195 protein-coding genes, 17 tRNA genes, 1 rRNA gene, 4 riboswitches and 1 other annotated feature (1 of these 218 running past the window's edge) are annotated in these 203,044 nt (G+C 50.2%); of the genes, 154 read left to right on the top strand and 59 right to left on the bottom strand.

Annotated elements, in window-relative coordinates:
- The 18 genes from ACLB09_RS22720 to ACLB09_RS22635 all read left to right on the top strand — a co-directional run.
- A 23S ribosomal RNA gene (locus tag ACLB09_RS22720) occupies positions 1-127 on the top strand; the annotation flags it as partial.
- A 65-nt stretch (positions 128-192) separates the two neighbouring features.
- Positions 193-268, top strand: a tRNA-Asn gene (locus tag ACLB09_RS22715).
- Positions 269-272: 4 nt separating this feature from the next.
- Positions 273-364: transfer RNA gene (locus tag ACLB09_RS22710), tRNA-Ser, on the top strand.
- A 36-nt stretch (positions 365-400) separates the two neighbouring features.
- A tRNA-Glu gene (locus ACLB09_RS22705) sits at positions 401-475 on the top strand.
- Between the two features lie 61 nt (positions 476-536).
- Positions 537-612: transfer RNA gene (locus ACLB09_RS22700), tRNA-Val, on the top strand.
- Between the two features lie 23 nt (positions 613-635).
- Positions 636-709 (top strand) — tRNA-Met (locus tag ACLB09_RS22695).
- Between the two features lie 32 nt (positions 710-741).
- Positions 742-818 (top strand) — tRNA-Asp (locus tag ACLB09_RS22690).
- Between the two features lie 86 nt (positions 819-904).
- A tRNA-Phe gene (locus ACLB09_RS22685) sits at positions 905-980 on the top strand.
- Between the two features lie 23 nt (positions 981-1,003).
- Positions 1,004-1,079: transfer RNA gene (locus ACLB09_RS22680), tRNA-Thr, on the top strand.
- A gap of 5 nt (positions 1,080-1,084) precedes the next feature.
- Positions 1,085-1,169: transfer RNA gene (locus tag ACLB09_RS22675), tRNA-Tyr, on the top strand.
- 7 nt (positions 1,170-1,176) lie between these two features.
- Positions 1,177-1,250 (top strand) — tRNA-Trp (locus tag ACLB09_RS22670).
- Between the two features lie 28 nt (positions 1,251-1,278).
- Positions 1,279-1,354, top strand: a tRNA-His gene (locus ACLB09_RS22665).
- A gap of 22 nt (positions 1,355-1,376) precedes the next feature.
- Positions 1,377-1,451 (top strand) — tRNA-Gln (locus ACLB09_RS22660).
- A gap of 6 nt (positions 1,452-1,457) precedes the next feature.
- Positions 1,458-1,532: transfer RNA gene (locus ACLB09_RS22655), tRNA-Gly, on the top strand.
- 11 nt (positions 1,533-1,543) lie between these two features.
- A tRNA-Cys gene (locus ACLB09_RS22650) sits at positions 1,544-1,617 on the top strand.
- 11 nt (positions 1,618-1,628) lie between these two features.
- Positions 1,629-1,714 (top strand) — tRNA-Leu (locus tag ACLB09_RS22645).
- 12 nt (positions 1,715-1,726) lie between these two features.
- Positions 1,727-1,803: transfer RNA gene (locus ACLB09_RS22640), tRNA-Arg, on the top strand.
- A 34-nt stretch (positions 1,804-1,837) separates the two neighbouring features.
- A tRNA-Leu gene (locus ACLB09_RS22635) sits at positions 1,838-1,917 on the top strand.
- A gap of 258 nt (positions 1,918-2,175) precedes the next feature.
- Here the strand turns inward: ACLB09_RS22635 and ACLB09_RS22630 are convergent.
- Positions 2,176-3,284, bottom strand: a protein-coding gene (locus tag ACLB09_RS22630; protein WP_410772108.1) for an IS3 family transposase whose coding sequence is annotated in 2 segments (ribosomal slippage) — positions 2,176-3,047 and positions 3,047-3,284 — 1,110 coding nt in all. Because the reading frame shifts where the segments join, the coding sequence is not laid out codon by codon here.
- 319 nt (positions 3,285-3,603) lie between these two features.
- On the opposite strand from ACLB09_RS22630, the gene ACLB09_RS22625 reads away from it, so the two are divergent.
- The 5 genes from ACLB09_RS22625 (at position 3,604) to ACLB09_RS22605 (ending at position 9,288) form a co-directional block, all read left to right on the top strand.
- Positions 3,604-3,966: a BlaI/MecI/CopY family transcriptional regulator gene (locus tag ACLB09_RS22625; RefSeq protein WP_410772107.1), complete on the top strand. Its 363-nt coding sequence runs from the start codon at positions 3,604-3,606 to the stop codon at positions 3,964-3,966.
- A 10-nt stretch (positions 3,967-3,976) separates the two neighbouring features.
- Entirely contained in the window at positions 3,977-5,755 is a 1,779-nt protein-coding gene (locus tag ACLB09_RS22620; protein WP_410772106.1) for a M56 family metallopeptidase, read from the top strand.
- Positions 5,756-5,956: 201 nt separating this feature from the next.
- Complete coding sequence (nrdD, locus tag ACLB09_RS22615) at positions 5,957-8,137, top strand: anaerobic ribonucleoside-triphosphate reductase (RefSeq protein WP_410772105.1); 2,181 nt, start codon at positions 5,957-5,959, stop codon at positions 8,135-8,137.
- A 6-nt stretch (positions 8,138-8,143) separates the two neighbouring features.
- Positions 8,144-8,647 (top strand): anaerobic ribonucleoside-triphosphate reductase activating protein, encoded by a 504-nt coding sequence (gene nrdG / locus ACLB09_RS22610; RefSeq protein WP_410772104.1) that lies wholly within the window; start codon positions 8,144-8,146, stop codon positions 8,645-8,647.
- 161 nt (positions 8,648-8,808) lie between these two features.
- Positions 8,809-9,288 carry a nucleoside deaminase gene (locus ACLB09_RS22605; protein ID WP_410772103.1) on the top strand — a complete coding sequence of 160 codons (480 nt, stop codon included), beginning with the start codon at positions 8,809-8,811 and terminating at the stop codon, positions 9,286-9,288.
- Positions 9,289-9,408: 120 nt separating this feature from the next.
- Here ACLB09_RS22605 and ACLB09_RS22600 read toward each other — a convergent pair whose 3' ends face one another.
- From ACLB09_RS22600 to ACLB09_RS22585, 4 genes are all read right to left on the bottom strand, one after another.
- On the bottom strand, positions 9,409-10,260 hold the full coding sequence (locus ACLB09_RS22600; protein WP_410772102.1) for a YitT family protein: 852 nt from the start codon (positions 10,258-10,260) through the stop codon (positions 9,409-9,411).
- Positions 10,261-10,347: 87 nt separating this feature from the next.
- Entirely contained in the window at positions 10,348-10,842 is a 495-nt protein-coding gene (locus ACLB09_RS22595) for a cation:proton antiporter regulatory subunit (RefSeq protein WP_410772101.1), read from the bottom strand.
- A gap of 104 nt (positions 10,843-10,946) precedes the next feature.
- The gene (locus ACLB09_RS22590) at positions 10,947-11,300 is read right to left on the bottom strand and encodes a hypothetical protein (RefSeq protein ID WP_410772100.1); all 354 of its coding nucleotides are present in this window, start codon (positions 11,298-11,300) and stop codon (positions 10,947-10,949) included.
- 79 nt (positions 11,301-11,379) lie between these two features.
- Entirely contained in the window at positions 11,380-12,657 is a 1,278-nt protein-coding gene (locus ACLB09_RS22585; RefSeq protein WP_410772099.1) for an ArsB/NhaD family transporter, read from the bottom strand.
- A gap of 394 nt (positions 12,658-13,051) precedes the next feature.
- Here ACLB09_RS22585 and ACLB09_RS22580 point away from each other — a divergent pair, with 394 nt between their 5' ends.
- The 7 genes from ACLB09_RS22580 (at position 13,052) to ACLB09_RS22550 (ending at position 17,805) form a co-directional block, all read left to right on the top strand.
- Entirely contained in the window at positions 13,052-13,348 is a 297-nt protein-coding gene (locus tag ACLB09_RS22580) for a hypothetical protein (protein WP_410772098.1), read from the top strand.
- A gap of 59 nt (positions 13,349-13,407) precedes the next feature.
- Positions 13,408-14,082 carry a PspA/IM30 family protein gene (locus tag ACLB09_RS22575; RefSeq protein ID WP_114496849.1) on the top strand — a complete coding sequence of 225 codons (675 nt, stop codon included), beginning with the start codon at positions 13,408-13,410 and terminating at the stop codon, positions 14,080-14,082.
- Positions 14,083-14,086: 4 nt separating this feature from the next.
- Positions 14,087-14,602 (top strand): PspC domain-containing protein, encoded by a 516-nt coding sequence (locus ACLB09_RS22570; RefSeq protein WP_410772097.1) that lies wholly within the window; start codon positions 14,087-14,089, stop codon positions 14,600-14,602.
- 3 nt (positions 14,603-14,605) lie between these two features.
- Positions 14,606-15,307: a PspA/IM30 family protein gene (locus ACLB09_RS22565; protein ID WP_410772096.1), complete on the top strand. Its 702-nt coding sequence runs from the start codon at positions 14,606-14,608 to the stop codon at positions 15,305-15,307.
- Positions 15,308-15,421: 114 nt separating this feature from the next.
- Positions 15,422-16,072 (top strand): cell wall-active antibiotics response protein LiaF, encoded by a 651-nt coding sequence (liaF, locus tag ACLB09_RS22560; RefSeq protein WP_410772095.1) that lies wholly within the window; start codon positions 15,422-15,424, stop codon positions 16,070-16,072.
- Positions 16,073-16,091: 19 nt separating this feature from the next.
- On the top strand, positions 16,092-17,177 hold the full coding sequence (locus ACLB09_RS22555) for a sensor histidine kinase (protein ID WP_410772094.1): 1,086 nt from the start codon (positions 16,092-16,094) through the stop codon (positions 17,175-17,177).
- The gene (locus ACLB09_RS22550; RefSeq protein ID WP_410772124.1) at positions 17,161-17,805 is read left to right on the top strand and encodes a response regulator; all 645 of its coding nucleotides are present in this window, start codon (positions 17,161-17,163) and stop codon (positions 17,803-17,805) included. The genes ACLB09_RS22555 and ACLB09_RS22550 overlap by 17 nt, the downstream gene beginning before the upstream one ends.
- 41 nt (positions 17,806-17,846) lie before the next feature.
- On the opposite strand, the gene ACLB09_RS22545 is transcribed toward ACLB09_RS22550, so the two are convergent.
- From ACLB09_RS22545 to ACLB09_RS22535, 3 genes are read right to left on the bottom strand one after another with little or no spacing between them, the layout of a single operon-like run.
- Positions 17,847-18,995 (bottom strand): Ger(x)C family spore germination protein, encoded by a 1,149-nt coding sequence (locus ACLB09_RS22545; protein ID WP_410772093.1) that lies wholly within the window; start codon positions 18,993-18,995, stop codon positions 17,847-17,849.
- On the bottom strand, positions 18,992-20,491 hold the full coding sequence (locus ACLB09_RS22540; protein WP_410772092.1) for a spore germination protein: 1,500 nt from the start codon (positions 20,489-20,491) through the stop codon (positions 18,992-18,994). The genes ACLB09_RS22545 and ACLB09_RS22540 overlap by 4 nt, the downstream gene beginning before the upstream one ends.
- Positions 20,481-21,581, bottom strand: coding sequence for an endospore germination permease (locus tag ACLB09_RS22535; protein WP_410772091.1), 1,101 nt, complete (start codon positions 21,579-21,581; stop codon positions 20,481-20,483). Before ACLB09_RS22535 ends, ACLB09_RS22540 begins: the two co-directional genes overlap by 11 nt.
- Before the next feature lie 128 nt (positions 21,582-21,709).
- Between ACLB09_RS22535 and ACLB09_RS22530 the strand changes: the two genes are divergently transcribed.
- Together ACLB09_RS22530 and zwf are read left to right on the top strand one after the other, a co-directional pair.
- Entirely contained in the window at positions 21,710-22,540 is an 831-nt protein-coding gene (locus ACLB09_RS22530; protein WP_410772090.1) for a hypothetical protein, read from the top strand.
- 196 nt (positions 22,541-22,736) lie between these two features.
- Positions 22,737-24,284, top strand: a complete 1,548-nt coding sequence (zwf, locus tag ACLB09_RS22525) for a glucose-6-phosphate dehydrogenase (protein WP_410772089.1) — start codon at positions 22,737-22,739, stop codon at positions 24,282-24,284.
- A 233-nt stretch (positions 24,285-24,517) separates the two neighbouring features.
- Here the strand turns inward: zwf and ACLB09_RS22520 are convergent, their stop codons facing one another.
- Positions 24,518-24,601: a putative holin-like toxin gene (locus ACLB09_RS22520; RefSeq protein WP_410772123.1), complete on the bottom strand. Its 84-nt coding sequence runs from the start codon at positions 24,599-24,601 to the stop codon at positions 24,518-24,520.
- A 118-nt stretch (positions 24,602-24,719) separates the two neighbouring features.
- Here ACLB09_RS22520 and ACLB09_RS22515 point away from each other — a divergent pair, with 118 nt between their 5' ends.
- Entirely contained in the window at positions 24,720-26,303 is a 1,584-nt protein-coding gene (locus tag ACLB09_RS22515) for a peptide chain release factor 3 (RefSeq protein WP_410772088.1), read from the top strand.
- Between the two features lie 101 nt (positions 26,304-26,404).
- On the opposite strand, the gene sspI is transcribed toward ACLB09_RS22515, so the two are convergent.
- The gene (sspI, locus tag ACLB09_RS22510) at positions 26,405-26,638 is read right to left on the bottom strand and encodes a small acid-soluble spore protein SspI (protein ID WP_410772087.1); all 234 of its coding nucleotides are present in this window, start codon (positions 26,636-26,638) and stop codon (positions 26,405-26,407) included.
- A 126-nt stretch (positions 26,639-26,764) separates the two neighbouring features.
- Here sspI and ACLB09_RS22505 point away from each other — a divergent pair, with 126 nt between their 5' ends.
- Positions 26,765-27,439 (top strand): potassium channel family protein, encoded by a 675-nt coding sequence (locus tag ACLB09_RS22505; RefSeq protein WP_410772086.1) that lies wholly within the window; start codon positions 26,765-26,767, stop codon positions 27,437-27,439.
- A 56-nt stretch (positions 27,440-27,495) separates the two neighbouring features.
- The gene (locus ACLB09_RS22500; RefSeq protein ID WP_410772085.1) at positions 27,496-28,302 is read left to right on the top strand and encodes a TrmH family RNA methyltransferase; all 807 of its coding nucleotides are present in this window, start codon (positions 27,496-27,498) and stop codon (positions 28,300-28,302) included.
- Positions 28,303-28,441: 139 nt separating this feature from the next.
- Here the strand turns inward: ACLB09_RS22500 and ACLB09_RS22495 are convergent, their stop codons facing one another.
- The gene (locus tag ACLB09_RS22495; protein ID WP_410772084.1) at positions 28,442-30,757 is read right to left on the bottom strand and encodes a helix-turn-helix transcriptional regulator; all 2,316 of its coding nucleotides are present in this window, start codon (positions 30,755-30,757) and stop codon (positions 28,442-28,444) included.
- A 280-nt stretch (positions 30,758-31,037) separates the two neighbouring features.
- On the opposite strand from ACLB09_RS22495, the gene ACLB09_RS22490 reads away from it, so the two are divergent.
- The 16 genes from ACLB09_RS22490 (at position 31,038) to nadE (ending at position 51,052) form a co-directional block, all read left to right on the top strand.
- Positions 31,038-31,976 (top strand): ABC transporter permease, encoded by a 939-nt coding sequence (locus tag ACLB09_RS22490; protein ID WP_410772083.1) that lies wholly within the window; start codon positions 31,038-31,040, stop codon positions 31,974-31,976.
- A gap of 270 nt (positions 31,977-32,246) precedes the next feature.
- Entirely contained in the window at positions 32,247-33,125 is an 879-nt protein-coding gene (locus tag ACLB09_RS22485) for a carbohydrate ABC transporter permease (RefSeq protein ID WP_410772082.1), read from the top strand.
- 76 nt (positions 33,126-33,201) lie between these two features.
- On the top strand, positions 33,202-34,731 hold the full coding sequence (locus ACLB09_RS22480) for a DUF3502 domain-containing protein (RefSeq protein ID WP_410772081.1): 1,530 nt from the start codon (positions 33,202-33,204) through the stop codon (positions 34,729-34,731).
- Positions 34,732-34,767: 36 nt separating this feature from the next.
- Positions 34,768-35,814 carry a glycoside hydrolase family 130 protein gene (locus ACLB09_RS22475; RefSeq protein WP_410772080.1) on the top strand — a complete coding sequence of 349 codons (1,047 nt, stop codon included), beginning with the start codon at positions 34,768-34,770 and terminating at the stop codon, positions 35,812-35,814.
- Positions 35,815-36,492: 678 nt separating this feature from the next.
- Positions 36,493-37,767 (top strand): MerR family transcriptional regulator, encoded by a 1,275-nt coding sequence (locus ACLB09_RS22470; protein ID WP_410772079.1) that lies wholly within the window; start codon positions 36,493-36,495, stop codon positions 37,765-37,767.
- Between the two features lie 144 nt (positions 37,768-37,911).
- On the top strand, positions 37,912-39,723 hold the full coding sequence (locus ACLB09_RS22465; RefSeq protein WP_410772078.1) for an FAD-dependent oxidoreductase: 1,812 nt from the start codon (positions 37,912-37,914) through the stop codon (positions 39,721-39,723).
- Positions 39,724-39,844: 121 nt separating this feature from the next.
- Positions 39,845-41,383: a spore germination protein gene (locus ACLB09_RS22460; protein ID WP_410772077.1), complete on the top strand. Its 1,539-nt coding sequence runs from the start codon at positions 39,845-39,847 to the stop codon at positions 41,381-41,383.
- A gap of 42 nt (positions 41,384-41,425) precedes the next feature.
- Positions 41,426-42,622: a Ger(x)C family spore germination protein gene (locus ACLB09_RS22455; RefSeq protein ID WP_410772076.1), complete on the top strand. Its 1,197-nt coding sequence runs from the start codon at positions 41,426-41,428 to the stop codon at positions 42,620-42,622.
- The gene (locus ACLB09_RS22450; protein ID WP_410772075.1) at positions 42,619-43,716 is read left to right on the top strand and encodes a GerAB/ArcD/ProY family transporter; all 1,098 of its coding nucleotides are present in this window, start codon (positions 42,619-42,621) and stop codon (positions 43,714-43,716) included. Before ACLB09_RS22455 ends, ACLB09_RS22450 begins: the two co-directional genes overlap by 4 nt.
- 306 nt (positions 43,717-44,022) lie before the next feature.
- A complete protein-coding gene (locus ACLB09_RS22445) occupies positions 44,023-45,651 on the top strand; it encodes a sensor domain-containing protein (RefSeq protein WP_410772074.1) in 1,629 nt (542 codons plus the stop codon).
- Between the two features lie 84 nt (positions 45,652-45,735).
- Positions 45,736-46,479: an SDR family NAD(P)-dependent oxidoreductase gene (locus ACLB09_RS22440; RefSeq protein WP_410772073.1), complete on the top strand. Its 744-nt coding sequence runs from the start codon at positions 45,736-45,738 to the stop codon at positions 46,477-46,479.
- 238 nt (positions 46,480-46,717) lie between these two features.
- On the top strand, positions 46,718-47,494 hold the full coding sequence (locus tag ACLB09_RS22435; RefSeq protein WP_410772072.1) for an NUDIX hydrolase: 777 nt from the start codon (positions 46,718-46,720) through the stop codon (positions 47,492-47,494).
- A gap of 30 nt (positions 47,495-47,524) precedes the next feature.
- Positions 47,525-48,091, top strand: coding sequence for a cysteine hydrolase family protein (locus ACLB09_RS22430; protein WP_410772071.1), 567 nt, complete (start codon positions 47,525-47,527; stop codon positions 48,089-48,091).
- A 35-nt stretch (positions 48,092-48,126) separates the two neighbouring features.
- Positions 48,127-49,587 (top strand): nicotinate phosphoribosyltransferase, encoded by a 1,461-nt coding sequence (locus ACLB09_RS22425; RefSeq protein ID WP_410772070.1) that lies wholly within the window; start codon positions 48,127-48,129, stop codon positions 49,585-49,587.
- A 15-nt stretch (positions 49,588-49,602) separates the two neighbouring features.
- Complete coding sequence (gene nadD, locus ACLB09_RS22420) at positions 49,603-50,217, top strand: nicotinate (nicotinamide) nucleotide adenylyltransferase (protein WP_410772069.1); 615 nt, start codon at positions 49,603-49,605, stop codon at positions 50,215-50,217.
- Between the two features lie 16 nt (positions 50,218-50,233).
- Positions 50,234-51,052 carry an ammonia-dependent NAD(+) synthetase gene (nadE, locus tag ACLB09_RS22415; protein WP_410772068.1) on the top strand — a complete coding sequence of 273 codons (819 nt, stop codon included), beginning with the start codon at positions 50,234-50,236 and terminating at the stop codon, positions 51,050-51,052.
- A 20-nt stretch (positions 51,053-51,072) separates the two neighbouring features.
- On the opposite strand, the gene ACLB09_RS22410 is transcribed toward nadE, so the two are convergent.
- Complete coding sequence (locus tag ACLB09_RS22410; RefSeq protein ID WP_410772067.1) at positions 51,073-51,903, bottom strand: AraC family ligand binding domain-containing protein; 831 nt, start codon at positions 51,901-51,903, stop codon at positions 51,073-51,075.
- Positions 51,904-52,104: 201 nt separating this feature from the next.
- Between ACLB09_RS22410 and ACLB09_RS22405 the strand changes: the two genes are divergently transcribed.
- Both ACLB09_RS22405 and yunB read left to right on the top strand, forming a co-directional pair.
- Positions 52,105-54,345: an alpha-galactosidase gene (locus tag ACLB09_RS22405; protein WP_410772066.1), complete on the top strand. Its 2,241-nt coding sequence runs from the start codon at positions 52,105-52,107 to the stop codon at positions 54,343-54,345.
- A 576-nt stretch (positions 54,346-54,921) separates the two neighbouring features.
- Positions 54,922-55,797, top strand: a complete 876-nt coding sequence (gene yunB, locus ACLB09_RS22400; protein WP_410772065.1) for a sporulation protein YunB — start codon at positions 54,922-54,924, stop codon at positions 55,795-55,797.
- 40 nt (positions 55,798-55,837) lie between these two features.
- Here yunB and ACLB09_RS22395 read toward each other — a convergent pair whose 3' ends face one another.
- Positions 55,838-56,878 carry a M23 family metallopeptidase gene (locus tag ACLB09_RS22395; protein ID WP_410772064.1) on the bottom strand — a complete coding sequence of 347 codons (1,041 nt, stop codon included), beginning with the start codon at positions 56,876-56,878 and terminating at the stop codon, positions 55,838-55,840.
- A gap of 203 nt (positions 56,879-57,081) precedes the next feature.
- On the opposite strand from ACLB09_RS22395, the gene lipA reads away from it, so the two are divergent.
- Positions 57,082-57,981 carry a lipoyl synthase gene (gene lipA, locus ACLB09_RS22390; RefSeq protein ID WP_410772063.1) on the top strand — a complete coding sequence of 300 codons (900 nt, stop codon included), beginning with the start codon at positions 57,082-57,084 and terminating at the stop codon, positions 57,979-57,981.
- 20 nt (positions 57,982-58,001) lie between these two features.
- Positions 58,002-58,340, top strand: a complete 339-nt coding sequence (locus tag ACLB09_RS22385) for a YutD family protein (RefSeq protein WP_410772062.1) — start codon at positions 58,002-58,004, stop codon at positions 58,338-58,340.
- 481 nt (positions 58,341-58,821) lie between these two features.
- Here the strand turns inward: ACLB09_RS22385 and ACLB09_RS22380 are convergent, their stop codons facing one another.
- From ACLB09_RS22380 to ylbJ, 3 genes are all read right to left on the bottom strand, one after another.
- Entirely contained in the window at positions 58,822-60,282 is a 1,461-nt protein-coding gene (locus ACLB09_RS22380; RefSeq protein ID WP_410772061.1) for a S41 family peptidase, read from the bottom strand.
- A 26-nt stretch (positions 60,283-60,308) separates the two neighbouring features.
- The gene (locus tag ACLB09_RS22375; protein ID WP_410772060.1) at positions 60,309-61,112 is read right to left on the bottom strand and encodes an NAD kinase; all 804 of its coding nucleotides are present in this window, start codon (positions 61,110-61,112) and stop codon (positions 60,309-60,311) included.
- A 67-nt stretch (positions 61,113-61,179) separates the two neighbouring features.
- Positions 61,180-62,430: a sporulation integral membrane protein YlbJ gene (gene ylbJ, locus ACLB09_RS22370; RefSeq protein ID WP_410772059.1), complete on the bottom strand. Its 1,251-nt coding sequence runs from the start codon at positions 62,428-62,430 to the stop codon at positions 61,180-61,182.
- 390 nt (positions 62,431-62,820) lie between these two features.
- Here ylbJ and ACLB09_RS22365 point away from each other — a divergent pair, with 390 nt between their 5' ends.
- Together ACLB09_RS22365 and ACLB09_RS22360 are read left to right on the top strand one after the other, a co-directional pair.
- On the top strand, positions 62,821-63,204 hold the full coding sequence (locus tag ACLB09_RS22365) for a globin domain-containing protein (protein ID WP_410772058.1): 384 nt from the start codon (positions 62,821-62,823) through the stop codon (positions 63,202-63,204).
- Positions 63,205-63,245: 41 nt separating this feature from the next.
- On the top strand, positions 63,246-63,944 hold the full coding sequence (locus ACLB09_RS22360; RefSeq protein ID WP_410772057.1) for a DUF2225 domain-containing protein: 699 nt from the start codon (positions 63,246-63,248) through the stop codon (positions 63,942-63,944).
- Positions 63,945-63,965: 21 nt separating this feature from the next.
- On the opposite strand, the gene ACLB09_RS22355 is transcribed toward ACLB09_RS22360, so the two are convergent.
- Together ACLB09_RS22355 and ACLB09_RS22350 are read right to left on the bottom strand one after the other, a co-directional pair.
- Positions 63,966-64,199 carry a hypothetical protein gene (locus ACLB09_RS22355; protein ID WP_410772056.1) on the bottom strand — a complete coding sequence of 78 codons (234 nt, stop codon included), beginning with the start codon at positions 64,197-64,199 and terminating at the stop codon, positions 63,966-63,968.
- Positions 64,196-64,369 (bottom strand): YycC family protein, encoded by a 174-nt coding sequence (locus ACLB09_RS22350; protein ID WP_410772055.1) that lies wholly within the window; start codon positions 64,367-64,369, stop codon positions 64,196-64,198. Before ACLB09_RS22350 ends, ACLB09_RS22355 begins: the two co-directional genes overlap by 4 nt.
- A gap of 141 nt (positions 64,370-64,510) precedes the next feature.
- On the opposite strand from ACLB09_RS22350, the gene ACLB09_RS22345 reads away from it, so the two are divergent.
- Positions 64,511-66,313 (top strand): M3 family oligoendopeptidase, encoded by a 1,803-nt coding sequence (locus ACLB09_RS22345; protein WP_410772054.1) that lies wholly within the window; start codon positions 64,511-64,513, stop codon positions 66,311-66,313.
- Between the two features lie 136 nt (positions 66,314-66,449).
- Positions 66,450-67,406 (top strand): copper amine oxidase N-terminal domain-containing protein, encoded by a 957-nt coding sequence (locus ACLB09_RS22340; protein ID WP_410772053.1) that lies wholly within the window; start codon positions 66,450-66,452, stop codon positions 67,404-67,406.
- 68 nt (positions 67,407-67,474) lie between these two features.
- Here the strand turns inward: ACLB09_RS22340 and ACLB09_RS22335 are convergent, their stop codons facing one another.
- Positions 67,475-68,413 (bottom strand): ROK family protein, encoded by a 939-nt coding sequence (locus ACLB09_RS22335; RefSeq protein ID WP_410772052.1) that lies wholly within the window; start codon positions 68,411-68,413, stop codon positions 67,475-67,477.
- On the bottom strand, positions 68,410-69,114 hold the full coding sequence (locus tag ACLB09_RS22330; RefSeq protein ID WP_410772051.1) for an N-acetylmannosamine-6-phosphate 2-epimerase: 705 nt from the start codon (positions 69,112-69,114) through the stop codon (positions 68,410-68,412). Before ACLB09_RS22330 ends, ACLB09_RS22335 begins: the two co-directional genes overlap by 4 nt.
- A gap of 226 nt (positions 69,115-69,340) precedes the next feature.
- Between ACLB09_RS22330 and ACLB09_RS22325 the strand changes: the two genes are divergently transcribed.
- The 7 genes from ACLB09_RS22325 to ACLB09_RS22295 all read left to right on the top strand — a co-directional run bounded on the left by ACLB09_RS22325 (position 69,341) and on the right by ACLB09_RS22295 (position 77,807).
- Positions 69,341-70,690 carry an FAD-dependent oxidoreductase gene (locus tag ACLB09_RS22325; RefSeq protein ID WP_410772050.1) on the top strand — a complete coding sequence of 450 codons (1,350 nt, stop codon included), beginning with the start codon at positions 69,341-69,343 and terminating at the stop codon, positions 70,688-70,690.
- A gap of 85 nt (positions 70,691-70,775) precedes the next feature.
- On the top strand, positions 70,776-72,071 hold the full coding sequence (locus tag ACLB09_RS22320; RefSeq protein ID WP_410772049.1) for a transporter permease: 1,296 nt from the start codon (positions 70,776-70,778) through the stop codon (positions 72,069-72,071).
- Between the two features lie 44 nt (positions 72,072-72,115).
- Positions 72,116-74,260, top strand: a complete 2,145-nt coding sequence (locus ACLB09_RS22315) for a hydantoinase/oxoprolinase family protein (protein ID WP_410772048.1) — start codon at positions 72,116-72,118, stop codon at positions 74,258-74,260.
- A gap of 29 nt (positions 74,261-74,289) precedes the next feature.
- Complete coding sequence (locus ACLB09_RS22310; protein ID WP_410772047.1) at positions 74,290-74,997, top strand: hypothetical protein; 708 nt, start codon at positions 74,290-74,292, stop codon at positions 74,995-74,997.
- Between the two features lie 69 nt (positions 74,998-75,066).
- Positions 75,067-75,924 carry a MurR/RpiR family transcriptional regulator gene (locus ACLB09_RS22305; protein ID WP_410772046.1) on the top strand — a complete coding sequence of 286 codons (858 nt, stop codon included), beginning with the start codon at positions 75,067-75,069 and terminating at the stop codon, positions 75,922-75,924.
- Between the two features lie 183 nt (positions 75,925-76,107).
- On the top strand, positions 76,108-77,187 hold the full coding sequence (locus ACLB09_RS22300) for an NAD(P)/FAD-dependent oxidoreductase (RefSeq protein WP_410772045.1): 1,080 nt from the start codon (positions 76,108-76,110) through the stop codon (positions 77,185-77,187).
- A 194-nt stretch (positions 77,188-77,381) separates the two neighbouring features.
- The gene (locus ACLB09_RS22295; protein ID WP_410772044.1) at positions 77,382-77,807 is read left to right on the top strand and encodes an O-methyltransferase; all 426 of its coding nucleotides are present in this window, start codon (positions 77,382-77,384) and stop codon (positions 77,805-77,807) included.
- 82 nt (positions 77,808-77,889) lie between these two features.
- Here the strand turns inward: ACLB09_RS22295 and ACLB09_RS22290 are convergent, their stop codons facing one another.
- Positions 77,890-78,126: an alpha/beta-type small acid-soluble spore protein gene (locus ACLB09_RS22290; protein WP_211025960.1), complete on the bottom strand. Its 237-nt coding sequence runs from the start codon at positions 78,124-78,126 to the stop codon at positions 77,890-77,892.
- 165 nt (positions 78,127-78,291) lie between these two features.
- On the bottom strand, positions 78,292-79,269 hold the full coding sequence (locus ACLB09_RS22285; protein ID WP_410772043.1) for an aldose 1-epimerase: 978 nt from the start codon (positions 79,267-79,269) through the stop codon (positions 78,292-78,294).
- Positions 79,270-79,408: 139 nt separating this feature from the next.
- Positions 79,409-79,671: a binding site (T-box leader), on the top strand.
- An 81-nt stretch (positions 79,672-79,752) separates the two neighbouring features.
- Between ACLB09_RS22285 and trpS the strand changes: the two genes are divergently transcribed.
- The 3 genes from trpS (at position 79,753) to ACLB09_RS22270 (ending at position 82,554) form a co-directional block, all read left to right on the top strand.
- Positions 79,753-80,736 (top strand): tryptophan--tRNA ligase, encoded by a 984-nt coding sequence (gene trpS / locus ACLB09_RS22280; RefSeq protein WP_410772042.1) that lies wholly within the window; start codon positions 79,753-79,755, stop codon positions 80,734-80,736.
- 266 nt (positions 80,737-81,002) lie between these two features.
- The gene (gene cyoE / locus ACLB09_RS22275) at positions 81,003-81,941 is read left to right on the top strand and encodes a heme o synthase (protein WP_410772041.1); all 939 of its coding nucleotides are present in this window, start codon (positions 81,003-81,005) and stop codon (positions 81,939-81,941) included.
- A 13-nt stretch (positions 81,942-81,954) separates the two neighbouring features.
- Positions 81,955-82,554: an SCO family protein gene (locus tag ACLB09_RS22270; RefSeq protein WP_410772040.1), complete on the top strand. Its 600-nt coding sequence runs from the start codon at positions 81,955-81,957 to the stop codon at positions 82,552-82,554.
- A gap of 16 nt (positions 82,555-82,570) precedes the next feature.
- Here ACLB09_RS22270 and ACLB09_RS22265 read toward each other — a convergent pair whose 3' ends face one another.
- Both ACLB09_RS22265 and ACLB09_RS22260 read right to left on the bottom strand, forming a co-directional pair.
- Positions 82,571-82,918, bottom strand: a complete 348-nt coding sequence (locus ACLB09_RS22265) for a toprim domain-containing protein (RefSeq protein ID WP_410772122.1) — start codon at positions 82,916-82,918, stop codon at positions 82,571-82,573.
- Positions 82,919-83,272: 354 nt separating this feature from the next.
- Positions 83,273-84,433, bottom strand: a complete 1,161-nt coding sequence (locus ACLB09_RS22260) for an MFS transporter (protein ID WP_410772039.1) — start codon at positions 84,431-84,433, stop codon at positions 83,273-83,275.
- 215 nt (positions 84,434-84,648) lie between these two features.
- On the opposite strand from ACLB09_RS22260, the gene ACLB09_RS22255 reads away from it, so the two are divergent.
- The 10 genes from ACLB09_RS22255 to ACLB09_RS22210 all read left to right on the top strand — a co-directional run bounded on the left by ACLB09_RS22255 (position 84,649) and on the right by ACLB09_RS22210 (position 96,251).
- The gene (locus ACLB09_RS22255) at positions 84,649-85,110 is read left to right on the top strand and encodes a hypothetical protein (protein WP_410772038.1); all 462 of its coding nucleotides are present in this window, start codon (positions 84,649-84,651) and stop codon (positions 85,108-85,110) included.
- 52 nt (positions 85,111-85,162) lie between these two features.
- On the top strand, positions 85,163-86,314 hold the full coding sequence (locus tag ACLB09_RS22250; protein WP_410772037.1) for a transglutaminase domain-containing protein: 1,152 nt from the start codon (positions 85,163-85,165) through the stop codon (positions 86,312-86,314).
- A gap of 188 nt (positions 86,315-86,502) precedes the next feature.
- Positions 86,503-88,593, top strand: a complete 2,091-nt coding sequence (locus ACLB09_RS22245) for a peptidoglycan D,D-transpeptidase FtsI family protein (protein WP_410772036.1) — start codon at positions 86,503-86,505, stop codon at positions 88,591-88,593.
- Positions 88,594-89,240: 647 nt separating this feature from the next.
- Positions 89,241-90,230, top strand: a complete 990-nt coding sequence (locus ACLB09_RS22240; protein WP_410772035.1) for a metal ABC transporter solute-binding protein, Zn/Mn family — start codon at positions 89,241-89,243, stop codon at positions 90,228-90,230.
- A 42-nt stretch (positions 90,231-90,272) separates the two neighbouring features.
- Complete coding sequence (locus tag ACLB09_RS22235) at positions 90,273-91,034, top strand: metal ABC transporter ATP-binding protein (protein ID WP_410772034.1); 762 nt, start codon at positions 90,273-90,275, stop codon at positions 91,032-91,034.
- Positions 91,035-91,037: 3 nt separating this feature from the next.
- Positions 91,038-92,015, top strand: a complete 978-nt coding sequence (locus ACLB09_RS22230) for a metal ABC transporter permease (protein WP_410772033.1) — start codon at positions 91,038-91,040, stop codon at positions 92,013-92,015.
- On the top strand, positions 92,015-92,896 hold the full coding sequence (locus ACLB09_RS22225) for a metal ABC transporter permease (RefSeq protein WP_410772032.1): 882 nt from the start codon (positions 92,015-92,017) through the stop codon (positions 92,894-92,896). The genes ACLB09_RS22230 and ACLB09_RS22225 overlap by 1 nt, the downstream gene beginning before the upstream one ends.
- A gap of 454 nt (positions 92,897-93,350) precedes the next feature.
- The gene (locus tag ACLB09_RS22220; protein WP_410772031.1) at positions 93,351-94,094 is read left to right on the top strand and encodes a Cof-type HAD-IIB family hydrolase; all 744 of its coding nucleotides are present in this window, start codon (positions 93,351-93,353) and stop codon (positions 94,092-94,094) included.
- Positions 94,095-94,103: 9 nt separating this feature from the next.
- Entirely contained in the window at positions 94,104-94,589 is a 486-nt protein-coding gene (locus ACLB09_RS22215; protein WP_410772121.1) for a DUF456 domain-containing protein, read from the top strand.
- Positions 94,590-94,610: 21 nt separating this feature from the next.
- Positions 94,611-96,251, top strand: a complete 1,641-nt coding sequence (locus ACLB09_RS22210; protein ID WP_410772030.1) for a putative polysaccharide biosynthesis protein — start codon at positions 94,611-94,613, stop codon at positions 96,249-96,251.
- A 72-nt stretch (positions 96,252-96,323) separates the two neighbouring features.
- Here the strand turns inward: ACLB09_RS22210 and ACLB09_RS22205 are convergent, their stop codons facing one another.
- Entirely contained in the window at positions 96,324-98,003 is a 1,680-nt protein-coding gene (locus ACLB09_RS22205) for a DUF2515 family protein (RefSeq protein ID WP_410772029.1), read from the bottom strand.
- A 143-nt stretch (positions 98,004-98,146) separates the two neighbouring features.
- On the opposite strand from ACLB09_RS22205, the gene ACLB09_RS22200 reads away from it, so the two are divergent.
- The 7 genes from ACLB09_RS22200 to ACLB09_RS22170 all read left to right on the top strand — a co-directional run bounded on the left by ACLB09_RS22200 (position 98,147) and on the right by ACLB09_RS22170 (position 104,693).
- A complete protein-coding gene (locus ACLB09_RS22200; protein WP_410772028.1) occupies positions 98,147-98,509 on the top strand; it encodes a thioredoxin family protein in 363 nt (120 codons plus the stop codon).
- A gap of 194 nt (positions 98,510-98,703) precedes the next feature.
- Entirely contained in the window at positions 98,704-99,705 is a 1,002-nt protein-coding gene (locus ACLB09_RS22195; RefSeq protein WP_410772120.1) for a COX15/CtaA family protein, read from the top strand.
- 114 nt (positions 99,706-99,819) lie between these two features.
- Positions 99,820-100,536 carry a Cthe_2314 family HEPN domain-containing protein gene (locus tag ACLB09_RS22190; RefSeq protein WP_410772119.1) on the top strand — a complete coding sequence of 239 codons (717 nt, stop codon included), beginning with the start codon at positions 99,820-99,822 and terminating at the stop codon, positions 100,534-100,536.
- Between the two features lie 95 nt (positions 100,537-100,631).
- Positions 100,632-100,794, top strand: a riboswitch (SAM riboswitch).
- A 100-nt stretch (positions 100,795-100,894) separates the two neighbouring features.
- Positions 100,895-101,920 (top strand): methionine ABC transporter ATP-binding protein, encoded by a 1,026-nt coding sequence (locus ACLB09_RS22185; RefSeq protein WP_410772027.1) that lies wholly within the window; start codon positions 100,895-100,897, stop codon positions 101,918-101,920.
- Complete coding sequence (locus ACLB09_RS22180; RefSeq protein ID WP_410772026.1) at positions 101,920-102,588, top strand: methionine ABC transporter permease; 669 nt, start codon at positions 101,920-101,922, stop codon at positions 102,586-102,588. The genes ACLB09_RS22185 and ACLB09_RS22180 overlap by 1 nt, the downstream gene beginning before the upstream one ends.
- A gap of 67 nt (positions 102,589-102,655) precedes the next feature.
- The gene (locus ACLB09_RS22175) at positions 102,656-103,522 is read left to right on the top strand and encodes a MetQ/NlpA family ABC transporter substrate-binding protein (protein ID WP_410772025.1); all 867 of its coding nucleotides are present in this window, start codon (positions 102,656-102,658) and stop codon (positions 103,520-103,522) included.
- A gap of 397 nt (positions 103,523-103,919) precedes the next feature.
- Entirely contained in the window at positions 103,920-104,693 is a 774-nt protein-coding gene (locus tag ACLB09_RS22170; protein ID WP_410772024.1) for an SDR family oxidoreductase, read from the top strand.
- A 91-nt stretch (positions 104,694-104,784) separates the two neighbouring features.
- Here ACLB09_RS22170 and ACLB09_RS22165 read toward each other — a convergent pair whose 3' ends face one another.
- Entirely contained in the window at positions 104,785-105,030 is a 246-nt protein-coding gene (locus ACLB09_RS22165; RefSeq protein WP_114496928.1) for a NifU family protein, read from the bottom strand.
- 82 nt (positions 105,031-105,112) lie between these two features.
- Between ACLB09_RS22165 and ACLB09_RS22160 the strand changes: the two genes are divergently transcribed.
- A complete protein-coding gene (locus ACLB09_RS22160; RefSeq protein WP_410772023.1) occupies positions 105,113-105,352 on the top strand; it encodes a YuzB family protein in 240 nt (79 codons plus the stop codon).
- Between the two features lie 50 nt (positions 105,353-105,402).
- Here ACLB09_RS22160 and ACLB09_RS22155 read toward each other — a convergent pair whose 3' ends face one another.
- Entirely contained in the window at positions 105,403-106,470 is a 1,068-nt protein-coding gene (locus tag ACLB09_RS22155) for an NAD(P)/FAD-dependent oxidoreductase (RefSeq protein WP_410772022.1), read from the bottom strand.
- 59 nt (positions 106,471-106,529) lie between these two features.
- Positions 106,530-107,636 carry an aminofutalosine synthase MqnE gene (mqnE, locus tag ACLB09_RS22150; protein WP_410772021.1) on the bottom strand — a complete coding sequence of 369 codons (1,107 nt, stop codon included), beginning with the start codon at positions 107,634-107,636 and terminating at the stop codon, positions 106,530-106,532.
- Positions 107,637-107,833: 197 nt separating this feature from the next.
- Here mqnE and ACLB09_RS22145 point away from each other — a divergent pair, with 197 nt between their 5' ends.
- On the top strand, positions 107,834-108,190 hold the full coding sequence (locus tag ACLB09_RS22145; RefSeq protein ID WP_410772020.1) for a HesB/IscA family protein: 357 nt from the start codon (positions 107,834-107,836) through the stop codon (positions 108,188-108,190).
- A 243-nt stretch (positions 108,191-108,433) separates the two neighbouring features.
- Here ACLB09_RS22145 and ACLB09_RS22140 read toward each other — a convergent pair whose 3' ends face one another.
- Positions 108,434-109,045 carry a hypothetical protein gene (locus ACLB09_RS22140; RefSeq protein ID WP_410772019.1) on the bottom strand — a complete coding sequence of 204 codons (612 nt, stop codon included), beginning with the start codon at positions 109,043-109,045 and terminating at the stop codon, positions 108,434-108,436.
- A 308-nt stretch (positions 109,046-109,353) separates the two neighbouring features.
- A complete protein-coding gene (locus ACLB09_RS22135; RefSeq protein ID WP_410772018.1) occupies positions 109,354-109,917 on the bottom strand; it encodes an RNA polymerase sigma factor in 564 nt (187 codons plus the stop codon).
- A 401-nt stretch (positions 109,918-110,318) separates the two neighbouring features.
- Here ACLB09_RS22135 and ACLB09_RS22130 point away from each other — a divergent pair, with 401 nt between their 5' ends.
- Positions 110,319-111,809, top strand: a complete 1,491-nt coding sequence (locus ACLB09_RS22130) for an alpha/beta hydrolase family protein (protein WP_410772017.1) — start codon at positions 110,319-110,321, stop codon at positions 111,807-111,809.
- 67 nt (positions 111,810-111,876) lie between these two features.
- Here ACLB09_RS22130 and ACLB09_RS22125 read toward each other — a convergent pair whose 3' ends face one another.
- Entirely contained in the window at positions 111,877-113,082 is a 1,206-nt protein-coding gene (locus ACLB09_RS22125) for an AI-2E family transporter (protein ID WP_410772016.1), read from the bottom strand.
- Positions 113,083-113,252: 170 nt separating this feature from the next.
- The gene (locus tag ACLB09_RS22120) at positions 113,253-113,453 is read right to left on the bottom strand and encodes a hypothetical protein (RefSeq protein ID WP_410772015.1); all 201 of its coding nucleotides are present in this window, start codon (positions 113,451-113,453) and stop codon (positions 113,253-113,255) included.
- 187 nt (positions 113,454-113,640) lie between these two features.
- Here ACLB09_RS22120 and ACLB09_RS22115 point away from each other — a divergent pair, with 187 nt between their 5' ends.
- Together ACLB09_RS22115 and sda are read left to right on the top strand one after the other, a co-directional pair.
- Entirely contained in the window at positions 113,641-114,306 is a 666-nt protein-coding gene (locus ACLB09_RS22115) for a YheC/YheD family protein (protein ID WP_410772014.1), read from the top strand.
- Between the two features lie 275 nt (positions 114,307-114,581).
- A complete protein-coding gene (gene sda / locus ACLB09_RS22110; protein WP_410772013.1) occupies positions 114,582-114,722 on the top strand; it encodes a sporulation histidine kinase inhibitor Sda in 141 nt (46 codons plus the stop codon).
- Positions 114,723-115,079: 357 nt separating this feature from the next.
- Here the strand turns inward: sda and ACLB09_RS22105 are convergent, their stop codons facing one another.
- Positions 115,080-116,081 carry an NAD(P)/FAD-dependent oxidoreductase gene (locus tag ACLB09_RS22105; RefSeq protein ID WP_410772012.1) on the bottom strand — a complete coding sequence of 334 codons (1,002 nt, stop codon included), beginning with the start codon at positions 116,079-116,081 and terminating at the stop codon, positions 115,080-115,082.
- A 411-nt stretch (positions 116,082-116,492) separates the two neighbouring features.
- Between ACLB09_RS22105 and ACLB09_RS22100 the strand changes: the two genes are divergently transcribed.
- Entirely contained in the window at positions 116,493-117,686 is a 1,194-nt protein-coding gene (locus ACLB09_RS22100) for an NAD(P)/FAD-dependent oxidoreductase (RefSeq protein WP_410772011.1), read from the top strand.
- 1 nt (position 117,687) lies between these two features.
- A complete protein-coding gene (locus tag ACLB09_RS22095) occupies positions 117,688-117,936 on the top strand; it encodes a hypothetical protein (RefSeq protein ID WP_410772010.1) in 249 nt (82 codons plus the stop codon).
- 118 nt (positions 117,937-118,054) lie between these two features.
- Here ACLB09_RS22095 and hemQ read toward each other — a convergent pair whose 3' ends face one another.
- Entirely contained in the window at positions 118,055-118,801 is a 747-nt protein-coding gene (gene hemQ, locus ACLB09_RS22090; RefSeq protein ID WP_410772009.1) for a hydrogen peroxide-dependent heme synthase, read from the bottom strand.
- Between the two features lie 221 nt (positions 118,802-119,022).
- On the opposite strand from hemQ, the gene ACLB09_RS22085 reads away from it, so the two are divergent.
- Positions 119,023-119,316 (top strand): YuiB family protein, encoded by a 294-nt coding sequence (locus tag ACLB09_RS22085; RefSeq protein WP_410772008.1) that lies wholly within the window; start codon positions 119,023-119,025, stop codon positions 119,314-119,316.
- 72 nt (positions 119,317-119,388) lie between these two features.
- On the opposite strand, the gene ACLB09_RS22080 is transcribed toward ACLB09_RS22085, so the two are convergent.
- From ACLB09_RS22080 to ACLB09_RS22065, 4 genes are all read right to left on the bottom strand, one after another.
- Positions 119,389-119,724, bottom strand: a complete 336-nt coding sequence (locus ACLB09_RS22080) for a helix-turn-helix domain-containing protein (RefSeq protein ID WP_410772007.1) — start codon at positions 119,722-119,724, stop codon at positions 119,389-119,391.
- Positions 119,725-119,888: 164 nt separating this feature from the next.
- A complete protein-coding gene (locus ACLB09_RS22075; protein WP_410772006.1) occupies positions 119,889-120,482 on the bottom strand; it encodes a TasA family protein in 594 nt (197 codons plus the stop codon).
- A gap of 79 nt (positions 120,483-120,561) precedes the next feature.
- Entirely contained in the window at positions 120,562-121,137 is a 576-nt protein-coding gene (gene sipW / locus ACLB09_RS22070) for a signal peptidase I SipW (RefSeq protein ID WP_410772005.1), read from the bottom strand.
- Positions 121,127-122,251, bottom strand: coding sequence for a hypothetical protein (locus tag ACLB09_RS22065; protein WP_410772004.1), 1,125 nt, complete (start codon positions 122,249-122,251; stop codon positions 121,127-121,129). The genes sipW and ACLB09_RS22065 overlap by 11 nt, the downstream gene beginning before the upstream one ends.
- Before the next feature lie 465 nt (positions 122,252-122,716).
- Positions 122,717-122,801, top strand: a riboswitch (cyclic di-GMP riboswitch).
- 35 nt (positions 122,802-122,836) lie between these two features.
- On the opposite strand from ACLB09_RS22065, the gene ACLB09_RS22060 reads away from it, so the two are divergent.
- From ACLB09_RS22060 to dnaI, 3 genes are all read left to right on the top strand, one after another.
- Positions 122,837-123,001 carry a hypothetical protein gene (locus ACLB09_RS22060; protein ID WP_410772003.1) on the top strand — a complete coding sequence of 55 codons (165 nt, stop codon included), beginning with the start codon at positions 122,837-122,839 and terminating at the stop codon, positions 122,999-123,001.
- A 243-nt stretch (positions 123,002-123,244) separates the two neighbouring features.
- Positions 123,245-124,768 (top strand): replication initiation and membrane attachment family protein, encoded by a 1,524-nt coding sequence (locus ACLB09_RS22055; protein ID WP_410772118.1) that lies wholly within the window; start codon positions 123,245-123,247, stop codon positions 124,766-124,768.
- A 26-nt stretch (positions 124,769-124,794) separates the two neighbouring features.
- Positions 124,795-125,748, top strand: coding sequence for a primosomal protein DnaI (gene dnaI / locus ACLB09_RS22050; protein ID WP_410772002.1), 954 nt, complete (start codon positions 124,795-124,797; stop codon positions 125,746-125,748).
- Positions 125,749-125,838: 90 nt separating this feature from the next.
- Here the strand turns inward: dnaI and ACLB09_RS22045 are convergent, their stop codons facing one another.
- Positions 125,839-125,994, bottom strand: a complete 156-nt coding sequence (locus ACLB09_RS22045; RefSeq protein WP_114496945.1) for a YqzM family protein — start codon at positions 125,992-125,994, stop codon at positions 125,839-125,841.
- 269 nt (positions 125,995-126,263) lie between these two features.
- Between ACLB09_RS22045 and trxA the strand changes: the two genes are divergently transcribed.
- Complete coding sequence (gene trxA, locus ACLB09_RS22040) at positions 126,264-126,581, top strand: thioredoxin (protein ID WP_114496946.1); 318 nt, start codon at positions 126,264-126,266, stop codon at positions 126,579-126,581.
- 104 nt (positions 126,582-126,685) lie between these two features.
- On the top strand, positions 126,686-128,656 hold the full coding sequence (gene uvrC, locus ACLB09_RS22035; RefSeq protein ID WP_410772001.1) for an excinuclease ABC subunit UvrC: 1,971 nt from the start codon (positions 126,686-126,688) through the stop codon (positions 128,654-128,656).
- On the opposite strand, the gene ACLB09_RS22030 is transcribed toward uvrC, so the two are convergent.
- On the bottom strand, positions 128,625-130,340 hold the full coding sequence (locus ACLB09_RS22030; RefSeq protein WP_410772000.1) for a CPBP family intramembrane glutamic endopeptidase: 1,716 nt from the start codon (positions 130,338-130,340) through the stop codon (positions 128,625-128,627). The genes uvrC and ACLB09_RS22030 overlap by 32 nt on opposite strands.
- 288 nt (positions 130,341-130,628) lie before the next feature.
- Positions 130,629-130,789, top strand: a riboswitch (cyclic di-AMP (ydaO/yuaA leader).
- Positions 130,790-130,913: 124 nt separating this feature from the next.
- Between ACLB09_RS22030 and ACLB09_RS22025 the strand changes: the two genes are divergently transcribed.
- Genes ACLB09_RS22025 through ACLB09_RS22015 form a run of 3 tightly spaced genes read left to right on the top strand, consistent with a single transcriptional unit; the run spans position 130,914 to position 134,161 of the window.
- A complete protein-coding gene (locus tag ACLB09_RS22025; RefSeq protein ID WP_410772117.1) occupies positions 130,914-132,191 on the top strand; it encodes a TrkH family potassium uptake protein in 1,278 nt (425 codons plus the stop codon).
- Between the two features lie 13 nt (positions 132,192-132,204).
- Positions 132,205-132,867: a potassium channel family protein gene (locus ACLB09_RS22020; protein WP_410771999.1), complete on the top strand. Its 663-nt coding sequence runs from the start codon at positions 132,205-132,207 to the stop codon at positions 132,865-132,867.
- 49 nt (positions 132,868-132,916) lie between these two features.
- Positions 132,917-134,161: a cation:proton antiporter gene (locus ACLB09_RS22015; protein ID WP_410771998.1), complete on the top strand. Its 1,245-nt coding sequence runs from the start codon at positions 132,917-132,919 to the stop codon at positions 134,159-134,161.
- 60 nt (positions 134,162-134,221) lie between these two features.
- Here ACLB09_RS22015 and ACLB09_RS22010 read toward each other — a convergent pair whose 3' ends face one another.
- The 4 genes from ACLB09_RS22010 to ACLB09_RS21995 all read right to left on the bottom strand — a co-directional run bounded on the left by ACLB09_RS22010 (position 134,222) and on the right by ACLB09_RS21995 (position 137,230).
- Entirely contained in the window at positions 134,222-134,908 is a 687-nt protein-coding gene (locus tag ACLB09_RS22010; RefSeq protein ID WP_410771997.1) for a hypothetical protein, read from the bottom strand.
- Positions 134,892-135,794: an ATP-binding cassette domain-containing protein gene (locus ACLB09_RS22005; RefSeq protein ID WP_410771996.1), complete on the bottom strand. Its 903-nt coding sequence runs from the start codon at positions 135,792-135,794 to the stop codon at positions 134,892-134,894. The genes ACLB09_RS22010 and ACLB09_RS22005 overlap by 17 nt, the downstream gene beginning before the upstream one ends.
- A gap of 23 nt (positions 135,795-135,817) precedes the next feature.
- Complete coding sequence (locus tag ACLB09_RS22000; RefSeq protein WP_410771995.1) at positions 135,818-136,189, bottom strand: GntR family transcriptional regulator; 372 nt, start codon at positions 136,187-136,189, stop codon at positions 135,818-135,820.
- A gap of 138 nt (positions 136,190-136,327) precedes the next feature.
- Positions 136,328-137,230 carry a LysR family transcriptional regulator gene (locus tag ACLB09_RS21995; RefSeq protein WP_410771994.1) on the bottom strand — a complete coding sequence of 301 codons (903 nt, stop codon included), beginning with the start codon at positions 137,228-137,230 and terminating at the stop codon, positions 136,328-136,330.
- 243 nt (positions 137,231-137,473) lie between these two features.
- On the opposite strand from ACLB09_RS21995, the gene ACLB09_RS21990 reads away from it, so the two are divergent.
- The 7 genes from ACLB09_RS21990 to ACLB09_RS21960 all read left to right on the top strand — a co-directional run bounded on the left by ACLB09_RS21990 (position 137,474) and on the right by ACLB09_RS21960 (position 145,588).
- A complete protein-coding gene (locus tag ACLB09_RS21990) occupies positions 137,474-138,145 on the top strand; it encodes a succinate dehydrogenase cytochrome b558 subunit (protein ID WP_410771993.1) in 672 nt (223 codons plus the stop codon).
- Between the two features lie 129 nt (positions 138,146-138,274).
- Positions 138,275-140,020: a succinate dehydrogenase flavoprotein subunit gene (gene sdhA, locus ACLB09_RS21985; protein WP_410771992.1), complete on the top strand. Its 1,746-nt coding sequence runs from the start codon at positions 138,275-138,277 to the stop codon at positions 140,018-140,020.
- Positions 140,021-140,032: 12 nt separating this feature from the next.
- Positions 140,033-140,803 (top strand): succinate dehydrogenase iron-sulfur subunit, encoded by a 771-nt coding sequence (sdhB, locus tag ACLB09_RS21980; protein WP_410771991.1) that lies wholly within the window; start codon positions 140,033-140,035, stop codon positions 140,801-140,803.
- Between the two features lie 377 nt (positions 140,804-141,180).
- A complete protein-coding gene (locus ACLB09_RS21975; RefSeq protein WP_410771990.1) occupies positions 141,181-142,578 on the top strand; it encodes an ABC transporter substrate-binding protein in 1,398 nt (465 codons plus the stop codon).
- A 126-nt stretch (positions 142,579-142,704) separates the two neighbouring features.
- Positions 142,705-143,547: a carbohydrate ABC transporter permease gene (locus ACLB09_RS21970; RefSeq protein WP_410771989.1), complete on the top strand. Its 843-nt coding sequence runs from the start codon at positions 142,705-142,707 to the stop codon at positions 143,545-143,547.
- Positions 143,547-144,380, top strand: a complete 834-nt coding sequence (locus ACLB09_RS21965; RefSeq protein WP_410771988.1) for a carbohydrate ABC transporter permease — start codon at positions 143,547-143,549, stop codon at positions 144,378-144,380. The genes ACLB09_RS21970 and ACLB09_RS21965 overlap by 1 nt, the downstream gene beginning before the upstream one ends.
- Positions 144,381-144,556: 176 nt before the next feature.
- Positions 144,557-145,588 carry a LacI family DNA-binding transcriptional regulator gene (locus ACLB09_RS21960; RefSeq protein WP_410771987.1) on the top strand — a complete coding sequence of 344 codons (1,032 nt, stop codon included), beginning with the start codon at positions 144,557-144,559 and terminating at the stop codon, positions 145,586-145,588.
- Positions 145,589-145,639: 51 nt separating this feature from the next.
- On the opposite strand, the gene ACLB09_RS21955 is transcribed toward ACLB09_RS21960, so the two are convergent.
- Positions 145,640-146,710, bottom strand: coding sequence for a permease (locus tag ACLB09_RS21955; protein ID WP_410771986.1), 1,071 nt, complete (start codon positions 146,708-146,710; stop codon positions 145,640-145,642).
- A gap of 179 nt (positions 146,711-146,889) precedes the next feature.
- Between ACLB09_RS21955 and selD the strand changes: the two genes are divergently transcribed.
- From selD to ACLB09_RS21935, 4 genes are all read left to right on the top strand, one after another.
- Positions 146,890-147,939: a selenide, water dikinase SelD gene (gene selD, locus ACLB09_RS21950; protein WP_410771985.1), complete on the top strand. Its 1,050-nt coding sequence runs from the start codon at positions 146,890-146,892 to the stop codon at positions 147,937-147,939.
- 56 nt (positions 147,940-147,995) lie between these two features.
- Complete coding sequence (gene mnmH, locus ACLB09_RS21945) at positions 147,996-149,048, top strand: tRNA 2-selenouridine(34) synthase MnmH (protein WP_410771984.1); 1,053 nt, start codon at positions 147,996-147,998, stop codon at positions 149,046-149,048.
- 138 nt (positions 149,049-149,186) lie between these two features.
- The gene (locus ACLB09_RS21940; RefSeq protein ID WP_410771983.1) at positions 149,187-151,628 is read left to right on the top strand and encodes a YcdB/YcdC domain-containing protein; all 2,442 of its coding nucleotides are present in this window, start codon (positions 149,187-149,189) and stop codon (positions 151,626-151,628) included.
- Between the two features lie 1,011 nt (positions 151,629-152,639).
- Positions 152,640-153,395: a class I SAM-dependent methyltransferase gene (locus tag ACLB09_RS21935; RefSeq protein ID WP_410771982.1), complete on the top strand. Its 756-nt coding sequence runs from the start codon at positions 152,640-152,642 to the stop codon at positions 153,393-153,395.
- Positions 153,396-153,414: 19 nt separating this feature from the next.
- On the opposite strand, the gene ACLB09_RS21930 is transcribed toward ACLB09_RS21935, so the two are convergent.
- Positions 153,415-154,647 (bottom strand): MFS transporter, encoded by a 1,233-nt coding sequence (locus tag ACLB09_RS21930; protein ID WP_410771981.1) that lies wholly within the window; start codon positions 154,645-154,647, stop codon positions 153,415-153,417.
- A 147-nt stretch (positions 154,648-154,794) separates the two neighbouring features.
- On the opposite strand from ACLB09_RS21930, the gene ACLB09_RS21925 reads away from it, so the two are divergent.
- From ACLB09_RS21925 to ACLB09_RS21915, 3 genes are all read left to right on the top strand, one after another.
- The gene (locus ACLB09_RS21925; protein WP_410771980.1) at positions 154,795-155,547 is read left to right on the top strand and encodes a MerR family transcriptional regulator; all 753 of its coding nucleotides are present in this window, start codon (positions 154,795-154,797) and stop codon (positions 155,545-155,547) included.
- Positions 155,548-155,553: 6 nt separating this feature from the next.
- Positions 155,554-156,222: a DinB family protein gene (locus tag ACLB09_RS21920; RefSeq protein ID WP_410771979.1), complete on the top strand. Its 669-nt coding sequence runs from the start codon at positions 155,554-155,556 to the stop codon at positions 156,220-156,222.
- Positions 156,223-156,353: 131 nt separating this feature from the next.
- Positions 156,354-157,004: a DNA-3-methyladenine glycosylase family protein gene (locus tag ACLB09_RS21915; protein ID WP_410771978.1), complete on the top strand. Its 651-nt coding sequence runs from the start codon at positions 156,354-156,356 to the stop codon at positions 157,002-157,004.
- 28 nt (positions 157,005-157,032) lie between these two features.
- Here the strand turns inward: ACLB09_RS21915 and ACLB09_RS21910 are convergent, their stop codons facing one another.
- Both ACLB09_RS21910 and ACLB09_RS21905 read right to left on the bottom strand, forming a co-directional pair.
- Positions 157,033-157,764: a type II toxin-antitoxin system prevent-host-death family antitoxin gene (locus ACLB09_RS21910; protein WP_410771977.1), complete on the bottom strand. Its 732-nt coding sequence runs from the start codon at positions 157,762-157,764 to the stop codon at positions 157,033-157,035.
- 87 nt (positions 157,765-157,851) lie between these two features.
- Positions 157,852-158,781, bottom strand: a complete 930-nt coding sequence (locus ACLB09_RS21905; RefSeq protein WP_410771976.1) for a ketopantoate reductase family protein — start codon at positions 158,779-158,781, stop codon at positions 157,852-157,854.
- A 175-nt stretch (positions 158,782-158,956) separates the two neighbouring features.
- Between ACLB09_RS21905 and ACLB09_RS21900 the strand changes: the two genes are divergently transcribed.
- Positions 158,957-159,523, top strand: coding sequence for a TetR/AcrR family transcriptional regulator (locus tag ACLB09_RS21900; RefSeq protein ID WP_410771975.1), 567 nt, complete (start codon positions 158,957-158,959; stop codon positions 159,521-159,523).
- On the opposite strand, the gene ACLB09_RS21895 is transcribed toward ACLB09_RS21900, so the two are convergent.
- The gene (locus ACLB09_RS21895; protein ID WP_410771974.1) at positions 159,518-160,330 is read right to left on the bottom strand and encodes a class I SAM-dependent methyltransferase; all 813 of its coding nucleotides are present in this window, start codon (positions 160,328-160,330) and stop codon (positions 159,518-159,520) included. The two genes, ACLB09_RS21900 and ACLB09_RS21895, sit on opposite strands and share 6 nt — an antisense overlap.
- A gap of 360 nt (positions 160,331-160,690) precedes the next feature.
- Here ACLB09_RS21895 and ACLB09_RS21890 point away from each other — a divergent pair, with 360 nt between their 5' ends.
- The 15 genes from ACLB09_RS21890 to ACLB09_RS21820 all read left to right on the top strand — a co-directional run bounded on the left by ACLB09_RS21890 (position 160,691) and on the right by ACLB09_RS21820 (position 171,998).
- Complete coding sequence (locus ACLB09_RS21890; protein WP_410772116.1) at positions 160,691-160,999, top strand: PadR family transcriptional regulator; 309 nt, start codon at positions 160,691-160,693, stop codon at positions 160,997-160,999.
- Complete coding sequence (locus ACLB09_RS21885; RefSeq protein WP_410771973.1) at positions 160,996-161,343, top strand: DUF1048 domain-containing protein; 348 nt, start codon at positions 160,996-160,998, stop codon at positions 161,341-161,343. The genes ACLB09_RS21890 and ACLB09_RS21885 overlap by 4 nt, the downstream gene beginning before the upstream one ends.
- A gap of 12 nt (positions 161,344-161,355) precedes the next feature.
- The gene (locus tag ACLB09_RS21880) at positions 161,356-161,706 is read left to right on the top strand and encodes a DUF1048 domain-containing protein (RefSeq protein ID WP_410771972.1); all 351 of its coding nucleotides are present in this window, start codon (positions 161,356-161,358) and stop codon (positions 161,704-161,706) included.
- A gap of 42 nt (positions 161,707-161,748) precedes the next feature.
- On the top strand, positions 161,749-162,090 hold the full coding sequence (locus ACLB09_RS21875) for a DUF1048 domain-containing protein (RefSeq protein WP_410771971.1): 342 nt from the start codon (positions 161,749-161,751) through the stop codon (positions 162,088-162,090).
- A 150-nt stretch (positions 162,091-162,240) separates the two neighbouring features.
- Positions 162,241-163,002: an ABC transporter ATP-binding protein gene (locus ACLB09_RS21870; RefSeq protein WP_410771970.1), complete on the top strand. Its 762-nt coding sequence runs from the start codon at positions 162,241-162,243 to the stop codon at positions 163,000-163,002.
- Positions 163,002-163,772 carry an ABC transporter permease gene (locus ACLB09_RS21865; RefSeq protein ID WP_410771969.1) on the top strand — a complete coding sequence of 257 codons (771 nt, stop codon included), beginning with the start codon at positions 163,002-163,004 and terminating at the stop codon, positions 163,770-163,772. The genes ACLB09_RS21870 and ACLB09_RS21865 overlap by 1 nt, the downstream gene beginning before the upstream one ends.
- 201 nt (positions 163,773-163,973) lie before the next feature.
- The gene (locus tag ACLB09_RS21860) at positions 163,974-164,627 is read left to right on the top strand and encodes a TetR family transcriptional regulator (RefSeq protein WP_410771968.1); all 654 of its coding nucleotides are present in this window, start codon (positions 163,974-163,976) and stop codon (positions 164,625-164,627) included.
- A gap of 26 nt (positions 164,628-164,653) precedes the next feature.
- Positions 164,654-165,601 carry an ABC transporter ATP-binding protein gene (locus tag ACLB09_RS21855; RefSeq protein WP_410771967.1) on the top strand — a complete coding sequence of 316 codons (948 nt, stop codon included), beginning with the start codon at positions 164,654-164,656 and terminating at the stop codon, positions 165,599-165,601.
- A complete protein-coding gene (locus tag ACLB09_RS21850; RefSeq protein ID WP_410771966.1) occupies positions 165,598-166,707 on the top strand; it encodes an ABC transporter permease in 1,110 nt (369 codons plus the stop codon). Before ACLB09_RS21855 ends, ACLB09_RS21850 begins: the two co-directional genes overlap by 4 nt.
- 236 nt (positions 166,708-166,943) lie before the next feature.
- Positions 166,944-167,231, top strand: coding sequence for a DUF6809 family protein (locus tag ACLB09_RS21845; RefSeq protein ID WP_410771965.1), 288 nt, complete (start codon positions 166,944-166,946; stop codon positions 167,229-167,231).
- Positions 167,232-167,570: 339 nt separating this feature from the next.
- Complete coding sequence (locus tag ACLB09_RS21840) at positions 167,571-168,362, top strand: hypothetical protein (protein WP_410771964.1); 792 nt, start codon at positions 167,571-167,573, stop codon at positions 168,360-168,362.
- A gap of 228 nt (positions 168,363-168,590) precedes the next feature.
- Positions 168,591-169,544, top strand: coding sequence for a COG2958 family protein (locus tag ACLB09_RS21835; RefSeq protein WP_410771963.1), 954 nt, complete (start codon positions 168,591-168,593; stop codon positions 169,542-169,544).
- 330 nt (positions 169,545-169,874) lie between these two features.
- Positions 169,875-170,453 (top strand): hypothetical protein, encoded by a 579-nt coding sequence (locus tag ACLB09_RS21830; RefSeq protein WP_410771962.1) that lies wholly within the window; start codon positions 169,875-169,877, stop codon positions 170,451-170,453.
- 194 nt (positions 170,454-170,647) lie between these two features.
- Positions 170,648-171,349, top strand: coding sequence for a hypothetical protein (locus tag ACLB09_RS21825; protein ID WP_410771961.1), 702 nt, complete (start codon positions 170,648-170,650; stop codon positions 171,347-171,349).
- A 322-nt stretch (positions 171,350-171,671) separates the two neighbouring features.
- A complete protein-coding gene (locus ACLB09_RS21820) occupies positions 171,672-171,998 on the top strand; it encodes a hypothetical protein (protein ID WP_410771960.1) in 327 nt (108 codons plus the stop codon).
- Between the two features lie 240 nt (positions 171,999-172,238).
- Here ACLB09_RS21820 and ACLB09_RS21815 read toward each other — a convergent pair whose 3' ends face one another.
- Entirely contained in the window at positions 172,239-172,754 is a 516-nt protein-coding gene (locus ACLB09_RS21815) for a methylated-DNA--[protein]-cysteine S-methyltransferase (RefSeq protein WP_410771959.1), read from the bottom strand.
- 1 nt (position 172,755) lies between these two features.
- Entirely contained in the window at positions 172,756-173,331 is a 576-nt protein-coding gene (locus ACLB09_RS21810; protein ID WP_410771958.1) for a bifunctional transcriptional activator/DNA repair enzyme AdaA, read from the bottom strand.
- A gap of 172 nt (positions 173,332-173,503) precedes the next feature.
- Here ACLB09_RS21810 and ACLB09_RS21805 point away from each other — a divergent pair, with 172 nt between their 5' ends.
- Positions 173,504-174,046, top strand: a complete 543-nt coding sequence (locus ACLB09_RS21805) for a hypothetical protein (protein WP_410771957.1) — start codon at positions 173,504-173,506, stop codon at positions 174,044-174,046.
- Entirely contained in the window at positions 174,043-175,353 is a 1,311-nt protein-coding gene (gene nagZ, locus ACLB09_RS21800; protein ID WP_410771956.1) for a beta-N-acetylhexosaminidase, read from the top strand. The genes ACLB09_RS21805 and nagZ overlap by 4 nt, the downstream gene beginning before the upstream one ends.
- 382 nt (positions 175,354-175,735) lie before the next feature.
- On the opposite strand, the gene ACLB09_RS21795 is transcribed toward nagZ, so the two are convergent.
- A complete protein-coding gene (locus ACLB09_RS21795) occupies positions 175,736-176,044 on the bottom strand; it encodes an MGMT family protein (protein ID WP_410771955.1) in 309 nt (102 codons plus the stop codon).
- 56 nt (positions 176,045-176,100) lie between these two features.
- Here ACLB09_RS21795 and ACLB09_RS21790 point away from each other — a divergent pair, with 56 nt between their 5' ends.
- From ACLB09_RS21790 to ACLB09_RS21765, 6 genes are all read left to right on the top strand, one after another.
- The gene (locus ACLB09_RS21790; protein ID WP_410771954.1) at positions 176,101-176,658 is read left to right on the top strand and encodes a GNAT family N-acetyltransferase; all 558 of its coding nucleotides are present in this window, start codon (positions 176,101-176,103) and stop codon (positions 176,656-176,658) included.
- Between the two features lie 7 nt (positions 176,659-176,665).
- Positions 176,666-177,175: a GNAT family N-acetyltransferase gene (locus tag ACLB09_RS21785; RefSeq protein WP_410771953.1), complete on the top strand. Its 510-nt coding sequence runs from the start codon at positions 176,666-176,668 to the stop codon at positions 177,173-177,175.
- Positions 177,176-177,256: 81 nt separating this feature from the next.
- Positions 177,257-178,042, top strand: a complete 786-nt coding sequence (locus tag ACLB09_RS21780) for a DUF1361 domain-containing protein (RefSeq protein ID WP_410771952.1) — start codon at positions 177,257-177,259, stop codon at positions 178,040-178,042.
- On the top strand, positions 178,002-178,445 hold the full coding sequence (locus ACLB09_RS21775; RefSeq protein WP_410771951.1) for an aminoacyl-tRNA deacylase: 444 nt from the start codon (positions 178,002-178,004) through the stop codon (positions 178,443-178,445). The genes ACLB09_RS21780 and ACLB09_RS21775 overlap by 41 nt, the downstream gene beginning before the upstream one ends.
- A 78-nt stretch (positions 178,446-178,523) precedes the next feature.
- Positions 178,524-179,198, top strand: coding sequence for a potassium channel family protein (locus tag ACLB09_RS21770; protein ID WP_410771950.1), 675 nt, complete (start codon positions 178,524-178,526; stop codon positions 179,196-179,198).
- A gap of 33 nt (positions 179,199-179,231) precedes the next feature.
- Complete coding sequence (locus tag ACLB09_RS21765) at positions 179,232-179,843, top strand: GNAT family N-acetyltransferase (RefSeq protein ID WP_410771949.1); 612 nt, start codon at positions 179,232-179,234, stop codon at positions 179,841-179,843.
- A 114-nt stretch (positions 179,844-179,957) separates the two neighbouring features.
- Here ACLB09_RS21765 and ACLB09_RS21760 read toward each other — a convergent pair whose 3' ends face one another.
- Positions 179,958-180,767: a histidinol-phosphatase gene (locus ACLB09_RS21760; RefSeq protein ID WP_410771948.1), complete on the bottom strand. Its 810-nt coding sequence runs from the start codon at positions 180,765-180,767 to the stop codon at positions 179,958-179,960.
- A gap of 34 nt (positions 180,768-180,801) precedes the next feature.
- Positions 180,802-181,704, bottom strand: a complete 903-nt coding sequence (locus ACLB09_RS21755; RefSeq protein ID WP_410771947.1) for a LysR family transcriptional regulator — start codon at positions 181,702-181,704, stop codon at positions 180,802-180,804.
- 228 nt (positions 181,705-181,932) lie between these two features.
- Between ACLB09_RS21755 and ACLB09_RS21750 the strand changes: the two genes are divergently transcribed.
- The 5 genes from ACLB09_RS21750 (at position 181,933) to ACLB09_RS21730 (ending at position 186,965) form a co-directional block, all read left to right on the top strand.
- On the top strand, positions 181,933-182,394 hold the full coding sequence (locus tag ACLB09_RS21750) for a chemotaxis protein CheX (protein WP_410771946.1): 462 nt from the start codon (positions 181,933-181,935) through the stop codon (positions 182,392-182,394).
- Between the two features lie 38 nt (positions 182,395-182,432).
- Positions 182,433-183,209, top strand: coding sequence for an SDR family NAD(P)-dependent oxidoreductase (locus ACLB09_RS21745; RefSeq protein WP_410771945.1), 777 nt, complete (start codon positions 182,433-182,435; stop codon positions 183,207-183,209).
- Positions 183,210-183,333: 124 nt separating this feature from the next.
- Positions 183,334-184,899, top strand: coding sequence for a DEAD/DEAH box helicase (locus ACLB09_RS21740; RefSeq protein ID WP_410771944.1), 1,566 nt, complete (start codon positions 183,334-183,336; stop codon positions 184,897-184,899).
- Between the two features lie 95 nt (positions 184,900-184,994).
- Positions 184,995-185,741, top strand: a complete 747-nt coding sequence (locus tag ACLB09_RS21735) for an ABC transporter ATP-binding protein (protein WP_410771943.1) — start codon at positions 184,995-184,997, stop codon at positions 185,739-185,741.
- Positions 185,742-185,744: 3 nt separating this feature from the next.
- Positions 185,745-186,965: an ABC transporter permease gene (locus tag ACLB09_RS21730; RefSeq protein ID WP_410771942.1), complete on the top strand. Its 1,221-nt coding sequence runs from the start codon at positions 185,745-185,747 to the stop codon at positions 186,963-186,965.
- Between the two features lie 1,026 nt (positions 186,966-187,991).
- On the opposite strand, the gene ACLB09_RS21725 is transcribed toward ACLB09_RS21730, so the two are convergent.
- The 3 genes from ACLB09_RS21725 to ACLB09_RS21715 all read right to left on the bottom strand — a co-directional run bounded on the left by ACLB09_RS21725 (position 187,992) and on the right by ACLB09_RS21715 (position 190,255).
- Positions 187,992-188,108, bottom strand: coding sequence for a sporulation protein YjcZ (locus tag ACLB09_RS21725; protein ID WP_410771941.1), 117 nt, complete (start codon positions 188,106-188,108; stop codon positions 187,992-187,994).
- Positions 188,109-188,231: 123 nt separating this feature from the next.
- Entirely contained in the window at positions 188,232-189,527 is a 1,296-nt protein-coding gene (locus ACLB09_RS21720) for an aminotransferase class I/II-fold pyridoxal phosphate-dependent enzyme (RefSeq protein WP_410771940.1), read from the bottom strand.
- Between the two features lie 113 nt (positions 189,528-189,640).
- Positions 189,641-190,255: a pyridoxamine 5'-phosphate oxidase family protein gene (locus tag ACLB09_RS21715; protein ID WP_410771939.1), complete on the bottom strand. Its 615-nt coding sequence runs from the start codon at positions 190,253-190,255 to the stop codon at positions 189,641-189,643.
- A gap of 147 nt (positions 190,256-190,402) precedes the next feature.
- On the opposite strand from ACLB09_RS21715, the gene pdxR reads away from it, so the two are divergent.
- The 3 genes from pdxR to ACLB09_RS21700 all read left to right on the top strand — a co-directional run bounded on the left by pdxR (position 190,403) and on the right by ACLB09_RS21700 (position 194,176).
- Positions 190,403-191,863 (top strand): MocR-like pyridoxine biosynthesis transcription factor PdxR, encoded by a 1,461-nt coding sequence (gene pdxR, locus ACLB09_RS21710; RefSeq protein ID WP_410771938.1) that lies wholly within the window; start codon positions 190,403-190,405, stop codon positions 191,861-191,863.
- 91 nt (positions 191,864-191,954) lie between these two features.
- Entirely contained in the window at positions 191,955-192,740 is a 786-nt protein-coding gene (locus ACLB09_RS21705; RefSeq protein WP_410771937.1) for a helix-turn-helix domain-containing protein, read from the top strand.
- A 554-nt stretch (positions 192,741-193,294) separates the two neighbouring features.
- Positions 193,295-194,176: a DUF4097 family beta strand repeat-containing protein gene (locus ACLB09_RS21700; RefSeq protein WP_410771936.1), complete on the top strand. Its 882-nt coding sequence runs from the start codon at positions 193,295-193,297 to the stop codon at positions 194,174-194,176.
- A 24-nt stretch (positions 194,177-194,200) separates the two neighbouring features.
- On the opposite strand, the gene asd is transcribed toward ACLB09_RS21700, so the two are convergent.
- Positions 194,201-194,995 carry an archaetidylserine decarboxylase gene (gene asd, locus ACLB09_RS21695; protein WP_410771935.1) on the bottom strand — a complete coding sequence of 265 codons (795 nt, stop codon included), beginning with the start codon at positions 194,993-194,995 and terminating at the stop codon, positions 194,201-194,203.
- 156 nt (positions 194,996-195,151) lie between these two features.
- A riboswitch (TPP riboswitch) is annotated at positions 195,152-195,263 on the top strand.
- A gap of 113 nt (positions 195,264-195,376) precedes the next feature.
- On the opposite strand from asd, the gene ACLB09_RS21690 reads away from it, so the two are divergent.
- The 3 genes from ACLB09_RS21690 to ACLB09_RS21680 are packed head-to-tail and all read left to right on the top strand — an operon-like array spanning position 195,377 to position 198,523.
- Positions 195,377-196,078, top strand: coding sequence for an ECF transporter S component (locus ACLB09_RS21690; RefSeq protein WP_410771934.1), 702 nt, complete (start codon positions 195,377-195,379; stop codon positions 196,076-196,078).
- A 4-nt stretch (positions 196,079-196,082) separates the two neighbouring features.
- Positions 196,083-197,720, top strand: coding sequence for an ABC transporter ATP-binding protein (locus ACLB09_RS21685; RefSeq protein ID WP_410771933.1), 1,638 nt, complete (start codon positions 196,083-196,085; stop codon positions 197,718-197,720).
- Complete coding sequence (locus ACLB09_RS21680) at positions 197,717-198,523, top strand: energy-coupling factor transporter transmembrane component T family protein (protein WP_410772115.1); 807 nt, start codon at positions 197,717-197,719, stop codon at positions 198,521-198,523. The genes ACLB09_RS21685 and ACLB09_RS21680 overlap by 4 nt, the downstream gene beginning before the upstream one ends.
- Before the next feature lie 59 nt (positions 198,524-198,582).
- Here ACLB09_RS21680 and ACLB09_RS21675 read toward each other — a convergent pair whose 3' ends face one another.
- Positions 198,583-199,701 (bottom strand): YheC/YheD family endospore coat-associated protein, encoded by a 1,119-nt coding sequence (locus ACLB09_RS21675; RefSeq protein ID WP_410771932.1) that lies wholly within the window; start codon positions 199,699-199,701, stop codon positions 198,583-198,585.
- A gap of 241 nt (positions 199,702-199,942) precedes the next feature.
- Between ACLB09_RS21675 and ACLB09_RS21670 the strand changes: the two genes are divergently transcribed.
- From ACLB09_RS21670 to ACLB09_RS21660, 3 genes are all read left to right on the top strand, one after another.
- Complete coding sequence (locus tag ACLB09_RS21670) at positions 199,943-201,088, top strand: glycosyltransferase family 4 protein (protein WP_410771931.1); 1,146 nt, start codon at positions 199,943-199,945, stop codon at positions 201,086-201,088.
- A 247-nt stretch (positions 201,089-201,335) separates the two neighbouring features.
- Entirely contained in the window at positions 201,336-202,151 is an 816-nt protein-coding gene (locus tag ACLB09_RS21665; protein WP_410771930.1) for a glycosyltransferase family 2 protein, read from the top strand.
- Between the two features lie 4 nt (positions 202,152-202,155).
- A protein-coding gene (locus ACLB09_RS21660) for a glycosyltransferase (protein ID WP_410771929.1) crosses the window boundary here: on the top strand, positions 202,156-203,044 show its 5' portion. Its footprint extends 80 nt past the window's final position; only the first 889 of its 969 coding nucleotides appear in the window; its start codon is at positions 202,156-202,158; its stop codon lies off the right edge, out of view.

Here is a 203,044-nt window from a genome sequence, read left to right as displayed (position 1 = left end):
AGCCCCCCTCAAGATGAGATTTCCCAATTAGTAAGACCCCTTGAAGACGACGAGGTTGATAGGCCTGAGGTGGAAGTGCAGCAATGTATGGAGCTGACAGGTACTAATCGGTCGAGGGCTTATCCAATATCTAAAACACAAATTCTGTTTCGTATCCAGTTTTCAGGTGATCAATCATCTGAAAATGAATATTCCCTGATAGCTCAGTTGGTAGAGCACTCGACTGTTAATCGAGTTGTCACAGGTTCGAGTCCTGTTCGGGGAGCCATTATGGAGAGGTGTCCGAGTTGGCCGAAGGAGCACGATTGGAAATCGTGTAGGCGTCACAAGCGTCTCGAGGGTTCGAATCCCTCTCTCTCCGCCATAATTTTTCTTTAAAATTAACGCTTTATTTCATTGAGGCCCGTTGGTCAAGGGGTTAAGACACCTCCCTTTCACGGAGGTAACAGGGGTTCGAATCCCCTACGGGTCACCATTTAACTTTAGACTTGATTTTAGGCTAACTTTTCTGGTACAATTAAATTTGTCTTTCCCATGGAGGCTTAGCTCAGCTGGGAGAGCATCTGCCTTACAAGCAGAGGGTCGGGGGTTCGATCCCCTCAGCCTCCACCATAATTCAATACCTTTTTTACTGACGCGGGGTGGAGCAGCCCGGTAGCTCGTCGGGCTCATAACCCGAAGGCCGCAGGTTCAAATCCTGCCCCCGCAATTATCCCTTCTAGGGATGAGATTTACCAGTGTGGAGCCGTGGTGTAGAGGCCTAACATGCCTGCCTGTCACGCAGGAGACCGCGGGTTCGAATCCCGTCGGCTCCGCCATTTATTTAAACGAAGGAAACTGTCACTGTAACCACCGCTGATTATAACACCGGGGTAGGTAGAAGGTTCCGAAATCTTTTCGATACGGCTCGGTAGCTCAGTCGGTAGAGCAGAGGACTGAAAATCCTCGTGTCGGCGGTTCGATTCCGTCCCGAGCCACCATTAATTTTTTGAATATGTAATATGCCGTTGTAGCTCAATTGGTAGAGCAACTGACTTGTAATCAGTAGGTTGGGGGTTCAAGTCCTCTCGACGGCACCATGCATGGAGGCTTAGTGAAGTGGCTAAACACGGCAGACTGTAAATCTGCTCTCTACGAGTTCGGTGGTTCGAATCCATCAGCCTCCACCATTTCTTTAGGGGCATAGTTTAAAGGTAGAACAAAGGTCTCCAAAACCTTTGGTGTGGGTTCAATTCCTGCTGCCCCTGCCAGATTTTACGAAAAGAATATTTTATTATGGCGGTCGTGGCGAAGGGGTTAACGCACCGGATTGTGGCTCCGGCATTCGTGGGTTCAAGTCCCATCGATCGCCCCATTTTTAACTAAAAAATCATTGTTGGGGATTAGCCAAGCGGTAAGGCAACGGACTTTGACTCCGTCATCCATAGGTTCGAATCCTATATCCCCAGCCATTTTAAGCGGACGTGGCTCAGCGGTAGAGCATCGCCTTGCCAAGGCGAGGGTCGCGGGTTCGATTCCCGTCGTCCGCTCCATTTTTTTATAAGGCGCCATAGCCAAGTGGTAAGGCACAGCTCTGCAAAAGCTTTATCCCCAGTTCGAGTCTGGGTGGCGCCTCCATTTTCTTTTTTGCGGGAGTGGCGGAATCGGCAGACGCACAGGACTTAAAATCCTGCGGTAGGTGACTATCGTACCAGTTCAAGTCTGGTCTTCCGCACTTTTGATTTATGTCCCCTTAGCTCAGCTGGATAGAGCGTTTGACTACGAATCAAAAGGTCAGGAGTTCGAATCTCTTAGGGGACGCCATTATAACTCGCTTAAAGAAAATAAATATGAATATGCCGGTGTGGCGGAATTGGCAGACGCGCGCGACTCAAAATCGTGAGGGAAACCGTGGGGGTTCGAGTCCCTTCACCGGCATCACACAAAAAGGTTTGTTAATTGCTATTGAAGCAGTTTGCAAACCTGTTTTTTTATGTAAGCATTGGCAGGTCGATCGTTATCATGAAAAAGGGCCGTGAAATGCGAGATTTCTCGAGCATGATGTCAACATCCAGACTCGAATCCGCGATAAGGTATCGTCTGGCCAAGGCGAAGGTCGTAAGTATGAAAGAAAAACTCCAAGCGGTAATGGGACTGCCCCCCGTTTATGAGACAGGAATCAAAACACCTTGCAAGTTAAGCAGCCAGTTGTCGATAATCAATCGGTGACTGGTTGTTTAGTTTTGTTTGAATGCGAATTGAGTTATAGTAAGTAATGTAATCTCGAACGACTTGTTCAACGATTGCCGTCGTTGTACTCGTTAAACCTTCGAGATAGAACGTTTCAGACTTTAGCGTGGAATGAAACGATTCAATGGGGGCATTATCAGCGGGCGTTCCCTTGCGGGACATGCTCATGGTAATGTCTTTTCCCTTAATAGCTTCTTGATATGCCTGCGACGTGTAGACGCTGCCTTGGTCGCTATGGAGTATCGTGCCTGGGAGAGATGGTAACTGATTGAGCGTATCCAGCACAAATGCGGTGTCTTGTTTGTCAGCTATAATGTATGCGACAACCTCTCCGTTAAACAAGTCTAGAATACTTGATAGGTACAACATTTTTCCACCAAACGGCAAATATGTAATGTCTGTAACGAGTTTTTGCATGGGTACATCAGCCTCGAATTGGTGTTTAAGCAAGTGTTCCGCTATGTAAGCTGGCTGCCCTGTAGGTTTGCGTTTCTTGACTTTAACACGACATTGCAGCCCCTCACGCTGCATAATCCTTTGCACACGTTTGTGATTAATTGTATGCTCTTTCCGAAGCAGAGCTGTGATCTTCCAGTATCCATAACGAAATTTATGCTGCATACAAAGCTCGCCAATTTCCTTCACCATCTGATCCTCATGCTTTTTCTCATACTCAGCTTTCCAGCGATAGTAAGTTGCGCGAGAAAGTCCTATCCATCTACATGCTTGAGTCACACTCATTTCCTCACGGATAGACTCGATCCACTCCACTACAATTTTTGGCGATACCTCCTCTCCAGTAAGTTGTACTTTTTTAGCAGATTTACCTGTTGTTTTAAAAACTTGTTCTCGGACTTTAGCATCTCTAATTCTGATGCATACTCGGATCCTTTACCGTAGCTATATTGTTTACCTACGGGCTGCTCTAACCGATTCAATTCGCCACTACGATACCATCTCATCCAAGTTTCCACTTGTGTCTTATTCCGTATGTTTAATTGCTCCATGACTTCTTTCACCGGAACACCAGCCGTTCTCATTTCAATAGCTTTCATCTTAACTTCTATAGGGTAACTCACTCTTGTTGCGAACGTAAAAACACCTCCAAGGTTGTCTCCATATCTTACGACATGGTTGCATTCTCTTGAAGGTGTTTTAATTTGTCTCACGTTATGGGGTCAGTCCCAATTGAGCTTGGGGTTTTTCATCTCTAGGGGATATATGGCGGGCGGCGTCTTTATGCATAACGCTTAGAAGTAAATGTCCGGTCATTGGAAATTTCCGGAATAATTCATGTTGACTTAATCAAACTATTGCAGTAGTATGTAAATCAAGAACAAACTATTGTAGTAGTCTAGAGAAAGGAGGGGTTCCATGTCGATCAAGTTGTTTGATTCCGAATTGAAGGTCATGGATGTGTTATGGAGAGCAGGGGATCAGACTGCAAAACAAATTTCGGATATTTTGAAGGATGAGATTGGCTGGAATATGAACACGACGTATACGATCATCAAGAAATGCATAAATAAGGGCGCTATTGAACGCAGAGAACCTCATTTTTTGTGCCATGCCCTAATCCGGAAGGAGCAGGTACAGGAGTTGGAAACCGCTGAGCTTGTCGACAAAGTGTTCGATGGCTCGGTCGACAAGCTGTTTGCCTCTTTGCTCGGCAGAAAGAATTTGTCGGCCCAACAGATTGAGAAGCTTAAACAGATCGTAGATAGCCTTGATGAATGAGGTGAATCCATTGGACGATTTGTTGCGTATGAGTTTGTCTGCCGCGTTAATGATTGCCGTTGTCGTCATCATTCGAGCACTATGCATCCACCGACTGCCGAAGAAAACCTTTCTTGTACTGTGGGGAATTGTGATCTATCAGTTGCTGATCCCGTATTCTTTATCTTCAAGATTTAGCATCTATTCATGGATTGATCTTTTGGTTTCTGGAGGAAGAACTAACACCTATCAGCTTGTTCCTTCTCCCATGGTTTTTCCCGAGAATGCTTTGGAACATGGAACTCCGGTTTCGGAAGCAGAACCATTCATTACTTGGTCGCCGATGCTCCTTGTTTGGTTGGCGGGTGTCGCGCTTGGTGCGTCGTTCTTCTCCATCGCTTACCTTAAATGCCGCAGGGAGTTTCGATCTTCTTTGCCGGTGGAAAACGAATTTGTTTCGCGTTGGTTAAGTGAACATCGACTGATGCGATCAATCCGGATTCGACAATCCGATAAAATCAAATCTCCGCTAACTTATGGCATTTTTCGGCCAGTGATTTTAATGCCCAATTCAACCGACTGGAATAACGATCAGCAGTTGCCCTACGTTTTGATGCATGAGTTCGTACATATCCGGCGCTTGGATGCCATAACCAAGCTGTTGTTGAACACGGTTCTCTGCATCCATTGGTTCAATCCGCTAGTGTGGGTGATGTACATGCTGGCTAATCGGGACATTGAGCTTTCTTGCGATGAGACGGTGGTGAGATCGTTTGGTCAGACGTCGAAAAGAGCATATGCGATGGCATTGATCAGTATGGAAGAGCGAAAAAGTAAGCTAAACCCTTTAGGGAATCATTTCTCAAAACATGCGATTGAAGAAAGGATTGTCGCCATTATGAAAATGAAGAAATTTTCCACAGCCGCTGCTCTGCTGGCCACTTCATTGATTATCTGCACAGCAACCGTGTTTGCAACTGCCGCGGAGAAACCGGCAGATCCGCAGTTGAGCCCCGTTTCTAGTTCGAATGCAAATGCAATTGAGGGTAACGGTGCATATACTCCCGTTTATAGTGAAGAGGAAGAGCGGGCAGAAATGAAAAGGATACTGACTCCCTATGAGAAATTCGGGCTGATTTACGATACTAAAACAGGCGTAGCCACATTTAACGGAAAAAAGGTCAGGGATTTCTTCGATGAACAAGCAGAAATCGGCTTCTCTCTGGAAAACGGAGAGGTAGATTTATCGGCGACATATGCGAAGGGAAAGCTAAGCGGATTACGGCAGGCTACTCCATCGCAATTTGAGGCCAGGACCAAAGAAAAGGAAGAGATTCAAAGCACTGTTATGGAGCTTGCCGAGGGAGGAGCGGCTGAGAATAATCAGATCCAGGGGGCAGATCAGGCACAGGCCGAGAATATGGCAAATGCATCGTCTATAACTACTCAAGTCATCATAAGCACCGGTAGTGAAAAAGAGGAGGGCAAGATTTCCCTGGATGGAGGCCTGACCTGGCTGACGCAGACGGAATACGAAGCTAAATATCCTGCATCAAAAGTGGAATGGTGGACGTATGATGATTACAAAGATTGGCTGGAACAGGAAAAGAAAGAATTATCCACGATTATCGGGAGCAGAGGTTGGAATCCAACGGACGGATGGTACACTTGGACGCAAGAGAAAGTGGATGAAGCCGTCGCCATGTATGAAGGAATTCTGGAGGATATTAAAAATGGCGTAAAGGTGTCAAAATCGGTAGATGGAGATCCTGCTATAATGTTGTATCAAGGTACTGCCAATCTGGAATAGATACTCCAACAGGCTGCCGCTTTACCGGCAGCCTGTTCTGTATCTTCGAAGCTCGAAAGTTCTATTTTCACCTTCGTCAGTGTTCAGAATCACCGTAAGAATGATTTTAATTATGGTATACTCTCTGGACAAGCCGGGCTAAGCTTGGACTTCCCCATAGTTGATGCCTGATTTTAAAATTAACTACGAAGGATGAACTTAATGATAGTTATTAAGCGAGACGGCTCAGAGGTAGCTTTCAATCAACAGAAAATCATCGATGCGATTTGCGCGGCCATGATTAGTACGAAGAAAAAAGGCGATTCCGAATTGGCACAAAAGATAGCCGACAAAGTGACGCGGAAAATTTCCAAGCTTGAGAAGGTGGATATCGAACATATTCAAGACGAAGTTCAATCCGCTCTGATGAATAGCAGAAGGAAAGACGCCGCGGAGGCCTACATCGGCTATCGCGAAGTTCGAACTTTGAAACGGCGCGAACGCAGCAGCCTGGACAAGAAGGTACTCGGGCTCCTGGAGCTCACGAATGAAGAGGTATTGAAGGAGAATTCCAATAAAGACGGAGCGACCATCCCGACGCAGCGCGATTTGCTGGCAGGCATCATGGCCAAAGACTTCGCTCAAACTTACATGATCCCTAAACGGGTCGTTGAAGCCCATAACAGCGGGGACCTCCATTTTCATGACCAGGATTACAGCCCTTATTTTCCGATTTATAACTGCATGCTGATCGACCTGAAGGGAATGCTCGAAAACGGGTTCAAACTAGGCAATGCCCAAATCGAAACTCCCAAGTCCATTACAACCGCTACAGCCATCACTGCCCAGATTATCGCACAAGTGGCGAGCCATATTTATGGAGGCAATACGATTAATGAAATTGATAGAATTTTGGCTCCATATGTGTTTGAATCTTTCAAAAAGCACTATCGAAAAGGCCTGGAATGGCTGTATATGCTGGAAAATGACGAAATCGAAGCCCTGGATGTTTCCTGGGAAAATGAAGATTTACATAAGAAGTACCCGCGTTGTCTTGAATATGCGAAAAGCCTGACCGAGAAAGAAACGTATGATGCTTTTCAATCCCTAGAATATGAAATCAATACGCTGGTCAGCGCCAACGGACAAACCCCATTCAGTACGTTCGGCTTTGGGCGCGGACTGTCTTGGGCGGAGCGCCAAATCCAGATCGCTATTCTGCAAAACCGAATCCGCGGGCTCGGAAGAGACGGGAAAACCGCAATTTTTCCTAAATTGATCTTCGGTTTGGAAGAGGGCGTCAATTTGAAACCGGAGGATCCCAACTACGATATCAAGCAGTTGGCCTTAAAATGCAGTACATTACGGATGTATCCCGATATTATTTCCGTGCCGAAAGTAAAAGAAATTACCGGCTCTTTCAAGTTTCCGATGGGCTGCCGTTCGTTTTTGGGCAGATATGAAGAGAACGGGGAGGAACTTCATGACGGCCGGTTTAACCTGGGGGTAGTGACCGCCAATTTGCCGCGGATCGCAGTTAAAGCGAACGGCTCGGAAGCGGCGTTCTACCGCCTATTGGATGAACTCCTGGAAGTGTGCAAGGAAGGATTGATGTATCGTATTGAGCGCTTAAAAGGCGTCAAAGCGAAGGTGGCCCCGATTTTGTATATGGAGGGCGCGGCGGGTAGCCGCCTTCAACCGGAGGATACGATCGACCATCTGCTTAAGAACGGCAGAGCCAGCATTTCATTAGGCTATATCGGCATTCATGAAACAATGATGGCTTTATACGAAACCTGTCTTTTTGATGATCAGAAATTGCGGGAAAAAGGATTGCAGATCGTACAGCATCTGAGCAAAAAAGCCGAGCAATGGAAAGAAGAGACCGGTTACGGCTTCAGCTTGTATTCCACACCGGCGGAATCGTTATGCTACCGGTTCTGTAAGCTGGATGAGGAGAAGTTCGGCCGTGTCGATGGCGTGACGGATAAAGGTTATTATACGAACTCCTTCCATCTCGATGTGAACAAGAAAGTAACTCCATTTGAAAAGATACAGTTCGAGAAGGATTATCCGCAGTACGCGAGCGGCGGATTCATTACGTACTGCGAATTCGACTCGCTGGTCAACAATCCAGAGGCGCTGGAAGCGGTATGGGATTATGCTTATGAACGGGTGCCTTACTTTGGAACGAACACGCCGACGGACAAATGCCTGGAATGCGGGTTTGAAGGTGAGTTCGAGGCCACGAACACCGGCTTTGAATGTCCAAACTGCGGCAATGCCAATCCGAAAACATCTTCCGTTATCCGGCGCTGCTGCGGTTATTTGTCGGAGCCGAGCCAACGGCCGTTTAATGCGGGCAAGCAAAAAGAAGTACTCTCCCGCGTGAAGCATATGTGAGACTTTATGTACATCGCGGATTATAAAAGATTTGACGTCATCAATGGAAGAGGACTTCGGCATTCCTTATTTACTTCAGGTTGTACGCATCACTGCAAAGGCTGCTTTAATGCAGCCACATGGAACTTTAATTACGGGAAGCCTTATACGAAAGATGTGGAAGAACAAATTATTGGCGATTTGAATATGCCGGATGTTCACATCGCCGGCTTGTCCATATTGGGCGGAGAGCCGTTTCAGAATGTCGAAGGACTGCTGGGACTTGCCTCCAGGGTTCGCAACGAATGTCGCGGCAAGGATATCTGGGTCTGGTCCGGTTATACGTTCGAGGAAATCGTGGCAGACGAAAACAGACGGGAGCTGCTGACCTACTGTGACGTTCTGATCGACGGGAAGTTCATCTTGGAACGGCGTAATCTGAAGTTAAAGTGGAGGGGCTCCGACAATCAGCGCGTGATTGATGTGAGAGAAAGTTTGCGAACGAAGCAGGCTGTGCTAATGCCCCTATAAGTGTAAATTGCCCTCTTCTTGATGTTCAAGACGGGGGCTGTTTGATTTGGGTTCTAGGGATAGAAATGGTAAGAAAAAAGGAATATAATAACTTAAATTTGAAAGTTCCTTTAACACCTTGTCCGCGTATGACGGAACCCCAAATTAAAGGAGACATTATTATGACAGAAAAAGATCATGAACATTGGATGGAGATGGCGATTTTCGAAGCGACAGAGAATGTCGCTCAGGCCGAAGGCGGGCCCTTTGGGGCGATTGTTGTAAAAGACGGGAAAGTGATCGGAAGGGGGCGGAACTCGGTTACCTCGTTGAACGATCCTACGGCTCATGCCGAAGTCCAGGCGATCCGTGAGGCGTGCCGTTATTTGAACGATTTTGAGTTAAAGGGCTGCACCATTTATACCAGCTGTGAGCCTTGTCCGATGTGTTTAGGAGCTATTTATTGGTCGCGTCCGGACGGCGTTTATTATGCAAGCACGAAGGAAGATGCCGCCGACATCGGATTTGACGATCATTTCATCTACGAACAGATCGCCACGCCCATGGAAGATCGTTTCATACCCATGAAACAGATTCAAACCGAGGACTATTTATTGCCGTTTAACACCTGGAGAACATCGAGCGATAAAATAGAATATTGATGTCGGCGAACCCGCAGCTGTCGGATTCACGAACGACAAACGTCCCTGAGCCATACCGGAGATCATCCGGCAGGCTTCAGGGACGTTTTGCAATTTAGGTATTAAGGCGATGAATAAATCTCAAGGGCTAATGGAAATTTCGCTGTCCGGATCACAATTTTTAACAATCGCCTTAAGGCGGGGCGTTTCCCACCGATGGCATTTATATCTTAGCACCTGATGAAAGTCGCCTTCGGGGGCGTCATCAACATCCGCGGCGCGGCGGTTCAGATAAAGAGCCAGCGCTTTTTGAATCTCGGAGCATTCCCGGCTTTCGATTTTCACCATGACGTTAAATTTCAGTCCAAACAGTGGGATTTTCACCGTTTCATAAGCGAGAATATAAGCGGTTACCGAATACACGGCCTGCTCAAAGCCGAAATGGAATCCGGCGGCAAGCAGGATGAAGCAGTTCAGCAGCAGCATCATTCCTTCCGGTGAAAGACCCTTCCGCGTCGTGGAACGAAACCTTTCCACGGCCTTCTCCGCCGTATCCAATGCGCCTCCAAAGCGCAAGGCGAGCCCTAGACCAAGTCCCAGTGAAAGACCGCCCGTCAAAGCGGCAAGCAGCGGATCGCCCATGAGCGCCGGATAAGGGTGAAGCAGTATCGTACCCAGAGAGAATACGAGCAGGCCGCACACGGTAAACAGCGCGAAGGAGGCATCGATATTTTTGCGCGCCAGCAGAAGTAACGGCAGGTTCAGCAGAAATAAAAACAGTCCAAGTCTCATTTCCGTAGACAGGGCAAAGAGTGCGGACAAACCGGTTACGCCACCTACCACGATGCCATGCGGCATGAGAAAAAGTTCCAATCCTACGGCGGCAAGCATGGCTCCGGCGATGATGCCGGCAAGTCTGAATAAAACGGGATAAATCCGCCAGGGATATCGGCGGTCGTTCATTGGAGATTCGGCGGTGAGTTTGTTTTTCAAGCTCACTCCCCCTTTCCAAGGTAACGGCAGCCCGGCGGCCCCGATCACGGTGACCGTCAGGCCGATCTCAAGTGCGGTAAGATCCTTTTAAACACTTCCATTCAGTAAGATGTGTCTAATTTGTTGTTGGTGCAGGCGTTCTCCGATCACTACGACGAGAGCGTCGGCGGTAAGCATCAAATCCGCGCCGGGATTGACGTGTTTTTTCTGATTTTTTTCAATAACAGCAATTATGGTAGCGCCTGAGCGCTGGCGAACCCGCAGTTCGCCGATCGTTTTGCCGATCGCTTTATAATTCGGTTCAAGACGATACCACTCGATAATGAGATCGCCAAGTGCGACTTCGATATTCTCGAGGGCTGTCGGTTGATAGGTAACCCCGCCAATGATTGCTGATACGTATCTTGCTTCATCATCGTCCAAAGCCACCATGGAGATACTGTCATCCGGGTTCTCTTCATCAAAATGAAAAAGCTCGCGCCGGCCGTCATCATGGATAATGATCGTCAGCTTTTCTCCGTTGCGCGTTTGAACGACGAATTTTTTACCTATGCCAGGTAATTCCGTTTCTTTGAGATTCATTAGTTTCAAGCCTCCAGAGTTCATAGTAACAATCCTAATCAGGACTGAAAAAATGCCGAGAAATCCTAAGCACAGGCTTAATAAGACTGCGAAAGCAGCCGAAATCAAGCCAAAAACATGCTCGTAAATTTAATCGGCATGAGTAGAATACGCTTCATAAACAGGTAAAAGAACGGGCGGAAAGAAATCCGCGGAATGGCAAGCAATAGTATGGCGGACATAGAGGCTGCCAAAAGAGGAAGCGGAGCTCTGTCAATAAATAGCTTGCCCTGATGCGAAGAATTGAGACGCAGAGTTACATTTTTCGTGCGAGTTGTTTCCTCGATTTTGTAAGCTTCTCTTTCCATACTTTCGGCTGTTCCCGGGAGAGAGGAAGGAACAGGGAGGGACAAAATCATGAAAAAAGCCAAAAATACGGCAACCAGCGAGGCGGTGATGGTTTGTACGCGAATTTTCACGAAAATCCCTCCCTTTGGTTTTAGTTATTTACTTAAAAGGATAGCATACAATGCTTTTTATCTCAAAAGGTTTAAAGACTCAAAAATAACGAATAAGAATGTACACGCTGCATATCACAATGGATAGCAACATTAGAGGAAAACCGAACTTCAGGAATTTCAGAAATGGAACCGACTCGCCTTCTTTGGCGGCCATTCCGGCTGCGATCAGATTGGCGCTTGCGCCGATCAGGGAGCCGTTGCCGCCCAGGCAAGCGCCGAGAGCCAAGCTCCACCATAGCGGTTCCAGGTTGGTAATCCCCATGTTGCCCATGTCCTGAATCATCGGAATCATGGTAGCCACGAACGGGATATTATCAAGAAAAGCCGAGGCGATCGCGCTTAACCAGAGAATGAGCATCGAAGTAAACAGCGGATCTCCTCCGGTCAAATCGATGGCGCGCTCGGCCAACTGTTTGATCGTGCCGGTTTCAATTAAACCGCCTACCAGGACGAACAGCCCTACAAAGAAAAAGATCGTCGGCCATTCGACGGAACGGAATGCTCTTTCCATGACATGCTCCCCGGTAAGGAGCAGCAGCAGAAAGGCGCCTGCCAGGGCTACCGTCGCTGATTCCAGATGCAAAGTTTGATGCAGGAAGAAGCCCAGCAAGGTTAAGCCGAGTATCACCAGGCATTGTACCAGCAGCTTGCGGTTCGTGATGAGTCCGTCCAGGCTCATTCCCATCATGCTTTCGCGATTTTGCTTGGAGGCGGTCAATCCTTTGCGGAAAATAAACAGAAGAAGCGGCAATGTTACCGCAAGAATCAGGATCGTTACCGGCGCCAGATTTTGCAAAAACGCCATGAATGTCAATTCCGGGACTGCGCTTCCGATCATAATATTCGGCGGATCGCCAATCAGCGTGGCGGTTCCGCCGATGTTTGAGGCGATAATCAGCGAGAACACATACGGAAAAGGCTTAACCTGTAGCTGGCGCGTAATGCTAAAGGCTACCGGTACCATTAGTATGATGGTGGTGACATTGTCCAGAAAAGCCGAGCCGACCGCCGTGATTAGGGCAAGCAGCCACAGAATCGTTACCGGGTTACCCTTGGCCTTTTTGGCCGTCCAGACTCCGATATAGTTGAAGACACCCGTTTCCGCCGTCGTATTGACGATGATCATCATCCCGATCAGCAGACCGAGCGTGTTGAAATCAATGTGATGAATAGCCGATTCTTGATCGATGATGCCGAGCATAATCATCAGAACGGCGCCTGCCATAGCGAGCAGTGTGCGGTGAATTTTTTCCGAGATGATAAGTGCGTAGGTCAGCAAAAAGATGCCGATAGCCCAAATGGCTTGTTGTTCCATAATAAATACCCTCCTTGCAGTTATGCCGAGTCACCCGAGAGGCGAGTGTTCAATGTGCCGCCAGACGTATTGAACACCACCTTTATAATGCCATGAAGGGGCGGAAATATGCTGTATTTGCCTGAAAATAGGCAAAAAGAGCCCGCAACATGGCAGGCTCCTCCGATAACTGTACTATTCTATTGTTTGCTTGTGCTTTTTCATTATATTATTAGTTTTTCAAATTGTAAAGGTATCAGGACGCCCCGGAGTCTTACCGCCTGTCTATCCAAGGGCGGAACCTTACCTCGACTTTGGTCTAGGTTCAAAAACCGTCCACGGTCCGTTTTGAAGAACAAGGTTTCGACCTAGAATAGAGTCATAAGGTTGAACAAATGAGAGGCGGTGATAAACAATGAAAACAAATCGGCCCAATGCTTTTGCGATTGTACTTATCGGCCTTGGCGTTCTGATTTTGCTGGGCAAACTGACCCCGTTCCTGGGTAGCCTTTTCGGATTGGTACTCGCAATTGCGATGATCGCTCTTGGTTACTACGGGATAAAGCGCGGGAATGCGTTCTTCGGGTGGATCGTTCTGTTCCTGGGGATTATATCCTTGATCTCTAAGCTGGCTTGGCTGATCGTTCCGGTGCTCGGAATCGGATTGATCGTATACGGAATTTCTTCCCTTAGAGGCAAGCGGGGTTACTGATCATATATACGGAAAGCATTTGAATGAATAGCCGAAAGGTTAGGAGGGACAAGAGAGTCATGAGTGTATTTCGCCGAGTACGGGATATTACAGTAGCAAACTTGAATGAACGCCTGGAACAGTCGCAGGATCCGGTACGCTTGATCGACCAATTCCTGATCGAGACCCGCCAGGAGATTGCGGAAGCCGAGAAACTTCATCATCAATATTCGGGTCACACCAAACAATTGAAACACCAGGTGGATCAAGCGTCAATCATGCGGAATAAACGTGAGGAACAAGCACTGCTCGCCTTGAAAGCGGGAGAAGAACACCTGGCCAAACTGGCACTGCAAGAGAAGATGTTGTACGACGAAAAAATCGAACAGTATTCGGACCTGTACGCACAGAGCCTGGAGTCGCTTCAGGAACTGGAAAATCAGCTTCACGAGCTGAAGACCGAATATCAGGTGGTCTACAGCAAACGCCAGTACTATTACGCTAGAATGGAAACTCTTCGTTTGCAGCAGCGGATGAACCAGCGGATGAACGGTTACGGGGCGCAGGATGTGCCTAAAATGTTCAACCGTTTGGAGGACCGGGTATCCGATATGGAATGGGAAGCGCGCAGCCTGCGCGAACTGCGGAAGACAGGCCAAGACTTCGTAAACCAGGCCGGATCCGTCATCCAATCGACTCTGGAACAGGAGCTCTCCCGTTTGAAGCAGAAGCTGAATAACAAAGGAGAGGAGTAACACAATGGGTAGATTATACCGCTCAAGACGGGATAGATGGTTTAGCGGCCTGCTCGGCGGACTGGGCGAATATTTCGGAATCAGCTCCACGGCGCTACGGATTTTGACGATCATTAGCGTGCCGTTTACGGGCGGGACAACGATTTTAATATACTTAATCGCTGCGCTGGTCGTATCCAAGGAACCATATGAACCGTTCGATCCATACTTCAACAACGGTTGGCATGGTAATGGCGGGGCAGGCGGTTTCGGGGGATACGGCGGCGGAAATCCGGGCAGTCCGGGGCAACCGGGATTTGGATATGGTCCTCGCCCGCAGCAACCTCCGTATGGAGGAAATCCGTACCAAGCAAACCATCAGTTTTCAGGCAACCCCGGCGCCGCCGGCAACACCGCATTTGGCGGAGAAACTGCCTCTAATCTGGATTCCATGATGCAAGATATCGAGAAAAAAGCCATGAAAAAAGAACTGGAAGAGCTTCGTAAAAAGCTGTCCGACTATGAGAAGGGAGAAGTGTAAACAATGGGAGTATTTAAAAGAATTAAAGATATTACAAAGGCATCGGTTAATGACATGCTTGATAAGGTAGAGGATCCAATCGTAATGCTCAATCAATATCTGCGCGATATGGAGGCTGAAATCCGTGACGCCGAGGTGACGGTGGCGAAGCAAATGGCCAACGAGCGCAGAATGAAACAGCGTTTGGATGAAGCTGTACGCATTTCCTCGCAAAGAGAAGCTCAAGCCGAAATCGCTTTGAGAAACGGTCAAGAGGAAGTAGCACGCAAGCTGCTGGAAGAAAAAATCCACTATGACCAAAAGCAAAGCGAATTCAGTGATCTGCATGCCCAATCCGAGGCGCAAGCCAACGAACTGAAGCAACAACTTCATGAAATGAAGGATGAGTTCTACAAACTGCGCAACAAGCGCAACGAACTGGTAAGCCGCGCACAAATGGCCAAGGCCAGAAAGCAAATGTCTCAAATCAGCAGCCTGCATACGATCGAAAGCGGCAACGCTTCGCTCGGATTCCACCGCATGGAAGAAAAAATCATGCAACTGGAAGCCGAAGCGGAAGTATCCGGCGTAGTATACCGGGGAACATCACCTTCTTCGTACATCAGCCCTGCGGATGCCGAAAAACAACTGAAAGTGGATGCACAGCTTGAAGCTTTGAAAGCGAAGCTGAATCCTTCCGAAAAACGCGAAGAAAGCGTAGAATAACAGCTACACAGTCCAAGGGACAATGTGTTATGCTAGACCATGGTGAAGCCATGCGGTATGGAGAACCCATACCGTTATGGCTTTTCCAACTTATGAACCGACAGGAGGTGCGGCATGGAAAAGCGGAAAAGGTTCTTGGCCATCGGATTGATCGGACTTGGTATTTTAATGATTTTCGGCAAGTGGCTGAGTTTTATCACCATCGTCGCCCTCTTTATTTTAGGTTACGGGATCTATAAGATCCGGCAAGGGGAAGAAGTCAAAACGGGGTATATTTTACTGGCCGTCGGTGGCGGACTTATCCTGTTGGATCATTTTATGCTCGTGGTGGCGATTCTTATGGTTTCGCTAGGTTTTTATTATGCAAAAATCCGTAAAACACAACCGGAAGGTAATCATGTGCAAAAACAGAGCATTACTTCGAGCATTCACTGGGACCGGGATCCATGGACATTGCGCAATACGAGCATGTGGCATGTGCTTGGAGAAATCGATATCGACATGTCGCTGGCGATTTCGGAAGGCGTAGAACATATCCTGATGTTTCAGGGAGTGGTGGGCGACATCGATCTTGCCGTTTCCGAGGATTATGGGGTGGAGATCGAGGCGTTTGTCCTGTTTGGGCAAATCGAATTCAGCCAGGACCGGGAAACCGGAATGCTGAACAGGCTGTACTGGAAATCGCCGAACTTTGACGAGCGCGAACAAAAAGTGAAAATTATCATCTCCTATCTTGTGGGAGATGTGGATATACGATTAATTTGAGACGGGAGGACCGCTCCGCATGAAAAATAAAAAGCCAGGGAATCTCGTTTCCCGCAGTATGCGGGAGGGGATTCTCCTGTGTTTTATCCTGTTGGCCGTCGTAGTTTACATTCTATATACATATGGTTATTTTAAACCCTCCACCAATTGGAAGACGGGGATTCAGGCCGGATTGACGCTGTTGACCCTGTTGCTCAGCATAGGAGCAGCCTTTGGTTTTTTTCAGGGCTATCGCCAGAAAAGAAGGCTTGACCTGCTGCGCGACTCGCTGCTTCAATGGGAGAAGGGAAATCAGACCGGAACGGTGCCGCAGCTTGGCGATGATGAGATCGGAGGGCTTGGCGAACAGCTGGAGCGTATCGGCAAGCGCTGGGAAGAGCAGGTAAGCTCGCTTCAGCGCCTCTCCACGCACAACGCCCAGCTTGCCGAGCAGGCCCGGGTGTCCGCGATTGTGGAGGAGCGCCAGCGCTTGGCCCGGGAGCTTCACGATGCGGTGTCCCAGCAACTGTTCGCAATCTCTATGACGGCTACCGCCGTAGGTCGGACGCTGGATAAAGATTTTGACAAGGCACAGCGGCAGGTGGAGCTGATCGAGGAGATGGCCTCGGTGGCCCAATCGGAAATGAGAGCGCTGCTGCTCCATTTGCGGCCCGTCTATTTGGAGGGCAAGGAATTGTCCCAAGGATTGCGCGAGCTGGTCAAAGAGCTTAAGACCAAGGTGCCGATGGATCTCACGCTGGAAATGGACGAAAACCTGAAGCTAGGAAAAGGCATCGAGAACCACTTGTTCCGCATCATCCAGGAGGCCATGTCCAATACGCTTCGCCATGCCAAGGCCGACAAGATGGAAATCCGGATCCACCGGAAAGCGGATACGGTGAAAGTCACGCTTCGCGACAACGGGGTCGGTTTTGAGCTCGACGACAAGAAGCAGGCTTCTTACGGGTTATCGACCATGCAGGAGCGGGTGCGTGAAATCGGCGGTTCCATTCAGTTCCTTACCGCCCCCGGCAAGGGGACGCGCATAGAAATTACAGTACCGCTATTGAATGAGGAAATCGGAGGAGACGATCATCATGGAGATGGAAATGGACAAGATGATTAAGGTGCTGCTGGTTGACGATCATGAAATGGTGCGAATCGGTCTGGCGGCCGTGTTGGGTACCGAAGATGGCATCGAGGTCGTCGGCGAAGCCAGCAGCGGGGAAGAAGGTATCAGGCTGGCGCAGGAATATAAACCGGACGTCGTTCTGATGGACCTCGTGATGGATGGGATGGACGGCATCGAGACGACGCGCCAACTGCTTGCGCTTTATCCGGAATGCAAAGTAATCGTGTTGACCAGTTATCTGAATGACGAGAAGATGTACCCGGTCATTGAAGCCGGGGCATTCAGTTACCTCCTGAAAACGTCCAGGGCTTCCGAAATCGCCGAAGCGATCCGGGCGGCGGTGAGAGGGCAATCCGTACTGGAGTCCCAGGTTGCCTCCAAAATGATGAACCGTTTCCGTCAACCCAAACCGGAAACGCCGGCGCACGAAGACCTTACCGAACGGGAAATGGATGTTCTTCGCCTGTTGGCGCAAGGCAAGTCGAATCAGGATATCGCCGATGACCTGATTATCGGAATCAAGACGGTAAAATTCCACGTGACGAACATTCTCGCCAAGCTTGGCGTGGAGGATCGTACACAGGCTGCGATTTATGCCTATAAAAACGGCTTGGCCGAATAATTGCATACAAGAGGACCCGGTGCAGGATAACCGGGTCCTTCTTATTCTTTAGGCAATTTGTACGAAGTGGAGTGAACGACTTTTAAGTTGACCTCTAGCTCATCAAGATCCAGCTTTGAGATTAAGGGCTCTTGCGAGCCTCCCCGGAGTTGCTTCCAATTGGAGTTATGACTCCGGTAGAGCTTTTTTTCCAAACCGAATACATCCAGGTTTTTCCGTTTGGCCGCCGAAAAGGTATTAAGTATCTCCTTCTCGATCGCTGCTGTAGCTAATTCCTTGATTTTTTTGGCGCTAGCCTCGCTTGTCGGTGCTACTTCCACGACGTGAATTCTCGCCTTCACTTTCATATGGGCTGACGGAACGCCGGATTTTATTTTGAAATTCGTTTTCGATTTGGAGTCAACCACGTTCACGACGACCAGGCTGCCATCGGGCATGCTCAGGGTCAGCGGAAATTTGAACATCTTTTTAAAGGATGCATATTTGATTCCCCCCATGCTCGCGGTATCCACAAACCCTCTATTCCTTCCTCCGGAAATCAAGTAAGCCCCATTGAGTTTAACGAGGCTGATCGGCTCCAGCTTGTCTTTCCATACGGCGTCCGTAGAAGTAACCGATGGAAGAAGCACTCTCGCCGCAGGCTCGTTAACCCCGTTGACGAGTTTGATCAGCTGGACCGGCTCGATGGCGGAATACTGTCTGTAAACTTCCATCGGATCCATAAGTTCCGAGTTGATGACGGAATGGTTCAGCAAGGATACGCTGGACATGAGTTTGTCTATCTCTTGCTCCGTCCCGAACACCCACGGCGTATAGCGCAGGTCGCGGGAACGGAGCAGGCTGGCGATCGTCTCCGGCAAATGGCCTTCCAGCAAAGACTTTGAGAATACGATCGCTTTTACATGCGTCCAGAGAGTCCGCTGCTGGGAGGCGGGATAAAGATTGTTAAAAGCTTCCGCCATCGTTTTTCCCTCTGCCTTTCCGATCCAAATTTTCGCTTCCCCCGTGCTGGAAGGGCTCTCCTGTTTGGATATTTCCGCAAAGTCCAGCATTTGGGCATAAATTACGTAATGATCTTTTGCGTAATCCACGCCGAGTGCGGTGACGAAATTGACGCTCTGAACTTCTTTGACGTCCCAGCAGCCTGTAAGCAGCAAGGCGATCGATAGCAGCACGGGCCATATTTTCAAGAATGATTCCCCCTGCCTTTATTATCTTTGGTCCGCAAGAAACGAGGTCTTAGCACCTCGCTGTCCGCAGGCTTTTTCATGACGGAGACAAGGAAGTCTTGCTTGTAAAACGGAGAAATGGGTGAAAGATAAGGAACGCCGTAGGTCTCCAGCGATGAAATATAGAGCAGCACCCCGAACACTCCGATCATAAACCCGAACATGCCCAGCAAAGAGGATAGAACCAGGACCAGAAGGCGGAGCTGGGAAGCCGTCCCGCTAAGCGTTTGGTTCACCAGCGTGGAGGCGGCGACGATCGTGATCGCCACGCTGACGATAATCGTGGGTGACGTAATTCCCGCCCGGATGGCCGCGTCGCCGATGATCAAACCGCCAACCACGGTGACCGTCTGACCCAGAGCTTTGGGCAACCGCCGTCCCGCCTCATTGAAAATTTCAAACAGGAACAGCATGATAAAAGTTTCGAGCGGTATCGGAAACGGCAGTCCCTGCCTGGAATTGCTGATGGTCGCCAGCAGCGGCAGAGGGATCTGCTCCAGATTGAATGTCGTGAGCGCGATGTAAAAACCGGGCAGAAAGAAAGAGATAAGCAGCCCGATAATCCGCAGCACTTTTTGCAACGATACGATAAAATAAGCGGTATTGGCGTCTTCCGGGGAAATGAGCTGATTCATCAGAGTAACCGGAGCGATAATGGCCATTGGCGAACCGTCGACCATCACCGCGAATTTGCCGGAAAGCAAACAGTCCGCGACATAGTCGGGCCGCCCCGTATAGTCGGTTAAGGGGAACATGGCATGGCCTTTTTTGCCGGATATGATCGCTTCAATAAACGAAGTGCCGATAATGGCGTCCGTATTGATCCCGTTTAAGCGCTTGCGGATTTCCTCTTTGATGTCCGAATTAATAATATCTTCGATGTAAAGAAGGGCAAGCCGGGTTTCGCCACGTTGTCCTTTTATGAACTGTTCGATATGAAGGGAATGGGTCCGAAGCCGTTTGCGGAGGAGGGCCATGTTGGTCGTAAGTTCCTCCGTGAAGCCGTCGCGCGGGCCTTTGATCGAAGATTCCGTCAAGGGTTCTCCGGGAGAGCGGGCAGGAGGATTTGCAATATCCAGGCTATAGCAAGACTGGAGCTTTTCAAAGAAGATGATCAGATCTCCGCTATATACTTCATAAGCGATATCGCGCAAACTGTCCACCTGCATCAAGGATAACGGCAAATGGCTATTTTCCCCGATTTCAATGTCAGTGATCCGGGGATGATCTCTGCAAATAGCCGCAAGTCGCGGTAGTACGAGCTGATTCAACTGCTTGGAGTCAATCATGCCTTCGGAAAATACAAGCACAACCGGTTGTTCTTCCTCCCCGGAGCCTCCGGCATTAAAGCGATGCAGCATTACATCCGCCGAACCCTGAAAAAATTGCTTAAGCGTCTCCTCGGTGATGGTTTGGTTTTCGGCGGCAATGTCGACGGATATGCGGTTATGGTCCATGAACGGCGTCTCCTTTCTTGCGTCCGGAAGCAATCGCTGCAATGCTGAGCAGTACGGTAAAACCGCCCATCACAATTAAATTTCCCGGAAAAATATAATGGATGATCAAATATTGAAACTGAACGTCATTGAATACATAATTCCCCAGCGGGATCAAGGCGACGGCCATAGCTGACAGCAGAAAAAAACGGATTTTGGGTTTTTGGATATTCCATAATTCCACGGCCGCAAACAGAGCGAAGGATATGCGGACGGCGCTCCCTGAAAGCCACTGGTAAATGGAGAAAAAATCGGTTTGGGAAATATACTTCCCGAATCCGGCAATTCTCCATTCTTCATAAGCGGGGTAACGCTGGACCGAGGCTTCGTAGGGGTTGAATTCGGAGATTGCTCCGGTAAGCGGTCCGATGGTAAGTCCTACTATGATAATGGCCAAGGTGACGAAGTGGATTTTCTGTAACGGTTTTTCTAGATGCGGCTGAATAAACAGAATGAAAAAAAATTCAAACAGCCCCGAGCAAGCATAAATCATTCCCTTCAGCGGCGGCTTCCATCCAAATTCCAGCAGCGGGAAAAGCTGGCTGTAATCTTTAAACTCGACATTCGCCAACCCGACATAGATGCCCAATACGACCACCAGGGGAAGAAGAAGGCCGGAACCGATAGCGATCGTCCTTATTCCAAGAACTGCCGCAGCCAGGCAAAGGCCTAGAAGTGCTATTAAAGTGGCCCAGGTCGGGGTATAGGGCAAAAAAGTAGTCTTGGTCCAGGTAATCGTATCAAACAAGGTAAACCAGGCAACCGTAAAAAAATAAACGGACAAGATGAGCCGGAACAGAAACGAAACGACATTGCCGAACCGGCTCTGGACCCAGAGGTGAAGAGGTTTGTTTTGAGTCTTTTTTGTAATGAATATCAGAAGGAGAGTGAAAATGCCGAAAGGAATGATGGATAAGATCACCGAGAACCAGGCATCCCGTTTGGCGGCGTGCATGAGGGCAGGGAGAACGAAAACATGATTCGTGATCCCTACGGTCAGCATCACCATCATGATGGCTTGCGATATGGACGGTTTGGGCGATTTCAGCATGCAGGCTCTCCTGTCTCTTGAAAGTCTTGCTTAGTATTTCCTCGGCAAGTAAAGATATGCGGGTATAAAACGATCCCTATCAGGAAATGCTGATCTCATAGATTAATAGAGTAGCGGAGGAAAAAAAGATGAGTAACCCGGGAAGCAAAGCCAAATTAAAAAGCGGGGTAATGATCATGGCCGGGGCCTTTTTATTACTGGCCTTGCTTTTGGGCAATATGACCAAGGGAGAGGCCACCTCCGGGTTGAAAGGCGATCCCGTCGAAGCTGCCGCCCTGCAATGGGAAAAACTTTTGACTGTGGGGAACGGGTCGATTCAAGAAGGGATCAAGGGGACGGTGAAGTGGCAAGGGGAGTGGTATACCCTCTTGGCCCCGGAAGAAGCGGCGAATGCACTTTCATCCCGGCTTGGCCTCTCCGGCGTGCATGAAGAACTTATGCAGGATCATACCGTTTATTATGCCGAAGGTAATCCTCGCGGAATAAATACGAGACTTTCGGTCACTTGGATTGAGGAAGGGGCCTATTACGTCGTGCTCCGGTTGGAAGGGCAAGGTAAAGAGGCCTTGGCGGAGATGAAAGCGATCCAGTCCCCATACGGCGAATCCCTTGCCGATGAAGGAGTGGCTATACACTGGAATGCAGCCCTGCAGGGAACGGTTAAGGCGCCGGTTCCGGGAGATTCCGGATTTTCAGCGAGCCATGGAAATGCGAAGGCGCTTCTCCAGAACAAAATGCAACAATTGGAACATGTCGCCTCCCATGCATTGAACCTGGAAACGGTGGAAGATTATACGGATGCGGAGACGGTCAGTCGGACGTATGCCATCCCGGAGCTGCCGATCTCGGTTGCCAGCGGCGACCGGCAGGTATCGTTGCAGATGGCGGTTCACCGCAGTTCCGAATCGGGGGAAATGGAGGTCTCGTTAGGTTCTCCTTTGTTAACCGTTGAATATTAGATGAATTCAATCTAAAAATTAGATAAATATTAGATGAATTTTCTTAAATACCAACATAATTTGATATGAATATGATGGCATCATTTCAGTGAATATGCTAAAATTACATCACATCCAGTGATGCCGTGTAAATTCATATCATTGGTGGGGTATTGAATAAATATACACTATATTACATAGAAAGAAATGAGGAGCCATGGCTGATAATCAAAATCTTGAATCACTGCAGACACCAGGAGCGGTATTTTTTATTTTTGGGGCAACCGGAGATTTAGCACGCCGTAAGCTCTTTCCAGCAATATATTCATTATATCGCGAAGGAAAGCTGGCCGAGGATTTTGCTGTAATCGGCGTGGCACGCCGTCCGCGCACGCAGGAAGAATTCCGGGATGACGTTCATCGCTCCATTCAGGAATTTTGCCGGTACAAAGTGGAGGATACCGCGAATTGGACGCGGTTTGCCGAACATTTTGCCTACAAATCCTTGGACATCAACAACATCGACGGATATCATGAGCTTCGCGAGCTGACCGAATCCGTGGAATCCCGCTTCGGCATTCCCGGCAACCGGCTGTTCTATCTGGCGTTGGCGCCGGAACTGTTCGGCAGCGTGTCCTTCAATCTTCAGAAGGGCGGCATGCTCAGCAGCGGCGGTTGGCACCGGCTGGTCATCGAGAAGCCGTTCGGTTACGATTTGCTCTCCGCACAGAAGCTGAACGAAGAGCTTAATCAGGTATTTAAAGAAGAAGAAATTTATCGCATTGACCACTATCTCGGCAAAGAGATGGTTCAAAATATCGAAGTCATCCGTTTCGCCAACGCGTTCTTCGAACCGTTGTGGAACAACAAGCACATCGCGAATATTCAAATTACGCTTAGCGAGACCGTCGGCGTAGAAGAGCGCGGCGGTTATTATGACCATTCCGGAGCCTTGCGCGACATGGGTCAGAACCATATGCTGCAAATGCTGACGATGATCGCCATGGAGCCGCCTAGCCGGTTGTTCCCGGAAGATATCCGGGACGAGAAGGTGAAGGTTCTCCGCTCCTTGCGTCCTTTCGCGACCCCGCTGGAAGTGAAGGAGAACGTCGTTCGCGGGCAATATACGGAGGGCGAAACCGGAGGCAAGCACCTCCCGGGATATCGCCAAGAAGACAAAGTCGATCCTAACTCCAATACCGAAACTTATTTCGCTGCCAAAGTATTCGTCGACAATTTCCGCTGGGCCGGCGTCCCGTTCTACATCCGTACCGGGAAACGCCTGCCGGTCAAAACGACGGAGGTCGTCGTAGAGTTCAAGCAAATGCCGACGAACGTATATCTTGGGCAGAAGCATACGCTGGAACCGAACCTGCTCGTCATCCGCGTTAATCCGATGGAAGGGATCTACATTAAGATCAACGCGAAGAAACCGGGCTCGGATTCCAAGATCGAACCGCTTGCCATGGAATTCTGCCAAAGCTGCCAGGTGGGAATCAACTCTCCGGAGGCCTACGAGCGCCTGATTCTGGATGCGGCTCATGGCGATTCCACGTACTTTACCCGTTGGGACGAAGTAGCTACCGCTTGGGCATTTATCGACCGGATCGCGGTTGCCTGGGCGCAAAATCCGGGAGACATCAGCGCCTATCCGGCAGGGTCGTGGGGACCTCAGGAAGCTCATGATCTGCTGGCTAAGGATGGCTTCCATTGGTGGCCGGTCAACGGACAGGATGAGGATAACGTGATTTGGATCAGCAAGTAAGCGGGATCTGGATCATGGTATACGTTTGATATAAGTCTAAGCCGTCTTCGAGTCATTTGTTCGAAGGCGGCTTTTTTATAGTAAAGTGAATCCCGGGGAATGAACAACTACTAAGGTAAGAATACGGAAGGAGCCGTGCGGGAACACGACTCCAAAGTACAATAGCTGCATTAAGAGCAGCCAGTGATACAAGTTAGTCCCAGAAATAGACCGTTAACCTTGGTGAGGGCGGTCTATTTCTTTTTCTTGTAGGTAAGAAGCGCCAAAATGAACATGCCGAACATGAACATTAAGGAGATAGCCTCTTTGACCTCCATGGGTCTCACCCCCTCTCCGGGGAGTATGAGGATAATAGATATTACAGGCACTGCGTAAGTCGGACCAAAATATGTTACAATAAAAGACATGACTTTGTGGAACGAGAGGAAAGTGAGAATGAGCAAAGCATTGGAACAACTGCTGCAGCAGGAAGTGGATAAACGGAGAACATTTGCGATCATCTCCCACCCGGATGCCGGGAAAACGACATTAACGGAAAAACTGCTTTTGTTCGGGGGTGCCATCCGCTTGGCGGGGTCGGTCAAAGCCCGTAAAGCCAGCAAGCATGCAACGAGCGACTGGATGGAAATCGAGAAGCAGCGGGGGATCTCCGTCACTTCTTCCGTCATGCAGTTTGATTATAACGGCCATCGCATTAATATTTTGGATACGCCGGGTCACCAGGATTTCAGTGAAGATACGTATCGTACCTTGACCGCTGCGGACAGCGCCGTGATGCTGATCGACGTCGCCAAAGGCGTCGAAGCGCAGACGATTAAGCTGTTTCAGGTGTGTGCCAAACGGGGAATACCGATTTTTACGTTTATTAATAAATTGGACCGCGAGGGCCGTAGTCCGTTTGAATTGATGGAAGAAATCGAGCAGGTGCTCGGCATCCGCTCGGTACCGATGAACTGGCCGATCGGCATGGGCCGGGAGTTGTGCGGCGTCTATGACCGGATGAAGAACCAGGTGGAGCTGTTCCAAGGGGACGATCACTCGAATATTGAGGTCAAGAAGGTGGATGGATACGAGGACCCGGTCATCCGTGAGATGGCGGGCGACTATCTGCACGACCAGCTATGCCAGGACCTGGAGCTGCTGGATGTGGCGGGCGATCCTTTCGACCTGGAAAAAGTGAAGCGCGGCGAATTGACTCCGGTCTTCTTCGGCAGTGCTGTCAACAATTTCGGCGTGCAGACGTTCCTGGAGAACTTCCTGCAGCTGGCACCAAAGCCGGAACCGCGCCGGAGCACTACAGGGACCGTAGAGCCGACGAACGAAAAGTTCTCCGGCTACGTATTCAAGATCCAGGCCAATATGAACCCGGCTCACCGGGACCGGATCGCTTTCCTGCGGATCGTGTCCGGTAAATTCGAGCGCGGGATGTCCGTCAAGCATGTACGGGCCGGTAAAGAAATCAAGCTGTCCCAGCCGCAGCAATTTTTGGCCCAGGACCGGGATATTGTGAGCGAAGCCTATCCGGGCGACATCATCGGGTTGTTCGATCCCGGCATTTTCCGGATCGGCGATTCGCTCAGTCAGGGCAGCGAGATTGTATTTGATGAACTGCCGGTATTTTCGCCGGAAATTTTCGCGAAAGTTACGGTCAAAAATGCGCTTAAACATAAGCAGTATCAAAAAGGAATTGACCAGTTGACGGAAGAGGGAACCATCCAGGTGTTCACGACCGTCGGCTTTGAAGATACCTTGCTTGGCGTCGTCGGACAATTGCAGTTCGAGGTGTTCGAATACCGGATGAAGGGCGAATACGGAGTGGATGTCGTGCTTCAGCGGATGCCATTCCAGTTTGCCCGGTGGATCGTTGCGGACAAAATCGATCCGTCCAAGTTCCGGATTAATTCCACGCTTGTAAAGGACAAGAAGGGGAATTATGTAGCCTTGTTCGAGAACGAATACGCCATGCGTACCGCGATGGATAAAAACCCGGATGCGAAATTTTTGGAAATGGCGCCTTAGGGCGAACTGTACCTTACCCTTTCCGTGCTTTGCAAAACAAGCCTTTCAACGGTCTGAAAACAGTCCGCTGAAGGCTTGTTTTTTTGGGCTGGGCTTCTTACTTATTTCAACGGCGTAAGATTGGTATGTTCCAACTCGCCTTGCAGCACGGAGAGCAGCTCATCCTGCTTAGCATTATCGATGTTTTTCCAAATAACCTCAAAGACTACACCCAGGCCCGGCAAAGCGGCTTCCTGAGCGTCGATCGAGCCCTCGATCATATCGCGCATTCCGCTCATGCTTTTACCGTGAACTTTGTGCAGGACCGCTTCGCGCAAACTCATGGTGATTGGCATCGGTAACCCTCCTTGAAATAGTGATTGCCCAATCTTTAACCTTCCCGGGCGGGGGACCAAAAATTCAAGTTTAGATGACATTGTGATATACTATAGCAATCCATAATGTTCGGGATGGTGAAAAACATGGCTCATACAGAGAAAAAACAATTTGCCGTAATCGGCATGGGGCGTTTTGGTTTAAGCGTGGCTAAAGCACTCAGCGGCATGGGGTTTGACGTACTCGCGATTGATTCCGACGAACTGCAGACCCAAGCCGTATCGAATATCGTAACGCACGCGGTATCGGCAGATTCCACCGATGAGGAAGCGCTCCGGGCGCTAGGGATTCGCAATTTCGACGTTGTCGTCGTGGCCATCGGGGAAGATATCCAGGCCAGCATCCTTACGACCCTTATTTTGAAAGATATGGGCGGCCCGTTGATTGTAGTCAAGGCTCAGAACGAGTTGCACGGGAAAGTGCTGCAAAAAATCGGCGCGGATAAAGTGATTTATCCGGAACGGGATATGGGGCTGCGCGTGGCGCATCATCTGACCTCTCCGAATATTCTCGATTACATCGAGCTGTCGGATGAGTACAGCATCGTAGAATTGCGCGCTACGAAGGCGATGATCGGCCAAAATTTGAAGGAATTGAACGTCCGGGCCAAGTTCGGTTGCAATGTTATGGCAATCAAGCGCGGGACGAAGATGAATATTTCGCCTTCCTCCAGCGATCGTCTCTCCGAAGGCGATGTGCTGGTCATTGTCGGCGAGAAGAACGACTTGACGAAAATGGAGCTGGCTTACTCGGAAAGCTAAGCCGAGCCGGAGCCAGGGCTGGAAAAGTCAATTTCGGATAAAGGAATGAAGCATGGATGCAAATACAGTCTCCGCAAAATCCCCGGGTGAAGGAATGGGCCGGACTGCTTGAAAAGAAGCAGCGGGACAAGCAGGGCAAATACCTGATCGAAGGCATTCATCTGGTCAAGGAAGCGCTGGAGGCGCAGGCCGATGTTGAATGCGTCTGCTATGAGGCTGAAGCGGGGATTCCCCATGAATTGGCCGAGGCCGCATCCGCCGGCCTGGACGTGGAATGGATCGGCGTATCCGCCGCGGTCATAGCCAAGTGCAGCGATACGAAGACGCCGCAGCCGGTGTTTGCCGTCGTCCGCAAAGACGGCGGGGCATTGCAGCCGCTGCTGGATACGGCAGGCGGGCTGGTGGTGGTGCTGGACGGCGTGCAGGATCCCGGCAACGTCGGCACCATCATCCGCACCGCCGACGCGGTCGGTGCGGACGGGGTCATCGTCGGCGCCGGGTGCGCCGACATTTACGGGCCCAAGGTGCTGCGCGCCACCATGGGCTCGCTCTTTCACTTGCCGGTGGTGCACGGCAAGCTGGAAGAGCTGCTGCCGCAGGCCAAGGCCCGCGGCATCCGCCTGGCCGGCACCAGCCTGCAGGCGGCGGTGAACTGCTACGCGTACGACTTCACCGGGCCGGTATGGCTGCTGTTCGGCAGCGAGGGAAGCGGCCTCAGTCCGGAAGTCCGCGGCCTCATGGACGACGGCCTGATCATCCCGATGCGCGGCCGCGCCGAATCGCTCAACGTAGCGATGGCCGCCTCGGTGCTGCTGTACGAAGCGCTGCGGCAGCGACATTTTGCGCCCGGCGAAAACGGTTAGCCGATGGTTATGAATTAGAAGTAAGCCCACACAAATTTCAGGGATTTACCCTGATCCTTGTGTGGGCTTTTTTGATAAAATCCCTCATATGTTTCTTCGGAGCCCCGGACATTGCCGCTCGCTAATGAGCCTGGTTCTTCTATTTCTTATGCGCTCTCCGATATTGGGCCGGAGTTATTCCGTACGTTTTTTTAAAAACAGAATAAAAGGTATTCAATGAAGAAAACCCGTAATTTTGGATGATCGGCTCGATCGGCGAGTCGGAAACCAACAGTTCCCGGCAAATCAGATCCAACCGTCTCTCCGAAATCGTGTCGGTGATTGACCGGTTCGTCTCCGCTTTGTATAAGCTGCGCAAATAGTTGACGGATAAGCCAAGCTCATCGGCCAGCATTTTGGAGGAGAGATTGGGATCGTTGAGCCGTTCTCCGATCAGGCGTTCCACCTGCTCGATCAACACCGCGTTTCTGGACAGGCCACGGGCAGACGTGATGTCCTCCAGCGTTTTGTCCAGCAGTTTTTCCATCCAGCGGGCCACGTTTTCGAGCGTCTCCAGGCGAATAATCTGATTTTCGAGCGAGGTCAATCCCCACGAGCTGGGCAGAGGCTGGTGGAACTGATCCTGCATCAACCGGCGCATATCGCTAAATAAAGTAATCAGAGACATTTTACACTCGAAATAGGGCAGATCCCTCAAGGTTTCTACGGCAAAAGCCATGATCTGCAGCACGGTATCCCGGTTCCCTTTCTGGATCGCCTGCGCCATTTGGCGCTCCTTCTCCAACGGAAGATGGAACAGCACGCCGGGAGCGCCGGACAACTCCTGCTTGAGGATCATCGCCCCATGACCAAACCGAAAGCGTTCCTGCGTCAATTCGTAGGTTTCCAAATACACCTCGTGCATGTCGGTCAGGTTATGGAGCGTTCTGCCCCAAGCTACACTCGTTCCGATCGACAAGTATTGTTGTAGCAGCTTCTGCGATCCTCGCAGCTTCTTCACGAAATCGGGGGAAACTGCTGCGGCGGACAGGACTGCGGCGATATGGTCGTTTCCCATATCGACCGTTTGAACCCGTTGATCCGCGGCTTGCAGCGACTCCTGGATGATATTCGCCATCGCGAAGCGCAGCAGCCGGCGGTCTTTCTCCGAATACATCTCCGTAAACTCCGGAAAACGGTCTATCCGAAAGATCGCAACGGACAAATTTTCTTCGGGCAAATCGATTTCCCACTCCCTGAAATGCCTGAGGATTTCGGCGGGAGAGCGGGCTTCATGACCCAAAAATTCGCGTAGAAACCGCTCTTTGCCAAGGACTTTGTTATGCCTCCACTGCTCGGTCAATTCATCGATCTGTTCTTTTTGGGCCGTGAAAACGCTGGACAAATAATCAAGCTCATTCCTCGACTTTCCCTCCCCGATCTGTTCTGCGCGGTGCTGCCGCATGACGCTTCCGACCAATTCCTGAATAGGGGAATATACCCGTTTGGAGATCAGAACGATGACGGTAAGCGAGGCCAGGAATAGGCCCAAAAACAAGAAAAGACTGATGTTGCGGAGCACGGAAATCCGGCCCAGGATAACCGACTTCGGAACGCTTTCAATGAATGTCCAGTCCTGAATTCCCTTAATCGAAGCCGTCGAGTAAACCATGAGCTGTTCTTCACGGCCATGGGGTTTGAACAGCTCCCAACCGTTCCCGCTTTGCCCTCTCTGATGGCCAAGCTCCAAAATCTGCTGGCCGTTAAGCCGGACCGTGCTGAAAACCTCCTCGTTTCGGTCATTCAACACCGTTACTTGCCGGTTAGGGTAATTGGAATTGCTTTGGAGCAAGTTCATTAATTTATCGGTATCCACATTCATGACGAAGGCGGAAATGGAACTGCCCTTTTCATAGAGTCTGACGATCGTGATGACATCTTTGGCCGCTTCCCCGCTCAAAGGATGCGATAGCTTTCTGGGTAGCGGGGCGGCCCGCTCCGCAAACTGAGGGTCACGCAGCCGCTTCAGAATATCCTGGTCGTAAAAAGTAGTGGCTTCATTAATACCCAGCCGGGAATCCACAACCGTATCGGTATAATCGTTGATCAAGTAGACCGAATCGATCGCGGGGTTGGCGTTTTTGATCTCCCCCAATCGACTCCATACCGTGTACGTCTCAAAATCCGAGTAATGATCGGAAAGCGCATACACTTTTAGTTCGCTGTCGTTGCTGGAGGCATAACTGTAATCCAGGGACCATTCCATCAGCCCTGCCGTATTTCGGGCGCTATTAAGCAGAAGCGATTCGGAATGGTCCCCGATTTCCTTCAGCAACGTTTTTGAGGACTGCCAGTACAGCAGCAGGAATGAGATAGCCAAGACGAGCACATTCGCGCTGACAAAATAAAAAATAATTCTCATATAGGTCGGATGCTTCTTGAATGAGGCAAGGAGCGGAAAGCTGAATTTCGACATGCCATAACCCCCGTTACTTCTCTCTCTCTTTGCTGAGCGCAGATTTATTGTAGCATATTGCGGGTTTCCGTCAGCAAAATCGTTTGTTTCTGGAAAAGTGATGTTTTTGGGAAAATGTGAAATCCGCGCTTGCGGGAAGAATTCGTGTTTGCCGGAATTGCCTTCCTGAAGGCGGGCTTGTTATGGTGACGTCATCGGACCACAAAACAGAAGCTGCAGCACTGCAACCGGTAATTACAAACCATAACCGATTTTGACGCACAAGGGGGTACTAGAAACCATGCAACATGACAGTAACAAGGGGAGAGGGTCCAAGCTAAAACATATCGCTCGAAATCCTTTCCTATACGCGATGGCCGTGCCTGGCCTGCTGTTCTTCCTCGTATTCAGTTATCTTCCCATCTACGGGATCACGATTGCGTTCAAGGATTATGACTTCTCCAAGGGGATTACGGGAAGCGAGTGGGTAGGCTTCAAAAATTTCGACTACTTCTTCACCTCGGACGACTTTTGGACCGTCCTTCGCAACACCTTGGTGTTGAACGCGCTGTTTATCTTCTTTACGACAGTCGCCGCCGTGCTTATCGCGCTTATGTTCAATGAAATCCGCAACAAATATTTCAAAAGAATTTCGCAATCTCTCATCTTCCTGCCCTATTTTATGTCCTGGATCGTGGTAGGGATGATTGTTCAGTCGATGTTCGGCGGGGAAGAGCCGCTGATCAACGCTTGGCTGCAAAATATCGGCATGGAGCCGGTCAACTGGATGTTCGAATCGAAGTTGTGGCCCGCGATTCTTACGATGATTCGGGTATGGCAGGGAGCGGGGTATCTCTCGATTATTTTCCTGGCGGCCATTACCGGCATCTCGGAGGACTTGTACGAGGCAGCCCGAATCGACGGAGCTTCCAAGCTGCAGATTATGCTCCGTATCACCTTGCCGTTGCTGGTGCCAACGATCATGGTTATGACGCTGCTCGCCGTAGGCAAAATCTTCAACGGAGATTTCGCTATGATCTATGCCATTATCGGGGATAACTCCCTGCTGTATCCGACAACCGACGTGATCGATACCTTCGTGTTCCGCTCGATGAGACAATTGCACGATTTCGGGATGTCTTCGGCGGTCGGGCTGTTCCAATCGGTGATGGGCCTGATTTTCGTAATCATCGCCAACGGGGTTACCCGAAAGGTATCTAAAGAATCCGCATTATTTTAGAGGTTGTTCAAAAAGTCGTCTTCCCTTGACGAAGTAGTTGAGGGAGAGGAATCGCCATCGAGTCTTGAATTCAGCCGGGCCTAAGCGGATGCTTCCGAAGCATGTTTCCTACGGAAACATTTCGGTTGCTCACGTAGATCCGTCTACGCTCCGCTACTCAGGCCTTGGCTTCAATCAACTCAACCGTTTTGAAAAATCGCACTTCGGAAGCATAGGCTTCGGCCCTGCAAACCCGATTTTTTGAACTCACACTTTATAGGAGGCAAAAAGATGAGGCAGAGTGTTCCTGACCGGATTTTTTCGGTAACCGCCTATACGATCATTCTATTGTTCACTTTATTCTGTCTGTTTCCCTTTCTGCTGATGGTCATCGGCTCATTCACCGATGAGGGCGAACTGATCGCACATGGTTATACTTTATTCCCGCAAAAGTTTTCTTTGGCCGCGTATGAAGCGGTACTCCAGTCGGATGTATTGTTTAGCGGCTATCAAGTGACGGTTCTTATCACTGCCGTCGGGGCGGTAAGCGCCTTGTGCATTTCTTCCATGCTGGCTTACTCTTTGGCAAATAAACGGAATGTCCTGCAGACGCCTTTTCTGCTCTTCTGCTATCTGCCCATGCTATTCTCGGGAGGCATTATTCCGTTCTATATCGTAGTCAGCCAGTGGCTGCATTTGCAAAATACCGTCTGGGTGCTTATTCTTACACTGTTATGTCAGCCTTTTCTCGTATTCCTGCTGGTCAGCTTCTTCCGCACCGTTCCCGAGGAATTGGAGGAGGCCGCCCGGATCGACGGGGCGAATGAGGTGAGAATATTTTTCCAGATCATCCTGCCGATCTCAAAGCCGATCCTGGCTTCCGTCGGTCTGTTCTATGCCTTGAACTATTGGAATGACTGGTTTATGGGTCTCATGTTCGTGGACAATGAACGATTGTTTCCTTTACAGTTGATTCTGCGGCGGATGGTATCCAATATGGAGGCCGCCAAGAACCTGATTCCTTCAGGCGCGGCTATCGCGGTCACGCCGCCGACTTACGGCGTTCGCATGGCGACGACCGTTCTGACGATCGGCCCCATCATCCTGTTGTACCCGATGCTGCAAAAGTACTTTGTTAAAGGCCTTACGGTAGGGGCCGTGAAAGGGTAACGGAGATTCCGGCTTTAACCGGAATCTTCCGGTTAAGCATAGATGAATGATTCATATTTAAAGGGAGGTTAACAAAATGAAAATCAAAAAAATACTTGGCACGGCCATGGTTACGGTATTGGCCTCGGCACTGCTGCTGGCCGGTTGTGGAGGCAACGGCGGGAACGCGGAGCCAGGCAGCGCGAATTCGGGTGCCGGCTCCGCTTCCAACGCGGAAAAAGAAATCGTGGAGTTGAAGGCCTATCTTCCGGGGGATAAACCGGTGGGATTCGATGAGGTCCTGAAGGCCGTCAATGAGAAACTAAAAACGGACAACGTCGGCGCCTCGCTGAATATCAACTTTCTCCCGTGGACGGATTACGGCAACACGGTAGCGGTTAAAATGTCCGCCGGCGAGGATTTCGACATGTACCTGGATGCGCCATGGTTGTCCATGAACCAGATGATCGCCAGTAATTCGCTCCAAGCGTTGGACGCTATGGTAGAGGAGCGGCCGGAGTTGAAGGCATCCATTCCGGCTGAAATGTGGGAATACAACAAATTCGGCGGGAAAATTATGGGCATTCCGCTCGGAACGACGCAAGGACCGGTATACGGCCTGCTGATCCGCAAGGATTTACGCGAGAAATACGGATTGCCCGAGCTGAAGACGCTAGACGATCTGGAGAAATTTTTCTATGCGGTCAAGGAAAACGAACAGGACATCAAACCGTTTGTCATCAACGGGATCAAAGCGGACAAATTGCCGTTTATCCTAAGCGCTTCCGCCAATATGGCGCAGGATGAAGTGCTCGAAATCGGCGTCAACATGTTCGCCTATTCCACCAAAGACAAGAAAGTCGTAGGACAATGGGAAAGCCCGATGATCGCGGACGCTTTTGAACGCGTTACCAAGTACTATAAAGACGGCATCTTGTCCAAAAACATCGCCCAGGAACAAAATGCCGAAACGTTGTTCAAACAGGGCAAATACGCCGCTACCTATTATGCGGCCGACGGCGTGGAAGGGCTGAAATATGCGGAGATGTTGAAGGATGGCAGCGACAAGCTGGAGGTCTTCGTGCCGAACGGTGATCAGGCGAAGCCGTATACCGCCTTCCAACAATGGAATTTCTTTTGTATTCCCGCTTCCTCAAAGCACGCCGACCTGGCTATGGATGTCATGAACTGGTTATCGATCAAAGAAAATCACGATTTGATGGAATACGGGATCCAAGGGAAGGACTGGGAGCCTGTGGGCGATACGAGTTATAAGTCGCTTTCGGGGTACTCTTTCCCGGGGTATACACTGACTTGGCGTCCGACGCTCAACCGCACGCCGGATACGATGACGGCGGACGACAAGAAGTGGTTTGATTTCTCCGCCGACCCGGCCAACTTTGAGCTTAGTCCGACTGCAGGGTTTACTTTTGATGCAGAGAAAGTTAAAACCGAATACGCCAAAATCACGCCGTTCCACGACTCCGTGTTCCTGCCGCTTTGCCAGGGCGTGCTGTCGGCTGACAAAGGCAAGGAGATGCTGGAAGACAAAATCATGGGCGTGGGCGGTCAAAAGGTCATCGATGAAATTCAGGCACAGATCGATGCCGTGGCATCCGGTAAATAACACTCTATATTCAGAATGGAAAGAGGTATTTTATCTATGAATGTTATGCGCTGCGCGCAAAATCCGGTGATCCGGACAGAGGACGTGAAACCGTCGCGTCCCGATTTCAAAGTGCTGGGAGCGTTTAATGCCGGTGTCGCGAAATATAAAGACGAAACGATCCTGCTTCTTCGCGTCGCGGAAGCGCCGGTTTCGGACCGGACGGGCGAGGTGCTTGTTCCCCGGTTAAACGAAGACGGTACCGAGGTGATCGTGGAACGGTACGAGAATACCGACCCGCGTTACGATTTCACCGATTCACGCTTTGTGGCGGTAGACGGAAGTGTGGTTATGCTTACGTCCCTCTCCCATCTTCGCGTAGCGCGGAGCAAGGACGGCGTGCATTTCGACATTGATCCGCAGCCTGCCCTGTTCCCTGAGAATGCCCTGGAAGCATGGGGGATGGAGGATCCGCGCATCACGCAAATCGGGGATACTTATTACATTACTTACAGCTCCGCCTCGATTCGCGGCGTCGGTGCGGGACTGGCGGAGACGAAGGATTTCCGCACGTTCAAACGGCACGGCCTCATGCTGGCTCCCGAGAATAAAGACGTCATGCTGTTCCCGGAGAAAATAGGCGGGAAATATTATACCCTGCACCGTCCGGTTCCAAAATCGTTCGGTGCTCCCGAGATGTGGATTGCGGAATCGCCGGATCTCTTGCATTGGGGAAACCATCGTTTTCTGATGGGCCTCAGTCAGCAAGGCTGGGATTCGGGGAGAATGGGCGGAGGCGCAGTTCCGATCCGAACGGAGCGAGGCTGGCTGGTACTGTATCACGGGGCGGATACCAAACACCGCTATTGCATGGGGGCGGCGCTGCTCGATCTTGAAGATCCCGGAAAAGTCATCGCGCGATCGAAACGCCCGTTCATGGAACCGGAAGCTGATTATGAGGTGAACGGATTTTTCGGGGGCGTCGTATTCTCTTGCGGCGCGCTCCTGATCGGGGACACCGTCCGGATGTATTACGGAGCCGCTGACGAGGTGATGGCGGTGGCGGATATTCCGCTGGATGACATTTTTAGCACGCTATCATAAGTTCATTGCAAGCCCCCGGTTCATAAGGACCTGGGGCTTGCTGTTTACGATAGGCTTAAGCCGTTCTCTTCCGTATCTTGGTGGGCGCTAATGGGACAGGTCCTCATGGGCTATTGGGGCTGATGGGGCCGATCGGGCTGGTCGGGCTAAACGGGCTAAACGTGCTAAACGTGCTAAACGTGCTAGACGAACTAGACGAACTAGACGAACTAGACGAACTAGACGGACTGAATGACTAAACGCAGGAAAGCCAGTTGATCCAGAACACACGGAAAACCAACTCTAACGGACACCAGAGACCTTAATGAGGCGAAAATGACCCGATTAAAAATCTAACGGACACCAAGGCCGTTAATCTGCTTGAAAAGCCCCAAAGAGAGCGTAATTCCGGAGATTAGCGGCCCCTGTGTCCGTTAGCCTGGCGGGATCACCGATTCTGAGCAGATAAGGGCTCCTGTGTCCGTTAAAGTTTTATCGGAGTAAGAGATAGACTCCTCTCTATCTAATTTTCAATTGTCTTTCAGGATTTCAGAAGGATTGATGGGGAATAGGGAGAATATAACCTATATACAAATCTCTACTTTGATCCTCTGGTACAACCAGACATTTTTCTTTCCTATAATATGTGATTTTATTCACAAATAAACCAACAACAATGGCCCTAAAGGAGCAGCAAACATGAAAATCGGTGAATTTGCCAAAAAGAACAACATTACGCAAGATACGATTCGCCATTATATTGATCTTGGGCTGCTTGTTGCGGAAAAGCAAGGTTCCCAGTACAGGTTTACGGAAGAAGATAGCGGAGATCTTGAACGTATCGTGATGTTGAAGCAATTGGATTTTTCGCTGACCGAAATTCAGGAAATTCTGTGCTTTTATAGGCTTGAGGGAGAGAAGTCGGATGACTTTCGAAGTTTTTATTTATCCTTGCTGGAACGAAAAAAGGAACAAGTTCGGATCGAGCAATTGAAATTCCAGGAGATCGATGGGCATATCAGAAAAGAGATCACTGAGCTGAAGATGGATGAATTGGGCTTGAAGAGAAGAATAGGATTTCCCATAACCTCTATGCCGCTTTTGCAATGCCCCGAATGCAAATCAGCTTTGGACATTAGCGGAGGCACGATTGAAAAAAACATGCTGATGGAAGCCGATTTTCAGTGTGAATGCGGTTATGTTTCATACGTTGAGGATGGAATTTATATAGATAAAGCAGCGGTCGGCAAAAAGAAGCAAATCCCTCCGAAAAAAGATTTTCTGGAGGCTGCTTCGCCTAAGTATATTAACTTTTTGTATAACGGGACTTCTACCTTAATCGACTATATTCAAAATCACGGAAGCCAACCCGGATATATTATGGAGCTGGACAATTGCGTCGGCAGATTTCTAATGCAATACATCGATTTTTTACCGAAAGGCTGCACTTACATTCTTATTTGTCATGACAAACAACGCATCACGCATATGAAAAGAAATATTGAGCTGCAGCAGGAACACGGCAACTTTATCTTCTTCTGCTGCGAGTTGGACCGATTGCCGGTGGCTCCTGCGTCGATCGATATTATCGTAGACCATTGGATGAGTAAAACCTATGCCAAAACGGCAGACAAGGATCTGCTGGATATCGTATCCCCGTTCCTGAAACAAGAGGGGCTGCTTATTGGAGCCTATCCTCATTTGGGGAAGCAGTGTAAGGACTATCTCCATGTTCCATTGGAGCTCAGGGATCTTTTCAATCGGGACAAAATGCTGGAGAAATTGCATCATTTGAATTTTGCGGAATTGGATGTTTCAGAGCTGGGTCCGATTACCGAAAACAACCCGTATATCGATATTCAAGGCAAAGAACAATATCTGACTCTGTACGTAGGCAAGAAAAAGCGCAGTTTCGATGTGATTTGTGCTGGTGCCCAGCAGGAGATGAAACTGAAACAAAATCGGATATCCTGAAATCTCGGGTTAACCCCACCTTTTCAAGTTTTTCGCGTTAATTTACGTGCATATTTTCACAAAGTCGTATTGACGTGGTCATAACCCCAGCATTTAGAATCATGACTATATTCATGAGTTTTATAAATCGAGGGGGAACATGACATGAAAACGCATGCGAAAAAGGTAGGTTTAGTACTGTTGGGGCTTCTAATGGTACTGAGCGTATTCGGCTGCTCCAAATCCGAACCGGCCAAGGAATCGGAAAGCGATGCGGTAGCGGCTTCGGGCAAGTATAAACCGGGCACATACACGGCAAAGGCCGCAGGAAACAACGGGGATGTCACGGTGGAGGTCGTTTTTGACGAGAACTCCATTGTTTCCGTGACCGTGAAAGATAATAGCGAAACCGAAGGCATTAGCGATAAAGCTATCGAACGTATCCCTCAACAGATCGTGGAGGGGCAAACCTTGGCCGTGGATGTGGTTTCCGGCGCATCGAATTCATCGAAAGCGATCATTGCAGCCGTTGAAGACTGCGTCAAACAGGCCGGCGGAGATGTCGAGGCTCTTAAGGTTGCTGCGGTAACCGAGGATAAACAGCAGCAGGAAGCCGAGTTGACCACGGATGTTGTCGTCATCGGCGGCGGCGGGACAGGCTTGGCAGCCGCAGGGTCGGCTTTTGAGAACGGAGCGAAAGTCATCGTGCTCGAAAAAATGGGAACCTTGGGCGGCTCCACGGCGTTGTCCGGCGGTGCGATCGGGGCTACGGGCACCCGATTCCAAAAGGAGCAAGGCATCGAGGATGCCCCGGAATCATGGTTGAAGCTATGGAAAGAACGTCAAAGTACAAGCAACCCGGACAGCCAATATCCGGACTATGACCGGGTAGAGAAATTTATGGACGATGCTGTGGACACGACCCATTGGCTGGTCGATTACATGAATCATAAGTACGTAAACGTAGCCGGGTTCGGCGTCGACCCCGTGGCTCGCCTACACTTCCCTGAGAAGAGCGGCGCGACCATCATCGCGAATATGGAGAAAACGCTGAATGATAAAGGGATCGATATTTTGACGGAAACCAAGGCGACGGAATTGTTGACCGATGACCAAGGCAATGTGATCGGCGTCAAAGCGGAGAACGCCGAAGGAATTCTGACTGTGCATGCGAAAAAGGTCATTATCGCCACCGGCGGTTTTGCCAGAAGCGAAGAGCTCATGAAACGGTTCCTCCCTGAATTTGTGGAAGATATGGATATCAGCGCATCCGCCGCAGGCAGCACGGGGGACGGAATCATCATGGCGGAGAAGCTAGGCGCCGCCCTTTATGAAGATCCGTGGATCATCGGCTTGGGGATCGCGGGTCATCTTCCCGAACTGAAGGCATTGGAATGGGATCCGACGAAAGTGTACGTAAACGAAAAAGGCGAACGTTATATGAACGAGAATAGCCATTACGCCATCGTAACGAACAAAGCTGCGGATAACGAGCAAGTTTGGGTGATCGTCGATTCGAACGAAGCCAATGCCGAACTGATCAAATCAATTGAAGGACAGCTTCCGAATGATGAAATCGCGGTTGGAAAGACCATCGAAGAATTGGCTGCCGCGATGCAAGTTCCAGAAGCAACTTTGACAAAAACGATGGATACGTTCAACGCCGGCGTAGCTTCCGGTAAAGACAGCTTTAAGAAAGACGCAAAAATGCTGGTTTCCGTAGATAAAGGGCCGTTTTACGCTTTCAAGTTCTATCCGCGGACTATGGGTACTTTCGGAGGCGTGAAAGTGGACGAGAATTACCGCGTTCTTAAAGAAGACGGATCCGTGATCAACAATCTTTACGCGGGCGGAGAAGCAGCGAACCGCTATCTGTATAACCAGGTTTATATGACGGGCAGCGCAGTTCAGTATGCTTTAACCAGTGGCCGTCTGAGCGGAGAGCATGCCGCTAAAGCAGTTAAAGAAGGCAAATAGATATTTCCGGGATGATCTCAAGCATGGAGCAAACGCTCCATGCTTTTTTTCGCGAATAGTTTGTTGGAAAAATAATCATACTTCTCATAATCAGAGTTGGCTGGAAAGGAGTTCCTGAGGATTGGATAGCAAGGCTCGCGAGGCAGGTACCGGGCTTACCGGAGAACTGGAGAAGGATCTGGCTTTGTTCCGGGGAAAGATGGAGCGATGCTCGGATGTGGAATACCACAAATTTACGTTGCAGTCCGGCAAGCAGGGCTGCCTCATTTATATTGAAGGCATGACGGACGATACCAGGCTGCAAACCGAAGTGATCGATCCGTTAAGCCGGATGGAATCGGAGCAGGATTTATCCGGGGCTCTGGAGGCGGCCGGGAATGGAGGGAATCCCAAGGATTTGACCGGAGGCTCGGCACATTCCGGACAGCTGAGAAAAGAAACAAAATTGGAACAAGGAATTATCGCTTTATGTAAAGGTGAGACAATCGCGCTACTGGATAAATGCCGTCTGGTACTGATAGTCAGCTTAAGCAAATGGGAGCAGCGATCCGTTGAGGAACCCGCCTCCGAACCGGTCATTCGCGGGGCCAGGGACGGGTTTACGGAAAGCCTGCGCACCAATATGACCCTGATTCGCAGGCGGTTGGCAACCCCCGACTTAAAGGTGGAGTCTCTGCAAGCCGGGATCCTCTCCAAAACGGATATCGTGCTGGTTTATCTGGACTCCGTCGTCATGCCTGGTTTAGTCGATGAAGTCAAGCAACGTATACAAAGAATTGAAATAGATGCCGTCTTGGAGAGCGGGTATATCGAGGAACTGATTTGCGACAACCCGTTCAGCGTTTTTCCGCAAGTCATTAACACGGAAAGGCCGGATCGTGCCGTCAGCGGCATTTTGGAAGGCAAAGCGGTAATTATTATCGATAATACGCCCTTTGCGTTGATGGCGCCCGGTTTATTCGTCGAAATGCTTCAGGCCAGCGAAGATTATTATCAAAATTATATTTTTTCGACGCTGACCCGCTTTTTGAGATTGGTTCTCGCGATCGGCGCTCTGGTGTTTCCCTCCATCTATATCGCCTTGACGACCTTTCACCAGGAGATGATTCCGGCGAGCCTGCTGCTTAGTATCGCTTCTTCCCGGGAGGCGGTGCCTTTTCCGGCCCTCATTGAGGCGATATTAATGGAGGCCGCGTTTGAGGGCTTGCGGGAGGCGGGAATCCGGCTGCCCCGGCCGGTAGGTCAAGCGGTCAGCATCGTAGGCGCTCTGGTGATCGGTCAGGCCGCCGTTCAAGCCGGCATCGTTTCGGCAACGCTTGTCATCGTTGTTTCATTTACGGGAATCGCCTCGTTTATATTCCCCATCTATAGCCAGGGATTGGCTTTTCGCGTCATGCGTTTTCCCATGATGATCATGGCGGGTTCGTTGGGCTTGTACGGCATTTTCTTGGGATTGCTCATTCTTTTGATACACCTGGTTAAGCTCCGCTCCTTCGGGGTGCCCTATTTGGCTCCTGTCATTCCTTTGCAAGTCGATTCTTTAAAGGATGTCTTCGTACGTTTTCCCTGGTGGAGTATGAAAGAACGTCCCATCCAAACCGGTAAAAGGAATTTTCGGCGGATGAGCGGGAATTTGAGGCCGCGCCCACCCAAGCCGTAAGGATCCTAGACTATCCGAGACTTAACCCGAAAGGAATGGATTATGCGTAAAGTAGCTATTCTGCTATTAATCATATTCATGTCTGGGAACTTGACAGCGTGCTGGAGCAACCGGGAAGTCAACGATATCGCTATCGTTTCGGCAATCGGGCTGGACATGGCGGAAAACGGGAAAATAAGACTCTCATTGCAATTTGCGATTCCTCTGTTGATGGGGTCCGGCTCCTCGCAAGGAGGAGCGGGGACCAGCAAGCTGGCCGATACCGCCGGTTGGGTCGTCTCCGAAGATGGAGCGACGGTCATGGAAACCTTCCGGAACATCCAGCAAAAACTTCCCCGGAAAATCTTTTTTTCCCACTCGAGAGTCATCGTCATCGGCAATAGCATGGCCAAGAGCGGAGTAGTCCGGGTACTGGATTTCTTCGAGCGTTACCGGGAGTCGCAGATGAAGAGCTATCTTGTCGTTTCTGCTACAACAGCCTCCGATATATTAAACTACTTGCCGAAATTCGAACGGTTGCCATCGGAGGCGATTTTTGAGGAGCTTAAGCGGCACGTGCTTCCTACGACCCGATTGGTTGATTTCTTGAATGCCTTGCAATCCGAGGGGGTGGAGCCGTATGCCCCTGTCATGGAAATCATTGCGTCGGAACGGGGAGACGGCAAATACAAAAATTTGGTCCTATCCGGAACCGCCGTATTCAAAAACGACAGGATGGCCGGCCGGCTCAATGATGATGAGTCGCGGGGATTGCTCTGGGTCACCGATTCGGTCAAAGAAGGCATAATGACGATAGAACTTGAGGAGGCCGAGCGTAAAGGGCGAATCAGCGCCGAACTGGAGAAAGTGCATGTATCCCGGACAATCCGAAAGGGAGAGGAGGGGAAGCTGGAGGCTTCCCTTCATGCCAAGGTTAGCGCCAATATTTACGAAAACACGTCGAACATGGATCTTGAAACTTCCGAGAACACAAACTTTGTGATTAACGCCCTTAAAAAAGATATCGAAGAAAGAATCGGAAACTCCAGCCGCAAGGTGCAGAAGGAATTGCGCAGCGATATTTTCGGATACGGGCAATCCGTCTATCGTAGACATCCGCAGGATTGGAAGAAGACTTACCGGGATCAATGGGATAGCTTGTTTTCGGAAATGGCAACCGAAGTTGACGTGGATGTGAGGGTGCTGCGCACCGGCCTTACCAATAAAACGATAAAAACCAGCGAGGTGGGTCGGGAATGACGCAGATTTCGAAATATGAGATGTTTGCGCTGTTGGCGTTATATCAACTGGGAACGACGGTCATCTTCGGCTTTGCTTCGGAATCGGGCCGGGATGCATGGTTGGCTTCGGGGCTATCCGCGGTGCTCGGTGCTTGCCTTGTGCTGGTTTATCTGTTCATTTTTAAGGCAACCGGAGGGTTGACGCTGGTGGAATGGTTCCCTTGGGTATTCGGGAAATGGTTCGGTACGCCGCTCGCTTGGCTTTTTCCGCTGCTGTTTATTTATAATGCTGCGCGTATTATCAGCGATGTACGGTTTCTTTTTCCGGTAACCATTCTTAACCGTACCCCCGATTGGATTATCGGAATTACTTTCTTAGGCGTAGTTGTCTATGCTTTACTGGGCGGAGTGGAAGTGGTCGCAAGACTGGCCGGTTTTTTTCTTCCGTTGGTCTATATTTCTCTTTTGCTGGAAATCATTTTGCTGGCCGCCTCAAACACGTTTCACTTTGCCAATCTGCTTCCCGTCGCCGGCGAGGGTTGGGGGCGGATTTTGAAAACCGTCTGGCCGCTCGGCCTAATGCAGACGTACGGGGAGAGCATCGAATTCGCGGTGATATGGGGCTATGTTCGCGAGAAAAAAGGATTGGCGCTCTGGGCCGCTGGAGGAACGCTCTTGGCCGGATTCAGCATTGCATTAATGGACCTGCTCGTGGTTTCCGGCATGGGAGAAGCGGTGTTTCAACAAATGATGTATCCGGCGTTCGCCCTATTGAAGCTGTCCAATATTAATTATCTGGATAACCTGGATGCGATCGGCATCATTTATTTGGTGGTGAACGCATTCATTAAAATGTCGATGCATCTTTTTACGGCTGCGGTCTGTTTGCGCGATCTTACCGGGGGGAAGAGCGAGAAGCCGATGATTGTGGTAGCCTCGGCCATGGCCTTGTTCATATCTTTGACCATGGTGATTAGCTTTACGGAGCATCTGGAGGTAGCCAAGAAAGTCATTCCCTACAACGTATGGGTTCCTATGTTTCTCGCTTTGCCGGGAATCGTTCTGCTCGCCCTGCCGGTCAAAAAATGGATTATGGGGGTAAAATCGTCATGATTCAGCAATATTTTAGCTGGGAATCCCATAACCTTCTCGTCGCGCCGTGGAAGTTTCAGCTTACCCTGCTGGCAGGAGCGATGCTAGGTTCGCTCATTACTTGGATAAGAAGATCAAAGAAGAACAAGAAACCCCGCTGATCGATCAACGGGGAAGGTACAAAGAACCGGAAAGGGATATAATTAGCCCGAACCCTTCCGGTTCTTTTCTGTGCCCATCGGTTCATATTTGAAATTCAACCTAATAAAACCTATGATAGATTGTCGATATATAAATTGGTTGTGAGGAATGCGAAGGAGGAACCAGATGGGCGGATTTTGGAGTGAGCAATCCATTGATGTGTATAAATCCATTATCGATTACAATACGGACGCGATCTTTATTCTTTCCACCGAAGGCAAAGTTATGGATGTCAATCTAGGGGTCACGAAAACGTTTGGATACTTGAAAGAAGAAATTCTGGGAATGTCGTATGAAAAATTCATCCTTCCCGCTCAAATAGATGAAGTAAATCTGTATTATGCCAAAGTGTTGCAGGGAATTCCGTGCGAATTTAAAACCGAGGCCGTAGATAAACACGGGAGACTGGTGTATGTGCATGTCAAAAACGTACCTTTGCTAACGGGCGGGGAAGTCGTCGGTATTTTTGGCGTCGCCATTGATATTACGGAGCAGCTTCGGCTGGAAAAAGCGCTGATGGAGAGCGAAGAAAAGTATCGAAAGCTGCTGGAGGTGCTGCCTGAAGGGATTCTGGTCTGTGAGGAAGGGGAGATCGTTTATGCCAATTCGTCCGCCAGCGCATATGCCGGGGATGATGATCTGATCGGAAAATCCATCGGTTCCCTCTTTCACCAGGACGATCAGGAGAGGCTGCAGCAGCTTACTGCCGATACGGGAAAAGAGCATGGTCCTTCTTATGTGGAATTAAGAATGAACCGGTGTGACGGAACCACTACATATGTCGATCTGGGTGCGGTTTCCGTTACGCAGGGAGATACTCCGGTGCTTTTGGCGATGATCCGGGATATCACGGCGCAGAAGCTGGTGGTAGATGCTTTGAAAGAGAGCGAGGAACGCTACCGCCTCTTGGCCGAAAACTCCCTGGATCTTATACAGTTGGTTAATCTTGACGGGATCGTGACCTTTGCATCCCCGTCCCACAAGATGGTGCTGGGCTATGAGCCGCAGGAATACATCGGAAAGTGGGTTTTTTACCGGCCCGATGAAGGCGACGATCCTGAATTTCAACTGATCTTTTTCGATATGGTAGTCTCCCAGAAACCATTCACATATGAAATCGTCCGGCGGCATAAAGAAGGGCATCAAGTGTGGGTAGAGCTAAAGGGAACGCCAATGTTCGATGAAGAGGGACATTTCAAAAATATGATGCTGGTCGGGCGCGAAATTACGGAACGCAAAAAATATCAGGGGCAGCTGGAGCATTTAAGTTTCAAAGATACGTTGACCGGCGTTCCCAACCGGAGACATTTCAGCGCAGCGATCGAACGGATTTTGAAGTCAGGCGAGCCGCCTGCCGGTAACCTTGCCGTTATGTTCTTGGACCTTGATAAATTTAAGCGGATTAATGATACATGGGGCCATGATACGGGGGATGAGCTCTTAAGGCAATTCGCGATTCGGATAAAACAGTGCATCAAAAACAATGATATTCTGGCCCGGATCGGCGGGGATGAATTCGTCGTGGTTTTACCCGAATTGGAGAGCGTGGAGCATGCCGTAACATGCGCCGAAGAAATCCTCCATGCTCTACGCCAGCCCTGGAACATTCTCGGTCATGAATTCGTTACCACGTCCAGCATCGGCATTGCTTTTTACGAGCCGGGCGACCGGGAAAAAGAACTGATACATAAGGCGGATACCGCGCTGTATCTGGCTAAATCACAAGGAAAGAACACGTATCGGGTTTATGCCTGAGCGGCGGTATGGGTTAGACTCCGGTTGGGGAGTATATTTCTGAATAAGGAATGTCATCCAAGACCTGAAGGAGGAGTCAATCTAGTGACCCAATTAAACGGCAAGGTGGCTATCGTGACCGGAGGTGCCTCGGGCATCGGCTTGGCGACGGCGGAAGCGTTTCTCGCCAAGGGCGCGAAAGTGGTTATCGCCGACTACAATAAGCAAGCGGGAAAAGCCAAGGAACAGGAATTGCAAGGCAAGGGCGGGGACGTTTCTTTTATACAGGTTAATGTGGCGGATGAGAAATCCGTAGAAAACCTCGTCGACGAGACGGTCAAAAAGTATGGCAAACTCGATGTCATTGTTAACAACGCTGGAATCGGCACGATGGCGGCTACGCATGAGCTTTCTTTTGAAGACTACAATAAAGTCATCTCCGTTAACCAAAACGGGGTATTTTACGGCGCAAAATACGCTATTCGCGAGATGCTCAAAACAGGCGGCGGTTCTATCGTCAACACGGCTTCCATTCTGGGGCATGTCGGGGAAGCCGGCGCTTTTGCCTATAATGCCTCCAAAGGGGCCGTGAATTTGATGACGAAGTCGCTAGCTGTTGAATACGCCGGCAAAAATATCCGGGTCAATGCGATTTGCCCGGGGTATGTCGAATCCGGCATGGTGAACAAAGCGGCGCTGGGCGATTTTTATGACGGACTTGTTGCCAGACACCCTATCGGAAGGCTCGGCCGGCCTGAAGAGATCGCGCATGCGATTGTCTTTTTATGTGAAAATGATTTCGTGACCGGCACTTCGCTGCTTGTCGATGGGGGATATACGGCTCAATAAGCTTTATGCCTCGAATCCCGGCAATACGTGTGTTGGTTCGAAATGCTTGAAATACAAAAGATTGAAGAGCCTTAGGCTCTTCAGTCTTTTTTTATATTAAATGATCGCGGCCATTCCGGAACTAAAGGCGACTTGGGAAAACATGGTTGACAATAATTCAATTCCTGCATATAATACAATTAACAAAACGTTATATGTTAAATGTTAAAAGTTGAAATTAGGAAAGGAACCTCAGCTAATGTCGAATGAACAGGCCTTGCAGCAATACGATGTGAAAAAGTACAGAACCCCCGACGGTTATACTTCGGACATTGCGGTGTTCACGATATTGTCCGCGAAAAGCGAAATGTTCAAACCGCCCGTGATGGATCTCAAGCTGATGCTGATCAAACGGAGTATGACGGACAGCGAGGGCCGTCCGAATATCGAAGCAGGGAAGTGGGCCTTGCCCGGCGGGTTTGTCGATCCGGCAGAAACCGCATTCCAATCGGCCCTGAGGGAACTCAGGGAGGAAACCGGGGTAGACGATATTCACCTTCAGCACTTTGGCGTATACGATACTCCGGGCCGCGATCCCAGAGGATGGATCATTTCCAATGCCCATTATGCTATCGTCCCTGAACATCAGCTTGCCAAACGTCAGGCTAATGATGACGCAAGCGAGGTGGAGCTTTTCTCCGTACAAGAGGTGCTGAACCTTGATTTGGCCTTTGACCACGCGGAGATCATCTCCGATGCGATTTCGGTGATCCGGCATAAGCTGCTGCAAAGTACCGTGGCCAAGGAGTTTCTGCCGGCGGAGTTTACTTACTCCGAGCTCCAGGCCGTACTTTTGACGGTGACGAAGGATTCCGCGATTGCTCTGGATGCCGCCTTTGCCAGAAAAATCAAAACCCTGCCCTTCATTCAGGAGATCACGGGGAAAAAGACGACGCGCACGTCCAAGAAACCGACGCAGCTGTATCGATTTATTGATGTGGAGGCGAATACTTCGCTGTATCATACCAGAAAGTAATGGATTCTCAAATTTGAGGAGGAAACCCGGATGACGATGATAACGGAAACGAAGCGGGCTTTAATCAACATCGATTATACGAATGATTTTGTCGCCGAGGATGGCGCCCTGACTTGCGGACTCCCCGGGCAAGCCATCGAGGGGAAGATTACGGATATAACCCGAGAGTTTATACAAAATAAGGATTATGTGGTTTTCGCCATCGATCTTCATAAGCAGGGGGACACCTTGCATCCCGAAACGAAACTCTTTCCGCCCCATAATATTGAAGGAACGGCCGGGCGCGGGCTTTACGGGGCGCTGAATGATTTGTACCATGCCAATAAAGATGCCGCAAACGTCTATTGGATGGATAAAACGAGATACAGCGCTTTTGCCGGTACGGATCTTGAACTTCAGCTGAGAACCAGAGGAATTACGGAGCTGCACCTGGTTGGCGTGTGCACCGATATCTGCGTGCTGCATACGGCGGTGGATGCTTATAATAAAGGCTTCAGCCTGGTGATTCACGAACAGGCGGTGGCGAGTTTCGATCAGGACGGCCATGCCTGGGCATTACGACATTTCAAAGGTTCGCTTGGTGCGACGATCGTGTAATTATTCTAAGACCCAATACAGGAGGGAAAAGAGAGATGAACTACGCTGACGATAGTCTCGCTTTGCATACGGATAAGTATCAGATCAACATGGCTCAGGCGTATTGGAAAGATAACATTCATCGCCGCAAGGCGGTATTTGAGATTTATTTCCGTAAAATTCCGTTTCAAAACGGGTATGCGGTTTTTGCCGGACTGGAGCGGGCGATCCGCTACCTGTGTGATTTTCGCTTCACCGAGAGCGATTTGGCTTATTTAAGAGAAGAGGGATATGCCGAGGACTATCTCGCTTATCTTGCCTCGCTTAAATTCACGGGCACGGTGCGCTCGATGCAGGAAGGAGAGCTCGTGTTTGCCAACGAGCCGATCATGCGCATTGAAGCGCCTTTGGCGGAAGCTCAATTGATCGAAACCGCCCTGCTGAATATCGTCAACTTTCAAACCCTGATCGCAACGAAAGCTTCGCGGATCAAGCAAGTGATCGGCGACGGGATCAGCATGGAATTCGGTACCCGCAGGGCCCAGGAGATGGATGCCGCCATCTGGGGAACGAGAGCCGCTTATCTTGCGGGATTCGAGGCCACATCGAACGTGAGGGCAGGCAAGCTGTTCGGGATCCCTACGGTAGGGACTCACGCCCATGCGATGGTTCAGGCTTACCGGGATGAATATACGGCATTCCGCAAATATGCCGAGTGCCATAAGGATTGCGTTTTTTTGGTGGATACGTACGATACGCTCAAATCGGGCGTCCCTACGGCGATTCAGGTAGCCCGGGAATTCGGCGATAAGATCAACTTTATGGGCATCCGGCTGGATAGCGGCGATTTGGCGTACCTCTCCAAGGAAGCCCGGAAAATGCTCGATGAGGCGGGCTTCCAAAACGCGAAAATCTACGCGACCAATGATCTGGACGAATTGACCATCATGAACCTGAAAGCCCAAGGCGCAAAAATCGATGTATGGGGCGTCGGCACCAAGCTGATTACCGCCTATGACCAACCCGCTTTGGGGGCGGTATACAAACTGATTTCGATCGAGGACGAGCACGGTGAAATGATCGATACGATCAAGATCAGCTCGAATCCGGAGAAGATCACGACCCCTGGACGGAAAAGGGTATTCCGCATCATCAATAAAGCCAATCGCAAGTCGGAAGGCGATTATATCGCTTTGGAGAATGAGGACCCGCAGCACGAGGAACGGCTTAAGATGTTTCATCCCGTGCATACGCACATCGCCAAATTCGTCACGAATTTCGAAGCAAAGGAGCTTCACCGGATCATTTTCGAGGACGGAAACCTGGTCTATCCTGTCCCGACGCTGCAAGAAATCAGAGAGTTCGCCGCGGAGAGCCTGAACGTGCTATGGGATGAGTACAAGCGGCTGCTGAACCCGGCCGAATATCCCGTCGACTTAAGCCAGGCCTGCTGGAACAATAAAATGAGATTGATTGAAGAGGTGCAGCAAAAAGTAAGCGAAAGAGCGCGGGCCTAAGGAGGGAACGAGGTTATGGCGAAAATCGGCATCTACGGATCTTCCTTTGATCCGATTACCAATGTTCATCTTTGGACGGCAAGTACGGTGGCTCACCGCTGCAAATTGGATCAAGTCATCTTCTTGCCCTGCTCCAGCAAGCGTCCCGACAAAACGATGCAGATCAGCGACGAGCATCGCTGGAATATGATCCTGCTGGCTATCGCCGGAAATGATAAGTTTGTCCCTGATGACTATGAGATGAACCAGCCGGGCTGGGAAATCGCCACTTATTTGACGCTGAATCATTTCAAAACGAAATATCCCGATGACGAAATCTATTTTATAATGGGAGCAGATTTGCTGCTGGATATCGGGGATGGCAAATGGAAGAAGTCGCAGGAGCTGATCTCCGAAAATAAATTTATCGTCATGGCCAGAGACGGCATCAATATGCTGGCGGCCATCAGCAAATCTCCGATTCTCCGCAATGCCGACGACGGCCACACCTTCCATCTGATCGATAAAGGATTGGCTATGGAAATCAGTTCCAGCTATATCCGGGACGAATTCAAGCGGGGCGGTGAGCCCCGGTATCTGGTTCCGGACAGCTGTTACACATATATTAAGAACCACCAATTATACAAATAGAGAGGAGAGAAACATAATGAGTACACAAGATCAAATTATCGAAGCATTAAAAGTAAAACCGGTCGTAGATCCGAAAGAGGAGATTCGCTCCAGGATCGATTTTCTGAAAGCCTATTGCAAAAAGGCGGGAGCCAAAGGGTTTGTGCTCGGCATCAGCGGGGGGCAGGATTCTTCGCTTGCTGGACGTTTATCGCAGTTGGCGGCTGAAGAACTTCGCGCCGAGGGCGTTGAAGCTACGTTTTACGCGGTACGGTTGCCTCACGGAACCCAAAAGGATGAGGCCGATGCCCAAGAGGCACTGGCGTTTATTAAGCCGGATGAATCCTATGTGTTTAACATCCAGGATCCCGTTACCGCCGTTGCGGAACAATTTCAGGAATCGGTAGGTCAGCCGATGTCCGACTTCAACAAAGGCAATGTCAAAGCCCGGATGCGGATGATCGCGCAGTATGCGATTGCCGGGGAGAAAGGCTGCCTGGTCATCGGCACGGATCATGCGGCAGAGGCCATTACCGGCTTCTTTACGAAATTCGGCGACGGTGGGGCCGACATTTTGCCGTTGTCGGGACTTTCGAAGAGCCAAGGACGTCAGCTTCTTCAGGAATTGAACGCTTCGGAACGCCTGTATTTGAAGGTTCCGACAGCCGATCTGCTGGACAACAAGCCTCAGCAGGCCGACGAAACGGAGCTCGGCATGACCTATGACGTTCTCGACCAGTATTTGACGGGGAACGAAGTGGATCCGCAGGCGAAAGCCAATATCGAAAGACGCTACGCCGTCACCATGCACAAAAGGGAACTTCCGGTTACTCCTTTTGACGAATGGTGGAAATAAATTGCCGCATGGAAGGGACCTTACCCCGGGATGTTTGCAGTGCGATACTGCCTGGGGGAAAGGCCCTTTTCTTTTTTGAACATTTTGGAAAAGAGCAGTGGATCCTCATACCCCACCGATCGGGCGATGTCGCCGATGGAGAGCAGGTTGTTGCCCATCAGCCCGCACGCCTTGTTCATCCGGTAAGAGATGAGGTAATCCTGGATGCTGGAGCCTGTCCGCGCTTTAAACACCGCACATAAATAGCTTCGGTCCAATCCTACGAAGCCGGCGATTCGGGAGATGCTGATTTTGTTCGCGTAATTGGTATCGATGAAATCGACGACTTTTTGCACATACACATCATTCCTATTGGACTTCTTTCCGGTATCCGCCGACTTGCCCGGATTTGCCTCGGCCATGTGAGAGAACAGGGAATAAAGCAGGGAGGTCAGCTTCAAGTCGCGACCGTTGGCCATCGTCCTGGATTCATGCATCTGCTGGATATGTTGTTCTATCGTCTTAAGATCGAACCGGTTCAGCACGGGAAACTCTACCGAAATTCCCGACTGCTGCAGATAGTTTTCCGCTTGGGTGCCTTGAAAGCCTACCCAGACGTAAGTCCAGGGGGCAGAAGCATCCGCCTGATAATAGGTGACCGCATCCGGGACTATAAGAAAGGCTTGTCCCTTTTCAAGTCGGTAAGTCTCTTTGCCGCTATCGAAAATTCCCCGGCCCTCCAGAATGAAATGAATAAGATAATAGTCCCTTATGGCGGGGCCGTAATCGTGAAGGGGCGTACACCGTTCCATGCCGTATTGCGTAATGTGCAAATCCAGGAATGAAGGGTTGCTCGCCAGGTATTCAATCATGATGCACTTGTCACCTCTTTCTTGCGTGTTCTGTTTACTTATCAAGTACAATAACATATTAATCCCGCAGTTTCCTATAAATTTGTGACATTATCAATGATTATGCCATGTTTTCATAGTTATGTTCCATTTACTGCGACGAGGCCTCGACTTTAAGATAAAGGAAGCGTTTCCTCACTATTTGAACAAAAGGAGATTATTATGGCGATTCGTTATTATGAAGCTGAAGGCCTGTTTCACCTTCAAACTGAGCATATGAGTTATATTTTGCAAATCGTGAACGGGTATCCTGTACATGCCTACTGGGGAAAAAAATTGCGCATGGAAGAGCATCCGCAAAGCCTCATTAACCTGGACGGAAATCTGATGCTGGACCGGCTGCCGCAAGAATATCCGCAGTATGGTTCCGGGGATTTCCGCAATCCCGCTTACCAAGTCCGCCTTGAGGACGGAAGCCGGATTACGGAGTTGGTTTACCAGGGGCACCGCATTTTGTCCGGAAAGCCGGGGCTTGAAGGGTTGCCGTCCGTCTATGCCGAGAGCGAAGGCGAGGCCGAAACGCTGGAACTGGAACTGAAGGATGAATACAGCGGGCTTACGGTCACGCTGAGTTACAGCGTGTTCGGGCATTCGGACGCCCTGACGAGATCCGTTCGTTTCGAGAATAAAGGCACAGGCACCCTTCAGCTTTTGAAGGCGTTGAGCGCGAGCGTGGATTTGCCTCGTTCGGATTTGGACATGATCTATCTGGCCGGCGCCTGGTCCCGCGAAGCTCATATCCAGCGTCGTCCGCTGGGTCCCGGCGGAACCGTCATCGAAGGGCGCAGAGGCGGCATGAGCGGTCATCAACTGAATCCGTTTATAGCCCTGGCAGCGCCGGGAGCGGACGAAGACCAAGGGGAAGTTTATAGCCTCAGCTTTGTCTACAGCGGAAATTTTGCCGCTGTGGCCGAGGTCGATTCCTTTAATTCGACCCGGCTCTCGATCGGGCTCAATCCGTTCGACTTTACCTGGGTGCTGTCGCCGGGGCATACGTTCCAGACTCCGGAAGCCGTCATGGTCTATACGGACGGCGGGCTGGGGGAAATGTCGAGAACGTATCACCGGTTGTATCGCACCCGGCTGTGCCGCGGCGTTCACCGCGACCGGGAGCGGCCGATTCTGATCAACAACTGGGAAGGCACCTATTTCGATTTCAACACGGAAAAGCTGCTCGACATCGCCAAAGTGGGCGCGGACATGGGAATCGAGTTGTTCGTGCTGGATGACGGGTGGTTCGGGAAACGGGATAACGACCGAACCTCTCTCGGAGATTGGTCGCCGGATCTTAGAAAGTTGCCCGGAGGGCTTACGGATTTGGCCGAGCAGATCAATGCGCTCGGGATGAAGTTCGGGTTATGGTTCGAACCGGAGATGATCTCGCCGGAAAGCGAATTGTACCGCCAGCATCCGGACTGGTGCCTGCATGTAGAAGGCCGGCGCAGGACGGAAGCGAGATGGCAGATGGTTCTCGACTATTCGCGGGCCGAAGTGCGCGATTATATTTATGACACGCTAAGCAACATATTCAGTACGGTACCGATCTCTTACATCAAATGGGATATGAACCGCCATTTAACGGAAATCGGTTCGGCGGCTGCTGCGCCTGAGCATCAGTCCGAGATCGCCCACCGCCAGATTTTGGGTCTGTATGAGCTGTTGGAACGGCTGACGTCCCGGTTCCCGAACATCTTGTTCGAGAATTGCTGCAGCGGCGGCGGCCGATTTGATCCCGGTATGATGTATTACATGCCGCAAACCTGGACCAGCGACGACACCGATGCGGTGGAGCGGCTGAAGATCCAGTACGGCACCAGCCTCGTGTATCCGGTCAGCTCGATCGGCGCCCACGTTTCCGCGGTCCCGAATCATCAGGTGAGCCGGATGACCCCGCTCAAAATGAGAGGCGATGTGGCGATGTCCGGGAACTTCGGCTACGAATTGGACCTGACCAAGTTCACTGACGAGGAAAAGGAAATCGTCAAGCAGCAGGTGAAGCAGTACAAGGAGATCCGCTCGCTGGTACAGCAGGGCGACCTTTATCGGCTGCTCAGTCCGTTTGACGGCACGGAATCGGCCTGGATGTTTGTCTCGCCGGACCGTAAGGAAGCGCTCGCCTTTTTCTTCAGAGTGCTGGCCGAACCGCACCCGCCGGAGAAGCGGCTGAAGTTTAAAGGACTGAATCCGGACTTTGATTATGTTGTGGAGAACTTGGATGAAGTTAACAAGAAAGACCGCTTGACCGGGCCGGACGACGAAACGAATGGCACCGAAATCGGGAGCGTCGCGAATGTCGCGAACGTGTTGCCGGGCGACCGCTTGATGCATCTGGGCGTGATGATCCCCGAGCTGAAAGGCGACTATGCCAGTACGTCGTTCAGACTGAAGGCGATCGAACGATAAGAACGGCAAATTGCTAAACGGCCTAAACAGCAACTGCTATATACGTGTGATTGTAGCTCGCTTATAGAAAGATGTAACAGTAACGTGTAGCTTTAAAGCTCGCTCATGCTATTGCCTCGCAAATTCCGCTCAGAGGTTGATTGATCGCGGACTGCGGCAGTCTGTGCGGAAAAATAACTGTATTTCCTCCAGTTAATTTTCCGGTAATCGTCCTTGGAGGAAGAATAGCTGTAAAAACTACAGCTAATTCTCCACTAAACGGCTCCTAAGGCCGAAAAGGCTGAAATTAACTGTAGGTATTCCAGTTAATTTGCGAAATGTAGGCCATATTCTGAAATTAACTGTAGGTATTCCAGTTAATTCACGGAATCCAAACTAAAAGGTCAATCAGAAACGGCATAACGCCCTCTGGTTGCCCTTTTTTATTGCTGAATCTTGTATTGCTTTGAATCTTGCATTGCCGAATCTTATGCCGCCGCATCATCGCCGGCTGACTAAGCCCGGCCTTCTTTTTTCGCCCTGTCCCGCATAACTTGTATAGATGTTCCGCCGTAGACAGGTAGGGGGGATACAAGCGTGCGGTTTAGAAGGAGATTTCGCAGCCGGAGAAGGGGATGGCACAGCCGAAGAAGGAGCCCGCGAAGCAGGCGGAAAGTTTGGCTTGTCGTCCTGCTCATTGCTTTTATCGCTATTTTTCAATTTTTTCAATATGTGGAGCGCCATATGAGAGAGCCGATTATGCATTTGGCGAAGATCCGGGTCAAGCAAATTGCCACGGAATCGATCAATGAAGCGATTACCTCCCAGGTGTCCAACGAGGAGCAGGTAGGGAATTTGATCGATTGGAAAACCGACGATGCGGGAAAAATATCGGGATTCATGCTCAATTACTCCGCTCATATGCGGATTACTTCCGATACGATCCAGACGGTCAGGTCAACGTTGGATGAGGTTTCCCGGTTATCGGAGCATATTCCGCTCGGGCAGGCGCTCGGCAGTCCGATCCTGGCCTCCTTCGGGCCGAGCATTCCGATCAAGATCGAGCCCAAGGGCGATGTGAAGGTGGATCTGAACACCCGGCGCCAGGATGCAGGGATCAATAACATTCTTGTGGAAGTCTATTTGCGTGTGCGAACGGAATTAGCCGTCGTGGTGCCTTTTGATATGGAGCCGCAGGCCGTGGAAACGGAGATTCCCGTTTCCTATCTCCTTGTCGTCGGGGATGTCCCGATGTACTACTATGACAGCAAAGGCAATCCTGTTGGCGATCAGGCCGGAGCGCCGAACATTGCGCTGCCGTCGGTTCCGGAAGATAGTGAGGCCAAGGTACAATCCGGGCAGGGGAAAACGGAATCCTCCGATCCGGGAGGGAAGGAAGAAGGTTCGAAAGGTACGGAGGACGCGGACAGCACAGAGGGAGCACAGAGTCAGGAGCAATCAGGCAAGCACTAGAAAAAAAGATGCCCTTCAAGGGGCATCTTTATCTTTTGCGCTACTTTTTCCGGCGATCGGCTTTCTCCCACTGCCGGAGGAGCGGATAAGGATTGAATGCCCACTCCGTTGTTCCGGTGTCCCGGTAAATCCCGTAGTGAAGATGCGGCGGAAATCGCCCTTGCGTTCCGGGCGGACCATAACCGCTGCTTCCAACCCAACCGACCGTCTGTCCGGGTTTCACGATGTCGCCAATTTCTATATTTTTCTCATAGCCTTGCAAATGGGCATAGTAATGGTAGCGATTATTTAAATCTCGGATACCGATTCGCCAACCTCCATAAGGGTTCCATCCTTTGGTTTCTACGATCCCATAGCAGACGCTGCGGACAGGCACTCCGTAGGAGGCGAAAATGTCGGTGCCTTCATGGGTGCGCAATCCGCCCCAGCCGCGGCGGTCGCCCCAGGTGTCCCGGAAGGTGTAGACGCTGCTTACCGGAAGCGGGAAGGCGCTCGCCATAAGATCGACCCGGCCATAGGTTTTGTAGATTTTCACGAACTGGCGGATCCGGGTTACCGCGGAGTCGTTCTGGTAATACCGCCATAACGCGATACGAAAATCCTCCTCCTCATAGCCGAAGCTGCCGAGGTATGATGCGAGCGTGAACAAGGCGTCCCGATCGTTTCCGGGATCCGCGGCCCCGTCGGCGGTGGCGTCCTTCCCGAGCCCGCCGAATAACCCGATGGTTGCCGGGACTGTGTCGCCGGGATTCGGGTTTAGCGGACCGGCCCAGACCGCTTCTTTGAAATTGAGGGCGACTAGGCGCTTTTTGACGGCTTCGGCTTTTTTTCGCGGGGTAATCGTGCGCTCGTATTGATCTATGGCAGCAAGCCAGTACCATGGTATTTGCGACAGCATCCCGGTCTCTTGATACAGGCTGTATCTCAGTTCGTAAATGCTCTTGCCGGCGGATACAGCCGGGGTTCCCGGAGCCTTCGCGGCTTCCGCGCCTAGGCCGGGCACCGTCGTCAGCGACGTAAGCACGATTACGCAAATGAAGCAGCGGACGATTTTACCGCCGGGAATAACATAAGATCTCAAGGAAGATCTCCTCCTTTGGATGGGATAGCTGTCACTTAGCTTGATGCAAACCCTGTGTTTTTATTCCAATTTTAGTGCTGTTTTCATAATTGTGAATAAGTAAGGGAAATATGAAATTGACTCTATAAGTAGGTATTTCCAGAGTATTCATGGTATAATAATTGACGCTATAGCTGATTCCACAAGAAGGAAGGTTTCCAGACTTGTCTAAACCCGTAAGCGAACCTAAACCGGACTGGATTCGAATTAAGCTGACCACCGGAGATAATTATCAGGATATTAAAAATATGATGCGCTCCAAAACATTACATACGGTTTGTGAAGAAGCGCGTTGTCCGAATATATACGAATGCTGGGCCAACCGTACGGCGACCTTTATGATTTTGGGGGAAGTTTGCACCCGGGCCTGCCGCTTCTGCGCGGTCAACACGGGCCTGCCGACGGAGCTGGATCTGGAGGAGCCGAAACGGGTAGCCGAGGCTGCGGAAAAAATGAACCTGCAACACTGTGTAGTGACGAGTGTGGCACGGGATGATCTGAACGACGGAGGAGCTCAAATTTTCGCGGAAACGATCAAGGCCATCCGCGGGAGATTGCCGCTATGCTCCGTAGAAGTGCTGATTCCCGATTTTCTCGGAAATGAGGAGTCACTACGGACCGTAATGGAAGCAAAACCGGACATATTGAACCACAATATTGAAACGGTGGAGCGGCTATCTGACCGGGTCCGGGCAAAGGCGAAATACCGCCGGTCCCTTGAATTGCTGCAACGGGCCAAAGCCATGAAGCCGGAGATCCCTACCAAATCGAGCATTATGCTAGGCGTGGGTGAAGAATGGGATGAAATTTTGCAGGCGATGGATGATCTTCGTGCGGTGGATTGCGATATTTTGACGATCGGCCAATACCTGCAACCTTCTCCGCAGCATTTGCGGGTCGAGAAATACTATACGCCCGAGCAATTTGCGGAACTCAAAAAAGAAGGCCTGAAGCGAGGCTTCAGCCATGTGGAGTCCGGACCGCTTGTCCGCAGCTCCTACCATGCTCATGAGCAGGTTAAATCGGCGCAAAACCATAAAAAAGGTACACCCGCTTCCGTGTAGCGGCGAAGGAGGAATCGCGATTGATCCAAATCGGCGGCAGAAATTATGAATTGATTCAGAATTACAAGGATGCCTGGGATCTGGAGGCATTTAAGCAAAGATACAGTGAAGTGCTGGACCGGTATGATTATATTATCGGGGATTGGGGCTATGAAAAGCTGCGGTTAAAAGGCTTTTTGCGCGACAATCATCCGAAGGCGAACCGGGACACGGCATACTCCGGCATTACGGATTATATCAACGAATACTGCAATTTCGGCTGTAAGTATTTCGTGCTTCAGAAAGTCAAAGAAAATGCCAAAGAACATGTTCCGGCAAAACAGCCCTCAGGCGAAGAAAAAACGGTTCCCGAATCTTGATCGGGAGCCGTTTTTTTGATTACCGCGGTCTGTCTACTTTGAAGATACATCGATAGACGTTTTTCTTATTGCGTTTGCGCGCTAACGGACATGGTGGCCGTTATTTGCGCTCAAACATGCGGTTTAAAAATCCAACGGACACCAGAGCCGTTAATGGTCGAAAAAAGTACCCTCTTGAAGCAAATGGTGGGGTTTACCGTCTGTCATGTCCGTTAGCGCACCAAAGTCAACTTTTTTGGTTGTTTAACGTCTCTCATGTCCGTTAGAATTTTTTGGTGCCTGCCTGGTGCCTGGTGCCTGGTGCTTGATGCTTGGTGCTGGGTGTGTGGCGCATCGCTTGGTGCATGGTACGTGCTTCTGAACGTCGTGTGTGAGGTGCGAGCGGTGTGGTTCGGTTATCTGCTATGCGTGTTTATCATAAGAAGAACCCGGAGCATCCGCCCCGGGTCCTGCATGAATTACGCTTATAATTGCGGTAAGCTTATTTGGATAAGTGAATTGTCCCCTGCTTGTAAGTCCACTTGATGCCAGGGAATTTCTTCTGGAATTCATGGATCTCGACATACGTTTCGCTGTCCGCCATCTTGACCGTTTTGGCCGCGATCGTGAATCCGGCCTTGTTGCCGTTGCCGTCCGTGACGGTCAACTTCTGGGTCGAAGCACTCCACGTTACATCGCCTTTGACCAGTGCTGCGAGAATGCGGGAAGGGACGTATATCCGGTCACCGCTTAGCAAGGTATCGATATACCCGCTGAACGCTACGCCGTTGATGCTTAGAGAAGAAGAATTCCCGCTAAGATCAATGGTTCTTGCCCCCGCTTTGTACATCCCCGTAATCAATTGGGCTGTTGGATTGTTCTTCACTTCGATGTCCGGCTTAAGGCCGACATGATTGAAGTCCTCCTTGTTCGGCGTCAAGTACCGCTGTACCGTAAGTTTCAAGGAGCTGCCGTTGGAGAGCGTGAACACGTTCTGAATCCGGGCTTTGCCGTAAGTTTGCGTGCCGACGACCGTGGCGATCCCGCTGTCATGCAAGGCGCCGGTCAAAATTTCGGAGGCGCTTGCGGTCAATTCATTGGTCAAAATGACGACCGGCATGCCGATATCCTCTCCGCCCGAAATGGTCACTTCCTCGAGATCCCCGCTCTGGCCGGCCGTATACATCAACGTCCCGCTCTTCATAAAATACTTGGCGATATTGGCTGCAGCATCGACGTATCCGCCGAGATTGTCGCGTAGATCGAGAACGAGCGATCTCATTCCCTGCTGGCGAAGCTTGTCCAGTTCAGCGGCAAATTCCTTATCCGCGTTCTCCGAGAAAGAGGATAGCGCAATGTATCCGATTCTGCCCGATGAGAGGTAACTGCTAGTAACGGAGGGGAGCGAAAAATGGGCCCGGGTGACCGTAATCGCCAGCTTCTGGGTTCCCCGGGTCACGTTCAGCAACACCTTCGTATTCTCTTCGCCTTGAATCAAAAGGACATCTTCTCCGCTTATAACCGCTTGACCGTCAACTTTGGCGATAATATCGCCCTTCTTCAGGCCAGCAGCACCGGCCGGAGAACCTGGCAGCACGTCGGTTATATACAGTTTGCTGCCGGTGAAACGGAGGGTCACTCCGATTCCTACATACTCCTGATTGACGCTGTCTTCAAACTCTTCTAACTCCTGGGCAGTATAATAATCGCTGTAAGGATCGTCCAAGGTGTAGACCATGCCGCGGATAGCATTTTCAAGAAACAGCTCCCTGTCGGCACCTTCGATATTATACGCATCCAAATAATCCAGTACTTCCTGGAGAACTTCCATCTCCGAGGCTTGGCCTGCCGCATCTGCCGTTCCCGTGCTTTCCGCGGCTGCCCCGGCGGCTTGGGGAAGTCCAAGCAGCGGGATGGCCAGCAAGGGAATGAGTGCTTTTTGGCATAGTTTGTTCCATTTCATTTGCATTTTGTCCTTTGCTAAATAATTTAGCCCAAAAAAGCGTTACGGACCCGGTTCCAAAACGGGAACGGCCGATAGCGGACAAAGCTGATTTTCTGTGCGGCTACCTGGCAGCGGACAGATATCAGATCGTCTATGGGCAGGTTTATATGATCTATAGTGAGCATCAGATTCTGATCTTTTCTCGAGTAGATGTCACAATGATGATGCTTCGGCAGTACCAGCGCCGAACCCATCGTCCGGAAAACCCGATTATTAATCGAAGCGATTTCCGAAATTTGCAGGGCCTCGATGGAGGGGTGGATCATCGCTCCGCCCAGACTCTTGTTATACGCCGTACTTCCGGATGGAGTGGATACGCAAATTCCGTCTCCGCGGAACATCTCGAATAAATGATCGTTGATATCCACCTGGGCAACTACGGTGCCGTCAACGCTCTTGAGCGTAAATTCATTAAGGCAAATGTACGATGAAGTTCCCGATTTTTTGCGGATTTCCAGATCCACGAGCGGATAACGGACGATTCGGGGCTTCAATTTCCCTTCTTCTTCATGACTGCACATCATCCGGACCAACTCGGGAATTTCATCCGCTTTCCAGTCGGCATAGAAACCGAGATGTCCGGTATGGACGCCTACAAACGCAATCGAAGGTATCCGGTCGATGAAGGTATGGAAGGCATGGAGCATCGTACCGTCTCCGCCGATGGATACGACGATATCCGGGGCTTCAGCATCCAGCTGCAGTCCTTTCTCGGCTGCGAGTTTGTGGAAGGATTCGCTTAGGTCAACGGACAGTTGATCTCCGCGGTCCAGAACGTAATATCTCAAGATGACAGGCTCCTTTATATTTCCTTTTGTAACGATCATAATCAATTCTGAAACAGAACACAACGTTTCATTTTCCAGCGCGGTTTGCCACTCCCGAAGCAATCCGGGTGATGATGGCGGATAGTAAAGAAGCAACCAGCAGTATGGCTATCAGGGCCAGCACTACAGTAAACATATCAGGAACAGCGCTCCATCCCGGCAAGCTTCTTCCCGTCCCGGCGGACAGCGGGGCCAAGGCAGGCAAGTTCCCCATCAGCGGCCTCCATAGCATTAGAAGGAGAATGGCGGACAGAAAGGCATGAACCAGGCGGGCAACGAGAAATGGAAAATAGCGGAGGTCCGCACCGTTCAGAATGCTCGCTACCTGGGCATGGACTGACAGCCCGCCCCAGGAGAGAATAAAAGCCGCTGCCGCAGCTTTGAACATCAGCGGCACCCCAACCGGAGCCGCTGCCGCTGCCTTGGCGCCGAGCGTAACTTCAAAGAGTCCGCCGACAAGCGGCTCCGCGAGATCGGCGGGCAAGGAAAGGGCCGGCAGCATCATGTGTACGCCGGAGTATAAAGCGCTCATAAAGCGTGAGACTGTCAGTACTTCCAGTACCACGGAGAAAAAAACGACCAGTCCGCCGACGACGGTCATGAGCTGCAAAGAAGATCCAATGGCCTGACTGAGCAGCTCCCCAAGGCTGCGTCCGTCCTGCATTCGCGCTTCATGCATCGCTTTCAGCGCGGAGCGCAAACTAAAACGGGAGGGAGATGCCTTTGGAGAAGATGAGGAAGACGCTTTAGAGGACTTTTCGGTCTTGGTTCCATAAAAACGCATCAGCACGCCAACCAGCAGCGCGCTTCCATAATGGGCCACAGCGAGAGCTCCGGCAAGTTTGGGATTACCAAAAAAACCGACGGATACGGCGCCTATAAGGAAAATAGGGTCCGAAGAAGTGGTAAATGCAACCAGGCGCTCGCCTTCTTCACGACTCACCAGCTTTTGTTCCCTGAGCTTGGTGGCCAGCTTGGCACTGACCGGATATCCGGAAGCGAAACCCATGGCGGCCACAAAACCGCCGCTTCCGGGGATGCGAAATAACGGCTTCATGAGCGGGTCGAGCAGCTTGCCGAGAAAATGAACGATTCCGAAGCCGAGCATCACCTCGGAGATGACGAAGAAAGGAAACAGGGACGGGAACAGCACGTCCCACCAAATGGCGAGTCCCCGGATTGCGGCTTGCCATGAGGCATGGGGGAACGACAGCATCAGAACAGCCAGGGTCAGTGCCGCGATCAGCAGGAGAAATGTGCTCCATCGTTTTAGATTCATTCGAACGCCTCCACAAGGATCATAGTGAAGTGTATGAATCCGGAGGGACAAACAGCACCAAAAAAGAAAGAAAGCGATTACAAAAAAGGCTGTATTTTTTAACTCTTTTTATGATAAAATGTGGCTATAATTCGTTAATGGATGGAGTGTTGAATATGAGCTTTGTCGCCGGTGTTCTCGTATGCGCTTTTGTATACGTCATTCGCGCCTCTCTAGTCCATTCCGGTGAAGAGGATTGGCGCAGCTATTAGACATTCCTCTGCTCACAAGAGGTCATTTACATGTAGAAGCTCCGTTTCGGAGCTTTTATTTTTTTTCGGCTCAAGTTTGGTATAATAAGGTATGGTTAAATATTCGCTTTGAACTACCGATAAAGGATGGAGATAGCCATTGAATCCAAGTTTAAGCATTTACGATAATTTGGGCGGAGCAGGGACCATCCGGCGATTGGTGGAGGCTTTTTATCCGAAGGTTCAGGAGAATCCGCTGTTGGGGCCGCTTTTTCCTGAGGACATTACCCCCGTGTTGGAAAAACAGTTCATGTTTTTATCGCAATTTTTCGGAGGCCCATCTCTATATTCGGATGCCCACGGTCATCCCATGATGCGAGCGCGACATCTTCCGTTCCCGGTTACCCCGGAGCGTGCGGAGGCTTGGCTGGGATGCATGCGTGCGGCTTTGGAGGAGATCGGGGTGGAGGAGCAACTGCGTGATGTGGTGCTTCAACGATTGTCGGGCCCGGCTTTTCATTTCGTCAATACAACCCAGGAATAACGTGTACTTATTTTAGACGGATACGAAAGGAAGTAAGTTTAGTGGAATTAGAACCCCTATACCAGATCAAGGTGACATGCAGCAATTGTGAAAACACGTTTTCAACCTCTCGGGTACGTCCAAGCTTTAAACGGGCCATTCGGACGGATACGGACTTTTGCGGGTATTACCGTATGGAGAATCCGGATTATTATGTGGTGCGGATTTGCCCGTCCTGCGGCTACGCTTCAACGGAGAATTTCAATTCCAAACTGAGCGATTTGCAGCGGACCCGGTTCCAGGAAGTGATCGGCAAAAAAATGATTCAGCGCGATTACGGCGGACACAGAGATTGGGAGACGGCACTTGAGGCGTACAAACTGGCTTTACTATGCGCTCAAACGATCGGCGAGAAAGATAAGATCGTCGCAAGCTTGCTTCACCATATCGCCTGGTTGTACCGGTATCAGGAAAATCGGGAACAAGAGCAGCGGTTTCTAAAATATTCCCTGGACTCTTATGTTCGTGTTTTTGAACATGAGGACATGCAGGGCAGCGATGCCCGGCTGATGTATCTGATCGGCGAACTTCACCGCCGGATTGGGCAAAATAACGAAGCGGTTAAATGGTTCTCCCGCGTTATTAACGATAAGAAGATTATGGACGCGGCCATGATTCGGGCTTGCAGGGAACAATGGGCTTTGCTTCGTGAGGAGATGCTGAATGAGGGTCAGGAACTGCCTGAAGAGATGCGGGGTTAATTAACCCCGCTGTTTGTAATTTTACTTTCGTAATTTAGTGTCCGTCAGTAAATAGTCTGCGTCGCTGTCCAGAATCGTAACTTTGTTTCCGCAGCAGGGAAATACCAGCAGCTTTTTGATTCCTTCGTGCGCATTGGTGATATCCCGTGGCTTAATAGGGAGCAGGACGTTATTCCTTCCGCAGAACGGGCATTCCTGTACATAAACATCCCCCATGATAATATCGTAAGGAAGCGTCTTTTCAAAAGGAATCATGATGACTGATCATCTTCGCCCGAATGCTGGTTTTCGGCTTCCCGCTTGGCCAGCTCGGCGATTTTTTGCAGTAATATATGTTGCGGCATATGCATAAGGTGCTCGATCGGCACTTTCAGCTCGGCGGCCAGCTTAATTGCGGTTTCCGGCGAGATTTGCAGCGGCTTCATAAATAAATCCCCTCCTCATGTTTTGCATGGCAATAAATTCGTGTTATTTAAACATTAACAATGTGGCGAACATGTACTTATAGTTATACACTTTTATTCCGCCCGGTATCAATACGGCGGACCAGAAAGGATGAAAATAGCATGGAACAATTAACGAATCCGATCACGCCAACTTGGGAACTCGAATCGATTTTTGCGGGAGGCTCCTCTTCCGAGGCGTTTCAAACCTTTCTCGGCCAACTGGGGGAGGATCTCTCCAGGTTGAACGAAAAGCTGCAGAACGCTTCGGCGCCAGGCAATATGGAGGAAACGAAGAGCTTTGACGAAATTATTGAGGGGTTGCAGAGTGTCTTGAGTCGTGTCGGTGAGGCCGGCGCTTTCGTGGAATGTTTGACGGCACAGGATCAGCACGATAAAAAAGCGGTACAGCTTACGGCTAAAGTGACGACACTTCGGGCGGCGCTGGATAACGTCCTTACCTTGTTCCAAAATGTGCTGCGGATGACGGAAGATTCGGTATGGGAAGCGTGGATGGCTCGGCCTGAAGTGTCCCCGATCTCGTTTGTATTGAGCGAGAAGCGCCATGCTGCCAAGGAATTGTTGTCTCCCGAGTTGGAGAGCCTGGCATCCGACCTTGCTGTGGAAGGCTATCATGGCTGGGGGCAGCATTACGATACGATTGTTGCGAAGGTGGGCGTTCCGTTCACCGATGATAAGGGTGAAACTACGATTCTTTCCGTAGGCCAGACTGCCAACAAGCTGGATGACCCGGACCGGAATGTCCGGGAGGCGACTTTTGCCAAATGGGAAGAAGCATGGGGAAAGGTCGCGGATTATAGCAGCGATACCTTGAACCGGCTGGCAGGCTTCCGGTTGAAGCTTTATGAGAAACGCGGCTGGGATGACGTGTTGAAGGAGCCTTTGGAAATTAACCGGATGTCTCGGCAAACCTTGGACACGATGTGGCAAGTGATTGAAGAAAACAAGCCGTTTTTCGTCTCCTATCTGGAACGGAAAGCGAAGCTTCTCGGCGTTGAAAAGTTAAACTGGAGCGACGTGGATGCTCCGTTGGGTGAGGTAACGGGAAAAATCACGTATGACGAGGCCGCGAAAGAAATCGTCAAACAGTTCGGCAATTTCAGTCCGAAGCTGGCGGATTTCGCCGTGAAGGCCTTTAACCGCCGCTGGATTGAGGCGGAAGATCGCCCCGGCAAGCGGCCGGGCGGATTCTGTACTTCACTCACAGTCAGCAAAGAGACCCGGATCTTCATGACGTTCGGAGGAACCGTTTCGAACATGGCGACGCTCGCTCACGAGCTTGGGCATGCCTATCATCAATACTTAATGGATGACCTGCCTGAATTTAATCAGGGCTATGCCATGAACGTAGCCGAAACGGCGTCCACTTTTGCGGAAATGATCGTGGCCGACGCACTGGTACGGAATGCATCCAGCGAAGAGGAAAAAATCAACTTGCTCGCGGATAAAATCCAAAGCGGAATCGCATTCTTCATGAATATTCATGCCCGCTTCTTGTTTGAAACCCGTTTCTATGAGAAACGGAAGCAAGGAATGCTGGATGCTGCAGAATTGTGCAGCCTTATGGAAGAAGCGCAGCGGGAAGCGTTCCAGGGCGCTCTTGGCGGATACCATCCTCACTTCTGGGCTTCCAAATTGCATTTTTATATTACGGAAGTTCCTTTCTATAACTTCCCTTATACGTTCGGATACATGTTCAGTACCGGCATCTATGCGCTTGCCGTGCGCGAGGGCGCAGGCTTCGCCGACAAATATGATGCCCTGCTGATGGATACCGGCCGGATGACCGTGGAAGAATTGGCGGCTAAACATTTGAACGTGGATCTGACGAAACCGGATTTCTGGCGCGGAGCCATGTCCGTTGTGGTGGACGACGTGAAGCAGTTCCTGGATCTGACCAAATAAAATTGATTTGAAGACAGCCCCTCTGTCAGGGATATTCCTGATAGCGGGGCTTTTTTGCGGTCATTCCATATTTTGTAACTAAACATAATTAACCGAATACCGATATTGAGATTAAGACAAAAAAAGGAGGCAGATTATGATAAAGAAAACAGGGGTAATGGCTCTGGCCTGCATCTTGGCCATGAGTTTGATGGGCGGATCGGCATTTGCCAAAAATGACAACAAGGGGAACAAACCGGACTCTAAAAAGGAAGCCTCGGAGCAAAGCAAAACCGGCGGTAATCCGATAGTCGGAAACACGGAAAAAAACAAACCGGAAAAAAATAAAGCTGAGGCAGAGAAATCGAAAACCAAAAATCCCGAAAGTCAAAAGCAAAAGAAGGCGGAAGAAAAAGATACCGTTACCGATGCTACATATACATATAATAACCGCGGGCCTCAAGGCTATAAGGGGCTGTTGCACGCGATTGAAAACGTTAAGGATAAGCCTGCCGGCGCCGTTATTGCCGAGATTCTGTTGAGTAAATATGACGCGCATTTGACGGAGGAGATGAGAACTGAACTTGAGGCCATCGTCGAGGCAGATGCCGCATTGTCCGAAGCCGCAGAACTGCTGGACAAGCAGGGGAGCGTAACCGATGCGGTCTACGTTCAGAAGGAAGCGATCAAAGCGAACGTGAAAAACTTGGACGGATACAAGAAGCTTGGCAAGTATTATAAAAAGCTTGGCAAACATGGCGTGAAGCTATTTGTAAACGGAGAAGAATCTGCCTTGGCGGTACCTCCAGTAGTTCAGAACGGCAATACCCTGGTGCCATTCAGAACCGTTGCAGAAGCGCTTCAAGCGGAAGTGAACTGGAATGAGAAGGATAAAACGATTACGATAATGAAGGAAGGCATTACCATCAAGCTGAAGCTAGGCAGCAAAACCGCATTTGTCAACGGGGAGAAAAAACAGCTGGAAGTTCCAGCAGTGATCATAAACGGCACTACGCTAGTCCCGGCCCGGTTTGTGAGTGAAGCTCTGGGGGCAGAGGTGAAATGGGAAGCGGAATCCGGTTCCGTAGTAGTTTACGAAGAACTTGCGAAATAACCATGAAAGAAAGCCGGCAGGAAACTCCTTGCCGGCTTTTTAAGTGTACGCCCGCCATGGGATATCAATTAATCTCTCATTCCCGCCACGGTAGACGCCGCGCCGATGACCCCTGCATGCTCACCTAAAGCGGCGGCATGCAGGAAGATCCCGTCGCCCCAGTAGACGGGCATGACGATGCTGCGTAGTTGCTCGCCGATTCTGTCCAACAGGAAATCGCCCTGGGCGGTAATGGCTCCCGCGAGGAGAAACCGGCGGGTGTTAAGAATATGCGCCAGATTGGCGAGGCCGATTGCGATGACCTCCGCATACAGACCGACGAGGTTTAGGGCCGATGCATCCCCGCCTCGGGCCGCTGCGAACAGCTGCCTCGGATCCTGAATCCAAGGATCCGGAGCTTCATGCTCGCGCATCAGGTTTTTAAGGCCGGTCACGGAAGCGTAGTTCTCCCAGCAGCCGCGATTGCCGCAACTGCAAGGCAGGCCGCCTATGGCGACGATATGATGGCCGAAGCCTCCGGCATAACCGTCATCTCCCCCTTCGATCGTGTCGCCCTTGACGATACATCCGCCAATTCCCGTACCGATAGCTACGCAAACGATATCGGGAATGCCCTGAGCCGCTCCTTTCCATTGTTCACCCAGCGCGATGGCATGGACATCGTTCATCACGGTGACCGGAAGCCCGGTCTCCCGCTCCAGCAGCTGCCTTAGCGGAGTTCCTGTCCAGCCGGGCAGATGCTCCGTCGCATAGGAAACCGTGCCGGAGCGATCGACCGAACCGGCGGTCCCGATACCTATGCCTAGGAGCTGCATCCCCTCCAGTTCAGCGGTCCGGCGATGCTCTTCGATAATGCCGGACAGCTTGGCCAGGAGGGCATCCCTGCCCAGCCAGGCCTCAGTCGGCGTGGTGCGGAAGTGCCTGACGCTGCCGTCCGCGCCGACTAGCGCCGATTTGATGCCGGTGCCGCCGAGATCGATGCCGATGGCGCCGCGTATCCGGTTCATCGGGCATTACCGGCTGACTCGGTCCCCCGGATGGCGCGGACGAATTGTCCTGTCACCGTATGCGGACGGGTAATCGCCGTTCCGACGACGACGGCGAAGGCACCCGCCTTCAACGCCTCGGCGGCTTGCTCCGGGTGCTGAATCCGTCCCTCGGCGATGACCGGAACTCGCACGGTGCCGGCCAGCTCCGACAGCAGCCGGAAGTCCGGCGCTTCGCTTTGCGGGCTGTAAGGGGTATAGCCTGACAAGGTCGTGGAGATCAGATCAAATCCCAGCGCCTCCGCGGCGATTCCTTCCTCCAAGGTCGAGACATCGGCCATCAGTAATCTGCCGGGCTGCTTCCGGACACCGGACACCAACGCTTCCAGCGTCTCTCTGTTGGGCCGCACCCGACCGGTAGCATCCACGGCGACGATATCGGCGCCGGCTGCAAACAGCGCCTCCGCATCGGAAAGGCCTGGCGTTATATAAACGTCCGAGCCGGCGTAGCTTCGCTTCCAGATGCCGATGACCGGCAATCCGCAGCCTTCTTTAATAGCAGCCACATCCTGCGGCGAATTGGCCCGGATGGCCGCAGCTCCCCCGTCTTTGGCGGCATTCGCCATGGCCGTCATGATATGGCTTCCGTACAGCGATTCCCCGGGATAAGCCTGACAGGATACGATCAGATGTCCTTTCAACTGTTCCAGTAGTTTCTCCATATTCCCTTTCTGGCTCCTTTAATAAATATAGTATTTCGAAAATATAAAGCGCATACAACTAGTCGTTTCATAGTATAAAATCATAAAGCTAACATGTAAAGAAAATTATTTTCTAATTTAACGGATATTTAGAAAAAAATAAACATAACCATTTACAAGTCGTTTTAATTCTGCTACTTTAGAACACAAGAAACAGCAAACCACATACTAAGGAGGAATTGCCAAGATGGAGTCTTTTGACGTCATAGTGATGGGTGGCGGCATTTCCGGTACGATGGCCGCAGTGGCGGCTGCCAAATCGGGCGCGAAAACGCTGATCGTGGAGTCGCAGGGTTATCTGGGCGGCACCTTGACCGCCAATGGAGTCGGCCCGATGATGACTTTTCATGCCGGGGAGAAGCAGGCTATTCAGGGATTTACGGACGAACTGATCGAAAGGTTGAAAGGGATCGGCAAATCGCCGGGGCATATTTTTGATACGGTCGGATTTACGTACTCGGTGACTCCGTTCGATGCCGAGGCTATGAAGGTAGAACTTGAATCCATGATCCTGGAGAACGGGGGACAGATTCTGTACCACACGATGCTGGCTGAGGTGCATAAGGAGGACCAGCGGGTTACTGGGATTACGGTTTGCAACAAGTCCGGGTTAAGCAAGCTGTCCGCCAAAGTTTTCATTGACGGTACGGGGGACGGCGACCTGTCTGTTCGTGCGGGAGCGGCCTTCACAAAAGGACGTGAAAGCGATGGGGCGACCCAGCCGATGACCTTGAAGATGAAGATGATTAATGTCGATATTCCCAAAGTGAAGGCTTATATCCATGCCCATCCCGAGGATTTTCCGCTCTACCATGGCGACACCTCGATCATTGAGAAAGCTCCCCGGCTGTCGACCGCCGGCTTCGTCAGCCTGTTCAAGAAAGCGAAGGAGAACGGTGAGATTTCCATTCCGCGGGAGGATATTCTCTTCTTTGAAACGAATACACCGGGAGAGGTGATCATGAATACGACGCGGATTCTCGGGCATGACGGTACGGATGCGTGGAGCCTTAGCCGGGCCGAGACGGAAGGGCGCAAGCAATGCAGGGAATTGGAGCGTTTCATGAAAAAATACGTTCCCGGTTTTGAAAACGCTATCGTGGAATCCACCGGACCTGCGATCGGTGTACGGGGCTCCAGGCAGATTATCGGCCTCTATACGCTGACGGCGGCAGACATTCTTTCGCAGGCAAAGTTCGATGATACGATCGCCCATTCGGGCTATCCGATCGACATCCACAGTCCAGACGGCGAAGGGACGAAGCATGAGAAGCTGGAATGGGGCGGCATGTACAGCATTCCGTACCGTTGCCTGATTACGCCTACGCTCAAAAATGTCATCGTCATCGGCCGCTGCCTGTCCGCCACTTTCGAAGCCCAGGCTGCCGTCAGAACAACGCCGACGACCGGCGCCATCGGGCACGCCGGAGGGGTTGCCGCAGCGCAGGCGGCTCTGCAAAACCTGGATGTTCAGCAGGTTGACGTGACCCGGGTGCAAAGCGAATTGAAGAAGCAGGGCGCGTACCTGGAGGTTTAAAGTAAATATTTAAAATAGGTTGAACTGAAAAGTAGATCAACCCTGATAGCTGGTTTCTAATTTGAATGATAAAGGGGATTGAACCATGAGTTCAATGATGTGGGTACAGGCAATTGGCATTTTAGTCGTATTTCTTGTCTTTTCGGCGCTGATGATGACCCGGAAGCTGCCGACGATTCTGGCTCTGCCGAGCATGGCGATTTTATTCGCGTTGATCGCGGGCGTGCCTTGGTCTTCCAGCACTCCCGATACGGCCACGCTGAGCGGGACGATTCTTGCCCAAGGCTCCATGCGGCTGTCCACGGCGATCGCCGGGCTGATCTTCGGCGCCTGGTTCGGTCAGATCCTGAATAAAGTCGGGATCACCAAGGCCATTATCCGCAAAGCCGCCGAGTTGGCCGGCGACAAACCGGTGCTGATCGCGCTGCTGTTCTTCGTTACGGCCTCGGTGATTTTTTCCGCGGCAAGCGGTCTCGGAATGGTTATTCTCGTAGGGACGATCATTATCCCGATTATGCTGACCGCGGGTATCAGTCAATTTCTGGCCTCCGTCGTTCTGCTGACTTCCGTTGGTGTCGGGGTGTTGTTCAACGTTTCCAACTGGGCGGTTTACGTGGATGTCATGGGTCTGCCGGTTTCGACTATCGCCGACTATACGCTGATCGCCGCGTTACCGCTTATCGTAATCAGTATGATCATGATCGTATTTTATGCCCGCCGCGATGGACGCGGACGCAAAGCATGGGCAATGCCGGCTACTTCCCCGACCCCGGAAGGTCGAAAAGTACCGACAATCGCTCTGATCAGCCCATTGGTTCCTGTAATTATGGTTTTTGCCTTTAAAATGGACATCGTGCCTGCCGTCATCATCGGTGCGGTTGCCACATTGTTGCTGTCTTGGCCGAAGCGTCCGGTACATGTGCTTTCCAGCTCCCTGGTGGAGGGGATTCAGGATGTAGCCGGAGCCTTGGGGCTGATGATCGGGATCGGTATGCTGGTCAACGCGGTTATGGCGCCTCAGGTTACGGCGATCATTTCGCCGGTAATCGAATCGGTACTGCCGAATAGCCCATTGATGTACATCCTGTTCTTTACTATTTTGTCGCCGCTGGCGATTTACCGCGGTCCGCTTAACGTGTGGGGCCTGGGAAGCGGAATCGCCGCGCTGTTCGTAGGGGCGGGCATGACGCCGATCGCAGCTATGCTGGCGCTTCGGGTAGTCAGCAATGTGCAGTCCGTTTCCGATCCGACCAACTCTCACAATGTTTGGGTGGCCGATTTTACGAAGAGTGACATTAACGAAATTTTGAAGCGGACTCTGCCCTGGATGGTTGCAGCCGTGTTGATCTCCATGGTGTGGGGCTCGTTCGTAGTTTTTTAGGGTAAAGACGCCGTGGTTATAGAGAGATAGGAGGGAGATATGAAATGGGTCGAAAAGTAAGGGTTGGCATTGATGTCGGCGGTACGTTTACGGATGCGGTCGTACTTGATAATGAAACGTTTGAGATCATCGAAAAAATGAAAATTCCGACCACCCATCATGATGAGGACGGCGTGGCAAAAGGAATTGTGCAGATCCTGCAAAGTATCTTGGAAAGTAAGGGTATCGCTCCGGAGGATGTTGCTTTTATAGCCCACGGGACGACGCAGGCGACCAACGCGCTGCTGGAAGGGGATGTCGCCAGAGTCGGCATCCTCGGCATGGGGGCGGGAATGGACGGATTGAGTGCACGCAGCGAATCCAATCCGGGACAGATCGAACTCGCGCCAGGTAAAAACCTGCAGACCTACCATACTTATCTGGACTCCAAAAATTTGAAGGATGAAGCTGTTGAGCAGGGATTGCAGGATCTGCTTTCCCAGGGGGCGGAGGTGATCGTCGCTTCGGAGGCCTACAGCGTGGATGATCCGACGAGTGAGCTGCGCGTCGTCGAAGCGGCGAACCGGCGCGGCGTGTTCGCGACCGGCGGGCACGAAATTTCCCAGCTGTACGGCCTGAGGACGCGGACCCGGACGGCGGTTATCAACGCCAGTCTGATTCCCAAGATGATGGAGACGGCTAACATGACCGAGAAATCGGTCAAGAACGCGAACATCTCCTCGCAGTTGATGATCATGCGCTGCGACGGCGGAGTAATGAGCATCGACGAGGTGCGGAAGCGCCCGATTTTGACGATGCTGTCGGGGCTGGCTGCCGGCGTGGCGGGAGCGCTGATGTACGAGAAAATATCCGATGGCATCTTTTTTGAAGTCGGTGGAACGAGCGTGGATATCTCGGTCATCAAGAACGGCAAGGTCATGATCCAGAACGCGCAGGTCGGGGGACACCGCACCTACTTGCAGTCCCTCGATGTCCGAACCTTGGGGATAGCAGGCGGCAGTATGATTCGGGTAGCGGGCGGCAAGATCGTCGATGTCGGCCCGCGGAGTGCTCATATTGCCGGGAAGGCCTATGAATGCTTCGCTGATCCGGGCGAATTGAAAAATGCGCAGGTTCTGTTCATCAGCCCGCGTGAAGGAGACGCCCCCGAATACGCCATTGCCCGGGGGGGCAGCGGCGGGGAGTTTTCCTTTACCCTAGCGGGGGCGGCCAACCTGCTCGGCTACGTGCCGGAAGGGGATTATGCGTATGCCGGGAAGGAAAGCGCTGAATTGGCCTGGGACGCTTTAGGCGCGCATCTGGGAATGTCAGGAGAGTCGGCGGCCCGCCAGGTGTTGGATATCGCCATCGAGAAAACCATGAAGACGGTTAATGAGATGATTGCCGATTACGAGTTGGACCGTTCTTTTGTCACACTGGTCGGCGGAGGCGGTAGCGGAGCCGTCCTGATACCTGCCATGGCCGAGAAAGAGCGGATGAAATGGCAGATCGCCAAGAATGCGCCGTATATCTCGACGATCGGGGTAGCCCTGGCGATGGTCAAGGAGCAGATCGAACGGACGGTCATCAACCCGACCGAGGCGGATATCAAGCGGATCCGCAGCGATGTGATGGATAAGATCGTCCAGTCCGGCGCGAGCGAAGAGACCGTAGAAATCATGATCGAGATCGATAATCAGAAGAACATTTTGCGAGCGATCGCTACCGGCTCGACGGAGCTCCGGTCCAAGGATCTGGGACAGGCGGCTTTGACGGAAGAGGAAATGCGGCGCATTGCAGCGAGCTCTGTGGACGCGCCGTTCGAATCGATGGTCCTGGCTGCCCAAACGGGCCGCTGGCATTTGTTCGCCAGCGAAGAAATTCGCAAATCCTTCTTCGGCTTGCTGAAGAAGAAGCGCACTTCCGTCAGCGTGGTCGACAGGGAGGGCGTGGTCCGGTTCAAGCAGGCTGGAGTTCATTACGGCCAGTTTGCCAAGAAGCAGCGGCATGATGCCTTTGTGGCTTTCCTGGATGACCACACGATTTATTCGGATGCAAATGCGACAATTCCGAAGGTATTCTTGTTCTTCCGGGAAAAAATGCTCGATCTGACCGGGATGCAGACGAAGGAGCAAATGTTGTCCATCTTGGATATGGAGACGGAAATGCTGGGCGAAGAGGAATTTTGGCTTGCGGTAGCGTATCAATAACCGGGAGCGGAAGGGAGCTGAGGGTTACCATGACGGGGGTACGGAATAAGGAACAAGTCTTCATGATCCGCGGTTTGGGGCTTAGCGATGAGGTGCTGGCTTTGGCTGAGCTGGAGCGGGACCCGGTTTTTCATAAAATCGCGCCCGACAAGTACGGATATTATCTGTCCCGATCATTGGACATGGGCAGAGAAGCCGCGGACCGGTTGAAGGGCCGGAATATCCGGGAGCTTCTTGACCAAGCGGGCGTGAAGTTTAACCTGGCGGCGTCGGCGGGTACGGGAGCTTTTAAGGTTGCGCTCCGGGCCCAGTTGGACTGGAGCGGGAAGGTGCCGAAGATTACCGTTTACCGGGAATCCATGCACCAGCTTCAAATAGCGGCTGAGGCCGCGGAAGGAGCACTTGGTCCGGTTACCTTCGACAGGATTGTGGACATCCATCTGGCGCATGAGTACTATCACTTGCTGGAGTATCGCAGCGGGCGATTTACGAATGAACTGCTGGAGCCGGTGGAGTGCCTGAAAATCGGCCCCTTCCGCAGAACGGCCACGATTTTGCAGAGCAGCGAAATTGCAGCGCACGCTTTCTGCAAAGATCTTCTCGACTTGCCTTATTTACCCAGCCTGTTGGATAATATTTATTTGATGCAGACAGGTCATATGAAAATGGAGCAGTTTACGGAAAATGTGAAAAAGTGGAAAACTATTTTGGGCGAGATTGGACTCCATATGCTATAATAAGTAAATCGTTTATTGCGTGAGAACGTTTCTAGAGAACGTTTTCTCGCATATGCAGGAGGACATATCATGGCTTCGCAAGTACCCGCGGTGATTGCAAAGATCATTTCGCTTAAACAAAAGTTTACCTATGGTGAAAACCAGATCGCTCAATTTGTGATTCACAATTCCGAATTCATTAGTCAACATACGATTACGGCGCTTGCCAATGAAATCGGCGTATCGGAAACAAGCATCAACCGGTTTTGCAAGAAGATCGGTTTCAAGGGCTTTAACGACTTCAAGATTGCCATTGCCCAGGATACGTTTTACCGGGAAATGCAGACGCGGAAAAAAGAACGCCGCGAAATCACGCCCATCGATGGACTGGCTCTCGATTACAACGAGCTGGTCGTCAATACGTCGGCTATGGTTTCCGAGGAGGCGCTGCTGAACGTGGCGGAAATGCTGAAGAAGGCCAGGCGCATTCATATATTCGGCATCTTCGATTCCTTCTTGCCGGCCATGGCCTTGAAGAACCGTCTGACGCTGATCGGAATCAACGCCGAGGCCAGCAACGACAGCCGGGCGATGAAAATCGCGGCGTCCCAAGCCACTGCGGAAGACATCGTCATCGCGTTTACCCGCTCCGGGGCGACGCCGGAAATCATCGATGCGGTTTCCACGGCGCAGATGAACCAGGCGAAGACGGTGGCCATCACCTGTTATGACTCTTCGCCGGTCACCGAGGCCGCGGAAACGAATATCATCGTACCGGACAAAATGTCGGTTAGCAACAGCGCGATGATGTCGAATCATATTACATTTCTGTTTGTAGTGGATGCCGTCACGAGCCTGCTTATATCCTCGGACAAATCTTATCTGAAGAAGAAGCTGGACAGCGAGGGCATTATCTCCAGCCGCCCTTCGGTGACGGAGTATTATTGATAGCCATTCATAAAAAAGCGGTTTGCCGATACAGGCAAGCCGCTTTTTTATGTATATGTCACGTATGGACTTTATTTCTTCCGGGTTGGACCTAACCGATTAAATTGTACCTGCGACATGCTTAGACAAAGTACGCAACGGGCAAAATAGGAAATGGAGAGTTTGTGTAACAGGAGGAAGAATATGAAAGTAGCGATTATGGGGGCAGGTTTGTCGGGGCTCGCCTGTGCCATTCGTCTGGAGCAGTTGGGAGTGTCTCCGGACATCTTCGAAAAGCGGGGAAGCGTCGGGGACCGGTTTGTCAACGGGGAGGTGCTGCTTACGATCTTTTCTCGCCCGGTTCGGGACGAAATCTCGTATTTGGCGGACAAGTATCAAATCTATCTTCACCCGACCGGGAATATCGGCGAGTTTGTCATTTCTTCTCAGCATGAACAAGCAAAATTGAGCGGACATATGGGATTCTGCAATATTCGCGGCCGGCACGAGAACTCTTTTGAGAACCAGCTTGCCCGCCAGGTCAAGACGAAAATTCATTTTCACTCGGAACGTACTTATGAGGACCTGGTAAAAGAATACACCCATGTCATCCTGGCGACGGGCGATGCTGAGTATGCGGCCGTTATGAAGAATTTCGAAGTCGATCTTACAGCTACGCTTAAAGGGGCTACGGTAGAAGGCGATTTCTCGCGGTACCGGGTCATGTGCTGGTTGGATGACCGCTACGCTCCGAAGGGATATGGATATTTGATTCCTTATTCGAAGACAGAGGCGAATATCGTGATCGCTTTCCCCGATGAGTTGCATTCCGTACCTGGCAGTACGGATGAGAAATGGAAGCTGTTTTTTGAACGCGTATGCACGGATTTGGGTCAAAATTTGAAGGTAACCGACCGTTTTGAAGTGAACAACTATATTATAGGGCAGTGCAATGAGCCCAGAATCGGAAATACGCTTTTTACGGGGAATTGCCTGGGTACGGTTATGCCGTTGTTCGGATTTGGCCAGTTTCCTTCGCTATTATCGGGCATTTACGCGGCTGAAGAGCTTTGCGGCATCGGATCATACATCGAATCGACGAGAGAACTGCGTGAGAGCTACCAAAATTCGCTGACGCTCCGTAAATGGTATGAAAAGATGGATAATTCACAAAAAGATAAGCTTGTTAAAAGAATGAACGGACATTGGGGAGAGAAGCTGCTCACCACACAGATGGATGTGTTAAAAATAATCTCCCGGTTTTTGCGCTGGGGGGGCAATTAACTGGACTTTAACAACATGCGTGTCGAAAGAACGACAAAAATGTTGAATCATGGGAGAGGAAGGGGATTAAGTCATATTTTGTATAGTAATAAATAACCATTTTTGTTGTATAATGTTGATCGCTATATATTAATGACATATAATGAGACGTAAGCCCTAGCTAGTAGGGAACTATATGGGAAGGGAGGGTGAATATGCTGAATACCGATCAGCTTTCACTCGCTAGACAAGTGGACTTGGTATTTAAAGAATTGGAAACTGAGCTTGGCGGAATGACTTCGGGGACCGTATTCATCCAAATCCGCAATAATGTGATCGGCAAATTCGGGATCCGTCACAACCCGATTGCAGGCCGGAACGGCCGTATGTCTGAAGAAGAAAAGGGATTATCGGCAACGCAATTGCATTCTTTTCGGACGATGGCGATTGAAGCATTAAAACATAAACGGTACTGGACCCATGGGGAAATCAGCTACGATTTTGCACTGAGGCAGGACACCATCGTTGTCGACGCCATCTTGGAATCCAATTACAATATGGCAAATTTAATGATTCAGCGCTACCCGCGCAAAAATCACGTCAATACATACCAGGATTATAATGCAGATGTATCTTCCTAATCTTGCGCTTATCATGTAAAAGACAGGCGACCTGCTAACGCAGATCGCCTGTCTCCCTACTTTTTAAATAGGGGAAAACCAATTACAGGTTCGAACGACCCGACAATTGCTGCTCTGCCAATTGTACCAGACGTTTGGTGATATAACCCCCGAGGGAGCCGGTTTCACGGGAAGTGTAGTTCCCATAGTAACCGTCTTGCGGAATTTGCACGCCCAGCTCTTGTGCTGCTTCATATTTCAACTGTTGCAACGCAGCAGTTGCTTGAGGAACAACAAGGTTGTTAGAGCGGCTACCGCGGCCTTGGTTTTGACCTGCCATATTTGTCACCTCCTTTGGCCTTTGTGATGTTAGTATGGTTTTTGGAGGAGAAAATATTCGGCTTATCGTCAAACTATAGCAGTGGTAATTATTGCATTTCTCTTTATCCTGAACAACAAAGAGCCATCTTCCTTTTCGAAAGATGGCTCTAAGACATATATCGGGCTATATTTGTTCGGACGGATAGATCATATCCAGATTTACGTTCAGTTCCAGACTTTGGCCCGGCTGAAGATCGATCAGGCCGGTTTCTTCATCCGCCAGACCCGAGTTGGGAGCGTCCGGCAACCAAGTATAAGGTTCGATGCAGAGAAATTGATCCGCTACTCCTTTGGTATATAGAACCCAATGTTTGAAGTAAGCCGGGTCGGCTGAATAGTGCAGTCCATAGCCATCGCTGCGAATCAACTCGGCTTTCACGGGATGATTGCCTATTTTCAGCATCGTGTCAAAATTCGTGCCCTGCAAACTCAAGCCTTCGTTCAAGGCTTCAAGTTCACCGAGAGGCGCGGTTTCTCCGGTTGTGATAATTTCTTCATCGGATAAATAGATACCGGAAACCGGGAGTTTCAGACTCCATTGATCCGGCTCGCCGTCCAGCAGGAACCAGGTATGGAGCCCCAAACCGAAGGGAGCGGGCCGGTCGCCTAAATGACTTATTTTAAACGTTTGTTTCAAGGATGCCCCTTGTAAGCGGAGCGTCATCTCCATTTTTAGCGGAACCGGGAACTGGCGCATCCAGTTCGGGTCATCGCTCGTCGTAAATTCCGTCGTAATCGCACAGCCGTCTTCATCCTCGTCGATATCGCTGACGCACCATGCCTGTGTTCTGTGTAGTCCATGGATGTGATTGTCATTCGCCGTATTGCGGTCGAACTGGTACTCTTGACCGGCATACGAAAAATGACCTCTGCGAATTCGGCCCGGGGGAATTAACACCGGAATTCCGAAGTGGTAAGGCTTCTGCAGGTAGAAGTCAAGATCGCCTTCCTCCGGACGACGCAGCACGTCGCGCTGCCGGACATGATCCCATATGCTAATGACATTATTGCCAAGGCGGGGTAGCAGTGTGACTTCAAGTTCGCGGCTATGTAAGATATACGTATCGTAACCGTTCCATTGCCCTTTGGTCACTTTTTTCATATCGTTGCTCCTTTTCCCACATAATAATCGTATCCCTAAGCTTGAGACTATAATAACACTTTTTCTCTGGGACGAAAAATGGATTTGACATGGCAGCTTTAAGAACTATATGATGAACTTATATAAATGGATGAATATTTCTAATGCGATGACAGGGAGAAGTAAGCAAAGCGCCATTTCCTGCAGAAAGCCGGTGGTTGATGCGAACCGGAGGAAAGACCTTGCCGAATGGACCCTGGAGCGCCGAGCGGAACACGTGATGGGTTAATTCCCTTACTATAGTATGCCGGCCGTCTGATTCCACGTTACGGAAGATCAAGGCCGGAGGGCCTCGCGGCGATGAATCCGCTTAGTTCTTTCCTCCGGCGAATAAGGGTGGCACCACGGTCTCACGTCCCTTGCGGACGTGGGGCCTTTTTGCGCGTAAAGCCCTTGGCGAGACCTTGCTTTCTATAACATTTTTCTTCTCGGAGGCTGATTTAAATGAAGAGAGTTCTTTCCGGTATCCAGCCTAGCGGTAAAATCACGCTTGGCAATTATATTGGTGCTTTGAAAAATTTCGTTACACTACAGGATGATTATACCTGCAACTTTATGGTGGTCGATCTTCATGCGATTACGGTACCCCAGGATCCCGCCGATTTGCGTGAACAGTCTGAAGCGGTAGCCGCCCTGTTCGTAGCGGCAGGAATCGACCCGAATAAGGCGAATGTGTACATGCAGTCTCATGTGCGCCAGCATTCGCAGCTTGGCTGGATTCTGACCACTTTGACATCGATGGGCGAGCTCGAGCGGATGACCCAGTTCAAGGACAAGGCGGCCGGCAAGGAATCCGTCGGGGCAGGTCTATTCGTGTATCCGGCGTTGATGGCCGCCGATATTCTGATCTATAATGCCGACCTGGTGCCGGTAGGGGAAGACCAGAAGCAACATTTGGAATTGACCCGGGATTTGGCCGGCCGGTTTAACCACCGCTTCGGAGACTACTTTACGATACCGGAACCGTATATTCCGAAGGTCGGAGCCCGGATCATGTCGCTGGACGATGCTTCGAAAAAAATGAGCAAGAGCAATCCGAATGCGGGCAGTGCGATTTACCTGCTTGATTCGCCGGACGAAATTCGCAAGAAAATCAGCCGTGCAACGACCGATTCCGGCCGTGAAGTGAAATTTGAGCCGGCGTCCAAGCCGGAAGTCAGCAATTTGATCACGATCTACAGCCAGTGCTCGGGATTGTCGGTTGCGGAGGTGGAACAGCGGTACGAAGGGCAAATGTACGGCCCGTTCAAGAAAGATCTTGCCGAAGTCGTTGTCGGCGCGTTGGAACCGATCCAGCAGCGCTATCGGGACATCCGGGAATCCGGGGAAATACGCAATATTTTGCGCCAGGGTGCGGAGAGAGCTTCGGAAATGGCGGAGAAGACGCTGCGTGATGTGCAGCAGTTAATGGGCTTTTTGCCAGAATAAATTAGTTGAATGATCTCAAGTATAACTCACCATGATCCGGGCAGATTTTCTGTCCGGATTTTATATTTTTATTGCACTGTAAAACAAGTAAGTCCTAATGCAATGTCACTGAATTGTCATAATAAACCGGCGATGATCAAACGATTGTCAAACACTTTCGCATTTTGATATGATAAAGTTTATAGCGAGGGCAGGAATTCATCGAAATTTTTATGGATTTTATATAAATGGAACCTCTATTTCAAACCTAGGAGGCATAATCACAAGTGGATAAACAATTGAGTTACCATGCACCTGCGGATTCTGCTGCGCTGTCCGTAAGGCCTTCGCCACCGGGGGAAACGGCAACCTGGAAAGATTTCGTTGCGTTGACCAAACCGGGGATTCTGCGGTCTAACCTGATTGCTGCCTTTGCCGGATTTTGGGTCGCTTCCCATTGGCAATTGCAATATGGAAAACTTATTTTAACGTTGGTTGCAACCGTCCTGATTATGGCGTCTTCCTGCGTGTTTAACAATTATTTTGACCGGGATCTGGATACCAAAATGGCTCGTACGAAAAACCGTGCGCTGCCGGTAGGCAAGATTTCGCCTAAAACCGTGCTTTGGTATGCCGTGATTTTGGGTATAGCCGGCTTGGTTTTGCTGTTTGCTTTTTCCGGACCGCTTGCGGGAGTATTTGGGCTTATCGGTATGTTCGTTTACGTTGTAGTCTATACGCTCTGGCTGAAACGGACCTCCACCTGGAGTACATCTGTAGGTGCGATCTCGGGAGCTATGCCCCCACTAATCGGTTATGTAGCCGCATCGGGTAAACTCGATCTGGGAGCCCTGCTAATCTTCGCTTTGCTATTTCTGTGGCAGCCTCCCCATTTCTGGGCGCTTGGCATTCGGCGGGTAGAGGAGTACCGTGCAGCCGGATTCCCTCTGTTGCCTGTCGTTAAGGGGATTGCGAGAACAAAGCTGCAAATGATTCCCTATCTCGTGTTGCTGATTCCGATTCCTGTATTAATGTATGTTTACAATTATACGGGAATGTGGTTCCTCGTTATCGGCGAAGTTCTGTCGGTGGCTTGGCTCTTTATGGCGCTAAAAGGCATTCGTTCGAAGGATAATGATAGCTGGGCCAAAAAGGTGTTCCTGTTCTCCGTCAACTATTTGACGATCGCATTGATCGTAATGATTCTGGATACCGTGTGGCTGTAATGGAGGAGTAGACATGACCCTTTTGAAAAAGTACAAGTGGACCTGGATTTTGCTGGCTATTTGCGTCGTATTGGCGGGATATCTGCTCTGGGATTCCTTTGCTAAACCGAAGCTGCCGGTCATCCGTCCGGTGGAGAGTTTCAGTATGGAAAACGTGGACGGCAAAACCGTGACGTTAGAGGAGACGAACGGAAAAGTCAGACTGTTTTATTTCTTCTTCTCCAACTGTCCGGACGTATGCCCGGTGACCACGTTCCGGCTCAGCCAGGTGCAGGATGTGCTGAAAGAAAAAGGGCTGTTCGGCAAAGACGCCTCTATCGTTTCGATTTCGTTTGATCCGGAGCGGGATACCCGGGAGCAAATCAAGGCGTTCGGGGATAAATTCAAGGCGGATTATTCGGGTTGGTATTTCCTGCGCGGCGATCAGCAAAAGACGATGGATCTGGCCATGAATTCGTTTAAGATTCTGATCAATCAGGATCGGGACGGGAATTTCGTTCATATGGATTTGATCGGCCTGGTCGACAGGGAAGGGAACCTGCGCGAAATATACCGGCCGGAAGACACCGCCGCCCAAATTGCGCAGGGTGTGGCCGATTTGGCAAAGGAATAAGCAATTTTATGAATGATCAATATGGGCTGGCCGGAGGATAAAGAATAAATTCCTCCAGGCCGGCCTTTTCCAATTGCGCGATAACATATTCGTCAGGCGTCCCTTCTACCCCGGCGTATCCCCGGCGCGTGTAGATTTGTTCGGCATCGGGGAAGGTGTCTCTAAGGACACCGCGGATTTTTTTGCCGGAAGGATCGTTATCCATGAACAGGTAGAGCTCGTCCCCTTTTACTTGTTTGCGCAAGGATTCCAGCTTCAGGGAATTCAGCGTGCCGAAGGTACAATGAATCCGAACTTCTTCGTTCAATAGCCGGCGCAGTTTGCTGCGGTCGTTTTTGCCTTCAACGATGATGCTGACGGACAACGTAATCACCTCGATATTAGTGTATACCCGCTGCGTTCCTTCATGCAAAAATGTCCGTCCCGGAAAAAGCAAAACGGCCTGCCTTTGGGCAGACCGTAAGTGCGGGGATTTAACAATAAAAGAAAGGGGAACGGAGAATGATGACAAGCAAAATGTACAATACAAGGATCGCTCCAGTCGAAGTCCAGGCGCCAGCGACTACCGGACCGGGTCCGCAAGGATCAACGTAGCCCATAGATTCACCCCACTTTCGAATCGGTCGGTGATTGGTGATTACACGATATACTATGTGGGACGCCCGCCCGTGCCCTGTGCGGCAGCCTAAAGACAGTAAATAGTACGGGATGGCTCAACTCACAGACCGTTCGGCCCGATGGTGACCGGAGGGGCAGGGGGTGCATGGTGCCCCCGGAGCGGCGTAAACAGCAGAACGATCATTAATAGAAGAAAGGCGAGAAAGTAAGGCGAATAATTATTTTCATGCAGCATTCCCGCGGCGATAGGTCCGATGAACGAGCCGATGGACATCGCGATGGATTGCAGGGAAAATACGGTCCCGAGCCGCTTGCCGCCGCTGAGATCGATGAACATGGAAGCGATGGCGGGAAAAGTGACGCCTTTGGCCATGCCGAGCACAAAGAGCGACACCGGCAGCGGAATGAACTCCAGAGCAGCTAAAGAGAAGAAAGAAATAGCGATGCCAAAAATGCCTATTACCGCCCGGAGATAAGGCGAAAACCGGCTTAAAAAGAGCATCGATAGAGTCGCCAGTGCCCCGATGCTGATGATCGAGAAATATATTCCGGTATGCAGAATTCCCGACGTGCCGCCAGCCTGCAGCGGCAATTCGAAGAAGAGAATCCCTTGGGAACAGGATACGGCTAGCGGGAGTAAGTAGTAACGTAACGGAATAATGTTGAGTTTGACCGGGACGTGCGGCGTGCTGATCGGGATCGAAGCCGTTGCTTTTTTTGGCTCGTGGATGGTGAAGACGGCGATCAGGCCTGTCACGATCAGGAGCCAGCCAAGGGATTGGAAAGTTAGCGAATAACCGGTCTGAGCTACCAGAAATGCACCGGCGGCAGGTGACACTACGGAGGCGAGCGTATGCACGACCCCATGACCGGCCATCAGTTTCCCTTGCTGAACCGGACTTTTGGTCAGGGAAGCAAGCATCGCCAGACAGGCCGGCGACAAAAAAGCAAGCACGAAGCCGCTGATCGAGCGGAGCACGAGGAGCTGCCAAGGCTCGGTGACATGCGCCTGCAGCAGGAGGATACAGCCTGCGCCGATCAGGCTGAAAATCATGTATCCCTTGCTCCCATGCCGGTCCACCCCCTGCCCTGCCATCAGATTTCCCGGCAGGTGAGTCAGTGCATAAATCCCCATCATCCAGCCGATAAAGGTAGGAGCAGCGCCGAGGGATAGCGCAAACGGCGTCAGGATGGGGTATTGGGCGTGGAGGTCGAAGAAAGCGAGGAACATAAAGAAATAGAGCCAGAATGCCATTTTCATTACCATGTGCCTCCCCTGAAAGTACTTATGTTCTACTTGTACGTTTCAAGGGACGAACTTATTACCCGTTCGAGGCTATTCAAAAGTCACCAATTCCTGGTTTTTACGGAAAAACGGGGTTAAGCTGACACTGGACTGGGCCATCATGTATAATGTATAAGGCATAATGTGTTTGCATGATGGATCTGATAATTACGGATTTGGGAGCGTGGGTCATGTTGGATTTTGATTTGCAGGTATGGACTGAATTTTTAAAACAAAACTGGCTGGTCATCGTAGTCGCGCTGGTCGTGCTGTTCCTGGTACTGAATTTTGTGAAGACCGTTATTAAATGGGCGCTTGTCCTGGTGATCGCGGCATGTGTGATCATTTACAGCGGCATTTCGCTGAAGGATATCGGAGATGCCGTGTCCACCGTGAAAGAGCAGGGAATCGATAAGGTCGCCGAGATCAGCAAGACGGAAGCTTTAAACATGATGAAAAAAGAAGCGGCTGAAGCCAAGATGACGCGGAATCCGGACGGCACGTTTTCGATCAAGACACCGAACCTGGAAGTTACCGGGTCTGAAGGTGCCGATAAAGTAAAAGTGATGTTTCATGGCGTCTCTCTCGGAGAATGGAAAGTAAGCGATACGCTGGAAGTGTTTATTCAGGAAGCCAAACGGAATTCCCAATAATACCAGCCAGCTTGATGAGGAAGATACAGGACATCCAGAATGGAGGCTGACGATGACGGAGAGTTGGTTGCAAAGTTTGGGTAATTTTAATCTGGTATCCGCCTTGTTGTTGATCATCCTGCTATTCTCGATGCTGCAAGGCTTGCTGCGGGGCGCTTCCCGTAGCGCCGGCAGGCTGGTGTCCCTACTGAGCGGGGGCGTGCTGGCGGTGCTCGGCATGTTGGCATCCATTCCGCTTACCTTATGGTTATCCCCGCTCGTACAAGGATGGCTGAATGGAGTATCGCTGCCTGAACGGGACCTGGCCAAATGGGAACAGATTTATTATACGCTGTTGACGGCGATCCGAGATTTTCCGCTGATGCGTTTTGCGGTGGTGTTTATGCTCAGTTATTGGCTGATCCGCACGGTGCTCGGACTCATATCGGCGTTTGCGTTCGGCGGGAGTTCCTGGCTGGGGCGGCTTGTCTTTGGCGGGGAACGGCCAGCTACCTTGCTGAGCCGATTGACGGGAGCGGCTATCGGCGGAGTGATCGGCGCGGCGCGGTGCCTACTGGTCATCGCCGTGTTGTTTATCTCGGTGACGCTATTTCCCGATAGCGGCTTCAGCCGATATGTGGAAGCTTCCCCTGTATATCAGCAAGGAGCGCGCACCGTAATTGAACCGCTGTCGGGCAACTTGATCAAGGAGAAGCTCCCGGTGTTTACCCGCGGGGTGGAAGAGGAGCTTAACGGAATTCTGCAGCGGAGGTACGAGGTGATCGATGCCGATATCCCGCAGGATATCGGACAGGCTGCGGCCAAGATCACCGAGAGTGCCAAGAATGATGAGGATAAAGCCCGCCTTCTTTACGATTGGGTCGGATCAAGGGTGACCTACGATTACGACAAAGTCGAGGACTACGAGAAAAACGGGAATTGGCGCGAGCAGACGCCGCAAATGACGTTCGATTCCAAACGCGGCGTATGCATCGATTATTCCCGGCTTTACGCCGTGATGGCCCGTTCGCAAGGGCTGCAGGTGAAAGTGGTCACCGGTCTCGGCTATGACGGACGGGGAGGATACGGGCCGCATGCCTGGAACGAAGTGTATTTATCGGAGAAGGAGAAATGGGTACCGCTGGACTCGACCTGGGCCGGAAGCGGCAATTGGTTTAATCCGCCGGCATTCAGCGAGACGCATATTCCCGATAAGATCGTTTAGCCTTTCGCGATATGGGAAAAAACTCTGGCTATTTTCTTGAACCTTTGAGAAATGGCCGGGGTTTTTTCCGGTTTATGCGGTATTTATCTCCCGGATAAAATAACTGGGAAACGCTGTAACTTCGCCATGCCTATTTCCGTTATGTTAATATATAAGGGATGAATCAAATGGATTAAGGGGAATCGGAAATGAAGAGTGTGTATACGGACGATCCACGGGAACAAGAAGCCGCGATGCAGCGTCATTTTAATATTCGACTGAATATGTTTTTCTTCAGTGCTTTTGCTATTTTCACGGTCATTATCGTTCGGCTGGCGATTCTTCAATTCGTGGAAGGTCCAAGCCTGTCGCAGCAGGAGACGGCCATGAGGGTAAAGGAAGTGCCTTTATCGCCGATCCGGGGATCGATTTTGGCCGCTGGAGGCGAGAAACTGGCTTACTCCACGCCCGTGCAGTCTTTATACATTACGTTGCAAAAGGATTACAGTACCACCACCGACCGAGGGAAAGAGAACCGTCCGGAAGCGTTGGCGCTGGCCGACAAGCTGAAGGAAGTATTCGATAAATACGGGGATCCGAATGCCGTGAAGATGACGAAGGAAGAGATCATCAAGGCGATGGATTTGGATTACCGGCTGAACGGCGGCTTTAGCGCCCGCAGAATCAAGATCGACCTCACGAAGGAGGAAGTGGCTTATTTCCTCGAGCGCAAAGATCAGTTCCCGGGCATTGAAGTCGTTGAGGAAAGCATCCGGCATTATGATAAGGATACCGTGGCGGTGCAGACAGTCGGTTATTTGAAAAAATTCAGATCCACGGATTCGGTGAGTTGGTATGATCCGATCCGGGAGGCTCAAGGCACCGACCCTGCCCTGGAGTATACGCCTGAAGAATTTGTGGGCTTCGACGGGCTGGAGATGTACTACCAGGAAGACCTTAGAGGCAAAAACGGATTCAAGAGCGTACCGATCGATCCGCGCAATATGGCGACCGGCATACCTGAAATAACGCCACCCGAAAAAGGTCATGATCTTCATACTACGCTTAACAAGAATATACAAATGATTGCGGAGCAGGCGATTTTGGACCAAATTGATTGGGTTCATAATAATCGTGTATCTGGTGAGGTGCATCCCAATGCAAAAACGGGATATGCCGTGGCTATGGAAGTCGAAACAGGAAACGTAATAGCCATGGCCAGCATGCCGGATTACGATACAAACGTATGGCAGACAGGGGGCATTTCTCCAGAGAAGTGGTCGGAAATTTCGGACAATTATCAAAACGGTACGATTACGCCATTCAGTTCCGGGCGTTCAGGACATAATTTTGGTTCGGATGTGTTGCTCGGCTCCACGATTAAACCATTATCCGTCTTGGTCGGACTTAACGAAAAATTGTTTACGACAAACACGTACTATAACGACAGAGGGATTGCTTACTTTGGTAAAAATGATTCGTCCAGCGTCCGTAACTCCGGTCAGCATGCTTATGGTCCGATGGATCCTTCAGAAGCCATTCGAAAATCTTCCAACACTTTTATGGTTGCAATGGTTGGGGAAAAACTTAATTCCAAATATAAAGGCACATCCGAGGGGATTGAAGTTTGGGACAAATACATGAAAGAATTTGGTCTAGGTGTCTCTACGGGTGTGGATTTGCCAAAAGAGTATTTGGGTAGCTTATCATACAATAACGAGTCTGAATCCGTACTTACAAGATTGGTGTTAGCCTCTTTCGGACAGCAGGGTGGTTATACAACAATGCAATTAGCTCAATACACTGCAACATTGGCTACCCACGGCAAACGGATGCAGCCTCATCTTGTAAGCAAAATCACGGATGAGGACGGCAATATCGTAAAGGAATTTAAACCTACGGTACTTAATGAGGTGAAATTTAACGATGCCTATTGGAAGGAAGTCATTAGCGGGATGAAAACTGATGTGAGCGTTGCGTTCAGTGGTTTTCCATATGACTTTGCCCGAAAGACGGGTACTTCCGAACAATATGCCGCCGGAAAGAACCGGGATAACGGGGTGTTTATCGCATTTGCTCCACGCGAAAATCCGAAGCTTGCTGTAGCTGTCGTCATACCGGAGGGTGGATTTGGTGCCTGGAGTGCGGCTCCTGTAGCGCGCAAAATCTTTGACGCGTACGACCAAGAGTATGGGTTGGACGGCGTACCGAAGAAGACTCTGAAACAGCAGCAAACGGGGCAAAATGCAGGAAAAACCGCAAATGCCGGAAATGCAGAAAATGGTGGGAACGCGGAGTAAGAGGGGGGAAGTTGGGAGGAGCGGAAACTCCAAATTGCACAAAATAACTGGAAAACCTACAGCTAATTCCGTTCTTTTTCCCAAAATTGAGTAATTAACTGGAAAATCTAAAGTTAATTACTCGGTTGAAGGCACAAACCTGTATATAGCGGTAAATTAGATGGAGGTTTTCCATCTAATTTCGCGGAATGATGATAGTTAGGGAAATTAACTGTAGGAAATCCAGTTATTATTCTCTCTCCTCGTTAGGAGTCGTATAATCGGCCTGGCTCCTTATGCAGCCAATGATCCAACGGCTTAGAAGCCGGTTGAATCTAATGGAAAACACCGGATTTTGTAAGGTGACAAATTAATATGGACTGGTATCGATCCAGCAAATTATTCAAGCAAGAGGAAAATTCCTCTTGCTTTTTTGTATGTTTATGCCTTAGAATTTGCACTAGGGAAACATTTTTATATATAACTAAAACTTAATGCCGAGGGAAACAAGTGTTTACTTGTACAACAAATGAAGGCTGAATACTGAAGCAGCGTCAAAGCAGCAGCAAAACCATTGAGATTCCAGCTTAATGCGGAAAGTTTAAGATCAACACTGAAGTGAAATCGTGGATCAATAATGAACTGAATTTGTGGGAGGAGATAACCGGATGAACAAGATTAGGGAAACCGAGATCAAAGTGAAGAAAAGTCCGATGCAGAGGGCAAAGATGACGTTAAGCGTATTGGCGTTAATCGTGATTGCCGCATGTTCCAAAGTGGAGGGTGAGCCCGGTCATCAGCAGCGCGCGGAGGATGGCGGGAAGATTCAAATCGTTACGACGATCGGGATGATTACGGATGTTGTTCAGGAGATTGGCGGCGGTGAAGTCGAAGTAAAGGGATTGATGGGGCCAGGCGTGGACCCGCATTTGTATAAAGCCTCCCAAGGCGATATTCAGAAACTGGACGATGCCGACATGATTTTTTACGGTGGCCTTCATTTGGAAGGAAAGATGACGGAGATTTTCGAGAAGCTGGAGAAGCGCAAGCCGACGGTCGCCGTTTCCAGAGACATTGACCCTTCTCTGCTGAGGTCCGGAAAAGATGCCGGCGGTTCCCAGTATGATCCGCACATCTGGTTTAATGTGAAGCATTGGGTCTCCGCTGCGGAAACGATCCGGGATACGCTGTCCGAATATGATCCGGCTCATGCCGCCGAGTATGGGAAGAACGCGGAAGCCTACATTGCGGAACTTAATGAACTGGACGCGGAAGTTCGGGAACGCATTGCCGAGATTCCTGAAGAAGGACGCGTGCTGGTTACGGCACATGATGCTTTCGGTTACTTTGGAGATGCTTACGGCATTAAGGTAATGGGGCTCCAGGGAATCAGTACGGCCTCGGAATACGGCTCGAAGGATGTCAGCAAGCTGCGCGATTTTCTCGTGGAAAATAAAATCAAAGCGGTATTCGTGGAATCCAGCATTCCGACCAAGTCGATGGAAGCGGTCATTGCCGGTGCAAAAGAACTGGGTCATGACGTCAAAATCGGCGGCGAATTGTATTCCGACTCCATGGGAGAGCCGGGATCGGACGCGGACACATATATCAACATGGTGCGTCATAATGTGAACACCATTACCGAAGCATTGAAATAAACGGTATGGGCGTAAGCTAGCCCAGGAAAAGGAGGAGCTGAGATGACTACTGCCAATCCACTCGAAGTCAATCATTTAACGGTAGCATATCAGAAAAAGCCGGTACTGAACTCGGTTTCGTTTCAAATCCCTTCAGGAAAGCTGATCGGTGTGCTGGGTCCGAACGGGGCGGGGAAATCCACGCTGCTTAAGGCGGTACTCGGTCTTATTCCAAAGGTTGAAGGAGATGTTAAAATATTCGGTCGTCCCTATCAGGAACAACGGAAAGTCGTCGGATATGTGCCGCAACGGGAATCGGTGGACTGGGATTTTCCGACGAATGCGCTGGACGTAGTGATGATGGGACGTTACGGGCATCTGGGCTGGTTCCGCCGTCCGGGATCCAAGGAGCGGGAAATCGCGATGGAGTGCCTCGGCAAAGTCGGAATGGCGGATTACGCCGGACGGCAAATCAGCCAATTGTCTGGCGGACAGCAGCAACGTGTATTTTTGGCTAGAGCCCTGGCTCAAAACGCTCGGCTGTACTTCATGGATGAACCGTTTGCCGGGGTCGATGCCACGACGGAAAAAGCGATCATCCAACTGCTGCACGAACTGAAAGAACAGGGGAAAACCGTTCTGGTGGTGCATCACGACTTGTCCACCGTACAGGAGTATTTCGATCATGTTCTGCTACTGAACGGCGAACTGGTTGCAGCGGGACCGACAAGCGAAATATTTACGCCGGAACATCTTCAGCAAACTTACGGCGGACGCATCGCCATGTTACAGGATTTCGCCGCCGTACCGGCAGGGAAGGTGTAACTTATGTTCTCGACATTTTTGAATTGGTTGACCGACCCGAACATGCAGTGGATTCTGATGGGATCGTTGCTGCTCGGACTGGGAAGCGGTGTGATCGGGTCATTCACTTTTTTACGCAAACAGAGCCTGCTTGGAGATGCGCTTGCTCACGCCGCGCTGCCAGGAATATGCATCGCGTTTATGCTCAGCGGCGTCAAATCGATCGGCCTCTTCATGATCGGAGCTATCCTTTCCGGAATGCTAGCCACCTTCGGAATCCATGCCATAACGCGCTATTCCCGGATTAAGCAGGATGCTGCGCTCGGTATCATCTTATCGGTCTTTTTCGGTGTCGGCGTCGTCATGATGACAAAGATTCAGCATAGTGGCAACGGTAATCAAAGCGGACTGGATAAGTACATGTTCGGGCAGGCAGCCTCCATGATGCTTTCCGACGTCTATCTGGTCGGCATCGTGTCATTGATCTTGGTCGCCGTATGCACCTTATTGTTCAAAGAGTTTAAACTGGTCAGCTTTGATCCGGGCTTCGCCAGGGGCATGGGACTCAAAGTCGGATTACTTGAACAGCTGCTGCTCTTGATGACCGTGATCGCGGTCGTCGTCGGCATTCAGGCGGTAGGCGTAGTACTCGTAGCTGCGCTGCTAATAACGCCGGCGGTCGCGGCGCGTTACTGGACCGACGCTTTGAGCGTCATGATCATATTGGCTGGTGTATTCGGCGCTCTTTCGGGCGTTACCGGGACGCTGATCAGCGGAACGCTGTCGAACTTGCCGACGGGACCGGTCACTGTATTGGCGGCAACTTCGCTATTTTTGGTCTCCGTCGTTTTTGCCCCGAATCGAGGAATGGTCTCCAAGCTGCTGCGTCGTTTGCGCCAAAAGAACGAAATGAAACGAGGTCATGACGTGGCAAGTATGACGGCTGTCGATATGGCGGTCATCTCGAAAAGAAGTCATGCGGCGGAAAGGAGTGCGGATTAATGGCGGATTTTTGGATCATTTTAACCGGCACGCTAGTTGCCGCCACCTGCGGGGTGCTTGGCTGCTTTCTCGTACTCCGTAAAATGGCGATGGTGGGCGATGCGATTAGCCACTCCGTTTTGCCAGGGATTGCGATCGCCTTTCTCATTAGCGGAACCCGCGATTCCGTTCTGATGCTGGTCGGTGCCGCCGTATTGGGCTTAATCACGGTATTTCTGATACAGGCGCTGCAGCACGGAGGTCTTCAGTCCGACGCTTCCATCGGGATTGTGTTTACGGCTTTGTTCGCCGTGGGCGTGATCTTGATCAGCCGGAACGCCGCTCACATCGACCTGGATCTGGACTGCGTGCTGTTTGGGGAAATCGCTTATGTACAATGGGATACTCTGATCGTGAACGGGTACGATCTCGGACCGGCCGCCGTCTGGCTGCTGGGCGGAACCCTGTTGATCGTGTTGGTCGTGATCGGCCTGTTCTACAAGCAATTCAAGCTGTGCGCCTTCGATCCCGCATTGGCGGCCGCGGTCGGAATACCGGTAGCGCTGTTCCATTACCTGCTTATGGGGCTGGTTTCGCTGTCCACGGTTGCGTCCTTCGAAAGCGTCGGAGCGATTTTGGTGGTCGGTATGCTCATCGTACCGGCTTCAACCGCCTATCTGTTGACAGATCGGCTTAGCGTTATGCTGGTCTACAGCGTATTGGTCGGTGCCGTCAGTTCTGCAGGCGGATATTATGCGGCAAAATGGCTGGATGCTTCCATCGCGGGATCCATGATCACCGTCGCCGGTATCCTGTTCATCCTGGCCTTCGTATTTTCACCGCTCCACGGCCTCGTGGCCCGATATCAAAAGCGCCGCAGCTTGAAGGCTGCATCGGCATAAGCTGCAGAGCGGTATAAGTTGCAATAATGGTCATGGTATCTACAAAGGTATCGGAGTCACCTGAATCGGGTGCTGCATCGTTTCGGATGCCGTTCATACATCCTTATCTTGTTTCCATTTCGGACTTCCGCCTCGAAAGCGGGGGTCTTTTTTCCGTTTCGGTGTTTTAACGGACATGAGAACCGTTATTTGTGGATAATCTGCTTATATTTGCAGTTAACGGACACCAGAGCTGGGTCAAATCAGGTTATTTCCCCACTGAAATGATGGATTAACGTCTCCTGTGTCCGTTAAATGTTTTAAAAGGGGAGTAGATGCGCATAAGGAGAGGTTCAAGTAATTGAAAAAGGCAAATGATATCACTGTCTTTGTTGGGCTCAGGCGTTTATGATAAAATGGCGTTATGCTATCGAAGGAAAAAGGATGAAATGGAATTCGATTGGAGGATTTTCTGTTGAAATATAAACTGTTGGCGCTGGATATGGACGGAACGCTACTGAACGATAATCATCAGATTTCACCGGAAACGGAGAAATGGATTCGCAAAGCCGCTGCTGCCGGAGTACATGTCTGTTTATCAACCGGAAGAGGTTATAACGAGGCTGCGCCGTTTGGAGTGCAGTTGGGGCTCGAGACGCCGATGATCACGGTGAACGGAAGTGAAATATGGAAATCGCCTCATGAACTTTATCATCGGGAGCTGTTCGATAAAGAAATCATTGCCCGTATGCATGCCATCTCGCAGGAGCACGGCGTTTGGTTCTGGGCTTATTCCGTGGAGGGAAGCTACAACGAGAACAATTGGGATCCCGGACTGCTGGAAGTCAACCAGTGGCTTAAATTCGGCTATCATACCGAAGACGACGAGATCCGCCATAACATTATGATGCAGCTTCAGAATTTTGGCGGATTGGAGATTACCAATTCATCGCCTTATAATCTCGAGATTAACCCTGCGGGCATCAACAAGGCGAGCGGCATCCGGACCGTCTGCAAAATACTAGGAGTGGAAATGTCGGAGACGGTCGCTATCGGTGACAGTCTCAACGATCTGGCGGCGATTCAGGCCGCCGGTCTGGGCGTTGCGATGGGAAATGCACAAATTGAGGTCAAGGAAAATGCGGATGTGGTGACCGCCTCCAACAATGATGATGGCATTGCGCTGATCATCCGCGATTACATTTTGTCGGAGGAGTGAAGGTAAATGATCGCTGCGCTCGGTTGGATTTTAATTATTTTGCTGTTTGCGGTCGGTATGGCGGGGGCTGTTTATCCTGTTCTACCCGGCGTCGTTGCCGTGTATTTTGCTTTTTTCGTTTACGGCTGGTTTTTCTCGTTTGAACCGTTCGGCTGGTTTTTCTGGATTATTCAAACGCTCATCGTCGTGGTTCTGCTTGTCGCGGATTACCTGGTGGGCGCCTGGGGCGTCAAAAAATTCGGCGGCAGCAAACTGTCTGTCTGGCTCAGCACCATCGGCATCATCGTTGGACCGTTCATCATTCCGGCCTTTGGTCTTGTGCTCGGGCCTTTGCTCGGCGCCATGATCGGCGAGATGATCAAGGGGGAACCGATTTCCAAAGCGTTCAAAGTAGGGGTAGGCTCGGTAGTCGGCCTGTTCAGCAGCATCGTTGTAAAAATCTTACTTCAACTTGTCATGATCGTTGTATTCATCATATGGATCCTCATGTTCTAGAAAAGAAAGAAGGAATTTTCTTTGTCCAAGAAAGAATCGTTTATTAAAGGCACGCTGATCCTTGCGGGGGCGGCGCTTCTGGTCCGTTTGCTGGGCCTGTTCCAACGGGTTCCCCTGGAGCATGTATTCGGAGACACGGGGAATGCCTCTTATGGCCTTGCAAACAATGTTTACTTAATGCTGCTGACCGTTGCCTCAGCAGGGATTCCGAGCACGCTCAGCAAAATGGTGTCGGAGCGGTATGCACTGAATAAACCGCATGAAGCCCGGCGGGTCTACAAAGCGGCGCTGATGTTTGGCGCCGTTTCCGGTGTTTTGATTACGGTGTTCCTATATTTGATCGCTCCGTATTATGCCACGAATATCGCCAAGGTTCCGGAAGCTTCTGCGGCTATACGGGCGATTGCCCCTGCCTTGCTTTTGTTCCCGACCATTGCGATGATGAGAGGTTATTTCCAGGGCCGCGGCAATATGACGGCTTCCGGCATTTCGCAAATTATGGAGCAAATTTTACGGGTCATCACGGCGATTGGCCTTGCCTTTGTCATGTACGGTATGGGGTACTCGGACAAATGGCTGGCTGCCGGCGCCTCCTTCGGCAGCGTGTTTGGCAGTATCGGAGCATTCGGCGTCATGGTTTATTATGCTATGAAGCTGCGCAAAGAGGATGGTCACAAATTGCCTCCCCTTGAATCCGGAACTACCGGGGCGGATATTCCGTACAAGCGCATCTACCTGGATATTTTCAAATTATCGATTCCGATTGTGCTGACTTCGCTTACCGTATCGGCGGTCAATTTTATTGACGGTTCGATCGTCAAGACGCTGCTCATCAACCATATCGGGGAAGGAGCTGCCGAACAGGCTTTGGCATTCTTGACTTCCAGAGCCCAGATGGTGGCCGGTATTCCGCCGATTTTAGCGATAGCGCTCAGTACTTCTTTGATCCCCGTTATTTCGGCGGCGTTCGTCAAGAAGGATGAAGCTCATTTGCGGAGTCAGGTAACGCTGGCCATGCGGATCTCCATTCTTTCGGGCCTGCCGCTCGTCATTGCGCTTGGAACGGCTGCTTATTCGGTAAACGGTCTTTTGTTTAAATCGCTGGACGGTTACGGCATCGTCGGATTTTTAACGTTCATGACGATCTTTCAAATTACGATGATGACCAGTAACTCCATTCTCTTAGGAGTGGGCAAGCCTTATCTATCCATGGTCAACGTGATGGTCGGGATCGTAGTCAAGCTGGTCGCGAGTTACGCTTTGGCTCCGGTTTGGGGAATTTACGGGATCATTACGGCCACGGGCCTTTGTTTCCTGGTTATTACGCTTCTAAATTTGTGGGCGATGAAAAAAATCGTTCCGTTTTCCCTCATGGGCAACCGTTGGGTCGGGTTTCTCCTGACCGTCGTCGTTCTCGGCGGCGCAGGGTACGGATTGAACCAGGCGGGCATTCAGATGGTTTCGATCATGCCTGCTCGGCTGGCCTTCTTCTTGACCTGCTGCATCGTCGGTCTCGCCGTTGTTGCGCTGTATCCGGTTATGCTGGTTCTGCTGCGCGTGGTGCGTAAGGACGAACTGTCCGGTTATCCGGCGCCGCTGCGCAAGCTGCTGTCTCCGCTGATGCGGCTGCAGCGCTCCGGCCAGGCCGGCTCGTCCAAGTAAGCTTGGGTTAGCACGGATGCAGCTGCGTTTCCTTGCAAACGGGTGTCGAATTGCCCGGGAAATGTCGGTTCATTATGTCTGTCCATGGTTCGCGTCGCCCGCGGCATCGCGAACGAGGGCAGTTTTGATGATGCCGCCGCGGTGTTCGCGACTGATGTCGCATAGATACGGCGGCTGGGGCGCGCTGATGCCGTCCAGCGCGCTGTGGCCTTTGAGCCAATCTTCCCTGGAGATGGGCTCATAGGGGGTGTCGCCCCAAGCGTCCAGCAGCTTGGGGCTATAGAGACGCTTGCCCGGAGGCAGCGTCTCGCCTTCCAGAAGCTCTGACCCCTGCACCGGGGAGGTCAGAGCTTCTTTGCTATTGGCCGTGAACAATTCCGGCCAATAGTCCGCCCGCGAGCCGCTATGCGGCACGCTGGCGGCGAAGCGCTCCGCGCCGCTGCGCACGGCGCGGAGGCCCATCAGCATCGCGTACAGGCTCTTGCCTAGCGCGATGCGGTCCGGGAGGCTGCCGAAGTCGGAGACAACGCGCCCGGCGAGGCGGCGCACCCCGTACTTCACTCGGCCTCCCTCATCCAAGTGCGGCCCCAATCCGCTTTCTTCATGTGCGGATTGTTCCCGGAGCCCGCCGGCTCCCGAGCCGGGCTGCCCATCCCTGTGGGAGAAGAACTGCTCGTCATTATCATATGACTTCAGTTCTTCTCTCGCCGAGTGTCTGGGCGCACCCTGACCCGCCGGCGGGGCGGAACCCCCGTTGTCCCCGGCTTTCGCTGCCTCTCCGGCATCGGAAACGGCTTTTTCGCCTATAGTCATCTCAGCCTGTCCGTTACGGTTTTCCGACTCGGCGGTATTCTCTCCAAGCTCTTTTTCCGTACCAGCCGCAACTATCTGCTCCGCCTGCTCCGCTTCGCACCTCGCTTCCGCTGCTTCGCACTCCGCCACGGGCTCGAGCAACGGAAAAACGACCTGGTTCAGCCCCGCCAGGCTTTGAAGATGGAAAGGGACTTTGTCGGTAATATGTCTCTGATAATAAGGGTGGCGGATGACCCGTTTTTCGATGTAGTTTTGTTCGTTAATAATTAATCCGACCGTCAGGAGAGCGCTCCCCCTGTCGATCCAGAACCGTTCCCAAAACGGGCGCATAAAGCCGGAGACGTGGAAATAGGAAAGCAGGTGGAAGCGGCTGGAGCCGAGCTCACGGCTTTTTATGTAAAGAAGCAACTGAGGATATGCGTCTTGAAAAATCAGGGCATTGCTGCGCTCCAAAAAGCGGTAGTACGCCCGTTTTTCCGTTTCATCCATGAGATCGGCCACTCTGCCGCGCAGGTCTGTCATATTCCACCCGGCATTCCGGGACACCATGTGGGCAAGAAACGCCCAATGCAATTCCGGATACGCCTGATAGCAGGCCAGATAAGCCTCCGTACGGGTAATATTGCTGCTTCCCGCACGGCTGGTCGCCAAAGAGATCTCCTCCGCTAGTGCCCGGTCCGCTTCGCTCCACTCATTTTCCCGGGCCGTTCTTGCCGCCGGACCCCCGCGCAGCAGGTCTTCGATTTCGGCAGCTACGGTGCGTGCGGAGGCTTCATTCCAGCCAAGGGGGATCCGGTCCTCCCGCAGGCGGCTGGATTCCGCGATCCCCGCGGCTTTACCTTTGAAGGCTTCTCCTATTAATAAAGGAAGCCGGCGGATAATTCCCTTGAGTCCCGGGGCGGAGGCCGGACTTTCCGGGTTGTGTGGGCTCTGCTTCATAGGGATCCTCGCTTTCTTTTCCGATCATCAATTTTATATTACAAGTATGGCCAAAAGTTTGACTTCCACTCCGGGTTTTGGTTGACTTAAAGAGGAAGCATAATGCAAGCCTAAAAAAGTACAGACAGAAAGGAATGAAGCTCATGAAACAGGTGCAAAGCGCAGCCGAGTTTGGCGTAAGCATCCAATCCAGCAACCTTGTCGTAGCGGTTTTTAAAGCGGACTGGTGCGGGGACTGCAAGTATATCGACCCATTTATGCCGGAGGTTGAAGAGAAATACGGCGACCGACTTACGTTGATTGAAGTGGACGTAGACAAGGTCGGTGACGTTAGCCAAGAACAAAACATTTTGGGAATACCGAGCTTCGTCGCCTATGCGGACGGTCGTGAGCTTGTTCGCTACGTGAACAAACTCCGCAAATCGCGCGAGGAAATTGAAGACTTCTTAAATAAGGCGCTGGATGTGTACCATACCTTGCACGATACAGCCGAAAGAAAAGAATAGCCGATCTCCAATTTCAAACGACAAAAATCACATCGCCCCTGGCTAGTACAGGCGGCGATGTTTGCGTTTTTGAACATTCTGTAACGTTTCTCTATGATTTGCCCCGCCCAATCAGTTATAATGAAATATGATTTGACGGAAATGAATGAATGCAGATGCTTTACTTTCTTACTCTGATAGAACGGGTGAGCATGTTGAATACGAAACAACTTAAATGGCTTAGCTACCTTTCCTGTTTGGTCATGTTTTTAGCTACTTTAGGCGGGAGCGTCGTGACCAAAACCGAGTCGGGACTGGGCTGCGGCAACGATTGGCCTTTATGTCACGGGAAGTTTGTACCGGCCCATACGATTGCATCGATGATCGAGTATTCTCATCGGGCGGTCAGCGGGGCGGCGGGCTTGCTTTCTTTGGGCGCATTTGTAGCGTTTTGGTTATACCGGAAACATCGCCGGGATTTACAGATGTACTCTTTCCTGGCTCTTGTTTTTGTGATGGTGCAGGCATTTATGGGAGCGATGGCAGTAGTTTTCCCTACCTCCTCGGCGGTTATGGCGCTGCATTTCGGTTTTTCCCTGATCGCTTTCGCCAGTTCGGTCATGCTGGTCCTTGGCATTCGTGAGGATGAAGCCAGGGAGAGAAATACGCCTGCTGCGCCAAAGCATTACGTCTCCAAAGGTTTTCGCAATTTAACGTGGTTCGCCACGGCTTATACGTATATTGTGGTTTATATCGGTGCTTATGTGAGTCATACCGATTCTGCGGGCGGTTGCTCAGGCTGGCCGCTCTGCAACAAGGAGCTGATCCCTGAACTTTCTGGCGGCGTCGGCATTGCTTTTGCACACCGGGTAGCGGCGCTGCTGCTGCTGATCGTCGTGGCTACGGTCGGTCACTTTGCCTATCGAAAGCATCCCGGAAACCGGGAAATCCGTTCATTGGGCGTAGCCGCTACGGTTTTGATTATTACGCAGGTCTTCACAGGCGCAAGCATTGTATTCACCCTAACTAATTATGAAGTGTACTTGTTTACATCCCTTGCCCACATTATTGTTTTGGCGGCCTTGTTCGGGGTACTCAGTTATATGAGCGTCAGAACTTGGCAAATGAGCAGACATGTTGACGGGAATGCGGGATCGGGAATTAATACCCGGACTGTTGTTGGAAATGACCCTGCCAAAAATCGGAAAGTCCAATAATTAAACGGCAGGGAATGACCGCCGAGAGTTTCGGGAAGTGTTATAGGAGTAGTCCAAGTTCGTCCTAACACAATGGAATCGCCGGGATTTGATGATGGAAGCGAGGAAACGATGATGCTGCGAAGTTTGCTTGGAGAACCGCCGAGACAAAATGAAGGTTTGTTGGGTGATACGATCAATGCCATGATCCAAACGACCAAGTTGCTGCAAAAAGAGACGGAACTGTCTAAAGATCCGACCCATGACTTCCGTAAGCTCGAAATTTGGACGCTCGGCTTGATCACCTCACTGGATGAACTGGAGCAATGCTTGCATGCGGCTGCCTTTTTTCGCAAAAAAGTAGTTCATGATTTCGTGGAGGATATGGATCCTGCAGAGCGCAGCGACTATGCCCGTTACGTATTTTTTTATAAAGATGGATTTATTCGTGTATTTTCCACGCTGGACAAGCTGGGGACGGTGCTTAATGAGCTGTTCGATCTCAAGACGTCCAAAGTCAAGGCGCATTTTTCCTACTTTACGGTGCTACGCCAGTTCCGATACATGAAAGTACATATGGAGCTTGGAGACCGGCTGGTTGCCATTAAAGACAAGTACAAGGAAGCGCTAGCCGAGCTAAGAGGGCGCCGGAATACGGAAATCCATTATATGAACTCGGAAATGAAGGACGACCTTTGGCAGCGGCATCAGACCTTGCAGGGGAAAATTGAGCTGGAGGATCTGGACCAGCATTTGCGTGACCTGGAGCAGGGTTATCTTATGGTGTGCGAGACGCTGCAGGCGGCTTTTACTTACAGTAATCAACGCTGGAAAAAGGTTTCTTTGAAATAGAAAGCCTTTTCCGATCGGGCTACGTATTTTTTCCTTTGACAAAAGACAATAAACCTCCTATACTCAAAAATAGTTTCGTAACAAATTTCATATTTTTCTTATCGAGAGAGGCGGAGGGACAGGCCCGATGAAGCCCAGCAACCGATTCGATTCCAGGTACCAACGAAGATTCATGGAGATGCCGGAACGAATGACATGGTGCTAATTCCTTCAAAACCGCGCATGCGTGTGCAGCGTAACGGTTTTGGCAGATGAGAAGGCATTGTCTTTACGTAAAGAGAGCCCTTTGAATCTGCAGGGGCTCTTTTCTGTTTATATAGCTATCTTTGAAATTAATCTATACAGGAGGCTAAACAGTTTGATTGAACTCAAACAGCTTACTAAAATATACGGTAGCAAGAAAAAGGCGACCACGGCGCTATCCGAACTTAACCTGACGGTTAACAAGGGAGAGATCTTCGGTGTTATCGGCCATTCAGGCGCGGGGAAGAGCACACTCATCCGCTGCATCAATTTGCTGGAACGGCCAACCCAAGGCGAGGTATGGGTCGGCGGGGTCGACCTGACCAAGCTGGGCAAGCGGGAGCTGCAACAGCACCGCCGGAAGATCGGCATGATTTTTCAGCACTTTAATTTGTTGTCTTCGGCTACGGTATATGACAATGTGGCCTTTCCCCTGACGTTGACCGGAACGCCTAAAGGCCAAATTCAGAGCAAAGTGAACGAGCTCTTGGCACTGGTTGGTCTGGAGGAACACCGCGGCAAGTATCCGGCCCAGTTGTCCGGCGGACAGAAGCAACGGGTAGGCATTGCGCGTGCGCTGGCCAGCGATCCTGACGTGTTGCTCTGCGATGAAGCGACTTCCGCGCTGGATCCGCAAACTACGGATTCCATTTTGAAGCTTTTACTGGATATTAACCGGAAGTTCAACCTGACCATTTTGCTCATCACGCATGAGATGCACGTCATTCAAAGCATTTGCGACCGGGTGGCTGTCATTCATGAAGGAGGCATCGTGGAAGAAGGGCCCGTTACCGAGGTGTTCCTGAAACCGCAGCATTTCGTAACCCGGGAGTTCATTAACCGCGACGCGGCGGGGGCGGCCGGAGAAGAAGGCTTGAAGCTGGCAGCCTCGGTTCCGCATCCGGAGTGGTCGAAGCTGGTGAAAATCACGTTTCTCGGAGCGAAGACGTACGAATCGGTTTTGTCTCAGGTTGTCAGGGAAACTGGCGTCAACTTTGCGATCCTGCAAGGGACGATCTCAACGATCAAGGACGTGCCTTACGGCAAGCTTACGGTATCTTTTGAAGGTGATGACGAGAAAGTTGAACGTACGCTTAATTTGTTAAGGGAACGGGATCTTGATGTGGAGGTGATCGGGTAATGTGGGGTTTGGATTTTTCAAAAATCAATTGGCCCGAGATGGGCACGGCTTCCGTCGACACGCTGCAAATGATGGGATACGCCACTCTGTTCACCTTTCTGATCGGCCTGCCGCTGGGTGTGTTGTTGTACACTTTTTCCCGATCCGGTTCTCCGGTGCTGGGCTGGGTGTACCGGGTTCTTTCCCTCATCGTAAACATCATTCGTTCCGTACCGTTCATCATCCTGATCGTCGCTCTCATCCCGCTCACCCGAGCGATCATGGGCGTCTCCTCAGGTGTGGAAGGAACGATTCCGCCGCTCGTAATCGGGGCCGCTCCGTTCTTTGCCCGCCTCGTTGAGACGGCGCTGCGCGAAGTGGACCGCGGGGTGATCGAAGCCTCCCATGCGATGGGTGCGACTACCTTTCAGGTCATCCGCAAAGTACTGCTGCCTGAATCGCTGCCCGGTCTCATTGCAGGCATGACGATTACCGCAGTTACGCTCGTTTCCTATACGGCGATGTCCGGTATGGTCGGCGGCGGCGGGCTGGGTGACTTGGCTATCCGGTACGGCTACTACCGTTATGAGAAGGAAGTCATGATCGTATCCGTTATTTTTATGGTCATTCTGGTGCAAGTATTGCAAATGCTGGGTGACCGGCTGGTGATTTATTTTACGCGGAAATAAGGAACAACTATATATAGATTAGATTCACAACATCCTTATTCAAAACAATTTGGGAGGGCATACTGTTATGAAAAAATGGACATTCTCGTTGTTGACGCTGGCTTTAGTGTTGGTGCTTGCCGCTTGCGGAAGCAACAATGCAAAAAATGACAACTCGGCCGCTGGCAATACGCCGGCTGCAGAAAACAATGCTGCGAACACGCCGGCAACATCGGAACCGGTTAAACTGGTCGTTGGTGCAACCGTGCCTCACGCGGATATTCTTAAGTTCATCGCGCCGGCATTAAAGGAAGATGGCGTAGAACTGGAAGTCAGAGAATTTACGGACTACGTTCAACCTAACGTTCAAGTATTCGAAAAACAGCTGGACGCCAACTACTTCCAGCACCAGCCTTATCTTGACGAGCAAAACAAGCAAAACAACTTTGATCTTGTGTCCGTTGTAGGCGTGCACGTCGAACCAATGGGTGCCTACTCCAAAACGCTGAAATCGGCAGACGAAATTGCAGACGGCGCCAAAGTGGCGATCCCGAACGATGCGACGAACGGCGGACGCGCTTTGCTGTTGCTTGAAAAACAGGGACTTATCAAGCTTAAAGAAGGTGCCGGAATTATGGCTACCAAAGCGGATATTACCGAAAATGCGAAAAACCTGAAATTCATTGAAGCCGACGCCGCTATGCTTCCGCGCCAATTGGAGGAAGTGGATCTGGCTCTGATCAATACCAACTACGCGCTTGAAGCCGATCTCAACCCGGTTGACGATGCGCTGTTCATTGAAGATGCAGATTCGCCTTACACCAACATTTTGGTTTCGCGCCCGGACAACAAAGATTCCGAAGCAATCCAAAAGCTGGCTAAAGCGCTGACTTCCCCTGACGTGAAGAAATTTATCGAAGACACTTATAAAGGTGCTTTGGTTCCGGTATTCTAAGAAGTAAATTTGAACTCATCCCGCTGCTTTGTGCAGCGGGATTTTTGTTGCTATGTACAATTTATAAAATGCCATTCTGTCTGTTGCATCAGCTTGATTGGATATTTTCCAATCCATAGCACCGGAAGGTACATTTTTTCTGTTTTCATTGGAAAATTTCCAATGAAAATTTATGGTGAGGGACGATATTTCGAGCTTACTGGTCTTTTTCGTTGGGAAATATCCAATCAATGGAGTCTCGTTAATCTTGAACTCCAAATTAATTGGATAAATTCCAATCAGGGGAATTGAGTATCAACCCAATCCAACGTTTGCTCCTTTCCCCGCTCCCCGTTTGTGGGAATGTCTTAAATCTTTTATACTTGAAAAGAAGGTACTTGTGAGGAGGAGAGGGACGTTGGTGGGAAAAATCGCCCTGATTACGGGAAGCGCCAAAGGCTTGGGCAAGAAGACCGCGTTGACGCTGGCGGAGCAAGGCTGTCATATTGCACTGAATTACGTACATAGTGAATCGGAAGCGCTTGCCCTTCAATCGCAGATTGAGCGGATAGGCGTTCGCTGTATCGCCGTGCAGGCCGATGTGTCCAGGCGGGATGAGATCGAGGCTCTTGTGGGTCAGGTTCAAGGCAGCCTTGGAAGTATCGATATTCTTGTGAATAATGCCGGACCGTTTATCCGTGAGCGGCGGCTGTTTACCGACTACAGTCAGGCTGATATTCTGGCCATGATCGATGGCAACCTGGTCGGCACGATGCTGCTGGATCATCTGGTTCTTCCGGGAATGCGGGATAAAGGCTGGGGACGAATCGTTCATTTTGGTTTCGGCCATGCTTCGGAATCCCGGGCCTGGCCGCATCGCGCGGTTTATGCCGCCGCCAAAACCGGGCTCGTCTCCTTTACGAAGACCCTTGCGGTTGAAGAGGCCCCGTACGGGATTACCGTGAATATGGTATGCCCCGGAGATATTCGGGGGAGGAATAAGGAGATTTCCATCGATGAAGCCCGGGAGCTGTCCGATAAAGAGACGCCTTTGGGCCGCCCTGGCAGCGGAGAGGATATCGCCCGCGTCATTTCGTTTCTCTGCGATAAGGATTCCGATTTCATTACCGGCAACATCATGGACATCTCGGGCGGACTCGATCCGATTCGCCCCTGGATTAAACCGTCATAAACAATAAAACACGGCCTTTCCGGGTAAGCCGGAGGGCCGTGTTATTGGTGTTGCTATGCTGCCGGAAGAAGGTTCCGGTCCGCTGTATATCTTAAAATACTTGTACGACCTCTTGCACGCCTTCCACTTCTTCAAACAGCGCGCGTTCGATCCCTGCTTTGAGGGTAATGGTGGAGCTTGGGCAACTGCCGCAGGCACCCATCAATTTCAATTTGACGATACCGTCTTCCACGTCGACCAGTTCGACGTCGCCGCCATCACGCTGCAGGAAGGGGCGAAGTTTGTCCAAAACTTCCAGCACCTCGTCATACAATTTATCTTGTACGTTTTCACTCATTGTTTTCAACTCCTTTCCTTTCCTATATATTATATTACAAAAAACTTTAAATTTAAATGCTTCGCTGACAGGGGACTTGCGTTTGAAACCGATTATTGAATTTTGTGCAAACAATGCCGGATTTGGTACGGATGTTGCCTTGAACCGGCTGAAAGAACATTATGACTGCGAAGTCATCGAATATGGTTGTCTTACGGGTTGCGGCATGTGTTATATGTCTCCGTATGCCCTGGTCAATGGAGAGACCGTGGCGGCGGAAACCGCTGAGCAGCTGTATGAAGTCATCGTTGATTTGATCAAAGAGATCGAAGCGATAGAATGATCCCAATATAGTCGTCTGCTCATTTTAAAGTCTGCATAATCCTGTCGCCGTTAGCCAAGATGGTGCTTGGACAGCCACAGTACGCCGCTCTTTAGCAGACGCGGCACTCGTCCCGTAACCTGGGCTTTGCCCATTAAGCCGAATCCGGCTTTTTTGCCGAGCGAACCGAGGGTGCCTTTCAGCTTGATGGGCTGAAGCTTCGGCGCTTCGCCGCGCCATCCGGCCGACACAATTTGAGCGATCTGATGACCTTGGCCTTCGGCGGCTTGAGCGCTTGGGGCAAATGGAAGACTGGCACAGTCGCCGCAAACAAAGACTTCGGGGTAGTCCGGTATTTGGTAGTGTTCTCCAAGCAGGACACGGCCCTGGCGGTCTTTTGGTACGTTCAGATTTTGCACAAGCTCCACGGGCCGGATACCGGCGGTCCATACGGTGACATCCGACAACAGATCTCCGGCTTCATGATGGATCACTCCCGGTTCCAGCGCATGAATCGAAATATGGGACAGCGTCTCCACTTCGTGTTCATGGAACCATTTCGCGACATAGGTCGATACTTTTGGCGGAAAAGCCGACAAAAGACGCGAACCGCGGTCGATCAGGGAAATATTCAAATCAGGGCGGCTTTCGCGCAGTTCGGCGGCAATCTCCACCCCGCTGAGTCCGCCGCCGACGATATTGATTTTACTGTACGGCTTGGCATTGTTCAGATTCATATAAGTGTTGCGCACCGCCGAGAAGGACTGGATACTGCATGAAAACTCCTTCGCGCCGGGGACATTGTGATAATTATCGGTACAGCCCAGAGCAATGACAAGCTGATCGTATTCAAGCGGGGATTCGCCTAACTCCGAAAAGTGGATCCTCCGGTTCTCCAAATCCAGTGATACGGCCTCTCCGTACTTGATGCTCAGACCGCTGTAATGAGGAAAGGGAACCCGGAGCTCGTGATCGGACGCCGTTCCGGCCGCCAAAGCATAGTATTCGGTCTTTAAGCTTTGGAAAGGCATCCGGTCCACCAACGTAATTTGAATATCCGCGGGAATATGCCCCTTAAAAAGTTCATGAATAATGGTGGTTCCGCCATAGCCTCCACCCAGAATAACGAATTGTTTCATCTCATCGTATTCCCTTCTGCCGGGGGTTGGTTATTGCTCTTCACTGTCACCCGAATGCGTTATTCATAAATCTGGATTTCGTTGTAGAAGGTGTCTCTTTCCACCGGAGTGCGTCCGGCGCCTTTTACGAGCCAAATCAACTCTTTCCGGGTTAATCCGTCCGGGGTGAGCGCTCCGGCCGCGTGGCTGATCTGTTCCTTCAAAATCGTGCCGTGCACATCGGAGGCGCCGAAGGTCAGTGCGACCTGGGTCAACTGAACGCCGATATTGATAAAGTAGGCTTTAATGTGCTGGATATTGTCCAGCATCAGCCGGCTGATGGCGATTGTTTTGAGATCTTCATAGGCTGAATTTCTCCGCATGATTCCCGCGTTTTTATTGCGCGGCTGCATGGAAAGCGGGATGAATACCATGAATCCGCCGGTTTCGTCCTGAAGCTCGCGGATCTGGATCATATGCCGGATCCGGTCCTCGTGGGATTCGATCGAACCGTAAAGCATCGTCGTGTGCGTCTTCATCCCCAGTTTATGGGCGGTACGGTGCACGTCGAGGTACTGGTCCACGTTTGCCTTTTCCACTTTCATTTTCTCCCGGTATTGATCGGACAAAATTTCGGCTCCGCCCCCGGTCAACGATTTCAGGCCGGCCTTTTGCAGCTCCGTCAGGACTTCCTTCGTGCTGAGACCGCTGATCCGCGTGAAAAATTCGATTTCCGCCGCCGTGTACGCTTTGAGCGTAATGTCGGGAAACCGCTCGTTGAGCGCTTTGAGCGAGTCGACATAGTATTGGAAAGGAACGTGCTGGTTGTGACCGCCGACGATGTGGAATTCACGTACGCCTGGAGTAATATGTTTCTCCACATAAGCCACCATTTCATCACCGGATAAGGTGTAAGAGCCTTCTTCGCCCTGATCCTTGCGGAAATTACAGAAAGCGCAGTGTGATTCGCAAATGTTAGTGAAATACAGGCTCATGTTTTCGATGAAATAAACTTTTTTTCCGTTTTTCCGCAAGTTTACTTCATTCGCCAACTGACCAATGGTCAACAAATCGTCGCTCTCATATAGATATACCCCGTCTTCGAGGGTTAAACGTTCACCTTGCCTTACTTTTTCCACAATTTCGCTCATTCTTTGGTCGGTGTTCGGTGATACTGTTGTAAACATGACAAAACCTCCGTTTCCTGGATGATCCATCGGATACATTATTATAGACAGATTAAACCACTTTCCTATTATAAACCTCCATTTGAAAAGGGACAACACATGGAACAAGCGGATTCGGAAGGCGCTACAATAAAAATCACACTCGCTTGAGAGGATGGGAGATGTGGAGTATACTTTGAATATAAGGAGGGGTAACGATGATTGAAATCTCTGATAGTGCCGCACAGCGGATAAAGGACATGATTGCCGGAGAGGAAACGCCGGATATGTTTCTTCGCCTCGGGGTAAATCCCGGCGGATGCAGCGGCTTTTCATATAGTATGGGACTGGACGATCAGGAAGGCGAAGGCGACGTTTACCTGGACATTAAAGGCATTAAGGTCGTGGTCGGCAAAGAAAGCGTCCGTTATCTGAACGGCCTTGAAATCGACTTCCAGGAATCCGGCATGTCCGGCGGCTTCACGATCAACAACCCGAACGCGATCGCGTCCTGCGGCTGCGGCCAGTCGTTCCGCATGCGGGACGAAGAAGGGCGCCCGGAAGTTTGCGACTGAGAAATGCTGTAGTGGTGTAGGTTGCACGGTTTTTCTTCCGTTGATCTGGACGGAACCGATACGGAAGCCAAATATGGTGGTTTGAGGGAACATAGGTCGTGAACGACAAAATATTAGATGTGTCGATTAGTGACATTGTTCGTTTTTTTATGTTAGTGAGAATGTGATTAAGGGACTTACACAGTTCTATAAATTTAAAAAAAGACTATTAAACGCTGTTTGCACCGTTTAATAGTCTTTTTTTTATTTGTAAAATAAATCATCTGATTTTCCTTCTTCATAATCAACCATATATCTAAAGGTTGGGAATATCTGAAAAACTTCGTCTTTTGAATTGAGAACGTGAAGTTGATACTCCATATTATCTTGCATAGTTTTAAATTGTTTTTCACTAATTTCAGCATCGATTACTTCGCTAAAAGACAAACTATAGTTTAAACGGCCATCGGAACTTATTTTACCAGGAATTATTTCAGAATTCTTTTTATTTAATATACTTTGAACGGGCTCGGGATACACAATAACAAATGAATATGTAATTCCACTATTCAATATCGCATATAATTTTTCATTGAAAATGTAATCCATAGAAAATTCAATTTTCTTTTCTTTGTGAACAATATCAAATTTCTTTACAATAAAATTAGGAGGTAAGAAGATCTTTTCAATATCCTTATCAGAATATTGGATATCTTGAGAAGGGGTGAGTACCTCATTTGTTACTAAAGGCTGAACAATTTCCGTTGAGTTTTTGTTTGTAACTTCTTTATTGTTAGATTCATTTGTATCCCTCTGTAAAGTACTTGAGCATCCTGAAATGAATATTAACAGTAAAATAAATATAGCTTTTTTCATCGTTACCTCCGTTGAAATTTCTTAAGCAAAAGACTTAAAATGCATCTAAATAGAAAAAATGCATTTTAAGTCCAAGTATCTATCTTATTAAAACTTAACTCACTTTTTGTTGATCGCTATATTTATCATAAGTGTAATCAGCAGTCAATTTCTCTCTACTTATTACCTGTCCATTGATACGGTAGTGCTTAAAATTCTACAAATCACCTCCATTGTATTTTTTTTCCTGTACATTAATATAGAACACATAAATTGCCAGTTTGGTTGTATGATTCTTTTTTTTCTGGAAGGATTTTTATAATGCATGATTAATTATCCCACCCTTCGATGAAACGTTTCTTAATTGACCTACGTGCATAGTAAAGTTTTTGTTTAACTACTTCTTCACTTACTCCTATTGCTACCGCTATTTCTCTATATGTCATCTCCTGCTTCCAGCGTAATTCAATTAAATGTTGATATTCTGGCTTAAGGTCATGTAAGTACTTGCCTATTGTTTCTGAAAGTATCTTTAATTCTACCTCGTTTACAACCGAGTTAATGTCAGTAGCAAAAATTATATTGTTATCAAGTAATGTATTGTCTATATCTATAACTATATGACTTTTTTTTCCAATATAGTTATATGTAGTGCTTCGAACAACAGTTTTCACCCAGTTTATTAATTGATACTCACTTGTGACAGAAGGTATATTTCTTACTGCTTTTAAGAATGAATCTTGAATTATATCTTCAGTAACTGAATGATCTTTTATTATCTTATAAATAATAGGATAACCAATTCTGCAGAACTCCTCGTAAACTTCCCGTTGTATATTAAGATCGAGGTCAGTAAAATTGGGGGAAGTTAATAACATTAAAGAGCGGTTCAATGTTAACCCTCCTCGGTCAAAAAAATCTATTAAATATCCTTTTTTTCCAGTATATTCTAAATTTGTAGTTTTGAAAAGTGATTAATATTATGCAGTAAACATATGATCCAAACAAAATTTTTTTATAAATCTAATAAGTCACTTGCTATAGCAATTCGACTATGAAATGAACACTCAATTATTATTACTACTTATGGTATAGCCATCAGGTCATAGTTTTAAGAAGTAAAGAAGCAATGATATGAGACATCACTGTACGAGTTTTGATAATGGGAAGGCTTTTGCATTTCCTGCCTGCTTTCGCAAAAATTAAGCCGATTTTAAACCGGCGCGCCTTCTATCTTAACCTTTTGGATATACGATAGTAGTAAATATAAAATTGTATATTTTGGAGGGATACGGTGAGGCCTTTAGAAATTGTTTTGTTTGCGGGGATTGTCTTACTCTGGTTGGCTGTCATGTTTGCACGGCGGTTTGACCGAAAAATTGGCTGGAGCGTTACAGTTATGTGCGTTATCGTTCTTGCGGCCCAATGGCTTGTAGAGGGTTATCGATGGCAGTTTGTTCCGGCCTATTTCTCTTTCGGGCTTCTATTATTAGCGGTTGCGACGAGACGGTCGGGGACGCTGCCGAAAGGGAATCGTTGGAGAAAAGCGGGGAAGGCTCTGCTGCTTGCGGTATCGTGCGCCGGCATCCTGGCTTCTGCGGCACTGGCCGTATTGCTTCCCGTGTTCCTGCTTCCTGAACCGGACGGGATATATGCCGTTGGGACCGAGACTTTCCGGTTCGTGGACTCCGACAGGCCGGAGCCAAGCAGCGATGATCCTGATGATCATAGAAAGTTAATGGTAACGATTTGGTATCCGGCGGAATCATCGGCCAAGCGAGAGCAAGAGACTGCCATGCTGCTGCCGTTAGCGGGAGCTACCGGAATGGCTGAACCTTATTTGAATGCCTATGCGGCTGAAATGGGCCTGCCCGACTTTACGCTAAAATACTGGAAGTACCTTCGTAGCAACAGTTATGAAAAAGCGGCGATCGCGTCCGGTAAGGCGCCGTTCCCGGTCATTCTGATCAACCATGGCCAGGGCACGACGAGGATGCTTCACACCTCGCAGGCGGAACACCTGGCGAGCCAAGGTTATATCGTTGCGGCAATCGATCATACCTACAGCACGGTAGCTACGGTGTTCCCGGAGGGGCAGGTCACCGGGTTTCAAGCCGAGATGAACGGAGACGATTTTTTGAATTCGGGGAAAGAACTCGGTGAAACTTGGGCCGCAGACGTCGATTTTGTGATTGCCTGCCTGGAGCGACTCCATCAAGGGGAGAATTCCAGCCGATTTAAGGGGACGATGGATGTAAGCAAGATCGGGGTCATGGGCCATTCTTTCGGAGGGGCTACGGCCTATCACCTTACGGCGACACGCGACAAGATCAAAGCCGGTATCAATATGGACGGGACGAACTTTGATCGCTTTGACGAAGATCATATCATGACGAAACCCTTTTTGTTCATGGAATCGGGGGCATTCAAAAACTTCGTTCAAGGCGTGGGAATGGACGGAGCCGAACGGCAAGCAATGCAAGAAATCATCAATAATGAAAAGTCCATTATCGGAAGCGCCCAAGAACATCAGGGGCATTTTTTATACATCGAGGGTAGCGAGCATTATGATTTTACCGATCTTCCCCTCTATTCCCCTCTGGTATCGCTGACCGGGATGACAGGAACGCTAAAGGGAGGCAGGGGAGCCGAGATCGTGAACTCTTATGTTCTGGATTTCTTTGATACTTATTTAAAAGGTAAAAAGTCTGCGCTATTGAACCAAGACATCATCGATGCCTATCCCGAAGTGAAGAGGGACTTGGAATTTAAACCGGCAGAATGATACCCGCGTAAAAAAGGCTGTCTCGCGAAGGTCGATGGACCTTACGGGACAGCCTTTTTGGATTTCTTTATTGACCCTGCTCCGGATTCGAAACTTTGACGGTAACTTCCACATCGGGAGGAAGCCCCGGATCCTTTTCTTCCGGCTCGTATAAATGAGATCGCATCTCAAACCACTTGAACAGATGGTTGACCACCACTTTGAGCACGGCATATCCGGGCACCGCCAAAATAATTCCCAGCACGCCGAACAAATTACCTGCGGTCAGAATCACAAAAATGATCGTGATCGGGTGAATTCTCAAGGATTTACCCATAATTTGAGGCGAAATGAATTTGCCTTCGATCAATTGCACCACGGTCCAGACGATGATCAGCTTAAGCAGCATGAATGGCGAGGTTACGATCGCAATAATGAGTGCCGGCGTAATGGCGATGGCCGGACCCAGATAAGGAACGATGCTGGTAAACGAAGCGATGATCGCCAGAACCAGGGAATAATCCATGCCGATAATCAAAAATCCGATGTACAGCAATATCCCGATGCAGAAACTGACGATAATCTGACCGCGGATATAAGAGCTGATTTGTCCGTTCATTTCCGACATTACCCGGTGAGTCTGGTTCCGGAATTTTACGGGGACGTATCTCAAAATGAAGGCAGGAAGCTTTTTGCCGTCCTTCAGCAAATAGAACAGAATGAACGGAACGGTAATGATCGCGAGCACGAAGTCCTTCAAAGCACCCAGGAATCCGCCGATCCCCGACCAGGCGTTATCCAGAATCGTAGTGGCTTGCTGGGAAATCGTTTCCCCCACTTTGGTCGGATTAAAGCCGGTCGATTCCTGAACCTGATGAAAGAAATTGCTGCCGATGAGCTTTTCGAATTGCACTTGCACTTCATAACTATATTTCGGAAAATTGTCGATCAGGTCGGTAATCTGTTTCTGAACGATCGGCACTACGGAAATGATGACCACCGTAATGATTCCTACGATTAATAGGTAAAGGGCAACGATGGTATAGACGCGGGGAATTCCTTTGCGCTCCAGCCAATCCACGAGAGGGTTCAGCAAATAATAAATCGCGCCGGTCAGCAAGATCGGAAGCAGCACGGTTTTTAGCAGTACAGTTAACGGTTTGAATACAAACGAGACTTTGTCCAGCACCAGGACGTTAAGCCCGATGAGCAGCAAAATCAGCAGAAACAGGACAAACCGGTTGCCGAGAAAAAATCTTTTGAAACGTTCACTCCATAGTTGCGCGCTTCCCATGAAAGCAAAATCCTCCTGTCGGGTGGTATTAAGTCATAAAGTCATAATATAGTATTACGCAAAAAAATGATTTGGTTTCATAGTTTTTTGAAAAACGCAATGAAAAATATAAAGGATTCATATCGCTTCGCCTTTCGAAGGAATATGAATCCCGCTTCAATGCCCGGTTATTAAAAAAACTGCTTCTCCACCATAAACGCTACCATGAACGCGGCAACCAGAGAAAACAGGATGCATCCGGCACCCAGGCCTTTGCGGGTTCCCTTCATAAAACGGAATCCCGTAACAAACAGCAGGACCGTGATCGCGGCCAGCACGAGCGACATGGCGATCATGGCAAACCAATAAAGAACTTCAAATAATTTGTCCATCGCTTCCTCCATTGCACTTAAGGATTCTCTTTCGTCTTTACGCCTCGTTAGCCCCTACTATACTTTAATTTTTACATTTTGCATAGAAATCGCTGCCGGGAAAACAGGCTTCCGCCTCGGACAAACATACAAGAACACTTGACTCCGTTTGAGTATGATTAACGTATAACCGAAAGGGGATGGTCTCATGGCGGGAAGACAACTGGCCAACAAATGGCTGAAAACGGAAGCGCTACTGAGAAACGCGTACGTGGCCGCCCACATACCGCATACCCGAATGTACAGTGCAGAGTCGTTAAAAAGCATGCTGAATCAGTTTGGAATGGTAGTCATTAAGCCGCTTAAGGGCGGTGGCGGTTACGGGGTTATTAAAGTAACTCGCTCCAGAGGGCAGTATTCTTTTACGTATATGTCTTCACAAAGAGTGTTTAACAGCTTCGATGCCATGTTTCATGCGTTAAATCGGGTGAAAGTTGGCCGGAAATATATGATACAGCAAGGAATCCATCTTGCCAGGATCGGCGGGCGTCCGATTGACTACCGCGTGAAGGTAGTAAAGCAAGGCGGGACTTGGGCATACCGTGCGATGGTAGGGAGATTGGCCCGTCCCGGGTTGTTTGTCACGAATTTGTGCAAGGGAGGAACCCAATTGAGCGCCAGACAGGGGCTTGGTCTTTCTCTCCGGCAAAAAGGAGCGGCGGGCAAAAAACGCCAGGAGATGCGTAACATCACGAATACATGCATCGGGATTCTTGAATCCGCTTTTCCGGGCATAGACCAATTGGGATTTGATTACGGGATTGATGCAAGAGGCAAGCTGTGGATATTTGAAGTGAATACCCGGCCGCAATAATTTGAACGCAATGGTTTATAGCAAACTTTTACAGGTTAATGAATTATGACTTTGTATTTTACAAAAATAAAAAAAATTTTGGTCGGAAATAGGGCTGGAAATACCCTGTGAATAACTTTTATCCACATTATCCTATCTTATTCTACAATGAACGAGCTTTATTACTAACAAGTTATTCACAGGATTTCCACAGCCATTTGTGGATAACAGGAACGCTTGTTCTGCAAGAAGTTTCTTGATATGATTAGGAAAAATATAGAAGGGATGTGTTATCAATGGCGATGTTGACAGACGAGATGCTGCTTGAATCCTATCATATGGCTACGATGCTGCAATTGGACCGGGAGTTCATCGCACTGCTGTTGGCAGAGATCCATAGACGCGATCTGATGAGCGATCAACCCGTATTGCACTAAAGAAAACGTGTGTAATGATAATGGACAAGCTGACGTCAAGGCGCTTTCCAAGCGTTGACATGATAAATATAAGCTTCATGGCAATGAGGACACTGCACAACATGTTCGCAACCGGAAGGAGCATGAACGGAGTATGCCGAGGTATACTGGTCTGCAGAGCCGTAAGGGCTGTAAGGTCCTGCGTAATCCTCTTTTGTTCCGGCGTTTTCCAGAAGATAACCACAATCGGGACAGGTTGCCGCTAACGGTGCTAATCCGTTGCACAAGGGGCAAATATAAGACAAAGGGTATCTCTCCTTTACAGCAAGTTTTTCCTGCGTAAAGTTAAGATACCCCTTTTTGTTTCAACTCATGTAACTAGAGTTTCAAACTGCTGCTGTGTCCCGGCGATAATTTGGCATCCGGATCAATATACACCTTCGCATTGTTAACGGCCGTAGGCGCTTCCCCGAAGCCGACGGCGATCAGATCAAGCTTGCCTGGATAAGTAGTGATATCCCCTGCAGCGAAGATTCCCGGAATCGAGCTTTCCATACGGGAGTCTACCACGATGGCATTCGATTGTATCTCAAGGCCCCATTCCGAGATCGGTCCGAGCGAAGACACAAACCCGAAGTTGACGATAACGTCATCGACTTCGATCTCCTGCGTTTCCTGATTTTTGGTGTGAGTCAGCGTAACGCGTTCAATTTTGTCTTCTCCGTGCAATGCCGTAATTTCCGTAGGAGTAATTACCTGCACGCTCGAAGCCATCAAATTCTCCACGCTGTGTTCATGAGCGCGGAACTTGTCGCGGCGGTGGATCAGCGTAACTTGTTCCGCGATCGGCTCAAGCATGAGCGCCCAATCTACGGCGGAGTCCCCACCTCCGCTGATCAGAACGCGGCGGCCTTGGAATTTGCTCAGGTCGCTGACGAAATAATGAAGATTGCTCTTCTCGAATTGAGCGGCGTTTTCCAGTTCCAGACGACGCGGCTCGAATGCGCCTACCCCTGCTGTAATGATTAGGGCACGGGCATGATGGATGTCCTTATCGGTGGTAACGACAAAATGACGGTCCTCTTTCTTTTCGATTTGCAGTACTTTTTCTTCCAGGCGAATATCCGGATTAAACAATTTGATCTGTTCGTTCAAATTGTTGACCAGTTCCTGGCCGGTAATTTTAGGGAAACCGGCGATATCGTAAATATATTTCTCAGGATATAGGGCGGCAACTTGCCCTCCCAGCTGAGGCATACTTTCGATCAATTTGACGGATGCTTTTCGCATACCGCCGTAAAAAGCAGCAAACATGCCTGCAGGCCCGCCTCCGATTATGAGCAGGTCGGTAAATTCGCCGCTTCCATGTTGGGATGACACAAGCAAACACCTCCGGATGATTTTCATCAATCTTTATATTGTCATTTCTACTTTATTATATCTGTCCCATATCGACCTTGCAAAGCAGACCAAATATTGTCGAATTTATCGTCAGAAAAGCCTGCAAAACCGCGGAAATCAGCGTAAAATAAGACTTGATCTTTTATACAAAAGCCGATATTATTCAAATGTATGTACACTTATTTGTGACGAAAAGAGTACATTTATGAAAATACTGTGTATTATTTTTGATAATTATTCTGGAACAGTTTAAAATAATTGTGACAAATGTCGCACAATGAAAGCGTTAATTTACCAGAGACTATTTTTTTATGTGTTTATTTTCACATTGAAGTTTTTGGTTTTTATATAAAATATAGAGCTTCAACCCCCGGAAGGAGAACAAGCCTGATGAGTACCATACCTAAAATCGTCATTCTTGGAGCGGGATATGGCGGTATTTTGACTGCACAGCGTCTGCAAAAAGAATTGAATTACAATGAAGCTGACGTTACCCTGGTGAACCGGCACGATTATCATTATTTCACCACGCATCTGCATATGCCGGCGGCCGGAACCGATTCCATAGAACATACGCGCGTTCCGATCTCCAAATTGATCGATGAATTCAAAATCGACCTTGTGAAATCGAATGTCCAGGAGATTCGTCTTTCGGATAAAAAAGTGGTTCTCCAAGACGGGACACTGTCTTACGATTATCTCATCATCGCGCTTGGCGGCGAACCTGAATCGTTCGGCATTCCGGGGTTGTCTGAGTATGCGATGACGATCCGGAGCATCAATTCGGTGCGCTTGATCCGTCAGCATATCGAATATCAATTTGCGCTGTACAAAGCGGACGAGAGCCGTACGGACCGCCTGAATTTTGTTGTGGGCGGCGCAGGCTTCAGCGGTATCGAGTTCGTTGCGGAACTGGCCGACCGGATTCCCCAGCTCTGCAAGGAGTATGATGTCGACCCTAGCCTGGTGAACGTATATAATGTAGAAGCTGCTCCGACGGCCCTTCCCGGCTTCGATCCGGAACTGGTCGAATATGCGATGAATGTCTTGACCAAGAAAGGCGTACAATTCAAAATCGGAGTAGCTATCAAGGAATGCACTCCTGACGGGGTATTGCTGGCTACCGGTGAAGAGATCAAATCCGCTACCGTCGTATGGACCGGCGGGATCCGCGGGAATCGTCTGATTGAAGCGGCAGGATTTGAAACGGCCAGAGGCCGGGTGAAAATCGATGATTATCTGCGCGCGCCGGGTCATGATCATGTGTTCATCATCGGGGACAACTCGCTGATGTTTAATCCGGAAGGCCGGCCTTATCCGCCGACCGCGCAAATCGCCATGCAGCAAGGCGTAGTCTGCGCGCAAAACGTGGTGGCTTCCATCCGCGTGAAGGAGCTCAAGAAATTCGTTTACAGCAACAAAGGAACCGTAGCTTCCTTGGGCAAGGGCGAAGCGATAGCATCTGCCTTCGGCAAGAAGTATAAAGGCTGGGTGGCCGCTCAGATCAAGAAGCTTGTAGATATGCGTTACCTGTTTATCATCGGCGGGATTCCACTCGTCCTGAAAAAAGGCAGATTCCTGTAAGATGAGGCACTGCAGCGTGCAAGTCCGGGGGTTGTTGACGAGAGAGGAACTGGACCGGTATAACGCTCTGATGGAGGTCGGTTCTTATTTGGAATCGCAGCAACAGTACGATCTGGCCTATACCGTACAAAAGGAAGTCGATATCCTGATTCTTCCGGCCATTGAGCGTCTGAAGGAAAAGAGCCGGGATCGCGACCGCGCTACGGCGGAGTTTCTGGAGTCGCTGCGTGAGCAGCAGGATGAAGAATAACAACGGATAGCGGATGTAAATAAAGATCGCCCGGTTAGCCGGGAGGTCTTTTTTTGTTTGATAATTGAAGATTGAATGGAAAAACCGCCCGTTTCACACGGGCGGCTATACTGCGGGATTATAATTTAAGCATGTCCTCAAACAACTGCTCATTCAGCAGGTTCCCGACGTAGAAGGAACCGAATTCCCCGAACCGGGCGCTGACTTCATCGAAACGCATCTCATAGACGAGCTTCTTGAACTGCAAGGCATCGTCGGAGAAAAGAGTGACGCCCCATTCCCAGTCGTCCAGTCCGACGGAGCCGGTAATGATCTGCTTCACCTTGCCGGCATAGCCGCGGCCGATCATGCCATGGCTGCGCATCATTCCCCGGCGTTCTTCCATCGACAGCATGTACCAGTTGTCGTTCAAATCGCGCTTTTTGTTCATCGGGTAGAAGCAAATATATTTCGATTTCGGCAAGATCGGCTGCAAACGCGCCATCACTTCCGGGTTCGCTTTCGGGTCGCCGTCGCCGGAGGCCATGTAATTGCTTAGTTCCACGATGCTGACGTAGGAATAGGCTTTGGTTGTATATTGGGCGAATGTCGTTTTGTTGAAGGCATTCTCCAATGCGTTTAATTCTTCAAGGGTTTCGCGCAGATGCATGAACACAAAATCGGCTTTTTGGCCTACAATGGAGTAGACGGCGGTGCTGCCTTTGCCGCTTTGCTCGTCGCCATGCCATTCCTGCAGAAAGTTATGTAACTCCTCCAAAGCGCCCGCGCGCTCCTCGTCGTCCGCAGCTTTCCAGGCCGTCCAGTTGATGGACCGGAAATCATGCAGGGCATACCAGCCTTCCAGAGTTAATGCAGCTTCGTTCATTTATGAATCACTCCTAAATAGTCAGTGTTGTATTCATTCTTGTCAGTAAAAACGGATGCGCTTCTCTTATTGTATCCTAACGTTCCGCAAAGGAGCAAACGGAATCCCCCTGTTTTTGAGGAAAGTTCATTGATTCGCAACATTTTTTTTAGTAAACTATCTACTAGTTCTTGATCTTGTGATATTAATTATAGTGTGACTAATGAAGGGTGGGAACATGGGTGGGATGGCTCATCGTTTTGGTGCTGATGGTTTTGTTTTTTGTCATGATGTTCGGCATCGGATTTATTCTTAATATGCTAATGAAAACAACCTGGTTTCCCGCTTACATTTTTATTATCGTCATCTTGCCGATCGTCGTGTACAGCTTGTGGGACCATGACCAAGGCTTCGGCGCCTATCTGGCCTCCTTCCGGGTGGTGGACTATCTGACCGCGCTTGCCGGGCTTGCAGGGGCCGTTTTAAGCGGCTGGACGATTCGAAAACTGCGGATTGGCGGATATAAAATGTTTTAGTTACATGGATGAATCGGAAAATGAAGAAAAGCCTCGGGCCTTGCCGCCCGGGGCTTGTCGTGTTGGAGCCGCTCATTCTTTTTGCCCCAGTTTCCATTTTTGATATTCCAGGAAATCCCGGAATTCCTTTTTGCTTATGCCGGAGGACATGGCTTCCTGCACCAGCAGCGACCATTCCGGGTCGAGCATGGGGTCTGAAGGACGGTCTCCATATAGCAGCAAGTTGATCGAAACGTTCAGGGCATCGGCCATTTTTTGCAGGAATGAGATTGAAGGATTGGATTGGATGCCACGCTCAACATTGCTCAAATAAGACTTGGCGACTTCCGCCGTCTCGGCTAGCTCTGACAAGGAATAGCCACGATCCTGCCTGATTTTCCGGATGCGTTCCCCAATATGATCTGCCATGTAGCCGTCGCCCTTCTATACGAATATTTGAAGCCATTATATCAAAATATGCAGTATTGGACAAAGGCGAAAGGCCACATCCCGGAAAAGAAAAGAACACTGCAAGCCGCCGGCAAGCGGGGATTACGGTGTTCTTACTAAGGCAGTGAAGCCGAATGTTATGCTTATCTTGCTTCGCCGTTGCCTTGTTTAGCTGTGAAAGTCCATTTGAGATTCAGGGAATCGCCTTGGAATTGGTTCTGGTCCGCATTGTTGTCTACGAATTCGAATTTCACGATCAGATTGTCTGAGTTTCCGGCTCTAAGCCCGCCACGCTCTTCAAACCAGTCCAGCCATTTGTTTTCAACCGCATCCGGGGAAAGGCTTTGCAGGGCGAATAATGTAGTTTCATAGATGACGGTTTCATCCTTATCGAGATTCGTCAAAAATTTAACTTTGATGTGTTTGCCGAAATCATCGGTATTTGCGGGAGCGCCAGCACGGTTAGTTACCGTATAAGAAGTACCCAGATTTACTTTTCCGATGTCCAGGGAGCCGTTGTTTTTCAGCTTAAAAGTACGGACTGCATAATCTCCGGGCTTCAGATTGCCTACGTCAATAATGGCTGTCGGATCGGCATTCAGATCCAGAGTTCCCGCCGCAAAAGTTCCGGTGGTTTCAACGGAATCGCTAAAGTAAGCGAACGTGCCTCCTCCGATCAAGGATAAGCCGAGTGCTGCGGTTATTACGCCAAAGCCCAAAGTTTTCTTGATTCCCATGAACAAATTCCTCCCGATTTCTCAATAATTTTATATTGCATCCCTATGAAAAACATAAGGAGAACAACCAGTGAGCGAGTTACGTTGTTTTCGTGGCTCCATCGGGCCCTTGTTTTTTCTCTTCCAGCGATGAGATGGCTTTCCAGAGGGTGATGACGGCATAGAAGACAAGCAGCAATCCCGGCACAATCAAGAGCGTGACATTTCCGAGTTTCGTCCCGGCAAAGCTAACAATGTAGCCAATGTAAGGAATCGTGAACCCGGTATACCGGCCGATGACGTTTACCGAACTCACCGGTTCAATATCCGGGGCGTCGTTACTGTCGCCTTTGGTGCGATAGATCACCTGATTGGTTTGCTCGTTTTTAACGACCTCTACGATGCGGTGGGTAATCAGCCGGTTCTCGTCGGCACGAAAGGTGATTATATCGCCTTTGTTGAAACCGGATGTGTCACCTTCCGGTTTAATCGCTACAATGGATCCTGTATGAATTGCCGGCTCCATCGATCCGGAAAGAACGCTTTTCAACTGATAGCCATAGAAGGTCGGCTCCCCGCCGGAAACTTTGGACAGAATGACTGATCCCGCGACCAAGATAAATAAAAGTACCATAACAATCGTTACAATGTGGCCTAGTATTCGTTTAAACATCATTTGCATCGACTCCTGTACCTGTTTGATTCGGATCAGCATTTATCGGGGCATCAACAGGCTCGCTGCCGCTTTCGGTGTCCTGATGAGGCTCATCCACACCCGGAGGTGTTTCGCCATGGCCTAAATCGGTGTCCTCATGCTGCTCTTCCTCCTGTTTCGGCTCTTGCTCCAGCTCTTGTTGTTCTTGTTCCAACTGCTTCGCTTGTTCCGTTTCAAGCTGCTTCGCCCGCTCCAACTCCGCCAGTCGCCGTAACTCCGCGGCTTCGAGCAGGGTTGCTTGGAATTCCTCCAATTTTAGGATGTCGGAAGATAAGTCGGTCATAGTGGATGACATGGATTGTTGCAAGCTGTTGTAATAAGCCAGCAGTTCCTGACTGACGGGATCCCCGTTGGCGGCGTATCCCTCGAACACGTAAATCCCTTCAATACGATTGGTCGACAGATAGGGAAGGCGGTCGAGTTCTAGTCCGGCATCATATATTTTTCGCAAATATGCAAGAATGTCGCCGAGTGAGTCCCGAAGGGCACCGGACAGAAACTGGGGCTGATTCACCCGATCACTGATGCTGCCGAACAGTGAAGCCTGCCTGATTTCCACGCAATTGGGTTGGGATTGCTGAATGAGTTGGAGCAATTCAAGCGTAATCGCCGAGCTGGCGGACATTTCGGCGGACAATTGATCCCAGGCGCTCCGGTTACCGTCATATATAAGCTGAAGATTCTCCAGCTGTTTGGAAAGTTCGGCGATCTGTCCGGAAACGTCGGCTGCGGCTGTTTCCTGCTCCATTCCCGCAGGCCCTCCAAATCCGCCTTCGCCATAAGTCGAGGCAGTGACGGTAAGGTTCTCCGATGTCCATGCGCTCCAAGTTGCTTCATAAGTGTCATAGGTTACTGAAACCATTTGCAAACTATTTTTATAAAATGAGGCTCGATCCAAATGGGCGTTTAAATCACTCAGCAAGCTCTCGATTTTCTCCGGAAAAATCTCGCAGGCCTGAATACCCGTAAAGTCTTCCTTGATGCTATTGAATTCACCGTACGTGGTGCCGACCTGCTGCGAAGCGTAGAATAATAATGTGGATAGCACCATACTGGATTGAACCGTTCTGACCATATATTGATGCCGCTTTTTTTTTCGGGTTTTACGAATCCACCCCGATCTTGTTCTTCGCAGACAAAGTCCTCCCTTCCTGTGGCATTACGCAGCAACATGACTTCTCAAATTTGTTCGCTATAAAGAATGCAATTCGAATATAATCAAAATGCGCCCAAAAGAAAAACTGGAAATTCCATATTTTATTCCTTATAACGAACGTTTTTCTTCCGGAATCACCTGTTTTCATTAATAATCGCCCGTTTCCACGAATGAGATTCTTTATTGAGAACGATGACGGGAAGGTTTTTTGATGAATAGACCGCTTTCGTGAAGATTGCCTCTCATATAACAAATTAAGCCAACGTTTTCTTGAAAAATCCAAATACTTCTTTACCTACACCGACATATTTTTTATACGAGTTCCTTTATAATGATTTTAAATCTTCATTGTCGATGCTAACCTGGTTGCTTAAATCGGATGATGCCAGTAAAGGGTAAACTTGCTGAAAAGCAGGGGCGCAAAGTTTCGGGTCTAAGGTAGAAATACTAGGATGGCCGGACTGCCTGGGGAGATAACAAGATAATCTTAGGAGGAGAATTTAGTTGGAAAATTCCGCCCAGGTATTCGTGAATGATGGATATGCCAAGGAAGTAGATCCGGAATGGGTTAATTTGCTCATCATGGCCAAGGAGGCGGGAATTCCGATTGATGTGGTTCGCGGCTTTCTAAGAGGGGATTACCGAGTTTGTTTGGAGCAAAATGGATAACTTCATTTTTATTGCGATAAATAGAGGAGCGGAGATCATCCTGTATGGCGGGAGGGTCTCCGTTTTGCAATTGCACGTTCATTTGAATAAGGGAATCGGGCAAATAAGCTGAGAAACACAGGTAATGCCGCGGGGAGGGAAATTTTTAGCGTTTTTTGTAAGGTTTTAACGATTCGGGTCTAGCGGATTTGTGATAGAATAGAGAAAGTCTAAATGTACGTATTGGGAAGGAGCGATGAAGCCGTGCGCATGAACAACATGCTGCATTTTACCGAAAATCACCGTTATTGCGTATACCGTGACTTCTCTCTTAGTCCCGTGGACGATAAAATGCTCGGATTGATTTATCAGCCTATGGTAGGAGCACTGGCCGTGGCGCTGTACAGGCTGCTGGCTGAGCAGGTTCCGCTGGAGCAAGTGGGCTATTCGGCCATTGAGCAGCAGCGGGGGCTGTTTCTGACGATGGGCCTGGAGCCGAGTGAGAAAGGGCGCACACTTCTGATTGAACAAGCCTCCAAGCTGGAAGCGGTCGGGCTGCTGCAAAGTAGTCGCTTGTACATACCGGACGGTGACGATTATTTGTATGAATACGAACTTCAGCCGCCATTGTCTCCGGCTGAATTTTTCCGCACTCAACACCTGACGCTGCTGCTGCGCGATAAAATCGGTAAATTTGCGGTATTGTCGCTGAGGGAGCGCTTTTTTTGTCCGGAGCCTGGGGATTTGTACGGATTAACCTATAATAAGGAGAATATCTCGGTGCCGTTTTACGAGATTTTCGAACTTAATACGCATTCTATCGATTATGAGCTGGAACAGGCCATCGCCGAGACTTCCATTGCGAGGCAGCCGGGAATGAAGACGGAGGAGGAAGCGGATGCGCTCAATTACGCCGACATCATTATCCGTTTTCCGCGGGAATCCGTAAATCGCACCTTTGTGGAAAAACTGCGGTTTGACCCCGAAGGCATGGGGGTAGCCAATTATGTGGCCCGCAAGTATGACCTTAGCGTGCAGGATCTATGCCGCTTGCTGGATGAAGACGGTGTCTTCGATCCAAGCGGTACGCTGCTGCTCGACGAGTTGCAGCACAAAGCGAACCTGCATTTCAGACAGGGGAAACGGCGCCAGGAGGAGCGGGAAATCGCTTATGCCAAGGTGGTCTCCATTCGTGCGGATGAGTCGAGTCAGGAAACCGGAAGCCATCAGGAAGAAGTAGCCGTCCAGATGGAGTATTACGTCGAGGTTCCGCCTCAGTTTATGAACAAATGCGATGTGCATCAATATAATATGATGCTTCGGAACGAGCCGTATACCCGGTTGTTAAAGACGTTTTTTCCGGGGGCGGTGCCGGATAACCTGCTCGATATATTCGAAAAAATCGATCTGAACTACAAGCTGCCCGGCGAGGTCATCAATGTGCTGATTCATTATTTGATGGCGTTGCTTACATCCGGCGGCGAACAGCGGATCAATCGCAATTTCGTCGATGCGATTGCGTCGAATATGTTGATGAAGCAGGTCAACACCTATGAGAAAGCCGTTCAATATATACGCGATCAGGCCAAGTTGAAAGAGAAAATACCGGCGCAGCCTTCGGCGGCCGGGGCCGGACGCGGAAGAACCTATAACAGCCGGGGAGCTAAGCCGAAACCGGAAATCCCGATCGTACAGAGCTCTACTGGAAATCAGGGCGTCTCGGAAGAAGAATTTGCCGAATTGCTCAAGATGGCTGAACATATGCAATCCAGCAAGAAAAAGGGATGAGAATCAAGTAAAAAGGTGTGAGAATTATGGAATCCCTCGGGGAACTGCTGTCGCAAATGAAAAGCCCGCAGCTCCGGCGGCGTTCGGAGGAATTGAACGCCAGAATGATGAACGAACCGCTGGTGCGCGATTTGTGCATCCGTCATCCGGAGCTTACCGAAGAACATCTGCTTCGCGGTATGGCGAAGCTGTATCAATACGTGAACGACAGCCGGCACTGCGCGGCTTGTCCGGGCTTGGACAACTGCCCCAACGACTTCCCGGGGCATTTCACGAAGCTGACGGTGGAGAATAACGGCGCTGGACCGCAGTTGGTCGACCGTCAGGTGCCTTGTCCTAAGCAATTGCAATTCGAACATCAAATGCTGGTAAAGAAGCGGATACAAAGTTTTTATGTTGATGAGCGGGCTTTAAGCGAAGGTTACAAAGAAGTTGAGATATTGACCAGAGATACCGCACGGACCCCAGCTGTAGGTCAGGTGTTCCGCTATATCAACGAAACGAAGGAGTCGGGTCTGAGTACCCGCGGGCTTTACCTGGAAGGCCACTTCGGAACCGGGAAAACATTTCTGATGTGTTATCTGCTGCATGAACTGGCTAAAGAGGGGTATTCCGGGGTGATCGTTTACATGCCGGAATTCGTGGAGGACTTGAAGTCCATGCTGCAGGACAGTCAGAAGCTGAAGGAAACGACCGAAGTAATGAAGCAGGCGGATCTGCTCATTTTCGACGATATCGGGGCGGAGAATTTAAATCCGTGGGTGCGGGATCATGTGATGGGCTCCATTTTAAACTACCGGATGAATCGCAAGCCCACCTTTTATACCTCCAACTATTCCTTGAAGGCGCTGGAGAAACACCTGAGCTTTACCAGCAAAGACGGGGAGGAAATCCATAAAGGGCAGCGGTTGATGGACCGGATTGCGCCGTTTGTGGACGTCGTCACCGTCAGCGGGAACAACAAGCGCGGCAAGGTTTGATTAAAGGCCATCATTTATCGATTAAACAAAAAAGTCGGGCAGGGGAATATTTCATCCCTTGCCCGACTTTTTGCCGTAGACTCGCCGCGCTTAACCGGCAATGAACTTGACGATAACCATTCCGAAGAAAATAACGGCCATAAACGTGAGCATCCCGAAAAAACCGTTCATGAGATCGAATAAGTCGTTGCGGGGTTCTTCGTTAATATGCTCCCGGGGATCGGTCACATGCGTGTTTGCATCCATGGCGGCAAGGCCTCCTCGCAAAATAAACTCGTTGTCAATAATAAACATCATAGACAATTCGTTTTTGGGTTATTATTAGTATAACCAATCGCCTTGAAATTTGTAAAGAAGGCGTATTCATTACGATTTTTCTTTTACTAAAAAAATGTGGTATAATTGACAACACGCCGTTTTCGGAGTGTGCAGCATTCATTGATGATTCAAATATCATAAAATTTGCCTCTGGACAGATTTTGATCCTGGGCACAAATATAAGGAGGAGATTGCAAATGGCAATTGTTAATGTATCGGATCAAACTTTCAATAACGAAGTCGAAGGACAGGGCACTGTCCTGGTGGATTTCTGGGCCCCTTGGTGCGGTCCTTGCAAAATGATCGCCCCGATCCTCGAAGATTTGGCGAACGAAGTCGGAGACTCCGTTAAAATCGCGAAAGTGAACGTGGACGAAAATCCGGAGTCCGCTTCCCGTTTCGGCGTGATGAGCATTCCTACTTTGATCTTCTTCAAAGACGGTCAACCCGTAGACAAAGTTGTAGGACTGAACTCCAAAGAAAACCTGAAAAACCTGATCGCTAAACACCAATAAGATCAAGGTGTATTTCAGTTAGCTTGGTCTACGCCTCCGGCATGTCCGGGGGCGTTTTCTGCGTAAGAGCGGAAGCTATTCCATGTGGGGAGGAGGCATGTTGCATGGATTCAGTGTCTAGAAACGTAACGGAAACTCAGGAAGACAGGGAGAAGGCGATGGAAGCGATTCGCCACAAGCTGGCGCTGCTGCCGGATTTGCCCGGCTGTTACCTGATGAAGAATAAAGAAGGCACCATTATTTATGTGGGCAAGGCCAAAATATTAAAAAATCGGGTCCGGTCTTATTTCACGGGCAGCCACGACGGCAAGACGCAGCGGCTCGTTGCGGATATCCGGGATTTTGAATATATCGTGACCGGCAGCAATATGGAAGCGCTCATTCTGGAGTGCAATCTGATCAAAACCCATTATCCGCGTTATAACGTATTGCTCAAGGACGACAAAACGTTTCCTTATATTAAAATAACGAATGAGCCTCATCCCCGGCTGGAAGTAACCCGCCGGCTGCTGAAGGATAAGGCGAAATATTTCGGCCCCTATCCGAACGCTTATGCCGCGCAGCAGACCAAAAAGCTGCTCGACCGCATGTACCCGCTTCGGAAATGCAACGTCATGCCGAAGGAAGTATGTCTGTATTACCATATGGGCCAATGTCTGGCCCCGTGCGTGAAGGAAGTGCCGGAGTCGGCTTATGAGCAGATGACGCAGGAAATCACCTCCTTCCTCAGCGGCGGGCATGAGGAGATCAAGAAGGAATTACAGCGGAAAATGCAAGAAGCCGCGGAAGACTTGTATTTTGAGCGAGCGAAGGAACTGCGGGATCAGATTATTAATATCGATGCGCTTATGGAAAAGCAGAAGATCACGACGGCGGACGCCAAGGACCGCGATGTGTTCGGCTATGCCGTGGACAAGGGCTGGATGTGCGTCCAGATCCTCTATATGCGGCAGGGGAAAATGATCGAACGCCATGCGTCGGTATTTCCTTTTTACGGCGATGCCTATAGCGATTTTCTGTCCTATGTAACCCAGTATTACAGCGATAATCCGGCATTGCCGAAAGAAATCCTCCTTCCGGGCATGAGCGAAGGCGCAGCGGACGGAGCGGACTCCGCCGAGCCCGTTGCTAGACCGGAAGAGGCTGGCACCGCGGCTGCGGCATCAAGTGAGCAGGAATCCGGGTCTTCGCAGGATGAGGGCAGCAGCGAGACGCTGGACGCGGTAAGCGGCGCTTCGGCGCTGAACGAGTGGCTCGGCGTGAAGACGCTTGTGCCGCAGCGCGGACTCAAGAAGCAGTTGATCACGATGGCCGTGGACAACGCGCGCGTGGCGCTCGATGAAAAATTCCGCCTGATTGAGCGGGATGAGGAGCGGACGAAGGGTGCCGCGGACAATCTGGGCCGCTCCATCGGGCTGGAACGGGTATCGCGCATCGAAGCATTCGATAATTCCAACATCCAGGGGGCAAACCCCGTGTCTGCGATGGTCGTTTTCATTGACGGGAAACCGGCGAAGAAAGAATACCGGAAATACAAAGTCCGGACCGTTCAAGGTCCGGACGATTACGAAACGATGCGTGAAGTGATTCGCCGCAGATATGAACGGGTGCTGAAGGAAAACCTCCCGCAGCCCGATCTGATCATCGTCGACGGCGGCAAGGGGCAGATTTCCGCAGCCATCGACATCCTGGAAAATGAGTTGGGCCTGTTTATTCCTGTGGGCGGCTTGGTGAAAGACGCCAAACACCGCACGGCGCAGCTGATGGTGGGCGATCCGCCCGAACCGGTGCATTTGCCGAGGGACAGCCAGGAGTTCTATCTGCTTCAGCGCATTCAGGACGAGGTTCACCGTTTTGCGATTTCGTTTCACCGCGAGCAGCGGGCCAAATCGATGGTGGCTTCGCGCCTCGACTCGATCCCCGGGATCGGGGAAAAACGCCGTAAAGCGTTATTGAAGCATTTCGGTTCGCTTAAAAAAATGAAAGAGGCCTCCGTCGAAGACTTTCGGCCTCTTTCTATCGGCGATAAGCTTGCCAATGAGATTATAAATGCCCTTCGGGATGAGGAGTCGTGAACAACGGCTCCTCTTTCTTTTGCGATGGAACGGGCGGTCGTTCCTTACCCGGAGGATTGAACAGGTAGATCACATAGGCGACGATCGCCGGCAATGCGATGTAGAATATGCCTGCGGCGATATTTACCGTTCCGCCCGTAAACATGATGCTCAGCGACATCAGAATGCTGTCGAAGATGACATGCGAGAAGAGAACGGCGATAAATCCGTAACGCAGGAAAATGAAGCTGAACAGCAACCCGATGATCAATAGTTCGATCGGACGGGAGATGACCGGATAGATCGGATACAGCGTGTGGCCGAATGCCCAGATCAGCGTAGTAATGACGCTCGCGACGAGCGTGCTGCGGAACATTTTTTTCAACATCGGAATTCCGAACAGCCGGTATACGGCCTCTTCCCCGATGCCTGCCACCCAGGCGAGCAAAGGAAGCAGAACGGGATAAACCATATTATAAGGCGATTGGGATGCGTCCGTGGTGGACCACATATGGATCGTTTTTTCCAGAATAAAGAAGATTACCGACTGAACGCCCAATAAGATAAGCGCCCAGGCATAGCCATCGGCCATGGAAGTCAGGACGTGTCGTCCATAACCCTGCTCTTTGGCCCGGCCCCATAGGTTAATCCCTTGTTTACGCCAGAGCCCGTCGCCACCGACCAGCGAGAAATACACCGAACCGGCAAGCACCAAAGTAACGCCCCCCTGGAACAAAAGCCCAAAGATCAGCAGTGGGCCGCTTAATCCTTCTTTTTCGAAATAAGGAAGCATATTGATCGCCGAGCCCATGGAAATTACGAAATATATGGAAGAAAGTAATATTCCCCGCTTGAATGAAGTATGTACCTTGGTCAACGCGCTATAAACGATAGCCAATATTCCCAGTACAAAAGTCAATAAAGCGTAGCCGGCATAAGTCAGCCAATTGGCGATCGTCGTTTGGCCTTTAACGTAATCCGTATGGCTTTGCGGAACGGTAAAGTAACTCTCGATCCCCGAGACTTTGCCTTCGTAGAAAACGATATCGATTTGCGCATTGGATTGTCCGGCTTCATAGCCCGTGACCGTTAACGCCAAGCCCGCCGGGGTTTCATCGACAACCAGCTGGGTATCGTCGCCGTAACCGAGCGACTTCAAATAAGGATGGGCCAACGCCAGCTTTTCCTCCCAGGTAAGGCCCTCTACTCCCGAATTTGCGGAAACGGCGTCAGATGAATCGCTAATCCCCAAGCCCGGAAACCCGGTCTCGGGAATTTCCTTAAAGCCGACAACTTTGCCCGTCGTCATATGGACATCGACCGTTAAAGAGCTTAGAAGCCCGCCGGGCTTTTTAAACCGGACCTGGAAGATGTCATATGGAAATTGCTTCTCATATTTTTTCAGATAGTCAACCATCAGGTCTTCTCGGGTTAGATATCCGTATATATCGGCACGCGTTTCATAAGTAACCAGCGCGTCGTCGAAAGGACCGGACAAACCGAGCGTGGTTTCCGCGAACTTGGCCGCGGATTCCTCGGCCTGTGCTTTGGTGATCAACTCGGCTGACTGCTCCATTTGCAGGGTTTCAGAGTCGGTAGCGGGAACGATTTGAAGCAGAATAAAGACGATCAGCCCGATGGCGGCAAGTATCCATAACGTCCGGGTTTTCATCCTTCGCGTCTGCGGTTTTGAGTAGGAATCCATGCAAAAACTCCTTTTAACGATTTTTTGTGAAACTGTATGTTTTCGGCACATCTACATCAAAGTAAAGATAACACAGGGGAGTTCGCGGCGCCAGAGATGAGGATAATTTCATGAAAAGACGCAATAACCACGGCAAACTCAAGCATAGCTTAGAGAAGGCTTCAACCTGCGGCTTGTTTCCTTCCTTTTAGGTTATTATCGAGCTATTTCATCCAATTAAACCTTTGTGGTGGAAGGGAATAAGGCTTATAATCCAATTTGACGAAAATGAAATGAAAACAAATGAAATTTATATAGTGGCCGAATTTCTACCGAAAACGGGGGAACCGATATTTAGGGGTGAATTTCGTCTGTTTCACGGGTCCCGGACCTGGTGAAAGAGCGAATAGGGCAGACCGCGCAAGCCCGAATCCGTCAGCTAACCTCGTAGGCCTTTGCAGCAGGGACCAATCAAAAGGCATTGGATTTCCAGTGCTTTTTTCTTTTTTGCCCAAAATTGGTAATGAGGTGACCGCGTTGATATCCAAATGGATCAAGTTCTCTCCGCCCCAGGTTTTAGTACTGGGGTTCGCCATGATTATCCTGGTCGGTGCCCTGCTTCTGATGCTGCCGATTTCAAGTACGACCGGAGAATCGCTTCCTTTTATCGACGCTTTCTTCACCGCGACCTCGGCAACCTGCGTAACCGGGCTCGTCGTAGTGGATACAGGTACGTATTTTTCGACGTTCGGCCAGGTTGTCATCATGTTGCTCATCCAGGTTGGCGGGCTCGGCTTCATGACGATGGCCACCTTGTTCGCTCTCGTATTTAAACGGAAAATCTCGCTGAAAGACCGGCTTCTGCTTCAGGAGGCCATGAATCAGAATACGATGGAAGGCATCGTCCGTTTGATCCGGAAAGTGTTGATGTACTCGCTGATCATCGAAAGCGGCGCGGCACTGCTGTTCGCCATCCGTTGGTCTTTCGACATGCCGCTCGGCCGGGCGCTGTACTACGGCATTTTCCATGGAGTCTCCATGTTCAACAATGCTGGCTTTGATTTGTTCGGCGAATATCGCAGCTTGACCCAGTATGTCAATGACCCGATCGTTAACTTCGTAGCGATGTTCCTGATCGTTTCCGGGGGGATCGGCTTTATCGTCCTATCCGACTTGATCGAATTCCGGCGCCGCCGTAAGTTATCGCTGCATTCCAAAGTGGTTTTGTCCATGACTACCGCCTTGATTCTGGTCGGAGCGCTCGTTATTTTCGTATTCGAGTTCACGAACTCCAAAACCCTGGAGCCGCTGAACTGGAGCGGGAAAATCTGGGGCTCATTCTTCCAGTCGGTGACGCCCAGAACCGCGGGGGCCAATACGTTGGACATCGGCGGGCTTAGACAGGCCACTCAATTCTTTATGATCATCCTGATGTTTATCGGGGCTTCGCCGAGTTCGACCGGAGGCGGCATCAAGACGACGACCTTCACGATCCTTGTCGGAGCGGTGATCTCGATGATCCGCGGCCGTTCGGACCTGGTGCTGTTCCGTTACCGTTTGGCCCAGGAGCGGATATTCAAGGCCGTAACGATCACGATGTTGGCCTTATTTCTGGTCATTGCCGTAGCAATGGTCCTGTCGACGACGGAAGACGCCAGTTTCCTGAGCATTCTGTTCGAGACGACGTCCGCATTCGGGACTGTAGGGCTTACGATGGGACTCACGGGGAAACTGACGCTCATCGGAAAAATCATTATCAGCTTCACCATGTTTGCCGGACGGCTCGGGCCTTTGACATTGGCTTATGCGCTCGGACCGAAGAAGGGTAAAGAACTGTATAGACATCCCGAAGGCAAAATGATTATAGGATAAGGGGAAAAGCGACATGAAAACACAGCAGTTTGTAGTGATCGGACTGGGGCGTTTCGGTTCCAGTCTGGCGCTTGAGCTGATGAACCTCGGTTATGAGGTTCTGGGCGTGGACCGGAGCGAGGAAGTGGTCGAAGAGTGGAACGATCGTCTTACGCATGCCGTAGTTGCCGATGCGACGGATGAGGAAGTGCTGAAATCGTTAGGCGTACGGAATTTCGATTGCGGCATTGTGGCGATCGGAGATGATATTCAAATGAGCATTCTTTCCACCATCCTTCTCAAAGATCTTGGAATCAAGACGGTTGTGGCCAAGGCGATTTCCGTTCTCCATGGCCGGGCGCTGGAAAAATTGGGCGTTGACCGGGTCATTTTTCCCGAGAGGGATATGGGGGTACGCGTCGCCCATCAGCTTGTGACTCCGAACCTGCTGGATTACATTGAGCTTTCCAAAGAATATAGCATCGTAGAACTTAGAGTGCCTGAATGCCTGAATGGGAAAAACGTGGGTGATCTGAACCCGAGAGCCCGGTTCGGGTGCAGCATTGTGGCTATCCACCGGGAGAGTGGAGTCATTATCGCGCCGACGGCGATGGATCATCTGACGCAAGGCGACATTATGGTTCTTATCGGAGCAAAGAAAAACATTGAGGAATTTGAAGCAATCATCAACGAATGATCTTTATTATTGATCTTTGATTTTGATAAACGGTTGGAGTGTGACTGGGATGGAATCGGCCGCAACTGAAGCGATTCGGCACTTTCTTATTTTGATATTATTTGTTATCAGCGTCGGGATGGTTTCCGGAAAATTGGCTGCATTGCTGAAGTTGCCCGACGTTGCGGTGTTTATCGCCGTCGGCATGCTGCTGGGGCCCGGTTTGAATCTGATACATGAATCCAGCGGATCGCTGATCAATCAAACCATACTGACCGTAGGTTCGGCGCTGATTCTGTTTGACGGCGGCCGGAATTTGAAGCTCAGCGGCCTCCGGAAAGTCTGGATTACCCTAACGATGCTCAGTGTGCCCGGCGTCATCATTTCCGTGTTGGCCGTAGGCCTCGGCGTACATTTCCTGTTCGGCGTCGATTGGGTCTTTGCCTTCTTGGCGGCAGCGGTCATCGCTTCCACGGACCCGGCATCGATCATTCCGGTATTCAAGCAGGTGAAGATCAAGGAGCGGGTCCGGGAAACGGTGGAAAGCGAATCGGCGTTCAATGATGCGACGGGCTCGATTCTGACCTTCTCGTTGCTGGCCGCAGTGGCGGGTGGCGGAAAGCTGGACTTTGGCGGGATGACCCTGGATTTCGTGAAAACCGCACTGGGTGGAATTCTTATCGGGCTAGTTATCTCCGGGCTGTTGACCTATTTCACCGGGCATGCCCGGCATGGCGTTTTCCGGGAGTATACTACGATTGTCATGATCGTCTGCGCTCTGTCGAGTTACCTGATTGCCGATCTGCTTCATGTCAGCGGTTTTATGGCGACGTTTGTCGCCGGAGTGATCTGGGGCAATGCGGAGGTTTTCAATCTTTCGATGAAAGACAAGCATATCGAAACCAGTTCTTTCGCGGAAAATATTACGGTCATCATGCGGATGTTGATCTTTGTGCTGCTGGGCAGCCAAGTGGACTTCGGTACGCTCGGCCATTACTTCTGGCAAAGCCTGGCGGCGGTGCTGGTGCTGATGTTTGTGGCACGCCCGCTCACCGTATTTCTGTGCGCTATTCCGGACCGGAAAGTAAAATGGACTTGGCGGGAGCTGTTGTTCATGTGCTGGGTCCGCGAAACCGGCGTCATCCCGGCTGCGCTGTCGGGAATGATCGTCGGGATGGGTATCCCGCATGCCGAAATCATTTCGGCGATTACGTTTATGGCGATCGTGTTGACGATCGTCATTCAGGCGAGCACGACCGCCTGGGTGGCGCGAAAGCTTGGCTTGGAAATTAAAGAAGCTGGGGCAAAGTCTTAGGACTTGGCCGCAGCTTCTTTTTGGGTCACGGTTCATGAACCGCGGATTCGATTCCTTGGATTAATAAGTACGTACGGGGGCGCGGCGATAAAGCAACCAGCCGATCCCGATCAGAACGACGGTCATGCCGAGGAACAGATGGGATAGCGTCACGTTTGACAATCCTGATGCTGCCAATTCAAAGTTATCCGCAAAATCCAAATCGCCGGGGACGAGGTTTAAGACCAGAATATAAAAAGCGATCGTAATCAAGCCGGGAAGCGTGCCGAACCGGTAAAACACGGTGCCGAGCAAAATGAACAAAAACATGTCGAGCAGGTAGAAGGTCCATTGGCAATACCACAAGAGCAAGAAAGGCGTGATGCTTGCTTCTATGGTAATCCCCGACAGCTGCATCACCGAGTATCCTACGTACACAACCATGTTTTGCATCAAGGACATGGCGGCGCATAAAAGAACAGTCGTGCCGATCAAGTTGAGATAAAACTTTTGCCGGGGAATCCCGAAGCTCATTAACAGAGGAAAGCTGCTCGTTGCCATCAAAATACCGCAGACCAGAAGATAGATGGCAATGGCTCCGTAGTTGGCCGAAAATAAAAAGTTGTCGGAAGTGTTCAGAACTTCGGGAAAATAACGCTGTGCCACCACTAGCGCGATATCTACCAGCAGCAGGATAGACCAAAAAACCGTCAGCGGTTTGAAGTTGTCTAACCAATGGAAGCGCAGCATTTTACGAGAAGTTTCCATAGTATTTTTCCTCCGAATTCAAATTTCCTTTGCGTGTCAAATAGACGAACAGCTTTTGCAGCGGAACCGGACCGATTTTGATGCCTCGGCGTTCCAGATCGACTTTGTTTTCCAACTCCCCGTACCAGACAAGCACGGTCGTTCCGGCCAGTGATTCTTCATGAAGTACGCGAGGGTCGGAGGCTAAAGGCAGCAGCAGCGTCGAATCGCCTTGCAGGTAACGCCCCTGTTCCACGAAGGCATCCTTCTCCATATGGGAGGTGATAACCCCTTGTTCCATCAGCGTTATATATTGAAACAGATTGGCGGATTCATCGATCTGATGGGTCGACAGGATCATCGTGCGCTGGCGCTCGCCGCAATCGGAAATCATCAATTCGTAGAAGGTCTCCCGCATGTCGGCGTCCAGCCCCAGGGTAGGCTCGTCAAACAGAGTCAATGGAGCGCGGCTGGCCAGCCCTTTCACGACGCCGACCATCGATTGCATGCCTCTCGAAAGTTCTTTGTATTTCTTTTTGGCGGGTAAGCGGAATTTTCGCAGCAGTTCGACGGCGAATTTTTCGTCCCAGTACGGAAGCAGCAGTGAACAATATTTAATCAAATCTTTGACTTTATAATCGGCCCAGGAACGCTCATCCGATTTGACCAGGCAGATGTTCGGAATGGCGGCGGGATTGTCATGGACTTGTTGACCGTCGTACATCACCTGCCCCTGGCTGGGATAGATCAGGCCGGAAAGAATATGGAGCAGGGTTGTTTTGCCGGCACCGTTAGCTCCCAGAAGCCCGTGAACGGCTCCTTCTTCAAAAGTCGTGGTTGCGTTTCGGATCGCTTCGGTACTGCCGAATTTTTTAGCAATTTGGCGACATTCCAAAATAGAATTCACAACAATTTCTCCTCTCGTCATCCTTAATCGGCAGCTTCTGCCTTTTGAATCATTTCCGCGATCTGCCGCGGCGATATTCCCAATTTGGCGGCCTCGCGCAGCATCACTACGATATACTGGTCAAAAAATTGCTGCTTCCGTTTCTCTACCAATACCTCTTGCGCTCCCGATGCAACGAACATGCCAATCCCCCTTTTCTTGTACAAAATCTCCTGATCCACCAGCAAATTAACGCCTTTTGCCGCCGTCGCCGGATTGATCTGATAAAAGGTCGCAAATTGGTTGGTAGAAGGCACCTGGGTTTCTTCAGGCAATCTTCCTTCAATAATGTCATCTTCGATTTTTTCGGCAATTTGCTGGAAAATCGGACGTCCATCGTCGCTTAATACACCCATCTCTTCACCACCACATTGGTTAATTACTTATGTAACTAACCATACAACTAAAGGGATTAATTGTCAACAGGCGAGCGGTGTATGATAAAATAAAAGCAGCCGGATTATCCGGCTGCATTAGTCATCTTATGAATTATTTTATAGGGATAGCGCTTCGGCAAGACTCTCTTTAATGCCCGTAAACCACTCCTTCGTTTCATGGCTTAGCTCCGATTTATCACCATAGATCAGACAGGTTTCCCTCCGCGTCTGTTCGAGTTCCTGCATCGGCACGGAGACGAGATCATTATCTTTCAGCAATTGCTTGCGCAAGTAGGATTTTGGCAGCAGCGCCGCAGCTTTGCAAGTAGGCAACAGGCGCACGATCGCTTCAAAGGAATCGATTTCCATGCGGATGTCCGGGATGATCCCGTAACGACCGAAGAGGTCGTCAATCAGCTTGCGGTACCAGGTCCCCTTGGAGAAAACTATCATGGAACGACCGTTTAAATGCTCCATGCCTGCATGATGGTTTCCCGCCAGTTCGTGACCCCGGGGAACGACCAGTTCGAGGTGATCCTGAAACAGGGGAATGCATTTAAGCCCCGTTTCGCTGATCGAAGAGGCAATGACGCCGACATCGACTTTGCGGTCGCGGACGTAAGAAACGATTTCATGGGTTTTCCCCGTGACCAGCTTGACCTCGATGTCCGGAAATTTATTCATCAGCGCCGTAACGAGCGGCGGCAGCGTCGTCTGAATCGTCGTAAGGCTTGCCCCGAGCGTAACTACGCTGCGTTCGGAAGCTTTGAACCTGGAGACCGACTGCAGGAAGTTCTGATGGCGCTGCCGCTGTTCGAGCGCATAAATATAGGCTTCATGCCCGACGCGGGTCAGCTCCAAACGTTTCCCTTTCCGCGAAAATAGCGATACCCCCCACTCTTCCTCCAGCTTGGCGATTTTTCTCGACAGGGCCGGCTGAGACAAATTCAACAATTTCGATGCCTTATTTAAACTCGATTGCTCCACGACCGTCGTAAATACGAGCAGATCTTCCATCATAGCAGAGGACCAACTTTCCTTATGTTATTTTGTTATAAGTATTAATAATTATATTGCAATTCCATTATAAGATAAAAAGGAGTAACATGAAAAGTGACACAAGATGTTCACATGTTACTTTTGTAACAAGGGGAAAAGACCGGTTATTTGTGTAATTTATCATATACGTCTAGCGGTCTATCATTAGTGAATACTAAAAAAAGTATGAGGAAGTATGGAAACGGGAAAGGGGCATATGGGCTTATGAAAGGGTTTTATTCCAGAAAACTGCACTCGCTTCTGGGTGTCATTCCGCTCGGTTTTTTTATTCTGGAACACATGCTTACGAATTTTTCCGCAGTAGAAGGCGGAAGCCAAGGCTTTAAGGACAGCGTCGCCTTTCTTAACGGCTTGCCGTTGGTCATCGTGCTGGAGCTTGTCGGGATTTGGCTGCCGCTCCTGTATCATGGCGTGTACGGGATGTATATCGCATTTCAGGCAAAGCCCAACAATACCCGGTTCCGCAATGAGCGTAATCTGCGCTATCTGCTTCAGCGGATTTCGGGGGTCCTCGTCTTTGCGTTCGTGATCTGGCATCTTTACGAAACCCGGGTGCAGGTCGCTCTCGGCAATGTGACGCACGAAGAATTGGGTGGCGTGATGCATGAGATCGTGATGAATCCGTTCTTCTTTATCTTGTATCTGATCGGAGTCGTATCGGCTGCATTCCACTTTGCTAACGGACTTTGGTCGTTCATGGTAAGTTGGGGAATTACGGTCGGTCCAAGGGCGCAACGGGTTTCTTCCTATATCTGTATGACTCTGTTCGCGGTTACGGCCGTGATGTTCACCTGGTCCTTGTTCGCTTTCCGCGGCGTGGAATTTCAGGCGGACGGGACGGCATTGCTGGAGACGCTTCGGGTATTTATCGGATAATTAAAAGTAAAATATTTCGTGATGTTTCAAAACGATTGCATTTTCTTGTGCCGGAATCCTGCTTTTGAAGCCGCTTCGGTACCCAAAAGGCAACTTTTGAACATCCTCTTTTAGGAGTTGAAGATAGAGATGGCTAAACAAAGCGTAATTATTGTCGGCGGCGGTCTGGCTGGCCTGATGGCTACGATCAAATCGGCGGAAGCCGGGGTTCAAGTACATCTGTTCTCGCTCGTTCCGGTCAAGAGATCCCACTCCGTTTGCGCGCAGGGCGGCATTAACGGAGCGGTAAATACAAAAGGCGAAGGCGACTCCCCTTGGGAGCATTTCGACGATACCGTGTACGGTGGCGACTTCCTGGCGAACCAGCCTCCGGTTAAAGCGATGTGCGAGGCGGCGCCGGGCATCATCCATCTGATGGACCGGATGGGCGTCATGTTCAACCGGACGCCGGAAGGACTGCTCGATTTCCGCCGGTTCGGCGGAACGAAGCGCCACCGCACGGCATTTGCCGGTGCAACGACAGGCCAGCAGCTTCTTTACGCTCTTGATGAACAGGTACGGCGTTATGAAGCGGAAGGGCTGGTCACCAAATACGAGAACTGGGAGTTCCTTTCCGCCGTTCTTGATGATGAGGGCGTCTGCCGCGGTATCTGTGCGCAAAACCTGCGCTCCATGGAAATCGTTACTTTCGCATCGGATGCAGTCATTTTGGCTTCGGGAGGTCCTGGCATTATTTTTGGCAAAACGACGAACTCGGTTATTAATACAGGAACAGCGGCAAGCGCGGTATATCAGCAGGGCGTCAATTACGCGAACGGCGAATTTATCCAAATTCACCCGACGGCGATTCCCGGCGATGACAAGCTAAGACTAATGTCAGAGTCGGCGCGCGGGGAAGGCGGGCGGATCTGGACGTATAAGGATGGCAAGCCGTGGTACTTCCTTGAGGAGAAGTATCCGGCGTACGGCAACTTGGTTCCGCGGGATATTGCGACCCGGGAGATCTTCCATGTCTGCGTCGATATGAAGCTCGGGATCAACGGGGAGAACATGGTTTACCTCGATTTGTCCCACAAGGATCCGAAAGAACTGGATGTGAAGCTCGGCGGAATCATCGAAATCTATGAAAAGTTTATGGGCGACGACCCTCGCAAAATTCCGATGAAAATCTTCCCGGCGGTCCATTATTCCATGGGCGGCATGTGGGTCGATTACAATCAAATGACGAACATTCCCGGCCTGTTTGCGGCAGGGGAATGCGAATATCAGTATCACGGCGCGAACCGGCTTGGGGCCAACTCGTTGGTTTCCGCGATCTATGGCGGGATGGTGGCCGGGCCGAAAGCGGTGGAATACATCCGCGGCCTGAAAAAATCGGCGGAGGATCTTAATCCGCAGATCTATGAGAACTACCGTAAAGCACAGGAAGATAAGTACGAAGGATTACTTGCCATGAACGGGACCGAGAACCCGTATGTGCTGCATAAGGAGCTTGGCGAATGGATGACGGCAAACATGACCGTAGTTCGCCAAAACAGTAAGCTGGAAGCGACGATCGGCAAGATTAAGGAACTGAAGCAGCGCTACAAAAATATTAACATTAATGATACGTCCCGCTGGAACAACGCCGGGGCCGCTTTTACCCGCCAGCTGTGGAACATGCTGGAGTTGTCCGAAGCGATGACGCTGGGCGCGCTGCTTCGCAACGAGAGCCGGGGAGCCCACTATAAACCGGATTTCCCGACTCGTAATGACGAGGAGTTCCTGAAGACAACCAAGGCGACGTGGACGCCTGACGGTCCGCAGATTTCTTATGAAGATGTGGACGTCTCTTTGATCCCGCCGCGGGTTCGCGATTATTCGAAGGACAAATAGGGGGGAGAGACTATGGCAACAGCGGATACGAAACTAACGGCGAAAAAAGTGAAATTTGTTGTTACGCGCCAGGATGATCCCAAGTCGGCGTCTTATACGGAAGAATTTGAGCTGGATTACCGTCCGGGCATGAATGTCATCAGCGCCTTGATGGAATTTCAACGGAATCCGGTCAATTTGAAAGGGGAAAACACGACTCCGGTATGCTGGGAGTCTAACTGTCTGGAGGAAGTGTGCGGCGCGTGCTCGATGGTCATCAACGGCAAGCCGCGCCAGGCTTGTGCGGCGCTGATCGACAACCTGGAGCAACCGATTCGCGTTGAACCGATGCGAACATTCCCTGTCGTGCGCGATCTGGTCATCGACCGCAGCCGGATGTTCAGCGCCCTCAAACGCGTCAAAGCCTGGATTCCGATCGACGGTACGTACGATCTGGGTCCCGGGCCGCGGATGGCGGAAAAGAAGCGTCAATGGGCTTACGAGCTGTCCAAATGCATGACCTGCGGCGTCTGCCTGGAGGCTTGCCCGAACGTCAACGAGAAGACCGATTTCATCGGCCCGGCGGCGATCTCCCAGGTGCGCTTGTTTAACGCGCATCCCACGGGCGAGATGAACGCCGAGGAGCGTCTCGAGGCGCTGATGGAAGAGGGCGGGATCGAGGGCTGCGGCAACTCGCAAAACTGCGTCCGCGCCTGTCCGAAGGGCATCCCGCTGACCACTTCGATCGCCGAAATGAACAAGGCGACCAGCAAGCATATGTTCAAGCGCTGGCTGGGCGTGTAACTTGCAAGAATAGCGAAAACCGGGCCGGTGCGCCCGGTTTTTTTTTGCGGCATTCCAAGGGAGGGGGTGACTCCGGATTACTCTTCCCTTTGGCGAGGCAGAACCGGTAGTTATCCCACTCTATTGGAAATTTCCACTGGAAAATTATCGCCGAAAAACTGACATAAAAAGGAAGATAATGAATCCATCGAAGAAAAATTTAAATTTTATATTGCCGAAGACAAAACCTCTATGCTAATATGACGTTGAGATTGAAAACGTTACCGAAAAGGATGCCGATATGGTTTTCGGAATCGTTACCGAAAACGAAACCGGAAAAACGGAAGCGTATTCATTTCGCGATATTATTTCGAATTCATTCGAGGGGGAAAGTACAAATGAAGGTTAGAAAGCTATGGAGTTTGATGCTGGCTTTAACTTTGGTCGCCGGGCTTGCAGTAGGGTGCGGCAACAAAAACGATGAAGCGAATGTGAACAATTCGGGAGCTAATGGAGGCTCCGCCCCGGCTAAAAAAGCGGGCGAAATTTACTTCTTGAACTTTAAACCGGAAATTGCGGAAATTTACGAGAAAATCGCGAAGGACTATGAAGCTGAAACCGGGGTCAAGGTTAAGGTCGTTACTGCGGCAGCGGGAACTTATGAGACGACGCTGAAATCCGAAATCGCCAAATCCGATGCGCCGACGATTTTCCAAATTAATGGTCCCGTAGGCTATCAAAACTGGAAAGATTATTCGCTCGATTTGAAAGATACGAAGCTTTACAGCTACTTGTCCGACCAAAGCCTGGCCGTTACCAACGAAGGCGGCGTTTACGGAATCCCGTACGTTGTAGAAGGCTACGGCATTATTTACAATGATGCGATTATGAAGAAGTATTTCGAATTGTCGGATAAAGCCGTTTCGGCGTCATCGATGGCCGACGTCAAAAACTTCGACACTTTGAAAGCCGTCGTTGAAGACATGACTGCCAAGAAAGACCAATTGGGAATCAAAGGCGTATTCTCCTCCACTTCGCTGGCTGCAGGCGAGCAATGGAGATGGCAAACTCACTTGGCCAACCTGCCTTTGTACTATGAGTTCAAAGACAACACGGCTTATGATAACACCGTTTTGGCCGGTCTTGCCTCGAACGAAGTCGAATTTAAATACAATCCGAATTTCAAAAACATTTTTGACCTTTACATCAACAACTCGGTTACAAAAGGCGGTCTGTTAGGAAGCAAATCCGTAACCGATTCCATGGCCGAGTTCGCGCTGGGTCAATCCGCGATGGTCCAAAACGGAAACTGGGGCTGGTCCCAAATCAACGAAGTTGAAGGTAACGTCGTAAAAGCGGAAGATATCAAATTCCTGCCGATTTACACCGGTGTAGCCGGCGAAGAAAGCCAAGGTTTGGCCATCGGTACGGAAAACTATCTCTCGATCAACAGCAAGGTATCGCCTGAGAAACAACAAGCTTCGATCGCTTTCCTGGAATGGCTGTTCTCCAGTGACAAAGGTAAAGCTTATGTAACGAACGAGCTGGGATTCATCGCACCATTCAATACCTTCAATGAAAACGAAAAACCTGCCGATCCACTGGCTAAAGAAGTGACCAACTGGATGGCTAAAGACGGTATCGTATCCGTACCTTGGACGTTCGCCGCATTCCCTAGCGAAGAGTTCAAGAACGTATTTGGCGACGCTTTGCTGCAATATGCTCAAGGCAACAAAACTTGGGATGAAGTTGTGACGATCTTCAAGGATAGCTGGAAAACCGAAAAAGCCAAGTAATTAGCATAAACACTTATGCCACGGTGGGCCAAACCGGTGTGCCGTGGCGTATTTCATGACCGGCGAGTATAGAAAGCCATTTTCTGACTCGCCATTTTTTTAATCTCAGGTAAGGAGCAGAACACCATGCAAAAATCGATAAAAAGATACTTCGCCCTTTTTGCATTGCCTACATTACTGGCCTTTACTGTCATGTTCATTATTCCGTTTGTTCTGGGCGTGTACTTGTCCTTTACGGAATTTACAACAGTCACTGATGCAAAATGGGTTGGCTTCGGCAATTATATTAATGCTTTTTCTAATCAAGAATTTTTGAACGCCTTATGGTTCACGGTTAAATTTACAATCGTGTCGGTAATTACGATCAATGTATTTGCCTTTCTTCTGGCCTTGCTCTTAACGCGGGGGAAGAAAGGAACCAATCTGTTCAGAACGATTTTTTTCATGCCGAACCTGATCGGCGGGATCGTGCTGGGCTACATTTGGCAGCTCATTATTAACGGGGTGCTGATTAAATTTGACGTAACCTTAACCTCCAGCGCCAATTACGGCTTTTGGGGGCTCATCGTTCTCATGAATTGGCAATTAATCGGGTACATGATGATTATTTATATCGCCGGCATTCAAAATGTTTCGAAAGACGTTATTGAAGCAGCCAAAATTGACGGAAGTACCCGTTTCGGTATATTGCGTAATGTGACTATCCCTCTCGTTATGCCTTCTATCACTATCTGCTTGTTCCTGACATTGTCGAATTCGTTCAAACTGTTCGACCAGAACCTGGCGCTTACGGCCGGGGCACCATCGAAGCAAACCTCCATGCTGGCGCTGGATATCTATAACACCTTTTATGGCAGCGTAGGATGGGAAGGCGTCGGTCAGGCCAAAGCGGTTGTATTCTTTTTGCTGGTTGCCTTGATCGCATTGATCCAGCTTGTCGCCACAAGAAGCAAGGAGGTTGAGAACTGATGCAAAAGACGAGAGGCAGAGATGTCGCACTGAATACGGTGTTATTGGTTCTCGCCGTGCTGTTCTTGGCACCTATCCTGATCGTGCTGATGAATTCTTTTAAAGGAAAGTTCTTTATTAGCGATACCCCATTCAAACTTCCGGATGTCCAGACGTTTACCGGGTTGAAGAACTATACGGGCGGTATCTCCAAAATCGGATTTTTTAACGCCTTCGGAAACTCCCTGTTCATCACGGTGTGCTCCGTTGCCGTTATCGTACTGCTTACGGCCATGACGGCCTGGTACATTACGCGAGTCAAAACGAAATTCACGAAATATGTATACTACATTTTCGTATTTTCGATGATCGTCCCGTTTCAAATGGTCATGTTTACGATGACAAAGGTGGCCAATGTGCTGCATGTGGATAATCTGGTCGGCATTATTTTCATTTATCTGGGCTTTGGAGCCGGGTTATCGGTGTTCCTCTTCAGCGGATTCGTGAAGTCGATTCCAATCGAAATCGAAGAAGCCGACCTGATTGACGGCTGTAACCCCGTGCAATCCTTTTTCAGAGTGGTGTTGCCGATTTTGAAGCCGATTGCGATTACCGTGGCGATCCTCAACGTCATGTGGATCTGGAACGACTATTTGCTGCCTATGCTGGTCATCGGGAGTGACCACCGGACGATTCCGATCGCCATTCATTATCTTAAGGGCGGTTACGGCTCGATCGACATGGGGGCCATGATGGCCATGCTGGTGTTGGCTATTTTGCCTATCGTTATCTTCTATCTGTTTTGTCAGAAATATATTATTGAAGGTGTCGTTGCCGGCGCCGTCAAAGGTTAGCTCACAAATAAATGCCCATAAGCGTTGGCTACAAAGAGGGCGGAGCAGGGTTTTTACCGGATGGACAGATCTCGCCCGGAAACCCTGCTTTTTTATACCCGCGCTTGTCTTCCAAGGGTTTAATTGCTATATTTTCTATGAGTGTGTAGAGATTACGATGTAAGGGAAGATCGGACATGGCTTCAATTACAATTATCGATATTGCAAAAATGTGCGGGGTTGGCGTGACCACGGTTTCCCGGGCGATCAATAATCATCCCGATATCAGCGAAGAGACCAAAGCAATGATTATGCAGGTCATCAAGGACAACCATTATGTTCCGAACAACAGCGCCCGGAACCTGAAGCGTTCCGCTTCGAAAACGATCGCTGTCCTGATCAAGGGGATCACGAATCCCTTCTTCAACCGGATGATTCAAGTGTTCGAGAAAGAGATTCAAAGAAAGAAATACTCTTTCATTCTGCAACGGGTGGATGAGAATCAGGATGAAATCGAAGTCGCCATCGAGTTGGAGAAAGAGAAACGGTTAAAGGGAATCGTTTTTCTCGGCGGGTATTTTTCGCATTCCAAGGAAAAGCTTGATCAACTGACAGTACCGTTTGTTCTTAGTACGATCGGTATGACTCCGGAGTATGACCCTCATGAGTATTCCTCGGTCTCCGTCGATGATTACAAAGAAAGCTATAAAATGGTAGACTATTTATGCAATCAGGGCCATCGTAAAATTGCCATCATTACCGCATCCATGGACGATGTCAGTATCGGTAAGCTTAGATACGAAGGTTATAAACAGGCTTTGGAAGATCACGGGCTGCCATTAAGTGAGAAGCTCGTTTACAGCATGAAAGAACATATAGAGAGTTACTCGATGGAAAACGGCTATGAGGTGACCAAAGAGCTGCTGGAATCGGGAGAGGAGTTTACGGCGCTGTTTGCCGTTTCCGACAGTCTGGCCGTAGGAGCTTGCAAGGCGATCTTTGAGAGCGGAAAATCCGTTCCCGAAGATTATTCCGTCGCCGGCTTTGACGGGCTGGATATCACTTACTACTACAATCCTTCCATTACAACCATCCGCCAACCGGTGGAGGAAATTGCGGAAGAGACGATCAAAATCCTGTTCGATCTGATCAACAAAAAGATAACCCATGCGCACAGAACATTCCCGGCGGAACTGATGATTCGCGAATCGACCACCGCCCGGAAATAGTAATAAACCCGGCCTCGCAGAAGAAATCTGCGGCCGGGTTTTGTTGTTTTTTTACAGGAAGAACGTACCAAGCATGCCTCCCAAGACGCCAATGACAATGACCGAAGCCAATACGAACAGGAGCGTTCTTCTGGAAAATGACCGGGAGACCATAAGCAAGGAAGGCAGGCTGATGGTCGGAAGCGTAAGCAGCAGCGCCGCTGAAGGACCGGTTCCGAGACCCAGGGCGATAAAAGACTGGATAATCGGAATTTCCGCCGCGGTCGGAATGACGAACAGCGTGCCTACGATGGCAAACACGATAATGGCGGCGATCCCGGTTCCCATGGATACGGGGAACAAGGAATGCTGGAATGCGCCGAGCAGCAGGACGGAAATGGCGTAGGCCGGAACGACGTTCAAGATCATCATGCCTAAGCTCTTGAGCCAGCGCACCGCGAAGGAGCCTTGTTCCTCATCGCTGCTCTCCTGCACATCCGGTTCGGGCACAGGCGATGTGTTGTCCTTCTTGTCCGCGAAGCGGTCCGCAAGATAACTGATTCCGAACGTTAAAATTAGTCCGAACACGATCCGAAGCACCGTGAACTTCCAGGACAGCACGAATGCCATAAATATGAGCGTCGCGGGATTCAGCACCGGATTGCCGATCCAGAAGGCGAGGCTTGCCCCGACCGAGACGTTCTTACGGCGCAAGCCGCAGGCGACCGGGGCTGCGCAGCAAGAGCACATCATGCCGGGCAGCGAGGCTGCGCCGCCAAGGAGCGTGCTTTTAAAGCTCGCTTTGCCGAGCACTTTATATAGCCATTTGGAAGGCAGCAGCACCTGTACGAGTGAACCGAGCAGAATGCCTAGCACTGCGGCCTTCCAAACGGATTTAAAATAAGTCGTCGCGTAATCGATGGCCGAGCTCCAGGACGGCAGGCCAGACATCTCGGATCCGAGAATCGAGGAGCCGATCGAATGGCTCGCCGCTGCCTTGAAGGCTTTTTCGTAATAAGGCCACCATTTGACATAACTTAATCCGGCGATGGCAATGATGACGAATAAGATGATAAAGACTATGGTTTTGCCCGTACCAGGGGGCCGTGGATTGAGAGAGTGCGGTTTCGTTGATGTCGACATAGGTTCCTCCACAGTATTGGAATTTAGACACGAATTACAGTATAACACAACGATATTACGGAGTTTGAAGGGATTTGCCTCCCCGGGCACTTTGGAGTACGATTTAGAGTGGAACTTTATCAAATAGGCACTGACTGTCTAGATCTTATATTTGCATACGGAAGGATTGTGATTCATATATGGCAGCATCTGATTCTGTGAAACTGACGTCTTTATCGAGCAAAGGGGGCTGCGGCTGCAAAATCGGTCCTGCGGATTTAATGCAGGTGATCCGAAGTTTGCCGCAATCGGAGCCGAATCCCGATTTGCTTGTAGGCCTGGATACGAGCGACGATGCCGGGGTCTACAAATTAACGGACGACTTGGCTCTCGTTCAGACGGTCGATTTTTTTACGCCGATCGTGGATGACCCGTATTCATTCGGTCAAATTGCGGCAGCCAATGCGATTAGCGATATTTACGCGATGGGCGGCAAGCCGCTGACGGTGCTTAATATCGTAGCTTTTCCGATTTCTACGCTGGATAAAAGCGTGCTGGCCGATATTTTGCGCGGGGCCGCGGATAAAGTAAGGGAAGCGGGAGCGACGCTGGTCGGCGGTCATTCGATCGACGACAAGGAGCCCAAATTCGGGCTGGCGGTGACCGGTCTCGTGCATCCGGGCAAAGTCAGAACGAATGCCGGTGCCAAGCCGGGGGACAAGCTGATCCTGACCAAGCCGATCGGCGTGGGCATTATGACGACATCGATCAAAAAGGATGCGCTGACCCCGGAAGAGACCGAGCGGGTCACGCGCGTCATGTCGACCTTGAATAAAGCGGCGGCGGAAACGATGGAGACCTACGAAGTCCATGCCTGCACGGATGTGACCGGCTTCGGCTTGATGGGCCATGCGCTTGAAATGGCCAAAGGAAGCGGCGCGGGCATCAACATCAAATTCCGCGATGTGCCTGTTCTGCCGCGCGTGCGGGAGTTGGCCGAGCAGGGCTTTGTGCCCGGCGGCACGAAAAACAACTTCGCGCATGTGGAGGCGGACATCGATTTCCCGGCGGAGATGGATCAGATTGATCGCTGGATTCTATGCGATGCGGTAACTTCGGGCGGCCTGCTCATCTCGGTCGATGCCGGACAGGCTGAAAAACTGCATCAAGCGCTTGTGCAAGCCGGCGTCGAAGCCAGCGTGATCGGGGAAGTAACCGGGGGACATCCCGGCCGCATCGTCGTGGAATAGGATTCGTAATCCACAGACGTCTTGTTTTTGACCAACTATAGAAGGAGTTAAACATCATGTTTCAAGATATATCTATTGAGGACTTGGCCGAGCAGAAAAAAGGAAAGCTGGTTCTCATCGATGTCCGCTCCCCTTCCGAGTACGCGCAGTCCACGATTCCGGGCAGTATCAACATTCCGTTGTTTGACGATCAGGAACGGGCGGAAATCGGAACGTTGTATAAGCAAGTCAGCGTAGATGCCGCCCAAGATCGCGGGCTTGAAATCGTATCCGCCAAGCTGCCGGCTTTTATCAGGAAATTTGGCGCCATCCCGGAGAAAAAGGCGGTGTTTTGCTGGCGCGGCGGCATGCGCAGCAGAACGACAGCTACGCTGCTTTCCCTGATGAACATTCACGCCTACCGGTTGTCCGGAGGCTACCGGGCTTACCGCCAGTGGGTCGTCGCAATGCTGGAGAGCCTGTCGTTCGAACCTCCGGCTTATGTCATTCACGGACATACGGGTAACGGCAAGACCGCCCTGCTGCGTAAGTTGAAACAAAAGGGTTATCCGGTTCTTGACCTGGAGGGTATGGCCGGACATCGCGGGTCGGTATTCGGAGAAATCGGACTTCGCTCCCATAACCAGAAAACCTTCGATTCTCTGCTGCTGGAAGAACTGCTCCAGCTACAACACCGGAATGCTCCTTACCTGCTCATGGAGGCGGAGAGCAAGCGGATCGGGAAGGTCGTTATTCCGGAATTGGTTATGACTAAAAAGGATCAGGGCTTTCATATCCGGGTGGAACTTCCGATGGAAGCGCGCGTGCAGACGATTCTGGAAGACTACCAGCCATGGGACGATCCGGAAGCTTGCATGAAGGCCTTCATGAAAATCGAGTCCCGCATCCACAGGCCGATCGCCGCGGAAATCGGGGAGTGCCTGAAGGACGGAAAGTATGAACGGGCTGTTGAACTGCTGCTCCTCTATTATTACGATCCCCGTTATACCTTTACTGAGGAACAGTACGAAGGAGCCGAGTTTACTACAATCCGTGCCGATTCGGTCGATGAAGCGGTCCTTGCTGTTGAGGAGTTGCTCGGAAGAACGGCGGGACAAACTGCAAATTGAGGGTGGCTTGGAGGGAGACCGTTCGCCGATCGTTTGGCGGACGGTCTCTTTTTTATGGTGTGAAGGGTAATTCTGGATATTTTGCGTAAAACGCCTTAGAATGGAGAGAAGTATCCAGGGAGAGAGGTTGGGGTAGTGTTGAATAAGAAAAGAGCTAGAGCAAGTAGATTTAAACAGATATCGAAATTTACCTGTACCGGGTTGGTAGCGATTTCAGTATTGCTTCCTGCAAGTCTGGCCGGGGCTGAGTCAGGTACGGCGACTGAGAGCGTTTCGGTAGAATCGGGCACGGATAGTGCATCAGGCAACACCTCATCGTATGACTACTTGCCGATCGAGACCCGATTGAAGATTGCCGCCGGTGAAATTCCGATGCCGGGAACATCATCGCCGGATCCGTCCCTAGCCAAATTTACGAAGGAGCAGGCCGTCGCGAAAGTGAAGGAATTGTTCCCGGAATTGAAGGATGCTGTCGCCCAAAACGTCGTGCTGGGGATAACGAATGTGTATCCGCCCCCAACCAATCAAATGGTTTGGAACATCGACTGGCAATTTCAGACGGGAAATACGGGATACGGTTTTAGTTCCCAGGTTGATGCCATGACCGGAGATCTGATTAATATCTATTTAAGTAGTGCACAAGAAGCCTCTAACGAGAATTATTATCCTCCAAAGCTGACCCAAGAGCAGGCGCTGGAAACGGCCAAGTCTTTTATTGTTAAGGCGGCTCCTTCTATAAAGCTTCAGGATCTGAAACAGGAGGGGATCTCTTCTTGGAATCCAACCGAGACCGCTTTGTTCGGACCGGTTCAATACAGCTTTAATTTTGGCGTGCTCAAGAACGGGATTCCATCACCCGAATACGTCGCAATTACGCTTAACGGCAACGGAAACCTGATTCATTTCTCCAAATCTTATGAGCGATTGAATTATCCGGCGAAGTCGGCAGCCATTTCCCAGGCCGATGCGGAGCAAACCTTCGGAAGCGGACTGGATGTTGAACTAAGGTATGTTGAGATACACAAAGAAGATAAAACTAATGAATATATATTAGCTTGGAGTCCGGCAGATTACGCCACTTACCCGATCGATGCAACAACCGGGAAGCGGTTTAGTTATCAAGGGGAAGAAGTGACTACAACTCCTCCTGTCTATTCGGAAGTAACGGCAACCAAGAAACAATTTGCGCCCCGGACATCCAAGACGGAACTGACCGCCGACGAGGCAGCGAAATTGGTGGAACAAGCTTTTACGATTCCAAAGGGGCGAACTTTATCCTCGTATCCGTCGCTTAATTCGGATTACGCCGATCCCGCGCGGAAAGTATGGAGATTGACCTGGGGAGACCAGCAGGGAAAACCGTATGTTCCAGGATTCCCGTCCCAATCGAGTGCTGAAGTTGATGCCCTGACGGGACAAATTCTTGAGTTTCGCATGGAGGAGTTTGCCGATCAAGGTAAGGAAGTATCAGCCCCTCCAGCCGGGTCCGTGAAGTTGAGTCAAGCAGCAGCCAAGCAAAAAGCGATCGAACTCGTAAATGCTCTGGCTCCGAACGTAAGCAAGGATTACAAATTGGTGGAGCAGAACAATGCCAATCCGGATAAGACGGGATACGGTTTTAATTTCACCCGATTTGTCCAAGGCATTCCGGTGAATGGCGGCGGAATTTCGCTATCCTTCGATTTGTATGGCAATCTGGAATATTACAGCTTTGGCCGGGCGCCGGGACTCGATAAAATTACCGGACCATCGGTCGCAAAAGTGGCGAAGGAAGAAGCGCTGAAGACATACCGGGATCTGTACATCATGAAACTGCAGTATATCAGTACCGGCGGACATATCATGGATAACAAATATATTGAACAGAAAACCTGGCTGGCTTATTCTCCGGAAGTCAAGGATCGCGATAAACCGTATCAAGTTCTCGATGCCGTTTCAGGGCAATGGGTGACGGTATATGACAATATCAGGTACGGGAACGGGAATTCCACCGGATCCCTGCCTGCCGATTTGAAAGGCCATTGGGCCGAGCAAGATCTCGCAACCCTGGTACAGTATCGTGTAATTACGCCTGATGAAAGCGGCAACGTGAAGCCTAACCAAGAAATTACGGTTGGCGAATGGCTTGGCATGATGGCTCAAGCCGTAACTCCTTATTACAAGGACTATGCCGGTTATTACGGAATGGCTGAACGGAAGGCGATAGCGGGAGTATCGGTGGATAGCCCGTATTATGATGCGGTAAGCTATGCTGCCGAACGAAAATGGATTGACCGGGACGCCGTTCTGAAGGTTGACTCCAAACTGACGAGAGAGCAACTTGCCGTCAGCCTGGCATCGATTGTCAAGTATAGCAAAATGGCATCATTTCTGAACGGGGATGAAAGCTTAAACCAATTCGGCGACAAGTCGTCGATCGTCAGCAAGGGCGAAGTGGCCCTCGCCATGAAACTTGGGTTGCTGGAAGGCCAAAACGGCAAATTCAATCCGCAAGGTGCCGTGACGAAAGCGGATGCGGCAACGGTAATCATGCAGCTCGTTAAGCTGCAAGGCAAAACGGATCAGGCAATCGCCCAATAGTCATCTATTCGGCGATGGGGCTGTCCCGGAAGCAGATTCTACTGCGCCGGGCAGCCTCTTTTGCATTTGAGGGGCGTTGAACGTTTAGGTCAGCGAGTACGGCTATGTTGAGTTAGCAGCGCTTTGCTAGCACAGGTTCGGCATGAATCGGTAGGCTACTGCACGTTGGGCTAACATGGGCCCGGCGTGAAGCGGTAGGCTACTGCACGTTGGGCTAACATGGGCCCGGCTGAAGCGGTAGGCTACTGCACGTTGGGCTAACATGGGCCCGGCATGAAGCGGTAGGCTACTGCACGTTGAGCTAACATGGGCCCGGCATGAAACGGTAGGCTACTGCACGTTGGGCTAACATGGGCCCGGCATGAAGCGGTAGGCTACTGCACGTTGAGCTAACATGGGCCCGGCAAACTGAGCTACTACCAGTCTGGCTCATTGAGCTGGTACGGGCCCGGCAAACTGAGCTGCTACTATATGGCCCATTGAAGCTGATGCGAGGTTGGCAGATTGAACTAGCGAGGGTTCGAGATAGATGTAAGCTAGAGGGCGGTCTCGCATGCGGACTAGCTCGGCTAGTGCAGCGCCATCGGAATGGTTCGTTGGAAAAATTCCAACGAATCCATCTATGGCTGGCTGATTCTTAGGCTTGATTGGATGATTTCCAATCAAAACCTCATAGTTCGCGCCGAGTCGGGCAATTCCGGGCCATTTCATTGGATTTTCTCCAATGAAGGGGCAGGCTGCAGCGGATCAGAAGATGTTTGTTGGAAAATATCCAACGAAGGGCGCGAAAGGGGCGAGGGGGCGAGGAGTGCGAAGGCGCGAAGGGGTCGAGAGTGCAAAGGCGCGAAGGGGGCGAGGAGTGCAAAGGCGCGAAGGGGGCGAGGAGTGCGAGGAGTGCGAATGGTGCGAAGCTATTCCCTCCCGGGTTTATCATTTATCATAGCCGCCTCCCTTTGGAATTGGTAAAAATATACTCAAGAAACAGGATAGAATATGGGGAGCGGGATTCATATGGGTTCGATGAGCCGGGAGAAAGCGCGGAACTACGACAAATACCGGCTGCCGTATGCCGCTGAAGCGGCGGCGTTTGCGGTGGAGTTTGCCATGAAATGTGCGGGAGGAAAAGGGATTGCGGTAGCCGATCTTGGAGCGGGCACCGGATTGCTGACCAAGCATTTCATAGGTAAGGCTGAAACGATTTATGCGATTGAGCCGGAACCGGAAATGCGGAATGTGGCGGTGGAGGCCTTGGGGGACGCACCAGGCGTAAAGTTTATGGACGGCACGGCTGAACATAGTAATTTGCCGGATGGCTCGGTGGATCTCATCGTGGCCGCGAATGCGTATCACCGCTTCCAGCCGGAGAGAACGATTGCGGAGTTCGCCAGAATACTGAAGCCTGACGGAGTGCTGGCCTTCTTTTCATATGGAGAAGACGACAACTTTCTCAGGGATACGATGCAGGTCGCGAACCTGAAACCCTATCAGGAACGGCTGGCCGAGACGAGGCACCAAACGCCTTTAGGCTATTTTTTCGGCAAGAGCTTGCCGGCGAAGCATTTGTTCCGGCAGGAGCATCGGGAGAACTGGGATGAATACTGGGGTGCGGTAGCGTCAGGCATGGAGTCGCCGGGCGGCAACGAGGACTGGTTCTCCGAATTCCGCGAAGCGCATCTGGAGCGGTTTAGGCGCCTCGCGAAAAACGGAAACCTCACGGTAGCCTACAGTACCGAGGTTTGGATCGGACAGCCGGATTACAAGTTGTAGTTGTTTATACGGTTGGCTTCTATCCTTCCCGCTCGCTTTTTCCGAGCAGCGGAATCAGGAGGAGAAATCCGCCAAGGAAGCTGAGTCCGGCAATTCCATAGAGCGCTTCAAGCGGGAGCACGCTTTTTAAAACGCCGGACAAGCTCATCATGAGCAGCATCGATCCGGTCATGAGCGGCGTCCGGATCCCGGTTACCCTGCCGATATAAGCAGGCTCTGTCTGCTGCATGACCAGCGTCTGGTTTCCGATGAAGATTGCGGGCTGCAGCAGAGCTACAAACATCTGCGCCGCCATAGTCAGCCAGAGCATGGATGACAGGCCGGTTAGGGCAATGCCTGCCGCATTGGAGATTAAGCCGACGACAAGCATGGTCTTCGGCGGAAATTTGGACGCAAGGCTGAAGGCGGCGATTCCCCCGACGATTTCGCCCACGCCATAAGGAATGTTAAGCCATTGCAGATCCTGGGCCGGCAGCCCAAGCCGTTCCGTAACGATGAAGATGCCTAGCGGGGAAATGAGACCGACGCCAAGGCCGACCACGGCAAAGCATAGGGACAGCAAGAGCAGATTCCGGTTTTTGAACACATAGCCAAGTCCATTGGCCATTTCAAGGAGAATGGAGGAACTGCCATCCAATTTCTTCGTTGCCCCCTCAACGGCTTGCTCATGCTCATCGGGCGGAATCCGAAACAAAGCTGCTGCCGACAGGAGGAAAGCCGCGCTGACACCAAGCAGGGACACATCAATCCCGAACTGCTGATAAACCCACGTTCCGAGCACGGGCCCGGCAATCATGAACACGGAGAACAAGGTTTGCAGCAGGGACATGCAGTACGGCGCTTGTTCTTCAGACAGATGCTGCTTGAACAATTTCATGCCGGCAGGTTGGGCGAACTGCGATAAAATAGAGGAACACAGGACGCTGAGCAGAACGGCTGGCCAGGATCCGGTTTTGAGCATAAAGAAGACGACCAGGATCGATAGCGAGCTTAGAACGTCGCACCAGACCATCGTTTTTTTGGGCCGCCAACGGTCCGCAAACACGCCGCCGATAAATGAAAAAATAAAAATTGGAGCATATTCGGCAACGGAAATCAGCGATACCGCCTTAGCGTCGCCTTCCGTCACTTCCATAACGTAGAGAAGCACGGCGAAATTGCGGACCCAGATTCCGAGCTGGGAGAACAGACTGGAAATGAAGACGGCGCGGACATAGCGGCTACGAAAAAGGGACATGGGGTTGGTTCTCATACTTATAACCTCCTCGGTGATTTCAATCCGGACTCAGCGTAAGCCCTGACCTGAGAGGAGGGTCAAGCACAAAAATGAATTTATTTTATTGTTTGACTCTTACCTTAGGGGAGGGATTAGGCTTGGAAGCGAAAGGAGTGACAGAAAATGCTGTTTACTGTAAAAGAAGTGGCTTCCATCGCCAACGTGACTGTCAAAACGCTGCATCATTATCATAAGGTAGGTCTGCTTATACCTGCTCATATCAATGAATCGGGATACCGTTTGTACGGAAACGAGGAGTTGGAGCGGCTTCAAGAAATTATGTTCTACCGGGAACTGGATTTCCCGTTGGAGCAGATCAAGCAGTTGCTTGCCGAGAATCCGGAGCGGTTGGCTATTTTATCGCAGCAGAAAGAACTGCTTGGCCGCCAGAAACAAAGGCTGGAGCATATTTTATTAACCTTGGAAAAATCTATAGTCTTCAAGGAAAGAGGAAAAGCCATGGATCGGCGCGAAATGTTCAGAGGGTTTGCCAGCGAAGAAGAATGGGTGGATGCGCTGCAAGAGCAGAATCGGCATTTGCAGGAAACCTATAATATGGACCTCCTCGGCGAGGAGCCTCTGGATGTGCCTGCGCTGAACGAACAGGCCGTGGAAGCCGCACAATTTATGGCTGAGATGGCCAGCAGCTTAAGAGGCGGACTCAAATATGACGATCAGAGCGTGCAACAGCATATTTTGGAACACCTACAGTTTCTGAAAAAGCACGGCCATCCCGCATTGGTTTCCGAGTTTGCGCTCCAGACCTCTTTTTTTCTGGAGGATGATTTCCACCGGAGCATGCTGGAGGGGCAGCAAACCGGGCTGGCCTACTATTTGAAAGCTGCAGCGGAGGCGTTGGCCAAGTCAGGAGAATAGGGGAAGATGAACATGTCAAATGAACGCGTCGTTTGGAATACCCGGCAAAAGGAATTGAAGGCGATCATCGTCAAGCCGGAGCATCACGAATCGGCCATTGAAGGGATACTCGCCCAGCATGCGGCAGTACATTCGGCGCAAATCGCCGGTTCGGATGTCTGGTCTTTCGAGGATGAAGTGCTGGATGATATGAGCGAAGAGAACTATCGCAGGGTACCGAAGCCGGGCGTGAATTCGATCGCCTGGCATATTTACCATTCCACCCGGATCGAGGATATTACGCTCAACACGCTGGTGGCGGACCGGCCGCAGATTTTTGACGAACTGGATTGGTCCGGCAGAATGGGAATCCGGTATCGCGATACGGGCAACGGAATGAATGACGATGAATTGCGGGAGCTTAGCGCTTCCGTTCATATCCCGTCTCTCCGGGATTACCGGAATGCGGTGGGGCTTCGAACCCGGGAAATCGTCATGGCGTTGGCTCCAGGCGAATTGAAACAGAAGATAGATCATTCTCGGGTCGCTTTGATCAAAAGCAACAAGGATGTCCGGGAAGAAGGAGAATGGCTGCTGGATTACTGGGGCGGCCTGACCAAAGCGGGAATCATCCTGATGCCGGCTACCCGGCATCTCCTCGTTCATCTCAACAAAGCGCAGCGATTAAAAAAATAAGGTGTTCACTATCTTGCTGTTTCAATCGAAAAGCCGTACAACCCGCTATCGGATAAGCTATAGTAGGTGTACGGCTTCTGTCGTCTTTGCGGGCAAATCCGCTGAAACAAAGATACGTAGGAGGAATCGGCATGTGCGCCGTGGCAACCAAGACTTTTGATTATGGACAAAAGGAATTAGAAGGCCTGTCGGCCGTGGATCCCGTGTTGGGGGATTACATATCCCGACGGGGCAGAGTGGAGCGGGTGATTATCCCGGAGCTGTTTCCTGCGCTCGTTCACGCGATCGTCGGCCAGCTCATTTCCGTGAAAGCCGTGCAAACCATATGGAACCGCATGCAGGCTGCTTTCGGGGATATAATGCCGGAACGTTTGGCGGCAGCCTCGGCCGATGACATCCAACGCTGCGGCATGACGATGAAAAAAGCACTCTGTATCCACCGCATCGCCACGCAAGTCGCTTCGGGCGAATTCGACCTGGAGGGCCTTCGGGATTTGCCGAATGCGGAAGTCACCGCCAGGATGACGGCGTTACCCGGCATCGGCGTTTGGACGGCCGAAATGCTGCTCATGAACTGCCTGGAGCGGCCGGATATCCTTAGCTGGGGCGATATAGCGATCCGTCGCGGCATCATGAATCTGTACGGGCTTCCGGCCCTCACGAAAGAGCAGTTTGAACAATACCGTCTCCGATATTCGCCTTACGGTTCGGTCGCCTCCATTTATTTGTGGGAAATCTCGTTCAAGCAAGCCAATGGGGACGGGGCGGATACGCCAAACTAAGCCGCAGAAGGGTCAGTCCGGCGCCCGCCTAGAATTCGGCGAAGAGATCCTCAGTCGAAACGTATAAGCCCTTAAACCACCCTGACTCCACGTCGGGGTCTTTGGCTTTCGAATAATAAGTGATGTCCGCGATTTCGCCGTCCTCGAAAACGTAAACCGCTATTTGTTCCTTCATCGGATCGACGATCCAGTATTCCTTGACCCCGCATGCTCGGTATAAGTCGAGCTTGCGGATCAAATCTTTGCTCCGCGTGGATGGGGACAACACCTCTACCGCCAAAGTCGGCGTGCCCGTATATTTGCCTTTTGCATCGACTCGGTCCTTGTCGCAAATGACCACCACATCCGGCTGGACGACGCAAATATTATCTTCTTCCTTTTCCAGTGTGATATCGAAAGGGGAGGGTAGCGAGGTGCAGGGTTTTCCTTTTAACCAATTGTGAAACGCAACAAGTATCTCTTGTACGGCATGTTGGTGTTTAAACGAAGGCGAGGCAAGGTTATACACAAAGCCGTCAATCAGCTCTAAACGCTGTTCCGACGTTTCCGTCATCTCAAGGAATTCTTCGTAGGTCACAGTGCCGCGGCTTAATTCATATTTCATTGCCTCTTCTCTATGGAGTGTTGGATCACCTTCGGAAAGAGCGGCCAATTTAGCCACATCCTTGCCATTCCTTGTTACGATAATCTCTTCGTTCGCCTCCGCAAACTTTAAATATTTTCCGAAATTGTTCTGCATATCGGTGGAAGAAACCCGCATAAGTCTCACCTCAAAATTAGCTATTTTCCTTTATTTTAGCTAATTATTTGGTGGGAATCAATTAAATATTAGCTAATTTCTTGGAGGTTAATTCGGCAAATGTATGACACTTCGCCCCTCCAGCATATCCCAGTTGGGAGTGGGGACGTCAGTCCGATTTCTCCATTCGCGAAATACGCGGCTTAATGCGACGATCTCAAGCGGAGAACCGTCGACCATCCGGCTGACCGGGAGTAGATGATAAATTTTAAGAAAAAGGCGGAGCAGCTTGGGGTGACTCCGGATAATTTTCGCTTGTCCCGCTGGCACGAGGGGGTAATCGAGCGCTTCCAGCACACGGAAGCCTTCATCCATGGCCGCGACCATTTGACTCAGCAGCTTGTTGTCACCGGCGATCTTTTTCATTTGGCCGTCATGAATGAGGGTGCCGTAATTGATCGCCAAAATCGGGATGATATGATTTTTTAGCCAAGCATCGATATTCTCGTGGTAAACAAGTTTGTATTTGACCTTGGCAAAAGCTTGATCCAACTCCGCTCGAAAAGGAATGGAGCCATCCAGCGCACCGATTACCATCTGTACGCCGGCGCGGACGCTGACGATGCGACCGGGCTCCCGCCGACCGGCGCTAACCTGGAATCCGAAAGCGACATTTTTCCGGGTAGAGCTGTTCTCTTGAAAGTAAACCTGCATATCCCGGGCATCCGTATTATTGCCTACAATCACGATGTTGCTGCTCCGGTTTTCCGCCAAAATCGGCAGAACCGAAGGGAAGTCCGAATATTTCATGACCACAAAGATGAGATCGTAGATATCTTCCGGTTCCAGCGTCCGGATCACCCGAACAGGATCAACGGAGGTTTTGAGCTGGAAGTAGTGGCGGATGATCAGGCCGCTGCTTTCCAGTTCTTCCGCACGAGCCCCTCGCGCCAGTACGGTTACATCATTGCCTCCGCGTATCAAAGCATGGGCCAAATAACTGCCCAATACCCCTGCGCCGTAAATTAAAATCTTCATATTGCGATCCTCGCTTTCCGGATATTGAACATTTGTTGAATAAGTAACGTTTGTTGAATTATAATCACCTTAGCATCCTAGGGAATCACGGATCAATCGGTAAAATCGCCGATTCCGTTGATAATTCAACACATACGCCCGAAATGTTCAGAAGTAAGAGCGGGGAGGAAGGATTATGGATAGACGAATCATGAAAACGCGGCAGGCGATCTTGGAAGCTTTTATCGGGTTGCTGGGGGAACAAGGGTTTGAAAAAATAACGATACACGAAATCGCGGACCGGGCGAACGTGAACCGGGGAACCGTCTATTTGCATTTTACGGACAAATTCGACTTGCTGGAGCAGTGCATTGAAACTTATTTGCAATTCTTGTACGAAAGTTGTCGGCCGGATGGGGATCCGAGCTGGGTGTCCGCAAAAACGCAACTACTGCGCACTTTTGAATTTATAGAGCAGCACGCTTCCGTCTATTCCATTTTGCTGACGAGCAAGGGGGTACCGGCCTTCCGGAACCGGATGATGGCGATGGTGGAACAGGGAATCGGAGAGCATATCCGAAGCTGCGGCATAGGTGCGGGAGTACAGCCCGAGATTCTGGGCCAATTTCTGTCCAGTGCGATTGCCGGCCTGGTGGAATGGTGGATTCTCCAATCGATGCCTTACTCCCCGGCGGAAATGGTGGAGCAATTGCAGGTATTGTTGGAGCGGAATCTGCTGCTTGAGAGTAAAACAGGATTATAGTTTACTTGCTTTGATTACAAAAGTTACAGGGAGCATCTTTGCTTTTTTTGCAAAGTCACTGTTATCGCCCCGCGTTTGCATAAGATCATCATCAGATTGCTCAATCATTTCCTCAAGGACAAATCCCGCTTTGGAGAGCGCGTTCACATAGGTTGATAGTTTACGGTCCGATAAGGTCAGCGTGCTGTCCTCAAGGGATACCGAATACCAGGATTCATCGAAATAACATTTTTTAAAAGCAAGCATATCATTTTCAGCAACCACACATTTGTGGATAGGGTGAGACCAACTGAAAATAAATGCGCCGTCTTTTTTTAGATAAGAAGCGATCCGGCTAAAAGTCCCCTCAAGATCGGTGGTCCAGCCGATGGCATACACCGAATAAACGAAGTCAAAATAATCCTCCGGTATACCGCATTCTTCTTCCATGGGAGAACAGATCAATTTGGCTGAAAGACCGCAGGATGTTAAAAGTTGCGCTGTCTTTTCGAGTTGGTTTTCCGATATATCCATGCCCCATAGTTCAGATGCTTTGCGTTCCCCCAGATATTGCAGGGACTGACCGCTTCCACAGCCCACTTCCAGTACCTTTTTTCCGGAGACATCGCCAAAAAGCTGGCATTTTTCTTCCGAGACAAATGCTCCATAGAGAGGGAGCGCGGTCGCTCCCAAAATTTCATTCCCTTTTGTATCCCAAAATAGGCTGTTAGTTTTATGTATAGAATCATTGTCCATGTCGACCGAGATGGCACGGCCCACTTCACCAGCGCCTATAACGTTTGTTCTATAACCGGAATTCTTGTCCATGCGGTAGCATCCCCCAATATAAATAATATGAGCCGTAACGTATATCTCGACTTGCGCGTTATCCCAATAACACTTATCGAACACGAACACTCAGCGGAATAACCCATAGAATAATCTACCATCTACCTATGAATAAATCCACCCAAAACCTTCCATACAACGAACATTTGATCCCGCAGATTTGACCGGCCCAAATCATGAAATGAGTAAAGAATTGGAGAGGCCGAGAAGTTAGACATTGAGGATTTGCCCCTATTGACAATCTGACTACTGCGTGTTACTTTGTAGTAGTAGTAAGTAATACTTGATACCAGTCATACAGAATAGTAAGGGGTGATTGTGCTGGAAAACCTAACGGAAATGCTCAAAGGCGTGCTTGAGGGCTGTGTCCTTGAAATTATAAGCCGCAAAGAAACCTACGGCTACGAAATCACGCGGCGGCTGAACGCCCTCGGCTTCACAGATGTTGTGGAGGGAACGGTGTACACCATCCTGATCCGGCTTGAAAAAAACAAGTTGGTGGAAATCACCAAGAAGCCCTCCGACATGGGACCGCCGCGAAAGTTTTTCGCAATCAATGATGCGGGGCGCGAGGAACTGCGGAGGTTCTGGGAAAAATGGGAGTTCGTATCATCAAAAATGAACGAGTTAAAGGAGAACAAACTATGAACTTTTGGGAAAAAATCACCGGCAGTGACATGACTAAAGAATTCAAAGGTTTTGAAGCGCGAGTCAAAAAGCTGCCGGCCGACTATCAAGCGGCATGGGAACAAATTAATGTCAATCTGTGGCCGCACTCCGACTTTACCGGCCGCAACCTCATGCCAATTCTTGACGGTGTGCTTGGCCTGCTGGAAGAAACAGCGGCGGACGGCCAGAGTGTTCAAGAGGCTTTGGGTGACGATATCAAAGGCTTCTGTTCAGCGCTGGCCGGCGAAGAAGGGGCGAAGTCTTACCGCGACAAGTGGCGCGAGCAGCTCAACAGGAATATCGCCAAAAAATTAGGCAAATAGGAGGATGATCAAATGAAAATACGGGATATGATCGAAGGCAAAAAAGAGTGGCGGGCACACGTGGCGCGCGTCAAAGCGCTCCCGCAGGATTATCAGATTGTTTATAAAGAGATTCAAAAATATCTCTTTAAGGTCAGCCCTGTGGAGTTAACCGAAGGGACGGGTTTGCTCTCAGGAATTGTCGATCTTTTTGAAGAGGGCGCTGCCTTGGGGAAAGGCGTGCTCGAAGTGACGGGTAGTGACGTAGCGGCTTTCTGCGACGAGCTAATCAAAGATTCAAAAACTTACGGTGATGTTTATCAAGAATCTGTTAACCAAGAAGTTAACAAGGCTATAAAAAAGGCTGCGGATAGAACAAAGTAAAAAAGTGAGTTTCAGATTTAAATAAAGAGGAGGGAAAATAACATGATGGAAATGTTCAAAAAAATGATTGGTGATAAGAAAGAGTACAAAATGATGATGGCACGGGTGGATGCCTTGCCGGAGGACTACCAGTTTGTATTTAAGAAAATTCAAACCTACATGTGGAATTTCTCGGCGGGCAACGGAATGGATATGCTGCAAATGCAGTATGAATTAATCGATTTGTTCGAAGCCGGTGCGGCGGAAGGAAAACAAGTGCTGGAGATCACCGGGGAAGACGTGGCATCCTTTGCCGATGAGCTAGTGGTCAACGCTAAGACCTATATCGCCAAGTATCGTGAAGATTTGAATCAAGGTATTCTGGAACGATTGAGAAAAAAGTAAACTCGCTAGAACCTACCGTAGAACCTACCGACTGAATGGCTGGTTACGAATGTGAATTGCCACCTTCGCTATTCAGTTTTATTTTAACTCGGTAGTAAGTGATACAGGTTACCAGTCACACTAAATAGTTGTTTATAGGAGGAGAAAAGGATGAGCAATGCAGCGATTTCCGTAAAAGGGCTAAAAAAATCCTTTAAAGACAAGGAAGTCTTAAAGGGCGTGGATTTTGAGGTGAAGCGGGGTGAGATATTCGCCCTGCTCGGCTCCAATGGCGCGGGCAAGACGACGATTGTAAGAATCCTTACCACGCTGCTCAAACAGGACGGAGGCACCGCTACCGTAAACGGATTTGATGTTGCGTCAAAACCCGGGAATGTGCGGCATGCGATCAGTCTGACCGGGCAATTTGCCGCTGTGGATGAGATATTAACCGGGCGGGAAAATCTGATCATGATTGCCAAGCTTCGGCATCTGGATCATCCGCGTCAGGTTGCGGACGATTTGCTGAAACGTTTCGGCTTAACTGACGCGGCCGACCGTAAGCCATCTACTTATTCGGGTGGTATGCGCCGCAGGCTCGACATCGCCTTGAGCCTTGTGGGAAAACCGCAAGTCATTTTCCTCGATGAGCCAACCACCGGGCTTGACCCCGAGGCGCGTATCGAGGTTTGGAAGATTGTAAAAGAGCTAGCGGACAGCGGCACGACGGTATTCCTGACCACGCAGTATTTAGAGGAAGCCGAGCAGCTTGCCGACCGAATTGCCATTCTGCACGAGGGCAAGATTATTGCGGGCGGTACGCTCGCAGAGCTGAAACAGCTGTTCCCGAAAGCGAAGGTAGAGTATGTTGAAAAACAGCCGACATTGGAGGAAATATTCCTCGCAATCATCGGTAAAAAGGAGGCCATCTAATGGAGACGGCAAAAAAACATTTTTTCAGCGATATGAGCGTGATGCTCGGACGTTCCATGCGCCATATTTTCCGCAGTATGGACACCATCTTCACCGTCTGCATCACTCCGATTGCAATGATGCTGCTGTTCGTTTATGTGTTTGGCGGCGCCATCGAAACCGGTACGGATAACTATGTGAACTTCCTGTTGCCCGGTATACTGCTTATGGCTATTGCCAGCGGAGTGGCCTACGTGGCTTACCGCCTGTTTTTGGATAAGCAACGGGGCATCATTGAGCGGTTCCACTCCATGCCGATTGCGCGTTCCACTGTACTTTGGGGGCACGTGCTGACCTCGGTGGTATCCAACGTCATTTCCGTTGTCGTCATCATTCTCGTAGCGCTCATTATGGGTTTTCGATCATCGGCGGGGGTACTGTCTTGGCTTGCCGTAGCCGGTATACTCGTGCTGTTTACGCTGGCTTTGACTTGGGTCGCGGCCATTGCCGGACTATCCGCAAAAACGGTGGAAGGGGCAAGCGCTTTTTCTTACCCGTTGATCTTCCTGCCATTCATCAGCTCGGCATTTGTGCCGACCGAGACGATGCCGACTGTCGTTCGCGTCTTTGCAGAAAACCAGCCGGTGACGTCTATCGTAGAGACCCTCCGTGCACTATTGTCAAATCAACCGGTAGGCAATGATATCTGGGTCGCTTTAGCGTGGTGCTTAGGGATCATGATCGTCGCATATCTATTTGCGGTGCGTGCGTACAAACGGAATGCAGCTTAATGTTTAGCTAAACAGGAGACGATAGTTTAATAAATCAGCGGCAGTCCAGGACTTTATTATCCAGTCTAGGGCTGCCATTTTTGTATATTTTTTTCGGACACCTCAAAGGTTGTGACTTTTTTCTTTGATACAGAGGGCTTCGGGAGTTTACTGTTTATATTATACTGACTGGTCAAAATAAAAACAGAAAGAGAGCGGATTATGCCCAAACAAGGAATGGAGCCTGTACGAAGAGCAGAAACCATTAACGCCACCCTGGAATGCATTTGCGAACACGGCATCGATCGGGTCACCCTGGATATGGTCGCGGCCAAAGCGGGATTTTCAAAGGGAATCGTCGCTTACTATTTTAAATCCAAGAAGAATCTGATTCTCGAAAGCCTTAAAGCATTCTTATCGGCCTATAGTCAAAAGATTGGTTCTTCCATTAAAGAAGGCATGCCTCCGCTGGAGATGGTAAGAACCGTCGTGGAGGTCGCCCTTCCTCCGGTGACTGGCACAAGCCAAGAAACGATCCAGGTCTCCACGCTGGAAGGGGCGGAGCACATCCGGTTACCCCAGGAAAGGATCGCGAAAATATTCATTCAATTTATCTCCATGGCCGCGATCGATGAGGAACTGAGAAAGGTAATGCTTGAAACGTATGCCCGGGATATAGAAGGGATCTCGTCGTTGATCCGCCATGCCCGAAAGGCAGATTCGACAAATGCACTTGCTGACAAGCACGCAGCGTATGCTTTGCTGGCGATGATTTACGGGTTGAGTTTCTTTCGGACTCATGATTTTATGCCCGTGGAGCGCACGGATAACAGGGGAATTGCTTTTGATTTTATTGATCGACTGTTCGGGACTTGAATCAAATTCAAAGGGGATATGAAGAAATGCCAAATGGAGTATTTCTTTCCGTGGAAGGGTTAAGTAAAAATTACGGTAACCTGTCGGCAGTAGACAAGGTAAGCTTTTCGGTACTTAAGGGAGAGGTTTTCGGGTTGCTCGGGCCCAACGGGGCCGGGAAAACCACCACGATCAACATGCTGTGCGGCCTGCTTAAGGCGGATGCCGGACATATGGCGTTTGACGGAATTCCCATGTCCACCGGCTATCCTCGGATCAAAAGCATGATCGGGTTCTGCCCCCAGGACATTGTGATCTGGGAACAGTTAACGTGCCATGAACAACTAAAGTTTGTCGGAATGTCCTATGGACTATCCCCGAAAGCCGCCGGACAAAGGGCCGAAGCTCTTTTGGAGACTCTGGGGCTTGCGGGTAAACGGAATAAGCTTGCGGGGACTCTATCGGGAGGCATGCAAAGAAGGCTGAATGTCGCCCTGGCCGTCGTGCATGACCCGAAGTTGATCATCCTGGATGAACCGCAGGCCGGGCTTGATCCGCAGAGCCGGATTCTGGTGCGTGATTTTATAAGGCGACTGGGCAGTCAAAGAACCGTCATCCTTACCACCCATGACATGGACGAAGCCGACCGTTTGTCGGACCGGGTAGCCATTATGGACCACGGAAAAATACTCCGGATCGATACCCCCGACAAACTTAAAGAAACTTCAGGGGCGGGAGATATTTTACAGGTGAGAATCAGCGGAATCCGTGAGGATGAAATCGGCAAGCTGCTGGATTCTTTTCCGCCCGTTTTTAAGGACAAAAAGGTATCCGACGGTCTGTTGCTGCTGGGCGCAAGCGATGTGATGGAGCAAATTCCCTTGGTTAACCGAACGTTAAAGGCTTTTCACGTCCAGATTGAAGACATGACGATCAGGAAGCGTACGCTGGAAGATGCGTTTATTTCTTTGACGGGAAGGGGGCTTCGCGAATGAAACTGGCGGCGTCCGTCATCAAAACCTTTAAAGAGAATATCAGGGATTGGAAAGTGCTTGCGATGGTGTTGCTGTTTGCTCCGTTCTTTTTGCTGATTATGTACCTCCTATATGGACGCGGGGCGACGACTTATGAACTTGGAATCCTAAACCTGGATGAGGGGAAAGCGTCGACCGCGCTGATCGAAATGATCGATCGGAAAAAGGGACCCGACGGCAACAAACTATTCAATATAAGCCACTTCGCAAATGGGGAAGAATTAGAAGGAAGAGTAAAAGAAAAAGTCATCGATATAGGCATGGTCCTTCCCCCGGATTATTCAACTCTGCCCTCCGTCGCCCATTTGTATGGAAGCATGAATAACGTACGGTATCCCGTCGCCGCGGTCATGGTTGCCGATGAAGTCCAGAAACAAGGGATGGCGGCCGCAAAGATCACGCTACCGATTACGATCTCCGAGACCTTTTTGGAACAACAACTCCCCACGAACGAGTTCGACGGATACGTCCCCGGACTACTCACCTTGGCCATCTTAATGATCCTTTTTACCGCAACCGCTTCTATCGTAAAAAAGAACGACAAAAAAACACTGATCCGCCTGAAACTCAGCCGTCTCGGCGCCTTTCATTTCCTTGCGGCGATCTGCATCGTGCAAGCCTTCATCGCTGTGGGCGCGATGGTGCTTTCCTATTGGACCGCGCTCGGTTTAGGTTACAGCCCGGCAGGGAATTTCGGTACGATTCTGCTGGTCGGCGTCATTTCCAGCTTGTCCATGGTTTCGATCAGTCTCGTCGTGGCGAGCTTCCTGAGAACGGTTTTCGATGTTCTAACCATCGGCTGCTTCCCTTTCTTTATCCTCATGTTCTTCTCGGGCAGCATGTTCCCGCTGCCGAAGCTGCATCTGTTTTCGATCCAGGGACATTCGCTGGGCATTACGGATATTTTGCCGCTAACGCATACGGTCAATGCCTTCAATAAAGTGCTGAATTACGGGGCGGGATGGAACGAAATTAAGTTTGATTTGTTTATGATTCTTATACTTACTTTGGTGTATTTTTTGGCGGGGGTGGGGCTATATCAGAGGCGGAGGCTTTCTCGGAAGTGAGGTTACACGGAATAGGACGATTGAATGATATCGCGTTGACCCGGACGCAACTAAGGAATGGAAAAAAGATGGCGCCTGGATCGATTTTGATCGGTCACGGGCGTCTTTTGTGATATCGTTTATGCGAATATCGCATAAAATTCAACTCTCTTTAATCGTATAGGATAAAATTGCCTCGGGGGAGTTTGACCAAGCGCTAACTTCTTACTTTAATAAAGGCACTTGAGGGCGAGCCAATGAAAAATATTATAGAAGAATTGTATTACGGGAACCTACGTCCCGAAGAACGGATTGTTCCCACGGACCCCGAATATCGAGAGATTAATAGAAAAAACTCAGAGTTGTTGGAGGAAGTTAAACGGAAATTTTCCGAGAGTGATTTTGAGATCCTTGAGCAAATCCTGGATTTGAACGGTGAGTCTAACTCGATGGTAACAAGTGAGGCTTTTGTTCAGGGGTTTAGGATGGGGGCTTTGGTTATGGTGGAGGTGTTTTTGGGGGAGGGGAAGGGGGTTAAGGAGTGAGATTGATGGGGCAGGCTTGGGAGAAAAAAGTGGATTTTGTGAATATGAAATCAGGGATAAGTATGTGCTTGCTATTATGTAAATAAGAAAGAAACAGGCCACTTATTCTCGCTACTCATTAGCGGGAGTTTTTTTGTGAGCAAAAAATTATTTGTTCGTCATTTTATTCCATTCATTGTAAAATAAGATTAGTTCTATAGGGCTAGAGGCTAGTTCAACAAAACGGTTCTAGTGATAGATTGTTCGTATATTTAGTTGTATTCTCGTATTTCACGATGTTTGTGAATATTACATTAGGTGAAATATCAGAAAGGAAAGTATGAAAGGACGACAAATAAAATGCCAACATTGAATAGAGCTAAAAAAAGAAGAAAAGCATTAGAAAAAATCATCAGTATTGTAGATAATTCAACACATTCGCTCGCTGTACATTATTCGTGTGAGAGCTTTTATAATATTCCAAATGGCAGGACACCTCGTATAACCTCGATAGCAATAAGATACTTGGCAACAGGACAAACAAAATCTTTTTCAATACACAAAGTAGCAGAACTTAATAATGTTCCATTTGAACAAATTGAAGACAAGTATAACGAACTTGAGAAAGAAATGTTAAATGATTACTATACATTCGTTCGCAATCATCGAACTTTTACATGGGTTCACTGGAATATGCGAGACATCAATTATGGCTTTGAAGCATTAGATCATAGGTTTTCGGTTCTCGGGGGCGTTTCTGAAGCAATTAGTGACGATAATAAAGTTGATCTATCAAGATATCTTGTTGATATTTATGGATTAAGATACATAGGACACCCACGATTCCAAAAAATTATTGAGAGAAATAACATAACAAATAAGGATATGCTCGCGGGTGCAGAAGAGGCAAGTGCATTTACAAACAAAGAATATGTTAAGTTACATCAGTCTACTCTAAGAAAGGTTGATTGCATTCAAACACTATTAGAACGAACTGCGGGTGGAAATCTGAAAACCGATTCAAAAATACTTGATAAATATGGATTCAGCTTTCAAGGGATTGCAGATATGATAAAGGACAATTGGATTATGGGATTAATATCAGCATTTATTATGTTGATTATTGGAGGATATATAGGATCTTTATTCTAGTATCTCAAAGATGTTTGATTCTTCAGATAGCACCTTATTCACGCGGTTGCTGACGATCCCTCAGTCCGCACGGGGAAATTCAAAGAAGTATTACGAGTCGAAGTCTGACAACCCGTTCGCTAACGCTCACTTCAGGCTCTCGGGTTTGTGAATGCAACAACGTTATTTGAAAGAATGCTTACAAAATAAAATGATTAAAATAGTGTAATTCAAAGAGGGGTAAACACAATGGCATCCTATTCATTTTTTGATTTAATAGATGAAGTATATAAAAAGGTAAAAGAACCTCTATCTGAGCGAGAGATATGGGATAAAGCAAAAGAATTAGGAATCGATAAGAAAGTTGGTAGTGTGGGTAAGACTCCATGGAAAACTATTAGCGCGAGAATGTATGTGAATATGAGAGATAATTTAAATTCAAAGTATGTTAAGGTTGGAAAACGTCCAACTCGATTTTATTTAAGAGAATATCAGGAAGAAGAGATTCCTTTAGAGATAGAGAAAAAATTAGAAAGAAAAGAGCAATCCGAAAAAAAACTTAATTTTAATGAACGAGATTTGCATCCTTTACTCGTGAAATTTATTAATGAAGATCAACACTTTAAAGCTTATTCTCGTACAATATATCATGAATACTCGCTTAAAAAGCAAAAAGGTGAAAATAAATGGATTCATCCAGATATTGTTGGAGTTTATTTTCCATTTGAAGATTTCGATAAATTGACCACTGATTTACAAAAATCACTATCAGTAAATTCGATAAAACTATATTCATTTGAGCTTAAAGTTAATTTGAATTTTTCTAATTTGAGAGAGTATTATTTTCAAGCTGTCTCAAACTCAAGTTGGGCTCATGAAGGTTATCTAGTTTGTTTAGAAATCAAAGATGATACGGAATTGATGAATGAGTTACAAAGGTTGAATAGTGCATTTGGTATTGGGCTAATCAAGCTTAATAGTGAAGTTGTTTCACAAAGTGAGATTGTATTACCAGCTAGAGATAGAAATGAACTTGATTGGACTACAATAGATAGACTAATTGGACTTAATGAAAACTTTAAAAAGTTCTTTATTCATATTACTGAGGATATAAAAATTGGAAAAGTAAAGAGTGAGTATGATCCTATTAAAACAGATGATGAGATGGATGTTTATTTGAAAAGTAAGAATTTTGGAGGTTAATTCAAGGCTGGCATTCCATCAGATACCACCGCATTCCTACTGCGAAACAATAAACTGCAAATTATCTGATTTTGATTGAACATCTATCAGGAAAAGTAAATAGTGAGGAAGAGTGCAAATTTTTCCTTTGTGAAGCGTAATATTCAGTGTATGAATTTTAAACGAAGTAAGATTACTTATATATTTATTAATTAACAATGACCTAGACTTAACACCTACCGTCGTGAAAGCCCTCTGGAGCTTAAGGGTTCTCGGGCCCCGTGAATACGGACAACGTTTTCTGAAACATCAGCCAAAATCTATTATTACTTAATTAGTAGGTGAATAGTTGTGCAATTTTATTCAAAAGTTGAATTAGGAGAGAAACTGAATAGACTGAGTAAGTTTATTGAAAAATACGCAGAGTCAAAAGATGAAAAAATTTTAATCGAGTGTAAAGATCTTCAAAAGCAATTTGTTGTTTTAGGTGAATCTGATGCTGAAGGTGCAATTGATCTTAATCACAAAATAATAATTTTAGAGAAAAGGTCAAGTAGCCTCATCAGTAAACGGTCTCTTTATACATATTTATTACTATCTATACTAGTAGTGTTGTATGCGGTACTTTATTCGTTAATAAACAGTACTGATATTAGGGTGTTTTTATCAATCTTACTAATAAGTATAATCGGAGCATTTACTTATTTTGTAACTGAACAATTAAATAAATCTAAAAATTATAATATCATTTTAAAGTTAACGTCTGCGGTTGTTATGGCTTTTATGATAAGCACGGTCTTTACGAAAGACGGTAAAACGCTTGAGGTATCTCAACCCCAATTACTATTTTTTATGATTGGTTTTAGTTCTGAACTTATGATCGAATTATTAAATAAATTGATTGAAAAGGCGAAAAAAATCCTTGAATAATTTTTTTAAACTTTCCTAAGGCAAGATATCAGATAACACATTATTCAAGCAGCGGGCTATCGTCTCTCGGTTAACTTTTGTATAATCATGGAATAAGTTCAGTCAACAAACACCCTAGCCTACGATAAGAGCTATCTAGAACTTCGGTGTTTCGTGAATACCAAAACAATATGCACAAAGCAAGGTGAAAAACTATGAATCAAAGATTAAAAGAGAAAATTATAGAATCTATAGAATGCCTAGAGGGTTTTAAACCATGTGGGCCTAGTAGTGATCCAGATGAGATCTCTAACGTAATATATGTTTTTTCTATTTTTATTAAAAAATTTAAGTATTACGCTAGTAGAATTGATGATGAATTTTTAAGAAAAACTATTGGTGACATAGATACAAGAGTTTCAACAATTTATGAAGTATATGATATCTTTTCTGATGTGAGACCAATAATGCAGGATGTAAAGGATTATATTTCAGAACCATCTTATTCTACACAAGCTAGCAATGATTTGTATGTATCGAGAACAATCATCACTTCTCTTTTGGATGTTAAAAATGAGAATTTTGATCTAAAAAAACTAGTACAACTATGTATCGAAATTAATTCGAACTATCATAAAGGAAATTATATATCAGTTTCACTATTAATTAGAGCATTGATTAATTATATCCCTCCTATATTTGATAGTAAGACTTTTCAGCAAGTAGTAGCAAACAGTTCAAGAAGCATTAAGGAAATTTTGAAACAACTTGATGAAAATTTACGAGATATTGCTGATTTCCATACACATCAAATTATTCGACGAAGAGAAGAATTACCCACGAAAAATCAATTAGAACCCTATAAAGGTAATCTAGAAATATTATTACACGAAATATTGATTAAGCTAACACAATGATGTGTGTTTACTTTGTCTAATACATCAGGGCTATCCACCCCTTGATGTCAGATGTATAATCATGGAAGAAGGCTTAGACAGCAAACGACCCAGCCTAGGATAAGAGATATCTACCGTTGGGTCGTTTTGTGATTATCAGAACGTTATGTGAAATCAAATTAAATAAAGTAATAAAGGAGTCCTTAATGATTAACCACCAAAACCATAAAGGGTAGTATATACTCGATTATTACAGTTATTGTATTTGTTGTTCTCTTTGGATTTATTGGATATTTGCTTTATGATATTGTAATCAAAGCAGGAACCAACAAGTTTTCTAAATATGACCTTAATTCAATCTATTGCAACATTAATTGGGACAGTTTTTATCGGGGGCGACTTTTCAAAATCACTTGAATATAAAAATAACAAAAGAATGGAAGAATATAAAACTCAAAAAGAAATTGCTTTAAGAATTATTGATTTAGCTGGCCTGATTATAAGGAATGAAGAGACTTTAAAAGCTACTAATCTAATTATTAATGAAAACTTAAAAGTTAAATTATTTTTTGATGATAAAGCAGTTCAGTATGTTAATGCAATTATTACAAACAAAGATCCAGATAACTATAATAATTTAATAGAACATTTAAAGAAATATTTCAAGTAATCAAATAGTTGATTCGATGAAGGCATTGACATCACATAACATGATATCCAAGCTGGGACTAATGATCCAATAAAATGAACAGGATGAATGAACTATAAAAGGGGGTAGCAACAAACATAGTGATAAAAAAAGAATCCGCTTTCCCCATGTCAGGGAAGCGGATTCCACCTTTTTACCAGATAAAATCCCCATGCTTCACCCACAACCTCACACACCAACAGCTACTTACTCCCTCAAACCCTACTCCGCTCTTCCCTCGATCCCCAACAACCGACTCTTCATCTCAATCCCGCCCCGATACCCTGCCAGCCCTCCATTCTTCCCAATCACCCGATGACACGGAATGGTGATCAGCACCGGATTGGCGCCGATCGCCGTGCCGACGGCGCGCACCGAAGTTGGTTTGCCGATTGCAAGTGCGATATCGGAGTACGACGCGGTTTGCCCGTACGGGATGTCGCAAAGCGCTTGCCAAACGGCTTGCTGGAACGGGGTTCCCGTTGCTTCGAAGGGGATGGAGAAGTCCGTGAGCTTGCCGAGCAGATAGGCTTCGATTTCATTGGCATAGGGTTGAAGCCGGGCTTCATCGCGGATCAGGGGACGGCCGGGGAAGCGGCGCTTCGCCCAGTCCTCCAGCTCCTGGATATCCGCTCCCTGGGAGCCGACAAAGCAGAGTCCTTGTTCCCCGGCGGCAACAATCAGGCTCCAATTTTCGTTAATGAGATGACTCCAGTAAATCGGGTCGTTTTGTCCCATATTAAAGTTCTCCTTTCGGTACGGAAGCGTATAAGGTTCGATAGTTGGCCGGCGTAAGGCCGGTGATTTTTTTGAACAGGGTAATAAAATAAGGCGTATTGGCGAGTCCGACTTGCTTGCCGATCTCCGCCACCGGTTGACTGGTTGTCAGCAAGCGGGATTTGGCTTGTTCGATCCTGACGTTCTGAATATATTCCACGGGCGTGCCCCCGTTCACTTTCTTAAACGTTCTGTGAAGGTGATAGGGACTGCCGTGCGCGAGGTCGGCGAGCAACTGCAGATTCAATTCCTCCATATAATGGTTGTCGATATATTCGGCCACCACCGAGATCCACTCCTCATCGGGAAGCCGCAGGCCGGTAGGCTTGCAGCGTTTGCAAGGGCGATACCCGGCGGACATAGCGTGTTCGGCATCCGGAAATACGGAGATGTTTTCCCTGTTGGGAGGCTTGGATTTGCAGGAAGGACGGCAGAAAATGCCCGTCGTTTTTACGGCGTAGAAAAATTTCCCGTCGCTAGCGGCATCATTCAGTATAATAGACCGCCATTGATCTTCCGTCACTTTAAAGTCGGACACTTAACTCACCTCCACGCTCATTATACCCCCTATCCTGAACATATGTACGCATTTTGGGATGAAAAAGCAAGATAATGAAATTGCAGGATGTTGGAGCTATAATGGAATAAATCAAGTCTGGCAGGGTAATTTTAACTAGAATATCCATTTCGAATCCCGGAGGAACCCGAACATGAGACAAAATATACAAGTCCCCTTTGGCTATGAACCGCCTGTCGCGAAGCGAAAAGGTACGTTAATCTATTACGATACTTTCGAGAATACGTCCGAAGCGGAGCTGGAACGCGCCGTTTCGATTTTGGAGGAGCGCTCCTTCAGCAAACTGGTGCTGTATCCCCTGCATGAGGAGACGGTAAGACGCATGTCCAAAGAGCCGGTACGTTCTTTTTTCAAAAGGGAGGACGAGCTTCATGACTGGCGGCGGGAACGGCAACATTCCGATATCACGGTGGAAGGCTGGGAGGGGAAACGTAAAAAATACACGCCGATCGACTCGGCGCTCCGTTTTTTGGCGGAAAAATATCCTTCTCCCTACTTTCTGTATCTGACGCCCGAAACGGCCAATTTATTCGCTTCCTTCTCTTCCTTTGAAGAGTGGATCAAGAACATCCGGCTAATCCTCTCGGAGGAACCTTCCGTTATTCATCCCCGGCTGCAAAAATACGCGAACCGCTGGGAAACGGCAGGAAGACATGCCGGTCAGGAGGAGTCATGAGACAAAGCAGAAAATGGTTGATATGCACGATGGCATTAATATTAATTCTGACGATCGCAGGCTGCGCATCCCGGAACTCGGCCACTCCCGAATCCGATGGGAACGGCGTGAACCAGGGCCAGAACCCGGATCCATCCTCCCCTTCCGCAAACGATCCGCAGCAGGAGGAGAATGCCGAACCGTCACCACCTCAAGAGGAAGCTACGGACCCCGTAGTCGACCAACTGGATCAGCTGACCACCGCCGAAAAGATCGGGCAACTGGTGCTGGTAGGAATGGTAGGGACCGAAGCGGATGAACATACCAAGGATCTCATTGAGACCTACCATGTCGGAGGCTTTATTTTTTATAAGGATAATATCAAGAACAGTAAACAGGCGTTGAAATTGTTCAATCAATTGAAGAAGGATAATAAGGCTAACCCGGTCCCGCTCTTTTTGAGCGTGGATGAAGAAGGCGGGCGAGTCTCCCGGATGCCGGGGGAATTCACCAAAATGCCGACCGCCGCCAACATCGGCAAGACCGGCAATCCGGAGGCAGCGGAAGAAGCTTATGGCATTATCGGCGAGGAGTTGGCCGGTTTCGGCCTCAATCTTGATTTCGCTCCTGTTCTGGATGTGAACAGCAATCCCGATAACCCCGTGATCGGGGACCGGGCGTTTGGAAATACGCCGGAAGTGGTTAGCAAGATGGGCCTCGCAGCAATGGAGGGCTTGAGCGACAAGGGAGTGATTCCCGTCGTGAAGCATTTTCCCGGTCACGGGGATACGTCGGTGGATTCCCATTTGGGGCTGCCGGTCGTTGAGCACGATCTGAAAAGGCTGAAGGAGCTGGAACTTGTTCCATTCAAAGCAGCGATCGAGGATGGCGTAGACGTCGTTATGATTGCCCATTTGCTCATGCCCAAGCTGGACCCCGATCACCCGGCATCGTTCTCTAAAGCGGTTATTCACGACTTGCTGCGGGAGGATCTCGGTTATGAAGGAGTCGTGATTTCGGATGATATGACCATGGGGGCCATCACTGAAAATTACAAAATCGAAGATGCGGCGGTAGATTTCATTGTGGCCGGGGGAAATATTGTGCTGGTCGGACATGACTACGAGAAGGAGCAAGCGGTGATCCAAGCGATTACCGAGGCCGTGGAGCAGGGTAAGATCAGCGAAGAGATGCTGGATGAGCGTATATACGCCATTTTGAAGCTAAAAGAGAAGTACCGGCTGAGCGATGAACCGGCATCCGGACCGGATATCAAGGCCATCAATACCGACATCAAGCAAGCGGTAAAAGAATACGGCCTTCAATAAATAGGCTGGCTGCGGGGCGCGGTATGGATAGCGATAGGGTGACGCCGAAAGTTTTTAACGGACACCACAGCCGTTAATCGGGACAAATCAGCCTCGGTAAAAATCTAACGGACACACGGACCGTTAATTTACCCAAAATGGGCCAAATTCACGGCAAAACCGCCAATTAAGGTCCGTGGCGTCCGTTAGAATCAAAAAGCACGGAAAATAGGCCGATTAACGGCCGCCATGTCCGTTAGAACCCGGGAGCTGCACAAACTGATCTTGAGTCTCGGAGTTGTTCGCCAGAATTTTAGAACCGCTCGTCAGAACCCGGGAACTGCTCATCGCACCTTTAAGTAACTTTCGCTATTTCCTTACATATGCCAAATAAAAAATCCGATCAGCGAGGTGCATATTGAAACTCGACAAGATCAATTCGCCCATCTTCCCCTACGGTGACGCCCTCCGCTTCCAGGTACATTTTTTGCAGGAAAAAAGACTCGTCGTCCCGGATGGCAATTTCTCCTTTTGCGTTAATGACCCGGTGCCACGGCAAAAGGTGTTTACTGCTCATCGAATGCAAAATCCGGACGACTTGCCGTGCCGCGCGCGGGCTGCCCGCAGCTCTGGCGATTTGTCCGTAGGTCATGACTTTTCCTTCGGGAATGGACGATATGACTTCAATAACTTGAGCGGTAAACGGCTGCATGCGGGCACTCCTTTAAGCGATATAAGTTGAATTATAGAATAGAATCGAGGTAAACTATGAAACCTATTTTACACTCCGAACGCTTGATATTGAAAGTGCTGGACGGAAGGAATGCCGCAGAGGTCCTGGAATTTATGCTGCGGAACAAGGAGTTCTTCGAACCGTGGGAGGCGGTGCGGAGCGAGGAATTCTTCACCCTCGCCTATCAGGAGGATTTGCTGGTTAAGGAGTTCTCCCAATTCAGAAAGAGAGAGCTTTATAAGCTATGGATGTTCCGGAAGGAGGAGCCCGAAAAGGTGATCGGCTCCATTGCGCTCAGCAATATCGTGTACGGAGCATTTCAGTCCTGCCATTTGGGCTACCGGATCGACCAGTCGGCGCAAGGCCGCGGCTTGATGACGGAGGCGGTGGCTGCATTGGCGGATTACGCTTTCTCCGAATTGGGACTGCACCGGATCGAAGCCAACATCATGCCCCGGAACAAGGCTTCGCTCAAAGTGGCGGAAAAGGCGGGCTTCTATCACGAAGGTCTGGCGCTGCGCTATTTGAAAATCAACGGAATTTGGGAAGATCATATTCATATGGTGCTTCGGAATGAAGCGCTCGAGGGGTGAGCCGGAAATGGACGTGATTATCAGGAACATCAGGGAAGAAGACGCGGAGGCTTTTCTGGAGCTGTGCCTTACTCTAGATAAAGAGACGGAATTCATGCTTCTGGAGCCGGGGGAACGGCGTATCACCCCGGAAGAACAGCGGCAGAAAATTGCGGCGCTGCTGGCGGCAGACCATTCGATGATTTTCGTGGCCGAAGCGGATGGGCAACTGGCCGGTTACTTGGGAGCTTACGGTTCCTCCTATCAACGTAACCGGCACTCGGTTTACCTGGTCCTCGGCATCCGGCAAGCCTTTTCGGGGCAAGGCGTGGGCACCCGGCTGTTCACCGAACTGCAACGCTGGGCGGAAGCGCGGAACCTTCACCGGCTCGAACTCACGGTAATGGCGCACAATGAAGCGGCAATCGCCCTATATAAGAAAGCGGGCTTTGAAACCGAAGGCATCAAGAAAGATTCCATCCGCTTAGGCGACCGCTTCGTCGATGAGCTTTATATGGCCAAGCTGCTCCCGTCGTAACAATCATCCGCATTCATACGTATATAGGCTGTAAGTATGGTGAAGACATAGAAAAGGATGAACAGACGGGAGGAGAGCAAAGTGCAGCAACAGCTTCGGCAATTAGGCTACCCCGCCAAACTATTTTTATATGCGGTTATGTTTATAGGTACCGTAATCGGGATGAAATATGTGGTTGAAATCAGGCTGCCGTCCGGAGGAAGGCCGCCGTATCTGTTCTTGGTCTGGAATACGTTTTTGGCCTGGATTCCGGCCGGACTTGCCATCTTCTTAGATTTGATCAGTCTCATGAGATCCCGGCTGCTCAAGGGTGTACTGTTTCTATCGGTAGGTCTCATCTGGTTTTTCTTTTATCCCAATGCAGCTTATTTAGTTACGGATTTATTGCATCCGTTCGCGCGTTACCCGATCTCCTCGCAGGGCAGATTCTGGTCGGATATGTTGTTCTGGGACCATCTGTACACGGTGCTTTTCGTAGCCTTGCTAGGCTTGGCGCTGGGTTCGGTCTCGCTCGCTTCGGTTCACCGGCTGGTCCGCAATGCGCTCGGTAGCGTCGCAGGGTGGGTTTTTGCGTTTGCCGTACTGGCGTTCAGCAGCTTCGGAGTTTATCTGGGCCGCTTTATCCGGTTCAATAGCTGGGATATTTTGCGTCATCCCGTTCAACTGCTAAAGGATATTGCTCTGTATTTCACGAATATGGATAACTTGAGTCATGCGATTCATTTTTGCAAATGGATGTTTCTGATCACCTGCTTCTGCTATGTTCTGCTCTATTTGTTCGGTGCGATGAGAGGCAATCCGGTTACAATCAAAAAGGAGACAGATCATGGAGAAACTAGTACATTTCCTGCAAGAAAACCAGGCTAAATATGAAATCATATCCCATGAAAGGCCCATTGCATCCGCCCAGGATGGCGCCGACCTGTTCGGAATCGAGCTGGGTCAGACGGCTCCCGCACTGATCGTAAAAGGCGATGACGGATATGCGGCGCTGATCATCTCGGGGGATTATGGACGAGTCGATTTTGCCGAGGTTGCGCAGAAAGCCGGTCTTGAAAAGCTCAAGCTGGCGAAGCCCCGGGAGGTGGTTGAGGCCACCGGATTTTCTATAGGGAGCGTCCCCCTGATCGGACACGGATTGCCGGTCATTCTTGACTCCAAGCTGTTCAGGTATGAATGGATCTTTGGCGGCACCGGGGTACCGGAAGTCACCTTAAAAATCAACCCGTCGGAAGTGGAAAGATTAAACAGGGTGATAGCCCGCCTCTAATTGGATACTAAGCCCGTTGGTTTGGGTAATGATTATCAGGATTCCCGAGGTATTGAACAATCCGGGAGGTAGATCTTGATGCAATCATGGATCCTTTGGGTGAATGGCGCCGCCCTGATCGGGTTGGCCTTTCTTTTTTATGTGCTGGACAAACGGGTAACCAGCCGGGTGATTTTGCTCGCGCCGATTCTGATTTATGTGGCCGTCTCCCTGGAGGACCTCCTCGGCTGGGTCGATTTCGGGGCGGTGTTCCAATCCGATGCGGTTTTGCGGTGCATTATCTTGTTGTTTGTTCTAGGTTCCGTCGTGTTTTATATTTTGTACATTTTCCGCAGAATCGCCGATTCCGCCGTGAAGCGGGAAGTCAGCTTGAAGTCGGCCGTCGTCCGGATCAGTATCGCCACGCTGAGCTGCATCATTTTTTTTACGGTTGTGTATACCTCGATCTACAAGCTTTTTAAAGGCGGAAGTTTTGCCGGAGAAAACTTGGGCGAAGGGACGCTTTCCCAATTCATTACGTTTTTCTATTTCAGCGTGGCCACATTCACTACCGTGGGATACGGCGATGTGAGGCCGGTGGACAATACGTCCCGATTGGTCGTCGTCATGGAGATATTTTTCAGCTTCATTACGGTCGCTTATGCGCTTTCCATGATCGGGGTGTTCCGGCAGATCTTCATGAAAGAAGTGAATCCCAACGCATCCGACAATACGTTAAACGATCGGGAATTGGAAGAAGACGAAGGGGTATAGCTGATGATATAACCCGAGAGGAGACGATCAGGTATGGATTTGCGGAATAGCTTGAAAGAGAAATTTCCTACGCTCGAAAGCGAACGGTTACGGCTGAGAAAAATCGGAGCCGGTGATGCCGAAGCGCTTTTTTGCTGCATTAGTGATCCTTTGGTCCGCCGCTATACTTCCTTTCAACGTGGAACGCTGATGTTTCCGGCCCGGTTGTTCCGTTATTTTGATGATACGTACCAAAGCATGAGGGATCTTCATTTTGCGGTTGAGGTAAAGGAGACGGGGGGCTTGATCGGGGTGTGTTCCCTGCAATTCTGGGTACCGGAAACGGGCAAAGCCAGACTGGGTTATCTGCTCTCTCCGGATTTCTGGAATAGGGGATTTGCGACGGAGGCGGCCAAATCGCTATTGAAGTACGGATTTCAAACGCTGAACTTGAACCGGATCGAAGCGAGGTGCAGCGTCGACAATCCGGCTTCGGAACAAGTTTTGCGCAAATGCGGGTTTTCGCTTATCTCGGATGAGGAGGCGTCCGGTTCTCTCTTTATGAACAGCGGCTCCGGAGGACCTTTAAGATTCTATGAATTAGTCTCTCCGGTATCTCCTGAAAAGCGCGAAAGTATTTGTTACACAAATGAAATATACCTGTGATCAATCCCTAATAGTAAGAGGGTAAACTTATCACATGACCCCCTTTTGAATATATTTGTCTTTGGAATCCGGCGTGTATCGTACGGGTTCCCTTTTTTTGTACTTGTACTTTTTTTACAGAGCAACGGCAATCCTTTGCTTGTTTTTGTAATATACCCACTCGGTAAATCCGATTTCTTTCAGGCGAGTGGCGACATCATCCCATTCGTCGGCTACGCGGAGCGGCGTGTGGGCATCGGATCCGAAAGTAACATCCACTCCGAAATGGAGCGCCCGTTCCAAAATAGAGTCTGAAGGATACCAGCCTCCCGAGAGCTTCGTTTTGCCGGACGTATTAATTTCGATCGCCACCCGGTTTTCCGCAATAACCTGCAAGGTTTCGTCGATGGCTTCGGCGGCGGGGATATCGGAGAACGCGGGATAGTTTCCTTTCATGGCATCGATATGGCCCAGGATTTGAAACATGCCGCTTCGCGCCGATTCCCGGATCAGGGCGTAATACGTTTCCTTGTCCGCGATCCGCTGCTCGTCGGTCAGGCTTTTCCAGCGTCGTTTATTGAAGATGCTGACTTCATTAACACTGTGTACCGAGCCGATGATGTAATCGAACGGGTATTGGGAGAGGACTTGCCGGTAAGTTTCTGCGTGGGCCGGAAAATAGTCGGATTCAATGCCCAGCAGCACATCGATTTTGCCCTCATACTCCTGCTTCAGTTTCAAGACCTCTTCGACGTAATTGGCAAATTCCTTTTTGGCCATAGCGATGTGCGGAAAAGGATGCTCTTCGGGGTTCCCGAAATAAGGGGTGTGATCGCTGATTCCGATGACCGACAGTCCGGCTGCGATCCCTGCCTCTACGTAGTCGCGGATATTCCCGTCGGCATGACCGCAGCGAAAATGGTGCGTATGCAGATCGAACTTCATGCTGTCTCTCCTTTCAGGCTGGTAAAACATCTGATTATTCTGAACTGATAAAATGGGTTTCCGGCATGCCTTTGAGGTCACCTAGGAACTGTTGCATGGCGGAATTGACGTAGCGGCTGGACTTGTAAATGACGCCCACGGGATGCGTGACCTCCAGCTCGGGAATCGGGACAACCTTGATGGTTCCCTGTTTGAGCTCGCGGAGAATCGACTGCCTGGAAATGATGGCTGCGCCCAGGTTAATTTCCACCATCCGTTTTACTTCCTCGCTGCTGGACAGCTCCATGACGATATGGGGCTCAATGTCATGCGCTTTGAATACTTCATCGACGAAGCGCCGTCCGACCGTATCGGGAGACAGCATGATGAGCGGAACCTCGCGCAAGGAATCCAGCGTGGGAATGGTTTTGCCGGCCAGGGGGTGAAGCGGGGACACGACAAGCTCGAACGTATCGTAATACAGCACCGTAGAAAGGACCTGCGGATTATTTTCGATCAAGTAGCCTATGCCGATGTCCACCAACCCCTGCTCCACATTCTGATAAATCAGACTCGAGGGCATCGATTGGATCGTTGTTTTGATCAGCGGGAACTGATCCTGAAAATACGACAGAATCCGCGGCAAAATCTGAATGGCGATGGAGGTCGTTGTACCTAGGACTATATGCCCCTGCGGCGTATGCTCCAGATCCGACAGTTTTTGCTTCAGTTCTTCGACAATATCCAGTATTTGCTCCGCCTTTTCGAGAAATACTTGTCCCCGGTCGGTTAATGTCACCGGCTGGTTCCGGTCGACCAGCACCGTACGGAATTCATCTTCCAGGCTTTTGATCTGTGCGGACACGGCAGGCTGGGTCAGGTTAAGCAATTCCCCGGCTTTACGGAAGCTTTTTGTTTTGGATATGGTGATCAGCGTCTCTAATTGACTGATGTTCATTCCGAATCCTCCTTTCCTCCGTATTCCATAATATTTTATTAATTATAGAGGATTTTTCCTAACTAAATCAATGTTAAGGGCATGACAACACTGCGAATGAACCCGCAATTTAGTTACATTGTTCGATTTTTAATGACTTATATCTGGGAATAAAGTATAATAAATCTCAACTATAGTTGGGACTTTTGTATCGGATTATGTTACTTCTATGTGAAAAGGGGCGTAATAGTGAAAGCAGAAGTGATCAATCCTTTTCTGGAATCCGCGTGTTCCGTAATTGAACAGGTGATACAAGTTTCTCCATCCACCGGGAATTTGGGCGTGAAGGAAGTTATGCGGGAGCAAGACCATATCTGGATTCAAATCGATATGACGGGCCATTACAGCGGCATGGTCATGTTCGGTTTGGAAGAGACGGTAGCCTTGCGGATCGTATCCGCCATGATGGGCGGATTTGTCTTGACGGAGATGGACGAAATGGGACAAAGCGCTATTTCGGAACTGGGCAACATGATCAGCGGCAACGCTAGCACCATTTTGTCGAATCAAGGATATGCCGTGGATATTACTCCACCGCGCGTCTTAACCTCAAAACAAGAGGACTCTAATCATATTCCGCGTAAAGCATTATGCATTCCGCTGCTTATGGACGGAATCGGGGAACTGGATATTCAAGTCATGATCTCCTAAAATGGACTAAAAGGTAAAGTTCCGAAGGGATGAGAATCATGTCGTTGAACAATAAGGTCATCGTCGTAACCGGAGCCTCCAGCGGAATCGGGGCTTTGGCTGCGCAAATGCTGTCGGCCCAAGGAGCGACCGTTGTGCTTGCCGCCCGTTCGGGAGATAAGTTAAAAGCGGTGAGCTCCGGGATGATGGGCCCGAGCCGGGTGCTGGAGCTTGACGTTGGGGACGATGCTTCGGTGGAAGCGGGCTTCCGGCAGATCTATGCCGAGTTTGGCAGGGTGGATTGTCTTGTGAACAATGCAGGGTACGGCAAGTTCGCCTATTTTGACGATATGCCGCTGCAGGAGTTTGATGCCATGATGAATGTGAATTACATGGGCATAGTCCGTTGCACGAAGGCGGTTCTTCCTCATATGAAGGAAGCCCGGTCCGGGCGGATCGTCAATGTAGCCTCGATCGCCGGCAAGATCGGCACTTCGAAGTCAACCTCGTACACGGCGACCAAGCACGCGGTGATCGGCTTCAGCAGCGCCTTGCGGCAAGAGGTCCGGGAATACGGAATTACGGTATCCATGATCAATCCGGGACCGATCGATACACCGTTCTTTACCTTGGCCGATCCGGAGGGGCATTACGTCAATAACGTCAAGTGGTTTATGATGAAGCCGGAACGGGTAGCCAAGGCGATGGTGTCCGCGGTTCAAAGCGGAACGACCGAAATCAATCTCCCTTGGATCGCAGGCGCGGGAGCCAAGCTCTATCAGATGTTTCCCCGTCTGGCTGACCGTCTAAGTTACCGCATGTTAAATAAGAAGTGAAGGGATCGGCTGGAAACAGCCGATTTTTTTGTGCTGAAAACGATGCTTTTAAGTTGGATTTGGTTGGACCGGGATTTTCGCATATAATGGAAATAATGATTTTTTAAGATAAGGATGAACTTTGATGACTACAACTACTAGCTTTACAGGGCTTGGATTAGATGAAACGCTTGCTGCAAGATTAGCCGATTTCGGGATTACGGAGCCTTCGCCGGTACAGGCCGAATGCATACCTGCAGCCTTGGCGGGCCGGGATGTGCTAGCCCAGTCGCAAACGGGAACCGGCAAGACTTTGGCTTACCTGCTTCCTCTGCTGCAAAATATCGATGCCGAAGGAAAAAACCTGCAGGGCCTTATTTTGGCGCCGACTCAGGAATTGGCGATGCAAATTGTCCGTGAGGTGGAGAAATACGGAGAAGCGCGGGGCATTCGCGTACAGGCCCTGATCGGTGGCGCTGCGATTAAACGCCAGCTGGAACGGCTGAAGCTACATCCGCAGCTCATTGTCGGGACGCCGGGAAGGATCCGGGAGATCGTGGCTTTGCGCAAGCTGAAGCTGCATACGGTCCGTACGGTTGTCGTCGATGAAGTCGACCAGATGTTCCAGCTTGGCGGCACCGCCGATCTGGAACATATTTTGCGCGGAACTTTGCGCGAACGGCAACTGCTGTTCCTGTCGGCGACGGTGAATCCGGAAATCCGGACGCTTGCCGGACGGGAGATGAAGGAAGCGGTGGAGATCGGAATCGAACCGGAGCACCGGACTTCGAAAAGCGTGGAGCATTTGTATTTTCTCAGCGAACGGGACAAAATCGATACCTTGCGCCGGATTATCAGGCACTATAACCCTGCACGGTCCATCGTGTTCATTAACAACACGGCGGATATCGGCGAAGTTGAGGCGAAAATGAACTTCGTCGGCCTAAGTGCCGGAGCGCTGTATGGGGACGCGGACAAAACCGTGCGCAGCGTGACGCTCCGCAAGTTCCGCGAAGGCAAAATCCGGGTGCTCGTGGCCACGGATGTCGCGGCGCGCGGGTTGGATATCGAGGAATTGTCACTCGTCGTCAATCTTGATCCGCCGATCGATTCGGAGCATTACGTGCACCGCGTCGGCCGTACCGGACGGATGGGACGCAAGGGACTGGCCGTCTCGATCATCGCGCCGAGAGAAGAATTCATCATGCGTAAATTTTCCCGGGAACTCGGGATCGAGATCGCGCTTCGCGATTTATACGGCGGTGAGGTGATTGACCCGCAGGCTCCGTCAAGCGGACGGAGGGGCGAACATGGACATCAGCAGGGCCCGGGACAAGGACGGACGCATAGTCCGGCACGAGTTCAAGGAAACGGGCATGAAGGACGTGCACAGGAGCCCGCTACAGGGCGAGGACGGGGCTATGAGCAAGAGCCCGGAAGACCGTCGGGGCGTAGCGCCGAGGGCGCGAGACGAGAGGGAACGGGCCATGTGAAACCCGGCCCGGCATCTTATGGCCGCGAAGCCGGAGCTGGAGCGGCCAAGGCACCGGCCGCCCGCGAGGCGGGACGCCAAGCGCGGAACGGATCCGGCGGGGGATCTGCCGGAACGCGAAACGCGGCACCGGGAGGCACCCGCAAAAACGATAGCAAGCAGGACCGTAAGAACAAGGGCGCTCCCAAGTGGCTGAAAGACAAGCAGTCCCGCGATTAAAAGGGAAAGCGTCTTTGGCCCTTGAAGCTATTTCAGCGGAGAGATCGCAAAACAGACATAGTGGGTAGATCAATATTCATTGAGGGGGAGCCGTTTTGAGTGAGACGCCCGTATTGCAAATTGAACAACTGACCGGGGGTTACAGCCTGGGGCGCCCGGTACTCCATGACATTAACTTCGAAGTGATGCCGGGAGAAATGGTCGGACTGATCGGGCTGAATGGAGCCGGAAAAAGTACGACAATGAAGCATATTCTCGGACTGATGACACCGCATCGCGGCGGGGTAGCCGTTCAGGGGAAAACCAGGGATGAGAATCCCGAAGCCTACCAGAGTTCCCTGGCCTTTGTTCCGGAGTCGCCGCTGCTTTACGAAGAATTGACGGTCCGGGAGCACTTGGAGTTTGCCGCCCGGGCCTATGGAGTAGATTCCGGGGACTACCAGGAAAGAGCGGAGCGGCTGCTGAAGCTGTTTCATATGGAGGAAAAGGCCGACAGCTTGTCCATCCATTTGTCCAAAGGGATGAAGCAGAAGGTCATGATTATGTGCGCGTTTGTCGCCCGGCCCCAGCTTTATGTTATCGACGAGCCGTTCCTCGGTCTCGATCCGCTCGGCATCCGTTCCCTGCTGGACTTCATGATGGAGATGAAGCGGAGCGGGGCTTCGATTTTGCTCAGCTCGCATATTTTATCGACGATCGAAAATTACTGCGACCGCTTTATCCTCCTTCACCGCGGGGCGGTGATCGCTCAGGGGACGTTAACGGAAATTGCCCAGCAGGCCGGCATGCCCGGGGCGGCGCTTGAAGATATTTTCTATAGCTTAGTTAAAGGCGGAGATTAGATCATGAAGCTCCAAGAGCTGCGCGGCCGGCGCAAATCGTCCTTCTGGGGCAAAGTGCTCCCTTATCTGCCTTATGTTTTTCAAAGCGGAGTGGCGGTCCTGTTCCTGCTGCTGCTGATTGCCTTTTCTGCATGGTATACGTCCTTTTTGCAAAACATGCCGCCGGATCTGCCGGTTCTGTGGATCATGCTGGTCCTGTTGGGGCCGCTGACGGTATATTCCGGATTTCGGACTTATGTCCAACCGGCGGATGTTATTTTCCTGCTGCCGCAGGAAACGAGAATGAAGGATTATCTCAAGCCTTCATTCCGTAGCGGAGTCATCTATAAGCTGATCGGGCTTTATATACTTCTGCTCATTTTATGGCCTTTGTATATCCGAAGCGGAGCGGAAATAAGGCATCCGCTGTGGTTGATTATGATTGTCTTGCTTGCGCTTAAGCTGCTCAGTGCCTACGGTGCATGGCAGGAGCTCAGAATTTCTACCTCGCGGGCCAGAGCTTACTACCGGATGCTTCGCTGGTGCTTCATTCTGTTGATACTGGTGGCATGGTTATGGCAACCGGCATGGAAAAGCGCTTTGTTTACGCTGCTGGTCGGCATCAACTATATTCTCGCCCTGCGCTTTCCGATGAAACATGCCGTACCTTGGGAGAACCTGATCGCGGCGGAAAAATCCGGGGCAGCCAGGGTCATGATGCTGCTGGGCTGGTTCGTGGATGTGCCGGCGGAAGGACAAAAGGTCGTCCACCGGCGTTGGCTCTCCAAAGTCGGTAACGGCATTTCCTGGAGCCGGGACGGAGCTTACCGGTTCCTGCTCACGAAGACTTTTCTGCGCAGCGAATTGCTGGGCATTATCGTCCGGTTGGCCGTGCTCGGCATGCTGGTCGTCGGCTTGAACGGGAAAACCTGGATCGGCGCCGCCTTGTATCTGTTTTTTATCTTTGTCGCAGGCACTCAGCTTACCGCTCTGCGTCATTTTCACGGCGACACGCCAGCCGATGCCTACTATCCGATACCAGCCGGATCTCGTCAGCAGGAGGCCATTGCTTTAGCCTCCCGTGTGCTACTGGCGATCACCTTGCTGATGTGGATCCCGATGGCCGTCGTTCCCGGCACCGGAAACGTGACTATTCTTTTCGCAAGCCTCGTCGCGGGAATCGCCCTGATGTTCGGCATGAAGTCCTCTTGGAAACGTAAATGGAAGCAGGAGGACGAGGACTGATCGGCGGAATGGGGGAATTTGAAACCGAATTGGGAATTAGGAATCCGGAACCCGAATTCGGAATCTGGAAACCCGGAACCCGAATTGGGTATCAGAAAACACGAATTCGGAATCAGGAACCCTGAACCCGGAACCCGGAACCCGAATTGGGTATCAGGAATCCGTAATTTGGATCCCGGCCGGAAAATTAGCTGTATTTTATACAGCTAATTTTCCGAAAAACGTCGCATGAATCAAATTAACTGTAAAACCTACAGCTATTTTTACTCTTTCAGGCCAGTAACCCTAAAAAGCCTGAAATTAACTGTAGGTTATACAGTTATTTATTTTTTAAGACTCTAATTCTTGAAATTAGCTGTAGGTTATCCAGTTAATTTTTAAAAGTTGTTAGGGATGGGGATGGGGAAGCAGTGTAGTATAAGCGTGTTAATTGATGGGTGCTGTAAAAGTAGCTAAGTGGTTGAGTGCTAAGAGTTGAAAAAAACGCCGAAAGTGGCATTGTTCTGAGAGTGGTATTGTGTCTTGAGTGGCATTCTGCCGAAAGTGGCATTGTTCAGAACAGAGGTAATGTAAGAACAAGCAAATAGTTATTGAGTAGCCTAGTGTGCCTGAAGTTAAGTAACTGTTTAATGGCAGTATGAGTGACGGTAGTTATTTGAAGTAGTCTTCAGCGAGTATGGTACCGGTAAGTAATAATGTGTTTATGAGAGAAATAGTGACAATGGCGCTTAGATGGACAGAAGGAGTAGGAGTGACTTAAGAGCACCTTTGCTTGTTGTTTTTATTGATGGATCGGAAACGGTACGGAGTAGTATCGAGCAAATGTAGCGAATAATGTTACTAGAACCCGCTAAAGCCGGGATGATGTATAAACTGCAACCGCCGAAGCATCAGTCGCATAACCCGCTCAACTATAGTGAAATTTATCTATTTAGTCTCAATCATGCACTTGTCCTATACCGCCAACGAAAAAAGGCCGCTGGGGAGAAACTCCTCCAGCGGCCTTCTTTGTTTTTACAAGCTGGCTTATAAGAAAATGGTGCGGCTGATGATTACCAACAGAATAAAGAGCACCAGGATTACGCCAGTGCTGGTCCAGAGACCTCCGCCGTATCCGCCTCTTCCTTCGTCAACTCCACTCATGTGCAATTCCCCTTTCCCACAGAATAGATCGTTCTTACAAAATATTCTATGAGTCGGTTGTGCCAAGTGCTTGGGCGAATATACTGCCGCCACACGGAATGGGTGTTCTTTTGAACGGGAAGTTTAGCCCTGAAGGTCCAGAACGCCTTTGTAAACGATATCGAACAGGTCTTCCAGATTCTCCTCGGCAATGCAGGAGAAAGCAATCCGCAGATCGGTATCGCCGAGCGCGATCGTACCGACGCCATATTCACGGATCAAATGCTGGCGAAGCTCGTCGGCATTGACCGTTTTAAGCTTAAGGCACATGAAGTAACCCGAGTTGAAAGGATAATACTCCCACACATCGCCGTACTTCCCGCTATCCAGCAGGGATTTGACTTTGTTGGCCCGGCCTTTCATCACTTTGAATTTCTCGGCTTTTTGAGCTTCAAACTCAGGCGATTTCAAGGCTTGAAGCACGAAGGTTTGGGAAGGATGAGCGCCGCTGGAAACGGTCGCACGGATGATGCCCATCGTCTTCTGCTCCAAGGCAGTCAGAACGCCGGCATCCTCCGCAGCGAAGGTGATGAATCCGACCCGGAAGCCCCAAACGTATTCCTCTTTAGTGGCTCCGTCCACTTTTACCGGCAGAATGCGCGGATGGCGTCCGGCCAGTTTGCCGAACAGCGATTCGGACATGGAGTCCTCGAAGAACAATCCGAAATAGGCGTCATCGGTAACAACGACGACATTGATTCCCGCTTCGGCGGCTTCTACGACAGCGGCGACGATTTCTTCGCCTTCCTTGGCCCCCGGGGTATATCCCGTCGGATTGTTCGGGAAGTTCAAGATGACGATTGCTTTGCCTTTATCTTTTTGAGCCAGCAGCGCTTCTCGCAGTCCCTGACTGTTGAACTTCATGTCCTCGGTAAACAGCGGATAATTCACGATAACCCCGTGACGGCGGATTCCGAAGGTTAATTCGTAGTTCTCCCAGTTTTTATCCGGATAGATGATGGCATCGCCTTCGTCCGCGAACAGATCCGCCACGATGCTGAGGCCGTGGGTAAGCGCGTTGGTGACGACCGGATTGCCGAAATGTTTATCCGCAACCGCCGGGTTTTCCCGCAGCATTTTCTCGCGCCATACGGTGCGAAGCTCGGGTTTGCCGGCCGGAGGCGCGTATGGATACAAATCCTGCGGCTTGTAGGCGGACAGGGTTTCCTGAATCGCCGCCAGATGCATCGGGCCTCCGTTTTCGGTGGCGATGCCGATCGTGGCGTTGTACTTTTTCGCTCCGGCCGTCGCTTCGGCGGATTGGCTCAAAATGCCTTCCTTCGGAAAATAGATCTCCTTGCCGAGAGTGGACAGCATCTCGTATACATGGATATTGCCGGACTTCAAATTCTCGTTTAACTGCTGCGCGAGTGGGTTCATCACGTTCATCCTTCCAATCGGGTTTGATATGGGACAGTTCCGTTTTGACTGCCTAACATTATATCATTTCGTCCCCATACCGTCACGGTCAAAACAGCCGTTCCCGATTGAATTTATCGATGCCGGGGGCAATATTTTTTCATCAGCTCGATAGTCTCCGGATCAAGATCCCGATTTCGCGTCTCCAGTCCCTGAACCACGCCGGAAAATTTAGTCTCATTCATATTTTGTCCAAATTTGAATTTGCCGCTGATAGCCTCGGGAACAATTTTGAAGACGGACACGCTTTTCAGGTGTCCCGCATATTGCGGATCATCAGCCAGTATGGGATCATAACCTCCCTCGGGCTGCAGCTTTTCCATAAATAGCGTTAGAGCCACTGCCTTTTCCTCCAAACTCTGCACCTTTTCCGCCCGTCCCCGGACCATGACGCTTTTGAAAAAGGCCGAAGCCGGACAAGCCAGGTTCGGATCGGTAAAATACGAAGGAATGATCGCATACTCTTTGGCCACGGTAAAGCTGACTCTGGGATCGTGCGCCAGATGTTTCATTTTTTCCCCCGCCAGACTTCCGTGAAAATAAAAACAATGCCCGTCATATGCAAAGTTAAGCGGAGTAACCCGGCTCCAACCGTCCTCCCCCACGGTGCCGAGAAAGCCGAAGCTCATCTCCCGCAGAAATTCCTCGATTTCATGGGCATCTTCTACTTCAAATTCTTTTCTTCTCAATTGGAATCCCCTCCGCAACTTTCTGTGCTTGATCAGCCAGTCAGTTTGTTTTTCAACAGTCTAGTCCTGTAATTGACATTAAAAAAGAACCAATTTACATTAATTTTAATAGTCCAATTGACGGAAAACGCAGGGAGGGTCGCGTATATGAACTTTTCCATACCGCTGGACGCATACAGCGAACAATACCGTTATAAATATCTGGCTTTGTATCATGCGATCCGGTCAGCCGTACGTGACGGCACCTTGCCGGCGGGAACGCGCCTTCCCTCCTCGCGGGAAATGGGCCAAATTTACGGTTTGTCCCGGGGCAGCGTCGCTCATGCTTACGATCTGCTTCATGCCGAAGGCTATATCCATACCGCGATAGGGAGCGGGACTTATGTAGCCGCGGTGATTCCGGAGCGGAAGGAATCCGGCAAGGAGGGGGCGGCGATCTCTTTGTCCCCTTGGGGACAAAGAGTGGTGGAGCCCGCGCTGCCGCCGGAGGAGCCTATGGAGGCTGGCGGCGCCGGGACCGGTCCCGAAGGGACGGTCATTTCGTTCATGGACGCCGGCCCTTCCGTGTCCGCGTTTCCGCAGGCGGAATGGAAGAGTGCGCTCGCCTGGGCCGCGCGGGAGAAACAGGACGGCAGCTCCGTCATGAGCCCTGCGGGCGATCCCGAGCTGCGCGGCGCCATCGCCGCTTATTTGCGGCGAAGCCGGGGCATTGCGGCAGATGCGGAGCAAATCTGCCTGTTCAACGGCTCGATGCAGGCGATCATGCTGCTCACCCAGCTGCTGCTGGGTGAGGGCGAGCGGGCCGTCCTGGAGGACCCGTGTTTCCACGGGATCTCCAGGGCGGTGGACGCCTGCGGAGGGGTTGCCGTCCCCGGAGCGGTGGACGGGGACGGCCTGATCCCGCGCGACTGGGACGCGCGGGTGCTGTTCGTGACCCCCGGTCGCCAGTTCCCGACCGGGGCGGTGCTGTCGCCTGCGCGGCGGCAGGAGTTGCTGGCGTGGGCCGCGGCGCGGAATGCCGTCATCATCGAGGACGATTACGACACCGAATTCCGCTGGGGCGGCCGCCCGCTGGAGCCGCTCAAGGCGTTGGATCGCGATGAGCGCGTCGTCTACATCGGCTCGTTTTCCAAGACGATGTTCTCCGCCTTGCGCATCGGTTTCGCGGTGCTGCCGCGAAGCTTGGCCGGTCCGGCCTTACGGGCCAAAGCCTTGTACGAGCCGGTTCCGCCGGCACGGCTGGAGCAGCGGGCGCTGGCCCGCTTTATGCGCCGGGGCGATTACGAGCGGCATCTGCGACGGATGCGCAGAATTTACGGCGCAAAGCACGAACTGTTCCGCAAGGCTATGGAGAGTGAACTCCCCGGTTTATTTTCGCTGCAGCCGGCGGATGCGGGGGTGCTTGTGTTTGCGGAATGGCGGCGGTCTCCGGAGGAATACGAGGCTTTCCGGGAAGCCGCCCGGCGCAGGGGCGTGGTGTTTCGGGACGGCGGCGTCTATCGGCTAAGACCGGGTTTGCCTGCCGCTTGCTTCAGTTTTTCCCATCTGGAGAACGATCAACTGCTTGAAGGAGTATACCGGATGGCACGTGCATGGAAGGATATTTAAGAAACGCGAGTTTAGGAGTATAATCGTTATAATCCATGCAGTTGTGATGGACAAGCAACCCGAAAATATTACGTTCTCAGGAGGTAAGGAGATGCTTCATATATCCCCGTCCTCGTTCATTTTGAAGCCGGCCTTTGCCAAAATTGTCTGCGAACCGGGATGGAAATGGCATAAGCGGGAAAAAGCGCTGCAAAATTACGATTTGTTTTACGTATGGAGCGGCGAAGGTACGGTTGTTTTGAACGATCAGCCCATACAGGTCGGCCCCGGGAGCTGTTTCTTGTTCCGCAAAGGGGATCATACGAGCGCTACTCATAATCCACAGCGTCCGCTCGTACTGACTTATATTCACTTTGATGTCGATGAGCCTGTTTCCGAGGTTCCGGGCTCCTATCGCAAGCTGGAGGATACTCTGGATTTCGAATACATGCTTTCGCGCTATGTCCGTCTGTTTCTGGTCAAAGCATATGGGGCCGAAGAAGAAGCGCGCCTGATTTTGAAGCAGATGCTGATTTACTTGCTCCGCGAAGAACGGGAAATTCCCCGGGAGAAAAAAGTGAGCAACCAGTTGAACGAAGTGATTCAGGAAGTGGCGAATTATTGCTCCCAGCATCCGGGTTTGCCTCATAAAGTCGAGGATTTGGCCGCCCGTGCCGGATTGTCGCCGCGTTATTTTTCAATTAAATTCAAAGAAATCATCGGGCTTTCCGTGCAGTCCTACATTATCAAGACCCGGATCGACCGGGCGCAGCACCTGCTTCTGCACGCGGGGATGAACGTGACCGAGGTGGCCGACGCGCTCGGGTACCGCGATATCTTCTTCTTCAGCCGCCAGTTCAAGCAATATACCGGAAAAAGCCCTTCCGAAATCCGCTAGAAAAAAATTTCCCTTTGCTGTTTCACTTGCATGCTGGACGGGTAAATAGTTTTTATTGCCGAGATCTGGGAGGAGGTGTACATCATGGGAAAAAGACGGCGGATGCGCAGCCGGGAGTGTTCGGTACCGGGGAGCAGCATTTTTAGAAATCGTTTTCGCCGGTCGAGACGGCACGACCGGGAGGAAGAAACCTGGTTTTGATCTGTTCATCGATCTGGCTTGTTAAGTCATTTCCAACATCAATTCCATGCGTCTTAAAAATCGCGACTTTGCGATCGGACGTTAATATAGCATACTTAGTTTACCAAACGGTCGGACAGGGGCTCCCTGCTCGGCCGTTTTTTTGTTGTGTTCCGTATCTGTCCCTGGCCGTCCGCTTTGAGTTTCCTTATCGGCGTTCGCTGCTAATGGCGGTCTTAGTTCTCCCGACTTTAGTCCAGGAAAGTTCTGGTCCGCGGGCTATGTTCTTTTTTTCACCGGGAGATTATGATGGTAGCATTAACGTGGTGTACGCAAAAATACATAAGAGAGTAGAAAGTTAAGGAGGAAGTGGAATGAACAAGAGACTTATGCCGATAGCGGTGACAGCGGCGTCCGTTGCGCTGGTCATGCTTGCCGGATGTACAGGGGTGGATGAAAAAGCGAAGGAAGCCGTCGGAACGACGGTGGGGGCTCTGGAGAAAACCGTAGAGAACGCCGTTGACAATCAGGTCAATAGGGTGAAAGAGAGCAGGGAAGCTCTGGAGTTGTCGACGTCGTCTCCGGTGAGCTCGGCTTCGGGGATCACGCTGGAGAATGCGGTCGGAGATATTGAAGTGAAGCAAATCCCGGGCAAGGAAATTACCGTTGAGGTTAAAATTTGGGCCCAGAAGAGAGCGTCTCGCGAGGATGATCTCAAAAGCGTGTTTGAACAAGCGACCGTCTCCATTAAACCTGACGGAAACAAAGTGGAAATCTACACGCATGCCAAAGACGACCCCGGCAAAAATCTTTGGGAATGGGGCCAAAAAAACCTGAATTATTCGGAGTTCAGCATCGATTATGTGATCGGACTGCCCGAAGGAATTTCTACTTTTGACATCGACAGTGATGTCGGCGACGTAAGTCTTGCCGGATTGAAGGGAAGCTATCAAATTAAGAACGATGTCGGAAGTATCGAGGTCATGGATGCAAGCATTACCGGGGAGTCGAAGATCAGTACCGCAACGGGCAGCATAGATCTGGGGATTTCGCGGATGGAGAGCGGAGGAAGTTTATCCGTGAAAGCGGATATCGGCAGCATTGATGTGGATTTAACGGATTTGCCGGACGTTGATCTGGAAACGAAGGCCGATGTCGGCGATATCAGCGGAGCCCCGAAAGGCAAAAGCCAGCGGGGAAGCGGCGGGCCGCTTCTGTCGCTTGAAACATCCGTAGGGTCCATCACCGTAAATTAACGGTAACGGACCTTCCGTCAGGTCTTATTTGGAACGGGGAAAGAAGACGCCAAGCGGTTCGCCCATCTTAACCTTCTGGCCGACGGCGCGTTCCGGGGAGGGCGCAAACGTGCCGCTTTCGGTCAGGAGAACGACGGTGGAACCGAATTCGAAATAGGCGAGGTCATCGCCCTGATTCCAGCGGGTGGCTTTGGCATCGGTATAGCGGATGCTGCTTACGTTCATAGCGCCCACCTTCACCACGGCGATTTCCCCGCGTCCGTGCTTTAGATACGTAATGAGCCGCTCGTTGCGGCTAAGCACGTTTTTCATCTGTCTCATGGCAAAATCATGGACAGGATAAACCTTGCCCTTGATATGTTCGCTTTCAAGCAGCGTGCCGGCGGCCGGAGCATGGATACGATGGTAATCGGTCGGACTCAGGTAGAGGACGAAGGCGTATCCGTGCAAATAGCTCTGCATGCGCGGCGAATCGTTAAGCAACTCCTGCAGGGTGTAATCCTGTCCTTTGACGTTCAAGATCGTGCCGGAGCGGATTTCCCCCATAAAAGTAATGAGCGCATCCACCGGACTAATCAGTCCGTCGTCACTCTGATGGACCGGACGCATGCCGCTCTTCAATTTGCGCGTGAAAAATTCGTTTAAGGTACGGTATTCTTTCAGTTCCTTCTCTGCCTCGTGCAGAGGTATGCCGTATGATTTTGCGAACCAAGGAATCATATAGCGGCTCGCTTGCGAATGCGAGAACCGGCCCATAAGTTTGGAAATCCATTTCCGGGAGGTCAGTTCCGTCATCCATTTCATCCAGTTTGCGGCCAAATCGTATCCCCCTAACACCATGATCAACGGGACAAAGATCCCTTTTCCACTTCCGCTAATATTGACATAGAATAGTTCCGAAATCAATAACGAAAGTGCTTTCACTATTTTTTGCTTGATTATTTGGAAAGATCTAGAGTATATTAATTCCAATCGCATATGGGATACGGGGGCTTGAGTGAATCAGGCTGAGATGGCAGCATATCCCGCTGCAGACCGTTAATCTGAACTGGATAATGCCAGCGTAGAGAATCTAACGTCCGGAATGTATGTATGTTGTTTATTGCACATGCATTCTCCCGTGGACCTAGTAACCGTCTGAGCCTATTCAGCCGGTTTTTTGTTGCGTCCAAAAATAGTTGGTCTAGAGGAGGAGTTATTATGCAAGAGATCACCAATCAAAAGGATCAAAGCAGTCAGCCAGGTCAGTCAGGCCATTCAGGTCCGTCGGATCGGCCAAGTCAACGGAATCAGCAAACGGAATCTCATTCTCCGGCTCTTCCGAAAAGAGGCCTGAAACTGAGCGACATCCTGGTGACGGTGCTGGTGTCGCTAGTACTCGGCGTGGTTTATCATTTCTGGAGTTCGGTATACAATCTGTTCTCCCCGTTATTCCCTCAAGCCGATGAACTGGTGTACGGGATGTGGTTTATAGCTCCGACGCTCGTGTTCCTTCTGATTCGCAAACCTGGCGTAGCTTTACTTGCCGAAGTGGCGGCCGCCCATGTGGAAATTTTGTTCGGCAGCGAGTGGGGGGTTCAACTGGTGCTCTACAGCGTGCTTCAGGGGTTGGGCGCAGAGCTTGTATTTGCTTGTTTCCGGTACCGCAAGTTTTCGCCTTCCGTGGCCGCTTTGGCGGGAGTTGCGGCTGCGGCGGGATCGATTATTCCGGATATTTATTACGGCTATGTGGCCGATTACGAGACCTGGCTGTTGATCGCCAAATATGCAATGCGAGCCGTCAGCTCTGCCTTGATTGCGGGTTATCTTGCCTATGCTTTGGCCAAGGCGGTGGAAGCCACCGGCGTTACCTCACTGCTTCGCCCCGTAGCTGCAAAGGATTACGCGGCTCTGGACGATTGATGCCATGAGCAGTTTACCGTTTAATGCTACAACTTGGGGAACAGGCGAGGGAATAAACGATAGGCCCCAACCCGCTGCCGCGGTGCAAGATTTGCGGCTGAAATTTCCGGGATACGATACCTTCGTGTTTAAGGATCTCTCTTTTGAAGTGCTGCGCGGGGAGAAGCTGTTGCTTCTCGGGCCGAGCGGCTGCGGGAAGTCGACGCTGCTGCAGGTGCTTGCCGGTATCATCCCGGGGCTTGTTGAAGTCCCCCTGAGATGCTCGGGGCAAATCCTCCCTTCTTCCTGGGGAATGCTGTTTCAGGATCCCGACACTCAATTTTGTATGCCCTATGTCGATGAGGAACTGGCTTTTGTTCTGGAAAACCGGGGAGTCCCCAGAGAGGAAATGCTTCCCCGAATGCAGGAGGCACTGAATCAGGTAGGACTTCGCTTGGAGGCGGTTCATCAACCGATTGAATCGCTGTCCCAAGGTATGAAGCAGCGGCTGGCTCTAGCCTCCATATTGCTTATGGATCCTGAAGTTTTGCTGCTTGACGAACCCTCAGCCTTGTTGGACCCTGAAGGGCGGAAGCAGATTTGGGAAGCCGTACGGCAGGTAGCCGAACACCGGACATTGATTATTGTCGAACACCGCATTGAGGAACTGCTTGAATTGGGCCTGGTGGACAGAGTCGCCTTGTTCGGACCCCAGGGACAATTACTGGGGCAAGGAGATCCGGATGAACTGTTTCCCCGATTCCAACAGGAGCTTGAAGCGTATGGAATCTGGCATCCCGGTGTCTGGAACCGGTTCCGGGCGACCTCAGGCGTAAAGGAACAGCCAATGCGTTTGGAGCAGACGGAGCATCCGGATGACTCGAACCACCCGAACCACCCGAACTATCTGGAGCATCTGGAGCAGCAACCTCTCATCGAACTTTCCGGCCTTCGAGGCTTCCGCCGGAGCCGGCCTGTCATTCAAGTGGACCGGGCCGAGGTGTACCCCGGAGAATTTATCGCTGTTACGGGTCCTAACGGAGCGGGAAAAAGCTCGCTGCTGCTAGCCCTGATGGGTCTGCTTCCTACGGAAGGGGAATATGGTTTGTGCGGAACCCGGACCGGCGGGAGAAAGCACCGGAAACGCCGGGTGCAGACCGCGAGAGAGGTCATTGGTTTCGTTTTTCAGAACCCGGAATTCCAGTTTGTCGAGAATGAGGTGGAGAAGGAGATTGCTTTTTCACTGCGTGAAGAGGGTGTCTCACCGGATGAGATCAATCGGCGGGTAGAGCAGGCACTCGATCAATTTGGCCTCGCCGGAATGGGACGGCGCCATCCGTACCAGTTGTCGCTTGGACAAAAGCGGAGGCTAAGCGTGGCGGGAGCCGCGGTTACGGGGAAATCCATCCTGCTGCTTGATGAGCCTACGTTTGGACAGGATGCGGTGAATACGTTCGCGATTTTGAATTTATGCGAGGAATTGAGATCCGGGGGGACGGCCATCATTATGGTGACCCATGAAGAGCAAATTGCGGAGATGATGGCGACCCGCAGATGGGAAGTCAGGGACGGGGTAATGACCGACCGCGGTTTGACGGAACGGGGGACCGGCATTGCCCGGGGGAAGTCGCGTGAATATTGTGGCAACCTGGTGACGGTATGAAGGGACTGTTGATGCCTTCCTACCGGACCTGGATGCACCGCGCCAATCCGGTGTTCAAGCTGGTTGCCGTAATTTTGCTGTTCCTCCTCGGTTTATTTACGCATGAGATTGATTTTATGTTTTACCAGGCGGCCGTGTTCACGTTGCTGCTGTTTTGGCTCAGCGGATACGCCTTTTGGAAAGTGCTGCTCATCGTATTGTCCTTTGCTCTTGTGTTTATTTCTTCTTCTTCGACGATGATTTTGTTCGGTAAGGGGGATCACGTCTGGTGGCATTGGGGGCTGATCACCATTACGGAAGAAAGCTTTTACCGGGGTCTCCACATCGGATTTAAATCGGTGACCTTTGCGGCGGAAGGCCTGCTGTTCGTCCTGACGACATCCTCCGTGGAGTTGTTTTATGCCTTGATGCAAAAAGCCAAGCTTCCTCCCAAATTTGCCTACAGTTTTATGGCCTCCGTCCGGCTGCTCCCGATGGTATGGGAGGAGTTCCAAATCCGCCGGAATGCGCTCCGTATTAGAGGGGCTCGGAGGATAAAGGGGCCGCGGGGATGGATCACGGGAATCAAACTGTATGCGGTTCCTCTGCTGTCCCAAAGCATCCGGAGAGCGCATCGCGTAGCGGTTGCGATGGAGACGAAGGCTTTTGACGGGAATGGCCGCAGGACGTACTATTATCACTCCGTCTTTTCGAGGTACGATCTGCTGATTGCATTGCTCCTAGTTGCGGCGGTTGTTTCCGCTATTGTGTTAAGCGGCATGTTTCCGCTGTATTCCGTCGCGGATGTAAGATATTTGCGTTAAAAACCAAAACGGCTGCCCCTTGGACGGAGTGCAGCCGTTTTTCTTTTGAAGCCAAAGATTCACTGCATTTTCCCCAAATAGGGAGGAACCGGGGAAGGTTGTTCTACCAGATAGCGGGCAAACGCCATCGGTTGACGATAGGTTTCTTTCCAGGTTTCGTTCATTTCGGCTTTGCGGAATCCGTAGCGCTGATCCCTGCCGTTGCATTCTATGAAGTAAGGGTGGCCGTTCGGAGTCAGGCCGATATCCAGTCCGAGATCGCCAAGCAGCGGCAGGCAGGAAGATAACCGTCTTGCAATAGCCAGCGCCAGCGCCTCTACATGGGATAGGATGACGGGAACGAGATGAGGGGGCAAGGCTTCGGTTAACAACGCTGGTGCGGGATAGGCTCCGCCGCCTTTGGCCACGTTGGAGATAAAGCTGCCCGGCGGTGCGGCTTTGGCGAACAGGCCTGTGACTCCCCATCTTCCGGTCAGCCCGCGCTGTACCGTAACGCGGAGATCGATCGGGCGATGATTGAATTCCGCCAGCGGAATCCGTTCTTGAAGAAGATATGGCACGCGCTGCAGGAGCCGTCGCAACCAAGGCGGAGGTTCCTCTTTTCTTAACCGCACGGCGCTTCCGGCTTCCTTTCCTTTGGAAGCGGGGAACTGGATCTCCCAATAATTATCGCGCAGAACCAGCCTCATGATTCCTTGGCCCACCGAGCCGCGGACCGGCTTTAGAATAAGGTCCTGATGCCGTGCCATCATTTCCTGCAGGGAAGCCCAGGAAGCGGGGGCGGTCTCGGGTAAATAAACCCGTAGCGAGTGATCGCCCCATAACAAATTGTGGATGTAATCTTTTCCGTATCGGTTGTTTACGTTAAAAATCTTCTTTCCTTGCGAGCTGAGCGCCTGAATTTTTTTGCGGGCCGCAGGGTCGGTATACAATGCCCGGTTATGAATCACGGACGGAATCGGCATGAGCGTCTTAACGTAGTCACGTCCGTCATAGATATAGACGATGCATTTGTTTTGCTTCAGATCCATATCCCCCAAACGAAGAAAACAGGGAGTTAATCCGTATCTTCGCGCGGCTTCCTCATAGTTGGCTAGCGACTCCTGACCGGTCTTTCGCCGGGGGATTCCCCTGTACATACTGGAATTAAGCAGAATACCGACATGGTTCTGTCCCATAGGTGTCTCTCCTCCTCGATACGGCTTCTTCATTACTTTATGTGGACCGGGGCGGAAGGCGTGGACGACTGTTCTGCTTCAGCCGCCTGTTTTGGGATTCCCTGTGCGGGAGAGCTGCCCGAAGGCGGCAGGCCATTCGTCACCCTTGCTGCCGTGAAGCCGTATATTTAAGGAAATAAGCAATGAGGCAGGCAAGACACCGCCTGAACTTATCCGCTCTCAACGCAAAGGAGGAATAGGCATGACTGCGCCAAAGGTGGCGGTCGTTACCCCGGGATCCTTCGTTATCCCTTCAGGGCGAAGCAGCTCGGTGGAACGGGTGGTGGAGAAAGTATGCCCGCTCGCCGCAAAGAGACTGGATATCCGTATTTACGGTGTTGCCGATGGCCGTCTTCCGACAGTAGGGACGGTTTCCGGCATCCCCTGTTACCGCTTGCCCGGCGGGCGGCATTATTTTCATTCCATTGTGCGTCATCTTCGGCTCTGGAGACCGGACACGGTTGAAGTTCATAACCGGCCTCTGCTTGCGCATCAAATAAAAAGCCGGCTTCCTAAGACCCGTGTATGTTTGAACCTTCATTCGACCACGTTTCTCGTTCATTCCCGCAGATCTCCTAATGAGATGTCCAGGATGCTGGGGTCGCCCGACGGACTGATCGTCAACAGCGTATATTTAAAAGAAGAGATTCAGAGAAGATTTCCATTCTTGAAGACCCGGATTGAGGTAAATCCGCTCGGGGTCAGCCTGGATGATTTTAGCCCGCGATGGACGCCGGCAGGGGAAGCCATGCGTTTGGCCAGACTAGCCGATCTAGGTTGGAGCGGCCGGAAAATCGTACTGTTCGTCGGGCGGCTTCTCCCGTCCAAGGGAGTTCATCATCTGCTGAACGTGTGGGGGGAGATTTTAAGCCGGGAGCCTGAAGCTATGCTTCTGATTGTCGGCAGCGCCTTCTACGGAAGCGACAGGGATACTCTTTACTCGAGGGGGTTGAAAAAAAGGGCGGAACCGTTTGGTGACCGGGTTCTATTTTTGCCGTTTGTGCCCTACCCCAAAGTGGCGAACTGGTACAATCTGGCCGATGTGGCCGTTGTCCCTTCCGCCGAGGGGGAAGCGTTCGGACTCGTTAATGCGGAAGCCATGGCTTCCGCGGTGCCCATAATCGCTACGGCTGCCGGGGGAATCCCGGAAATTGTGGCTGACGGACGCTCAGGCTTTCTGATACCGGCAGGAGATCCGGAGCAGCAGTTAACACACAGGTTGCTGCATCTTCTGGAGCATGAGGAAGTTCGCCGGAAAATGGGGGAGAACGGCCGGCAACTCGCCAGATCTCAATTCCGGTGGGAGCATACTGCGGAACGCTGGGTCGCGCTAATGAAACAACGCTAATGCCTGCCAGGTATACGTCCATTTTAGAATGTTGTTATGCATTGTCCGGTCTGCGCTATCAATAACATTATAGTTTCAGGGATTCCCGCAAAGTGCTTGTATGAGCTTCGGAGGCGAAGCTACGCTTTGCGGTTTTTTTGTGTCTACCCCAGGAAAAGGGGCTGTACGTTTGCCGTTGCAACCCCCCGGAATCTTCATACACTGAGGTATATGCTCAGTATATTCAGGGAACTGGGAGGTGGTAGGCATGATCCGAAAGCGAAAAACCCAGGTCCGCCCCTATAGAAAAAAAATCGCCCGGAAAAAGATAGTGAAGCGGCTCACCAATCATCCCGATCCCCTGGTTTCTATCATTATTCCGGCTATGAACGAGAAGACTACGCTTCCGGCCGTGCTGCGCGAAGCAGGCCGGGTGCACCCGCGAAGCGAGACGATCGTCGTGGCGAACGGTTCGACCGACGGAACGCCAACGATCGCGGCAAAACGAGGAGCCAAAGTGATTCATTCCGCGGATCCGCTTGGCCACGACGTGGGACGAAGCCTGGGTGCGCAAGCCGCAAAGGGCCGCGTGCTGCTGTTTATCGATGCGGATATGGTCATCCCGGCCAAGGAACTTCGGCCCTTTGTCGAGGCCGTATTGACCGGAACCGATGTGGCGCTGAACGGATACTCCGGACCGGTAGGCAAGCGGGACACTCATCCGGTCGTCGTTGCCAAGCATGTACTGAATGCGTGGCTGGCCCGGACCGATCTGCAAGGGGCGTCCATGACGGCAGTGCCTCATGCGCTAAGCCGCCGGGCACTGAATGAAGTCGGCCCGGCGGCGCTGGAAGTTCCTCCGCTGGCTCAGGCGATGGCCGTCGTCCGGGGGATGAACGTCAGGACGGCGCATACCGTATCCGTCGGCAAACTGAATCCGCTGCGGCAAAAGAAAGGCCGAACCGATCTTCTCGCTTCGCTCGTGGCCGGGGATCATTTGCAGGCTGTCCATTGGCTGATCCGGGAACGCGGGCCGCGGGGCGGTTATGAAGATCTAGGACGACTGCGCGACAAGGTAAGGTGATGATATGTACCGTACACGATTGGAGCCGCCGCGGAAAACGAGCCGCCGCGGGGGGCGAAAACAGGGCTTGAAGCAGCGAAGTTTTCCAAAAAGCTCCTATCTCAAAAGGGCTGCGGGGAAGCGGGAGAAGGGCGGAGAAAGTCTGCACCATTCGGTTCCCGAGCACCGGAGTAATGCAGTAGCGGCTGCGGGAGCATCTGCCGATGGTTATGCAAGGCTCGCTTTGCAAGGATCGGCATCGGCCGTCGTCACGGCAAGCAATGAAGAAGCGACGCTGCCGAAAGTCCTTTCCGAACTGGGGAAGCTGCCGCTTAAGGAAATCATCGTCGTGTTGAACGGCTGTACGGACGGCAGCTTTGAAACGGTTCAAAGAGATCCCCGGGTCATCACGCTGAACTTTCCGATGCGGCTTGGCCATGATGTCGGCCGGGCGATCGGAGCGGCGGTTGCAACCGGAGACATCATTCTGTTCATCGACGGGGATCTTCCGTTGCCGGCCGAGGAGCTGGCGCCGTTTCTCCTCGCGGTCGACCGGGGAGCCGACGTGGCGCTGAATGACATCTCGCCTTTTCTTCCCCCTTTTTCTCACCAGGATGATGTTACGCGAAGCAAGAGCTACTTGAATCTCTCGCTGGGCAGACCCGATCTGAAGGCCAATTCCATGACGGCCGTGCCGCATGCAATATCCAGAAAAGCGTTAGCGGCAACCGGAGCGTCTGCGCTCGTCGTCCCGCCGAAAGCCCAAGCTATCGCCATGATCCACGGCTTGAACGTGTGTGCTCCGCACTCGGTCAATGTGCTGCGGGGCAACCGGATCCGCAGCGGAAATACCGGGGCCGGAAATCCGGTAGCCAGGCTTATAATCGGAGATCACATCGAAGCGCTGGCAGAAG

This window comes from Fontibacillus forbon (assembly GCF_046559655.1).
Taxonomy (GTDB): domain Bacteria; phylum Bacillota; class Bacilli; order Paenibacillales; family Paenibacillaceae; genus Fontibacillus.
The sequence above is the reverse complement of the archived record's forward strand: the minus strand, read 5'-3'. Positions and strand labels throughout refer to the sequence as shown.

Bases quoted from the DNA above. Each gene is read 5' to 3' on its own strand.
- ACLB09_RS22605 (WP_410772103.1), top strand. From the start codon at position 8,809: ATGACAGAAAAAGATCATGAACATTGGATGGAGATGGCGATTTTCGAA.
- selD (WP_410771985.1), top strand. From the start codon at position 146,890: ATGGCAGCATCTGATTCTGTGAAACTGACGTCTTTATCGAGCAAAGGG.
- ACLB09_RS22000 (WP_410771995.1), bottom strand. From the start codon at position 136,189: ATGGGTGTATTAAGCGACGATGGACGTCCGATTTTCCAGCAAATTGCC.
- ACLB09_RS21910 (WP_410771977.1), bottom strand. From the start codon at position 157,764: ATGCGGGTTTCTTCCACCGATATGCAGAACAATTTCGGAAAATATTTA.
- ACLB09_RS22345 (WP_410772054.1), top strand. From the start codon at position 64,511: ATGGAACAATTAACGAATCCGATCACGCCAACTTGGGAACTCGAATCG.
- pdxR (WP_410771938.1), top strand. From the start codon at position 190,403: ATGAACTTTTCCATACCGCTGGACGCATACAGCGAACAATACCGTTAT.
- ACLB09_RS21675 (WP_410771932.1), bottom strand. From the start codon at position 199,701: ATGGGACAGAACCATGTCGGTATTCTGCTTAATTCCAGTATGTACAGG.
- trxA (WP_114496946.1), top strand. From the start codon at position 126,264: ATGGCAATTGTTAATGTATCGGATCAAACTTTCAATAACGAAGTCGAA.
- ACLB09_RS22225 (WP_410772032.1), top strand. From the start codon at position 92,015: ATGGCGGATTTTTGGATCATTTTAACCGGCACGCTAGTTGCCGCCACC.
- sdhA (WP_410771992.1), top strand. From the start codon at position 138,275: ATGGCTAAACAAAGCGTAATTATTGTCGGCGGCGGTCTGGCTGGCCTG.
- ACLB09_RS21725 (WP_410771941.1), bottom strand. From the start codon at position 188,108: ATGAGTGGAGTTGACGAAGGAAGAGGCGGATACGGCGGAGGTCTCTGG.
- ACLB09_RS21990 (WP_410771993.1), top strand. From the start codon at position 137,474: ATGAAAGGGTTTTATTCCAGAAAACTGCACTCGCTTCTGGGTGTCATT.
- ACLB09_RS22530 (WP_410772090.1), top strand. From the start codon at position 21,710: ATGAGTAACCCGGGAAGCAAAGCCAAATTAAAAAGCGGGGTAATGATC.
- ACLB09_RS22250 (WP_410772037.1), top strand. From the start codon at position 85,163: ATGACGGAGAGTTGGTTGCAAAGTTTGGGTAATTTTAATCTGGTATCC.
- ACLB09_RS21740 (WP_410771944.1), top strand. From the start codon at position 183,334: ATGACTACAACTACTAGCTTTACAGGGCTTGGATTAGATGAAACGCTT.
- ACLB09_RS21845 (WP_410771965.1), top strand. From the start codon at position 166,944: ATGAAAAATATTATAGAAGAATTGTATTACGGGAACCTACGTCCCGAA.
- ACLB09_RS22485 (WP_410772082.1), top strand. From the start codon at position 32,247: ATGAGGCAGAGTGTTCCTGACCGGATTTTTTCGGTAACCGCCTATACG.
- nadE (WP_410772068.1), top strand. From the start codon at position 50,234: ATGAGTACACAAGATCAAATTATCGAAGCATTAAAAGTAAAACCGGTC.
- ACLB09_RS22205 (WP_410772029.1), bottom strand. From the start codon at position 98,003: ATGAAGCAGAGCCCACACAACCCGGAAAGTCCGGCCTCCGCCCCGGGA.
- ACLB09_RS22480 (WP_410772081.1), top strand. From the start codon at position 33,202: ATGAAAATCAAAAAAATACTTGGCACGGCCATGGTTACGGTATTGGCC.
- ACLB09_RS21935 (WP_410771982.1), top strand. From the start codon at position 152,640: ATGGGTTCGATGAGCCGGGAGAAAGCGCGGAACTACGACAAATACCGG.
- ACLB09_RS22430 (WP_410772071.1), top strand. From the start codon at position 47,525: ATGACGATGATAACGGAAACGAAGCGGGCTTTAATCAACATCGATTAT.
- ACLB09_RS22290 (WP_211025960.1), bottom strand. From the start codon at position 78,126: ATGGCAGGTCAAAACCAAGGCCGCGGTAGCCGCTCTAACAACCTTGTT.
- ACLB09_RS22470 (WP_410772079.1), top strand. From the start codon at position 36,493: ATGAAAATCGGTGAATTTGCCAAAAAGAACAACATTACGCAAGATACG.
- ACLB09_RS21915 (WP_410771978.1), top strand. From the start codon at position 156,354: ATGTGCGCCGTGGCAACCAAGACTTTTGATTATGGACAAAAGGAATTA.
- ACLB09_RS22010 (WP_410771997.1), bottom strand. From the start codon at position 134,908: ATGGAAACTTCTCGTAAAATGCTGCGCTTCCATTGGTTAGACAACTTC.
- ACLB09_RS22515 (WP_410772088.1), top strand. From the start codon at position 24,720: ATGAGCAAAGCATTGGAACAACTGCTGCAGCAGGAAGTGGATAAACGG.
- ACLB09_RS22425 (WP_410772070.1), top strand. From the start codon at position 48,127: ATGAACTACGCTGACGATAGTCTCGCTTTGCATACGGATAAGTATCAG.
- sda (WP_410772013.1), top strand. From the start codon at position 114,582: ATGGCGATGTTGACAGACGAGATGCTGCTTGAATCCTATCATATGGCT.
- ACLB09_RS21825 (WP_410771961.1), top strand. From the start codon at position 170,648: ATGAATCAAAGATTAAAAGAGAAAATTATAGAATCTATAGAATGCCTA.
- ACLB09_RS22015 (WP_410771998.1), top strand. From the start codon at position 132,917: ATGGAATCGGCCGCAACTGAAGCGATTCGGCACTTTCTTATTTTGATA.
- ylbJ (WP_410772059.1), bottom strand. From the start codon at position 62,430: ATGAATCTAAAACGATGGAGCACATTTCTCCTGCTGATCGCGGCACTG.
- nrdG (WP_410772104.1), top strand. From the start codon at position 8,144: ATGTACATCGCGGATTATAAAAGATTTGACGTCATCAATGGAAGAGGA.
- ACLB09_RS22570 (WP_410772097.1), top strand. From the start codon at position 14,087: ATGGGTAGATTATACCGCTCAAGACGGGATAGATGGTTTAGCGGCCTG.
- mqnE (WP_410772021.1), bottom strand. From the start codon at position 107,636: ATGTTTACAACAGTATCACCGAACACCGACCAAAGAATGAGCGAAATT.
- ACLB09_RS21965 (WP_410771988.1), top strand. From the start codon at position 143,547: ATGCAAAAGACGAGAGGCAGAGATGTCGCACTGAATACGGTGTTATTG.
- ACLB09_RS22030 (WP_410772000.1), bottom strand. From the start codon at position 130,340: ATGGATTCCTACTCAAAACCGCAGACGCGAAGGATGAAAACCCGGACG.
- ACLB09_RS22475 (WP_410772080.1), top strand. From the start codon at position 34,768: ATGAATGTTATGCGCTGCGCGCAAAATCCGGTGATCCGGACAGAGGAC.
- hemQ (WP_410772009.1), bottom strand. From the start codon at position 118,801: ATGAACGAAGCTGCATTAACTCTGGAAGGCTGGTATGCCCTGCATGAT.
- ACLB09_RS22140 (WP_410772019.1), bottom strand. From the start codon at position 109,045: ATGAAAAAAGCTATATTTATTTTACTGTTAATATTCATTTCAGGATGC.
- ACLB09_RS22585 (WP_410772099.1), bottom strand. From the start codon at position 12,657: ATGGAACAACAAGCCATTTGGGCTATCGGCATCTTTTTGCTGACCTAC.
- ACLB09_RS22260 (WP_410772039.1), bottom strand. From the start codon at position 84,433: ATGAAAATGGCATTCTGGCTCTATTTCTTTATGTTCCTCGCTTTCTTC.
- ACLB09_RS22255 (WP_410772038.1), top strand. From the start codon at position 84,649: ATGTTGGATTTTGATTTGCAGGTATGGACTGAATTTTTAAAACAAAAC.
- nadD (WP_410772069.1), top strand. From the start codon at position 49,603: ATGGCGAAAATCGGCATCTACGGATCTTCCTTTGATCCGATTACCAAT.
- ACLB09_RS22235 (WP_410772034.1), top strand. From the start codon at position 90,273: ATGACTACTGCCAATCCACTCGAAGTCAATCATTTAACGGTAGCATAT.
- ACLB09_RS21720 (WP_410771940.1), bottom strand. From the start codon at position 189,527: ATGAACCCACTCGCGCAGCAGTTAAACGAGAATTTGAAGTCCGGCAAT.
- ACLB09_RS22115 (WP_410772014.1), top strand. From the start codon at position 113,641: ATGGCGGGAAGACAACTGGCCAACAAATGGCTGAAAACGGAAGCGCTA.
- ACLB09_RS21775 (WP_410771951.1), top strand. From the start codon at position 178,002: ATGGAGAAACTAGTACATTTCCTGCAAGAAAACCAGGCTAAATATGAA.
- ACLB09_RS21685 (WP_410771933.1), top strand. From the start codon at position 196,083: ATGAGCAGTTTACCGTTTAATGCTACAACTTGGGGAACAGGCGAGGGA.
- ACLB09_RS22080 (WP_410772007.1), bottom strand. From the start codon at position 119,724: ATGGCAGATCATATTGGGGAACGCATCCGGAAAATCAGGCAGGATCGT.
- ACLB09_RS21840 (WP_410771964.1), top strand. From the start codon at position 167,571: ATGCCAACATTGAATAGAGCTAAAAAAAGAAGAAAAGCATTAGAAAAA.
- ACLB09_RS22320 (WP_410772049.1), top strand. From the start codon at position 70,776: ATGAGTTCAATGATGTGGGTACAGGCAATTGGCATTTTAGTCGTATTT.
- ACLB09_RS22355 (WP_410772056.1), bottom strand. From the start codon at position 64,199: ATGATTCCTTTTGAAAAGACGCTTCCTTACGATATTATCATGGGGGAT.
- ACLB09_RS22120 (WP_410772015.1), bottom strand. From the start codon at position 113,453: ATGGACAAATTATTTGAAGTTCTTTATTGGTTTGCCATGATCGCCATG.
- ACLB09_RS22180 (WP_410772026.1), top strand. From the start codon at position 101,920: ATGTGGGGTTTGGATTTTTCAAAAATCAATTGGCCCGAGATGGGCACG.
- ACLB09_RS22270 (WP_410772040.1), top strand. From the start codon at position 81,955: ATGACCCTTTTGAAAAAGTACAAGTGGACCTGGATTTTGCTGGCTATT.
- ACLB09_RS22550 (WP_410772124.1), top strand. From the start codon at position 17,161: ATGGACAAGATGATTAAGGTGCTGCTGGTTGACGATCATGAAATGGTG.
- ACLB09_RS21960 (WP_410771987.1), top strand. From the start codon at position 144,557: ATGGCTTCAATTACAATTATCGATATTGCAAAAATGTGCGGGGTTGGC.
- ACLB09_RS22500 (WP_410772085.1), top strand. From the start codon at position 27,496: ATGCAAATACAGTCTCCGCAAAATCCCCGGGTGAAGGAATGGGCCGGA.
- ACLB09_RS21765 (WP_410771949.1), top strand. From the start codon at position 179,232: ATGGATTTGCGGAATAGCTTGAAAGAGAAATTTCCTACGCTCGAAAGC.
- nagZ (WP_410771956.1), top strand. From the start codon at position 174,043: ATGAGACAAAGCAGAAAATGGTTGATATGCACGATGGCATTAATATTA.
- ACLB09_RS22020 (WP_410771999.1), top strand. From the start codon at position 132,205: ATGAAAACACAGCAGTTTGTAGTGATCGGACTGGGGCGTTTCGGTTCC.
- ACLB09_RS22555 (WP_410772094.1), top strand. From the start codon at position 16,092: ATGAAAAATAAAAAGCCAGGGAATCTCGTTTCCCGCAGTATGCGGGAG.
- ACLB09_RS21970 (WP_410771989.1), top strand. From the start codon at position 142,705: ATGCAAAAATCGATAAAAAGATACTTCGCCCTTTTTGCATTGCCTACA.
- ACLB09_RS22540 (WP_410772092.1), bottom strand. From the start codon at position 20,491: ATGGACCATAACCGCATATCCGTCGACATTGCCGCCGAAAACCAAACC.
- ACLB09_RS22075 (WP_410772006.1), bottom strand. From the start codon at position 120,482: ATGGGAATCAAGAAAACTTTGGGCTTTGGCGTAATAACCGCAGCACTC.
- sdhB (WP_410771991.1), top strand. From the start codon at position 140,033: ATGGCAACAGCGGATACGAAACTAACGGCGAAAAAAGTGAAATTTGTT.
- ACLB09_RS22495 (WP_410772084.1), bottom strand. From the start codon at position 30,757: ATGTCGAAATTCAGCTTTCCGCTCCTTGCCTCATTCAAGAAGCATCCG.
- ACLB09_RS22595 (WP_410772101.1), bottom strand. From the start codon at position 10,842: ATGAATCTCAAAGAAACGGAATTACCTGGCATAGGTAAAAAATTCGTC.
- ACLB09_RS22100 (WP_410772011.1), top strand. From the start codon at position 116,493: ATGAGTACCATACCTAAAATCGTCATTCTTGGAGCGGGATATGGCGGT.
- ACLB09_RS22095 (WP_410772010.1), top strand. From the start codon at position 117,688: ATGAGGCACTGCAGCGTGCAAGTCCGGGGGTTGTTGACGAGAGAGGAA.
- ACLB09_RS22335 (WP_410772052.1), bottom strand. From the start codon at position 68,413: ATGAACCGGATACGCGGCGCCATCGGCATCGATCTCGGCGGCACCGGC.
- liaF (WP_410772095.1), top strand. From the start codon at position 15,422: ATGGAAAAGCGGAAAAGGTTCTTGGCCATCGGATTGATCGGACTTGGT.
- ACLB09_RS21770 (WP_410771950.1), top strand. From the start codon at position 178,524: ATGCAATCATGGATCCTTTGGGTGAATGGCGCCGCCCTGATCGGGTTG.
- trpS (WP_410772042.1), top strand. From the start codon at position 79,753: ATGAAGAGAGTTCTTTCCGGTATCCAGCCTAGCGGTAAAATCACGCTT.
- ACLB09_RS21850 (WP_410771966.1), top strand. From the start codon at position 165,598: ATGAAACTGGCGGCGTCCGTCATCAAAACCTTTAAAGAGAATATCAGG.
- ACLB09_RS21880 (WP_410771972.1), top strand. From the start codon at position 161,356: ATGAAAATACGGGATATGATCGAAGGCAAAAAAGAGTGGCGGGCACAC.
- nrdD (WP_410772105.1), top strand. From the start codon at position 5,957: ATGATAGTTATTAAGCGAGACGGCTCAGAGGTAGCTTTCAATCAACAG.
- ACLB09_RS22330 (WP_410772051.1), bottom strand. From the start codon at position 69,114: ATGGAGAAACTACTGGAACAGTTGAAAGGACATCTGATCGTATCCTGT.
- ACLB09_RS22065 (WP_410772004.1), bottom strand. From the start codon at position 122,251: ATGGTCAGAACGGTTCAATCCAGTATGGTGCTATCCACATTATTATTC.
- ACLB09_RS22455 (WP_410772076.1), top strand. From the start codon at position 41,426: ATGCGTAAAGTAGCTATTCTGCTATTAATCATATTCATGTCTGGGAAC.
- ACLB09_RS22045 (WP_114496945.1), bottom strand. From the start codon at position 125,994: ATGGATGCAAACACGCATGTGACCGATCCCCGGGAGCATATTAACGAA.
- ACLB09_RS22240 (WP_410772035.1), top strand. From the start codon at position 89,241: ATGAACAAGATTAGGGAAACCGAGATCAAAGTGAAGAAAAGTCCGATG.
- ACLB09_RS21870 (WP_410771970.1), top strand. From the start codon at position 162,241: ATGAGCAATGCAGCGATTTCCGTAAAAGGGCTAAAAAAATCCTTTAAA.
- ACLB09_RS21925 (WP_410771980.1), top strand. From the start codon at position 154,795: ATGCTGTTTACTGTAAAAGAAGTGGCTTCCATCGCCAACGTGACTGTC.
- ACLB09_RS22435 (WP_410772072.1), top strand. From the start codon at position 46,718: ATGTCGAATGAACAGGCCTTGCAGCAATACGATGTGAAAAAGTACAGA.
- sipW (WP_410772005.1), bottom strand. From the start codon at position 121,137: ATGATGTTTAAACGAATACTAGGCCACATTGTAACGATTGTTATGGTA.
- ACLB09_RS21730 (WP_410771942.1), top strand. From the start codon at position 185,745: ATGAAGCTCCAAGAGCTGCGCGGCCGGCGCAAATCGTCCTTCTGGGGC.
- ACLB09_RS22450 (WP_410772075.1), top strand. From the start codon at position 42,619: ATGACGCAGATTTCGAAATATGAGATGTTTGCGCTGTTGGCGTTATAT.
- zwf (WP_410772089.1), top strand. From the start codon at position 22,737: ATGGCTGATAATCAAAATCTTGAATCACTGCAGACACCAGGAGCGGTA.
- ACLB09_RS21755 (WP_410771947.1), bottom strand. From the start codon at position 181,704: ATGAACATCAGTCAATTAGAGACGCTGATCACCATATCCAAAACAAAA.
- ACLB09_RS21665 (WP_410771930.1), top strand. From the start codon at position 201,336: ATGATCCGAAAGCGAAAAACCCAGGTCCGCCCCTATAGAAAAAAAATC.
- ACLB09_RS22155 (WP_410772022.1), bottom strand. From the start codon at position 106,470: ATGAAACAATTCGTTATTCTGGGTGGAGGCTATGGCGGAACCACCATT.
- ACLB09_RS21700 (WP_410771936.1), top strand. From the start codon at position 193,295: ATGAACAAGAGACTTATGCCGATAGCGGTGACAGCGGCGTCCGTTGCG.
- ACLB09_RS22535 (WP_410772091.1), bottom strand. From the start codon at position 21,581: ATGCTGAAATCGCCCAAACCGTCCATATCGCAAGCCATCATGATGGTG.
- ACLB09_RS22350 (WP_410772055.1), bottom strand. From the start codon at position 64,369: ATGAAGCCGCTGCAAATCTCGCCGGAAACCGCAATTAAGCTGGCCGCC.
- ACLB09_RS22125 (WP_410772016.1), bottom strand. From the start codon at position 113,082: ATGGGAAGCGCGCAACTATGGAGTGAACGTTTCAAAAGATTTTTTCTC.
- ACLB09_RS22145 (WP_410772020.1), top strand. From the start codon at position 107,834: ATGATTGAAATCTCTGATAGTGCCGCACAGCGGATAAAGGACATGATT.
- ACLB09_RS21890 (WP_410772116.1), top strand. From the start codon at position 160,691: ATGCTCAAAGGCGTGCTTGAGGGCTGTGTCCTTGAAATTATAAGCCGC.
- ACLB09_RS22580 (WP_410772098.1), top strand. From the start codon at position 13,052: ATGAAAACAAATCGGCCCAATGCTTTTGCGATTGTACTTATCGGCCTT.
- ACLB09_RS21975 (WP_410771990.1), top strand. From the start codon at position 141,181: ATGAAGGTTAGAAAGCTATGGAGTTTGATGCTGGCTTTAACTTTGGTC.
- ACLB09_RS22230 (WP_410772033.1), top strand. From the start codon at position 91,038: ATGTTCTCGACATTTTTGAATTGGTTGACCGACCCGAACATGCAGTGG.
- ACLB09_RS22175 (WP_410772025.1), top strand. From the start codon at position 102,656: ATGAAAAAATGGACATTCTCGTTGTTGACGCTGGCTTTAGTGTTGGTG.
- ACLB09_RS21785 (WP_410771953.1), top strand. From the start codon at position 176,666: ATGGACGTGATTATCAGGAACATCAGGGAAGAAGACGCGGAGGCTTTT.
- ACLB09_RS22325 (WP_410772050.1), top strand. From the start codon at position 69,341: ATGGAGTCTTTTGACGTCATAGTGATGGGTGGCGGCATTTCCGGTACG.
- ACLB09_RS21670 (WP_410771931.1), top strand. From the start codon at position 199,943: ATGACTGCGCCAAAGGTGGCGGTCGTTACCCCGGGATCCTTCGTTATC.
- ACLB09_RS21900 (WP_410771975.1), top strand. From the start codon at position 158,957: ATGGATAGACGAATCATGAAAACGCGGCAGGCGATCTTGGAAGCTTTT.
- ACLB09_RS21995 (WP_410771994.1), bottom strand. From the start codon at position 137,230: ATGATGGAAGATCTGCTCGTATTTACGACGGTCGTGGAGCAATCGAGT.
- ACLB09_RS22445 (WP_410772074.1), top strand. From the start codon at position 44,023: ATGGGCGGATTTTGGAGTGAGCAATCCATTGATGTGTATAAATCCATT.
- ACLB09_RS21805 (WP_410771957.1), top strand. From the start codon at position 173,504: ATGAGACAAAATATACAAGTCCCCTTTGGCTATGAACCGCCTGTCGCG.
- ACLB09_RS22025 (WP_410772117.1), top strand. From the start codon at position 130,914: ATGATTATCCTGGTCGGTGCCCTGCTTCTGATGCTGCCGATTTCAAGT.
- ACLB09_RS22565 (WP_410772096.1), top strand. From the start codon at position 14,606: ATGGGAGTATTTAAAAGAATTAAAGATATTACAAAGGCATCGGTTAAT.
- ACLB09_RS21955 (WP_410771986.1), bottom strand. From the start codon at position 146,710: ATGTCGACATCAACGAAACCGCACTCTCTCAATCCACGGCCCCCTGGT.
- ACLB09_RS21905 (WP_410771976.1), bottom strand. From the start codon at position 158,781: ATGAAGATTTTAATTTACGGCGCAGGGGTATTGGGCAGTTATTTGGCC.
- ACLB09_RS22305 (WP_410772046.1), top strand. From the start codon at position 75,067: ATGGCTTCGCAAGTACCCGCGGTGATTGCAAAGATCATTTCGCTTAAA.
- ACLB09_RS21875 (WP_410771971.1), top strand. From the start codon at position 161,749: ATGATGGAAATGTTCAAAAAAATGATTGGTGATAAGAAAGAGTACAAA.
- ACLB09_RS21920 (WP_410771979.1), top strand. From the start codon at position 155,554: ATGAACATGTCAAATGAACGCGTCGTTTGGAATACCCGGCAAAAGGAA.
- ACLB09_RS21705 (WP_410771937.1), top strand. From the start codon at position 191,955: ATGCTTCATATATCCCCGTCCTCGTTCATTTTGAAGCCGGCCTTTGCC.
- ACLB09_RS21885 (WP_410771973.1), top strand. From the start codon at position 160,996: ATGAACTTTTGGGAAAAAATCACCGGCAGTGACATGACTAAAGAATTC.
- mnmH (WP_410771984.1), top strand. From the start codon at position 147,996: ATGTTTCAAGATATATCTATTGAGGACTTGGCCGAGCAGAAAAAAGGA.
- ACLB09_RS21820 (WP_410771960.1), top strand. From the start codon at position 171,672: ATGACCTTAATTCAATCTATTGCAACATTAATTGGGACAGTTTTTATC.
- dnaI (WP_410772002.1), top strand. From the start codon at position 124,795: ATGGAATCCCTCGGGGAACTGCTGTCGCAAATGAAAAGCCCGCAGCTC.
- ACLB09_RS22315 (WP_410772048.1), top strand. From the start codon at position 72,116: ATGGGTCGAAAAGTAAGGGTTGGCATTGATGTCGGCGGTACGTTTACG.
- ACLB09_RS22505 (WP_410772086.1), top strand. From the start codon at position 26,765: ATGGCTCATACAGAGAAAAAACAATTTGCCGTAATCGGCATGGGGCGT.
- ACLB09_RS22310 (WP_410772047.1), top strand. From the start codon at position 74,290: ATGACGGGGGTACGGAATAAGGAACAAGTCTTCATGATCCGCGGTTTG.
- ACLB09_RS22465 (WP_410772078.1), top strand. From the start codon at position 37,912: ATGAAAACGCATGCGAAAAAGGTAGGTTTAGTACTGTTGGGGCTTCTA.
- ACLB09_RS21835 (WP_410771963.1), top strand. From the start codon at position 168,591: ATGGCATCCTATTCATTTTTTGATTTAATAGATGAAGTATATAAAAAG.
- ACLB09_RS22405 (WP_410772066.1), top strand. From the start codon at position 52,105: ATGGCGATTCGTTATTATGAAGCTGAAGGCCTGTTTCACCTTCAAACT.
- ACLB09_RS21865 (WP_410771969.1), top strand. From the start codon at position 163,002: ATGGAGACGGCAAAAAAACATTTTTTCAGCGATATGAGCGTGATGCTC.
- ACLB09_RS21680 (WP_410772115.1), top strand. From the start codon at position 197,717: ATGAAGGGACTGTTGATGCCTTCCTACCGGACCTGGATGCACCGCGCC.
- ACLB09_RS22300 (WP_410772045.1), top strand. From the start codon at position 76,108: ATGAAAGTAGCGATTATGGGGGCAGGTTTGTCGGGGCTCGCCTGTGCC.
- ACLB09_RS21895 (WP_410771974.1), bottom strand. From the start codon at position 160,330: ATGGACAAGAATTCCGGTTATAGAACAAACGTTATAGGCGCTGGTGAA.
- ACLB09_RS21745 (WP_410771945.1), top strand. From the start codon at position 182,433: ATGTCGTTGAACAATAAGGTCATCGTCGTAACCGGAGCCTCCAGCGGA.
- ACLB09_RS21860 (WP_410771968.1), top strand. From the start codon at position 163,974: ATGCCCAAACAAGGAATGGAGCCTGTACGAAGAGCAGAAACCATTAAC.
- ACLB09_RS22410 (WP_410772067.1), bottom strand. From the start codon at position 51,903: ATGATTGAATACCTGGCGAGCAACCCTTCATTCCTGGATTTGCACATT.
- uvrC (WP_410772001.1), top strand. From the start codon at position 126,686: ATGGATTCAGTGTCTAGAAACGTAACGGAAACTCAGGAAGACAGGGAG.
- ACLB09_RS22490 (WP_410772083.1), top strand. From the start codon at position 31,038: ATGCAACATGACAGTAACAAGGGGAGAGGGTCCAAGCTAAAACATATC.
- ACLB09_RS22165 (WP_114496928.1), bottom strand. From the start codon at position 105,030: ATGAGTGAAAACGTACAAGATAAATTGTATGACGAGGTGCTGGAAGTT.
- ACLB09_RS22520 (WP_410772123.1), bottom strand. From the start codon at position 24,601: ATGGAGGTCAAAGAGGCTATCTCCTTAATGTTCATGTTCGGCATGTTC.
- ACLB09_RS22285 (WP_410772043.1), bottom strand. From the start codon at position 79,269: ATGAAAAAAGTGACCAAAGGGCAATGGAACGGTTACGATACGTATATC.
- ACLB09_RS22340 (WP_410772053.1), top strand. From the start codon at position 66,450: ATGATAAAGAAAACAGGGGTAATGGCTCTGGCCTGCATCTTGGCCATG.
- ACLB09_RS21855 (WP_410771967.1), top strand. From the start codon at position 164,654: ATGCCAAATGGAGTATTTCTTTCCGTGGAAGGGTTAAGTAAAAATTAC.
- ACLB09_RS21760 (WP_410771948.1), bottom strand. From the start codon at position 180,767: ATGAAGTTCGATCTGCATACGCACCATTTTCGCTGCGGTCATGCCGAC.
- ACLB09_RS21790 (WP_410771954.1), top strand. From the start codon at position 176,101: ATGAAACCTATTTTACACTCCGAACGCTTGATATTGAAAGTGCTGGAC.
- sspI (WP_410772087.1), bottom strand. From the start codon at position 26,638: ATGCCAATCACCATGAGTTTGCGCGAAGCGGTCCTGCACAAAGTTCAC.
- ACLB09_RS21930 (WP_410771981.1), bottom strand. From the start codon at position 154,647: ATGAGAACCAACCCCATGTCCCTTTTTCGTAGCCGCTATGTCCGCGCC.
- ACLB09_RS22245 (WP_410772036.1), top strand. From the start codon at position 86,503: ATGAAGAGTGTGTATACGGACGATCCACGGGAACAAGAAGCCGCGATG.
- ACLB09_RS22295 (WP_410772044.1), top strand. From the start codon at position 77,382: ATGCTGAATACCGATCAGCTTTCACTCGCTAGACAAGTGGACTTGGTA.
- ACLB09_RS22380 (WP_410772061.1), bottom strand. From the start codon at position 60,282: ATGAAATGGAACAAACTATGCCAAAAAGCACTCATTCCCTTGCTGGCC.
- ACLB09_RS21795 (WP_410771955.1), bottom strand. From the start codon at position 176,044: ATGCAGCCGTTTACCGCTCAAGTTATTGAAGTCATATCGTCCATTCCC.
- ACLB09_RS22575 (WP_114496849.1), top strand. From the start codon at position 13,408: ATGAGTGTATTTCGCCGAGTACGGGATATTACAGTAGCAAACTTGAAT.
- ACLB09_RS22190 (WP_410772119.1), top strand. From the start codon at position 99,820: ATGCTGCGAAGTTTGCTTGGAGAACCGCCGAGACAAAATGAAGGTTTG.
- ACLB09_RS21690 (WP_410771934.1), top strand. From the start codon at position 195,377: ATGCAAGAGATCACCAATCAAAAGGATCAAAGCAGTCAGCCAGGTCAG.
- ACLB09_RS22200 (WP_410772028.1), top strand. From the start codon at position 98,147: ATGAAACAGGTGCAAAGCGCAGCCGAGTTTGGCGTAAGCATCCAATCC.
- ACLB09_RS21815 (WP_410771959.1), bottom strand. From the start codon at position 172,754: ATGGGACAAAACGACCCGATTTACTGGAGTCATCTCATTAACGAAAAT.
- ACLB09_RS22625 (WP_410772107.1), top strand. From the start codon at position 3,604: ATGTCGATCAAGTTGTTTGATTCCGAATTGAAGGTCATGGATGTGTTA.